We start from the raw sequence: 190908 nt of genomic DNA on the forward strand, positions 1-190908 counted from the left end.
ACCCGGAGTGGCTGGCCAGCTGGCGCCGCGCCGACGCGGCGGCCGCGTCCGCCGTCGCTGCGACGCTGGCCGACGAGCCGTGGCCCAGCGGGCTGCGGGTGGCCACCGAGCTGGTGGACGCCCTGCCCCCGGACTCCCTGCTGGTGGTCGGCTCGTCCAACCCGACCCGGGACGTCGCACTGGCCGGCCGGCTGCGGCCGGACGTCCTCGTGCACCGCAACCGCGGCGTCGCGGGCATCGACGGCACGGTTTCGACGGCGATCGGTGCCGCGTACGTGCACCGGGGCCCGTCGTACGCGCTGCTGGGCGACCTGACGTTCCTGCACGACGCGTCGGGGCTGCTGACCGGGCCCGCCGAGCAGCGGCCCGACCTGACGATCGTCGTCCTCAACGACGACGGCGGCGGGATCTTTTCGCTGCTCGAGCAGGGTGCGCCGGAGCACTCGGCCAGCTTCGAGCGCGTCTTCGGCACGCCGCACGGCGCCGACCTGGGCGCGCTGTGCGCCGGCTACCGCGTCCCGCACGTCGTCGCGGAGACGCTGACGGAGTTCCGGGCGGCGCTGGCACCGGCACCGGGGCTGCGGGTCGTCGAAGTGCGGGTGGACCGCTCGCGGCACCGCGACCTGCACGCGCGCCTGCGGGCGGCGGTGTCGTCGGCCGTTTCCGCGGTCTGAGTTCCGGTCAACCGCTTTCCGGGTGCTATCCCAGCAGGCAAGAACCTCCCTTCGGCTGTTCCTGGGTGGTCACTGGCTGGCTACGTTCGAGCGCGCTGCTTCTCACTCCGTTGGAGGGTTTCGAATGCGTGCAAGAACGCGTACCGGTCTCGGTGCGCTCGCGGCCGGCGTCGTCTCGGTGCTGCTCGCCGGCACCGCGAGCGCGGCACCCGCGCCCGGCGCCTCCGGTGCCGGCGACCCGTACTACCCGAACGCCGGCAACGGCGGCACGGACGTGCTGCACTACGACATCCGGTTGACCTACCAGCCCGCGACCGACCTGCTGTCGGGCACCACGACGCTGCTGCTCACGGCGACGCAGGACCTCTCGCGGTTCGACCTGGACTTCGCGCTGAAGGCGTCGAGCGTGCGGGTGAACAACCGGCCGGCGCAGTTCGCGAACCAGACCGGCAACGGCGAGCTCGTCATCACGCCGGCGCAGCCGCTGCTCAAGGGCCAGACCGCGACCGTCGTGGTCGCCTACGCGGACACGCCGTCGACCGAGACCGTGGACGGCATCAACGCGTGGAAGAAGGGCTCCTTCGGCGCGCTCGGCATCGACGAGCCGCAGAGCTCCGCGTGGTGGTTCCCGGCCAACGACCACCCGACCGACAAGGCGACCTACGACGTCACGATCGAGGCGCCGGACGACAACGCCGCCATCTCCAACGGCACGCTCGTGCGCACGACGAAGAGCCGCGCGGGCTGGACCCGCTGGCAGTGGCGCAGCACGAAGCCGCAGGCGACCTACCTGACGTCGTTCATCGTCGGCAAGTACGAGGTCATCCAGTCGACCACGCCCGACGGCAAGCCGTTCATCACCGCGTACGGCGCCGACCTCGGCGACTCGCTGTACGCGGCGAAGGCCAGCGTCGAGCGGACGCCGGAGATCGACGAGTTCCTGGCGACGCAGTTCGGGCCCTACCCGTTCGAGGCCGAGGGCGGCGTCGTGACCAGCGGAATCGGCTTCTCCCTGGAGAACCAGACCCGCCCGACCTACGGCGTCCGCAACTTCCGCGCGGGCTCTAACACGACGCTGATCGCGCACGAGAACGCCCACCAGTGGTTCGGCGACAACGTTTCGCTCGGCCGCTGGAGCGACATCTGGCTGAACGAGGGGTTCGCGTCCTACGCGGAGTGGCTGTGGTCGGAGCACGAGGGCGAGGGCACGGCCGCCGAGCTGGCGCAGTACACCTACGACTCGAACCCGGCCGACGGTGACCTGTGGAAGCTCGTCCCGGCCGACCCGGGCGCGGACAACCAGTTCGACAACGCCGTCTACGACCGGGGTGCGCTGACGCTCCAGGCGCTGCGGACCGCCGTCGGCGACCAGGCGTTCTTCAAGATCCTGCAGACCTGGCAGGCGACGAAGGGCGGCGCGAACGGGCGGATCCTCGAGTTCATCGCGCTGGCGGAGAAGGTCTCGGGCAAGCCGCTGCACGACCTGTTCCAGACCTGGCTGTACACGGCGGGCAAGCCGGCGGTCGGCCCGAACGGTGCTGCCGCTCCGGCGTTGCGTGCCGCGGCCGCCCCCGCGAAGCCGAAGTCGTACGACCAGATCCAGGCGAACCACCGGTTCCTCGCCGCGGAACACGCGGGGTAGCCCAGACCGCTACGCTCGCGGCGTGAGCACGAAAGGTGAGCGGGCGAGGCGCGTCGGGTGGTGGACCACCCTCGGCGTCGCCTCGCTCCTCACCGTGATGTGCATCTGCCTGCTGTTCGCCGCGATCCGCAACGACGGCGCGATCTCCGCCCAGCTCGGCACGGCGACGGCCACGGTCGACTCGGTGGCGTTCGACCGCACGATCATCCACTTCGAAACCCCGGACGGCATCGTGCACAGCCCGGCGAACGGGGTGCTGTACCCGGACGGCCTGGCGGCGGGCCAGCTGGTGCGCATCGAGTACGACGCGTCCGACCCGGAGCTGGCCCGGGTGGCGGGCCGCTCGGCGACCTTGACGCTGCTGCCGCTGGGGAGCTTCGTGTTCTTCACGTGGCTGGTGGCGGGTCCCGCGTTGTGGTGGATCCGGCGGCAGAACAAACGGGCGAAGACCGAGGCCACGGCGGCCGCCTGAGCGGACGGCCCCGCCAGCCCCGGGCCCCCTCAGCCCGCCGTTTCCTGCCACCACCCCAGCACCTCGTCGGCCACTCCCGGCGCCGCCACCAGCAGGCCGTCGGTCGGCAACGCCGTGTCCTCCCCGTGCTTGTCCAGGACCACCGCGCCCGCCTCGATGGCCATCGCCACCGCGCCCGCCACGTCCCATTCGTGGTAGCTGTGCAGCACCGCCGCCGCCGCGTGCCCCAGCGCCACCTGAGCGATCGACAGCGCCGCCGAGCCCAGGACGCGGACCCCCGCGTGCGCCGCCGCGGCCCGCTCGATGAAGCCGCCCATGCCCGGCCAAGGACCGCGGCGGGCCAGCTCCGTGCAGACCAGCGCCCCCGCCGTCACGCAGCGGTCCGCCAGCTTGATCGGTTTGCCGTTCGCGCGGGCCCCCCGGCCGCGCGCCGCGGCGTAGATCTGGGCGCGGTACGGGTCCGCCACCACCCCCACCACCGGCCCCGCCGCGTCGACCAGCGCCAAGCTGTAGGCGCACCACGGCACCCCGGCGACGTAGTTCGCGGTGCCGTCCACCGAGTCGACGACCCAGCGGTACTCGGCGACGTCCGCGCCGTGGTCGGCGCCGAACTCGTGGCCGACCACCGGGATGCCCGGGAACTCCGCCGTCAGCACGCGCCGCGTGTGCCGCTCGAGGATCCGGTCGGTGTCGGTGACCCAGTCGAACGGCGAGTCGAGCGTCGAAGGGTGCGCGCCGCGGCCGGCGGTCGCGGTGATCACGTCGGTGGCGTCGTTGGCCAGCCGCCCGGCCACTTCGAGCGCCCTCGACAGCAGGCCGGGCTCGACGGGCCGCGGCGGCCGTGAGGACAAGAGGGTCATGCCTGCTTAGCCTGGCCCACGCTGGTTTCCGGCACACGACCTTGAGATGACATGTCGTAGCCGATCTGTTCCGGCACCGTTGGCCGCAGTGTCACACGAGCGCCAGCATCGGGTGCGATGGTCCAGGACGTGCGAGTCGCCATAGTCACCGAAAGTTTCCTGCCCCAGGTGAACGGCGTGACCAACTCCGTCCTGCGGGTCGTCGAGCACCTGCGCGAACGCGCGCACGACGTGCTGATCATCGCGCCCGGCCCCGGCCCGGACTCCTACCGCGGCGCCCCCGTGGTCCGGATCCCCGCGTTCGACGTCCCGGGGGTCAGCTCCCTGCCGATCGGCCTGCCGACGCGCACGGTGCTGAACGCGCTGGCCGCGTTCGGCCCGGACGTCGTGCACCTGGCGTCGCCGTTCGTGGTCGGCGCGCGCGGGCTCGCCGCGGCGCGCCGGCTGCGGGTGCCCTCGATCGCCGTCTACCAGACCGACATCGCCGGGTTCGCCGCCGCGTACGGCTTCGGCCTCGCCGCCCGCGCCGCGTGGCGCTGGGTGCGGCGGCTGCACTCGCGCGCCGACCGGACCCTCGCCCCGTCCAGCGACTCGGTCGCGCAGCTGGAGCTCCACGGCGTCCCCCGCGTGCACCGGTGGGCCCGCGGCGTCGACGTCGACCGGTTCTCCCCGGCGCACGCCGACCCGGCGCTGCGGGCCCGGCTCGCGCCGGACGGCGAGCTGCTCGTCGGGTTCGTCGGCAGGCTGGCGCCCGAGAAGGAGGTCGACCGGCTGGCCGCGCTGGCCGGCGTGCCGGGGATCCGCGTGGTCGTCGTCGGCGACGGCCCGGAGCTGCCCACGCTGCGGGAACAGCTGCCGGACGCGGCGTTCCTCGGCGCGAAGTACGGCGAAGAGCTTTCGGCGGCGTACGCCAGCCTGGACGTCTTCGTCCACACAGGACCGCACGAGACGTTCTGCCAGGCGGTGCAGGAGGCGATGGCGTCCGGGCTGCCGGTGCTCGCCCCGGACGCCGGGGGCCCGAAGGACCTCGTCCTGCCCGGCCGCACCGGCTACCTGCTGCCCGCGGACCGCGAGCGGTTCGGGCCGGCGCTGGTCGCGAAGGTCGGCGACCTGCGGGACGCGGCACTGCGGGCCCGCCTCGCCGAGAAGGCGCGCAAGGTGGTGCTCGGGCGGACCTGGCCCGCCGTCTGCCGGGAGCTGGTGGGGCACTACGAAGCCGTGCAGGACCGGGCCGCCCGCGCCGCCTGAGTGAGCGGGGCGGCGGCGCCGGCCGGGCGGCGGAGTTCACCTGGGCCCGCGGCGGTGGCGGGATGCTGGCCACCTTCGGCCGAGGTGCCCGGACTAACCTCGAACCATGTCACGCGCAAGCCTGGACAAGGACCCGCACGAAGTCGCCGCGATGTTCGACGGCGTCGCGTCCGGGTACGACCGGGCGAACTCGTTCATGACCTTCGGCTTCGACCGGCGCTGGCGCACCACCACCGCCCGCGTGCTCGACGCCCGCCTCGGCGAGAAGGTCCTGGACCTCGCCGCCGGCACCGGGGTGTCCACCGTCGAGTACGCCCGCGGGGGTGCCTGGTGCCTGGCCGCGGACTTCTCGTTCGGCATGCTCCGCGCCGGGCTGCACCGCAAGGTCCCGATGGTCGCGGCGGACGCGCTGAACCTGCCGTTCGCCGACGAGAGCTTCGACGCCGTGACGATCTCGCTCGCGCTGCGCAACTTCGTCGACCCGAAGGCCGCGCTCACCGAGATCGCCCGCGTGGTCAAGCCCGGCGGCCGCCTGGTGATCTGCGAGGTCTCGACACCGCCGTTCGCGCCCATCCGGTTCGTCCACCGGCGGTTCATGCTGAGGCTGCTCACCTGGGTCGGGAAGCGGACGTCGTCGAACCCCGAGGCCTACTCCTACCTGGCCGAATCGATGCTCACCTGGCCCGACCAGCGCACCCTCGGCGAGATCATCGCGAGCGCGGGCTGGACCGAAGTGGAGTGGTTGAACCTCACATTCGGCGTCGTGGCGATCCACCGCGCGCGAAAGCCCGCATAAACTGCGGCCATGAGCCGTCGTAGCCCAGATCAAGACGCCGAAGTCATCGTCGTCGGCGCCGGACCCGCCGGGTCCACCGTGGCCACCTACCTGGCCCGCGCGGGCGTCGACGTCCTCCTGCTGGAGAAGACCGAGTTCCCCCGCGAGAAGGTCTGCGGCGACGGCCTGACCCCGCGCGGTGTCAAGCAGCTTATTGACCTCGGCATCGACACGAGCGAGGACGCCGGCTGGGTGCACAGCCGCGGCCTGCGGATCCTCACCGGCGACCTGACGCTGGAACTCGACTGGCCGGACCTGACCAGCTACCCGCCCTACGGCGTTTCCCGCACCCGCCACGACTTCGACGACCTCCTCGCGAAGCTCGCCGTGAAGGCGGGCGCGCGGCTCTACGAGCGCACGACCGTCATGAGCGCGATCACCGACGCGAGCGGGCGCGTGGTCGGCGTCGAGGCGAAGGTGGGCCCGGAGAAGACCCCGGTGCACTACCGCGCGCCGCTGGTCCTGGCCTGCGACGGCGTGTCCGCGCGGCTCGCGCTGAGCGTCGGCATCCAGAAGAACGAGAAGCGCCCGATGGGCGTCGCGGTGCGCCAGTACTACAAGAGCCCGCGCCACGACGACCCGTTCATCGAGGGCCACCTCGAGCTGTGGGACCGCTCCGACCCGCGTGACCCGAAGCTGCTGCCGGGCTACGGCTGGGCGTTCCCGCTCGGCGACGGCACGGTGAACGTCGGCCTCGGCATGCTCTCGACGTCGGCCTCGTTCCGGAACACCGACTACCGCGCGCTGCTGCGCCAGTGGCTCGACGGGACCCCCGAGGAGTGGGGCTACCGCGAGGAGAACGCGATCGGCAAGGTCGGCGGCGCCGGCCTCCCGATGGGCTTCAACCGCACCCCGCACTACCGCGACGGCCTGCTGCTGCTCGGCGACGCGGGCGGCATGGTCAGCCCGTTCAACGGCGAAGGCATCTCCGCGGCGATGGAGTCCGCGCAGATCGCGGCGGAGGTCGTCGTGCAGGCCCTCGCGCGGCGCGAAGGGCCTTCGCGCGAGCGGGCGCTGGAGGCGTACCCGCGCGCGGTCGGCGAGCTGATGGGTGGCTACTACCAGCTGGGGAACGTGTTCGCGAAGATCATCGGCAAGCCGAAGATCATGCACGCCTGCACGAAGTACGGGCTGCGCATCAACAAGCTCCTGCCGCTGGTCTACAAGGGCCTGTCCGGCTGCTACGACGCCAAGGGCGGCGACGGCGTCGACCGCCTGATCTCGGCCCTCGCCCGCGTCACTCCGACCCCCCGCTGAACCCGGCTCCCAAGCGGCCCAATGTGGCCTTCGGTGCGTTCAACGCACCGAAGGCCACATTGGGTGCGTTGAACGCAACCAAGGCCACATTGGGGCGCTCTTGCGCGCGGACACACGGGTGGCGTAGCAAGTTGGCCGTGCGGTCAGTGGGATAGATCACAGGTCAGCGCCCGTTTTGTCCTCTCGGAACGCGATCTTGACCGCCTTCGTGCAGGTCGCGCGCGCGGTGTTGCTGCCCCGTGACAACGATGGCGCCGTGACTTAGGGCACCCTCATAACGAGGGGTACTAGGGACAAGCGTGTGAGTCGCGTCCTAGACTCCCCCCATGCTTTGTGAATCCCTTCACACCCACGACGAGTGGCTTGTGAACTATTTCACAAGCGTGCAGTGTTTTCCTCCCAGGTCCAGCCACGGGCCGTAAGGAGACCCTGACCCTCGGCGGTGTGACCCAGGTCCCTTAGGGTGCCGACGAGGCCCAGCGGTTCCCACCACAAGCACAACCGCAGCGGCGCGGAAAGGATGGCGAAGACCCCGTGCTGACGTTGCTGACCCGAACCGACACGGTGCAGCTGGCGCAAGAGGCCCCGAGCCTGAAGCCCTACCTGCCCCTGGTCCTGTTGTTCGTGCTGGCACTCGGGTTTGCCGTGTTGTCGGTCCTGCTGGGCCCGCTCGTCGGCCCCAGTCGCTACAACAAGGCCAAGCTCGAGGCCTACGAGTGCGGCATCGAACCGTCCCCGCAGCCGCTCGTCGGCGCCGGGCGGATGCCGGTGGCGTACTACATCACCGCAATGATGTTCATCCTGTTCGACATCGAGATGGTCTTCCTCTACCCGTTCGCCGTGCAGGCGGACGCGCTGGGCACGTTCGGCCTGGTGGAGATCCTGCTGTTCATCGCGACGGTCGGCTTCGCGTACGCCTACGTGTGGCGGCGCGGCGGCCTGGATTGGAACTAGACCCATGGGCCTCGAAGAGAAACTCCCCAACGGCATCCTGCTGGCCAGCCTTGAAGGTCTCGTCAACTGGTCGCGGAAGAACTCGATGTGGCCCGCCACCTTCGGGCTGGCCTGCTGCGCGATCGAGATGATGACCGTCGGCGGTTCCCGCTACGACATCGCCCGCTTCGGCATGGAGCGCTTCAGCGCCACCCCGCGCCAGGCCGACCTGATGATCGTCGCCGGCCGGGTCACGCAGAAGATGGCCCCGGTCCTGCGTCAGATCTACGACCAGATGGCCGAGCCCAAGTGGGTGCTCGCCATGGGCGTCTGCGCCTCCTCCGGCGGCATGTTCAACAACTACGCCGTGGTCCAGGGCGTCGACCACGTCGTTCCGGTCGACATGTACCTGCCCGGCTGCCCGCCGCGCCCGGAGATGCTGCTGGACGCCATCCTCAAGCTGCACGCCAAGATCCAGGACGAGCCGATCAACGCCCGCCGCGCCGCCCTGCGCGCCGCGAGCGGTGCCCGCACCGAGCTCGTCGCGTCGTCGATCAAGTACGCGAAGAAGTAGAGCGATGACTGAGAACCCCCAACCCGGCGAAGAGCAGTCGAGCGCCGAGCGAGCCGAAACCGGCCTGACGGCGAAGGGCCCGGGCGCGGCCGAACCGGTCGTCACCGGGCGCGAACGCCAGGGCATGTTCGGCGTCCGCGGCACCGGTGACACCTCCGGCTACGGCGGCGTCCGGCTCCCGGCGTACAGCCCGGCGCCGGCCGAGCGCCCGTACGGCGGCTGGTTCGACGCCTTCGCCGACGAGTTCTACGCCGCGCTGGCCGAGCGCAAGGTCCCCGCCGAGGCGATCCTCCAGACGACGGTGGACCGCGGCGAGATCACCTTCTACGTCGCCCGCGAGCACCTGCCCGCCGTCGCCAAGACGCTGCGCGACGACGGCGGCCTCCGGTTCGAGCTGCTGTCCTCGGTGTCCGGGGTGGACTACGGCGTCGACGTCCCGCAGCGGCTGCACGCGGTCTACCACTTCACGTCGCTGACCTACCGGCGCCGGATCCGGCTCGAGGTCACCCTCGACGTCGAGGACGCGCACGTGCCGTCGCTGGTGGAGACCTACCCGACCGCCGACTGGCAGGAGCGGGAGGCCTGGGACATGTTCGGGATCGTCTTCGACGGCCACCCGGCGCTGACCCGGATCCTCATGCCGGACGACTGGGACGGCCACCCCCAGCGCAAGGACTACCCGCTCGGCGGGATCCCGGTCGAATACAAGGGCGCGGAGATCCCCCCGCCCGACCAGCGGAGGTCTTACTCGTGAGCACCGAGAACCTTTCCGACGTCACCACGGGCACGTCGACCACCGAGACCGGCAGCGACAGCACCGACAACGTCAACTACGCCGACTCCCGCGACACCACCGAAGGCCGCGTCTACACGGTCTCCGGCGGCGACTGGGACGACGTCATCGCCGACGCGGCGCACGACGAGCGCATGGTCATCAACATGGGCCCGCAGCACCCGTCGACGCACGGCGTGCTCCGGCTCGTGCTGGAAATGGAGGGCGAGACCGTCACGCAGCTGCGGTCGGTCATCGGCTACCTCCACACCGGCATCGAGAAGAACTGCGAGTACCGCACCTGGACCCAGGGCGTCACCTTCGTGACGCGCATGGACTACCTGGCCCCGCTGTCGACGGAGATGGCGTACTGCCTCGGCGTCGAGAAGCTGCTGCAGATCGAGGCCCCGCGCCGCGCGCAGCTGCTGCGCGTGCTGCTGCTGGAGATCAACCGGATCGGCTCGCACCTGGTCTACATCGCCACCGGCGGCATGGAGCTCGGCGCCACCACCGCGATGACGCTGGGCTTCCGCGAGCGCGAAGAGGTGCTGCACCTGCTGGAGCACCTGACCGGCCTGCGGATGAACCACGCGTTCATCCGCCCCGGCGGCCTCGCGCAGGACATGCCCGCCGACTACCACGAGAAGGTCAGCGACTTCGTCAAGACGATGAAGAAGCGCCTTCCGTTGTACGACAAGCTGTTCACCGGGCAGCCGATCTGGCGCAACCGGCTCAAGGGCGTCGGGTACCTGCCGGTCGACGCGTGCCTCGCGCTCGGCGTCACGGGCCCGGTGCTGCGCAGCGCCGGCCTGCCGTGGGACCTGCGCAAGACCGAGCCGTACTCCTGCTACGACGAGTTCGACTTCGACGTCCCGGTCGACAACGGCGCCGACTGCTGGTCGCGCTACCTGATCCGGGTGCACGAGATGCACGAGAGCCTCAAGATCATCGAGCAGTGCCTGGAGAAGCTGGAGCCGGGCCCGGTCATGGTCGAGGACAAGAAGGTCGCGTGGCCCGCGCAGCTGTCCATCGGCAGCGACGGCATGGGCAACTCGCTCGAGCACGTCAAGAAGATCATGGGCCAGTCGATGGAGTCCCTGATCCACCACTTCAAGCTGGTCACCGAGGGCTTCAAGGTGCCGGCCGGCCAGGTGTACACGAGCGTCGAGTCGCCGCGCGGCGAGCTGGGCGTGCACCTGGTGTCCGACGGCGGCACCCGCCCGACGCGCGTCCACGTGCGGGACCCGAGCTTCGTGAACCTGCAGTCGATGCCCGCCATGGCCGAAGGCGGCCTGGTCGCCGACGTGATCGCCGCCATCGCCTCGATCGACCCCGTCATGGGGGGAGTGGACCGATGACCACAGCAGTTCCCGAGCCGGGCCCCAACTACGCTGCCGCAACTTACGCGGCGGCCTCGGCCGACACCGACGTCGTCGCCATCGCGCCGGACTCCGCGGTGGCGGCCGGGATCATCACCGAGACGCCGCTGGAAGACATCTTCGACGCGGACATCCACGCCAAGGCGCAGGACCTGATCGCGCGCTACCCGATGTCCCGCTCGGCGCTGCTGCCGATGCTGCACCTCGTGCAGTCCGTGCAGGGGTACGTCAGCCAGGAAGGCATCGCGTTCTGCGCGAAGCAGCTCGACCTGTCCGACGCCGAGGTCAGCGCGGTCGCGACGTTCTACACGATGTACAAGCGCCGCCCGTGCGGCGAGCACCTCGTGAGCGTCTGCACCAACACGCTGTGCGCGGCCATGGGCGGCGACGCGATCTACAAGAAGCTCCAGACGCACCTCGGGTCCGAGGTGGAACCGCTGGGGCACAACGAGACCGCGGGCACGCCGAACGAGCCGGGCTCGATCACCCTCGAGCACGCCGAGTGCCTCGCGGCCTGCGACCTCGCGCCGGTCATCCAGGTCAACTACGAGTACTTCGACAACCAGACCGAAGAGAAGGCCGTCGAGCTGGTCGACGCGCTGCGGGCGGGGCAGAAGCCGGCCCCGACGCGCGGTGCCCCGCTGACGAGCTTCAAGGGCGCCGAGTTGCAGCTCGCCGGGTTCTTCCCGGAGGACGAGCGGCAGTACCGCAAGGACGTCGACGGCCCGTCGCAGGCCGTCGAGACGCTGCGGGGCGCGAAGCTCGCGCAGGACCGCGGCTGGGTCGCCCCGGTGGCCCAGGATGTTCCCCTGCCGGAAGTGGAGAAGAAGTAGTGGCTGACCCCATCACTCCGGTCCTCACGAAGCGCTGGCTGTCGCCGAACTCCTGGCAGATCGGCCAGTACGAGGCCCTCGAGGGCTACACCGCCGTCCGCAAGGCTCTCGCCGGGACGCCGGAGCAGCTCGTCCAGCTGGTCAAGGACTCCGGCCTGCGCGGCCGCGGCGGCGCGGGCTTCCCGGCCGGCATCAAGTGGTCCTTCATGCCGCCGAACTTCGACAAGCCGCACTACCTGGTCATCAACGCCGACGAGGGCGAACCGGGCACCTGCAAGGACATCCCGCTGATGATGGCGGACCCGCACTCGCTCATCGAGGGCTGCATCATCGCTTCGTACGCGATGCGGTCCAACCACTGCTTCATCTACGTCCGCGGCGAGGCGCTGCACTGCATCCGCCGCCTCAACGCGGCCGTGCGTGAAGCCGAAGCCGCGGGCTACCTTGGCGAGAACATCCTCGGCTCCGGCTTCGACCTGAAGATCACCGTCCACGCGGGAGCGGGCGCGTACATCTGCGGCGAGGAGACGGCGCTGCTCGACTCGCTCGAGGGCCGTCGTGGCCAGCCGCGGCTCAAGCCGCCGTTCCCGGCCGCCGCGGGCCTCTACGCCGCGCCGACCACGGTCAACAACGTCGAGACCATCGCGAGCGCGCCGTTCATCGTCAACGGCGGGTCGAGCTGGTTCCGCGAGATGGGCCGCGAGAAGTCGCCCGGCCCGAAGATCTACTCGATCTCCGGCCACGTCGAGAAGCCCGGCCAGTACGAGTGCCCGCTCGGCACCACGCTGCGCGAGCTGCTGGACATGGCGGGCGGCATGAAGGACGGCATCCCGCTCAAGTTCTGGACCCCGGGCGGCTCGTCCACCCCGATGTTCACCGCCGAGCACCTCGACGTTCCCCTGGACTTCGAAGGCGCGGCGGAAGCGGGCTCCATGCTGGGCACCACCGCCGTCCAGGTGTTCAACGAGACCGTGTCGGTGCCGTGGGCCGTGATGAAGTGGACGCAGTTCTACGAGCACGAGTCCTGCGGCAAGTGCACGCCGTGCCGCGAAGGCACGTACTGGCTGGCACAGATCCTCGAGCGGATGGTCGAGGGCCACGGGACCGAAGAGGACATCGACACCCTCCTCGACGTCTGCGACAACATCCTCGGCCGGTCGTTCTGCGCCCTCGGCGACGGCGCGGTGTCGCCGATCACCAGCGGCATCAAGTACTTCCGGGACGAGTTCCTCGCGCTGTGCGAGAAGAACCGGCACGAACAGACCAAGCCCGAACTCGTGGGAGCGCAGGCATGACGATCGCGCCCGACAAGCCAGAGACCCAGGAGACGCCGGTCCCCGAAGGCCACGTCAAGCTGGTCATCGACGGCGAAGAGGTCATCGCCCCCAAGGGGGAGCTGCTCATCCGCACGGCCGAGCGCCTCGGCACGGTCATCCCGCGGTTCTGCGACCACCCGCTCCTCTCCCCGGCCGGCGCCTGCCGCCAGTGCCTGGTCGAGGTCGAGATGGGCGGCCGGCCGATGCCGAAGCCGCAGGCGTCCTGCACGATGACCGTCGCCGACGGCATGGTCGTCAAGACGCAGCTGACGTCGCCGGTCGCGGACAAGGCGCAGCAGGGTGTGATGGAGCTGCTGCTCATCAACCACCCGCTGGACTGCCCGGTCTGCGACAAGGGCGGCGAGTGCCCGCTGCAGAACCAGGCGCTGGCCCACGGCCGCACGGAGTCGCGGTTCGTCGACACCAAGCGGACGTTCCCGAAGCCGCTGCCGATCTCGACGCAGGTGCTGCTCGACCGCGAACGCTGCGTGCTCTGCCAGCGCTGCACCCGGTTCTCCAGCGAGATCGCCGGCGACCCGTTCATCGAGCTCCTCGAACGCGGCGCCCACCAGCAGATCGGCACCGCGGAGACGGCGGACGTGCTCGACATGGCGTCGCGGACGACGTCCGGCCAGCCGTTCCAGAGCTACTTCTCCGGCAACGTGATCCAGATCTGCCCGGTCGGCGCGCTGACCAGCGCCGCCTACCGGTTCCGGTCCCGTCCGTTCGACCTGGTGTCCGCGCCGAGCGTGTGCGAGCACTGCTCGTCCGGCTGTGCCGAGCGGACCGACTTCCGGCGTGGCAAGGTCCAGCGCAAGCTGGCCGGCGACGACCCCGAAGTCAACGAAGAGTGGATCTGCGACAAGGGCCGGTTCGCCTTCCGCTACACCGGCGCCGAGGACCGCATCAAGCGGCCGCTGGTCCGCAACCGCGAGACCGGCGAGCTGGAGGAAGCGTCCTGGACCGACGCGCTGCGCGCCGCGGCCGCCGGGCTCGGGGAAGCCCGGTCCAACGGCGGTGTGGGCGTCCTGCCCGGTGGCCGGCTGACCGTCGAGGACGCCTACGCGTACTCGAAGTTCGCCCGCGTCGCCCTGCAGACGAACGACGTCGACTTCCGCGCCCGCCCGCACTCGGCCGAGGAACTGGCGTTCCTGACTTCGCACGTCGTGGGCGTGACGCCGGAGTCCGGCGTCACCTTCGGCGAGATCGAGCGGGCTCGCACGGTCCTGTGCGTGGCGTTCGAGCCCGAGGACGAAGCCCCGATCGTGTTCCTGCGGCTGCGCAAGGCGGCCCGCCGGAACAAGACCCGGGTCGTCCACTTGGGACAGTGGTCGACGTCGTCGGTGCGCAAGACGTTCGGTGAGCTGCTCGCCTGCGTCCCCGGCCAGGAGGCCGCGGCCGTCGAGGCCATCGCCAAGCACGCGCCGGACCTCGACGAGGCCCTGCGCGGCGAAGGCGCCGTCGTCCTGGTCGGCGAGCGCGCCGCTCAGGTCCCGGGCCTGTTCGCCGCCCTGCACGACCTGGTGGAGCGCACCGCCGTCCGGCTCGCGTGGATCCCGCGCCGCGCCGGTGACCGGGGCGCGCTGGAGACCGGCTGCGTGCCGTCGCTGCTGCCCGGCGGCCGCCGGGTCGGCGACGACGCCGCCCGCGTCACCGTCGAAAACGCCTGGGGCGTCCCGATCCCGGCCACCCCGGGCCGCGACACCACCGACATCCTGCTGGCCGCGTCGGCCCGCGAACTGAGCGGCCTGCTCGTCGGCGGGGTCGACCCGTTCGACCTGCCGGACCCGGCCCTCGCGCTGCGCGCGCTGGACAACGCCGGGTTCGTGGTCAGCCTCGAACTGCGGCACAGCGCGGTGACCGAGCGCGCGGACGTCGTGCTCCCGGTGGCCGCGTCGGACGAGAAGGCGGGCAGCTACCTCAACTGGGAGGGCCGCACCCGCCCGTTCGACACGACCATCGAAGGCACCGGCGCCCTGCCGGACTGCCGGGTGCTCGACACGCTCGCCGTCGAGATGGACGCGGACCTGTTCACGCAGACGCCGGCCGCCGCGCGCGGCGACTTCGAGAAGCTGGGCCACGCCTCGGCGCTGCGCTGGGGCCACGTCGCCGCCGAGGTCGCGCCGCCCGCGACCCCGGGTGACGGCCAGGCGGTCCTGTCGACCTGGCGCCAGCTGATCGACAACGGTTCGCTGCAGGACGGCGAGCCGCACCTCAAGGGCACCCAGCGCACGCCGGTCGCCCGGCTGTCGGCGACGACCGCCGCGGGGCTGGGCACCACCGTGCGGGTGAGCACCGAACGCGGTGCGATCACGCTGCCGGTGGAGATCGCCGACCTGCCCGACGGCGTCGTGTGGCTGCCGGGCAACTCCGACGGTTCCGCCGTGTTCAAGACGCTCGGTGCCGGTCATGGCGCCGTGGTGAACCTCGCTGGAGGTGGGCAATGACCCCGCTGCTGACCGAAGCGGCCGTCGGCAGTGTGCCGGACGCGGCGACGCGGGCGGCCCTGCTGGCCGACGACCCGTTCTGGCTGATCCTGCTCAAGTGCGTGGTCGTCCTGCTGATCGGCCCGATCCTGACGATCCTGTTGATCGTTTGGGAGCGCAAGGCCGTCGGCCGGATGCAGAACCGGCCGGGCCCCAACCGCGTCGGCCCGAACGGCTACCTGCAGTCCTTGGCGGACGCGATCAAGCTGCCGTTCAAGGAACAGATCATCCCGGACACCGCCGACCGCAAGGTGTACTTCCTCGCCCCGGTCGTGTGCGTGGTGCCTTCGCTGATCGCGCTGTCGGCCATCCCGTTCGGCCCGGTCGTGTCGATCTTCGGCGAACGGACGGTGCTCCAGCTGCTCGACCTGCCGGTCAGCGTGCTGGTGATCCTGGCCTGCTCCTCGATCGGCGTCTACGGCATCGTGCTCGCCGGCTGGTCGTCCGGCTCGCCGTACCCGCTGCTCGGCGGCATGCGCAGCGCGGCGCAGGTGATCTCCTACGAGATCGCGATGGGCCTGTCGATCGTCGCGGTGATCCTGCAGGCGGGCTCGCTGAACCTGGCGGACATCGTCGGCGCGCAGCACAAGGCGTGGTTCCTCTACCTGGTCCCGAGCTTCGTGATCTACCTGATCTCGATGGTCGGCGAGACCAACCGCGCCCCGTTCGACCTCCCGGAGGCCGAGTCGGAGCTGGTCGGCGGCTTCCACACCGAGTACAGCTCGATGAAGTTCGCGATGTTCTTCCTCGCCGAGTACGTCAACATGGTGATCGTCTCGGCGTTCGCGACCACGCTGTTCCTCGGCGGCTGGATGGCCCCGTGGCCGCTGTCGCTGATCGGGAACAACGTGCTCAACACCGGCTGGTGGCCGGTGCTGTGGTTCTTCGCGAAGATGTTCGTCCTGCTGTTCGGGTTCATCTGGTTGCGCGGCACGCTGCCCCGCCTGCGCTACGACCAGTTCATGCGCCTGGGCTGGAAGGTCCTGGTCCCGCTGAACCTGGTGTGGATCATCATGGTGACCTTCGCGAAGGTCATCACCTGGAACACCGCGACCATCATCATCGCCGCGGTCGCCATCTTCATCATCGTCGGGCTGTTCTTCTACGTCCGCGCCGAGGGCCGCGAAGAGGAAAGCGAAAGCATCCCGGTGACCGGCGGCGGCTTCCCGGTCCCGCCGCTGGACCTCAAGGTCCCGCAGACCACCCCGCGTCAGAAGGCTTTGGCCAAGGCCGAGGCGAAGGCGGCCCGCCGCAAGCCGGCGGCCGTCGGTACCGCAAAGGAAGGAGCACAAGATGGGGTTTCTTGATCCCGTCAAGGGCTTCGGCGTCACCTTCGGGATGATGTTCAAGAAGGTCGCTACCGAGGAATACCCGGAGGCCGGCGCGCCGGCCGCGCCGCGGTACCACGGCAGGCACCAGCTGAACCGCCACCCGGACGGCCTCGAGAAGTGCGTCGGCTGCGAGCTGTGCGCGTGGGCGTGCCCGGCGGACGCGATCTTCGTCGAGGGCGGTGACAACACCGAGGAGGCGCGGTTCTCGCCGGGCGAGCGGTACGGCGCGGACTACCAGATCAACTACCTGCGCTGCATCGGCTGCGGCCTCTGCATCGAGGCGTGCCCGACGCGGTCACTGACGATGATCAACTTCTACGAGCTGGCCGACGACGACCGCCAGCGGTTGATCTACACGAAGGAGGACCTGCTCGCCCCGCTGCTGCCCGGCATGGAACAGCCGCCGCACCCGATGCGGCTCGGTGAAAACGAGCAGGACTACTACGTCAACGGGCCCGAACTCGCGCGTGGCGGGGAGGCGGCGAAGTGATTTCCGCACTTCTCGCCCAGGCCCCGACCGGCGCCGCCGCGGGCGTGTCCACCGGCGAGGCGATCGCGTTCTGGATCCTCGGCCCGGTCGCGCTGCTCGGCGCGCTCGGCATGATCTTCTCCCGCAACGCCGTGCACTCGGCGCTGTGGCTGGTGCTGACCATGCTGAGCCTCGGCGCGCTGTACATGATCCAGTCGGCGCCGTTCCTGGGTTTCACCCAGATCATCGTCTACACCGGCGCGATCATGATGCTCTTCCTGTTCGTGCTGATGCTGGTCGGCCGCGAGAGTTCCGACTCGGTCGTCGAAGTCCTGCGCGGACAGCGGCTGGCCGCGACCGTGCTCGGCATCGGCCTCGCCGCGCTGCTGGCCACCGGCATCTACCGGGCGATGGAGAACGTCACCCCGGCCATCCCGCTCGACTCGGCCACCCCGGCCGGCGGCGGGCCGAAGGGCCTGGGCCGGCTGATCTTCACCGACTACCTGTTCCCGTTCGAGCTGACGTCGGCGCTGCTCATCACCGCCGCGGTCGGCACGATGGTGCTCGCCTTCACCGACCGGCACGGCAAGGGCGGCAAGCTCTCGCAGCGGGAACTGGTCCTGCTGCGCTTCCGCGGCGAGCACGACCGGCCGTCGCCGCTGCCCGGCCCGGGTGTCTTCGCCACCGCCAACTCGGTGGCGACGCCGGCACTGCTGCCGGACGGCTCGATCGCCCCGGAGTCGCTCTCGGCGATCATCGAGTCCACCTCGGCGATCGAGCTGGCGAAGGAACGCAAGCTCGTCGCCGACCAGGGCCCGCACCCGGACGCGCACGCGCTGGTCGGCACTGATTCTTCGGAACCCGAGGGGGAGAAGGCATGACCCCGACGTACTACCTGCTGCTGTCGGCGCTGCTCTTCGCGCTCGGCGCGGTCGGCGTGCTGGTGCGGCGCAACGCGATCGTCGTGTTCATGTGCATCGAGCTGATGCTCAACGCGGTGAACCTGTCGCTGGTCACCTTCGCCCGGATCAACGGCGGGCTCGACGGCCAGATCATGGCGTTCTTCGTCATGGTCGTCGCGGCCGCCGAGGTCGTGGTCGGCCTGGCGATCATCATGGCCATCTTCCGCACCCGGCGCTCGGCCTCGGTCGACGACACCAACCTGCTGAAGTACTGAGGGAGAGACCCGAGTGACCGCATCATCGTGGCTGCTGGTGGCCCTCCCCGGTCTCGGCGCGCTGATCCTGCTGCTGGCGGGTAAGCGGGCCAAGGCCTGGGGGCATCTGCTCGGCTGTGCCACCGTCACCCTCGCCTTCGTCTACGGGCTGATCCTGTTCTTCACCGCCGACACGGGCACCACGACCGACACCAAGGTCTACTCGTGGATCCCGGTCGGCCAGCTGCAGGTGGACTTCGGGCTGCGGATCGACGCACTGTCGCTGACGTTCGTGCTGCTCATCACCGGCGTCGGCATGCTGATCCACTACTACTCGATCGGCTACATGGCCGACGACGAGGGCCGGTACCGCTTCTTCGCGTACCTGAACCTCTTCGTCGCCTCGATGCTGATCCTGGTGCTGGGCAACAGCTTCGTGACGCTGTACCTCGGCTGGGAAGGCGTGGGTCTCGCGTCCTACCTGCTCATCGGCTGGTACCAGGGCCGCCCGTCCGCCGCGACCGCGGCGAAGAAGGCGTTCCTGATGAACCGCGTCGGCGACGTCGGGCTCGCGCTGGCGATCTTCATCATGTTCAAGTACGCGGGCTCGACCGGCTACGCGCAGGTCTTCCAGGCGGTCGCCGACGGCAAGTTCTCGCCGGGCGCGATCACCGCGATGGCGATCCTGCTCCTGCTGGGTGCCTGCGGTAAGTCCGGCCAGTTCCCGCTGCAGGCGTGGCTCCCGGACGCGATGGAAGGCCCGACCCCGGTGTCGGCCCTGATCCACGCGGCGACGATGGTGACCGCGGGTGTCTACCTGGTGGCCCGCTCGAAGGACATCTTCAACGCCACCGAGGACGGCAGGCTGATCGTCACGCTGGTCGGCACGGTGACCCTGCTGCTCGGGTGCATCATCGGCTGCGCGTACGACGACATCAAGAAGGTCCTCGCGTACTCCACGGTCAGCCAGATCGGCTACATGATGCTGGCCGTCGGCCTCGGGCCGATCGCGTACGCGCTGGGCATCATGCACCTGGTCGCGCACGGCTTCTTCAAGGCCGGTCTGTTCCTCGGGGCCGGGTCGGTCATGCACGGCATGAACGACGAGGTCGACATGCGGAAGTTCGGCGGCCTGCGCAAGCACATGCCGATCACCTTCATCACCTTCGGCCTCGGCTACCTGGCCCTGATCGGCATCCCGCCGCTGTCGGGCTTCTTCACCAAGGACGCGATCATCGAAGCGGCGTTCGGCCAGGGCGGCTGGCGTGGCTGGGTGATGGGCGGCGCGGCGCTGCTCGGCGCCGGGCTCACCGCCTTCTACATGACCCGCCTGATGATGATGACGTTCTTCGGCAAGGAGCGCTGGAAGGACCTCAAGAGCGCCGACGGGCACGACTTCCACCCGCACGAGTCCAAGGCGATCATGTGGATCCCGATGGCGGTGCTGGCGGTCGGTTCGGTCGGCGCCGGCGCGTTCTTCGCCCTCGGTGATCGCTTCTCCGAGTGGCTGACCCCCTCGGTCGGCAAGCTGGAGGAAGCGCACCACTCGCCGCTGAACGCTGGTGTCATCTCCGCGGCCGCCATCGCCTTCTCGGTGCTGGGCGTGCTGATCGCGTACCTGATCTTCCGCCGTGACGTCCCCGTCGAGCAGCCCCAGCGGGTCTCGTTCGTCACCCGGGCGGCACGCAAGGACCTGTACGGCAACACGCTCAACGAGACGCTGATCGCCCGTCCGGGCACCTGGCTCTCGCGGGCGCTGGTGTTCGTCGACAACCGCGGCGTCGACGGCGCGGTCAACGGTCTGGCCGCCTCCCTCGGCGGCGGCTCCGGCCGGCTGAGGCGGCTCCAGACCGGGTTCGTCCGGTCCTACGCGCTGTCGATGCTCGGCGGCACGTTCCTGCTTCTGGCGGCTCTCCTGCTGGTGAGGTTCTCCTGATGACCTGGTTGCTCATCCTCATCCTGGTGCCGCTCGCCGGCTCCCTGGTGCTGGCGTTCCTCAAGGGGAACGACCGCGCCGCGGTGCTGGCCGCGCTGGCGTTCTCGATCCTCGAGTTCCTGCTGATCATCCCGTTCTGGCTCAGCTACTCGCCTTCGGGCGCGCGGCTGCAGATGACGTCGAGCTTCGACTGGATCCCGAGCTTCGGGGTGCACATCGCGTTCGGCACCGACGGCATCTCGCTGATCATGATCGCGGTGATCGCGCTGCTGGTGCCGATCGTCGTCGGCGGGCTCGGCACGCTGGACAAGCTGCCGGCGGGCCGCAGCGCGGGCGGGTTCCTCTCGCTGATCCTGCTGCAGGAGGCGCTCACGATCGGCGTGTTCGCCGCGACCGACGTCTTCCTGTTCTACGTGCTGTTCGAGATCATGCTGATCCCGATGTACTTCCTCATCGGCGGCTACGGCGGCGCGAACCGGCAGTACGCGGCGGTGAAGTTCTTCCTGTACTCGTTCCTCGGCGGCCTGATCATGCTGGCGTCGGCGATCGGGGCGTACTCGCTCGCGAAGGACAAGCTCGGGCACGGCACCTTCGACTGGGCCACGCTCGTCACGGTCGTCCGCGACGCGCCGCTGTCCACGCAGATCTGGCTGTTCCTCGGGTTCTTCCTGGCGTTCGCGATCAAGGCGCCGCTGGTGCCGTTCCACACCTGGCTGCCGGACGCGGCGGGGGAGGCGCCGATCGGCGTCGCCGTCCTGCTGGTCGGCGTGCTGGACAAGGTCGGCACGTTCGGGTTCCTGCGCTACTGCCTGCCGATGTTCCCGGACGCGAGCCGGACCCTGGCCCCGCTGGTGCTGGTGCTCTCGGTGATCGGTGTCCTCTACGGCTCGATCCTCGCCGCGGGGCAGCGGGACATGAAGCGGTTCATCGCCTACGTGTCCATCGCGCACTTCGGCTTCATCTCGCTCGGCATCTTCGCGTTCAACGAGCAGGCGATGGTCGGCTCGGCGACGTACATGCTGAACCACAGCCTGGCGACCGGCATGCTGATCGTGGTGATCGGCCTGGTCATCGCGCGCGGCGGGTCGTCGAAGATCTCCGACTACGGCGGCATGGCGAAGGTGACCCCGCTGCTGGCGGGCCTGTTCCTGCTCGCCGGTCTGTCGACGCTTTCGCTGCCGGGCACCAACTCGTTCGTCTCGGAGTTCCTGGTGCTCATCGGGTCCTTTGTGGACCAGCCGGTGTACACGATCCTCGCCACGGTGGGCATGGTCCTGGCCGCGGCGTACGTCCTGTGGCTCTACCAGCGCGTCATGCAGGGTCCCCTCCGCGGTGCTGCTGTGTTGTCGCCGGCCCCGGCTGGGCCTCCCACCCCGGCCAGCGTGGAGTCGGGTGGCGCTGTAACCACCGCCATCGCGCCGGAGCTGGGCGCCAAGAAGGCGATCCGCGACCTGAACGGCCGGGAGATCGCGATTCTCGCGCCGCTGGTCGTGCTGATCATCGTCCTCGGCTTCTACCCGAAGCCGGTGCTCGACACAGTCACCCCGACGGTGCAGCAGACGCTGTCCGCGGTCCAGGGAGGCAAGTAACCGTGCTCGACATCCTCCTGACCCAGGCACCGGAGCCACCGATCCAGGTGCCGTCGGTCGACTACCCGGCCGTGCTGCCGGTGCTGATCGTCTTCGGCGCGGCGTGCGTCAGCGTGCTGGTCGAGGCGTTCGCTTCGAAGCGCTCGCGGTTCGGTGTCCAGGTCGGGCTGAGCCTGGCGGCGATCGTCGCGGCGGGCGTCAGCCTGATCATCTACGCCACGGGCAACGCACCCGCGGGCGGCGTCACGACGTTCAGCGGCGCGATCTCGATCGACCGGCCGGCGCTGTTCCTCTGGGGCACGCTGCTCGCCCTGGCGGTCGGTGCGGTGCTGCTGATCTCCGACCGCGTCGTCGAGCCGGGCGGCGCGTTGGTCGCCCAGGCGGGCATCCGCCCGGGCACGGTCCAGGATCGCGCCCAGACGGCGACCGTCATGCAGACCGAGGTCTTCCCGCTCACGCTGTTCGCGCTCGGCGGCATGATGGCGTTCTGCGCGGCGAACGACCTGCTGACGATGTTCATCGCGCTGGAAGTGCTTTCGCTGCCGCTGTACCTGATGTGCGGCCTGGCCCGTCGTCGCCGCCTGCTGTCGCAGGAAGCGGCGGTGAAGTACTTCTTGCTCGGTGCGTTCTCGTCGGCGTTCTTCTTGTACGGTCTCGCGCTGCTGTACGGCTACGCGAACTCCGTGAAGCTCGGTGCCATCGCGGCCGCGGCGGCCGGTTCGGACCGCTCGGACACGCTGCTGTTCGCCGGGCTGGGTCTCTTGGTGGTCGGCCTGCTGTTCAAGGGCTCGGTCGGCCCGTTCCACACGTGGACCCCGGACGTGTACCAAGGATCGCCGACGCCGGTGACGGCGTTCATGGCGGCGTGCACGAAGGTCGCGGCGTTCGGCGGGATCCTGCGCGTGCTGTCGGTGGCGTTCTCCTCGACCAGCTGGGAGTGGCGCGGCGTCCTCTGGGGCGTGGCGATCATCTCGATGGTGATCGGCGCGGTGCTGGGCCTGACGCAGACCGACGTCAAGCGCATGGTGGCGTACTCGTCGATCGCCCACGCGGGCTTCCTGCTCGTGGGGGCGATCGCGATGACGAAGGACGGCCTGTCGAGCACGCTGTTCTACCTGCTGGCGTACGGCTTCACGACGCTGGCGACGTTCGGCGTGATCAGCCTGGTCCGCGACTCCTCGGGCGAGGCGACGCACCTCTCGGCGTGGGCCGGGCTGGCGAAGCGGTCGCCGCTGCTGGCCGGGGTGTTCACGTTCCTGCTGCTGGCACTGGCCGGGATCCCGTTGACATCGGGGTTCGTCGGCAAGTTCGTGGTGTTCTCGGCGGCGCTGTCGGACGGCATGGCCCCGCTGGTGGTGGTGGCCCTGGTGTTCAGCGCGGTGGCGGCGTTCTTCTACCTGCGCGTGATCGTGTTGATGTACTTCTCCGAGCCGGCGGCGGACGGACCTTCGGTATCGGTCCCGGGCTTCGGCACCGGAACGGCGATCTTCCTCGGCACGGCGGTGACGCTGGTGCTCGGTTTGGTCCCGGCGTTCGCCTTGTCGTGGGCCGGTGCGGGCGGTTTCGCTTTCTGAGGTTCTTCTTCGGGCCGCCACTCCTCTGGTTGGGGGAGTGGCGGCCTTATTTCAGTTTTTGGCTCAGTTTTCCGGGTTCCCCGGGCAGGACGCTGATGTAGCCGTCGGCGAGGGCGAACCCGACGCGCCCGGCGTCGAAGTCGAGGTAGCTGACGGTTTTGCCGTCGGTCTGGAGCTGCCCGACTCCGTAGTGGGGCTGCTGGAAGAGGGCGTCGAGTTCCTGCGCTTCCCGGCTGCGGGCGGGAGCGTCGTCGAAGACGTCACTTTCCGGTCCTTGCCGGAAGTCTTCCTGCGGCAGTGAGAAGGGCTTGAGAGCCGCTGGCCGGTATTCGGGCAGGTGCGCCACGAGGGCATCGGCGGGGTGGGTGTCGGGTGAGAGGCCCGCGAGTTCGACGTGGTTCCCCCGGCAGACGACGCTGACAGCGGTACGGTTTCTTTTCGCGATGAGTACGCCGATTTGCCCGGCGGTGTCCCGGGCGTGGGCGAAGAATTCCTGAGCCGGGCGATCGATGAGGTGCAGGATCTCTTCGAACTCCGGCGTGAAGCCGTCACCCTGGATGAAGCCGTACGGGCTGAGTTCTTCGAAGGCTTCCCGATTGACCCGGTGTCTAGCGGACGGCGGGATGTAGCGAAGCCCTTTCGCGAAGACGGCATGCGGATCACCGCAGCCGACGTTGCGCATGGCGGTGAGCAGGGTGTTCAGTGAGAAGACGGCGTGGAGCACCACTTTGTTCTTCCTCCCCGTTGTGTGGCGCTTTACTGTTTCTTGGCCCGGTTCTCACCGATGACCGGCGGCATCGGTTTCTCGATGAATCCGCCGAAGGTTTCGTCGGGATCGGGATTCCGCAGGTAGGCTGCCCTTTTCTTTTCGCGGTCTTCTTCTTTGCCGCCACGCCCGTTCATCGGGGCGCCCATGGGCGTGCCGTTGGCGCCGCGGGGGCCGGCGGAGCCGCGGGCCGAGTTGGCGCCGGGGAAGCGTTCCTCGGGGAGCCGTGCACCGGTGCCGTTCCCGGGGCCGCGCACGCCGGGTTGGTCAGACCTGCCACCCGGGCCGATGCCGGTGTTGCGCCCGGTTCCTGTCCCGGTCCCTATCCCGGTGCCGGTACCAGTCCCGGTTCCTGCCCCGGTGCCGGTCCCAGTTCCGGTTACCGTTCCGGGTCGGTACTCGGTGCCGGTTCCGGGTCCGAAGCCGCCGATGCCTGGCCAGTTCGTCCCGGTGCCGGTCAGGTTGCGGACGGGCTGCCCGGTAGGCCCGAACTCATACCCACCCTGAGCGGCGGGCGGCACGACGGGCTTGGGGACGTAGCTGTTGGCGTGGGTGTTGCCGGTGTTGTCGGTGCTCCCCGGTAGCCGGCCCTGGTTCTGGAACTGGCTCGGTGTCTGAGGCCGGTTCGTGAGCGGGTCCCGGGTCTGATCGGTGACGTTGCGCGTCTCCTGTTTCGCGACCTGGTCCCGTCCGGTCTGTCGATCTTGCGCGGTAAGCCGGGGCTGCCGTGGGTTCCGCGTCCATCCGGCGTCGGTGTTCGTGGTGCTTCTGGTGTCCGCGGTTTCGCTCAGGGAGACCGGCGCCCCGGAGTCGGCGAGCTGCGCGTACTGGGCGGGCATCTGCCCACCGTTGGCGGTGCTGGCGGAGTGATAGGCACCGAAGGCATCGATGTTGGCCTGGCTGTCAGCCTGCCACCCGGCGACTTTGGTGTTGTAGGAGTCCCACCCCTTGCCGGTGAGCACGTTGAGCACATCATCCGTCCCCAGTTCGGGCGGCTCCGGAGGAACGGGCTTGACGGAGTTCTTGGCAGTACCAAAGGCATCCATCTGAGCCCCAACGGCAGTCTGGGCATTCTTGAGATGAACAGCATCATCAGCAGCAGCTTGCACCAGAGGCCGCGTGGCATCGGCGGCGGAATCCCCGGCGTCGCCGCGCCAGCCGGACATGGTCTTGGCCCGGAGGGCGTTGATCCGCTGGGCTCGCTCGACCATCCTGCTGGTCAACTGGCTGGCGCCTACTTGTGCGGCCTCCAGTGACGGGGTGCCTTTCCCGCTCGTGATCTGCTCGTAGATTTGAGTGGCGGTAAGTGGTCCTTCGGTAACCATTTTTTCACCTGGCCTGGAGGTTGTTCAAGACGGTCGCCGTCACCTCGTGGGCTGCGGCACAGGGATCCTTTTTGCCGATGTTTCCCTCAGAAAGGGCTACCGACACGTCGATGATGTCTTGATTGCTGGTTCCCAGGGCGATCGCGCACTTGCCATTGGTGGTCCGCAGGTCGGCCTGTCCGTAGGCGACGGTCGGGTAGCCGTCGACCGGCTCCATGGGAATGAACAAGGGGAAAGTGGTCCCTTGTTGCTGATAGATCGCGGTCAAGCCACGCCGGTTCTTGGTGACGTAGATGACCGAGACCGCGGCCTGAGTGACCGCTCTCGGGTGCCAGAAGCAGGAGGGTCCGGCCTCGTCGGTCGGATTTTCCTTCGGCTCCACATCCGAACCGAGCAGTTTGGCGATCTGTGTGTCCGTGAGCGTCGTGCAGGGCTTTTGCTGGAACTGAGTAGTGTCGATTGGACTCGGTACGGCAGGTACGCCTGCGCCGGGAAGTTGCGAGGCCGGATCGCCGGTCTTGGAGGTGATCGAGCTCATCGGCGAAGGCGTAGCTGTGCCGTTCTGAGTGGTGGTGCACGCGGCGACGAGTAGCATCGTCGCACTCAATCCGAGCAGCAAAGGACGCTTCACAGACTGCCTCCGGACTGGTTGATCTCCGTCGAGTGGGCGTCTTCGGCGGCGGCATATTTGCCCAGTGCTGTCTGAAATTTGGCAGCCATGGCGCGACAATAGGACTCACGCTCCTCAAGTGTGGAGATGAGCGCTGTGCCCGACTGGCGAATCAGTTCGGCGTTGCCGCCGCTGGCGTATTCGAGGCCAGGGCCCTCGGCGGTGGCTATCGCGCGTGCCCTGCTCAGATCGTCTGCGAACTCATTCGCCAGGTCGTTCCACTCGTGCATCAGTTGACGCAACGTCTCGACGTCATACTCGAACCCGCCACCACCCCCACCGCCATACGACCCCGCCCCCGGCTCAACCGGCGGCAACGGCGCCCGCTGAGTGGTCGGGTCGTACGTCGGTGGCCGGCTCTCAGGCATCGCTCGTCACCGTCGTCATCAGCTCTCCCCTAGCTTGCAGTGTGCTCCACCCCGAGCACTCTGCGTATCCGACGCCTCGCACCCTACCAGGGTTCCCCACTTCGCAAGATCAGCCGGAACAGCAGGTCACGAGGGCCGCGGCCGTCCTCTCGGCGGTGTCCCGGGCCGCGGCCCCCGTGACGTCTAGGGGGTGGGGGAACAGCTTGTGTGGCCCAATGTCACCTGGCCGCTGATGCCCGATGCCGGGAGGAAGTCGATGCGCAGCATCGTCAAGCCGATGCTGCCGTCGCCGGGGAGGTTCTGGGTGTTGAACACCGCGTTCGCCAGCACCGTTCCGTTGGCCTTCTTGATCGGGGACACGTATCCCACCGGCACCGGGGACGGCGGGTTCGGGATCCCCGACAGGCCGCCATACGTCCAGTTCGCGCTCGTCTGCGTCTGGGTCGCCTCGCACGTCACCGTGAAACTCCCCAGCTTGACGCGCGGGCCGCCCGCGGTCACGAGGGCCGACAACTCGAAGTTCTTGCCCGTCGCGGTGGACTTCGTCGACGTCGCGTCCGTGTTCGGGTCCGTCACCGTTGTCGTGCAGGACGAACTGCCGCCGCCGAACGTGATGCCCGGCTTCGAGATCGGCTGGGCCGTTGCGCTCGTCGGGCCGTCGAGGGAACAGTGACCCTGTGTCGGGACCTTGATCGTCGTTCCCGCTTTCGTGAACTCGGCCGAGCCGATGTGGGCCACGCCCGGTTGCGTGGCCGCCTGCGCCGGCGCTGTCACGGCCAATGCGGCCACCGCCAGCGTTCCCGCGAGCCCGGCCCGCCTCGCCATGGTGCTGCGCATGTCGCTGTCCTCCTCGCCGCCCGGAGCCGCCGTGGTCGGCGGCTCTTCCACGCTTGAATATCCGCCCGCCGGAGACGTCCGTTGCGCCCGGAATCTCCGATCACCCCTTCGTGGATCAAGAACCACCCGGTGGGTGGCGGTGGCCGGGAACCCGCCGCGGTGTCATGTTCGTCACCGTTTCCGCAGGACAGCGGGTAAACGACCGCGCCGCGTAGCCACTACGCTCAAGGGGCAACCCGACCGGTGCACGAGTAGAAGCGGAGCCGACGTGTCTGTGCCTTCCCCAGCCCCCGGGGCGGGATCCCTCCCCGCTGCGCCGGGCGGCGCCCTCGACGACCTGCGGGCGTCGGTCGGCCTGCAGATCGCCGACGAATCCCTGCTGCGCTCGATCGCCGTCGGCCTGACCGAGGTCGAAAAGCTGCTGCGCGAGGTAGTCCGCAGCGACGTCCAGGCCGTCAACGACGCCGCGTTGCACCTGGTCGAGGCCGGGGGCAAACGCTTCCGTCCACTGTTCACGCTGCTCTCCGCGCAGTTCGGCCCGAAGCAGGACGACCACGTGGTGATCGCCGCCGCCGCGGTCGAGCTGGTGCACCTGGCCACGCTCTACCACGACGACGTCATGGACGAGGCCACCATGCGGCGCGGCGCCGAGAGCGTCAACGCCCGCTGGGACAACACCATCGCCATCCTCACCGGCGACTTCCTCTTCGCCCACGCTTCGCGCCTGGTCGCCGACCTCGGCACGGACGCCGCGCGGATCATCGCCGAGACCTTCGGCGAGCTGGTCACCGGCCAGATGCGCGAGACCGTCGGCCCCGGCCCGGGTGACGACGCCGTCGCGCACTACCTCACCGTCATCGCCCAGAAGACCGGCTCGCTGATCGCCACGTCCGGCCGGTTCGGCGGCATGATGTCCGGCGCCGCCGAGGAGCACATCGAGGCGCTGCGCCGGTTCGGCGACATCGTCGGCACCGCGTTCCAGATCTCCGACGACATCATCGACATCGCCTCGCCGTCCGACGAGCTCGGCAAGGCGCAGGGCACCGACCTGCGCGAAGGCGTCCGGACGCTGCCGATGCTGTACGCGCTGGCCGACCCGGGCACCGACCCCCGGCTGGTGGAGCTGCTGTCCGGCCCGATCGCCGAGGACGCACTCGTGCAGGAAGCGCTGGGGCTGCTGCGGGTCAGTAGCGGACTCGATCGAGCACGCGTCACCCTTTCCGACTACGCTCAGCGCGCGCGAGCCGAGCTCACCGCGCTGCCCGCATCACCCGCCCGGGACGCCTGCGAGTCGGTCGCCGACTACCTGGTCGCGCGCACGCGCTAAGCCTGAACAGGGGCAGGAAAAGATGTCCATATTCGGACAGGTCTGGCTGTGGAGCCTCGCCGCGTTCTTCGTCGGCGTCGTCCTCGCCTGGCTGGTGCTCGTGCTACCGCTCCGCAAGAGCGTCCGCCGGCTGGAAAGCGCGCTGGCGCAGGCCCACGCCGACGCCGCGCGCACTCCCGCGAACGCGGCGGCGGTGATCGGCAGCGACGTGTTCACGCGGCCGGAGCCGCGACCCGCCCCGGAGCCGTCCCGCCAGGAGACGTCCTACCCCGGCACGCTGGTCGCCGCGCCGCCGATCCACCGCGACGACGTCCACGACGACATCGACGAGGACTTCGCCGAGCTGGACGCCCAGGTGCCGTCGCGGAGGCCGCCGGAGCCGGTGACCGAGCCGGTGCCGTCGCCGGAGCCGGAGCCCGCGGAAGACGACCCGTACCGCAGCGCGGCCACCCACTACCTGACGCCGGAAGCCGAGCCGGAGCCGGAAGACCCCTACCACGCCACCGCGACCGAGTACCTGGTCCCGGCCGGGGAATCGTTCGAAGACGAAGACGAGGCGGAACCCGCTTCGCCGGCACTGTCGCGGCTCGAGCAGCAGACCGACCCGGACTCCGCGGGCTCGCTGTTCCGGCCGCCGTCCGACGAAGAGGACTGGTTCGACCGCGAGGCACCGAGCGAGCGGTCGGCGTTCGAGGAGCCGGTGGAGCGCACGCGGTACATCGGCGAACACCCCGGTTCGGTACGCAACGACGAGCCGGACGAGCCCGAGCCGCCGCAGTACGCCTTCGGTGGCGACGTCGCCGACGGAGAGCCGGCCGTGCCTCCGGAGACCCCGGCCGAGGCGACGCAGGTGCTGCCGAAGCGGCAGCCTCGAGGCGTGGTGCGCGGCGGATTCGACGCGCCCCAGCCGATCCAGCCGTCGATGCGCACGGTCGAGCGCCGCGAGCCCGACCTGTCCGGCGCGCACAGCGGCTCGCTGTTCGAACCGTCGGTGCAGCCGAACCAGGCAGCCGCCGGGGTCGTGGCGCCGGAACCGCCTCCCGCGCGGCAGGCGGCGGGCGACTCCGTGCCGCCGGGCCCGTTCGGCCCCGGTTCGGCGATGCCACGCCCGGGCGGCGGGTCGCCCAGCGACGCCTTCGCCGTGAAGGCCAGCGTCACGGCTTTGCGGTACTGCACCGAGGAATCGGCGCAGTTCCCGAAGATGGTCGCCGAGGTCTGGTTCCGGACGGCGGAGGACGCCGAGCGTGTCGGGTTCCGCCCGCTCAGCTGACCTTCAACGGCGCGGCTGGAACAGCACGAGCGCGGCCCCGCCGGGATCGGTGACCACCACCAGCGAGCCGACCGGCAGGTCGGTGCGCTCGCGCACCAGGGTTCCGCCCAGTTCCAGGGCCTTCGCCGTGGCGGCGTCCACATCGGACACCGGCGCGTAGGGGAGCCACTGCGGGGTCCGGTCGTCGCCGGGGACGAGTTCGGTGAGGCCTCCCCACGGCGCTCCTCCGGTCGTCAGCAGGGTGTCGTTCGCCTCCCAGCCCAGCAATTCGGTGAAGAACCGCTTGCTGCCCTCGGCATCGGCGGTACGGACGTCGAAGAACACGAACGGCAAATCAGGTCGCATGACCTAAACCATAGGACATGTGTCCCAAGAGGGGCAACCCCGGAAACGCCGAAGGCCGCCATGCACCGGGCATGACGGCCTTCGGGGAAAGCGCGTTACGCGACCGTCCAGGTGTCCTTACCGCGCAGCAGGGCCTGCAGGTCGGGCGTGCGGGCCGCGCGGGCCTGCTCGACCTGGGCGCGGGCGCCGTCGTCGTACGTCGGGCGCTCGACCTGGCGGAGGATGCCCGTCGGGACGTGGTTCAGGCTCTGGTCGCCCAGGCGCGACAACGCGAACGCGTACGACGTGTCCACGATCGACGGGTCGTGCACCACGATGTCGTCTTCGCCGATGTCCGCGATCTTGGCGACGTCCAGGCCACCCCAGTCGCCGCGCTTGACGCCGAACTCCTGGTTCGGGCCGAAGCGGATCGGCTCTCCGGCGCGCAGCGGGATCAGGCGCGTCGCGGCCTCGTCGGCGTCCTTGAGGACGTCGAACGCGCCGTCGTTGAAGATCGGGCAGTTCTGGTAGATCTCGACCAGCGCCGACCCGCGGTGCTGCGCCGCGGCCTCCAGGACCTCGGTAAGGCCCTTGCGGTCGGAGTCCATCGCCCGGCCCACGAACGACGCCTCCGCGCCGATCGCCAGCGACAGCGGGTTGAACGGCGTGTCCACCGAACCCATCGGCGTCGACTTCGTGACCATGCCCTGCCCGGACGTCGGCGAGTACTGGCCCTTGGTCAGGCCGTAGATCCGGTTGTTGAACAGCAGGATCTTGATGTTCACGTTGCGCCGCAGCGCGTGGATCAGGTGGTTGCCGCCGATGGACAGTGCGTCGCCGTCACCGGTGACGACCCACACCGACAGGTCCGGCCGCGTGGTGGCCAGCCCGGTCGCGATCGACGGCGCCCGGCCGTGGATCGAGTGCATGCCGTAGGTGTTCAGGTAGTACGGGAACCGCGACGAGCAGCCGATGCCCGAGATGAAGACGATGTTCTCGCGCTTGAGCCCCAGCGTGGGGAGGAAGGACTGGACCGCGTTCAGCACGACGTAGTCGCCGCAGCCGGGGCACCAGCGGACTTCCTGGTCGGACTTGTAGTCCTTGGACTTCTGCGGCTCCTCGGTGGTGGGCACAAGGTCCAGGCCGCCGAGATTGGGGATCCCCAGATCAATCGCGGTCATTTGCCGCCTCCGTAGCAATGCTGGTGATGATCTCCGAGAACAGGTTCTGCAGCTCTTCGGCCTTGAACGCCATCCCGGCGACCTTGGTGTGCGAGTGGACGTCCACCAGGTACTTCGCGCGCAGGAGCAGCGACAGCTGGCCCAGGTTCATCTCCGGCACCACGACCTTGTCGTAGCTGCGCAGGACGTCGCCGAGGTTGGCCGGGAACGGGTTGAGGTGCCGCAGGTGCGCCTGCGCGATCGGCAGGCCGAGCTTGCGCACGCGCCGGCAGGCCGCGCCGATCGGGCCGAACGACGAACCCCAGCCGAGCGCGAGCACCCGGGCCTTGCCGCCGCTCGGGTCGTCGACCACGACGTCGGGGACGTCGATGCCGTCGATCTTCGCCTGCCGCAGCCGGACCATCTTGTCGTGGTTGTCGGGGTCGTAGGAGATGTGGCCGGTCCGGTCGGCCTTCTCCAGCCCGCCGATGCGGTGCTGCAGGCCGGGCGTGCCCGGGATCGCCCAGGCGCGGGCGAGGGTCTCGGGGTCGCGGACGTACGGCCAGAACTCGCCGGAGTCGTTGTCGGAGTTGGGTGCGGTCGCGAACTCGACCCGCAGGTCGGGCAGGCTGCCGACGTCCGGCACCAGCCAGGGCTCGGAGCCGTTGGCGATCGCGCCGTCCGACAGCAGCAGCACCGGGGTGCGGTACTTCAACGCGATCCGGGTCGCCTCGACGGCCGCGTCGAAGCAGTCCGCGGGGGACAGTGGCGCGACGATCGGGACAGGCGATTCGCCGTTGCGGCCGAACATGGCCTGCAGCAGGTCGGCCTGCTCGGTCTTGGTCGGCAGCCCGGTCGACGGGCCGCCGCGCTGGACGTCGATGACGACCAGCGGCAGCTCGACCATCACGCCGAGGCCGACGGCTTCGGACTTCAGCGCGACGCCCGGCCCGGACGTCGAGGTGACGCCGAGCGCGCCGCCGTAGGACGCGCCGAGCGCGGCGCCGATGCCGGCGATCTCGTCCTCGGCCTGGAACGTGATGATGCCGAAGTTCTTGTGCTTGGACAGCTCGTGGAGGATGTCCGACGCCGGGGTGATCGGGTACGTGCCGAGCAGGATCTGCAGGCCCGACTGCTGCCCGGCGGCCACGATGCCGTAGGCCAGCGCGGTGTTGCCGGTGATCTGCCGGTAGGTGCCCTGCTTCAGCTTCGCCGGGGCGACCTGGAACGTCGTCGCGAACGACTCGGTGGTCTCGCCGTAGTTCCAGCCCGCGCGGAAGGCGAGGATGTTCGCCTCGGCGATGTCCGGCTTCTTCGCGAACTTCTCGCGCAGGAACCGCTCGGTGCCCTCGGTCGGCCGGTGGTACATCCACGACAGCAGGCCGAGCGCGAACATGTTCTTGCAGCGCTCGGCGTCCTTCTTGCCGAGGCCGGTGTCGGCGAGCGCGCCCTGGGTCAGGGTCGACATGGCGACCCGGTGCACCTGGTACGCCTCGAGCGAGTCGTCCTCCAGCGGGTCGCTCGCGTAGCCGACCTTGGTGAGGTTGCGCTTGATGAAGTCGTCGGTGTTGAGGATGATCGTCCCGCCGTGCGGCACGTCGGCGAGGTTCGCCTTGAGCGCGGCCGGGTTCATCGCCACCAGCACGTCCGGGCGGTCGCCGGGGGTGAGGATGTCGTAGTCGGCGAAGTGCACCTGGAAGGAGGAGACGCCGGGGATGGTGCCCTGTGGCGCCCGGATTTCGGCGGGGAAGTTCGGCATCGTCGACAGGTCGTTGCCGAACGCGGCGGCCTCGGACGTGAACCGGTCGCCGGTCAGCTGCATGCCGTCACCCGAGTCGCCCGCGAACCGGATGACCACCCGGTCCAGCTTGCTGATCGCGGTCGGCCTGGTTGCGGCGAGCGAGCCGTGACCAGCGCCGTTGCCGTTCGCACTCGTGCTCATGGGTCAGGGATTCCCTCTCTCCCGACGGTACGGCTTCCGTTGGCCTGCCGGTGCCGCGGCTGCGTTCACCAGGTCTACTCCCGAGGTTAGCTCGCCCTCAACACCGATGTTGGTAGTGTCCCGGCTGTTGGGCGACCTCATCGATGCTCTTCACTGTCTCCTCGCAGGTCCGCCAGATACCTGTAACTGATGGTAACGGGCAGGCGCTGCGCTGCGTTGTGATGCGTGTCTCCCGGAGGGTAGAGCGCGCCGGTCGCGTCACGGGCGAGAACGGATCCGGGACCGCATCAGGGAAAGCCGTTCGGCGAACTCCGGTGACGCCAGCGAAGCCAGCTGCGGCCGGATCTCCGCATCGACGGCGTCTTCGTGCCTGGTCAGCGCGGCCGTCGTCCGAAGACTGCGCTTCGTGGCGAGCAGTGCTTTCCGCGGCGCGGCGACGGCGGTGTGCGCCAGCTCACGCGCCGCCGTCAGCAATTCTTCATGACCGCCGTCGACCAGCCGCAGCGCCAGTCCGGCGCGCACCGCCGCCTCGGCGTCCAGGGGCTGCCCGAACAACGTCATCGCGGCGGCTTGCTGCGGGCCGACCAGCCGCTGCGCCATCCAGGTCATCCCGCCGCCGGGGTGCAGCCCGAGTTCGAGGAACCGGGCGACGAACTTCGCCCGCGGCCCGGCCAGCCGGACGTCCGCGGCGAGGGCGAGGTTGAGCCCGGCGCCGACGGCCGCCCCGCCGACCGCCGCGATCGTCGGCAGCGCGCACCGGGCCACGGCGAGGAAGCCCTCGTAGATGGCCCGCAGACCCGGCTCGTCGGCCTCGGCGAGCGTGGACAGGTCGGCGCCGGCGCAGAAGCCGGGCGGTGTGCCGGTGACGACGACGGCGTGCACGGACTCGTCCTGTTCCGCTGCTTCGACCGCCGCCGCGAGCTGGGCGGAGAGGTCGAGGGTCAGCGCGTTCCGGCTGCCGGGAGCGTCGACGGTCAGCACGGCGACGCCGCCCGAGTGCTCGCTGACGATGCTGTCGGTCATGCGGCCAGGGTGGCACGGTCCGGTACCGCCGGTACTGCCGGACCTCACTGCTCCGGACTGGGTGGCCGTTCGAGCAGCCGCGAAAGCACCACCGTGGACACCGTCCGGTCCACGATCTCGAGCCCGCGCAGCCGCTCCAGCGCCGTCTCCAGGTGGTGGATGTCCGCGGCCCGCAGGTGCACGATCGCGTCCGCCGCGCCGGACACCGTGTACGCCGCCACCACCTCCGGCAGGGGCTCCAGCCGCGCGCGGATGCGGGCCGGGGTGATGTTGCCCTGGCACGTGACCTCGACGAACGCCTCCGTGCCCCAGCCCAGCGCCTCCGGGTCGACCACCGCCGTGAAGCCCCGCAGGATGCCCGTTTCCAGCAGCCGGTCGACCCGTCGCTTGACCGCCGGCGCGGAGAGACCGACGACCTTGCCGATCTCCGCGTAGCTTGAGCGGGCGTTCGCCACGAGACACGAAACGATTCGCTGGTCGATGGTGTTCACACGCAACATTTAGCACAGATACGCGCAGCGAACAGCGATTGATTGCGATATTAGGTGCACCTACCCTGCAATCATGCAGGGATCACTGGCCACCCGCGTACCGACCACCCGCCGATACCTGATGTGCCCGCCGCGCTTCTTCGCGGTGGATTACGTGATCAACCCCTGGATGGACCCGACCCAGCCGGTCAGCGCCGACGTCGCGGTGGCGCAGTGGACCGAGCTGCGGGACACCTACCGCCGCCTCGGCCACACCGTCGAGGAGATCGAGCCCCAGCCGGGCCTGCCCGACATGGTCTTCGCCGCCAACTCCGGCACCGTCGTCGACGGCCGCGTGCTCGGCTCGCGGTTCCGCGCGCCGCAGCGCACCGCGGAGGCCGAGCACTTCCGCCGCTGGTTCGTCGAGCACGGCTACCGCGACATCACCATGCCGGAGAAGATCAACGAGGCCGAGGGCGACTTCGCCTGGACCGGCGCCGTGCTGCTCGCCGGCACCGGCTTCCGCACCGACCCGGCCGCGCACGCCGAGGCGCAGGAGGTCCTCGGCGTCCCCGTCGTCTCGCTGCAGCTGGTCGACCCGCGCTACTACCACCTCGACACGGCGCTGTTCGTGCTCGCCGAGGCGACGGACACGACGCGCGCGCAGATCGTCTACTACCCGGACGCGTTCTCGGCGGGCTCGCGCCGCGTGCTGGAGCGGATGTTCCCGGAGGCGGTGCTCGCCACGAAGGAAGACGCGGAGTGCTTCGGCCTCAACGGCGTGTCCGACGGCCGCAACGTCGTTCTCCCCGTCGAGGCCACCCGATTGGGTGAACTTGTCGCGGCGCGCGGGTACGAGCCGGTCTACGTCGACGTCTCCGAGCTGCGGAAAGCCGGCGGCGGCCCGAAGTGCTGCACGCTGGAAATCCGCAAAGGATAAATAACGGCAAAAACGTGTAACTCACCCGTTTGCCACGGCGATTAATCTAAGTAACAAATCGACTACGTGGGGTGGCAGGCGGTGGGAGTGGTGACGGTGATTCTCGTGGTGCACGGGGTCGGGCGGCCGGCGCGCCAGCTCGACCCCGGCGAGGACGAGAGCTGGTTGACCGTCGACCAGTTCGAGCGCGTGCTCGACGTCGCGGCGGACCGCGAAGACATCCGCCTCACCTTCGACGACGGCAACGACTCCGACGTCGGCATCGTGCTGCCCCGGCTGGCCGACCGCGGGTTGACGGCGGAGTTCTTCCCGCTGGCGGGCCGCCTCGGCCAGCGCGGCTGCCTCGACCGCGACGGGCTGCGCGAACTCGCGCGCGCCGGAATGGAGATCGGCTCGCGCGGCTGGGAGCCGCGCGACTGGCGTCGGCTCGACGACCGTCACGCCGACCGCGAGCTGAAGGACGCACCGAAGCTGCTCGGCGACCTGTGCGGCCGCCCGGTGCGGCGCTACTCGCTGCCGTTCGGCGCTTACGACCGGCGCGTGCTCGCCCGGCTGCGGCAGGCGGGAGCCACCCGCGTCTACACGAGCGACGGCGGCGCAGCCCACCGCGACGGCTGGCTGCAGGCCCGCACCGAGCTCCCCCACGACCTCGACGGCGACTGGCTCGACGGCGTCCTCGCCGGCTCCCGGCGGGCGGCGAGCTGGGCGAACCGGCTGTTTCGCCGCGCGGCTCGGTAGGCGCCGCGGCGGCTCGGTAGGTGGCGGGTCGCTGGGGTCGGGTGGGCTGGGTGGTGGCACCGGCTGTCCGAGGCGCTGCCCCGGTCGGCGGTGCGCCGCGCCACCCGGCGGGCGGCTCGCCGAACCGGTCGCGTCCCGGCGATCGGGACACCGGCCACCCCGCCTCTCCCGCCTCCCGGAGCGATGAGCAGCCTTTTCGTCAAATCCGGCCACCTGATGGGAAATTCCCGGACCCGCAGGTCTTGAACCCGCCTCCGCCCGGGGTGCATCCTGGTGCCTCGCCGCCGTAAGGAAAGTTTCCTAACTAAAGGGAGCACCAGGAATGCGGAAACTGATCCTGCTCGCGACGCTGGCGCTGGCCGCGGCCGTGATGCCGTCGGCCCTCGCGTCGGCTTCGCCGGCCCCGTCATCGGCCCAGAACGCGGCGCCGGCCACCGTGGATGCCGCCCCCACCGCCGCCCAGCTGCTCGCGAAGACCACCAGCTGTCAGCAGATCTCGAACGGCAAGTACAAAACCGACGAAGACGTCTCGGGCAAAACGGTCGCCGTCTGCGATGCCAATGGTGCGGTCTTCTGGAAAGCCGACATGGACATCGACTGCGACGGTCAGCGCACCACGCAGTGCAACGAAGACACCGACTGCTGCTTCCAGGCCGACACGGCGTTCCACCAGTCCGACGGCAAGCCGCTCAACGCCGCGAAGCTGCCCTACATCGTCGTGCCGAGCTCCAGCAGCATCTGGAAGTACTCCTCGTCCGGCCTGAAGGGCGGCGGCTCCTGCGCCGTGATCTACAACGGCAAGGTCGAGTACGCGGTCATCGGCGACACCGGGCCGACGCAGATCATCGGCGAAGCCTCCTACGCGACGGCCAAGGACCTCGGCATCAACCCGGACCCGTCGAACGGCGGCACCGACTCCGGCGTCACGTACATCTGCTTCAAGAGCTCGACCGTCTCCCCGATCGAGAACCACGCCAACGCGGTGACCAAGGGGCAGAGCCTCGCCGCCACCTTCGTGAACAACAACTGACGCCACCGATTTACGGCCCGGCGGCGAATCGTGGTCCTTGTCCACGGTCCGCCGCCGGGCCGCCTGCCGGATCGAGACGCAATTCTCACCCGAAACCCTTGCACCTCACCGCAGTATCACGTCTTCCCCCGTTCGCCACCCCGGCGGTAACGATCCTGGGGTGCCCGCCGACCAACGGGAGGGTTGCGCGGAATAGCGGAGGTTTTGGCGTGAAGATCAGTGTCTTCGGGCTCGGTTATGTCGGCTGTGTCTCCGCCGCGTGCCTGGCGGGACAAGGGCACCGGGTGGTCGGCGTGGACGTCAACCCGGTGAAGATCGACCTCGTCACCCAGGGCAACGCCCCGGTGGTCGAGGAGCGGATCGGCGAGCTGACCGCCGAAGTCGTCGCGAGCGGGGCACTGAGAGCCACCACCGACGTCGCCGAAGCCGTCGCCGACAGTGAGATCTCGCTGGTCTGCGTGGGGACGCCGTCGGCGCCGAACGGCAGCCTGTCGACGGTCTACCTCGAGCGCGTGGCCGAGGAAATCGGCGAAGCGCTCGCGAAGAAGAGCGAGCGGCACACCGTCGTCTTCCGCAGCACGATGCTGCCCGGCACCTGCCTCGACCTGCTGGTCCCGATCCTGGAGAAGGCCTCCGGCCGCACGGCCGGCGTCGACTTCGGCGTCGCGGTGAACCCCGAATTCCTGCGCGAGGGCACCAGTGTCCGCGACTTCTTCGACCCGCCGAAGACGGTGATCGGCGAAATCGACGAAGCCAGCGGTGACGCCGTCGCGGCGTTGTACGAAGGCCTGCCCGGGCCCGTTTTCCGGGTGCCGATCCCGGTCGCGGAAATGACGAAGTACGCCGACAACTCCTTCCACGGCCTGAAAATCGGCTTCGCGAACGAGCTCGGTTCGATCTGCCGCGCGCTGGGCCTCGACTCGCACCAGGTGATCGACGTCTTCCTCGCCGACACCAAGCTCAACATCAGCCCCGCCTACCTCAAGCCCGGGTTCGCCTTCGGCGGCTCGTGCCTGCCGAAGGACCTGCGCGGGCTCGTCTACGCCGCCCACCGGGCCGACGTCAGCGTGCCGATCCTGTCGCACGTGCTGGCGTCGAACGACGAACACCTGCAGCGGGCGTTCGACCTGGTCGCGCGCACCGGCAAGCGCAAGGTCGGGCTGTTCGGGCTGTCGTTCAAGCCGGGCACCGACGACCTGCGCGAGTCCCCGCTGGTCGAGCTGGCCGAGAAGCTGCTCGGCAAGGGCTACGACCTGAAGATCTACGACGCGAACGTCAGCCTCTCGCGGCTGATGGGTGCCAACCGCGAGTACATCGAGAGCAGGCTGCCGCACCTCGGGCAGCTGTTGGCCGGGTCCGTCGAAGAAGTCATGGACCACGCCGAAGTCCTGCTCGTCGGCACCAAGGACCCGGACGTGCTGGCGGCTCTGCCGCACGGCGGCGACCGGATGCTCGTCGACCTCGTCCGCCTGCCCGACGCCGCAACGCGTCGCCTTGAAGAGGGATACGCCGGCCTTGCCTGGTAAAGCGCTCATCCTCGTCGAAAACCTCTCCGTTCCCTTCGACCGCCGGGTCTGGCAGGAGTCCACGACCCTGCGTGACGCCGGGTGGGAAGTCCACGTCATCTGCCCACAGGGCACGAAACGCGACACCGAGGCCGAAGCCGTCGTCGACGGCGTCCACATCCACCGCTACCCCCTCAAGGCGGCGACCGGCGGTCCCGCCGGCTACCTGCAGGAGTACGGCAGCGCGCTGTGGCACACGCTCCGGCTGGCGCGGAAGGTCGGGCCGGTCGACGTCGTGCACGCCTGCAACCCGCCGGACCTGCTGTACCTGGTCGCCAAGTACCTGAAGCGCCAGGGCGCGAAGTTCATCTTCGACCAGCACGACCTGTGCCCGGAGCTGTACCTCTCACGGTTCGACCGCGGGCAGGACCTCCTCTACCGCGGGGTGTGCGCCCTCGAACGCGCCACCTACCGCGCCGCCGACGTCGTCATTTCGACGAACGAGAGCTACCAGCAGGTCGCCCGGATCCGCGGCGGCAAGCGGCCCGAAGACGTCTTCGTGGTGCGCAGCGCGCCGGTCGTCGAGCGGTTCCACGAGGTGCCGGCCGAGCCCGAGCTGAAGAAGGGCAAGCCGTACCTGCTCGCCTACCTCGGCGTGATGGGCCCGCAGGACGGCGTCGACTACGCGCTGCGTGCGCTCGCGAACCTGCGTGACGAGGTGGGCCGCACCGACTGGCACGCGGTCTTCGTCGGCTCGGGCGACGCGTTCGACGACATGGTCGCGCTGTCGGCGAAGCTCGGGCTGGCCAACCAGGTCGAGTTCACCGGCCGGATCTCCGACGAGGATCTCGTCCGGTACCTGTCCACCGCCGACGTCTGCCTGTCGCCGGACCCGCTGAACCCGCTCAACGACGTCTCCACGATGAACAAGGTCATGGAGTACATGGCGATGAGCAAGCCGATCGTCTCGTTCGAGCTGCGGGAGGCGCGGGTTTCCGCCGGGGACGCGGCGGTCTACGCCCCGGCGAACGACGAGACGGAGTTCGCGGCGCTGGTGTCCCGGCTGCTCGACGACCCCGAAGAGCGGATCCGCATGGGCAAGCTCGGCCAGGCCAGGGTGGCGGGTCCGCTGTCCTGGGAGAACTCGGCGAGGAACCTGCTCGCCGCGTATGAGCACGCTGTGAAGTCCTGATCGCCTTCTGGTCAAGAACCCACCGGACGTGTAACCAAAGCCCCCGGTCCGACGACGGTTGGGGTAACCGGCCGATCCACTGAACCCGTTCGGCGTACCCGTCTCAGGAATGGAGATCTGCCGTTGACTGACGACACGGTGCGCCTGGCCCTGGTCGGGCAGGTCCTGCGGCGACGGTGGCGGCTGCTGGCCGCCCTCGCCGTCCTGGGCGCGCTGGTCGGCGCCGTCGCGTCGATCCTCTTCTCACCCGGCTACAAGACGTCCTCGAGCGTGCTGCTCCAGGGCCCGCGACAGGCCGACGAACTGCTGACGCAGGCCGAGGTCGCCACCAGCTCCGTCGTCCTCGACCGCACCGCCGCCGTGCTGCCGTGGCGCCCGGCCGGTGCGGACCTGAAGAAGCAGGTCACGACGTCGGTGGCGCAGGGCAACGTCGTGACGATCACCGTCTCCGCCGACACCGCCGAACACGCCCAGCAGCTCGCCGACCAGGTCGCCCAGCAGTTCGTCAAGTACTCCGGGCAGCTGGCGAGCAACTCCGCCGACGCCTCGGTGCAGCTCGCCCAGGAGCAGCGCGAGTCACTGCGCCAGCAGGTCAAGCTGACCACCGAGAAGATCAGCGACCTCGCCAAGAACGTCGGCGGCGACCTGACCGTGGAGAGCGTGCAGGTCCGCACCCAGCTCGAAGGCCTGAAGACGTCGCTGGAGCAGGCGATCAACGACCTGAACCAGGCCGACCTCGCGACCGGCGTCGGCAACACCGTGGTGCTGGGGCCGTCCCAGCGCCCGACGTCGCCGGCGGCCCCGACGCTGACGCAGTTCGTCGCCGGCGGTGCGGTGCTGTTCTTCCTGGGCGGCGTCTTCGGCCACCTGTTCAGCGCCCGGACCGACCGGCGCCTGCGGGGCGAGCCGGAGATCGCGGCCGCGCTCGGCGCGCCGGTCCTCGCCGGCGTCGACGTCACGACCCCGCACGGCGACCGCCTCCCGGCCACCGGCTTCACCGGCAAGGTGCGGCGCCTGCTCGGCAGCGACCGGCCGTGGGTGCTGCCGCCGGTCGCGAGCTCGGCCGACGCGGTCAACCGTGACATCCGCTACCGCCGGGTGCTGGCCCGGCTGGCCACCGGCCCCACCGACGTCCTGCTGCTGGTGGCCGACGACGACGAGACCGGCCGCCTGGCCGCCGTGCAGCTCGCCGAGCTGGCCGACCGGCTGTCCGTGCCGCTGCGGATCTTCGAGTTCTCGGCCGAACGGCCGACGGTGCCGGACGCCAGTGCCCGCTCCGGCGTCCTCGTCGTGCTCGGCTCCGGTACGCGCACCGCGTGGCAGCTCGTCCGGCTCGCCGAGGCCTGCGCCGACGGCGGTCAGGAGATCGTCGGCGCCGTCCTCACCCACGCCGTCCGGCCGATGGCGGCCGGCAAAACCGAACCCGCGGCGGAAGCCCCCGAGAAAGCCCTGGCAGGTTCGGCGTGACGACTACCCAGACCGGGTCCTTCGAGGCCGAGCCCCCACCCCCGGCGGCAGCGGGCGCCGCCCCGCTTGTCGACCTCCAGCGGCTGTTCGTCGCGATCCGCCGTCGCAAGCGGGTGTGGCTGGCCACCGGGCTGCTCGGGCTCATCGCCGGCGTGGCGGTCGGCTTCGTGCTGCCCGCGCCGCCGACCGCGGTCGCCAAGGTGATCGTGGTCCACCAGGACGACTCGCCGACCGACAGCGGCACGCTGATCCGCACCGACGTCGCCGTGCTGCAGACCACCCAGATCGCCGAAGGCGCGCTGAAGAAGCTGGGCAGCACCGACGCGCCCGAAGACTTCATGAAGAACTACGCGGGCCTCGGCGTGACGAACAACGTCCTGCAGATCACCGTCAAGGCCAAGAGCAACGAAGAGGCCGTGGCCCGGGCACAGGCGCTGGCCGAAACGTTCATCGCCGACCACGTCAAGCGCAGCCAGGCGGCCGCGGCCGCCCAGTCGCAGGCCATCCTCGACCAGCGCAAGAACGCGCAGGACGAGCTGGCCAAGATCGAGCAGCAGATCGTCGAGGAGGAGGGCAAGGGCCGCCAGGCCAGCCAGCCCACCCTCGAAAGCCTCTACAGCCGCCGTGCCGCGCTCACCACGCAGATCTCGGACTTCACCTCGCGCGCCCAGCAGGCCGGTATCGGCAGCCCGCAGGTCGCCGCGGGCACCCAGATCGTCGACGCGGCCCGCGCGCTGCCCAAGGCGTTCCTCAAGACCACCGCGACCAACGCCGGCATCGGGTTCGCGCTCGGACTGGCCCTCGGGATCGCGCTCGTCGCCGTCGGCGCGGTGTCGCGCGACCGGCCGGTGCTCCGCCGCGAGATCTCGACGCACCTCGGCGCGTCCGTGATCGCGCAGCTGCCGTCGAAGCGGCGCGGCCCCGCCCGGCTGTGGCGACGCTCGCGCGCGGTCTCCGAACGCAAGCGCGTCGCCACCACGCTGGTCCGCCTGATCAAGAAGGACCCGCGCGAGGTGTCGCTGCTGGAGCTCGGCGCCCCGAAGGTCGCCGCCGCGCTCGGCCTGGACATCGCCGAGGAGCTGGCGGCCGAGGGCGCGGCGAGCGTCGTCGACGACCTGCCGGGCGAGGACGTCCGCAAGCTCGCGCAGGAAACCAAGAGCGACGTCTCCGTGGTGGGCGCCGGCGACGCGCCCGGGGCGCCGGTGGAGCGCCGCGTCGGCGTCGGCACGGTGTCGCCGGGCACGGCGTGGACCGACCTGGAGCACCTCGGCAAGGAAACCGTGCTGGTCGTGAAGGCCGGGCAGGCGAACACGCTGTGGCTGCACACCGTCGCGCGGCAGCTGGCCGACCAGCAGATCCCGATCATCGGCGTGGTGCTGGTCGACCCGGACCCGCGCGACAAGTCCGACGGCACACTGTGGGACGGCTTGCACACGGCCCTGCGCGGACGCAGCTCGGCCCCGGCGGCGGAACCGGCCCCGTCCGAGCGGGAAGACCGCTTGGACGAGCTGGCCGCCCGGGTCGCCGAGCGCATCGCCACGGCGGAGCCGCCGACGCGCCGGTTCACCCCGGTCCGGCCGGTGCTCCCACCCGCTCTCGCCACCCCGAGGCCGCCGGCATCGCCACTGCCGCCACCCGGCAGCGTGAGCGTTCCGGACCACCTGAACGCACCGACGAAGAAGTTCGCCCCGGTCAAACCGCCGAAGCGGCCGACGCCGTTCAAGCGTGACGACGGCGAACCGAGCCACAAGGGCGAACTGAACGCCGGACTCGAACCGGAAAAGAGCGCGGAGGTCTCCTGACCTGCGCCGCGACCGAAGGGGAACGCACCCGAGATGTGCGGCATCGCAGGCACTTACCTCTGGCCGGACGGCGGGCCGCTCACCGACCGGCTGACCAAGACGCTGGCCCACCGCGGGCCGGACGGCTCCGGTCGCTACGAGCACCGCGCGGGTCCCGGTGAAGTCCACTTGGGACACCGGCGGCTCTCGATCATCGACCTGTCCGAGACCGGCGCCCAGCCGATGGTCCTGGACGGGCTCGCGCTGAGCTACAACGGCGAGCTCTACAACGCGCCCGAGCTGCGGGCCGAGCTGGCGGCGGCGGGGGTGCGCTTCCGCGGCACGTCCGACACCGAGGTGCTGCTGCAGGCGTGGCGGCGCTGGGGCACGGACTGCCTGCCCAAGCTGCGCGGGATGTTCGCCTTCGCGCTGTTCGAGGAGGGGACCGGCGAGCTCTTCCTGGTCCGCGACCAGCTGGGGATCAAGCCGCTGTTCTTCCTGCAGCGCGCCGGCGGGGTCGTGTTCGCGTCCGAGCTCAAAGCCCTCGCCGGTGAGCTCGGCGGGGCGCTCCAGGTCGACAACGCCGCACTGATCGCGTCGCTGCTCTACTACTGGGTGCCGGACAGCCGGTGCGCCTACCAGGGCGTGGAGAAGCTGCAGCCGGGCACGTGGCTGCGCTGCCGGCCGGACGGCCGGGTCGACCGCGGCCGGTACTGGTCGCTGCGGGAGGTCGCCGAAGAGGGCGCGGCCTTCGACGGCGAGGTCGACCTGCACTCCGTGATCGCCGAGTCGACCGCGAAGCACCTGCTCTCGGACGTCCCGGTGGCGACGTTCCTTTCGGGTGGGCTGGACTCCAGCTACCTGACGGCGCTGGCCGCGCGCTCGCAGCCGGGGATCTCGGCGTACACCATCGGTTTCCGCGCCGAGGACGCCAAGTTCGAAGCGATGCCGGACGACCTGAAGTACGCCCGGATCGTCGCCGCGAAGTTCGGCGTCGACCTGCACGAGATCGAGATCGCGCCGCAGGTGCTCGACCTGCTGCCGAAGATGACCTACCACCTCGACGAGCCCATCGGCGACCCGGCGGCCATCAACTCGTTCCTGATCTGCTCGGCCGCGCGCGACGCCGGCGTCAAGGTGATGCTGTCCGGGATGGGCGCCGACGAGCTGTTCGCCGGGTACCGCAAGCACCTCGCGAACCTGATCGCGCTGCGCTACCACAAGGTGCCGTCCGCGGTCCGCAGGCCCGTGGAGTCCCTTGTGGACAGACTGCCGGTCGCCTCGGCCACCCGCGGCTACCGTTCGGTGCGGTTCGCGAAGCGCTTCCTGTCCTTCGCGGGCCTGCCCGAGGAGACGGCGTTCCGGCGCAGCTACACGATGTACGACCAGGCGGAGCTGCTTTCCCTGCTGAACCCCGACCTGGCGCCCGCGGTCGACGACGTCCTCACCGAGCACGCGGACACGTACCACGACCAGGCGCTCGACGACTTCGTCAACCGCATGTGCCTGGCCGACTCGCGGATGTTCCTGCCGGGGCTGAACCTCACCTACACCGACCGTTCGACGATGGCGGCGTCCACCGAGGTCCGGACGCCGTTCGTCGACGTCGAGGTGGTGCGCGCGGCCTTCAAGATCCCGGGGAACAAGAAGATCGTCGGCCGCGGCGGGAAGATGGCGCTGAAGAACGCGGCGCTCAACGTTCTGCCCAGCGAGATCGTGCACCGGCCGAAGGGCCTGTTCAGCGCGCCGTTGCGGGCCTGGATGAGCCGCGATCTGGCCCCGCTGGTGCGGGAAGTCGTCAACGAGGGCGTGCTCGTGCAGTCCGGCTTCCTGCGGCGCGAGGCGCTGCAGCGCATGGTCGACGAGGACGCCGCCGGCCAGCAGGACCGCAGCAAGCACCTCTGGCACGTCTTGACCCTTGAGTACTGGTACCGGAACGCGATGTCTGGAGCGGAAGCCAAGTGAAGCAGGTAGTCCAGAACTACAAGAGCGGTGAACTGGCACTGCTGGACGTGCCCGAACCGGCGTGCAAGGCCGGCGGCGTGCTCGTCCGGACCGTGTATTCGCTGATCTCGACCGGCACCGAGATGATGAAGGTGTCCGAGGCGAGCCTCTCCCTGGTGGGCAAGGCGAAGGCCCGGCCCGACCAGGTCGCCAAGGTCATGCAGAGCGTGGCCACCAACGGTCTTTCGGCGACCTACCGCAAGGTGACGTCCAAACTGGACTCCTACACCCCGCTCGGCTACTCGCTCTGCGGCATCGTCGAGCAGGTCGGCGACGGCATCACCGACGTCTCGGTCGGCGACCTCGTGGCCTGCGCGGGCAACGAGCACGCACTGCACTCCGAGCTGAACTGGGTGCCCAAGAACCTCTACTCGCGGGTGCCCGCCGGCGTCGACCCGCGGCACGCGGCGTTCGGCACGGTCGGGTCGATCGCGATGCAGGGCGTTCGCCGCGGCGAACCGCAGATCGGCGAGGTGGCCCTGGTCATCGGCCTCGGCCTGATCGGCCAGCTCGTCGTGCAGCTGCTGACGTCGTCCGGCGTGCGCGTCGTCGGCGTCGACCCCGACCCCGAGCGCTGCAAGCTCGCCGAGAGCCTCGGCGCGCTGACCTGCGCCCACCCCGCGTCCGGCATCGTCGACACCGCGGTGGACGAGCTGACGCACGGCGCGGGCGTCGACCAGACCTACCTCGCCGCCGGCGGCAACACGAACGACCCGGTGGAGCTGGCCGCGAAGCTGTCCCGCGACCGCGGCCGCGTGATCGACATCGGCAAGTGCAAGCTCGACCTGCCGTGGAACGCCTACTACGAGAAGGAACTGGACGTCCGGTTCTCGCGTTCGTACGGCCCCGGCCGCTACGACCCGTCGTACGAGCTGGAAGGCCGTGACTACCCGATCGGCCAGGTTCGCTGGACCGAACGCCGCAACCTCGAGTGCGTCCTCGACCTGATCGCGCGCGACCGCCTCGACGTCGAGCCGCTGATCACGCACGTCTCGGACTTCTCCGAAGCGGTTTCGACGTACAAGTCCTTGAACGAGGGCGAGCTGAAGGCCGTCGCGGTGCTGTTCCGCTACCCGGACGCGGTCGCGAAGACCGAGCCTGTGGTGACGTCCGCGCGGATCGGCGTGGTCTCGCGTTCGACGCCCGCACTGCCCGCCGGGCAGCCGGTGCGCCTCGGCTTCATCGGGGCGGGCAACTACGCGTCGTCGATGCTGCTGCCGCACCTCGCCGAGCGCGAAGACGTCCAGCTCAAGCACGTCGCGACGACGTCGGCGCTGTCCGGCGCCAACGCGCGGCGCAAGTTCGGCTTCGCTTCGGCGTCGACCGATGTCGACAACGTCCTCGGCGACGACTCGATCGACGCGGTGTTCGTCGTGACGCGGCACAGCTCGCACGCGGAGCTGACCCGGCGCGCGCTGCTGGCGGGGAAGACGGTGTTCGTCGAGAAGCCGCTGGCGCTGTCCGCCTCGGAACTGCAGATCGTGCTCGACGCGGTCGAGGAGTCCGGCAACGACCGGCTGCAGGTCGGCTTCAACCGCCGCTTCGCGCCGCTGCTGCACGAGGCCCGCGACCAGTTCGGTCCGCGTGTCGGCCCGGCGACCGTGCGGTACCTGGTCAACGCCGGCCGCCTCGACCACGGCAGCTGGTACAACCAGGCCGATTCCGAGGGCTCCCGCTTCGCCGGCGAAGGCGGCCACTTCATCGACACCGTGAGCTGGCTGCTCGACGCCGACCCGGTCTCGGTGTACGCCACCGGCGACCTCCAGGTGACCCTCGGGTACGCCGACGGCTCGACGGCGGTGATCACCTACGCCGAGACCGGCTCGTCGGGCTTCCCGAAGGAAACCCTGGACGTCGTCGCCGACGGCAAGGTCCTCAAGTTCGACGACTTCGTCCGCGCGTCGGTGTACTCGCGGAAGAAGTGGGCCAGCTCGCGCATCCCGAAGGGCCGTGACAAGGGCCAGGCCGCCGAGGTCGACGCGTTCCTGTCAGCGGTGCGCACGGGTGGCCCGATGCCGATCTCGCTCGCTTCGCTGGCCGCGACGACGCTGGCCACGCTCGCCGCGCAGACCAGCGTCGCGAACGCGGCGCCGGTCCGGATCGAGCTGCCGCGGAAGGCGGGTGCCCCGGCATGACGAGCAGGCTGGAGTTGCCGCGGAAGGCCGGTGCCCGGACATGATGGGTCCCGGCTGGTACCTGCGCCGGCTCTCCCGGATGGGGCCGGCGGAGGTCGTCGGCCGCGCACGGCACGCCGTCGTCCAGCGGCAGTGGCGGTCCGCGCTGCCCTCGGCCCCGGACTGGCCCGCGCACCCGGAGTTCACGGCTTCGCTGCCTTCCGGGGCGCTGGGCAAGGTGTCCGGCGAGGCGGTTTCCCGGCTCCTGGCCACGGCCGACGAGCTGATGGCCGGGCGTGCCGAGTACTTCGGCGTCGAGCGCTCGGATTTCGAGGCGCCCGACTGGTTCCTCGACCCGAAGACCGGGCGTCGCGCGCCCTCGCACGTGTACGCGTTCGACGTGCCGTACCGGTCGGAGGACACGGTCGGCGACATCAAGCAGATCTGGGAGCCGTCGCGTCACCAGCACCTCACCGTGCTGGCCGCGGCGTACGCCCTGACCGGGTCCCCGGCCTACGCCTCGCGCGTGGCCGCGCACTTGCGTTCGTGGTGGGCGGAAAACCCGCCGCTGCAGGGTCCGCACTGGGTGAGCGGCATCGAGCTGGGCATCCGGCTCCTGTCGTGGGTCTGGGTGCGCCGCCTGCTCGACGGCTGGGACGGCGTCACGGCGTTGTTCGAGGACAACCCGGACTTCCAGCTCCAGCTGTGGCACCACCAGAACTGGCTCGCGACGCTGCGCAGCCACGGCTCGTCGGCGAACAACCACGTGATCGCCGAGGACGCCGGGCTGCTCGCCGCGGCGTGCGCGTTCGGCTGGTTCCCGGAGTCGGCGGGCTGGCGGACCTCGGCGATGCGTTCGCTGGACGTCCAGCTGCGGCGCAACACGTTCGCGTCCGGCCTCAACGCGGAACTGGCGTCCGAGTACCACGGCCTGGTGCTGGAACTCGGCCTGGCGGCGGCGGTCGAGGCCGACGCCGCGGGCACGCCGGTACCGGAGTCGACGTGGGACGTCCTTGGCCGCATGACGGACGCCCTCGCGTCCATTGTGGACAACCGGCTCCGGCCGCCCCGCCAGGGCGACGCCGACGACGGCTTCGGTCTCGTCGTCGACGGTTCGGAGACGGACCGCTGGGCGTCCTTGCTGGCGTCCGGTGAGGTCCTGTTCGGCCGCATGGACTGGTGGCCGCCGATCCCGGGCGACGACGTCCGCACGGCCCTGCTGGCCGCGCTCGCTTCGCGGACCCCGCGCCCTTCGGGCGTCCGCCCCAACCGCCGTCCGGCGCACCTGCGTGACGCCGGGATGACGATCCTGCGATCGGGCCCCGTGTGGGTCCGCTGCGACGGCGGCCCCCACGGGTTCCTGTCGATCGCCGCGCACGCCCACGCGGACGCGCTGTCGCTCGAGGTCCGCCACGACGGCGTGGACGTGCTGGCCGACCCGGGCACGTTCTGCTACCACGGCGAGCCGCAGTGGCGGTCGTACTTCCGGTCGACGCTGGGGCACAACACGCTCGAGCTGGCCGGACGCGACCAGTCGGTGTCCGGCGGCCCGTTCTTGTGGACCCGCCACGCGGTGACGAAGGTGCTCGAGGTCCACACCCCGCAAGACGGCCCCTCCCGCTGGTCGGCGGCCCACGACGGCTACGCACCGGCGGTCCACCGCCGCACGGTCGAGCTGGACGGCGACGCACTGAAGATCATCGACGAAGTACTCGGCGAGGACCAGCCGGCGGCGGCCCGCCTGACGTTCCACTTCGGCCCGGCGGTGACGGTCGTGCTCGACGGCACCACGGCCCGCCTCCGCTGGCCGGCAGAGCCGGGACCCGCCACCACCGGCGGCGAGGGGCGGTCGGGTTCGCCGGCCGCTGGTGTGGGCGGGTTCGGCTCGGTCGCCGGCGGGGATGGTCGATCCGGTTCCCTGGCCGCTGATGGCGGGCGCGCGGCCGGTTCGGTCGCTTTGCGTGGGGGCGGCGAGCGCGGGGGCGCCACCGGTGTCGACGATCCTCTGGTCGGTCGGGTGTCCGGGTCTCTGCCCGGCGCCGGAGGCGCGGTACGCACTGCCGTCATGGAGCTGCCGCCCGGACTCTCCTGGACCGTCCATCGCGGCGAAACCGATCCGCCGCTCGGCTGGTACTCCGCGGGCTTCGGCCGGAAGGAACCCTCCACGACCCTGGTCGGCTCCGGGACTCCCGGACACCTCACCACCCTGCTCCGCTTCAGTTAGGACCCGCCCGTGACAGCCCGCCGCTTCCGACTCCGCCGTGCCGCTCCGCTGCTCGGCGTCCTGCTCACGGTCGCGGCGTGCTCGGCCGGGCCGAACACCGATGGCGGCGCCGGCCAGGCCACCCCGGCTCCCAGCGGGTCGGTCGCCGCCGTGTGCGACAAGCAGCCGGCCGGTCCGACGGCCGCGCCGGCGGGGGCGGTCGTCGTCGACCCCGCGGTGCCGGGCGATCTGGCGGTCAAGACGCGTTCGGCCGGCCCCGGCACGACGTTCTGGCTCAAGCCGGGCAAGCACATCCTCGGCGACGACAAGTACGACCAGGTGTCCCCCAAGGACGGTGACGTCTACATCGGCGCACCGGGCGCGATCGTCGACGGCCGGAAGATCAACCAGTACGCGTTCACCGGCCACGCGGTCAACGTCAAGGTCACCTACGTGACCGTGCAGGGCTTCGCCGCCCCGCACGACGAAGGCGTGGTCAACCACGACTCCGGTGACGGCTGGGTCATCGAGCACTCGACCGTCCAGGACAACGACGGCGCCGGGCTCATGGCGGGCGCGCGCCAGCAGGTGCGCGGCAACTGCCTGCGCCGCAACGGTCAGTACGGCATGAACGCCTACTCCGGCGGCACCCCGCTCACCGCGCTGGTCGTCGAGGGCAACGAGATCGCCGGCAACAACACCGGCGACTGGGAAGCGAAGATCGACGGCTGCGGCTGCAGCGGCGGCGTCAAGTTCTGGCAGGTCGACGGCGCCGACGTGCGCGGCAACTGGGTGCACGACAACCACGGCACCGGACTGTGGGCCGACACCAACAACAACGACTTCCTCATCGAGGGCAACCTCATCGAGAACAACGACAGCGCCGCGCTGATCTACGAGATCAGCTACAACGCCGTCATCCGGGACAACACGATCCGCAAGAACAACTGGGTCGACGGCCGCAAGTACGCCGACCGCGCCGACAACTTCCCGACATCGGCGATCTACATCTCCGAGTCCGGCGGCGAGCCGCGGGTCAAGGCCCGCACCGCGAAGATCGAGATCTCCCGCAACTACCTGGAGGACAACTGGTCCGGGATCACGCTGTGGGAGAACGCGGACCGGTTCTGCAACAGCCCCGCCAACACCTCCTCGGGTGACTGCACCCGGCTGGTGCCGTCCGTCAAGCAGTGCGCGGCGCCGGCGATCACGAGCGGCTCGCTGCTGGCCGACTGCCGCTGGAAGACCCAGCACGTCGACATCCACGACAACAAGTTCGTCCTCGACCCGGCGGTCGTGGGCTGCCAGGCCTCGTGCGGCCGGATGGGCCTGCTGTCGAACTTCGGCAGCTACCCGGACTGGTCGCCGTACAAGGGTGACGAAGTCCAACACGCGATCACGTTCAACCAGGACAACCACTGGCACGACAACAGCTACGCCGGTCCGTGGACGTTCATCGCCCAGTCGGCCGACCGCGTCCTCGAGATCGGCGAGTGGCAGGGCTTGCCCTACTCGCAGGACAGCGGAAGCACCTTCACGGCGCAGGCCGGGGGCTGACATGACGGCGCACCTCGCAGTGACCGGCATCCGCGGCGACGCCGCGCCCGAACCCGCGTCCGCGACGCCGAAGTGGGCGGGCGTGGCGTGGGCGCTGCTGATCCTCAACACGCTCGGCTCGACCGGCGCGAAGACGGTCCTTCCGCTGCCGCGGTCGGTCAGCCAGCTGGTCACCATGGGCTCGCTGATGACCGCGTTCGTCATCGCGCTCGCGCTGAACAAGCACCTGCGAATCCGCCCAAGTGCGTACCTGCTGCTGCTGACGGCGTTGCTGGGAATCAGCATCCTTTCCAGCGCCGACCTGAAGGAGGGCGCGGGTGCACTGTTCCGGTGCTTCCGGCTCACGGTCTTCGTCTCCACGCTCTGGTTGCTGACCCGCTGGTGGGACGGTGGGTTCAGCTTTGTCCGGGCCCACATCCGCACCTACGCGGTCGTGCTCGCGTCGGTGGCGGTCGGCCTGGTGATCTCACCCGGCAACGCCATGCCGGAGGAGTACGGCGGCCGGCTCTCGGGCGCGATCTGGCCGCTCACCCCGCCGCAGATCGGCCAATACGCGGCCGTCATCTCCGGGCTCGCGCTCCTCCTCTGGTTCGGGCGCCGCACGACGTGGCGCAGCGCGCTGGTGATCGTGGTGCCGGCGCTGGGGCTGCTGATGCTCACGCACACCCGCACGGCGACGCTCGGCCTCGTCGCCGGCCTGGCGGTGGCCTTCCTGTCGATGATGCTGACCAGCGCCCGCGCGCGGAAGGTGTTCGCGTGGACGGTCGGCGTCGGCGGGGTCGCGGGCGTGGTGCTGGCGGGTGCGCTGCAGGCGTGGTTCCTCCGCGGGCAGAGCGCAGACAACTTCTCCAGCCTTACCGGCCGCGCGAAGGTGTGGGACGCGCTGCTGGAGGCCCCGAGGTCGACAGCGGAGTACATCTTCGGGGTCGGGCTGACGGACAAGTCCTACGACGGCCTCCCGATCGACAACAGCTGGCTCGCGGTCTACCACGAGCAGGGTTTCCTCGGGATCGCGCTGGTCGCCGCGTTCCTGCTGACGCTGGTCGTGGTCGCGGTCCTGCGGCCGCCTTCGCTGGCGCGGGCGTGCGCGATCTTCCTGATCACCTACTGCATTTCGGCCTCCTACACCGAAGCTGGTCTCGGCGACGCGTCGCCGTACTTGCTGCACCTGGCGGTCGCCGCGTCGCTGCTGGTCCGTGGGGTGCCGCAGTCCGACGAACAAGCATTCATCCCGATGAAGGGGGCAGACGTGCGAGGTGCAGGCGCGTGAAGGTGCTCGTGGTGCACAACCGGTACCGGTCCGAGCAGCCGAGCGGGGAGAACAACGTCGTCGACGCCGAGGTGACGCTGCTCGCCGAGGGCGGTCACCAGGTGTCGCTGTTCGAACGCCGCAGCGACGACATCGCGGCGATGCCGCTGCCCCGCAAGGCCGCGGTGCCGCTGATGGTGCCGTGGAACCCAGCGGTGCGGAAGGAGCTCGCCGCCCGGCTGCGGGCATCGCGCCCGGACGTCGTGCACATCCACAACACGTTTCCGCTGCTGTCGCCCTCGGTGGTCGCCGCCTGCGCGGACGCGGGGGTGCCCGCGGTCGCGACGCTGCACAACTACACGATGGTCTGCCCACCCGGCACGCTCCACCGCGACGGCCGCATCTGCACCGAGTGCGTCGGCGGCTCACCACTGCCCGCGGTGAAGCACGGCTGCTACCGCGGTTCGAGCGCGGCCACGGTCCCGATGGCGGCGAGCATGGTCGCGAACCGGCGCCGGTGGTGGGCGGGCGTTTCGCGGTTCTTCTGCATTTCGGCGGCCCAACGTGACCTCCTGGTGTCGGCCGGGATGCCCGGCGAGCGGATGGCGGTGAAACACAACTTCGTCACCGACCCCGGTGTCCGCCGCACCGGCGGCGGGAAACACGTGCTGTTCCTCGGCCGCGTCACCGAGGAGAAGGGGGTCGGCCTGCTGATGCGGGCCTGGGACCGCCTCGGCGGCGCCCTGGGTGTTCCGCTGGTCATCGCCGGCACCGGCCCGATGCAGGACGAGGTCGCGGCCTGGGCGGCCGGACGCGCCGACGTCTCGTACGTCGGCCTGCGGAACAAGGCGGAATGCCGCGCGCTGACCGCCGACGCGATCGCGGTGGTCGCGCCGTCGACGTGGCTGGAGGCGTTCGGTCTGGTGGTGGTCGAGGCGATGGCCGCCGGCGTGCCGACGGTCGCGGCCGCCCACGGCGCGTTTCCCGAGCTCATTGACGACGGTGTCACGGGTCTCCTGCACGCACCGAACGACGCGGGCTCGCTGGCGGACCGCCTGCGCGCGGTCGCCGGCGACCGCAACGGCGAAATGGGCGACGCGGCCCGCGTCCGGTACGAGAAGGACTTCACGCCCGCGGTCGGGCTGGACCGGTTGATCGCCGGGTACAAGGCGGCGATCGAGGCGTGAAGCAGCTGGTCCGGACGGCGCCCGCGGCCCTGCCCCCGGTGCTGCGTGCCCCGCTGGCGATGTCGGCTGCCCTGGCGACAGCGGTGCTGGTCGCGCTCGGCATCCTCCACTTCCAGGACTCGGGCTTGACCGGGATCGACGCCACGCTTCTGCCGTCGATCGACGGGGTTCGGCCGCCCTGGCGGTACCTCGCCCTGGTTTTCGACTTCGGCGGCGAACCGGTCGGGTCGGTGATCCTGATCGCCCTGCTCGCCGGGGTGTGCTTCTTGGCCCACCGTGTCCGGACGGCCGTGCTGACGGTGCTGGGCGTCGTGGTCACCGTGGCGGTGACCACGGTGTTGAAGCCGCTCGTCGGACGCACCATTCACGGTGAGTTCCTGTCCTACCCGAGCGGGCACACCGCGCTGGCGACGGCGCTCGCGCTGATCATCGCCCTGCTGCTCACCGACCGGCTGGCGCTCGGGCGCGCGGCTGCCGTGCTGCTCGCCCTGGGGATGGCCCTGGTCGCCGGCATCGCGATGGGGTGGGCCGAGGTGGCGTTGGGGGCGCACTACCCGACGGACGCTGTCGGGGGATTCTGCGCAGCGCTGGCGGCGGTCCCGCTGACCGCTTGGGCTGTAGACCGCGTCGCCGATCGGCTCTGACGGACGGCAGTCGGGCGCTCGGGTGGCCGGCGGGTCTGCCGGGTAATGCTGGAGTGCCGGGTCGGCTGGGCTGCCGGGTGGTGCTGATCGGCGCTGGGGGCTGGACGCTCGGGTGGCCGGGTCGCTGGTCGGCTTCGACGGCTGGGCGCTCGGTAGCCGGGCGTCGAGCGGCTCCGGCGCGCGGTGGCTGGGCGCTGGGAGGACCGGCTCGTGCGGTTGTCTCGACCGGCCGATCGGGGCCCGGCACGTGTCGGTCCAAGCGGAGGCTGTTCGTCGGTGGGGTGACCGATTTGTGAAGGAGAACCCCATGATCCAGGATCTGATCGCCGCCGAGCGGCGGGAGCTGGCTGTGGTGCTCGAGGAGCTGGCGCCGTCGCGGTGGGCCGAGCCGACCTTGTGCGCCGGTTGGCGGGTGGCCGAGGTGGTGGCGCACATGACGATGCCCTTCCGGATCTCGACCGGCCGGTTCGTGCGGGAATTGGTGAAGTCGGGCGGCCGCTTCAACGTCATGGCCGACCGCGTTGCCCGCCGGGAGGCGGCCGAGCTGCCCCGTGAGGCGCTGGTCGCCTCCTTGCGCGACAACGCCCACCACCCGTGGCGGCCGCCGGGCGGGGGCGCGGAAGGTGCTCTGAGCCACGACGTGATCCACGGCCTGGACATCACGACCGCCCTGCAGCTGGACCGCCGGGTCCCGCTGGACCGCCTGGAGGTCGTCTTCGCCGCGATGAAGCCGAAGCAGGTCAAGTACTTCGGCACCGATCTGACCGGCATTGCCCTGCGCGCCGACGATCTCGACTGGTCGTACGGCACCGGCACACCACTTACCGGGGCCGCCCAGGACCTGCTGCTCGTGCTCGGCAACCGGCGCCTGCCTGCCGGCCGTCTTCGGGGCGAGCCGAGCGCGCGCTTCAGCACGATCTGAGCTCGTGCCGGGAAAGTCGAAGGGGTCATGTCTCCGACGGTACCGAACATGCGTGCGAACGCCATCGCTGAAAAGGGTGAAGCCGACGCTGTCCGGAATTCTCCTTTCGCGAGATTTTCCTTTTACTGCAAGGGAAATCTCGTCCAGATGAGTGAGGCGTGGCGAAAACTGTCGGACCCCACCGGCAAGCTCCCGATCAGCAGCCGGCGGTCCCACCGCCGAACGAAGAGCACTCGTCCTGCGAGTAGGGCGCCGCCCGCCAGCCCGCAGTGTCGACCGTCCTGGAGGTGTCATGCACCACGAAGGTCCACGGCCCGGTGTAGGAGTTGTCGTGCCACCGGTTCGCCTGGTGGAAGGTGATGGCTTCCTGGACCACCGTTCCCTTGTAAGGAGACCAATCCGGGAACGTCCCGAAGTTCGACAGCAGCGCCATCCGTCCGCACAGGCTCGTGCAGCCCAGCCGGCCGGCGTCGAACCGGAAGGTGTTCCCGTGGATCTCCACCCGCTGGGTCTTCCAGCGGCAGTCGTCGTACGCGGGGGCTTTCCCGATCGTGCCCGCGGCGCACGCGGACTTCGCCGCCGCCTTGGTGCAGTAGCCGGAAGATGTGTTCGCCGGGCTGTTGCAGAAGCGGTCGGCGTTCTCCCACAACGTGATCCCGGCCCAGTTGTCCTCGAAGGTGTTCCCGCTGATGTCGATGGCCGACGTCCGCGCCTGCACACGCGAATCGCCGCCCGATTCCGACAGGTACACCGTCGCCACCGGGAAGTTGTCACCGCGCGAGGCGAACGCGCGGCCCTGCACCAGGGTGTTGCCGCGGAAGGTGTTGCCGCGCAGCGCGAGGTTGTAGCTGGTTTCGTAGAACAGCGCCTCGGCGTCGTTGGCCTCGAACAGGTTGTCCTCGACGAGGAAGTCGTTGTTGTTCGTGTCGGCCCACAGCCCGGCGCCGTGGTTGCCGTGGACCCAGTTGCCGCGCACGTCGGCGCCGTTCACAGCCCAGAACTTGGCGCCGCCGCTGCACCCGCAGCCCGGCACCTTGGCCTCCCAGTCGCCGGTGTTGTTGCCGGTGATCTCGTTGCCCTCCAGGACGAGCCCGGTGATGCCGTCGCCGGCCTGGTACGCGTTGAGCCCGTACTGACCGTTGTTGCGCAGGCAGCTGTGCCGCACGACCTGGCCGGCGCCGGCCATCAGCCCCGCGCCGGCGTTGTCCTCGACGGTGGTGTTCTCGATCAGCCAGCCGTTGCCGGAGTCGTGGTTGACCACGCCCTGGTCCTGCAGGGCGGCGAACCCGCGGATGGTGAGGCCGCGGATCTCGACCTTGCTCGCCTGCTGGGTGAAGGCCGCCCGGTTGACGCCGCGGCCGTCGACGACCGCGCCCGGCGCGCCGAGGTACACGTCGCCGTCCTTGGGGGCGACCTGGCCGAACTCGTCGTTGCCGAGCGTGTGGGTGCCGGGCCGGAGCCAGAACGTCGTACCCGCCGGGTGCGCCGCCGTCTTGGCCGAGAGGTCGCCGTCGACACCCGGCTCGACGGTGACGGCCCCGGAGGGTGGTTGCTCGTACTCGGCCGGCTGGTGACCGCACACCGGCCCGGGTCCGTCGGCGGCGCCCGCGACCGCCGGGCACGCCACGGCGATCAGGAGCGAGCAAGCAGCAACGAGAACAGCACGAGATCTACCCATGGCAGGAAGTTACGCACGACCGGGCCGGAAAACAGTCACCCTCAAGTGTCCTCATCGGACCCAGCGGGTGAATCCGGCCCGATCGCGGGGGGATCAGGCGTGTTTGCGGAACACCGGCTGCACCGGGCGCCCGCCCATCCACGGCGCTGGGTCGTTGGCGTCGAGGGCCTTCCGGTACACCGTGCAGGCCTGGCCGACGACGTCGATGGTCTTGTCGATGTCGGCTTCGGTGAGGGCGGCACTGACCACGAAGGACGGTCCGAGCACACCGCCGCTGATCAGCTCGCGCAGGAACAGCGTCCGGTACGGCTGCGACGGCTTGCCCTGCTCGTCGAGCGTGCCGAAGACCAGGTTGCTGGCGCGGCCGCGGACGACCACGTGGTCTTCGACGCCGATCCCGGCCGCCACCTCGCGGACGCCGGCGGCGAGCCGGTCGCCGAGGGCGTGCATGCGGCCGATGACGTCTTCGTCGCGGTAGATGTCCATGACGGCCATCGCGGCGGCCAGCGAGTGGGTCTCCGCGCCGTGCGTGGTCGAGAGCAGGAACACCCGCTCGCGGTCGGTGCGCAGGCCGCCGATCTCCATCAGCTCCCGCTTGCCCGCCAGCGCCGACACGGCGAAGCCGTTGCCGAGTGCCTTGCCGAACGTCGAGAGGTCGGGCGTGACGCCGTAGAGGCCCTGCGCACCGTGGGCGGACCACCGGAAACCGGTGATCATCTCGTCGAAGATCAGGACGACGCCGTGCCGGGTGGTGAGTTCGCGCAGGCCCTGCAGGTACCCCGGCGGCGGTTCCACCGCGGCGGCCGCCTCCAGGATCATGCACGCGATCTCGCCCTCGTGGCGCTGCAGCAGTTCCTCCGCGGCCTGCAGGTCGCCGTACGGGAAGGACGCCGTCGCCTCGGTCGTCTCGTCCGGGATGCCGGCGTTCATCGGCGTGGTGCCGATGAACCAGTCGTCGGTGGAGAAGAAGGCGTGGTCGGCGCACTTGGCGACGAGCTTGCGACCGGTGGCGGCGCGGGCCAGCCGGACGGCGGCGGTCGTCGCGTCGGAGCCGTTCTTGGTGAACTTCACCATGTCGGCCGTGGGCACGTTCTCGAGGAACCGCTCGGCGGCCTCCGCCTCGATGATCGACGGGCGGATGAAGTTGCTGCCCTTCTCCAGCTCGCCGCGCACCGCTTCGAGAACCCGCGGGTGGGCGTGGCCGAGGCTGACGGCCCTCAGTCCCGCGCCGTACTCGACGTAGTCGTTGCCGTCGACGTCCCAGACGTGGCCGCCGCGGCCGTGGGAGATGACCGGGGCCATCCCTTCGGGATACTGGTCCGAGCCCTTGGCGTAGGTGTGCGCACCACCGGGGATGACCCGGTGCAGCCGCTCGTCCGCCTTCGTGGAGCGGGGCAGGTTCGTTCCCATGTCGTGGCTCACCTCGTTGGTTTCAACGCCTCTCCGAGAGTCGGCGCCCGTTCGTCCCGGTCACTGACCATTGTGACCGACAGTGGCCAGGAAATGTCCAATTCAGGGTCTTTGTACGAAATCGTAATGTCTTCTTCAGGATTGTGCGCCCGATCGATACGGTACGAAACGTCAGAGGGATCCGTGAGTGACTGGAATCCGTGCGCACACCCCGCGGGGATGTACACGGAAACCTGGGTATCACCGGATAGTTCGAATGTTTTCACATTCCGGAATGTCGGCGAATCCGGTCGGAGATCCACCACGACGTCGAAGATCGCGCCGTGCGAACACCGGACCAGCTTCGCCTCGCCGGCGCCGCCGCGCAGGTGCATCCCGCGGATGACACCCTTGCGGGACCGGGAAAGGCTGTCCTGGGCGAAGCCGTCCGGGTCGATGCCCACCGAGGCGACGACGTCGCGGTCGAACGTCCGGCTGAAGAAGCCGCGCTGGTCCGTGTGCGGTGTGGGTTCGAACAGATACGCGCCGTCGATCTCGGGCACCGGAATGGCCTTCATCGCCCACCCCCGAAGAGGGCCGCCGAAAGGGCGGCGAACTGGTCCTTGAGCCGTTGCGCGTTCATCTCGTTCCGTTCCAGGAGCGTTTGGCGAAGTTCCGCCGAACGGTTCTCCAGTTCGGTGAATTGTTCGACGAGCCGGTCGAAGCGGACGGTCTTCGCCCGCTGGGTGAAGCCATCGAGGCCCATCTCCGCCATGAGGACGTCGTTCTTCGGTGCGTAGCCGATCGCCACGGTCGGTTTCGCGACCTTCAGGGCGCAGAGCACGTTGTGGTAGCGCGTGGCCACCACGCTGTCCACCGCGGCCATCTCGTGCATCAGCTCGTCCAGGGTCTCCGCCGAAGCCGCTGTCACCAGCGGGGAATCGGTCTTCTCGATGATCTCGTCGACGACCTGCCGGTCGATCCGGTCGCCGATGAACAGCCGGACGGGTCTGTCCTGCTCAACGAGCCACGCGACGAAACGGTTCATCGTGTCCACGTAGTGGCGGTAGATGCGGTCCGCCTCGGCGCGGTCGTCGTTGCCGCCGTAGTAGGCCATCACCCCGACACCGACGGTGCCCGGCACGCCGTCGGCGTCCGGGGTGGGGAGGGAGAACGCCAGGTCGGGGTAGACCTGGTCGGCCGTCGTGTCGACGCCCATGGCGCGCATGGCGTCGCGCGAGAGGTCGTCGCGGTATGAGCGGTAGGCGGCGAGCCGGCCGGACCAGCGGACCAGTGTCCGCGTCGCCCGGGCGCTGATCTCGTTCGCGCCGACGCAGACGAGCGCCACCTTGGTGCCGAAGAGGCGCCCGGTGGCGGAGAGGAGGAAGAGCGAATACGGGAAACCCCACGGACGCAGCGGAAGGGTCGCTTCGAGCACGCCCATGCCGGGCACGATGACGACGTCCTGCTTGCGTACCCAGGCCGCCGTGCGCGCGATGTCGACCAGCTTGCCGAAGCCCTTGAGGGCGACCGAGCGCAGGCCGGACGCCGTCTCGTACTCGGACTGGTTCCAGTGCAGCGGCGTCGTGTCGAGGCCGTACCGCTCGCGGACGAGCTCCGGACCGCCGACCAGGGCGCTCAGCACGGCGTCCGGGTACTCGGCGCGCAGGTAGCCGAGCACGGCTTCGAGGGAACCGTCGTTGCCGAGGTTCCCCGAGCCGAGCAGGCCGAAGACGCCGACGCGGGGCGCACGCTTCACGCGAGCCTGCCTTCCCGGCCGGCCACGATCTCGTTGACCGTGGCGACGTCGGAGGCGGTCGGCGCGCGGTCCTCGACGCGCTCGCCGTGCCCGGAGCGGGCCCGGTTGGTCAGCCAGGCGCCGAGGTGGCCGAAGCACTCGCGCTTGTCGGCGGCCGAGATCGGCGCGCGCCGGATCAGGTCGGCGAACCCGAACACGTACTCGCCGAGCAGGCGGACGGTGGGATTCCGGAGCCGGTTCGCGCGCCGCGGGTCCAGATTCGCGCACCGGCTCCGGATGGTCGGGTTGGCCCGTTCCGCGCGGCCGGGGTGGTCGCGGCGGAAGTAGAGCAGCTCGGGTACCTGGTAGAACGGGCCGTGGAGGGCCATCTCGGCCGAGTACGTCCGGTCGGCGTGGTGGTAGCTGTCGAGCGGCTTGACCCGGCGGAGGACGTCGGCGCGGATGACGCCGTAGAAGTCGTCGCCGCCCGGCTCGAACAGGACGCTCCGGAACCGGTCCGGCGCGTGCCGGGAGCCGGTGTCCAAGGTGTACTCGAGCGGCTGGACGATGCGGCCGTCGCCGTCGATGATGGCCTGGTCGCAGTGGGCGAGGATGACGTCCGGGCGCTCGTCGAGGGCTTCGACGCACCGCTTGAGGAGGTCGCGCGCGTACAGGTCGTCGTGGGAGACCCACTTGAACAGCTCGGTGCGGGACACGTCGAACACGAAGTTGTGGTTCGGCGTCGCGCCGATGTTCTTCGGCTGGCGGACGTAGCGGATCCGCGAGTCCTTGTCGGCGTAGCGGCGGCAGATCTCGTCCGTGCCGTCGGTGGAGGCGTTGTCCGAGATGATCAGCTCGAAGTCTTCGTAGGTCTGGCCGAGCAGGGCGTCCAGCGACTCGGCGAGGTACTCCTCGCCGTTGTACACCGGGAGGCCGAGGCTCAGCCGCGGGACGGTGGTCATGGAGTCCTCATTCCTTGATCGGCTCTTTGATCGGCTCGAACACCACGGTGGGCTCGTCGGCCCCCGGCGGCACGTACTCGCGCAGCCCCAGCCGCAGCTGCAGCCACCAGACGACGGACCCGGTGAGCGTCGCGGTCGCGACCCCCCACGCGGACCCGGCCGCGCCGCCCAGGAAGGCACCGGTGATGCCGAAGGTGACGTAGAACAGGGAGGCGATCAGCTGCGACCGCAGGCTCCGCGGTGCGGCGCCCAAAGCGCGGAGGCCGGCCGCCGCGCCCGTGGCGAAGCTCGCGCCGACCACGGCGAGGGTGACCGGCAGGATCAGCGGCGACGACGAGTCCCACACCGAACCCATCACCCAGCGGCCGGCGCGGTCGGGCAGCAGGAACAGCAGGCCGAGGCCCCAGCACAGCGCGGCGGCGGCCTGGCCGCCGCCGAGGATCACGCAGAAGTGCTTCAGCCGGTGCGGCGCCCGCTGAAGCACCCGCGCGCCCTCGGCGACGGTGACCAGGGACAGGCCCATGAGCAGGGCCAGGAACGGGCCGAGAAGCTGTTCGGCGCCGCGGACCGCGCCGACGGCGGTGATCCCGGCGATGGCGCCGAGGCCGTACGCCCGCAGCTGTGAGGCGCCGCTGTTGCTGACGTTCTCGACCAGGTACCGGACGCTCAGGTCGCGCTGCGTCCGGAGCCAGCCGAAGATCTCCCTCGGGTGGGGGAGGATCCCCGTCTGGAACCAGCCGTACAGGGCGGCCACCGCGCCGGAGATGCCCCAGGCCAGCACGAACGCGACCACGGTGTGGATCTGTGCGGCGACGTACAGCGCCGGGAGCAGCGCCACGCCCCACACGCAGTCGTTGACGAACGCCTTCTTGCCCGCGCCGTGGGCGAAGAAGGCGAACCGCCAGGCGTCCTGCAGCAGCAGGCCGGGCAGGACGACGGCGAGCGCGACGAACGCGTTGCCGAGCGGGCCGCCCGCCGCCAGCCCGGCGACCAGGCTGACCACCCCGGTCGCGAAGCCGACCCCGATCGCGGTGCCGGATGCGCTCGCCACACCCGAGCGCCAGCGGTCCTCCGGCACGGCGCTGAACCGCACCATCAGCGGGTCGGTGGCGAGGCCGCGCGAGATGTTGAGCACCACGCCGTAGGTGACCCAGGCGAGGCTGAAGATGCCGAACGCGAACGTGCCGAGCGAGCGGGCCACGTACAGCCCGACGGCGAAGTTGGTCAGGCTGGACACCGCCTGGTCGCCGAGGCCCCAGCTCAACCGTCCGGCCATCGCGCGCGCCGCGCCCGACCGGAAGATCGAGCGCGGCGCACGGCGATGGTTGGCCACGTCGCTCACTCCTTGACCAGACCGGCGTCGTGCAGGGCACGCGCCGCGACGTCGACGATGTCGAACGGCAGCCCGGCGCGCTCGGCGATGTCCAAGAGCGAGTGCTCGCCGTCGGAGAAGTTGAGCACCCACAGCATCGCCAGCTGGGCCTGCTTGGCGTCGCTGCGGCCGCCGAGCGAGTCGTACAGCCCGCGCTTGCCGAGCTGCGGCTCGCCGTACGGGCTGAGGTTGACGTACCGGCGGTTGCGGTCCAGGACGCCGAAAGCGTCCTTCAAAGCACCGAGCGTGTCCTCCATGGCCGACGGCGAGACGAATCCCGGGTTGTCGGCGGAGGTGTGGTACTCGGGGTAGCCCGCGTACGGCGTGCGTGTCAGCGAGCCGACGCCGAGGTTGAAGCCCGGCGAGCAGAACTGGCGCTCGTCGTAGCCGTACGGCGAGAAGTCGACGACTCGATGCTCCCGCGACCGCAGCACGTGCTGCATGACCCGGTCGATCTCGGCGTCGTCGCGGCGGGACTTCTTGTACGTCAACGAGCCCGGGTCGCCCGCGCAGGCCAGCACCAGCCCGTGACGCACCTTCTCGATGCGGGAAGCGTTGCGCGCCAGCCACGTGATCGAGCCGATCGTGCCCGGCATGAACAGGAACCGGTAGGTGTAGTGCGGCTGGGCAAGAGCCAGCTGCTGCGCCAGCGAGACGGCCACCGCGATGCCGGCGAGGTTGTCGTTGGCCAGCGAGGGGTGGCACACGTGGCAGGACACGATGACCTCGTCGGTGACGCGGCCGGGCACGACGTGCTCGGCGTACGTCAGCGAGCCGTCCGACAGGGTCGAGTCGATGACGACGTCGTACTCGCCGTCGGGCAGCGCGTCGAGCTTTTCCTGCGCGAGGCAGAATCCCCAGGCCGGGGCGTAGTAGCTGGTCCGGTAGGGCACCCACGACGGCTGGTCGGGCAGCGTGTGCAGGTGCTCCCGCAGCTCGCTCAGCGGCATCCGCTCGTTCACCGGCACGGAGTAGCCGACGACGTGCAGGTTCGACTCCCGGAAGTCGATTACCCGCTCACCGGAAGGCGCGGCGACGTAGGCGTCCCGGATGTTCCACTCCTGCGGGATCGTCCAGTCCAGCACGGCCGTGCCGGTCGGGACCTCGTGCCGCTCCAGTGCAATGTGCTCGCCGATGATGTCCATGGTCTGCCGCACGCCGTCGCCGGTGATGCTGCGGCAGATCGGGTACAGCCGCTCGACCAGGGCGTGCAGCTCCGCCCCGGTCCGCAGCTGCGGGCCCGCCACTACTTCCGCCGCAGGGTGTTGTCGACGCGGCCGGCCGCGCCCTCGCTCTTCAGCCAGGCCAGCCGGGTGAACAGCTGCTGGAACGACTCCCGGGTGAGCCCGAACCTGCGGTAGGCCTCGATGAGCTCCACCGCGCCGTCCTTGACCGACCACTCGCAGGTGAACCCGGGGATCGCCGCACGGAAGCGCGAGAAGTCGACCCGGTAGGACCGCGGGTCGGCGCCCGCCTCGCCGGTGATGTTCAGCGTCGAGCCCGGCACGGCCTCGACGACCTCCTGGGCGATCTCGGCGACGGTGACGTTGTTGTCCTCGGTGCCGATGTTGAAGGCCTTGTTGTGCACGGCCTCCTTGGGGGCGGTCAGCGCGGCGGCGAACGCGCGCGCGATGTCCTGGGCGTGCACCAGCGGCCGCCACGGCGTGCCGTCGGAGAGCACCAGCACCTCGCCGGACAGGTGCGCGTGCGCGGTCAGGTTGTTCAGCACGATGTCGCCGCGCAGCCGCGGCGAGTAGCCGAACGCGGTCGCGTTGCGCATGTACACCGGCGTGAAGTCGTCGTCGGCGAGCTCGTGGACGTCGGCTTCGACACGCACCTTCGACTCGGCGTACGGCGTCACCGGCTTCAGCGGCGCGTCCTCGTCGACCAGGTTGTCGCCGCCCGCGCCGTACACCGAGCAGGTCGACGCGTAGATGTACCGCTGGACGCCGGCGTCTTTCGCCAGCTTCGCGAGCTTCACCGACGCGTGGTGGTTGATGTCGTAGGTCAGCTCCGGCGCCAGCGAGCCGAGCGGATCGTTCGACAGCGCGGCCAGGTGGATCACGGCGTCGACGCCGGAGACGTGCGCGGCGGTGACGTCCCGGAGGTCGACGACGTGCCCGGCCGGGTCGGCGGGAGCGGGCCCGAGCAGGCAGTCCTCGAACAGCCCGGAGTCCAGGCCGACGACTTCGTGGCCGGCGGCGGCGAGCACCGGAGCCATCACCGTCCCCAAGTAGCCCTTGTGCCCCGTGAGCAACACCCGCATCGGATTCAGCCCTTCAGATCGAGAGTGAGTTTCTTGACGAAAAACGCTTCGGCGTACTTCGCGGCGGCTTCGATCCCGCGGATCCGGGCCAGCCCGAGGAAGGCCTCGCGGTCGTACCACGGCCGCTGCCGCTGCGACCCGTAGTGCGCCTGCAGCAGCCGGACCTTCTCTTCGGCGACGTCGTCGGAAAGCGGCTGGTACACCGATGGGCTGCCGAGGTCGCCGTCCCACTTGACGATCTCGTAGCCGAGCGCCAGGTGGTCGCGGAACGTCGTCGGCACCAGCTTCGCCAGCCCGCGGTGGTCCTGGTGGGCGTCGTCGGTGCGCGGCGCCAGGATGACGTCCGGGTCGGTCCGCCGCCGCAGGTCCTCCAGCGCGTTCTTGGCCTCTTCCCAGTGCGCCGGGAAGCGCCCGTCCGGCAGCTTCAGCACCGTGACGTCGACCTGCGCGCCCGGGCAGAACGCCGCTAGCGCCGCCCGCTCCTCGTCCTCGCGGGGCGTGCCGCCGCCGGAGAGGACCAGGGCGTCGACCTTCAGGCCCGGCCGGGACGCGCACAGCGTCAGCAGCGTGCCGCCGGCGCCGATGGCGATGTCGTCGCAGTGCGCGCCGAGGGCCACGACACCGCCGAGCCGGTCCGGCCGGAGCCCGATCACGCGATGCTCACGGCCGCGTGCTCCCACAGCGCCCACGGCCGCTCGCCGTGGCTGTAGGCGTAGTCGAGCGCCGCCCGTTCCTTGACCGTGTCGGTCGGCTTCCAGAACCCGCGGTACGGGTAGGCGAGCAGCCGGCCGCGCTTGGCCAGCTCCCCGCAGCCGTCGGCGACGAGGTCGCCGTTCTCCGGGATGTGGTCGAACACCTCCGGCCGCAGCACGAAGTAGCCGCCGTTCTCCCACAGCGGCATTTCGCTCACCGCGGTGATCGAGCCGACCATGCCCCCTTCGTCCATTTCGACGCAGTGGAACGACGACTGCGGCGGGACGACCATCATCGACGCGCCCGCGTCCGCCTTCTCGAAGCGTTCGATCATTTCGGGCAACGGCACGTCGGAGAGGACGTCGGCGTAGTTGGCGAGGAACATCTCCTCGCCGTCGAGGTGCTCGCGGACACGGCGGAGGCGCTCGCCGATCGGGGACTCGATCCCGGTCTGCACGAACGTGATCGTCCAGTCGGCGATGTCGGTCGAGAGCAGCTCGGCCTTGCCGTTGCGGAGGATGAAGTCGTTCGAAATCGTCTCTTCGTACGACAGGAAGAAGTTCTTGATGTGCGCTGCGCCATAGCCGAGGCACAGGATGAACTCGGTGTGGCCGAAATGCGCGTAATACCGCATCACGTGCCAGATGAGCGGTCTCGGACCGACCATCGCCATCGGCTTCGGGACGTCGTCGGCCGCGCCGTTGCGCATCCGCATCCCGTAGCCACCGCAGAAGAGGACGACCTTCACTTCACTGCACCTCGACGATTTCCAGGCGGGGAATGGGGAACACGAGTTTTCCGCCCCACGTACCCACGAATGACAGCTGTCCGGTCAGTTCCTCCCGGAGGTTCCACGGGAGGACGAGCACGTAGTCGGGCCGATCCGCTTCGATCCGTTCCGGGGGCAGCACCGGGATGCGCGTTCCCGGGGTGAACCGGCCGTGCTTGTAGGGATTGCGATCGACGGTGTAACTCAGCAGGTCCGTCCGGATCCCGCAGTGGTTGAGCAGGGTGTTGCCCTTGCCGGGGGCGCCGTAGCCGACGACGGTCTTGCCGTCGTTGCGCGCCTCGATGAGGAACTTCAGCAGGTCCAGCCGCACGCGGGTGACGCGCTCGGCGAACTCGGTGTACCCGGACAGCTCGTGCAGCCCGGCCGCCTTCTCCGCGGCCAGCACGTCGGTCATCCGGCTGCTCGGCGGGCCCGCGACCGCGTCGGGACGCGCCCACAGCCGGATCGACCCGCCGTGCGTCGGCAGCAGTTCGACGTCGACCACGGTCAGCCCGCCGGTCGCGAGGGCCCGGCGCGCGGACTCGACGGTGTAGTACTGGAAGTGCTCGTGGTAGATCGTGTCGTACTGGTTCTGCTCGATCAGCGTGAGCAGGTGCTGGACCTCGATGGAGACCCAGCCGTCGTCGGCCACCAGGGCGCGGAGGCCCTTCGTGAAGCCGAGGACGTCGGGGATGTGCGCGTAGACGTTGTTCGCGGCGACGAGGTCGGCCGGCCCGTGCTCTTCGCGCACCTTCAGGCCGGTTTCCTCGGAGAGGAAGGCCGTCAGGGTGGGCACGCCCGCGTCCCGCGCCGCCTGCCCGACGTTCACCGAAGGTTCCACGCCCAGACACCGGATCCCGTGCCCCACGACGTGCTTCAGCAGGTACCCGTCGTTGCTCGCCACCTCGACGACGAACGACTTCTCCCCGAGCCCGAGCCGCTCGACCGAGCCGTCGACGAACCGCTTCGCGTGCTCGACCCACGACGTCGAGAAGGACGAGAAGTACGCGTACTCGGTGAACGTGTCGTCGGGGTCGATCAGCGGCGGGATCTGGGCGAGCCAGCAGTCGGTGCACACCTTCAGGTGGAGCGGGAAGGTGGCTTCCGGCTCGTCGAGCTGCTCCGCCGTCAAAAATCGCTCACACGGGGGAGTGGCGCCGAGGTCGACGACACTGGCCGTGTTTGTCGAACCGCAGAGTCGACATGTGGTCATCTACCAGGCTCCTTGGCTCGCGGTCGCGATCTGCACCTGACACGTCGACCGGCGCCGGAAGGTCGTTACAGCGACGCGGGAGCCGCTGGTGGACCGATTCGGAACCGCAACCTGAATGGCCCAACTGTGGCGGGAATCACCAACCGTGCTCGTTCGAACCCGTAACGTCCACAGTGGACCTGCTTCTAGGCTGACCGGATGACTTCCCAGCCGACTCCCCGCATGAGCGGGTTCACGGGCGTGGTGCTGGCGGTCCGCTTCCTGACCGAGCTGGTCCTGCTGGCCGGCCTCGCGGTGGCGGGTGCCCGGCTCGGCGGCGGTGTGGTGCTCTCGATCGTCGACGCGGTCCTGCTCCCGGCCGCGGCCGCCGCGCTCTGGGGCCTGTTCGTCGCCCCGCGGGCGCGCCGCCGCCTCCCGGAACCGGCCCGCTTCCTGCTGGAATTCGTCCTCTTCGCGGTCACCGGCGTGGTCCTCGCGCTGGTGGGCTGGCTGGTCGCCGGGATCGTGGTGGCGGTCGCCGGGATCGGCGTCGCGGCCCTGACCCGGGTCTTCGCCAAGGACGGCTGAACGCACCGGAGCCCTCCCCGCCGGCCGGCGGAGAGGGCTCCGGTGCGTTCAGGCGAGCTTCTCGGCGGCCGGGATGACGTCGGTGGCGAACTTCTCCAGCACCGCCGGCCGGTGGACGTGCGGCACCACGCCGAGGGCGACCTGGATGCCGAGCCCGTTCAGCCGCTCCAGCTCGGCCACCAGCTCGCCGGTCTTCTCACCGTTCTCGCCGACGTCGAGGATGTGGTAGACGGTCTTGGTGATCGAGTCGTAGTCGCGGCCCTCGTTCTCGCAGTGCTGCCGCAGCACGTCGAGCTTGCGCTCCAGGTCCGGCCCGTTGAAGAGGTTGCACGCGTCGGCGTACTTCGCGACGAGCTTCAGCGTCTTCTTCTCGCCGCCGCCCCCGATCATGATCTGCGGACGCGGCTTCTGCAGCGCCTGCGGCACGTTCAGCAGCCGTCCGGCGTCGAAGTGCTTGCTCTTGAACGGGGCGTCGCCGTCGGCCCACATCTGCAGGACGTACTGGAGGTTCTCCTCCAGCAGTTCGAACCGTTCGGCCACGGACGGGAACGGGAATCCGAGCCCGCGGGACTCCTCCTCGTTCCAGCCCGCGCCGATGCCGAGGATTGCGCGGCCGCCGGACAGCACGTCGAGCGTCGTGATCGCCTTGGCCAGCAGGCCGGGGTGCCGGTAGAGGACGCCGGTGACGACGGTGAGCAGCTTGGCGCGCTCGGTGTGCGCGGCGATGAAGCCGAGGGTGGTGTACGCCTCGAGCATGTCGTTTTCGACCGGGCCGACGGCACCGATCTGGAAGAAGTGGTCCATCACGGCGATCGAGTCGAAGCCGGCCTGATCGCCCGCGCGGACGACGGCGGCCAGGTCGGCGCCCAGCGCGGACGCCCCGTTGGGCCAGGTGAAGTCGGGGATCTGCAGTCCGAGTTTCATGCTTTCCGACGGTATACCTGGAGTGGCCCCAGCTGCCCGGTCAGAAATCGCGGACCAGGAAGACCCGGCCGTGCAGGGGGTCGGTGACCCACACCGTGCGCGTGCGCTGGTCGACGGCGACGTCGCCGGGGTTGACGCCCAGCGACAGCTCGCCGCTCAGCGTGCCCGCCGTGCCGTCGACCCGGGCGAGGCCGTTCTGGCCGCCGTTGGTGTACACCGTGTTCGTGCCCTGGTGCACGACCAGCGCGGAGGATTCGCTGCGCAGCAACACGGTCTTGCGCTCGGTGCGGGTCGCGGCGTCCACAATGGACATGTGGTGGATGCCGGAGTTCGCGACGTAGACCGTGCCGCTCGCGTGGTGCACCGCGACGCCCGTCGGGTTGCGCCCGACGTGCACCGAAGCGACGAACTTGCCGGTGTCGATCGAGAACACCTCGACCGAGTCGGTGGCGGTGCTCGCGCAGTAGGCCAGCTTGCGGCCGGGGTCGACGCCGATCCCGGCGAGGCCCGGCTTCGGGCCGGGCACGAGCGCCGCCAGCGTGCAGCTCACGCCGTCGAGCACGGCGAGCGTCCCGGTGGTGCCGCTGGCCGCGTAGACGCGGTCGGCCTCCTCGTCGACCGCCAGCGCGGACGCGCCTGCTCCCGCGCCGACCACGCTGACCAGGTCGTGGGTGCGGCCGTCCAGCACGACCACGGTGCCCGCCGGCGGGTTCGCGACGTAGATCCGGCCGGCCTTGGCGCCGACCGCGACGTCGCCGGGTTCGCCGCCGACGTGCACCACGTCGGTGACCGACGCGCTCCGCGGATCGACGACCGACACCGTCCCGGCCTCGGGATCGGTGACGTACCCGAGCCCGGTGACCGGGTTCACCGCGACGCCGGCCGGTGCCCCGCCGACGTCGATCGACCGGACGTCCTCCGCGCGTGCCGTCCCGGGCAGGACGAATGCCCCGGCGCCCGCCGTGACCAGGGCGAACAGGGTCCTCCGGGGTAGCTGGCGACCTCGCATCGGCGCCTCCGCTCGTGATCAACGCGCCTGCCGAGCGTAACCCGCGCCATGCCCGGGTGAAGGAACTTCGCGTCGCCCGATCGCGTTGTTTCCACTGGGTAAACCCCACTGGGACGGCGGATGGAGGCGAGCGCGCGTGCACGGGCACCAGAACGGACTCAAGACGGCGTTGCTGCTCGGCCTGCTGTCGGCGATCATCGTCGCGATCAGCGGGCTCTTCGGCCGCGGTGCGCTGGTCATCGGCCTGGCGATCGCCCTGGGGATGAACGCGTTCGCCTACTTCAGCTCGGACAAGCTGGCGTTGCGCGCGATGCGGGCCCGGCCGGTATCGGAGGTCGAGCAGCCCACGATGTACCGGATCGTGCGCGAGCTCGCGCACGTCGCGCGCCAGCCGATGCCGCAGCTGTACATCAGCCCGACGGTCGCGCCCAACGCGTTCGCGACCGGCCGCAGCCCGCGGCACGCGGCGGTCTGCTGCACCACGGGCATCCTCGACCTGCTGGACGAGCGCGAGCTGCGGGCCGTGCTCGGCCACGAGCTGTCGCACGTCTACAACCGCGACATCCTGATCTCGTGCGTCGCCGGCGCGCTGGCCAGCGTGATCAGCGTGCTCGCGAACATCGGGCTGTTCTTCGGCGGCAACAACCGCGACGGCAACCCCCTGCTCAGCCTGCTGCTGATCTTCGTCGGGCCGATCGCGGCGGCCGTCATCCGGATGGGCGTCAGCCGGTCGCGGGAGTACCAGGCCGACGCGTCCGGCGCCGAGCTGACCGGCGACCCGCTGGGCCTGGCCTCGGCGCTGCGGAAGCTGGAAGCCGGCACGCGGGCGCGGCCGCTGGTCGCCGAGCCGCAGCTGGTGTCGCAGTCGCACCTGATGATCGCGAACCCGTTCCGCCCCGGCGAGGGCCTGAGCAAGCTGTTCTCGACCCACCCGCCGATCGCCGACCGCATCGCCCGGCTGGAAGAGATGGCGCGCCGCCCGTTCTGATCCCAGCCGTCGCCATCGACGGGGCCGGGTACCCACCCGGCCTGATCCCGGCTAGGCCGAAGCTCCCGCGGCTACGGCGACGGCCTTGACGTAGTCGCCGTAGCCGGACTTCGCCAGCTTCTCGCCCAGCGCGTAGCACTCGTCGGCGTCGATGAAGCCCATGCGCAGCGCGATCTCCTCGAGGCACGCGATGCGCACGCCGGTGCGGTGCTCCAGCACCTGCACGAACTGGCCGGCTTCGAGCAGCGAGTCGTGCGTGCCGGTGTCGAGCCAGGCGAACCCGCGGCTGAGCTCGACCAGCGTGGCGCGGTCCTGGCGCACGTAGGTGAGGTTCACATCGGTGATTTCGAGCTCACCGCGCGCCGACGGCGTCAGCGCGCGGGAGATGTCGACGACCTGGTTGTCGTAGAAGTACAGGCCGGTGATCGCCTGGTTGGAGCGCGGCTTCGCCGGCTTTTCCTCGATGGTGAGCAGCTTGCCCGCCGCGTCGACCTCCCCGACGCCGTAGCGCTCGGGGTCCTTGACCGGGTAGCCGAACAGCACGCAGCCGTCGAGCTCGCGCACGGCCTGCTGCAGGCGGCTCGAGAAGCCCTGGCCGTAGAAGATGTTGTCGCCGAGGACGAGCGCCACGTCGTCGTCGCCGATGAAGTCCGCGCCGATCAGGAAGGCCTCGGCCAGCCCGTTCGGGCTCGGCTGCTCGGCGTAGGAGAACGAGACGCCGAACTGGTCGCCGTTGCCCAGCAGCCTGCGGAACATCGGCAGGTCGGTGGGGGTGGAGATGACCAGGATCTCGCGGATCCCGGCCAGCATCAGCACCGAGATCGGGTAGTAGACCATCGGCTTGTCGTAGACCGGGAGAAGCTGCTTCGACACCGCCTGGGTGATCGGGTGCAGGCGTGTCCCGCTGCCTCCGGCCAGCACGATGCCCTTCATGAACGACCTCCCTTTCCCCGCGGCTGCGACCCGCCCACCCTACGGGGCCGCGGTCAGGAGGCGGATCCCTTACCGAAGTAGGCCTTGCAGCCGTGGTTGTCCTCGGTGGCGATCTCCAGCACGTTCCGGCCGTCGTCGACCGGCAGGAGCGTCGAGGAGTAGTTGGGGCAGAAGTTGTTGTGGATGCCGGTGATGTGCACGGGAGCGGGCAGTTCGTACCAGTCGCCGCTGCCGAAGTCGTCGTTCGCGAGCAGCACCTGGCCGTTCTGCGGCTGCGGCTCGCCCTTGGCATCGGTGTAGATCTGCCCGACCATGACGATCCGCACACCGTTCGGGCCGCCGGGGAACAACGCGATCGTCTGGGCGTGCTGGAAGTAGTTCCCGGTGGCGGTGCCGACGCGGGTGCCGGGGTCGGCCGGGTCGCCCCAGTTGGCGCCGTCGGCCGAGATCTTGAAGTACGGGTCGCAGTAGCGGTCGCGGAAGTTGCAGATCTCGTAGGCGAAGTAGTAGCGGCCGTCGGGGAGCCGCCGGATGATCGGCATGCCCGGCCGGACGCGATCCGGCGGGATCGCCATGGTGAGCTGCTTGGTGCCCCAGTTCACCCCGTCGGTCGAGGCGACCCGGTTGAGCACCTGCGCGTACTTTGGCGCCTGCGTCTCGTCGGCGAAGTGGAGCCAGAGCGTGCCGCCAGCGTCGACGGTGAATTCGGGCTCCCAGATGCCGTCGGTGTTGTGCGACCGCGCGGCCTCGGCCAGGAAGCTCCACTCGCGGCCGCCGTCCTTGCTGGCCCAGATCCGGATCCCGACGCGGCGCTGCGCCCCGGCGTCCTGCCGGTAGGACGCGGCCCACAGCAGCGTGCCGGCGCGGAGCTTGCCGACGCGCTGGGGCAGTTCGTAGACGGTGCCGCAGCACATGCCGTACCGGCCGTCGGGGTCGTGGATCGCGCCGATCGCGTGGAACGACTCGCCTTCGTCGGTGCTCTCCAGGACCGGGGTGAACTTCCCGCCGGCGTCTTCGCTGGTGAGCGTGGCGATGATGTGCCCGCGGCCGGTGGTGGAGTGTTCGAGGCGGATCAGGCGCGCGTAGGCGCCGTAGCCGGGAATGAGCTGCTTGCGCTCAGCCGCGCTCGCCGGCGTCAGCAGCGAGGCGACGGCCGTGAGCGACACCACGAAGACGAGCAAGCGACGCATCTGGACCCCCTCCACCCGGTGACCGCGCGATTACAACACGCCTGGTCAGCGGTCACCCGCCCCATTCGCGCGTTCGGGTGACGGTCCGCTCGCGTAACGCTCCGGCGATAGGGGCCGAAAGATCAGCTGGGGGGCCGTGGTGGCCCTGAGGGGGAACGATGAAAATCCGGCTGGGCTGCCTGCTGCTCTTGGTACTGGCTTCCGCGTGCGCGCCGTCGACCGGTTACGGCACGATCGTCGCGGATACCCCTTTTGTCCCCACGCCGACGTCGACCGCGCCCCCGGCACCGCGTGATGTGCCGACGGAAACGCACACGGGCAAGGGCAGCGGCGAGTTCGTGACCACGTGGCCCGCGGACCAGTTGGGCTTCTTCACGTTCGACTGCCCCAAGTGCCGGGACAACGTGATCATCGACACCGACGGCGGCGAGCACGGCCTGGTCAACGCGATCGGCGCGTACCACGGCACGACGTGGATGAACACGGAGCCGGACCGCCCGACGAAGAGGGTGACCGTCCACGCGGACGCCGCCTGGACGGCAACGATCGCGGACCACCGCAGCATCCCGACGGCGGAGAGCGGCAAGCCGACCACGGGCAAGGGCGAGACGGTCCTGAAGCTCCCCGCGGGCGTGACGCGCATCCAGTTCACGGCGAAGACCCCCGGCAACGTCGCGCTGTGGGTGATGTCCCCGGAGGACCGCGACCTGATCCTCAACCAGATCGGCGACCTCCAGGTGGAGCGGGACGTGCACGGCCCGGCGTACCTGAAGGTGGAAGGCTACGAGACGACCTGGACGCTGACGCCGTCCTGAGCGGGCACCCGGGGCTCGGGTGCCCGCGGCGGCGTCACCGGTAGTTGGTGAACTGCGTCCAGCCTGGGGTGATGCCGGGGTGTGGGGCTCTGAGCTGCGGGTTTGTGCCCGTTGGTGGTCGTCGTTGGTCGTCGCTGGTTGGTGCCATCTGTACCGGATTTGTACCCAGCGTGCCGTGCGCCAGAAGGTCTCGCGACGCGTACAGTCCACGTGTGGTCCGTTCACACTTCAACTTCGACTGGTCGGCAGCGATTCAGGGCTGGCTCCAAAAGAACGTCGAGCAGTCCTACCGCTCGGACATGCATCGGTGGCCCACGCTCTTATCGTTCGATGCGACGATATATCGCTGCGGCCCAAATGCTCGACTATTCGTGGTGCGAGATAAGCCGAGTGCAAGTGCAATCCCTAGTATTTCCGGTGGAAATGAGACGATTGCCTGGCCAAACTCTCTTCCTAATGTGATAAATCCGTTTGAAGAGACCGTTCTGCCTGACTTGCTGGAGCGTGTCTACGCCCACTTTGAGCTTCGGCAGCAGGACTTTGCGATCATTATTCCTGACAGTGAGCACTCGACTATCGAGGAGGATTTTCGGTCGTGGACGATCGAGCAAGAGAAGGCGGCTCGGTGGCAACTGGAATTCGCAATGAAGCGTCAGCTTCTCTACGTGCGCGGGTTTGATCAGGTGGGCGGAGGGTTCTTCCTGCCTCCTGGATACGAGTTTCTTGCAAAGGATTGTGAGCGATTTTTCCAGGATCACCCTCGGTATGAGAAGAATGTTTTTGTTATGACCAGGTTTGTTCCGGGTGACAAGCTGCTGGTGGCGCTCGATGTCGAGTTGAGGCGTGTTCTGCGGGAAAATGATCTCGATCCGGTTCGGGCCGACGATAAAATGTACCTGAGTGACCGAAACCTATGGAACAACGTCTGTGTATATATGCTGTGCTGCAGCAAGGGCATAGCCATTCTAGAGGACCGCTTGGTAGATGAGTTCAATCCGAATGTAGCGCTAGAGTACGGATTTATGCGGGCGTTGAATAAGCCGACTATGCTACTTGCCGACGTCGGGTTTAGGAATTTGCGAGCCGATGTTATCGGAACGCTCCGCGAAACTTTTGACATCACGGATATTAAGGAAACGATCGAGTCTCCAGTGAGTCGTTGGCTGCGCGAGTTGAACTAATTTGGATACGTAAACCCAGTTGCGTTTACTTCTGCTCAGAATCGAGTGGGTGGCCTCACGGCATCTCGTCGACCTGGCGCAGCCCGATCACGCCGGGTCAAGGGGGCGCCTCTCCGCGTCCGTGACTGAGCTGCGAAACCGCCCCCTTGACGCGGCGTGATAGCCCTCCGGGAGGTCGACGAGATGCCGTCTGGCCAACCACGGACGCACGTGCGAGCCCCGCCGGCCATCTCGGAGACCTGCCCGTCCGGCGAGGACATCTCTTCTCGGATCCGCGGCTTACTCCAACCCATCGGCCTACTCGCCCCCGGCCGACTCGCGGGGGACCGGCCGCCAGGCCGCACGCCCCCGCGAGGGCTTGGCCGGGGGCAAAGAGCTGGGGCCGAGCGGCCCCGGAGGGGCCGCCTTGATCCTGTAGAGAAAGTTCTCACCAAGCCTCCACCTCACGGGCAGTGGCTCAACCGAGGAGAGCCCGAAGCGCTGCGGCATCGTTGGCGAGTTGCGCAGGGTCGATCTGGGATTCGTCGCCACTCTGAGGCAGCAGCGGGAACGGCCTCCCCGGAGCAGGGTCCTCGACGAAACGCGGCACTAGGTGCGTGTGGAGATGCGGGACGGTGTTCCCCAGCGTCTCGTAGTTCATCTTCAGCGGCCGGTAGAACGTGGCTAGCGCCTTCGCCACCGTCAACGTCGCCTTCCAGTACCCCTGCGCCTCCGACTCGCTCAGCTCGAACGGCTCGACGACGTGACGCCCCCGCCAGATCACGAGCGTGTACCCGCGCTGGATGTCGGCTCGCTGGAGCACGGCGTCCACATCGGCCGTCTCGAAGATCCGGATGCCGTAGGTGTCCTCGTCCAAGCGCTTTGACTCGCACATCTCACAGGCTTGGCCGCTGATCCGATCAGCCCAGTTGCCCGGCCACTCGCTCGTCATGGCTGAATGTCGCCTTCATTCCACTCGTAGATGAACTCGTGCTTGTCGCCCGCGTAGACGTCGTGAGCGGCCTGCAGCGGCCTACCGTCCTTGTCGTAGTCGACGTCCCACATGTGCATCACCGGCACCCCCGCGTGGAGGTTGAGCAACTCCGTCTCCTCCGGGGTCGGCATGAGGGCGCTGAACACCTCGACCCCTCGGAAGAACGTGTGCCCGAGCGACTCGATCAGCTCGTCGGGCCCCTCCGGCAGTGCGTCGGGAGACTCGAGGCGAGTGTCCGCCGCGAGCCACAGCGGGTAGTAGCTCGCGGAGACCACGACCGGCTCGTCGTCGAGGAACTGCAAGCGACGGCGTACGACTGCCTCGTCGCCGGGTGAGGCGCGTAGCCAATGAGCTGCGTTCGCGGGCAGGGGAGCCCGTCCGACGAAGAGGATTCGCCGCGAAGGCACTCGCCCCTGCTCGATGGCTCCAACGTCGAAGACGGGCTTACCGGTGTCCCGGTGCGCCGCGTGACGTCGTGCGGCCGAGACGCGACGGAGGGGTGGACGGCGTCGAACGAAGGTGCCGCGTCCGAACTCGGTCGTCACCAGGCCCTCGGCGACCAGGAAGGCAATCGCCTTGCCGGCCGTTGCCTTCGTCGTGCCGTACTGAGCGATGAGCTGACGCTCGGACGGAAGTACGGCCCCCGGGGCGAGTTCGCCCTGCATGATCGCCGCGCGCAGGTCGGCCGCGATCCGTCTGCTGAGCGGTAGCCGTTCCGACACGGGGTCTCCTTCGCTGCGTCAGCGTCCAGCGTACGGCCTCCCTAGTGAGACCTCCACACCTTGCTTGACAACCTCCCTAGGGAGGTGCAACCTGAGGATGCCTCCCTAGGGAGGTTGACCGGGTTCGGCGCGACGACGACGGAGGCGAACATGGGCGCTCTTGCACTGCTGGATGACGAGCGGTACGTGACGGTGATCCCGGAGCGGTTCCGGTTCTCCGACGAGAACCCGCTGACGCTGGAGCCGTACGGCCGCAACAAGTTCGGTGACCTGCCGCCGTACATCGAGGACGTGATCACGGACGTCGTCGGGCTGACCGAAGCGAAGTGGGAAGCGCTCGTGGACGCGGGGGAGACCTACACCGTCGTCGGGCCGTTCCAGTACTACTCCCTGGCCCCGCTGTTCCGCACGTTCCCCGACCGCGTGCACCGCGCTGGCCCCGCTGGCTGGTGCCCGGACTGCTGGGGCACCCTCGCGGCCTGCGATCGGGACGGCTCCGTGACCGGGACCGTCGGCGCGGCCTACGTCTGCTTCTGCGCTGGGGTTTGAGCCATGACCACCACGCAGCTCGGTGACGTGCTCACCTTCGACTGCTCCCGCTGCGGGCAGCCGCACATCCAGGCACCCGTGATCGCGTGGACGCCGTGCTGGTCCTGCTCCGGCATGGGCACCCTGATCCCGGGTTCCGGCGTCGCCTGCCGCACCTGTCGGGGCGAGGGCCGGTTCGGCTCCTTCTCGGACATGGTCGTGGCCCGGCAGGAACGCCACTGCGAGCAGGTCCGTCGCCTGCCTGGCGAGCGGTTCCGCCTGTCCGATGTGGACTCAGAGACGGGTCGCCGGTTCTGCGACCTGCGGTTCGCCGACCTCCCCGAGCTGGTCCAGGACCTGGTCCTGAACATGGGCGTCTCGCCGGAGCGCTGGAACACCCTCGTGGAACGCGGGGAAGTCCTCGAAGTGCCGTGCCTGGACGGCGTGCACACCGTCGCTCGTCCGGTCGTGTGGGGTGACCGCCATGCGTCGCGCGTCGGTTGGCCGGGCGCCGCTCGGGTGGGGGTGGCTGCCTGATGGTGGCTGCCCCGGCTGGCTTCGGCGAGATGGTGGCCGCGTTCTCGGAGTCCGGCACGCTGGACCCGGCCCTGGCGCATGTGCTCGCCCGCGCGAACTTCGACACCTGGGCCGGGAAGGTCAAGGCCGCTCGGGGCTGTGCGAAGCCGGTCCGGATGGCCGGGGGATCCACTGTGGTCGACTCCTCCGGCAAGGTCGTCGCCGAGCTGTCCGGCAGCGTGTTCGTCCCCTGCAAGAACCGGCGCGCGTCGGTGTGCGAGTCCTGCTCCGCGCACTACGCGCACGACACGTTCCATCTCATCCGTGCGGGCATGGCCGGGGGCAAGGGCGTCCCCGAGACCGTTACCGGCCACCTGCGGGTGCTGGCGACGCTGACCGCGCCGTCGTTCGGGAAAGTCCACTCGCGACCGTTCCGCAATGGACACGTGCGCCGCTGCTCCTGCGGTGAGTTGCACTCCCAGTACGACGACGTCCTCGGCACGCCCCTGGACCCCGAGACCTACGACTACGTCGGGTCGGTGCTCTGGCAGGCCCACGCCGGGGAGCTGTGGCGCCGCTTCACCATCGCCGTCGGCCGCAAGCTCGCGCGCGCCCTCTGCCTGCGCCCGGCTGAGCTGCGTGAGGTCATGCGCCTGTCCTACGCCAAGGTTGCGGAGTACCAGCGGCGCGGCCTCATCCACTTCCACGCTGTCGTGCGCGTCGATGGCCCCGAGGGACCGGACGGCCCGCCCCCGCCGGCCGAAGTGACCGACGACCTCCTGACTGCCGTGATCGAGGACGCGGCGGCCTCCGTCGTCGTGCGCACGCCCGAGTCTCGGGCGGTCGGCGTGGTCGAGCTGACGTGGGGTGAGCAGGTCGACGTGGAGCCGATCGCGGCTTCGGAGGGCACCTCGGAGGGCTCGGACGGCGGCTGGCACGACCGGCGCGTCGCGGGCTACGTCGCCAAGTACGCCACTAAGGGAACCCGCCTGACCGAGGGCTCCGACTACCGCATCCGCTCGGCGGAGCACATCGAACAGCTTCCGATCACCGAGCACCACAAGCAGCTCATGCGCACCGCCTGGCGGCTCGGCGGCCTGCCCGAGTACCGGGAGCTGAACCTCCGGAAGTGGGCGCACATGCTCGGGTTCCGGGGCCACTTCCTGACCAAGTCCCGCCGCTACTCCACGACGTTCGGGCAGATTCGCCGGACCCGGGCGGAGTACCGCCTCGATGAGCAGCGCGAAGCCCTGGGGATCGCCGACACCGAGGTCCTGACCGTCGTCAACGACTGGTCCATGACCGGTATCGGCTACCACAACGACGCCGAACGACGGCTCGCCGCCGTGTTCGCCGAACTGCACCTCGCCCGGCGCAAGCTCGACGGCCAGGACGACGACGGCGGGGGACCGCATGGCCGTTGACGACCTCTGGTACCTGCGCAAACGCGACGCGGAGACCGGCGAACGGCTGCGCTCGAAGCGCCACGGACGCGGTAAGCGCTGGCGTGTCCGCTGGGTCGATCCGGACACCGGGCAGGACCGTACCGAGCTGTTCGAGCGGCGGGCCGACGCGGATCGGCACGACGCGAACATGCACGCCGACATCTCGCGCGGTCAGTACGTCGATCCTCGAGCCGGACGCCTGACGTTCCGGGACTACGCGGAGCAGTGGCGGCAGACGCTGCTGCACCGCCCGAGCACGGCCGAACGCACTGAGCGCGTCATCCGGCGGCACCTGGTGCCCGTGCTTGGCGAGCTGCCCATCGCCCAGATCCGTAGCTCCCACATTCGGGGCTGGGTAAAGGATCGCGCCGCGAAACTCGCTCCGAGCACGCTCACGGTCGTCTACTTCGGGACCCTCGTCCCGCTGTTCAACGCGGCCGTCGCCGACAAGCGCATCGGGACGTCCCCGTGCGTCGGAATCCGGCTGCCGGAGATCGAGGACGCCCAGTACTACATCGCGCGGCCCGAAGAGGTCCACGCGCTCCATGACGCGCTGCCGGAGCGGTACCGGCCGATCGTCTACCTGGCGGCCGGGTGCGGCTGGCGTGGTGGCGAGATCTTCGGCCTGGAGCGCGAGGCGATCGACTTCGACGCGATGGAGGTGGAGGTCCGGCATCAGCTCACCGTGGTGTCCGGCCGCACGCCGTACCTGGCTCCGCCGAAGACCAAGACCAGCCGCCGGGCCAACGAGCTGCCGACGCTGGTCGCGAACTCCCTGCGCGGCCACCTGGAGACCTTCCGGACGCTGCCGGAGGAGATCGACGACGAGACCGACCCCCGCCGGCCGATTCGGCGGCCCGCCAACCTCGTGTTCACGAGGGGCGACGGCCGCCCGATCCACCGGGCCGACTGGTCGTACATCTGGCGCCCGGCCGTGAAGGCCGCTGGCCTGCCGGAGGGCTTCGGCTTGCGTGACCTGCGGCACTACTTCGCCACGGTGCTGATCTTCGGTGGAGCGAACGTCAAGACCGTTCAGCTCGCCATGGGCCACACCACGCCCACGGTGACGCTGAACACCTACGTCGGCTACTGGCCGGACGCGGTGGACCAGACTCGGACGCTCGTCGACTCCGCGCTCGGTTGTACCGACGTTGTACCCACGGGCACCTGAAACCAGATACCCGCAGGTCAACGAGGGTAAATCACCGGTAGTTGGTGAACTGCAGCGCGATCTCGAAGTCCTTGCCCTTGAGCAGGGCGATGATCTCCTGCAGCTGGTCCTTCTTCTTGCCCGAGACCCGCAGCTGGTCGCCCTGGATCTGGGCCTGGACGCCCTTGGGGCCTTCGTCGCGGATGAACTTGGCGATCTGCTTCGCCTTGTCCGATGCGATGCCCTGGAGAATCTTTCCCGAGACCTTGTAGATCTTGCCCGAAAGGGCCGGCTCGCCGGCTTCGAAGGCCTTCAGGGAGATGTTGCGCTTGATCAGCTTCTCCTTGAACACCTCGACCGCGGCCAGCGCGCGCTCCTCGGTCTCGGACTCGATCGTGAGCGCCTCCTCGCCGGACCAGTTGATCGTCGTGCCGGTGCCGCGGAAGTCGAACCGCGTGCCCAGCTCCTTGCTCGCCTGGTTGAGCGCGTTGTCCACCTCCTGGCGGTCGACCTTGCTCACGACGTCGAAAGAGGGATCCGCCACGTGTCCTCACACCTCGTACTCGCTTGTCAGGGGCCACCCAGCCTAGCCCCTGCCGGTGGACGGGTATCCCGGTTGACCCCCGCTGGGAGTGCTTGGGTAAGCTTCTCCACGGCCGGGACAACCGGCTTGGGCGGGTTACCCGAGTGGCCAAAGGGGACTGGCTGTAAACCAGTTGGCTTACGCCTACGGGGGTTCGAATCCCTCACCCGCCACCCTCAGGTAGAGGCCCCGTGACCGTCTCGGTCACGGGGCCTCTACTTCTGTGCGGCCAGTCCCGCGTAAGCCGTTCGGCGTCCTCGGCGGTGATCCACAGCAGGTAGCCGCGTTCATGCTGGCCTCGCACGTCCCAGTAGGTCCAGGTGTTCTTCCAGCCCTCGGGCGTGTGGCCTTCCGACATCGGGAAGCCACGGGAATTCGTCCACGTCCGGATGATCTCCTTCGCCTGGTCCGCGGAGGACTCGTCTTCGTCGAGCCAGGCCCAGTAGCGGACTCGGGATCCATCAGAACCTCGATTCGCCGAATCGGCACCAGCATAGGGGAACGGCCGGTTTCCCTTGGGGAGAGGGAAACCGGCCGTCGTGGCGGCGCTCGGGGTTACGCCGCCTGGGAAACCGGCGTCGAAGCCGGGGTCAGGGCGAGGTCGAGGACCTCGCGGACGTTCGCCACCGCGTGGACGTCCAGCTGGGCCAGCACCTCGGCCGGGACGTCGTCCAGGTCCGGCTCGTTGCGCTGGGGGATGATCACCGTCTTCATGCCCGCCCGGTGCGCTGCCAGCAGCTTCTGCTTGACGCCGCCGATCGGGAGGACACGGCCCGTCAGGGACACCTCGCCGGTCATCGCGACGTCCGCGCGGACCACGCGGCCGGAAAGCAGCGACGCCAGTGCCGTCGTCATCGTGACGCCCGCCGACGGTCCGTCCTTCGGGACCGCGCCCGCCGGGACGTGGACGTGGATGCCGCGCTCGCGGAGGTCGCCCACCGGGAGTTCCAGTTCCGCGCCGTGCGAGCGCAGGTAGGACAGCGCGATCTGCACCGACTCCTTCATCACGTCGCCGAGCTGGCCGGTCAACTGCAGCCCGGACGCGCCGGACTCCTTGTCGGCCAGCGATGCCTCGATGTAGAGGACGTCGCCGCCCGCGCCCGTCACCGCCAGGCCCGTCGCCACGCCCGGGGTCGCCGTGCGCTGGGTCGACGCCGGGAGCGACGACTCCGGCAGGTGCCGCGGGCGGCCGAGGTAGGTCTCCAGGTCCGGCGCGTCGAGGACCACCGGCAGGGTCACTTCGTCCAGCGCCACCTTGGTCGCGATCTTCCGCAGCACCTTGGCGATCGTGCGGTTCGCGTCGCGCACGCCCGCCTCGCGGGTGTACTCGGCGGCGATCCGGCTGAACGCGGCGTCGGTCAGGGTGACGTCGGCCGTGGCCAGGCCGGCGCGCTCCAGCTCGCGGGGGAGCAGGTGGTCGCGGGCGATGGTGACCTTCTCGTGCTCGGTGTAGCCGTCCAGCGTGACGAGCTCCATGCGGTCCAGCAGCGGGCCGGGGATGGTCTCCAGCGCGTTGGCGGTCGCCAGGAACACGACGTCGGACAGGTCCAGCTCGACCTCGAGGTAGTGGTCGCGGAACGTGTGGTTCTGCTCCGGGTCCAGCACTTCGAGCAGGGCCGCGGTCGGGTCGCCGCGGTAGTCCGCGCCGACCTTGTCGATCTCGTCGAGCAGCACGACCGGGTTCATCGAGCCGGCTTCCTTGATGGCGCGGACGATCCGGCCGGGCAGCGCGCCGACGTACGTGCGGCGGTGGCCGCGGATCTCCGCCTCGTCGCGGATGCCGCCCAGCGCGACGCGGACGAACTTGCGGCCCATGGCCTTCGCGACGGACTCACCCAGCGACGTCTTGCCGACCCCGGGAGGGCCCGCGAGGGCGAGCACCGCGCCGGAGTGCCGCCCTCCGACCGGGCGGAGACCCGACTCCGCTGTGTTGGATGGCGCCTCGGCGGTAAAGCGTGCCTCGGCGCGGCGCTTCCGGACGGCCAAGTACTCGATGATGCGTTCCTTGACGTCGTCGAGACCGGCGTGGTCGGCGTCCAAAATGGCCCGTGCCGCGGCGATGTCGTGGACGTCCTCGGTGCGCTCGGTCCAGGGCAGCTCCAGGACGGTGTCCAGCCACGTGCGGATCCAGCCGCCCTCGGGGGACTGCTCGGACGTGCGGTCCAGCTTGTCCACTTCGGACAGTGCGGCCTTCTTCACGTGCTCCGGCAGGTCGGCGGCCTCCACGCGGGCGCGGTAGTCGTCGTCCTGCGCGGTGCCGTCGAGCTCGCCGAGCTCCTTGCGGATGGCTTCGAGCTGGCGGCGCAGCAGGAATTCCTTCTGCTGCTTCTCCATGCCCTCGGTGACGTCCTTGCGGATCGTGTCGGTCACTTCGAGCTCGGCCAGGTACTCCTTGCTCCACTCGAGCGACTTCTCCAGGCGCGCGGTGACGTCCAGCGTGGCCAGCAGCTCGAGCTTCTGCTCGGTGGAGAGGTACGGCGCGTTGCCGGACAGGTCGGCGACCGCGGAGGCGTCCTCGACCTGCTGGACGGCGTCGATCAGCTGCCAGCCGCCGCGCTGCTGGAGGATCGAGATGACGACGGCCTTGTACTCGGCCGCGAGCTTGGCGGTCTGGTCGTCGGTGGTCTCGGGGGCGTCCTCGGCGTGCACCCAGCGGGCGGCGCCGGGACCGTCGGCGATCCGGCCGACGACCGCGCGGGCCGTGCCGCGCAGCAGGACGGCGGCCTTGCCGCCGGGCACGCGGCCGATGCGCTCGACCGTCGCGACGGTGCCGAATTCGGCGTACTCGCCGTGGACGCGCGGGACGATCAGGACTTCGGCCTTGGTCGCCGCGGTGGACCGGATGCCGGGGAAGGACGCCTGGCTCGGCGTCCTGGCCTGGGCGGACTCCACCGCTGCGCGGGTCTCGCTGTCGGTCAGGTCGAGCGGGACGACCATGCCCGGCAGCACGACGTCGTCATCGAGCGGGAGCACGGGCAGGAGGCGGGTGTCGGACATGTGCACTCCTCGTGTAGTTGAGTCTGTCTAGCTCAACTCTCCGATGGGTGCGTTTGTTTCCGATGGTGCGTTCGCCCACAGCGATCAGCGAAACCGCAGGTCAGGCGGGTTTCTCCGCGACGGCGCACCACGCGAACGGGCGCGCCTCCGCCTCCAGGGCGTTGATTTTCCGGTCCGGCCGCCAGTCCGGCAGGTGCACGATGCCCGGCTCCAGGAGCGGCCAGCCGCCGAACAGCGGCGCGATGTCTTCGCGGTTGCGCAGCCACACCGGGTTGCTCGTCTTCCGGTACTGCTCGACGAACCAGCGCAGCCCTTCGAGCATTTCGCCGGTCCCGTCGCCTTCGCTCATCTGCGAAATCGCCAGCCAGCTGCCCGGCGCGAGCGCGTCGCGGTACGCCGCCAGCAGCCCGTCCGGGTCGTCGTCGGGCCCGACGAAGTGCAGCACCGCCGCCATGATCAGGCAGACCGGCCGGGAGAAGTCGATGAGGCGCTGCGTTTCCGAGGCGCGCAGCACGGACTTCGCGTCCCGCATGTCGGCCTGGACGATGCCGGCCCAGTCCGTCGCCGCCTCCTCTTCGAGGATCAGCGTCGCGTGGGCGACGGCGACCGGCTCGTAGTCGACGTAGACGACCTTCGCGTCGTGGTCCTCGGGCAGCTCCGCCTCGACGACCTCGTGCACGTTCCCGGCCGTCGGCACCCCCGACCCGAGGTCGATGAACTGCCGGATCCCGGCCCGCAGCGCCGCCCGCACCGCGCGGTTCATGAACTCGCGGTTCTGCTTCGACCCGGGGCGCACCAGCGGCCACTGGTGCTCCATGCGCCTGCCGAACTCGCGGTCCACGGCCCAGTTCTGCGTACCGCCCAGGTACCAGTCGTAGATCCGGGCCGCGGACGGCTTCTCGGTGTCGACCCCTTCGGGCGCTCTCGGCGCGGAATCCCGCTGCTCGGTCACTTCCGGCTCCCCTCGCTGTTCGCGACGGTCAGCCTATAAGGCCCGGGCACCCCCGGTAATCCTCCAGTAGTTCACCGAACAGCCGGTCGACGCTGCCAATACGTCCACAGCGGGCGGTAACCCTGCGCGTACCAGAACGGCGTCGACAGCGGGTTCGCCGCCGCGTGGTGCAGCAACACGACGTCGGCGCCCTCCTCGTCGAGGACGTGGTGGGCGTGGGTCGACAGCGCGGTGCCGACACCGGACGACCGCGCGGCTTCCGCCACGGCCAGTGACGACAGGTAGCCGACGCGGGTGGCGGCGACGCGGCCGCTGATCCAGCCGGTCTCGCCCGGGTGCTGGACGCTCACCATGCCGAGCGGGCGCCCGTACAGCTCGGCGATCCACAGCGGCGGTTCGGGCCGCTTCAGCTGCTCCGCGAGGTCCTTGGCCAGGATCTCCTCGACGCCGGTGCGCCAGTTCACCGTGCCGTACTGGGCGTCGTAGGAGTGCAGCTCCATGCCGAGCGCCACCGCGGTTTCGAGGTCGCCGGGCTCGGCGCGGCGGATCTTGACCCCCGGCGTCCCGAGCGGGGTCGCCGGCACCATCCGCTGGGCGGGCCGGACCGCGATCACGCGCAGCGGCGCGAAACCGTGGTGCAGCATCTCCCGCCCGCCGGCGGCGTCGCGGCTCGCGCGCGGCACGATCGCCGCCGTCTCGGTGTCACCCGGTTCGGCGACCGCGCGCAGATGTTCATCCCATCGGGTGAGGAGGGCGTCCAGCACGGCCGCCGGTTGCGGGCCGGCCAGCTGGAGGTCGAGCCGGTGCTCGGTCAGCGCGCGCCACGGCGCGTTGGGGGCGTCGCGGTCGACCTGAACGCGGGAAGCCAGCCCGGACGCGGCGGAGCCGGCCGCCGCCACCTCCAGGACCACGGCGTTTTCCGCTGCTTCGAAGGGAGTCGAGCCGGGGAGGAGGGGATCCACCGCCGCGAGCCGCGCCGCGTGTTCGGTGGCAATCACATCGCTGTGCATGGGGCCATTGAAGCGCGACCCGGGGCGGTGTGGGCGGGGAACCGCCCGGGTTCCGGCCGGCGGCAGCCCCCGGCCCCCGGTAGGCACCGTTTCACCCCTTGGTCCACGCAGGTCAGCGCGCTCGGGGCATTGTTAACCCTGGGGTGATCTCCTACTGTCTCGAAAGGGACGCGGGTACGCCCTACGGGGTACGGTATGGCCCCTGTCCACACCCGAAGTCACGGATCAGCACCGGTGGACAAGCCGGGAGGGAAGGTCGGATGCCGGACACCAACGCCCACGGCGACGCCGTCGCGCAGGCGCAGCCCGGGCCGGGAGCCGCTTCCGGGACACCACCGCAGCCCGCCGTTTCCGTCGAAGCCCGCACCGACGAACGCCGGTTCCGCGCCTACACCTTCGCCGTCCTGAGCCTCGGGCTCGCCGCCGCGTTCGCGGTCGGCTCGTGGCTGCCGTTCCACTGGGACGACCGGCTGCTGTGGGTCGGGCCCGTGCTCGCGGTCGCCTTCCTGCTCGCCGAACAGCTCGGCATCAACGTCGACGTCCGCAGCGGCATCTCGTGGACCATCTCCTTCACCGAGATCCCGCTCGTCATCGGGTTCTTCATCGCGCCCTTCGAAGTCGTGCTGGCCGCGCACCTGATCGCCGGCATCGGCACGCTGCTCGCGCGCAAGGTCGCCGGCCGCGTGCTCTACAACGCGGGCGCCTTCCTGCTCGAGATCACCGGCGCCTTCGCGGTCGCCGGGCTGGTGAAGTACGCCGTCGGTGCCGGAGCCGGGGACCGGATCCCGTGGGTCGCGGCGCTGGCGGGCACCCTGACCGCGCCGCTCGTGAGCACGCTGCTCGCGCTGGCCGCGGTCCGCGTCCTGCGGCGCCGCATGCGGGTCAGCACCGCCGTCCGGCTCACCGGGCGGATCCTGGTCGTCGGCTTCGTCAACGCGTCCGTCGGGCTCTCCGGCTACCTCGTCATCGCCAGCACGCCCAAGGCGTGGCCGCTGGTGCTCGCCGTCTTCCTCGGCCTCACCGCGCTGTACTGGGCGTACTCCGACCTGCTGCGCGAGCAGCGGGACATGGAGGCGCTCTCGGACGTCAGCCTGATGGTGGCCCGCTCCGGCCAGCAGGCCGCGGCCCGCCCGGCCAGCCGCGCCGACGAGCTCGTCGGCGGCGTCGACGTCCGGGAGTGGGCGACGATCGCCGAGCGCATCAAGGACCAGCTGGCCGCCGGCCGCGTCGTGCTGCGGCTCCGGCTCGAACCGAAGGACACCATGCGGGTCGTCGTCGCGGGCGACGACCTCCCGGCCGCCGACCCGGGCGCCGACGACCCGCTGCTGCGGCTGCCCGGCGCGCACGTCCGGCACTTCCGGATCACCGAAGCCAACCCCGACGTCCGCGCGGCGCTGCTCGACCGCGGCGCGCAGGAGGCGCTCGTCGTCCCGCTGCGCAGCGCGAACCGCCTGCTCGGCGTCGTCGAAGCGCACGACCGGCTGTCCCGCTGGCGCGGCTTCGGCAAGTACGACGTCCAGCTGCTCGGCACGATGGCCAGCCACCTCGCGACGGCGCTGGACAACCGGCGCCTGCTGGCGACGCTGCGCCACGACGCCTACCACGACCCGCAGACCGGGCACCTCAACCGGCCGGGCTTCCAGCAGGTGGCGAAGGAGCCGCTGCGGGACTTCGCCAACGCCGTGGTGCTGCGGATCGACCTCGACGTCTTCTCGACCGTCAGCGACGCGCTCGGCTACGCCTGGGCCGACCGGATGGTCGTCGCCGCCGGCCGCCGCATCCGCGACGCGCTCGGCCCCGACGTCCCGCTCGCCCGGCTCGAAGGCGCGTCCTTCGCGGCGCTGCTCGTCGGCTGCCCGCCGGAGGACGCCCACCGCGCGGCGGAACGGCTGCGCGAAGAGCTGTCCGCGCCGTACCCGGTCGACCGGCTTTCGGTCGAGGCGAACGCGATGATCGGCTACGCGACGACGTCCGCCGAGGAGCCGGGCGACGTCGTCGACATCGAAGGCCTGCTGCAGCGCGCCGACGTCGCCGTCCGCGCGGCGAAGGGCGGCGAAGAGGTCCGCGGCTACGTGCCGAGCATGGGCCAGATCTTCCTGCGCCGCTTCCAGATGGTGACGCAGTTCCGGCAGTCCCTCGAGGACGGCCAGGTCAGCGTCCACTACCAGCCGAAGATCACCCTCCCGAACCGGCAGGTCCAGGGCGTCGAGGCGCTGGTCCGCTGGGTGCACCCGGAGTTCGGCAGGCTCGGCCCGGACGAGTTCGTCCCGGCGATCGAAGCGGCCGGCCTGATCGGCGTGCTGACGTCGTTCGTGCTCGGCGAGGCCCTCAAGCGCTGCCGCAAGTGGCTCGACGAGGGCCTGCGGATCTCCGTGGCGGTCAACCTGTCCGTGCGCAACCTCGCCGACGAGGACTTCCCGAACAAGGTCGCCCGGGAGCTCGAGCGCGTCGGCATCCCGCCCGAGCTGCTGACGTTCGAGCTGACCGAGTCCGGCGTGATGTCCGACCCGCAGAAGGCACTGCCGATCCTGCGGGAGCTGCACTCGCTGGGCATCACCCTCGCGGTCGACGACTTCGGGACCGGGTACTCGTCGCTGGCGTACCTGCGGCAGCTGCCGGTCGACCAGGTCAAGATCGACAAGAGCTTCGTCCTCGGCATGGGCACCGACCTCGGCGACCTCGCGGTCGTCCGGTCGATCGTCGAGCTGGGGCACTCGCTCGGGCTGACGGTGGTGGCCGAGGGCGTCGAGGAGGACGTGGCGCGCGACCAGCTCGAGGCGATGGGGTGTGACGTCGCCCAGGGCTACCTGATCTCCCGGCCGCTGCCGGAGGACCGCCTCGAGGCGTGGCTGCAGGCCCGGACCGCACGCTCGCCCGGGCGCCACTCCGAGACCGTGTTGACCCTCCTGACCTGAGGTTTTGTGCTAAGGGGACCCCGGTTGCACGACGGGGTGACAGACCTTGCTAATCTTTCCAGGTCCTCGCGAGAGGTCAGGCCCCTTTAGCTCAGTCGGCAGAGCGTCTCCATGGTAAGGAGAAGGTCTACGGTTCGATTCCGTAAAGGGGCTCCGCGATCAGGCGAGCTATGCTCGGGAAAAGACCGAGCCTGGCTCGCTTCGCGGTGTCCATCTGGGGTCGACCCCCAGACCCCCGCCAGGGGGCTGCGCCCCCTGGATCCCGGGGTGGGGCACGTTAGGGCGGTGTAGCTCAGTTGGCAGAGCAAGCGGCTCATAATCGCTGTGTCGCCGGTTCAAGTCCGGCCACCGCTACGCGGTAACGACGGGGCTGGCCCCCGGGACCTGAGAGAGAAGGAAACGCTGTGGCTGCCACCGACGTGCGACCCAAGATCACGCTGGCGTGCGAAGAGTGCAAGCACCGCAACTACATCACCAAGAAGAACCGGCGTAACGACCCGGATCGCCTGGAGATGAAGAAGTTCTGCCCGAACTGCGGTACGCACCGGACGCACAAGGAAACCCGCTGACGCGTAGCGCGTTCACACCAGCTCGAAGAAGCCGCCCGGAGTTGCTCCGGGCGGCTTCTCGCTGTTGGTAGCCTCGTCGCCGTGCCCTTGGACCAGTCGTTCACCGGGCGGAGCTATCCGCCGCAGAGCAGTTACGAAGTGAGCCGGGAGAAGATCCGGGAGTTCGCCGACGCGATCGGCGACGCCAACCCGGTCTACCGCGACCCGGAGGCGGCCCGCGAAGCCGGCCACCCGGACGTGATCGCCCCGCCGACCTTCCTCACCGTCATCAACCTCGCCTCGATCAACGCGATCGTCGCCGACCCCGAACTCGGCCTCGACTACTCGCGGATGGTCCACGGCGACCAGGGCTTCACCCACACGCGCCCGGTGTACGCCGGTGACGTGCTCGAGGTGACCACCCACATCGACGCCATCATGACCCGCGCCGGGAACGACTTCATCAACCTGCGGGCCGACATCACCGACGCCGTCGGCCAGAAGGTCTGCACCACCCGCGCGCAGCTGGTGGTCCGAGGGGAGACCGCGTGAACACAGCTTCCGGGGGTCCGGGTGGCGGAGCCCCCGGCCGGGGCGAAGCCCCGCATGTCACAGTCGGCGACGCACTGCCCGCCCTCGACGTCCGGATCACCCGCGAGCAGCTGGTGCGCTACGCCGGGGCGGCGCTGGACTTCAACCCGATCCACTGGAACGAGAAGTTCGCGAAGGACGTCGGCCTCCCCGACGTCATCGCGCACGGGATGCTGACCATGGCGGTGGCCGGACGCGTCGTCACGGACTGGCTCGGCGACCCGGCCCGGCTGATCGACTTCAGCGCGCGCTTCACCCGCCCGGTCGTCGTGCCGAACACGCCCGAGGGTGCGCTGGTCGAGATCACCGGCAAGGTCGCCGACGTCAAGGACGACGGCATCGCCCGCATCGACCTGGTGGTGAAGTTCGACGGCAAGACCGTGCTCGGCAAGCCGCAGGCCCTGGTCCGCCTCTGAGGCGACGCACACCGAGCGCTCGCTACGGCAGCTTCAAGACCGTCAGGACGGCGTCGGCCATGCCCTGCTCACCCCGCGCGTTCGGGTGCAGCGGGGCGGCCGGCGAGGCGGGCAGCAGACCCTCCACCCAGCGCTTGTCGGAGGCCGAGCAGATGTCGTGGCCCTTGCCGGGCGTGGCCGTGTCCGCGTAGCCCGCCCGGTGCGCGTCCGCCTGGTCCTCGAGCATCTTGTTCAGCTTGGCCAGCTCGCCGCGGAAGTACTCGATGTCGCCCGCGCCGAACGGCAGGGACGGCCAGCAGCCGTCGCCGTCGGGGAGGATCGCCGGGTAGCCGACCACCACCACCCTCGCCTTCGGGGCTTTCTTGTGGATGCGGTCGAGGAGCGCGCCGATCTTCGGGGCCGTCGCGTCGATCCGCTCGGCGAGCTGGTCGTGGCCGCCGGCCGTCAGGCGGTCCTTGCACGGGGAGGTGTTCTGGTGCGTCGTCGCGCAGGACGACGCGTAGGAGAAGAAGCCGACGTCGTTGCCGCCGATGCCCACCGTCACCAGCGTCGTCTCCGCCGTCACCGCGTCCAGCTGCGGCGGGTTCGTGCCGTTGCCCGTCTTCTGCGCGGCGCTCAGGTGCGCCGTCGTCGCGCCGCTGCAGCTGACGTCGGCGAACTGGGCCGGCTTCAGCTTCGCCGAGACCAGGTGCGGGTAGTTGTCGTCCGAACGCTCGCAGCCCGCCGGTGTCCCGGCCTGCCGCCCGGTCCGCGGCGACGAGGTGTACGAGTCGCCGAGCGCGACGTAGCGGCCGGTGCCGCCGCCGGTGTCCGCGCCATCCGGTGGCGCCGACGACGAACCGTGCTGCCACTTGTAGTACCCGAAGCCCAGGAGCCCGACCACGAGCAGGACCACCAGACAGCCGCCGCCGCTCTTTTTCGCCACTTCTTCGTTTCTACCGAAGCCGGACCGCCGCCGACCTAGTCAATCCGGGTGATCCGCTGCGCGAGCAGATCGTTCACCAGCCCGGCGCCCGTCTCCGGGTCGTCCACGCTCACCAGCACGGTCCGGCCGTTCTCCAGGGCCAGCGCCAGCGCCGGGCCGCCGCGGACCTTGTACGCCGTCGTGCCGGTGACCGGGTTGAAGCGGAGGCCGAGCCCGCCGTCGCCGAACGTCGACAGCTCGCGGGCGGTGGCCTCGCGAATGCTGTCCAGCCGGAGGTGCCGCCACGGGACGCCCAGGAAGCCGAAGCGGATCGTCACGCCCTTGGCGTCCACGGTCGCCGACAGCCGGTACGTCAACGCCGTCACCCCCGCGCCGACCAGCGCGATCCAGCCGGCCGTCGGCCACGCGAGCCCGGCGGGCAGGAGGGCGATCGCGACGGGGACCAGCACCAGCGCCCAGAGCATCGCCGGGTTCGCCGCCCGGCTCGACCAGAACGCGCGCTGCCCGGGCCGAAGACCGACGCTCGGCCGGTGCGCGGAAGTCCCGCGGACCGGCGACGGCAGGCCGCCGACGAACGCCGCCACGACACCGAGGGCCGCCGCGCCCAGCAGGAAGAGCACGACGGCGGCGTCGCTGTGCGCCGCGTGCCAGTCCGGGGCGTCGAGGTTGGCCACGAGCACCGAAACCAGGACGGCGGCCGGCAGGACGGCGAAGCCGGCACCCACCCCGACGGTCGGGCGCGGGAGCGGCCGGCCGCGGCGCAGCGAGGTGACCGCCGTCGTGGCGAGGAGCAGGACGGCGGCGGCGCCGAGTCCGAGGCACACGCCGGTGAACACCCCGAGCGGGGTGGAACTGTCCGGCCCGCTCCTCCAGTGCGTCGCGACGGGGTCGGGCAGCCGGTGCGCCCACGCGTTCCCGAGGACGCCCGCGGTGGCGACCGCGGCGCCCGGCAGCACGGCCGTGGCCAGCAGAACCCGGATCAGCTTGGTCATGCGTACTTCTCCTTCAGCAGTCCGGTGAGTTCGTCGAGGCCGACGCCCGCGCGCTTCGCCTCGTGGACCAGGTCGGCGGCCAGTTCGGCCAGCCGCGCGCGGGACGACGCCCCGCCGATGACGACGGCGCCCCGGCGTCGGCGCAGGTCGATGAGGCCTTCGTCGCGAATCAGCGCATACGCCCGCAGCACGGTGTGGACGTTGATCTCGAGGGCGGTGGCCAGCTCCCGGGCGGGCGGCAGCTGCTGCCCGGGAGCCGGGTGGCCGTCGGCGATGGTCCGGCGCAGCGACGCGGCGACCTGCTCGAAGAGCGGGACGGTGGAGCTCGGATCGATTTGAACGAGCATAGTTCTAAGTATAATAGAACTATAAGGCGCTGCGTGAGAGGTGCGTCACACTGTAGTCAGGGTCAGTTCGGGTTCGTGACGAGTTCGCCCGCGAGGTCCAGGGCGTGGTCGACGTCCTTCGCGACGTAGTGCAGGTCGACGAGCACCTCGGTGATGCCTGCTTCGCGCGCGATGTCCAAGCAGGCCGGGACGTCGGCGATCGTGTCGACACCGGTGCCGCGCCGCGGGTTGATCCGCAGCACCCGGCGCAGCGCGCCCGGGTCGCGGCCGGCCTTCTCGGCCGCTTCGAGCGCGACCGACCAGAGGCCGTTCAGGTACTGCTTCGGCATCCAGCCCGCCAGCCAGCCGTCCGCGCGGCGCCCCACCCTGGCCAGTGCCGGCGGCGAAAAGCCGCCGAGCAGCACGGGCGGGCGCGGCTCCTGCGCCGGGCGCAGGCCGATCGTCGACGGCGCGATCCGCCACTGCGGGCCCTCGTGCTCCGCGGGGTCGCCGGTCCACAGCGCGTCGAGCGCGTCGAGCAGCTCTTCGAGCCGCTTGCCCCGGCCTTCCCACGGCACGCCGGCGGCGAAGTACTCCTCGCGCAGCCAGCCGAGCCCCAAGCCGACGTCCAGCCGTCCCGAGCTGGCGAGGTCGAGCGAGGTCAGCGCCCGGGCGAGCAGCACCGGTGAATAGACCGGGCCGGTCAGCGCGCTCATCCCCAGCCGGACCGTGCGGGTCACCGCGGCGGCGGTGGCCAGCGTCGTGAACGGGTCGGCGAAGGTCTCGAACTCCTTCGGGTACGGGTGCTCGGGTGTCCCGCCGCCCGGGTAGAGGTCCGACGGCGCCAGCGGCGCGAGGATCCGGTCGCCCACCCAGAGCGACGCGAAGCCGAGGTCCTCCGCGGCCGTCGCGAAGCGCGCCACGGCGGCGGGGTCGGCGAGGGCGCCGTACTGGGGGAGCGCGAGCCCGAGCCCGAGCCGCATCCCGCTCACCGGTCCGCGCCGGCCGGGCGCGGCGGAACAGCCGCCGACCGGGGGGTGGTCGTCATGGCGGACATCCTGGCATGATCAGGTGGCCGGCGGGGAGTTTCCCGCAGGCCGACCGGGGTGCGGTGGTCGATCGGGGGGCGCGGTTGCGGGCTCCCGCGAGGCTTGCCGTAGACTTCGGGACTTGGAACGCACTACGGTCATCCCCGCCTGGATGGTGGGGACGATGGAATGCGTCCTCCGGGGCTCCGAGCGATCGGGCCTCACAGGGGTGTAGCTCAATTGGCAGAGCAGCGGTCTCCAAAACCGCAGGTTGCAGGTTCAAGTCCTGTCACCCCTGCGTAACGGAACTGGTGGAGCGGAGGAGTGGTCGTGAGCGACAGCGACGCCAGCGGCGGCGAGCACGAGCAGGACGGCACCGGGCAGAAGCCCGAGAGCCCGTCCCGCCCCGTCACAGCTGCCGCCCGGCGTGAACGCCGTGCGACCGCTCGCCCGGCGGGGAAGTCCGCGGCACGTGCGGACGACAAGACCCGCCCGGCCGGGAAGTCGGGGGAGAAGACCGCTCCCGACGCGAAGGGCGCTCCGACTCCGAAGCGGGACCAGAAGCCGAAGAAGGCCTCCGTGTTCGCGCGGCTGGTGCGCTTCATCCGCGAAGTCTGGGCGGAGCTGCGCAAGGTCATCTGGCCCAACCGCAAGCAGATGGTCACCTACACCGTGGTCGTGCTGGCCTTCGTGGTCTTCATGGTGGGCCTGGTGAGCGTGCTCGACCTGGCATTCAAGTGGGGCATCGGCAAGATCTTCGGCTGACGCGCTCCAGCGCGCGCCGACGGGGCCCAGGTCCCGGGCCGGCCCGCAATGATCAACTGAGAGGACGGAACGTGACCTCCGACAACGGCACATCAGCCGGTCACGACCTGACCGAGCTTTCCGACGAGCAGGTGCACGCGGCACTCGGTGACGAGGAGTCCGCGCACCTCGAGCCCGTCGACGTGTCGGACTCCGAGGTCGACGAAGCCGCTTCCGGCGACGAAGACGTGGCACCTGCGTCCGACGAAGACGCCGTGTCCGGCGAAGACGTCGTGCTTGACGAGACCGCCGAGCCCGCCGCGGACGACGAGGACCCGGTCGCCAAGCTGCGCTCCGAGCTGCTCGCCGCGCCCGGCGAGTGGTACGTCGTGCACTCGTACGCCGGGTACGAGAACAAGGTGAAGACCAACCTCGAGACCCGGACCCAGACCCTGGACGTCGAGGACTACATCTTCCAGATCGAGGTCCCGACCGAAGAGGTCACCGAGATCAAGAACGGCCAGCGCAAGCAGGTGCAGCGCAAGGTGCTGCCCGGCTACATCCTGGTCCGGATGGACCTGAACGACGCCTCGTGGAGCGCGGTGCGCAACACGCCGGGTGTCACCGGGTTCGTCGGCGCCACCTCGCGGCCGTCGCCGCTGACCGTGGACGAGGTGCTCAAGTTCCTCGCCCCCAAGGTCCAGAGCGAAGCCCCGGCGAAGGGCGGCAAGGGCGATTCCACCGCCACCGCGGCCCCGCTCGGTGGCCCGGCCGTCGAGGTCGACTTCGAGATCGGCGAGTCGGTCACGGTCATGGACGGCCCGTTCGCCACGCTGCCGGCGACGATCTCCGAGGTCAACGTCGATGGGCAGAAGCTGAAGGTTCTGGTGTCGATCTTCGGCCGGGAGACCCCGGTCGAGCTGTCGTTCAACCAGGTCTCCAAGATCTGACGGCCGCCCGTTCGGCCGCAGTCCCCACGTCCACGGCAGGTACGCGGGGAACGTAGTACAGGACAGGAAAAGAAATGCCACCCAAGAAGAAGAAGCTTGCGGCGATCATCAAGCTGCAGATCAAGGCGGGTGCGGCCAACCCCGCTCCGCCGGTCGGCCCCGCGTTGGGCCAGCACGGCGTCAACATCATGGAGTTCTGCAAGGCCTACAACGCCGCGACCGAGTCGCAGCGTGGGGACGTCGTCCCGGTCGAGATCTCCGTGTACGAGGACCGGTCGTTCGACTTCAAGCTGAAGACGCCGCCGGCCGCGCGCCTGCTGCTCAAGGCCGCTGGTGTCGAAAAGGGCTCCGGCGAGCCGCACAAGACCAAGGTCGCCAAGGTCACCTGGGACCAGGTCCGCGAGATCGCCAAGACCAAGGAGACCGACCTCAACGCGCACGACATCGACCAGGCCGCGAAGATCATCGCCGGCACTGCTCGGTCGATGGGCATCACGGTCGTCTGAGTCTTCTGCCTCGACTCCGTCGAGGCGGCGAAATCGCCCGAAGCCGATTTCTTCCTTCCCGATCCGCTCGGCTCGAGGGGCCGATCGAATCGCTCAGTCCAGAAATCGGCGCGATTTCGCACCCGTGGGAGAGCCGCGTGCTGGCTCCTACCACACTGATCCGTTTTCGAAGTTAAGGACAGAAGCATGACCAAGCACAGCAAGGCTTACCGCCAGGCTGCGGAGCTGATCGACAAGTCGCGTTTCTACGCGCCGCTCGAGGCTGCGAAGCTGGCGAAGGAAACCTCCAAGACCAAGATGGACGCGACCGTCGAGGTCGCGATGCGTCTCGGTGTGGACCCCCGCAAGGCCGACCAGATGGTCCGCGGCACCGTGAACCTGCCGCACGGCACCGGTAAGACCGCCCGCGTCATCGTCTTCGCCGTCGGCGACAAGGCCGCCGAGGCCGAAGCCGCCGGTGCGGACGCGGTCGGCACCGACGAGCTGATCGAGCGCATCCAGGGTGGCTGGCTCGACTTCGACGCCGCGATCGCGACGCCGGACCAGATGGCCAAGGTGGGCCGCATCGCCCGCATCCTCGGCCCGCGTGGCCTGATGCCGAACCCGAAGACCGGCACGGTGACCCCCGCGGTCGAGAAGGCCGTGAAGGACATCAAGGGCGGTAAGATCAACTTCCGCGTCGACAAGCAGGCCAACCTGCACCTGGTGATCGGCAAGGCTTCCTTCGACACCGAGAAGCTGGTCGAGAACTACGCCGCCGCGCTGGACGAGATCCTCCGCGCCAAGCCGTCGTCGGCGAAGGGCCGGTACCTGAAGAAGGTCACCTTCACCACCACGATGGGCCCGGGCATCCCGGTCGACCCGCTGCGGACCCGCAACCTCCTCTCGGAGGACGCGGCCGTCTGAGTCGGACATCACCAGAAAGGGCGTCCCCGCTTGCTGCGGGGGCGCCCTTTCTTCGTGTCTTATTGACGGCATGCCGACTTTCGCGTCGTTCGACGGGCTCCGGTTGAACTACACCGTGTGGGAGGGCGAAGGCGGCTACCGCCCGGTGCTGCTGCAACACGGTTTCGCCGCGGACACGAACGCGAACTGGATCTCCACCGGCGTCGTCGCGGCGCTGCGGGAGGCCGGCTTCACGGTCGTCTCACTGGACGCGCGCGGCCACGGCCGCTCCGAGAAGCCGCACGACGAGTCCCGCTACACCGAGGACGCGATGGCACGGGACGTCTCGGCGCTGCTCGACGAACTGGTCCTCGACGAGGTGTCCATGGTCGGCTACTCGATGGGCGCGGTCATCGCCCTGACCGCAACGGCGGCCGACAAGCGCATCCGCTGCCTGGCGACGGGCGGCGTGGGCTCGGGCATCGTCGACTTCGGCGGCGTCGACCTCCGCGTGGTGAAGCCGGCCGACGTCGCTTCGGCCCTGCTGGCCGAGGACCCGTCGACGGTCCCGCCATCGGGAGTCCCGTTCCGCCTGCTGGCCGACGCCGTCGGCGGCGACCGCCAGGCCTTGGCGGCGGTGGCGCTGGCCTCCCGCGAGGGACACCTGGACCTGTCGGCGATCGGCGTCCCGACCCTGATCCTGGCGGGCGAGCAGGACCAGCTGGCCGCCCAACCGGAACGCCTGGCGGCGGCCATCGCGGGAGCCCGCCTGGTCCGCATCCCGGGCGACCACATGACGGCGGTGATGTCGCCGGCGTTCGCGGAGGCGCTGGTGGCGTTCCTCTCGGCTCCGCAGCCGCGCTGAGTCAGCTGGTCGGTGTCGCGGTGGACGGCACCCCGCTGCACTTCGCCGGCCCGATCGCGTGGCCGGTGATGAGCCACTGTCCCTTCTCGACCTTCGAGACCGTGAAGACGCCCAGTGCCGGGCCACCCTTGACGGCGAAGGTGCACGAATCGATCGTCACGGTGTCGCCCGGCAGGGGTTCGGAGACACTCGACGGCAGGGATTCGGCGTAGTCGTTCTTGTTCGTCACCAGGGTCGCGAGGAATTCGACGGCCTTCTTGCAGTCGGTCTGGGCGGCGTTCTGGCGGAACGTCTGGGCGATGTCCTGCGCGAACCCGGTCTGGACGTCGCGCTGCCCCTCGTTCTGGAACCGGCCGCAGGCGTCGTCGACCCGGCCTTGGGCGACGTTGTGGTACACCATCCGCACGGCCTCGTACGGGTTCGTCGAGAACACGTGGTTCGTGTGGTAGGTCCCGCCGCCCTCCTGGGCGAGCTGGGCCGAGGACTTGCCGGCGTCGTTGGGGAAGAAGTGGTTGTACAGCCACGTACCCGCGATCGCGAGGAGCACGAACGCCAGCACCCAGGCGAGGACCTTCTTGCCGAGCCAGGTCACCCACTTCGGCGCCCGGCGGCGCTCAGCCGGGACGAGCTGGTAACCCGGCGGGATCATCGGCGGTTGGCCACCTTGCCGGGACGCCGGCGCCTGGACCACGCCGTCGCCGGGGGCGGGTGCCGGCTGGTTGCCCTGCTGGGCCTGGGTGAAGCGCAGGTAGTCCTGGAACTGCTGGAACTGGCGGAACTGCTCCAGCTCGGCCGGATCGACCGGCGGCGGAGCGGCCGCCCCGGACGGCTGGGGGAGCGCCGGGGGGCTTTGCCGGAGCGCGGGAGTGGTGCTCGGCTGGGGTAGTGCCGGGGGATTCTGCTGGGGCGCGGGAACATCGCCCGGCTGAGGCAGAGCCGGGGAACCCTCCGAGGGCGCCGGAGCGTTGCCGGGGCGGCCGTTCCCCGTGGCGGGCGCGTTCGGGCCCGCCGGTTCGATGTCCGAGCCCGGCTTTCCGTCATCACGCTGCTCCGCCACGTCACCATGATGCCCTCCGGGCCGCCGTGGGGAACCCCCAGCCGTCCTAATGCAGGTCACGGCCCGGGGGTGGGTGCGGGTCCGAAAACCCGTCACGTATGCTTGACCACGGTTCTACCGAAGACCGCTGGTTTTCCGAGTGCTCTCCCGAGCGTGAGGAACGAAGGTCCCGCATCGCCGGGCGGCCCGCGCAGGAGGAACGAGGCCCGGCCGCTCTGCGTGCCGGAAGACGCCCCGCGCCTGCTTGCGCGAGGGCGTTTTGTCGTTTCGGGGGCTCTTCGGGCCAGTGGAAACACTAGCCAAGAGAGGAGGCGACCATGGCGAAGCCCGACAAGGTGGCGGCCGTCGCCGAGATCGCGGAGAGCTTCCGCACCAGCTCGGCCACCGTCGTTACCCAGTACACCGGCCTCTCCGTGTCCCAGCTGTCCCAGCTGCGCCGCGCTCTCGGCACCAGTGCCAAGTACCGGGTCGCGAAGAACACCCTCGTCAAGCGTGCCGCTGAGGACGCCGGCGTCCAGGGGCTCGAGGACCTGTTCGTCGGTGCGACCGCCATCGCCTTCGTCGAGGGTGAAGCTGTCGACGCCGCCAAGGCGCTTCGCGACTTCGCGAAGGACAACAACGCGCTTGTGATCAAGGGCGGCTACATGGACGGCCGTGCGCTGTCCGTGGACGAGATCAACCGGATCGCCGATCTCGACAGCCGTGAGGTCCTGCTCGCCAAGGCGGCGGGCGCGTTCAAGGCGAAGCTGTCCCAGGCCGCCGCGCTGTTCCAGGCGCCGGCGTCCCAGGTCGCCCGCCTGGCTGCCGCGCTGGAGGAAAAGCAGCGCAACGCCACCGGTACCGAAGCAGCCGAAGCACCCGCCGAGAGCTGAACCACCCCCCATCCCGAACGTCTAGTTCGTTTTTCTGAGAGGAAGCCATCATGGCGAAGCTGAGCACCGCCGAGCTGATCGACGCCTTCAAGGAGCTGACCCTCCTCGAGCTGTCCGAGTTCGTGAAGGAGTTCGAGGAGACCTTCGACGTCACCGCCGCCGCGCCGGTCGCCGTTGCCGCCGCCGGCCCGGCCGGTGCCGCTGCCGAGGCCCCGGAGGAGCAGGACGAGTTCGACGTCATCCTCGAGGGCGCCGGCGAGAAGAAGATCCAGGTCATCAAGGTCGTCCGCGAGGTCGTCTCGGGTCTGGGCCTGAAGGAGGCCAAGGAGCTGGTCGAGGCCGCTCCCAAGGCCCTCCTGGAGAAGGTCGACAAGGAGGCCGCCGAGGCCGCCAAGGAGAAGCTCGAGGCTGCGGGCGCCAAGATCTCCATCAAGTGATCTTGGGCGCGCCAGCGCCTACGCACCACCTCTGACGGGGGCGGGCATCCACTCGGATGCCCGCCCCCGTCCCGTTTGCCGGGATACTGCGCCCGGGTGTTGCGCGGCCGCTCGCCGGAGCGACTCGATGACCATGACCGACCCCGAACACCTCGAGCTCCTCGCGCAGCAGCTGACCGACCGGGCGCCCCTGCTCACGCTCTCCCTGGCGGCGGTGGTCGCGCCCGTGGTGTTCCTGCTGGTCCTCGTCGCCCTCACCGTGCTCGCCTAGGAGGGGTCCCCTAGGAGCGCTGTCCGAATGGCCCCGGGGCCCCCGAATCGCGGGTTCGGGGGCTGAGAAGTCTGCGCCGTTGCCCCGTTTGGACTACCGTGCTGGCAGTTGGCGATCACGGCGGGGTGACGATGGACCCGGGGCTGGCCAGAAAAGAAAACTGGTGAGTAACCTGTTCGCACTCAGCTCGTTGCACCTGGTTGACGCGGGTTCGTGGGCGCCACAGGCCCGCACCCGCCGCCGGCATGGGTGGCAGGGTGTGGCAGCGGGCGCAATGACGCGGAACAGCTCCTGGAGGTGCGATGGGTGCCGAGGTGGTCATCGAAGGTCTGACGAAGTCCTTCGGTAAGCAGGCCATCTGGCGGGACGTCACGTTGACGCTCCCCCCGGGCGAAGTGTCGGCCATGCTCGGCCCGTCGGGGACCGGCAAGTCGGTGTTTCTCAAGTCGATGATCGGGCTGCTCAAGCCCGACCGCGGCCGCTGCATGATCAACGGGGTGGACATCGTCACCTGCTCCGAGCACAAGCTGTACGAGATCCGGAAGCTGTTCGGTGTCCTCTTCCAGGACGGCGCGCTGTTCGGCTCGATGAACCTGTACGACAACGTCGCCTTCCCCCTGCGCGAGCACACGAAGAAGTCCGAGACGGAAGTCCGCCGGATCGTCCTCGAAAAGCTCGACATGACCGGTCTGAACGGCGCCGACAAGAAGCTGCCGGGCGAGATTTCCGGCGGGATGCGCAAGCGCGCCGGCCTGGCCCGCGCCCTGGTGCTCGACCCGGAGATCATCCTGGTCGACGAGCCGGACTCGGGCCTGGACCCGGTCCGCACCACCTACATTTCGCAGCTGTTCCTCGACGTCAACGCGCAGATCGACGCGACGTTCCTGATCGTCACCCACAACATCAACCTGGCCCGCACGGTGCCCGACAACCTGGGCATGCTCTTCCGCAAGGAACTGGTCATGTTCGGTCCGCGCGAGGTGCTGCTGACCAGCGAAGAGCCGGTCGTCAAGCAGTTCCTCAACGGCAAGATGCAGGGTCCGATCGGCATGTCCGAGGAGAAGGACAGCGCCCAGATGGCCGCCGAGCAGGCGATGTTCGACGCCGGTCACCACGCGGGCGGGGTCGAGGACGTCACCGGGGTGCCGCCGCAGATGCAGACGACACCGGGCGTGCCCACCCGGATGGGTGCCGTCCGCCGCAAGGACCGGGTCATGGAGATCATGCACCGGCTGCCGCCGGCCGCGCAGGAAAGCATCGTCGAATCGCTGAGCCCGGAGGAGCAGCGCCACTACGGTGTGCGGCCGCACCGCGGGCAGCCGCAGCAGGTCGGCGCCCGCCCGCAGGGTGATGGCGTCCCGAACCAGCACCACGGGCAGCTGCCCGCCGACCAGGTGGCGCGCATCCCGGGCGGCGGCCAGCCGCCCAGAACCGGCACGCACCGAATGCCACCGAACAACGGGCCAGGTGGCCAGTGAGCTCTCCCGCAACACAGGCGAAGATCCCCGGGATCGGCATGCTCCGCGAGACCGGGAACCTGTTCGCTCTCGGCCTGGACATCGTCCGCGGCCTGTTCCAGCGCCCGTTCCAGCTGCGGGAGTTCATCCAGCAGTCGTGGTTCATCGCGAGCGTGACGATCCTGCCGACGGCCCTGGTGGCCATCCCGTTCGGCGCGGTCATCTCGCTGCAGTTCGGCTCGCTCGCCCGCCAGCTGGGCGCGCAGTCCTACACCGGCGCGGGCTCCGTGCTCGCCACCGTGCAGCAGGCCAGTCCGCTGGTCACCGCGCTGCTGGTGGCGGGCGCGGGCGGCTCCGCCGTCTGCGCCGACATCGGCGCGCGGACCATCCGCGAAGAGATCGCCGCGATGGAGGTGCTCGGCGTCTCCGCGGTCCAGCGGCTGATCGTGCCGCGCACCCTCGCCATGATGCTGGTCGCGCTCCTGCTCAACGGCATGGTCAGCGTCATCGGCGTGCTGGGCGGCTACTTCTTCAACGTCGTGCTGCAGGGCGGGACGCCGGGTGCTTACCTGGCGAGCTTCTCCGCCCTCGCGCAGCTGCCCGACCTGTGGGTCGGTGAGCTCAAGGCGCTGATCTTCGGGTTCATCGCCGCCGTCGTCGCGTCCTACCGGGGCTTGAACCCCTCCGGCGGCCCGAAGGGCGTCGGGGACGCGGTGAACCAGTCGGTGGTCATCACGTTCCTGCTGCTGTTCGTCGTGAACTTCGTGATCACCCTGATCTACCTGCAGATCGTGCCCGGAAAGCTGGACTAGCGCCATGACGTTCCTCCAGGGCGCTAAACGCGTCGTAAATCGACCCCTCCAGACGCTGGACACCCTCGGCGACCAGATGTCGTTCTACGGCCGCGCGCTGCTGTGGACCCCGCGGACGCTGCGCCGCTACACCAAAGAGGTCCTCCGGCTGCTGGCCGAGGTCAGCTTCGGCTCCGGCTCGCTGGCGGTCATCGGCGGCACGGTCGGCGTGATGGTCGGCCTGACGCTGTTCACGGGTGTCCTCGTCGGCCTCCAGGGCTACTCGGCGCTGAACTCGATCGGGACGTCGGCCTTCACCGGCTTCCTGACCGCGTTCTTCAACACCCGCGAGATCGCTCCGCTGGTCGCCGGGCTCGCCCTGAGCGCCACCGTCGGGGCCGGGTTCACCGCGCAACTGGGCGCGATGCGGATCTCCGAGGAGATCGACGCCCTCGAAGTCATGGGTGTGCCGAGCCTGCCGTACCTGGTGACGACGCGGATCATCGCCGGGTTCGTCGCGGTCATCCCGCTCTACATCATCGGCCTGCTCAGTTCGTACCTCGCGTCGAGACTGGTCGTGATCTACATCTACGGCCAGTCGGCCGGGACCTACGACCACTACTTCGACCTGTTCCTGCCACCGCAGGACGTGCTCTATTCGTTCATCAAGGTGCTGTTGTTCAGCGTTCTGATCATCCTGTCGCACTGCTACTTCGGGTACCGGGCGACCGGTGGCCCGGCCGGCGTCGGCGTCGCGGTCGGCAAGGCCGTGCGCCTCTCCATCGTCACGGTGTCGATCATGAACTTCTTCATCGGGTTCGCCATCTGGGGAACCGACGTCACGGTAAGGATCGCGGGATGAGGACGCTCCGTCGCAGGCTGCTCGGCCTGCTGCTCATCGCCGTGATGGTCGGCGGGGTGGCGTTGTCCATCGCGCTCTACGACAAGGCGTTCACGCCCGTCGTCACGGTGAAGCTGGAGGCCGACAAGATCGGCAACCAGCTGCTCAGGCAGTCCGACGTCAAGGTGCGCGGGCTGATCGTCGGCTCGGTCGCCGACATCACGGCCACCGACCACGGCGCCGAACTGACGCTCGCGCTCCAGCCGGACTCCGCGAAACTCATCCCGGAGAACGTCTCGGCGCGGTTCCTGCCCAAGACGCTCTTCGGCGAGCGGTTCGTTTCACTGGAGATCCCGCAGACGCCGTCGGCGAAGACGCTGGCGACCGGGGACGTCATCCCGCAGGACCGCACGTCGAGCGCGATCGAGCTGGAGCAGGCGTTCTCGCACCTGATGCCGGTGCTGCAGGCGGTCCAGCCGCAGAAGCTGTCGGCGACGCTCACCGCGATCTCGACCGCGCTGTCGGGCCGCGGCAACCAGCTCGGCGACACGCTTTCGCAGCTCGGCACCTACATCGGCGAGCTGAACCCGCACGAGCCGGAGCTGCAGCACAACCTCAAGGCGCTCGCGGAGTTCTCCGACCACCTGAAGGACGCGGCACCGGACCTCGTGCAGAGCCTGGACAACCTGAGCACGACGACCCGGACCGTGGTCGACGAGCGGCAGAACCTGGCGAACCTCTACGGCAGCCTCACCCAGGCCTCGGTGGACCTGCAGACGTTCCTGCAGAACAACAAGGACAACATCATCTCCCTCGTCGAGACCGCCCGGCCGACGGCCGAGCTGCTGGCGAAGTACGCGCCGGAGTACCCCTGCGTGATCTCCCAGATGGCCAAGAACGTGCCTCTGATCGACCAAGCCCTCGGCAAGGGCACCGACCAGCCCGGCCTGCACGCGACGATCGAAATCATCGTGCCGCGCGCGCCGTACCAGGCGGGCAAGGAAGAGCCGCGGTTCGACGACAAGCGCGGCCCGCGCTGCTACGACATCAAGAACATCCCGAAGCCGTTCCCGTCCGAGCCGCCGGACGGCGCGTTCAAGGACGGCACGCTGCACCAGGCCGCGCCGAAGAGCGCGAGCGAGGGGCTGAACCCGGCCAAGTTCAAGGCCGACGCGGCCGGCAACGGCGGCAGCGGTGGTGATCTGGCGTATTCGACGGCGGAGCAGGGCTTCCTTGCCGATCTGCTCGGCCCGCAGCTCGGCATGAACGCGGCGGACGTCCCCAGCTGGAGCGCGCTGCTCGTCGGCCCGCTGTACCGGGGTGCGGAGGTGACGGTCAAGTGAGGGGCCTGCTCGCGCCGCTGATCAAGCTCGGCATCTTCGTGGTCGTCACCGTGCTGTTCACGACGATCCTCGGGATCAGCATCGCCAACATCAACACCACCAGCACCAACGCCTACAAGGCCCGCTTCACCGACGCGACGCTGCTGCTGCCCAACGACGACGTCCGCATCGCCGGCGTCCGGGTCGGGCAGGTCAAGGACGTGCACATCGTCGACAAGCGGCAGGCCGAGGTCGAGTTCGAGGTCGACGCCGGCCGGACGCTGCCCGCCGGGGTGACCGCGCAGATCAAGTTCCGCAACCTGGTCGGCCAGCGCTACGTCTCGCTCGGCGAAGGCGACGACAGCTCCGGCAAGCCGCTGCAGCCCGGCGGCACCATCCCGCTGGAACGGACCACGCCGGCACTGGACCTGACCGAGCTGTTCAACGGCTTCAAGCCGCTGTTCACCGCGCTCAACCCGGACGACGTCAACAAGCTGTCCTACGAGGTCATCCAGGTCCTGCAGGGCGAGGGGGGCACCGTGGAGAGCCTGCTGTCCCACACGGCGTCGCTGGCCACCACGATCGCCGGCAAGGACCAGGTGATCGGCGAGGTCATCGACAACCTCAACTCGGTGCTCGACACGGTCAACGCGCACACCCCGCAGCTCAACGACCTGATCGTGAAGCTGCAGCAGCTGGTGTCCGGGCTGGCCGCCGACCGCAAGCCGATCGGCGACGCGATCGAGAGCCTCGGCACCCTGGCCGAGACGACGTCCGGGCTGCTCGGCGAAGTCCGCGAGCCGCTGAAGAACGACATCAGCGCGCTCGGGAACCTCACGAGCGCGCTCAACAAGAACGAGCCGGAGCTGGAGCACTTCATCCAGTTCCTGCCGACCAAGGTGAGCGCGCTGACCCGCACCGCGGACTACGGCTCCTGGTTCAACTTCTACGCTTGTGAGTCCTCCGGGAGTGTGAGCTTGCCGCCACTGATCAACGACGTGCCGATCCCCCTCGTGCCGCTGAACCGGGCGAGGTGCAAGGGATGAAGTCGTTCCAGAGCCGCAACCCCGTGCCGATCGCGCTGGTCGGGATCGTCGTGCTGGCGCTCGGTTTCACCGCCGCGCTCAATTCCGACGACCTGCCGGTGATCGGCGGCGGCACCACCTACACCGCCGAGTTCAGCGAGGCATCCGGGCTGCAGAAGGACAACGACGTCCGGATCGCCGGCGTCAAGGTCGGCAAGGTCAGCGACATCGCGCTCGACGGCGCTTCGGTGAAGGTGTCGTTCAAGGTCAAGGACGCCTGGCTGGGCGACCGGACCAGTGCCGCGATCAAGATCAAGACGTTGCTCGGCCAGAAGTACCTGTCGCTGGATCCGCAGGGCGAAGGCGCGCTGAACCCGGGCACCGGGATCCCGCGCGACCGGACGATGGCCCCCTACGACGTGCTCGACGCGTTCCGCGGGCTGTCGCAGACCGTCGACAACATCGACACCAAGCAGCTGGCGCAGAGTTTCGACGCCATCTCGCAGACCTTCGCCAACACGCCGCAGGACGTGAAGGGCGCGCTGTCGGGGCTGTCGAAGCTGTCGGACACGATCGCTTCGCGCGACCAGCAGCTGTCGAACCTGCTCGCCAACACCCGTGAGGTGTCGCAGACGCTGGTCGACCGCGACGCCGAGGTGCAGAAGCTGCTTGACGACGGCAACGACCTGCTCGCCGAGCTCGCGAAGCGCGAGGACGCGATCACGGCGCTGCTGAACGGCTCCCGCGAGCTGGCGACGCAGCTGCAGGGCCTGATCGACGACAACGACAAGCAGCTCGACCCGGTGCTGACCCAGCTCGACCAGCTGACGTCGATGCTGCAGCGCAACCAGGACTCGCTGGCCGACGGCCTCAAGAAGTTCGCGCCCTTCATCCGCGTCTTCACCAACACCATCGGCAACGGCCGCTGGTTCGACAACTACATCTGCGGCCTGCTGCTGCCGTCGTTCGGCCCGATCAACGAAGAGGGGTGCAACACGAAATGAGTGACACCCGCTTCGGCCTGGCCCTGACCCGGGGTTTCACCATCGCGATCGTGCTCGCGCTCGTCGTCGCCGGCGGCATCTGGTGGACCCTCAAGGACGCCGGCCGCAACCACCTGACCGCGTACTTCGCCGGTGCCGTCGGCCTCTACGAGGGCAACAGCGTGCGGATGCTCGGCGTCGACATGGGCCGGGTCACGAAGATCCAGCCCATGGGCAACCAGGTGAAGGTCGATTTCGAGTACGACCGCTCGGTCGCCGTCCCGGCCGACGCCAAGGCGCTCATCGTGGCGCCCTCCCTGGTGTCGGACCGCTACGTCCAGCTGGCCCCGGCCTACACCGGCGGCCCGCGGATCTCCGACGGCGCGGTGATCGGCCTCGACCGCACCGAGGTGCCCCTCGAGGTCGACCAGCTGGCGGCCAGCCTGGCCCGGGTCAGCGAGACCCTCGGCCCGAACGGCGTCAACAAGCAAGGGTCGCTGTCGAACCTGCTGAACACCGCGGCGGCCAACGTCGACGGCAACGGCCAGGCCCTGCACGACACGATCACCAAGCTCGGCCAGGCGGCCGGGACCCTGTCCGGCAACAAGGACGACCTGTTCTCCACCGTGGAGAACCTCGGCAAGTTCTCGCAGACGCTGGCCGACTCCGACCAGCAGGTCCGCACCTTCGAAAGCCGGCTCGCCGACGTCAGCGGCTACCTGGCGTCCGAAAAGGACAATCTGGCCGCGACCGTGCGGCAGCTGGGCACGACGCTCACCGCGGTGCAGGCGTTCATCGACGCCAACCACGACCGGCTCAAGTCCAATGTGGACAAGCTGGCCGGCATCACGAAGGTGCTCGTCGACCAGCGCAGCTCGCTCGCCGAGATCCTCGACGTCGCCCCGGTCGGCCTGAGCAACCTGGTCAACACCTACAACGGCGCGGCGGGCACGCTCGACGCCCGGCCGAACCTCAACGAGCTGACCCAGCCGCCGCTGGTGATGATCTGCCGGCTGCTCAAGCAGGTCGGCACCAACAGCATCCCGGACGCGCTCGGCAACGCCTGCGAGAGCATCGCCGGCGTGGTCGACAAGGTGATCCCGCTGCCGTCCGTGGCGCAGACCGTGCAGGCCCTGCAGTCCGGTCAGCTGCCGCCGCTGCCGCTGCCCATCGCCGGGCAGCTCTACGGAGGTGGCCAGTGAAGAAGCTACTGACCGTCGGGGTGCTGGTCACGGCCTCCGCGTTGACGCTGTCCGGCTGTGCCTTCAAGGGCATCTACGACCTGCCGCTGCCCGGTGGCGCCGACCTCGGTGACCACCCGTACACGGTGAACGTCGAGTTCCGGGACGTGCTCGACCTGACCCCGGAGGCCGGGGTGAAGGTCAACGAGGTGCCGATCGGGCGGGTCGAGAACGTCGGGCTCACCAAGGACGGCTGGCACGCGCTGGTCACGCTGAAGGTCAACGGCGACGTCAAGCTGCCGGCCAACGCGATCGCCAACGTCAAGCAGTCCAGCCTGCTCGGCGAGAAGTACGTCGAGCTGGCCTCGCCCGGCGACGACCAGGCCACCGGCAAGCTCGCCGACAACGCGACCATCCCGCTGGCCCGGACGAACCGCAGCGTCGAGGTCGAAGAACTGCTCGGCGCGCTTTCGCTGCTGCTCAACGGCGGTGGCGTCGACCAGCTCAACACCATCACCAAGGAACTCAACAACGCCACGTCCGGCCGCGAGCCGGACATCAAGGCGCTGCTGGACAACGCGAACCAGCTGGTGACGAACCTCGACTGGCAGTCGAAGAACATCACCCGGGCCATCGACGGGCTGAACCGGCTCTCCTCGACCCTCAACGACCAGAAGGACAAGCTGGTCGGCGCGGTCGACAACCTCGGGCCCGGGCTCGGCGTGCTGGAGCAGCAGCGCGGCCAGCTCGTCACGATGCTGCAGGCCCTCGACAACCTCTCCGGCGTCGCCACCGACACGGTCAACAAGTCGCAGAAGGACCTCGTCGCCGACCTGAAGGCGCTGACCCCGACGTTGCAGAAGCTGGGCGAGGCGGGCAACGACCTGCCGAAGGCGCTGGAGATCCTGCTGACGTTCCCGTTCAGCGACCAGGCGGTCAACGGCGTCAAGGGCGACTACTTCAACCTGTTCGCGAAGGTGGACCTGAACCTGAAGACGATCGTCGACAACCTGGGCAACAGCAGGCAGAACGCCCTGTCCGGGCAGCTGCCGCTGGCCGGGCTGACCGGTGGGGTGCAGGGCACACCCGCCAACCAGCCGCCGCCGTTGCCGATCCCCGGCGCCGGGCAGCAGTCCTCGCAGTCCAAACCGGGCCTGGGCAACCTCTTCGGGCTCCTGCCGGGAGGTGCGGGCTGATGCTGCTGCGCCGGACGAAGATCCAGCTGGTCGCCTTCGTGGTGATCTCCGTCGTCGCGATCGTGTACGCGCTGATCCGGTTCGCCGGGCTCGGCAGCGTGTTCGGCAACGACGGCTACACGGTGAAGCTGCAGCTCAACGAATCGGGCGGCATCTTCACCAACGCCGAGGTCACCTACCGCGGCTACAACATCGGCCGGGTCGGCGCAATGCGGCTGACCCCGACCGGGCTCGAGGCCGACCTGAACATCGACCCGTCGGCCCCGAAGGTGCCCGCGGACCTCGACGCCGTCGTCGCCAACCGGTCCGCGGTCGGCGAGCAGTACGTCGACCTCAAGCCGAAGGCCGACCAGGGCCCGTACCTCGCGTCCGGTTCGGTGATCCCGGCGAACAAGACGACCACCCCGGTCAGCACCGACCGGCTGATCGGCGACCTGGACTCGCTCGCCGCGTCGGTCCCGGTCGACTCGCTGCGCACGGTCGTCGACGAGTCCTACGACGCCTTCCGCGGCACCGGCGGCGACCTGCAGAAGCTGCTCGACACCGCGCGCAGCTTCACCACGACGGCGCAGCAGTACCTGCCGCAGACGATCCAGCTGCTGGACGCCGGCGGCCAGGTGCTCGACACGCAGAACGCCGAGGCGGAGAACTTCGCGTCGTTCAGCAAGAGCCTCAACGAGCTCACCGGCACCCTCAAGAACTCCGACGGCGATCTGCGCAAGCTCATCGGGATCACGCCGCAGGTGGCGTCGCAGATCAGCCAGGTGCTGGCCGAGTCCGGGCCGGGCCTGGGCGCGCTGACGGCGAACCTGCTCACCACGGCCAACCTGACGGTGACCCGGCTCGACGGCATCGAGCAGGGCCTGGTCACCTACCCGGCGCTGGCCGGCGCGGCGAGCAGCGTCGCGCCCGGCGACGGCACGGCGCACCTCGGCCTGGTGCTCAACCTGTTCAACCCGCCCGCCTGCACCAAGGGCTACATCCCGTATGCGCAGTACCGCACCGGGAACAACCTCTCGCCGCGGCCCGCGGACGACAACGCGTACTGTGCCGAACCGAAGGGCAGCCCGATCAACGTCCGCGGTGCGCAGAACGCGCCGTACGGCGGGGTGCCGGTCGCGCCGTCGGACAGCGACGTCTCGGCCAACGCGAACCGGCCGGCCGAAGAGCTGGCCGAGGAGCGGAACACCCGGGGTGTGCCGGGCATCGTCGGCAGCCCCGGCGTCAGCCTCAACAGCCTGGGCTCGCTGCTCGGCCTGACCTGACGCGGATTTTGATGACCGTTACCTACTCTGGAGTGTCATGAGCACGGACGAGCCGGCCGCCACGGCGGTGGAGGACGAGTCCTCCCCGACGCCGTCGAAGGACCCCTCGCGGATCCTGGTGCTCGGCGCCGGGGCGCTGGCGCTGGCCGCCCTGGTCGCCGCGGCGATCTTCGGCGTCCAGTGGTGGATGGCCGCGAACGACGACAACGCCGGCCTGGCGGCGTCGCGCGAGGCCGTCGTCAAGGCGGGCACCAACGCGCTCAAGGCCTACACCGAGGTCGACTACACCGACCTCGACGGCTTCTTCGCCCGGCAGAAGTCGGTGTCGGACGACAAGATGGCGCAGCAGATCGACCAGTCGGCGCCGACGTTCCGCAAGGCGCTCTCCGACGCCAAGACGAAGGTCACCACCGACGTCCAGGACATCGCCGTCGAGGAACTGGACGACCACGAAGGCAAGGCCAGCTTCCTCGCCGCCATCGCCACGACCGTCACCCAGGGTGACAAGAGCAGTGCGAAGCCGTTGCGCCTCGAAGTGTCGATGACCCGGGTGGGCGATGCCTGGAAGCTGTCCGGCATCGACAGCGTCCCCCTCGTCGCGGCCGGCCAGTAGCGTCACCCAGAAGGAGCTCGTAGTGCCCCCCTCCCGCCGCCAGCCGCCTCGCAGCACCCCGTCGCCGGTGCGCCGTCCCCGCGTGGCCGGTCTGCGCAAGCCTTCGGCGGACGAGTCCGCCGCCGAGCTGCCCGCCAAGCCGCGTCCGCGCCCGGCGCCCCGGCCGTTCGCCGAGCCGATCGAGCCGAGCAGCGGCGAACTCGACACCGCCCCGGCCGAGGACACGCAGGTGTTCGCGGCGGTCGAGACCGAACCGCAGGCGGAGGCGCTCACGGGTGAGCCGTCGGCCGAGGAGGACGCCGTCCCGCGGCCGGCACCGCGGCGGAAGAAGCGGGACGCCGGGATCGCGAAGCCGACGGAGGAACCCGAGGTTCCGGTCACGGAGTCCTCGCCCGCGGGCTCGAAGGTTTCCCGGACCTACGTGGTCGCGGGCGCGCTGGTGCTGGTCGCGGTGATCCTGGGCGGCCTGGCGTTCTGGTTCCACACCAAGGAAGCCGAGATCTCCTCGGCGACGAGCAACACGGCGCTGCTGGACGTGGCGAAGACGGCGCAGGTCAAGGACGCCGTGTCCAAGGCGGCCGAGTCGCTGTTCTCCTACGACTTCAACAACATCAAGAAGACCGAGGACGCGGCGAACGACCTCCTCGCCAACGACGACGTCCGGAACAAGTACAACTCCCTGATGGGCGAGGTGAAGCGCCTCGCACCGGCCCAGAAGATGATCGTGACGTGCAAGGTGACGCGCGCGGCGGTGATCATGCTCAACGGCGACCTGGCGAAGGTGATGGTCTTCGTCGACCAGACATCGACCCGCACGGACACGAAGAAGACGACGGCGGGCACGGCCCAGCTGCACTTGAACGCCCAGCTGCAGGGCGACAAGTGGAAGATCACGGATATGGACACTTACAACGCGCCGAAGGTCCCGGCTGCTCCGTCGTCGGCGCCCGCTCCGTCCAAGTAACCGGGAGCGGCACTTTCACGTGAAAGTGCCGCTCCGGGGTGCGTCAGGTTCCGGGACGCCTGCTTCCAGCAGCGTGCACACCGCGCACCGGACCGGCTCGGGCGGGGGCGCCGCGACTTCGGCGCCGGCGCCATGGGCGGGCCCCTGGGGCGTGGCTGGCCGCGGAGGGTTTCCTCGACCGGGACGAAGCCCAGTGAAGACCTCGAAGACAGCCTGCGGCTCCTCTGCCGCGCTCCGGCCGAGGTGTCGGCCTACGTGCAGACCGAAGAACTGGCCTACCGGCTGCACGCCGCCGCCGGACGGCGGTCGGGGGCGTTCTTGTGTTACCTGCCCCGGGATGGCCGGATCCTGGTGCGGCCCGCGCGCCTCGAGGCGCTGACCAGGGTGGTCGTCCGCGAGCTGCCCGAGCACCCGGCCGCCCGGTCCGTCTCGTACTCGGTGCCCGTCGCGGACCTGGCCGTCGAAGAACCTTCAGGCCAGGCTGCCCGGGTCGCGGCGATCTTCGCGCACACAGGGGCGCTGGCTCAGCCACACGGACGGCCGCTTCGTGATCACAGTGCCCGGAACGGACAGCGCCCTCCTCACCAAGCTCGACGAACTGTCGCGCGAACTGGGCTGACTCAGCCCTGTCGCAGCGCGAACCGTGCCTTCCGGGCCTGCTTGGCGATCTTGCGGTCCGGGTGCTCCTCAGCGATCACGTCCAGCAGGCGAGGCCGGGCCGGATGGTCGGCCGCGGCGATCACATCGACGACGGAGAGCGGGTTGTCCAGCGCGTCCAGTTCGTCGAACAGCACCCCGAGTTCGTCCATGGCCGCGAGGTGATCGGTCATGCCCAGGCACATCTCGTCGGCGGTCAGTGTTTCGGCCGCCGTCTCGCCGCGTTCGACCAGCCAAGCCGCCATGACCGCACCCGCAATACCGCCTTCTTCGCGGACGGTCCGGGCATCGGCGAAGCCGGCATCACCGGCTTCGCCGAGCGCCAGCAACGCGAACAGCCGCTGCGTCGGGCCCGCCGCTTCCCGGAGGAAATCGGCGGCTTCCGCGGCGGCGTCCGCCGCGGACCGGTGGGCCACCCAGGCGGCCACTTCGGCTTCGGCGATCTCCGGCGACGCGTCAGCGACGTGGGCACAGAGGGTTTCGAGCGGGGCCATGGCCAGTTCGCCGGCGATCGGCGCATCGGCACCCTCGTCGCGGAGCATCCGGTTCAGCGCCCACAGTGCGAGGGGAGTCAAGCTCACGAGGGTCGGATCGGGTTCGGGGTGGCCGGTGAGCTCGGCAATCTTGGCGAGTTCTTCCGCGTCGGCCGTGCTCCGCTCGATTGCGCCGAGGCGGTCCAGCACCTCCAAGGTCACCCGGAGGGCGTAGCGCCACTGTGAATCCCTGCGAATTTCGAGCCCCACCAGCAAGGACGGCATTTCGTCAGCCAGCCCGTACAGCAGCTCCAACGGCATCGGCGTGCCGCCCGCGGAGTACAGCGCCATCTGCAACCCCCCGAGGAAGTCCGGGAACAGCATCCCGAACTCGAACGGCACTTCGTCGTCCTCGGTGGCGATGCCGTAGCCCGCCTCGCCGAGCGTCTCGAACGCGCGTGCCCACAGTTCCAGCGGCTGCGTGAGCAGTTTCGCGTTCTTCTTGACCGGTACGTGCGTGCCCTTCAGGACCCGCACGAGCCCGCATGCCTCGGCCCACCGAGGGAGCAACGTGATTCCCCGTTCGGAGGCACCGTCCAGTTCCGCCACGTAGCGCCGCAGGTCGGCGAGGGCGGCGCTGCGCTCGGCGGCGGCCAGCGCCTCGGTCGCCGACGGCAGGCGCACGGGCGGCAGCGCGGGGATGTCAGTGACGTCGAGTTCGCATTGGCGACACATGGAGGCCAGTCTGGCAGGCCCGAACTACCCACGTTGGTAATGGCTCCCGCCGACGGTCTGGGCGAGTCTGATCGAGCCCGGTACGCGCAGACGTCGGTGAGGGAAATCCATGCGGCAGCTCGAGGTGGCTCTGATCGGTGCGGGGTTGATTGCCCGCCTGCACCTGGAAGCGTGGCTCGGGACCGGGGCCGCTGTGCGGGTCTACTCCGATGACGGCCGGGGCGTCGAACTGGCGCGGGAGTTCGGGGCCGCGGCCGCCGGGTCGCTGGCCGAGGCGCTCGAGGGAGCCGATGCCGTCGACATCTGCACCCCGACCGGCAGCCACCACGAGATCGCCATGACCGCCATCGCCGCCGGGGTGGGGATCGTGTGCGAGAAGCCGCTGGCCGCCAGTGCCGAAGAGGCCGAAGAGATCGTCGCCGCGGCGGAACGGGCCGGGGTTCGGCTCTACGCCGCTCATGATGTGCGGTTTGCCGCGCCCTATGCGCGGCTGCACGAGCTCGTCGCGAGCGGGCGGCTGGGGGAAGGTGCCGTCGGCCGGTTCTCCTTCTCCGCCTACCACCCGCGGCCCTGGACCGGGCACGCCTCCGCGCGGTCGGGCGGGATCCTCACCGATCAGCTGCTGCACGGCGCCGACCTCGCCCACTGGGTCTTCGGGGACGTCGTCCGCGTGTACGCCTGCTACCAGGGCGAAATCGCCACCCCGGCGCCCGAAGGGGCCGTCGCGACCGGGACCGCCGTGCTCACCCACGCCAACGGCGCCATCAGCCAGGTCGTGAGCCGGTGGACGGCCACGCCGCGGCCGCCCGTGCGGGTCGCCTTCCACGTCTCCGGCACCGGGGGCAGCGTGAGCTACGACTCCGAGTGGCCGCAGGAGGTCCGGGTCGTCGACGGGGTGGCCGAGAACTTCGGCTGGGGTGGACCGTCGGTGTTCGCCACCGAAATGCGCGAGTTCGCCACGGCTTTCGCCGGCGGCCCCGAGCCGCGCATCGGGGCGAAGGACGCGCTGGCCGCCGTCCGGATCATCCACGCCGCGGCCGAATCCGCGTGGACCGGGCGTGCCGTCGAACTGCCGGTAAGGGGAGCAGCGTGAAGGTCGCCATCCTGTCGTCCGCGCCCGAGCGCGCCGAAATCTACGCCAAGCCGTTGCGCGAGCTGCCGGACGTCGACCTGCTCGACGCGGACAGCTGGGACGCGCTGTTCGCCGCGCGCCCCGACGCCGTCGTCGTCACCGGGGAAGCCGACCGCCGTCTCGAACTCGTCCAGCGAGGGGCCGAGGCCCGGGCGCGCGTGTTGTGCGAATACCCGCTCGCCGCCAAGGAAGCCGACCTGAGAGCCATGGTGGACGCCTGCGACGGCGTCCGGCTCACCTTCGCGTCCCCGGCGTGCCACGGCGAGGCGTTCGCCGTCGTGCGCAAGGGAATCGCCGATGGTGTCGTCGGCGAGCTGACGACGGTTCTCGGCTCGCTGAACACCAACGTGGACGGCGGGACGCTCGGTGCCGCCGCGCCGTACTTGCTCGACCTGGCGGACGCGGTGCTCGATGGCGAGCCCGCGCAGCAGGTGTACGCCCAGACCAACAACGTCCTCAATGGACAGGGCACCGAAAGCGCGGCCGTGCTCACCGTGCGCTACCGGAGCGGGAAGGTCGCCTCGTTCGACTGCCGCCGCGGCCTTTCCGCGACCGGATGGCCGGCCGTCACCTTCGTCGGGGACAAGGCCAGCGTGGCCTACGACGCCTGTCCGCGGCTGCTCGGCGGGTTCGACGCGGCCCTCGGCGGTGCGCGGCGCGAGCCGGGTGGCGAAGACCTGTATGCGTTGATGCTCAAGGATTTCCTGGGCGACGGCGGTGCGCTCGGGCCGGACGGACAGGCCGCCCTGCGGACCGCCAGGATCGTCCAAGCAGCTTACGAATCGGCGCACACCGGGCAGCCCGTCGACCTGCCGCCCGGAGGCTGACGCGGCTTCGTCTCGAAGGGGCTTTCTCCGGTGCCACCGGAGAAAGCCCCTTTCGTTGTGCCTCCAGTGGGGACGCGAATGGCTCTACCAGAGTGAGGGATGTCCCCTGGTCGTGGCCCGCATAGCCTGAATCGGGAATCAAAAGGCTGGGTCCGTTGTGCTGGGAGACCGAGAGGTGGAGCCCGCGATGACTGTTACGCAAGTGAAAATCGCGCTGAGCGGTGGACCGGTCGAATTGGCGGAAACGACCCGCAGCGTTCAGGCAACCGCGCTGGACAGCACGCTCAAGATCCGTTACGGGGCCGGCTACGAACATTTCGTGCACGGTGGGGAATTCCGGTCGGTCGACGGATGCGATGTCGCGGTCTTCCGGTGGACGCACCGCACGAAGATCGCCGAATAAACGGAAAGGCTTCCATGACCGACGCAATATCCTTCGAGGTGCCGTGGGCGCGGACCGACAAATTCGATCCGCCCGCGATATTCGACTCTCTGCGCGAGGAGCGGCCGCTCGCGAAGATGGTTTACCCGGATGGGCACGTCGGCTGGATCGTTTCCAGCTACGAACTGGTCCGCGAGGTCCTCAGCGACCTGCGGTTCAGCCACAGCTGCGAAGTCGGCCACTTCCCGGTGACGCACCAGGGGCGGGTGATCCCGACCCACCCGCTGATCCCCGGGATGTTCATCCACATGGACCCGCCCGAGCACACCCGGTACCGCAAGCTGCTGACGGGCGAGTTCACCGTCCGCCGCACCAGCAGGCTGATCCCGCGCGTCGAGGCCGTGGCCGCCGAGCAGATCGAGGTCATGCGGGCCAAGGGCGCCCCCGCCGACGTGGTCATGGACTTCGCCAAGCCGCTCGTGCTGCGGATGCTGGGCGAGCTCGTCGGCCTGCCCTACGAGGAACGCGACCGGTACGTGCCCGCGGTGACCCTGCTGCACGACGCGGAAGCGGACCCGGCCGAGGCCGCGGCCGCCTATGAGGTGGCCGGGAAGTTCTTCGACGAGGTCATCGAGCGGCGGCGACAGCAACCCCAGGACGACCTGATCAGCTCGCTCGTCGCCGAGGACCTGACCCAGGAGGAACTGCGCAACATCGTCACCCTCCTGCTGTTCGCCGGGTACGAGACCACCGAGGGCGCGCTCGCCACCGGTGTCTTCGCGCTGCTGCACCACACCGATCAGCTGGCGGCGCTGCGCGCGGAGCCGGCGAAGCTCGACGGCGCGATCGAGGAGCTCCTGCGCTACCTGACCGTCAACCAGTACCACACGTACCGCACCGCGCTGGAGGACATCAAACTCGAAGGCGAGCTGATCAAGAAGGGCGACACGGTGACGGTGTCGCTGCCCGCGGCCAACCGCGATCCGGCCAAGTTCGCCTGCCCGGCGAAGCTCGACATCGAGCGGGACACCTCCGGCCACGTCGCGTTCGGCTTCGGCATCCACCAGTGCCTCGGCCAGAACCTCGCCCGCATCGAACTCCGCGCCGGGTTCACGGCGCTTCTGCGGGCGTTCCCCGGCCTCCGCCTGGCCGTCCCGGCCGACGAGGTTCCGCTGCGGCTGAAGGGTTCCGTCTTCTCGGTGAAGGAGCTCCCCGTCTCCTGGTGAGCGTTCTTCCCCTCCGAACCGCCGAAAGGATCCGCGGCCCAGTGCGCACCGACCTCATCAAGCCACTTCACGTCGCACTCCTGGAGAACGCGACCCGTTTCGCCGACAAGCCGGCGTTCGCCGACGACCACCGGTCAGTCACCTACGGCGACCTGGAGGCCCGGACGCGCAGGCTGGCCGGGCACCTGGCCGGCCTCGGCGTCCGGCACGGGGACCGGGTGGCGTTCTGCCTCGGCAACCGGGTGTCCACTGTGGAGAGTTACTTCGCGATCCTGCGCGCGGGCGCCGTCGGCGTGCCGCTCAACCCCGGTTCGGCGACGGCCGAGCTGGCGCACCCGCTGGCCGACAGCGGCGCCACCGTGGTCATCACCGATGTCACGCAGGCGGCCCGGCTCCGGCTCGCGCCGCACGTCGAGCTGCTGGTGACCGGCGACGACGTGCCGGCAGGCGCGCATTCGTACGACGAACTCGCCGTCCGCGAACCGGCCGAGCCAGCCGCGGACGACCTCGAGCTCGACGAGCCAGCGTGGATGTTCTACACGTCGGGGACGACCGGCCGGCCCAAGGGCGTCCTGTCGACGCAGCGCAACGGCCTCTGGTCCGTCGCTTCCTGCTACGTGCCGTTCCCCGGGCTGTCGGACCAGGATCGGGTGCTCTGGCCGCTCCCGCTGTTCCACAGCCTTTCGCACATCGCCTGCGTCCTGTCCGCCACCGTGGTCGGCGCCACCGTCCGGATCGCCGACGGCAGCTCCGCCGACGACGTGATGCGGCTCCTCATCGAGGAGAGCTCGACGTTCCTGGCCGGCGTGCCGACCACCTACCACCACCTGGTGCGGGCCGCCCGCCAGCGCGGCTTCGCGGCCCCGAGCCTGCGCATCGCCCTGGCCGGGGGCGCGGTCCTCGGCGCCGGGCTGCGGAGTGAGTTCGAAGAGACCTTCGGGGTCCCGCTGATCGACGCCTACGGCAGCACCGAGACGTGCGGGGCCATCACCATGAACCCGCCCGACGGCGCCCGCGTCGACGGCTCGTGCGGCCGGCCCGTGCCCGGCGTCGACGTGCGGGTCGTCGACCCCGGCACCGGGCTCGACGTCCCCGCCGGCCAGGAGGGCGAGGTCTGGGTCAGCGGGCCGAACGTCATGCTCGGCTACCACAACAGCCCGGAAGCGACCGCCGCGGCGATGCGCGACGGCTGGTTCCGGACCGGCGACCTGGCCCGCCGCGACGAGGCCGGCTACTTCACCATCTGCGGCCGGATCAAGGAACTCATCATCCGCGGGGGCGCGAACATCCACCCCGGCGAGGTCGAGGCGGTCCTGCGCACGGTCGACGGCGTCGCCGACGCGGCGGTCGGCGGCGTGCCGCACGACACGCTCGGCGAGGTGCCGGTCGCCTACGTGATCCCCGGGCCGGCCGGGTTCGATCCCGCAGCCCTGATCGAGAAGTGCCGCGAGCAGCTGTCCGCCTACAAGGTGCCGGACCGGATCCTCGAAGTCACGCACATCCCCCGGACCGCGTCGGGCAAGATCCGGCGCGGCCTGCTGGCCGACGAGCCCGCACAGCTGCGGTACGCCGCGACCGAACACGAGGAACAGTCCCGGCACGCCGACTCGGCCGTCGCGGCGGCGCTGCGCGCACGACTGTCCCATTTGGACGAACGGGCGCAGTGCGAGCTGCTGGAAGACCTCGTCCGCACCCAGGCGGCCGACGTGCTGGGGCAGCCGGTCCCGGCCGGGCGCGCGTTCCGCGATCTCGGCTTCACGTCGCTGGCCATCGTCGAGCTGCGCAACAGGCTGACCGAGCACACCGGGCTCTGGCTGCCCGCCAGCGCCGTCTTCGACCACCCCACGCCGGTGGCGCTGGCCGCCCGCATCCGGGCCGGGCTCCTCGGGATCACGCAGGCCGTCGCCGAGCCGGTCGTGGCGGCCGACCCGGACGAGCCGATCGCGATCCTGGGGATGGCGTGCCGCCTGCCCGGTGGCGTGGCTTCCCCGGCGGACCTGTGGCGGCTGGTGGCCGAGCGCGTCGACGCCGTCTCGGAGTTCCCCGGCGACCGCGGCTGGGACCTGGACAGCCTGATCGACCTGGACCGGGAACGCGCCGGGACGTCGTACGTCGGCCAGGGCGGGTTCCTGCACGACGCCGGCCAGTTCGACGCGGGGTTCTTCGGGATTTCGCCGCGCGAGGCCGTCGCCATGGACCCGCAGCAGCGGTTGCTGCTGGAGACGTCGTGGGAGGCCCTCGAAAACGCCGGGGTCGACCCGATCGCGTTGAAGGGCACCGACACCGGCGTGTTCACCGGGCTGATGGGCCAGGGGTACGGGTCCGGTGCGGTGGCGCCGGAACTCGAAGGTTTCGTCACCACCGGTGTCGCGTCGAGCGTGGCCTCCGGCCGCGTCTCCTACGTGCTGGGCCTGGAAGGCCCGGCGGTCACGGTGGACACGGCGTGTTCGTCGTCGCTGGTGGCGATGCACCTGGCCGCGCAGGCCCTGCGGCAGGGCGAGTGCTCGATGGCGCTCGCCGGTGGGGTCACGGTGATGGCGACGCCGGGTTCGTTCGTCGAGTTCTCCCGGCAGCGGGCGCTGGCGCCGGATGGGCGGTGCAAGGCTTTTGCGGCGGCCGCCGACGGGACCGGCTGGTCCGAGGGCGTCGGCGTGGTCGTCCTCGAGCGGCTGTCGGTGGCGCGCGAGCGCGGCCACCGGATCTTGGCGGTGCTGCGCGGCAGCGCGGTCAACCAGGACGGCGCCTCCAACGGGCTCACCGCGCCGAACGGCCTTTCGCAGCAGCGGGTGATCCGCCGCGCGCTGGCCGCGGCCGGGCTGGCACCGTCCGATGTGGACGCCGTCGAGGCCCATGGAACCGGCACGACGCTGGGTGACCCGATCGAGGCGCAAGCCCTGCTGGCCACTTACGGGCAGCAGCGGGAGCAGCCGTTGTGGCTCGGCTCGCTGAAGTCGAACATCGGGCACGCACAGGCGGCCGCCGGCGTGGCGGGTGTGATCAAGATGGTCCAGGCGCTGCGGCACGAGGTGCTGCCGCCGACCCTGCACGTCGACAAACCGACCGCCGAGGTCGACTGGGCGGCGGGCGCGGTCGAGCTGCTGACCGAGGCGCGCGAGTGGCCGCGCTCCGGCCGTCCGCGCCGGGCCGGGGTGTCGTCGTTCGGCGTCAGCGGGACCAACGCGCACCTGATCCTGGAGGAAGCGCCTGCCGAAGAGCCGGTCGCCACCTCGGAAGCGGCGGTGGTGCCGCTGGTGGTGTCGGCGCGGAGCGCGGCGGCGTTGTCCGGGCAGGCCGAGCGCTTGGCGGCGTTCCTCGAAGGGGACGTGTCGCTGACCGAGGTGGCCGGATCGCTGGCGTCGCGCCGGGCGGTGCTGGACGAACGCGCCGTCGTCGTGGCCGGTTCGCGCGAGGAAGCCGTGACCGGGCTGCGGGCGCTGAATGCGGTTGGTTCCGGGACACCGGGCAAGGTCGTGTGGGTGTTCCCGGGGCAGGGGACGCAGTGGGCCGGGATGGGCCGTGAGCTGCTGGAAGAGTCCCCGGTGTTCGCCGCGCGGATCGCCGAGTGCGCGGCCGCGCTGGAGCCGTGGATCGACTGGTCGCTCATCGACGTCCTGCGGGGCGAGGGCGACCTGGACCGGGTCGACGTGCTGCAGCCCGCCTGTTTCGCGGTGATGCTCGGGCTGGCTGCCGTCTGGGAGTCCGTGGGGGTCCGGCCGGACGCCGTCGTCGGGCACTCGCAGGGTGAGATCGCGGCTGCCTGCGTTTCGGGGGCGTTGTCGCTGGCCGACGCCGCGAAGGTCGTTGCGCTGCGCAGCCAGGCCATCGCGGCGGAACTCTCCGGGCGCGGTGGGATGGCGTCGGTCGCCCTGGGCGAGGACGCCGTGGTCTCGTGGCTGGCGGACGGGGTCGAGGTGGCCGCCGTCAACGGCCCGTCGTCGGTGGTGATCGCGGGAGACGCCCGCGCCCTCGACGAGACGGTGGAAGCCCTTTCCGCGCAGGGGATCCGGGTTCGGCGGGTGGCGGTGGACTACGCCTCGCACACCCGGCACGTCGAGGACATCCGCGACACTCTTGACCAGGCCTTGGCCGGGATCAGCGCGCAGGCCCCGGTGGTGCCGTTCTACTCCACCGTCACGAGCGAGTGGGTGCGCGAAGCCAGGGTCCTGGACGGCGGCTACTGGTACCGGAACCTGCGCAACCAGGTCCGGTTCGGGGCGGCCGCGACGGCCCTGATCGAGCAGGGCCACCAGGTGTTCGTCGAGGTCAGTGCGCACCCGGTGACGGTCCAGCCGTTGAGCGAGCTCACCGGGGACGCGATCGGGACGTTGCGGCGTGAAGACGGTGGCCTGCGCCGGCTCCTGACCTCGATGGGCGAACTGTTCGTCCGCGGCATCGACGTGGACTGGACGGCGATGGTGCCTGCCGCCGGGTGGGTCGACCTGCCGACCTACGCCTTCGACCACCGGCACTACTGGCTCGAACCGGCCGAACCGGCCGAACCGACTTCGGACGGCGACTCGTTCCTGGGCACGATCGTCAGCACGCCCGGCTCGGACCGCCTCACGGCCGTGGCCCGGTGGACGCGCCGGACGCAGCCCTGGGCGGTGGACGGCCTGGTCCCGAACGCGGCGCTGGTCGAGGCGGCCATCCGGCTCGGCGACCTGGCCGGCACGCCCTTCCTCGCCGAACTGACCATCGACGCGCCGGTGGTGCTCCCGCCCCGCGGTGGCCGGGAGGTCCAGCTGATCGTCGGCGAACCCGGCGAGCAGCGGCGTCCGATCGAGGTCTTTTCCCGCGAGGCGGATGAGCCGTGGACCCGGCACGCCCACGGCACACTCTCTCCCGCCGTCGCCGTGACAGAGCCGGCGGCGGCGGGAGACGCCACCGACGTCACCGTGGACGGCCTGCGCGACGCGGACCGGTACGGGATCCACCCCGCGCTGCTGGACGCCGCCGTCCGCACGGTCGTCGGCGACGACCTGCAGCCGTCCGGCTGGACCGGCGTGTCCCTGCTGGCTTCCGGGGCCACGGCCGTGACCGTGACCCCGACGGCGACCGGCCTGCGGCTGACCGACCCGGCCGGGCAGCCCGTCCTGACCGTCGAATCCGTGCGGGGCACGCCGTTCGCCCCCGGCCAGGGGACCGTCGACGCGCTCTTCCGCGTCGACTGGACGGAAATCCCGCTGCCCGCCGCCGAAGCCACGGACTTCTTGCCGTACGAAGCCACGTCGGCCGAGGCGACCCTGACGGCGCTCCAGGCCTGGCTGGCGGACCCCGCCCAGGCGGAAACCCGGCTGGCCGTGGTCACCGGGGACAGCGCCGAACCCGACGCGGCCGCGGTGTGGGGCCTGGTGCGCTCGGCGCAGTCGGAGCACCCGGGCCGGCTCGTCCTGGCCGACCTCGACGACCACGCTGCGCTGCCCGCCGTGGTGGCGAGCGGCGAACCGCAGGTGCGGGTGCGCAGCGGCGTCGCGTCGGTGCCCCGGCTCGCCCGGGTGACCGAGGCGCCGGCCGCGCGCCCGCTCGATCCCGAAGGCACCGTCCTGATCACCGGCGGCACCGGCACGCTCGGCGCGCTGACCGCCCGGCACCTCGTCACGACCCACGGCGTCCGCCACTTGGTCCTGGTCAGCCGCCGCGGCGAAGCCCCCGAACTGCGCGACGAGCTGACCGCGCTGGGCGCGTCCGTCACCATCGCTGCCTGCGACGTGGCGGACCGGGCGCAGCTCGAAGCCGTCCTGCGGGCGATCCCGGCGGAACACCCGCTCACCGCCGTGATCCACACCGCCGGCGTCCTCGACGACGGCGTGCTGACCGAGCTGACCCCGGACCGGCTCGCCACCGTCCGGCGGCCGAAGGTGGACGCGGCCCGGCACCTGCACGAGCTGACCCGGGACGCCGACCTCGCCGCCTACGTGCTGTTCTCCTCGGCGGCGGGCGTGCTCGGCAACCCCGGCCAGGCCGGGTACGCGGCGGCCAACGCCGGGCTGGACGCCCTGGCGCACCAGCGCACCGGTCTCGGCCTGCCGGCAGTGTCCATCGCCTGGGGCTACTGGTCGGCGGTCAGCGGCATGACCCAGCACCTCGGCGCCGCCGACCTGCGGCGCAACCAGCGGATCGGCATGTCCGGGATCGCCGCCGACGAAGGCATGGCGCTCCTGGACGCCGCCCTCGGCACCGGTGGCGCGCTCGTGGCGGCGAAGTTCGACGTCGCCGCCCTGCGGGCGACGGCGAAGGGCGGGGGTCCGGTTCCGCCGCTGCTGCGTGGCCTGGCCCCGCTGCCGCGGCGGACGGCGGCCAAGACGGCGTCGCCGACCGAGCGCCTCGCCGGCCTCGGCGAGGTCGAGCAGGCCGGCGCCCTGCTCGACCTGGTGCGGCGGCACGCCGCGGAGGTGCTCGGCCACTCCGGTGCCGAATCCGTCCATTCCGGACGGACGTTCAAGGACGCCGGCTTCGACTCGCTGACCGCGGTGGAACTGCGGAACCGGCTGGCCGCCGCGACCGGGCTCACCCTCTCCCCGGCGATGATCTTCGACTACCCGAAGCCCCCGGCGCTCGCGGAACACCTGCGCGCCAAGCTCTTCGGTGCGGGGGCCGCCCGCCCGGCCGGGCCCACCACGGCGGCCGCGGCCGACGAGCCGATCGCGATCGTGGCGATGGCGTGCCGGTTCCCCGGCGGGGTGCACAGCCCGGAAGACCTGTGGCGGCTGGTGGCCGACGGCGTCGACGCCGTCACCGAGTTCCCCGGCGACCGCGGCTGGGACACCGACCGGCTCTACCACGAAGATCCCGACCACGAAGGCACCACGTACGTCCGGCACGGCGCCTTCCTCGACGACGCCGCCGGGTTCGACGCCGCCTTCTTCGGCATCTCGCCGAACGAGGCGCTCGCCATGGACCCGCAGCAGCGGCTGCTGCTCGAGACGTCCTGGGAGCTGTTCGAGCGGGCCGCGATCGACCCGGCCACGCTGGCCGGGCAGGACATCGGCGTCTTCGCCGGGGTCAACAGCCACGACTACAGCACGCGGATGCACCGGGCCGCCGGCGTCGAGGGCTTCCGGCTGACCGGGGGCTCGGCGAGCGTCCTCTCCGGCCGCGTGGCCTACCACTACGGCGTCGAGGGCCCGGCCATCACGGTCGACACGGCCTGCTCGTCCTCGCTGGTGGCCCTGCACCTGGCCGTGCAGGCACTGCAGCGGGGCGAGTGCTCCATGGCGCTGGCGGGCGGCGTGATGGTGATGGGCACCGTCGAAACCTTCGTCGAGTTCTCGCGGCAGCGCGGGCTGGCTCCCGACGGCCGGTGCAAGGCGTTCGCCGACGGCGCGGACGGCACCGGCTGGTCCGAAGGCGCCGGGCTGCTGCTGGTGGAGCGGCTGTCCGAGGCCCGGCGCCGGGGCCACCAGGTCCTGGCCGTGGTCCGCGGGTCGGCGGTGAACTCCGACGGCGCGTCGAACGGTCTCACGGCGCCGAACGGCCCGTCCCAGCAACGCGTGATCCGCAAGGCACTGGCCGCCGCCGGACTGTCCACATCGGACGTCGACGCCGTGGAGGCGCACGGCACCGGGACGACCCTCGGCGACCCGATCGAGGCGGAGGCGCTGCTGGCCACCTACGGCCAAGAGCGGGAAACCCCGCTGTGGCTCGGCTCGGTGAAGTCGAACCTCGGTCACACGCAGGCGGCGGCGGGTGTCGCGGGCGTGATCAAGATGGTCATGGCCATGCGGCACGGCGTCCTGCCCCGGACGCTGCACGTCGACCGGCCGTCGTCCCACGTGGACTGGTCGGCGGGTGCGGTGGAACTGCTGACCGAGGCCCGCGACTGGGCGAGCAACGGCCACCCGCGCCGCGCGGGCGTGTCGTCGTTCGGCATCGGCGGCACCAACGCGCACGTCATTCTCGAAGAGGTGCCCGCGCAGGCCGTCACACCGGAGCCGGAGCCCGAGCCCGCCGGGTTCCTCGTGCCGGTGCTCGTCTCCGCGCGGACGGCGACGGGCCTGCGTGGTCAGGCCGGCCGGCTCGCCGCGTTCCTCGGCGAGCGGCCGGACGTCCGGGTCGCCGACGCCGCGCACGCCCTCGCCACCACCCGCGCCCGGCTCGACCACCGGGCCGTCGTCCTGGCGGCCGACCGGGAACAGCTCCGCAGCGACCTCGCCGCCTTCGGTCCCGGCGTGGTGACCGGGACGCCGGTCGACGGCAAACTGGCCGTCCTCTTCACCGGCCAGGGCAGCCAGTGGGCCGGCATGGGCCGCGAACTCGCCGAAACGTTCCCGGTCTTCCGCGACGCCTTCACCGCCGCTTGCACCGCCGTGGACGCGCACCTGCGCGAGCGTCCGCTGCGCGAAGTCGTGTTCACCGACAGCGCCCGGCTCGGCCGGACGATGTACACCCAAGGCGCCCTGTTCGCCGTGGAGACCGCCTTGTTCCGGCTCTTCGAGTCCTGGGGCGTGCGGCCGGACCTCCTCGCCGGCCACTCGATCGGCGAGCTCACCGCCGCGCACGTGTCCGGGGTGCTGGACCTGGCCGAGGCGGGCGAACTGGTCGCCGCGCGCGGCCGGTTGATGCAGGCCCTGCCCGGGGGCGGCGCGATGGTCGCCGTCCAGGCGACCGAGGACGAGGTCGAGCCCCTGCTCGGCGACGCCGTCTGCGTCGCCGCGGTCAACGGCCCGGACTCGGTGGTGCTCTCCGGCGCCGAAGACGCCGTGCTCGCCGTCGCGGGCGAACTGGCGGGTCGCGGGCGCAAGACGCGGCGGCTGGCCGTCAGCCACGCCTTCCACTCGCCGCTCATGGAACCGATGCTCGACGAGTTCCGCGCCGTCGCGGAGCGCCTGACGTACCGGGCCGGTGTGCTGCCCGTCGTCTCGACGCTCACCGGAGAACTCGCGGCGCTCGACACCCCGGGCTACTGGGTCGACCAGGTGCGCAACGCCGTGCGGTTCAGGGACGCCGTGACGACGTCGGCCGCCGAGGGCGCGTCGACGTTCCTCGAACTCGGGCCGGGCGGCGCGCTCGCCGCGATGGCGCTCGGCACGCTCGGCGGGCCGGAGCAGAGCTGCGTCGCCACCCTGCGCAAGAACGGCGCCGAGGTGCCCGCCGTCCTGACCGCTCTGGCGGAACTGCACGTGCGCGGCGTGGCCGTGGACTGGACGGCCGTGCTCGACGAACCGGCCACCGCGGTCGGGACCGTCCTGCCCACCTACGCGTTCCAGCACCAGCGCTTCTGGGTCGACGTCGACGAAACGGCGGCCGTCGGCGTCACCCCGCCACCGGCAGAGCCGAAGGTGAGCGGGCCGGTGGCGGACGTGCCGGCCCTGGTCCGGGAGAGTGCCGCGCTGGTGCTCGGGCACCGGGAAGCGGACGCGTTCGACCTCGACCGGCCCTTCAAGGACCTCGGGTTCGACTCCCTCAGCGCGATCAAGCTGCGCAACCGCCTGCGCGACTTCACCGGCGTGGAGCTGCCCAGCACGCTGATCTTCGACTACCCGAACCCCGCCGCTCTCGCCGACCACCTGCGGGCCGAACTCCGCGGGGAGCGCCCGGCGGCGCCGGTCACGGTGACGCGCTCCGTCTCCGACGAGCCGATCGCGATCGTCGGCATGAGCACCCGGCTGCCGGGCGGCGCGGACAGCCCCGAAGAACTGTGGAACCTGGTCGCCGAGGGGCGGGACGCGGTCTCCGGCTTCCCCGTCGACCGCGGCTGGGACCTGGACGGGCTCTACCACCCGGACCCCGCCCACCCGGGGACGAGCTACACGCGTACGGGCGGCTTCCTGCACGACGCGGCGCAGTTCGACGCCGTGCTCTTCGGGATCTCACCGCGGGAAGCGCTGGCCATGGACCCGCAGCAGCGGTTGCTGCTGGAGACGTCCTGGGAAGCCCTCGAACGCGCGGGGGTCGACCCGCTGTCCGCGCGCGGCAGCGACGTCGGCGTCTTCACCGGGATCGTCCACCACGACTACGTGACGCGGCTGCGCGAAGTGCCCGAGGACGTCCAGGGCTACACGATGACCGGGACGGCCGCGAGCGTGGCGTCGGGCCGGGTGGCCTACGTGTTCGGGTTCGAGGGCCCGGCGGTCACGGTGGACACGGCGTGTTCGTCGTCGCTGGTCGCGATGCACCTGGCGGCGCAGGCCCTGCGTCAGGGCGAGTGCTCGATGGCGCTGGCCGGCGGCGCGACCGTGATGGCCAGCCCGGACGCCTTCCTGGAGTTCTCGCGCCAGCGCGGCCTGTCCGCCGACGGCCGCTGCAAGGCGTACTCGGACGGCGCGGACGGCACCGGCTGGGCCGAGGGCGTCGGCGTGGTCGTCCTCGAACGGCTTTCGGTGGCCCGCGAACGCGGCCACCGGGTGCTGGCCGTCCTGCGCGGCAGCGCGGTGAACCAGGACGGCGCGTCGAACGGCCTGACCGCGCCGAACGGGCCCTCGCAGCAGCGGGTGATCCGCGGTGCGCTGGCGAACGCCGGGCTGGCACCGTCCGATGTGGACGTCGTGGAAGGCCACGGGACCGGGACGGCACTGGGCGACCCGATCGAGGTCCAGGCGCTGCTGGCCACCTACGGTCAGGAGCGGGACCAGCCGTTGTACCTGGGGTCGCTGAAGTCGAACATCGGACACACCCAGGCGGCCGCCGGCGTCGTCGGCGTGATCAAGATGATCATGGCCATGCGCCACGGCGTCATGCCGGCCACCCTGCACGCCGACGAGCGCACGAGCCAGGTCGACTGGTCGGCGGGCGCGATCGAGGTGCTCACCGAGGCGCGGGAGTGGCCGCGGAACGGCCGTCCGCGCCGGGCCGGGGTGTCCTCCTTCGGGGCCAGCGGCACGAACGCGCACGTGATCATCGAAGAAGGACCCGCCGAAGAGCCCGTGGCCGAAGAGGCGGCCTCCGTGGTGCCGCTGGTGGTGTCCGCGCGCAGCACGGGTTCCCTGTCCGGGCAGGCCGGCCGGTTGGCCGCGTTCCTCGAGAACGCGCCGGTGTCGGGCGTCGCCGGTGCCCTGGTTTCGGGCCGCGCGACGCTGAACGAGCGTGCGGTCGTGCTCGCGGGCTCGGCTGCCGAAGCCCAGGTAGGGTTGCAGTCCCTGGCCCGCGGCGAGAACGCGCCCGGCGTCGTGACCGGGACCGCGGGCCGGCCCGGCAAGATCGTCTGGGTGTTCCCCGGCCAGGGCTCGCAGTGGCTCGGCATGGGCCGGGAACTCCTCGACTCCTCGCCGGTGTTCGCCGAGCGGATCAAGGAGTGCGCCGCCGCGCTGGAACAGTGGACCGGCTGGTCGCTGCTCGATGTGCTGCGCGGTGACGCCGACCTGCTCGACCGGGTCGACGTGGTGCAGCCCGCGAGCTTCGCGATGATGGTCGGCCTCGCCGCGGTGTGGACCTCCCTGGGTGTCGTCCCCGACGCGGTGCTGGGCCACTCCCAGGGCGAGATCGCCGCCGCGTGCGTCTCGGGTGCGCTGTCGCTGGACGACGCGGCGAAGGTGGTCGCGTTGCGCAGCCAGGCGATCGCCGCCGAACTGGCCGGCCACGGCGGGATGGCCTCGGTCGCGTTGAGCGAGGAAGACGTGGTCGCGCGGCTGGCGCCGTGGGCGGACCGCGTGGAAGTCGCGGCCGTCAACAGCCCGTCCTCGGTCGTCATCGCGGGGGACGCACAAGCTCTCGACGAGGCACTGGAGGCGCTGTCCGGCGACGGCGTCCGGGTGCGGCGGGTCGCGGTGGACTACGCCTCGCACACCCGGCACGTCGAGGCCGTCGCCGAAACCCTGGACAAGTCCCTGGCCGGGATCAGCGCGCAGGCGCCGGCGATCCCGTTCTACTCCACCGTCCTCGGCGCGTGGATCGAGCACGCCGTCGTCGATGCGGGTTACTGGTACCGGAACCTGCGGCAGCGGGTGCGGTTCGGCCCGTCGGTGGCGGAGCTGGCCGGGCGGGGCCACACGGTGTTCGTGGAGATCAGCGCTCATCCGGTGCTGGTCCAGCCGCTGAGCGAGATCGGTGACGACGCCGTGGTGACCGGGTCGCTGCGCCGGGACGACGGCGGACTCCGCCGCCTGCTGGCCTCGGCGGCCGAGCTGTACGTCCGGGGCGTGCCGGTGGACTGGACGGCGGCCGTGCCCGCGGCCGGCCACGTGGACCTGCCGACGTACGCCTTCGACCGGCGGCACTTCTGGCTGCACGAAGCCGAAACCACCGAAGCCGCCGAAGGCGCGGACGGCGAGTTCTGGACCGCGATCGAACAGTCCGATGTGGACAGCCTGGCCGAGCTGCTCGACCTGGTGCCGGAGCAGCGCGGGGCGCTCAGCACCGTCGTGCCGGTGCTGGCCGGGTGGCGGGACCGGCGCCGGGAGCGCTCGACGGCGGAGAAGCTGCGCTACCAGGTCACCTGGCAGCCGCTCGAACGCGAAGCCACCGGCGTGCCGGGCGGCCGCTGGCTGGTCGTCACCCCGGCCGGTACCACCGACGCGCTCCTGAAGGAGCTGACCGGCCAGGGACTCGACATCGTGCGGCTGGAGATCGAGGGATCGTCCCGGGAACGGCTTGCCGAGCGGTTGCGGGCTGTCCTGGCGGAGAACGACGTCACCGGCGTCCTGTCGCTGCTCGCTCTCGACGGCGGGCCCGCGGACGCGACCGAGATCACCGCTTCGACGCTCGCGCTGGTCCAGGCCCTTGGCGACACCACCACGTCCGCGCCGCTGTGGTGCCTCACTTCCGGCGCGGTGAACATCGGCATCCAGGACGCCGTGACCGCACCGGCCCAGGCGGCTGTGTGGGGCCTCGGCCGCGCCGTCGCGCTGGAACGCCTCGACCGGTGGGGCGGCCTGGTCGACCTGCCCGCCGCGATCGACGCGCGCACGGCCCAGGCCCTGCTCGGCGTGCTGAACGGCGCCGGCGGGGAAGACCAGCTCGCAGTCCGGCGGTCGGGCGTCTACGGCAGGCGGCTGGTCCGCAAGCCCGTGGCGGAGTCCGCGGCGAGCCGCTGGGAACCCCGCGGCACGGTCCTGGTCACCGGCGGGGCCGAAGGGCTCGGCCGGCACGCCTCGGTCTGGCTCGCGCAGTCCGGCGCCGAACGGCTCATCGTCACCGGTACCGACGGCGGCGAAGAACTGCGGGCCGAGCTGGCCGGGTTCGGCACCACGGTCGAGTTCTGCGCCGACACCGACCGGGACGCGATCGCGCGGCTGGTGGCGGACCCGGAGCAGCCGGTCACGGCCGTGGTGCACGCCGCCGACATCGCGCAGACCAGTTCCGTCGACGACACCGCGCCGGCCGATCTCGCCGAGGTGTTCACCGCCAAGGTGACCACCGCGGTGTGGCTGGACCAGCTGTTCGAGGACACCCCGCTCGACGCGTTCGTCGTGTTCTCCTCGATCGCGGGCATCTGGGGCGGCGGTGGCCAGGGCCCGGCCGGTGCGGCGAACGCCGTCCTGGACGCCCTGGTCGAGTGGCGCCGGGCCCGCGGGCTGAAGGCGACGTCGATCGCCTGGGGCGCGCTGGACCAGATCGGCATCGGCATGGACGAGGCCGCCCTCGCCCAGCTCCGCCGCCGCGGTGTGCTGCCGATGGCTCCGCAGCTCGCGGTCACCGCGCTGGTGCAGGCGGTCGCCGGCAACGAGAAGGCCGTGGCGGTGGCCGACATGGACTGGGCCGCCTTCATCCCCGCGTTCACCTCGGTCCGGCCCAGCCCGCTGTTCGCCGAGCTGCCCGAGGCGAAGGCGATCCTCCAGGCCACGCGGGACGACGGCGAAGACGGCGACACCGCGTCGTCGCTCGCGGACTCCCTGCGGGCGGTCCCGGACGCCGAGCAGAACCGCATCCTGCTGAAGCTGGTCCGCGGGCACGCCTCGACGGTGCTCGGCCACAGCGGGGCCGAAGGCATCGGGCCGCGCCAGGCGTTCCAGGAGGTCGGCTTCGACTCCCTGGCCGCGGTCAACCTCCGCAACAGCCTGCACGCGGCAACCGGGCTGCGGCTGCCGGCGACGCTGATCTTCGACTACCCCACCCCGGAGGCGCTGGTCGGCTACCTGCGCGTCGAACTCCTCCGGGACGCCGACGACGGTCTGGCGGGGCGGGAGGACGACCTCAGGCGGGTCCTCGCGTCCGTGCCGTTCGCCCGGTTCAAGGAGGCGGGCGTGCTGGACACGCTGCTCGGCCTGGCCGACGCCGACCCCGGCACCGAAGCGGGCACCGCGCCGGAGGTCCCCGAACCGGCAGTGCCGCTCTCGGACGACGCAGAACTGATCGACGCACTGGACATCTCCGGTCTCGTGCAACGGGCCCTCGGGCAGACGAGCTGACCGCCGATGGCGAACCAATCGTGGAGGAAGAACATGTCCGCGCCGAACGAGCAGATCGTTGACGCACTGCGCGCTTCGCTGAAGGAGAACGTCCGGCTTCAGCAGGAGAACACCGCGCTCGCCGCGGCCGCGGCGGAGCCCATCGCGATCGTCTCCATGGCCTGCCGGTACGCCGGCGGGATCCGCGGCCCGGAGGACTTCTGGCGCGTGTTGTCCGATGGCGCCGACGTCTACACCGGGTTCCCCGAGGACCGCGGCTGGGACGTCGAAGGCCTCTACCACCCGGACCCCGACAACCCGGGGACGACGTACGTGCGGGAGGGGGCCTTCCTGCGGGACGCGGCCCGGTTCGACGCCGGGTTCTTCGGCATCTCGCCGCGCGAGGCGCTGGCCATGGATCCCCAGCAGCGGCAGCTGCTCGAGGTCTCCTGGGAGACCCTGGAGCGGGCCGGGATCGACCCGCATTCGGTGCGGGGTAGCGACATCGGCGTGTACGCCGGGGTCGTGCACCAGGACTACGCCCCGGACCTCAGCGGGTTCGAGGGCTTCATGAGCCTGGAACGCGCACTGGGCACCGCGGGCGGTGTCGCCTCCGGGCGGGTCGCCTACACGCTCGGGCTCGAGGGCCCGGCGGTCACCGTCGACACCATGTGCTCCTCCTCGCTCGTCGCGATTCACCTTGCCGCGCAAGCACTTCGCCGCGGCGAGTGCTCGATGGCGCTCGCGGGCGGTTCGACCGTGATGGCGACGCCGGGCGGGTTCGTCGGCTTCGCGCGGCAGCGGGCACTGGCCTTCGACGGGCGCTGCAAGTCCTACGCCGCGGCCGCCGACGGCTCCGGCTGGGCCGAGGGTGTCGGCGTGCTGCTGCTGGAGCGGCTGTCGGTGGCGCGCGAGCGCGGGCACCAGGTGCTGGCGGTCATCCGTGGCAGCGCGGTGAACCAGGACGGCGCGTCGAACGGCCTGACCGCACCGAACGGCCCGGCGCAGCAGCGGGTCATCCGCAAGGCACTGGACGGCGCCGGGCTGTCACCGTCCGATGTGGACACCGTGGAGGGTCACGGCACCGGCACGGTGCTCGGCGACCCGATCGAGGTGCAGGCGCTGCTGGCCACCTACGGACAGGGCCGGGACCCGCAGCGGCCGCTGTGGCTGGGTTCGGTGAAGTCCGTCGTCGGGCACACGCAGGCGGCGTCCGGTGTCGCCGGCGTGATCAAGATGGTGCAGTCGCTGCGGCACGGGAAGCTCCCGGCGACCCGGCACGTCGACGCGCCCACGCCGCAGGTGGACTGGACGGCCGGGGCGGTCGAGCTGCTGACCGAGGGCCGGGAGTGGCCGCGCGGCGACCGCCCGCGCCGGGGCGGCATCTCGTCGTTCGGGGCCAGCGGAACGAACGCGCACATGATCCTCGAAGAAGCACCCGAGGACGAGCCGGTCACCGAGGAGCCGCCGTCCGCCGAGGTGGTGCCCCTTGTCGTGTCGGCGGCGACGGCCGCCTCGCTGGCCGCCCAGGCCGGCCGGCTGGCGGAGGTCGGCGAGGTCCCCCTGGCGGATATCGCCGGGACGCTGGTGTCCGGCCGGGCGATGCTCAGCGAGCGCGCTGTCGTCGTGGCCGGCTCGCACGAAGAAGCCGTGACCGGGCTGCGGGCGCTGGCTCGCGGCGAGAGCGTGCCCGGCCTGCTTTCCGGCCGCGGCACGGGTGCCCCGGGCAAGGTCGTGTGGGTGTTCCCAGGCCAGGGAACGCAGTGGGCCGGGATGGGCCGGGAGCTGCTCGACGCGTCGCCGGTGTTCGCCGCGCGGATCAAGGAGTGCGAGGCCGCGCTGGAGCGGTGGGTCGACTGGTCGCTCACCGACGTCCTGCGCGGTGACGCCGATCTGCTGGACCGCGTCGACGTGGTGCAGCCGGCGAGCTTCGCCGTGATGGTCGGGCTCGCGGCGGTGTGGGCTTCGCTCGGTGTGGAGCCCGAGGCCGTGGTGGGGCACTCGCAGGGCGAGATCGCCGCCGCGTGCGTGTCGGGGGCGCTGACGCTGGAAGACGCGGCGAAGGTGGTTGCGTTGCGCAGCCAGGCGATCGCCGCTTCGCTGGCCGGCCGCGGTGGCATGGCCTCCGTGGCGTTGAGCGAAGAAGACGCGGCCGCGCGGCTGGAACCGTGGGCGGGGCGCGTGGAAGTCGCCGCGCTCAACGGGCCGACGTCCGTGGTGATCGCCGGGGACGCCGAAGCACTGGACGAGGCCCTCGACGCGCTCGACGACCAGGGCGTCCGGATCCGGCGGGTGGCGGTGGACTACGCGTCCCACACCCGGCACGTCGAAGCCGCTCGCGACGCATTGGCCGAGATGCTGGCCGGGATCCGCGCGCAGGCCCCGGAAGTGCCGTTCTACTCCACCGTGACCGGCGGCTGGGTCGACGACGCCGGCGTGCTCGACGGCGGCTACTGGTACCGGAACCTCCGCCGTCAGGTGCGGTTCGGCCCGGCGGTGGCCGACCTGGTCGAGCAGGGCCACCGCGTGTTCGTAGAGGTCAGCGCGCACCCCGTGCTGGTCCAGCCGATCAGCGAGTTCGTCGACGACACCGAAGCCGTGGTCACCGGGACGCTGCGGCGCGAGGACGGCGGGCTCCGGCGCCTGCTGGCCTCGGCGGCCGAGCTGTTCGTGCGCGGGGTGACCGTGGACTGGTCCGGCGTGCTGCCGCCGTCCCGGCGGGCCGAGCTGCCGACGTACGCCTTCGACCACCAGCACTACTGGCTGCGGATGGGCGGGTCGGCGACCGATGCGGTGTCGCTGGGCCTGGCCGGGGCCGAGCACCCGCTGCTGGGCGCGGTCGTGCCGCTGCCGCAGTCCGACGGGCTCGTCTTCACCTCGCGGCTGTCGCTGAAGTCGCACCCGTGGCTGGCCGGGCACGCGATCGGCGGGGTCGTGCTGATCCCGGGCACGGTGTACGTCGACCTCGCTTTGCGTGCCGGTGACGAACTCGGCTTCGGTGTGCTGGAAGAGCTCGTGATCGAGGCGCCGCTGGTGCTCGGCGAGCGCGGCGGCGTCCGTGTGCAGGTCGCCGTGAGCGGGCCGAACGAAACCGGCTCGCGCGCGGTCGACGTGTTCTCCATGCGGGAAGACGGGGACGAGTGGACCCGGCACGCCACCGGTCTCCTCGGGGCGTCGGCGGCCCGGGAACCGAGCCGCTTCGACTTCGCCGCCTGGCCGCCCGCTGGGGCGCAGTCCGTCGACGTCGAGAACTTCTACGCCGACCTGACCGAGCGCGGGTACGCCTACAGCGGCGCGTTCCAGGGCATGCGGGCGGTCTGGCGGCGCGGTGACGAGGTGTTCGCCGAGGTCGCGCTGCCCGACGACCACCGCGAGGACGCCGGCAAGTTCGGCCTCCACCCGGCGCTGCTCGACGCGGCCTTGCACACGAACGCCTTCGCCAACCCGGACGACGACCGCAACGTGCTGCCGTTCGCGTGGAACGGCCTGGTCCTGCACGCCGTCGGGGCCTCGGCGCTGCGGGTGCGGGTCGCGCCGGGCGGCCCGGACGCGCTGACGTTCCAGGCCGCCGACGAGACCGGTGGCCTGGTCGTCACCATGGATTCGCTGGTGTCCCGCGAGGTGTCGGCCGCGCAGCTGGAGACGGCGGCGGGCGAAGAGCGCGACTCGCTGTTCCAGGTGGACTGGGTCGAGGTGCCCGCCACCGAGACCGCGGCCACCGAGCACGCCGAGGTGCTCGAAGCTTTCGGCGAGGCAACGCCCCTGGACCTGACCAGCCGCGTGCTGGAGGCCGTGCAGTCCTGGCTTGCCGACGCGGCCGACGAAGCCCGGCTGGTCGTGGTGACCCGCGGTGCCGTGCGCGACGTGACCGACCCGGCCGGTGCCGCCGTGTGGGGTCTGGTGCGGGCCGCTCAGGCGGAGAACCCGGGCCGGATCATCCTCGTCGACACCGACGGCGACGTGCCGCTCGGTGCGGTGCTGGCCAGTGGTGAGCCGCAGCTCGCCGTGCGCGGCACCGCTTTCTCCGTCCCGCGGCTCGCCCGCGCCACCGGCGAGGTGCCGGACGTCCCCGCGGTGTTCAGTCCGGAAGGGACGGTCCTGCTCACCGGCGGCACCGGCTCGCTGGGTGCGCTGGTCGCCAAGCACCTGGTCGCCCGGCACGGCGTCCGGCGGCTGGTGCTCGCGAGTCGTCGCGGGGTGGCCGCCGAAGACCTCCTCGCGGAGCTGACCGAGCAGGGCGCCACGGTGTCCGTGGTCGCCTGCGACGTCTCCGACCGCGACCAGGTGGCCGCGCTGCTGGCCGAGCACCGCCCGACCGGCATCGTGCACCTGGCCGGCCTGCTCGACGACGGCGTGATCGGGGCGCTGACCCGCGACCGGCTGGCGGGCGTGTTCGCGCCCAAAGTCACTGCCGCAAATCACCTCGACGAGCTGACGCGGGACAGCGACCTCGACGCCTTCGTCGTGTTCTCGTCCGCGGCCGCGCTGATGGGCTCGGCCGGCCAGGGCAACTACGCGGCGGCCAACGCCTTCCTCGACGGCCTGATGGCCGGGCGCCGGGCGGCGGGTCTGCCGGGCGTGTCACTGGCGTGGGGCCTGTGGGAGCAGGCCGACGGCCTGACCGCGCACCTCAGCGCCACCGACCAGGCCCGGATGAGCCGCGGCGGCGTACTGCCGCTGACCCCCGCCGAAGCATTGGACATCTTCGACCTCGGCCTGCACGCCGAGCAGGCCCTGCTGGTGCCGATCAAGCTCGACCTGCGGACCCTGCGCAGCCAGGCCACGGCCGGCGGCGAGGTCCCGCACCTGCTGCGCGGCCTGGTCCGCGCGAGCCGCCGGGTCGCCCGGACGGCCGCCGCGAGCGGGGGCGGCCTTGTCCACAAGCTCGCCGGGCTGGCGCCGGAAGACCAGGACGGCGTCCTGCTGGGCGTCATCCAGGCCGAAGCGGCCGCGGTGCTCGGCTTCAACGCGCCCGAGCTGGCCCAGGGCACCCGCGGGTTCAGCGACCTCGGCTTCGACTCGCTGACCGCGGTCGAGCTGCGGAACCGGCTGAGCGCGGCGACCGGTGTCAAGCTGCCCGCCACCCTGGTCTTCGACTACCCGACGCCGGTGGCGCTCGCCCGGCACCTGCGTGAGGAGCTGGGCGAGACAGTGTCCGGGGCGCCCGCCGCACCGGCGACGGACGCCGGGGACGCGGGCGAGCCGATCGCCATCGTCGGGATGGCGTGCCGCCTGCCCGGCGGGGTCATGGGCCCCGATGACCTGTGGCGGATGGTGGCCGAAGGCCGCGACGGGATGACGGCCTTCCCCGAAGACCGGGGCTGGGACCTGGACGGCCTGTTCGACTCGGACCCGGAGCGCCCGGGCACGGCGTACATCCGCCAGGGCGGCTTCCTGCACGAGGCCGCGCTGTTCGACCCGGGCTTCTTCGGCATCTCGCCGCGCGAAGCACTGGCCATGGACCCGCAGCAGCGGCTGCTGCTGGAAGCGTCCTGGGAAGCCCTGGAGCGCGCGGGCATCGACCCGGCCAAGGCCCGCGGCGACGCCGTCGGCGTCTTCTCCGGCGTCTCCATCCACGACTACCTCGAGTCCCTCAGCAACATGCCCGCCGAACTCCAAGGCTTCGTCACCACGGCCACGGCGGGCAGCGTGGCGTCGGGCCGGGTGTCCTACACCTTCGGGTTCGAGGGGCCGGCGGTCACCGTGGACACGGCGTGTTCGTCGTCGCTGGTGGCGATTCACCTGGCGGCACAGGCACTTCGGCAGGGCGAATGCTCGATGGCCCTGGCCGGCGGCGTCGCCGTGATGGGTTCGCCGATCGGCGTCATCGGCATGTCGCGGCAGCGCGGCATGGCCCAGGACGGCCGGGTCAAGGCGTTCGCCGACGGCGCGGACGGCACCGTGCTGTCCGAGGGCGTCGGCATCGTGGTCCTCGAACGGCTTTCGGTGGCCCGCGAACGCGGGCACCGGGTGCTGGCCGTCCTGCGCGGCAGCGCGGTGAACCAGGACGGCGCGTCGAACGGCCTCACTGCGCCGAACGGCCCGTCGCAGCAGCGGGTGATCCGCAGCGCGCTGGCCACGGCCGGGCTCGAACCGTCCGAAGTGGACGTCGTGGAAGCGCACGGCACCGGCACGGCGCTGGGCGACCCGATCGAGGCACAGGCCCTGCTGGCCACCTACGGGAAGAACCGCGACCCGGAGAAGCCGCTGTGGCTCGGTTCGCTGAAGTCGAACGTCGGCCACACCCAGGCGGCCGCGGGCGTGGCGGCCGTCATCAAGATGGTCCAGGCGCTGCGGCACGACACCCTGCCGCCGACCCTCCACGTCCAGGAGCCCACCAAGCAGGTGGACTGGTCCGCGGGGGCGGTCGAGCTGCTGACCGAGGGCCGCGAGTGGGCCCGCAACGGCCACCCGCGCCGCGCCGGCGTCTCGTCGTTCGGCATCAGCGGCACCAACGCGCACCTGATCCTCGAAGAGGCGCCCGCCGACGACACCCCCGAGGCGGACGTGCCCGACGCCGTGGTGCCCGTGGTGGTGTCCGCGCGCAGCGCCGGATCCCTGGCGGGCCAGGCCGGGCGGCTGGCGGCGTTCCTCGAAGGTGACGTCCCGCTGGGCCGCGTGGCGGGTGCCCTGGTGTCGACCCGGGCAACGCTGACCGACCGGGCCGTCGTCGTGGCGGGCTCGGCCGAGGAGGCCCGGGACGGGCTGACGGCACTGGCTCGCGGCGAGAGCGCGGCCGGCTTGGTGACCGGCAGCGCGGGGATGCCGGGCAAGGTCGTCTGGGTGTTCCCCGGGCAGGGGACGCAGTGGGCCGGCATGGGCCGGGAACTGCTCGAAGCGTCCCCGGTGTTCGCCGAGCGGATCGCCGAATGCGCCGCCGCGCTGGAACCGTGGGTCGATTGGCCGCTGCTCGATGTGCTGCGCGGCGAGACCGACCTGCTCGACCGGGTCGAGGTGCTTCAGCCCGCGAGTTTCGCCGTGATGATCGGGCTTGCCGCGGTGTGGGCCTCCGTGGGCGTCGTGCCCGACGCCGTGCTGGGCCACTCCCAGGGCGAGATCGCCGCGGCCTGCGTGGCGGGCGCGTTGTCCCTCGAGGACGCGGCCAAGGTCGTCGCGCTGCGCAGCCAGGCGATCGCGGCGCGGCTGTCCGGGCGCGGCGGCATGGCGTCGGTCCAGCTGAGCCACGACGAGGTGGCCGCCCGGCTCGCGCCGTGGGACGGCCGCGTCGAGATCGCCGCGGTCAACGGTCCGTCCTCGGTGGTGATCGCGGGCGACGCCGAAGCTTTGACGGAGGCCGTGGCCGCCCTCGAAGGACGGCGGGTGGCGGTGGACTACGCGTCCCACACCCGGCACGTCGAGGACATCCGCGACACCCTCGCCGAGACACTGGCCGGGATCACCGCACAGGCCCCGCTCGTGCCGTTCTACTCGACCGTCACCGGGGAGTGGATCACCGAAGCCGGAGCGGTCGACGGCGGGTACTGGTACCGGAACCTGCGCAACCAGGTCGGCTTCGGCTCGGCCGTGGCCGAGCTGCTCGAGCAGGGACACGGCGTGTTCGTCGAGGTCAGCGCGCACCCGGTGCTGGTCCAGCCGATCACCGACGTCGTCGACGACACCGACGGCACCGACGGCACCGCCGCCGTGGTCACCGGGACGCTCCGGCGCCAGGACGGCGGCCCGCGGCGGCTGCTGACCTCGATGGCCGAGCTGTTCGTCCGGGGTGTCCCGGTCGACTGGGCGACGATGGCGCCGCCCGCGCGTGTCGAGCTGCCGACCTACGCCTTCGACCACCAGCACTTCTGGCTCAGCCCGCCCGCCGCAGCCGACGCACCCGCGCTCGGGCTCGCCGGGGCGGACCACCCGCTGCTGGGCGCGGTCGTGGCGCTGCCGCAGTCCGACGGCCTGCTGTTCACCGCGCGCCTGTCGGTGCGGTCGCACCCGTGGCTGGCCGACGGCGTCCCGGGTTCCGCACTGGTGGAGCTGGCCGTGCGGGCCGGTGACGAAGCCGGCTGCCCGGTCGTCGACGACCTGACCGTCGAGACACCGCTGGTGCTGCCGGAGAGCGGGGGCTTGCGCGTGCAGGTCCTGGTGAGCGGAGAGCGCACGGTCGACGTGTACTCGCAACGCGAAGGCGACGAGGACTGGACCCGGAACGCCACCGGGCACCTGTCGGCCACGGCTCCGGCCCACGAGCCCTTTGACTTCACCGCCTGGCCTCCGCCCGGTGCGCAGCAGATCGACGGCCTCTGGCGCCGCGGCAGTGGCGAGAACACCGAGATCTTCGCCGAGGTCGCCCTGCCGGCGGAGCTGGACGCCGGCGCGTTCGGCATCCACCCCTTCCTGCTGGATGCGGCCGTGCAGCCGGTCCTCGCGGACGGCGAGCAGCCGGCGGAGTGGCACGGCCTGGTCCTGCACGCCGCGGGTGCCTCGGCGCTGCGCGTGCGGCTGGTGCCCGGCGGTGCCCTCCAAGCGGCGGACGAAACCGGCGGGCTGGTCCTCACGGCGGATTCGGTGGCAGGCCGGGAACTCTCGGCCGGGAAGCCCCGTGCCGGCTCGCTGTACCGGGTCGACTGGACCGAAGTGTCCATTGCGGACGGTCCGGTGCCGGACCAGGTCGAGGTCATCGAAGCGTTCGGTGAAGAGCCCTTGGACCTGACGGCTCGGGTGCTGGCAGCCGTGCAGGCCTGGCTCGGCACCGCGGCCGACGACGCCCGGCTGGTCGTGGTGACCCACGGCGCCGTGCCCGCCGGTGACGGTGTGGTGACCGATCCGGCCGGGGCGGCCGTGTGGGGCCTGGTCCGGGCCGCGCAGGCGGAAAACCCGGACCGCATCTTCCTGCTCGACACCGACGGCGAGGCCCCGGTCCTGGCGACCGGCGAGCCGGAGGTCGCCGTGCGCGGCGGGAAGTTCTTCGTGCCCCGCATCGCTCGCGCGGAGCAGAGCGGTGACGTCGTGTTCCGCCCGGACGGGACGGTCCTGATCTCGGGCGCCGGTGCGCTCGGCGGCCTGGTGGCCCGGCGGCTCGTCGAACGCCACGGCGTGCGGAAGCTGGTGCTGGCGAGCCGCCGGGGCCGCGACGCCGACGGCGTGGCGGACCTGGTCGCCGAGCTGGCCGCGGACGTGTCCGTGGTGGCTTGTGACGTCTCCGACCGCGCCCAGGTGGCGGCCCTGCTCGACGAGCACCGGCCGACCGCGGTGGTGCACACCGCCGGCGTCCTCGACGCGGGTGTCATCGAGACGCTGGACCGCGACCGGCTGGCCACGGTGTTCGCCCCGAAGGTCGACGCGTTACGGCACCTCGACGAGTTGACTCGCGAGCGGGACCTCGACGCTTTCGTCGTCTATTCCTCGGTGTCCGCGGTGTTCATGGGCGCGGGCAGCGGCAGTTACGCCGCGGCGAACGCCTTCCTGGACGGCCTGATGGCGAACCGCCGGGCGGCGGGCCTGCCGGGCTTGTCGCTGGCGTGGGGTCTGTGGGACCAGAGCACCGGTATGGCGGCCAACACCGACGAGGCCACCCGGGCCCGGATGAGCCGCCGCGGTGGCCTGCAGATCATGACGCAGGCCGAGGGCATGGACCTGTTCGACGCCGCCCTCGGCTCGAGCGAGTCACTGCTGGTGCCCGCGAAGCTGGACCTCCGCGCGGGCGGGGCCGTGCCGCACATGCTGCGTGGCCTGGTCCGCGCGGGCCGTCAGCAGGCCCGCACGGCGTCCACTGTGGACAACGGGCTGGCCGGGCGGCTGGCCGGGCTCGCCCCGGCCGACCAGCTGACCCTGCTGCTGGACCTGGTCCGGGCGCAGGTGGCGGCCGTGCTCGGGCACGCCGACGCGAGTGCCGTCCGTGTCGACACGGCGTTCAAGGACGCCGGCTTCGACTCGCTGACCGCGGTCGAGCTGCGCAACCGGATGCGGACCGCGACCGGGCTCAAGCTGCCCGCGACGCTGGTCTTCGACTACCCCAACCCCCAGGCCCTCGCCCGCCACCTGCGCGACGAACTCGGTGGTGCGGCGGAGACGCCGGTGACCACCGCGGCCGCGAAGGCCGACCTCGACGAGCCGATCGCCATCGTCGGCATGGCTTGCCGCCTGCCGGGCGGGGTCGCCGGGCCCGAGGACCTCTGGCGGCTGGTCGCCGAGGGCCGGGACGCGGTGTCGGACTTCCCGACCGACCGCGGCTGGGACCTGGAGAACCTCTACGACCCCGACCCGGCGCGTCCGGGCAAGACCTACACCCGGCACGGCGGGTTCCTGCACGAGGCGGGGCTCTTCGACGCGGGCTTCTTCGGGATCTCGCCGCGCGAGGCCGTCGCGATGGACCCGCAGCAGCGGTTGCTGCTGGAGGCGTCCTGGGAGGCGATGGAAGACGCCGGGGTCGACCCGCTTTCGCTGAAGGGCCACGACGTCGGCGTGTTCACCGGCATGTTCGGCCAGGGTTACGTCGCACCGGGGGACAGCGTCGTCACCCCGGAGCTGGAGGGTTTCGCGGGCACGGGCGGGTCGTCGAGCGTGGCGTCCGGCCGGGTGTCGTACGTGTTCGGGTTCGAAGGCCCGGCGGTGACGATCGACTCGGCGTGCTCGTCGTCGCTGGTCGCGATGCACCTCGCCGCCCAGTCGCTGCGGCAGGGCGAGTGTTCGATGGCGCTGGCCGGCGGCGCGACGGTGATGGCGAACCCCGGCGCGTTCGTCGAGTTCTCCCGTCAGCGGGGCCTCGCCGTCGACGGGCGCTGCAAGGCGTTCGCCGCCGCGGCCGACGGCACCGGCTGGGCCGAGGGCGTCGGCGTGGTCATCCTCGAGCGGCTGTCGGTGGCGCGGGAACGCGGCCACCGGATCCTGGCCGTGCTGAGCGGCAGTGCCGTCAACCAGGACGGCGCGTCGAACGGCCTGACCGCCCCGAACGGGCCCTCGCAGCAGCGGGTGATCCGCCGGGCGCTGATGAGCGCCGGACTGGCACCGTCCGATGTGGACGTCGTCGAGGCGCACGGGACCGGGACCACGCTGGGTGACCCGATCGAGGCGCAGGCCCTGCTGGCCACCTACGGCAAGGACCGCGAGACGCCGTTGTGGCTCGGGTCGCTGAAGTCGAACATCGGCCACGCGCAGGCCGCCGCGGGTGTCGCGGGCGTGATCAAGATGGTCCAGGCGCTCCGGCACGAAGTCCTGCCGCCGACGCTGCACGTCGACCAGCCGACCCCCGAGGTCGACTGGTCCGCCGGCGCCGTCGAACTGCTGACGGAAGCCCGTGCGTGGCCGCGCACCGGCCGCCCGCGCCGGGCCGGCGTGTCCGCGTTCGGCGTCAGCGGCACGAACGCGCACCTGATCCTGGAAGAGGCACCCGCCGAAGAGCCGGTGCCCACGCCGGAGCTTCCGGTGGTGCCGGTCGTGGTTTCCGCGCGGAGCAGGACGTCCCTGGCCGGTCAGGCCGGCCGCCTCGCCGGGTTCGCCGCGGGTGACGTGCCGCCGGCGGGCGTGGCCCGGGCGCTGGTGACGAACCGGGCGGTCCTGCCCGAGCGCGCGGTCGTCGTCGCGGGCTCCCGCGAAGAAGCCGTGACGGGCCTGGAAGCGCTGGCCCGCGGCGAAGATTCGGCCGCCGTAGTCACCGGGCGGGCCGGTTCGCCGGGCAAGGTCGTGTGGGTGTTCCCGGGCCAGGGTTCGCAGTGGGCCGGGATGGGCCGGGAGCTTTTGGCGGCTTCGCCGGTGTTCGCCGAGCGGGTTGCCGAGTGCGCGGCCGCGCTGGAACCGTGGGTCGATTGGTCGCTGCTCGATGTGCTGCGCGGGGAGTCCGGCCTGCTGGATCGCGTCGACGTGGTGCAGCCGGCGAGCTTTGCGGTGATGGTCGGCCTCGCCGCGGTGTGGCAGTCCGTGGGTGTGCGGCCGGACGCGGTGGTCGGGCATTCGCAGGGCGAGATCGCCGCGGCGTGTGTGTCGGGTGCCTTGTCGTTGAAGGACGCGGCGAAGGTGGTCGCGCTGCGCAGCCAGGCGATCGCCACCCGGCTGGCCGGCCGCGGTGGCATGGCTTCCGTGGCGCTGAGCGAAGAAGACGCGACCGCGTGGCTGGCTCCGTGGGCCGACCGGGTCCAGGTGGCCGCGGTCAACAGCCCTGCCTCCGTGGTGATCGCCGGGGAGGCCCGGGCCCTCGACGAGGTCGTCGAAGCGTTGGCCGGCCGGGAAGTCCGCGTCCGGCGGGTGGCCGTGGACTACGGGTCCCACACCAACCAGGTCGAAGCCATCGAGGACCTGCTGGCCGAAACCTTGGCCGGCATCGAGGCACAGGCCCCGAAGGTGCCCTTCTACTCCACCTTGACCGGTGACTGGATCCGCGACGCCGGGGTCGTGGACGGCGGCTACTGGTACCGGAACCTGCGCAACCAGGTCGGGTTCGGTCCGGCGGTGGCGGAGCTCGTCCGCCAGGGCCACGGCGTGTTCGTCGAGGTCAGCGCGCACCCGGTGCTGGTCCAGCCGATCAGTGAAATCAGCGACGACGCGGTGGTGACCGGGTCGCTGCGGCGCGACGACGGTGGCCTGCGGCGCCTGCTGACGTCGATGGCCGGGCTGTTCGTGCGGGGCGTCGCGCTCGACTGGGCCGCGGTCCTGCCGCCGGCGGCCCGGGTCGACCTGCCGAAGTACGCCTTCGACCACCGGCACTACTGGCTCCGGCCCGCCGAGACCGCGACCGACGCGGCCTCGCTGGGCCAGGAAGCCGCCGACCACCCGCTGCTGGGCGCGGTCGTCGACCTGCCGCAGTCCGATGGCCTGGTGTTCACCTCGCGGTTGTCGGTGCGGACGCACCCGTGGCTCGCCGATCACGCGGTCGGCGGCGTGGTGCTCCTGCCCGGCTCCGGGCTGGCCGAACTGGCCGTGCGGGCCGGCGACGAGGCCGGGTGCACCGCGCTCGACGAGCTGATCATCGAGGCTCCGCTGGTCGTTCCCGCGCACGGCGGGGTCCGGGTCCAGGTCGCGCTGAGCGGCCCGGACGAGACCGGCTCGCGCACGGTGGACGTCTACTCCCGGCGCGACGGCGGCGCGGGAACGTGGACGCGGCACGCCACCGGGGTGCTGTCGGCGACGGCCGGTGCGGACCCCGCGTTCGACTTCGCCGCCTGGCCGCCTCCGGGGGCCGAGCAGGTCGACGTCGAGACCTTCTACACCGATCTGGCCGAGCGCGGGTACGGCTACGGGCCGGCGTTCCAGGGGCTGCGGGCGGTGTGGCGGCGCGACGGTGACGTCTTCGCCGAGGTCGCCCTGCCCGAGGACCTGCGCAAGGACGCGGGCCGGTTCGGCATCCACCCGGCGTTGCTCGACGCGGCCCTGCAGGCCGCCACGGTCGGCGGCGAGCCCGGCGAGCCGGTGCTGGCGTTCGCGTGGAACGGCCTGGTGCTGCACGCCGCGGGGGCGTCGGCGCTGCGGGTCCGGCTCGCGCCGAGCGGCCCGGACGCGCTGTCGGTCGAAGCCGCCGACGAGACCGGCGGTCCGGTCCTGACCATGGAATCACTGGTGTCCCGGCCGGTTTCGGCCGAGCAGCTGGGCGCCGCGGCCGGCCCGGGCCACGACGCGATGTTCCGCGTCGACTGGACCGAACTGACCGCGGGGCCCCTGGCGGAGCTGCCGCCGTGGGTGCGGATCGACACCGCCGACGACGTGGCGGCCCTGGCGGAGAAGGCGGACGCGCCACCGGTGGTGGTCTGGGAAGCCGCCGGCGCGGACGCCTTGGCCAGGACCTCCCGGGCCCTGGAAGTCGTGCAGGCGTGGCTGGCCGCACCCGCGCTCGAGGAATCCCGGCTGGTCGTGACGACCCGCGGCGCGGTGCCCGCGGGCGGTGACCACACCCTGACCGACCCGGCCGCGGCGGCGGTGTGGGGCCTGGTCCGGTCCGCGCAGGCGGAGCACCCGGACCGGATCGTCCTGCTGGACACCGACGGCGAACTGCCGCCGGGCGTGGTGCCGGCCTCCGGTGAGCCGCAGCTCGCGGTGCGCGGGACGACGGTCTTCGTGCCCCGGCTGGCCCGCGCCACCCGGCTCTCGGACGCGCCCGCCGCGTTCGACCCGGACGGAACCGTGCTGGTCTCGGGCGCCGGATCGCTGGGCACGCTGGTCGCCCGGCACCTGGTGACCCGGCACGGCGTGCGCCGGGTGGTGCTGGCCAGCAGGCAGGGCCCGGACGCCGAGGGCGCCCAGGACCTGATCACCGAGCTCACCGGCGAGGGCGCGGACGTGTCCTTCGTGGCCTGTGACGTCGCTGATCGCGACCAGCTGGCCGCTCTCCTCGCGGACCTGCCCGAACTGACCGGGGTGGTGCACACCGCGGGCGTCTTCGAGGACGGCGTGATCGAGGCGCTGACGGCCGATCAGCTGGCGAACGTGTTCGCGGCCAAGGTCACGGCCGCGATGCACCTCGACGAGCTGACCCGCGACCGGGAGCTGGGCGCGTTCGTCGTGTTCTCGTCCGTCGCGGGCGTCATGGGCGGCGGTGGCCAGGGCCCGTACGCGGCGGCGAACGCCTTCCTGGACGCGGCGATGGCCCACCGCCGGGCGGCGGCCCTGCCGGGGCTGTCCCTCGCCTGGGGCCTCTGGGAACGCAGCAGCGGCATGGCCGCCCACCTCAGCGATGTCGACCACGCGCGGGCGAGCCGCAACGGCGTCCTGGAACTGACCCGCGCCGAGGGCCTCGAGCTGTTCGACCTCGGGCTGCGGCTGGACCAGGCCCTGCTCGTGCCGATCAAGCTCGACCTCACGGCGGTGCGGGCGGGCGACGTGCCGAGCCTGTTCCGCGGCCTGGTCCGGCCGAGCCGCACCCAGGCCCGGACCGTGTCCACTGTGGACCGTGGACTGACCGGCCGGCTGGCCGGGCTCCCCGCGGCCGAGCGGGAGGCGCTGCTGGTCGACGTCGTGCGCGGTCAGGTCGCCCTCGTGCTCGGGTACGACGGGCCGGCGGCCGTGCGCCCGGACACGGCGTTCAAGGACACCGGCTTCGACTCGCTGACGTCGGTGGAACTGCGCAACCGGCTGCGCGAGGCAACCGGGCTGAAACTGCCCGCCACGCTCGTCTTCGACTACCCGAACCCGCTGTCCGTCGCCCGCTACCTGGGAGCGCGGCTGGTTCCGGAAGGCACGGCGAACGGCATGACGAACGGCACGGCGAACGGGCGGAACGGGGACGAGGACCGGCTGCGGCACGTGCTCGCGTCGATCGCGGCCGACGACCCGGGCGAGGAGCGGCCGATCGCCGAACTGGGCGTCGACGACCTCGTGCAACTGGCTTTCGGCGACGAGTGATTGGGGAACGTGGTGAGTGCGTCGTATGAAAAGGTCGTCGAGGCGCTGCGGAAGTCGCTGGAAGAGGCCGGCACGCTGAAGAAGCGGAACCGGCAGCTCCTCGACGCGGCAGGCGAACCGATCGCCATCGTCGGCATGGCGTGCCGGCTGCCCGGTGGCGTCACCGGGCCCGACGACCTGTGGCGGCTGGTGGCCGAGGGCGGCGACGCCGTGTCGGGGTTTCCCCAGGACCGCGGCTGGGACCTGGACACCCTGTTCGACCCGGACCCGGACCACACCGGCACGTCCTACACCGACCGGGGTGGCTTCCTCCACGACGCGGCGCTGTTCGACCCGGGCTTCTTCGGGATCTCGCCGCGGGAAGCGCTGGCCATGGACCCGCAGCAGCGGTTGCTGCTGGAGACGTCGTGGGAGGCACTGGAGCGCGTCGGCCTCGACCCGGCTTCGTTGAAGGGCACCGACGTCGGCGTGTTCACCGGCGCGGGCGGCTCCGGCTACGGCGGTGGCCTGGCGGCCCCGGAGATGCAGAGCTTCGCGGGCACCGGGCTGGCGTCGAGCGTGGCGTCGGGCCGGGTGTCCTACGTCTTCGGGTTCGAGGGACCGGCGGTCTCGATCGACACCGCGTGCTCCTCCTCTCTGGTCGCGATGCACCTGGCCGCGCAGGCCCTGCGGCAGGGCGACTGCTCGATGGCGCTGGCCGGTGGCGCGATGGTGATGTCGGGCCCCGACTCGTTCGTCGTGTTCTCCCGGCAGCGCGGACTCGCCGCCGACGGGCGCTGCAAGGCGTTCGCCTCGGGGGCCGACGGCATGGTGCTGGCCGAGGGCGTCAGCGTGCTGGTGCTGGAGCGGCTCTCGGTGGCGCGCGAGCGCGGGCACCGGGTCCTCGCCGTGCTCCGCGGCAGCGCGGTGAACCAGGACGGCGCCTCCAACGGCCTGACCGCTCCGAACGGGCCGTCGCAGCAGCGCGTGATCCGGGCGGCGTTGGCCGGCGCCGGGCTCGAACCGTCCGATGTGGACCTCGTCGAGGCGCACGGCACCGGGACGACGCTGGGCGACCCGATCGAAGCGCAAGCCCTGCTGGCCACCTACGGACAAGGGCGGGACAAGCCGTTGTGGCTCGGCTCGCTGAAGTCGAACATCGGGCACACGCAGGCGGCCGCGGGCGTGGCGAGCGTGATCAAGGTGGTGCAGGCGCTGCGGCACGGCGTCATGCCGCCGACCCTGCACGTGGACGAGCCCAGCTCGCAGGTGGACTGGTCCGAAGGCGCGGTGGAGCTGCTGACCGAGGCGCGCGAGTGGCCGCGTGCGGACCGGCCGCGCCGGGCCGGGGTGTCCTCGTTCGGCGTCAGCGGGACGAACGTGCACCTGATCATCGAGGAGGCGCCGGCGGAAATCGCGCCGGAGGCCCCGGTCTCCGGCGGCGTCGTGCCGCTGGTGATCTCCGCGCGCAGCACCGGTTCCCTGGCCGGGCAGGCCGGCCGGCTGGCCGGGATGGGTGTTCCGGCGGCACAGCTCGCCGGTGCGCTGGCGTCCGGGCGCGCGCGGTTCGACGAGCGCGCCGTCGTCGTGGCCGGTTCGGACGAGGAAGCCCGGGCGGGGTTGCACGCGCTGGCCCGCGGTGAGGCCGCGCCCGGCGTCGTCACGGGGAGCGCAGGCAAGCCGGGCAAGGTCGTCTGGGTGTTCCCGGGTCAAGGGACGCAGTGGGCCGGGATGGGCCGGGAGCTGCTGGACTCCTCGCCGGTGTTCGCCGAGCGGATCAAGGAGTGCGCGGCCGCGCTGGACCAGTGGACGGACTGGTCGTTGCTCGACGTCCTGCGTGGCGAGGGTGATCTCGCGCGGGTCGAGGTGCTGCAGCCGGCTTGTTTCGCGGTGATGGTCGGCTTGGCCGCGGTGTGGGAGTCCGCCGGGGTGCGGCCGGACGCGGTGGTCGGTCACTCGCAGGGCGAGATCGCCGCGGCGTGCGTGTCCGGGGCGCTCTCGCTGGACGACGCGGCGAAGGTGGTCGCGTTGCGCAGCCAGGCGATCGCGGCGAAGCTCTCGGGCCGGGGCGGGATGGCCTCGGTCGCGCTGGGCGAAGACGAGGCGAACGCCCGGCTGGCGCTGTGGGAGGGCCGGGTCGAAGTGGCCGCGGTCAACGGCCCCGCCTCGGTGGTGATCGCCGGGGACGCCCAGGCGCTGAACGAGGCTCTGGAGGTACTGGCCGGGGACGGCGTCCGCGTCCGCCAGGTCGCGGTGGACTACGCCTCGCACACCCGGCACGTCGAGGACATCCGCGACACGCTCGCCGGGTCCCTCGCGGGGATCGCGGCGCAGGCGCCGGTGGTGCCGTTCTGGTCGACCGTCACCGGGGACCGGATCTCCGGCGCCGGGGTCGTCGACGGCGATTACTGGTACCGGAACCTGCGCAACCAGGTGCGGTTCGGCCCGGCCGTGGCGTCCTTGCTCGAGCAGGGACACGGGGTGTTCGTCGAGGTCAGCGCGCACCCGGTGCTGGTGCAGCCGATCAGCGAGCTCACCGATGCGGTCGTGACCGGGACGCTGCGGCGTGACGACGGCGGCCTGCGCCGGCTCCTGACGTCGATGGCCGAACTGTTCGTCCGCGGCGTCCCGGTGGCGTGGGCCACGATGGTGCCGCCCGCGCGGGTGGAGCTCCCGACGTACGTCTTCGACCACCAGCACTTCTGGCTCCGGCCGGCCGCGCAGGCGGACGCCGTCTCGCTCGGCCAGGCTGCGGCGGGGCACCCGCTGCTCGGCGCGGTCGTGCCGCTGCCGCAGTCGGACGGCCTGGTGTGCACCTCCCGGCTGTCGGTGCGGACGCACCCGTGGCTGGCCGACCACACCATCGGCGGGGTCGTGCTCTTCCCCGGCACCGGGCTGGTGGAGCTGGCCGTCCGGGCCGGTGACGAGGCCGGCTGCCCGGTGCTGGACGAACTCGTGACGGAGGCGCCGCTCGTCCTGCCCGGCCAGGGCGGAGTGAACGTCCAGGTCACGGTGAGCGGCCCGGACCCGAGCGGCTCGCGCACGGTGGACATCCATTCCCAGCGCGAGGAGGGGTGGACGCGGCACGCGACCGGCACGGTCTCGGCGACGCCCGCCGGTCGCCCCGGCTTCGACTTCACCGCGTGGCCGCCGCCGGGCGCCCGGCGGGTCGAGATCGGCGACTTCTACGCCGACCTCGGCGAGCGCGGGTACGCCTACGGCCCGGTGTTCCAGGGTGTGCGGGCGGTGTGGCAGCGCGGTGACGAGGTGTTCGCCGAGGTCGCCCTGCCCGAGGACCACCGGGAGGACGCCGGGCAGTTCGGCCTCCACCCCGCCCTGCTCGACGCGGCCCTGCAGACCGGGACCATCGCCGCGGCCGCGTCCGGCGAACCCGGGAAGTCGGTGATGCCGTTCTCGTGGAACCGGCTGGCCCTGCACGCCGTGGGGGCCGCGGGACTGCGGGTGCGGGTCGCGCCGGGCGGACCGGACGCGCTGTCGGTCGAGGCCGCCGACGAGACCGGCGCTCCGGTACTGACGATGGACTCGCTGGTCCTGCGCGAGGTCGCCCTCGACCAGCTGGACACCGAGCGCACCGGCTCGCTGTACCGCGTGGACTGGCCCGAAGTGACCATTGTGGACAGTGTGGGCAGTGCGGTGCCGCCGGACCGGGTCGAGGTGCTCGAAGCCTTCGGTGCGGAGCCCCTGGACCTGGCCGGCCGGGTGCTGGAAACCGTGCAGGCGTGGCTCGCCGACGCGCTGGAAGAAGCGCGTCTGGTGGTGGTGACCCGGGGCGCGATGCCCGCCGGCGACGGCGTGGTGAGCGACCCGGCCGGCGCCGCGGTCTGGGGCCTGGTCCGGGCGGCCCAGTCGGAGAACCCCGACCGGATCATCCTCTTCGACACCGACGGCGAGGTGCCGCTGGGTGCGGTGCTGGCGAGCGGTGAGCCGCAGCTCGCGTTGCGCGGCAACACCTTCTCCGTGCCACGGCTCGCCCGCGTCACCGAGCCGGCCGGCGCGCCCATCGCGTTCCGTCCGGACGGGACGGTCCTGGTCTCCGGAGCCGGGACGCTGGGTGCGCTCGCGGCCCGCGCCCTGGTCACCCGGCACGGCGTGCGGCGGCTGGTGCTGGCCAGCCGGCGCGGCCGGGACGCCGAGGGCGTGGCCGAGCTCGTCGCCGAGCTGACCGGCCAGGGCGCCGAGGTGACGGTCGCCGCCTGCGACGTCGCCGACCGGGGCCAGGTCGCCGCGCTGCTCGGGAAGCACCGGCCGACCGCGGTCGTGCACACCGCGGGCGTGTTCGACGCGGGCGTCACCGGGGCGCTGACCCGGGACCGGCTGGCCAAGGTGTTCGCGCCCAAAGTCACAGCGGCCGGCCACCTCGACGAGCTGACCCGCGAGCTGGACCTCGACGCGTTCATCGTCTACTCGTCCGCCTCCTCGATCTTCATGGGCGCGGGCAGCGGCGGGTACGCGGCGGCCAACGCCTTCCTCGACGGGTTGATGGCCGCCCGCCGCGCGGCGGGCCTGCCGGGGCTTTCGCTGGCCTGGGGCCCGTGGGAACAGCTCACCGGCATGGCGGACACCATCGACGACCTCACCCTGGCCCGGATGAGCAGGCGCGAGGGCCGCGGCGGCGTCCGGGCGCTCGGTTCCGCCGAGGGCATGGCGCTGTTCGACGCCGCGCTGACGGCCGGGCAGGCGCTGCTGGTGCCGATCGAGCTCGACCTGCGCGAGGTGCGGGCCGACGCCACGGCCGGTGGCACGGTGCCGCACCTGCTGCGCGGGCTGGTCCGGGTGGGCAGGCAGGCGGCGCGGGCGGCGTCGGGCGAGGACGGTGGCCTGGCCCGCCGGCTGGCCGGGCTCGCCGCGGCGGAGCAGGAAGCCCTGCTGCTCGACCTGGTCCGCGGTCAGGTCGCCGTCGTGCTCGGGCACGCCGACGCTGCCGGTGTCCGCGCGGAAGCGGCGTTCAAGGACGCCGGGTTCGACTCGCTGACGTCGGTGGAACTGCGCAACCGGCTGCGCGAGGCGACCGGCCTGAAACTGCCCGCGACGCTGGTCTTCGACCACCCGAACCCGCTGGTGCTGGCCCGGCACCTGCGGGAGGAGCTCGCCGTCGAGGAGGCGTCCCCCGCCGATGCGGTGCTGGCCGGCCTCGCCGGTCTGGAGACGGCCATCGCGGCGTCCGGGCCGGACGGCGACCGGATCGCCGCGCGGCTGCGGGAACTGCTGAAAGCGGCCGAGGCGGCCGAGGCCCGGCCGGACCCGTCCGACGATCTCGACACGGCCAGCGACGAGGAACTGTTCGCCCTCGTCGACAGCCTCGACTGAAACCGCTGTGACATCCGGGGCTCCGCCCCGGGCCGGGGGCTTCGCCACCCGGACCCCCGAAAAGTGAGTACACGTGAGACTTCTGGGAGTTGAGTTCAGTGGCTGACGAGGGACAACTCCGCGACTACCTCAAGCGGGCCATCGCCGACGCCCGCGACGCCCGCACGCGGCTGCGTGCGGTCGAGGAGCAGGCGCGGGAGCCGATCGCCATCGTCGCCATGGCGTGCCGGTACCCGGGTGGCGTGGCCTCGCCCGAAGACCTGTGGCGGCTGGTGGCCGGCGGCGTCGACGCCGTCTCCGAGTTCCCCGCCGACCGGGGCTGGGACGTCGACGGGCTCGTCGATCCGGACCCCGACCGCCCGGGGACGACGTACACGAACCAGGGCGGCTTCCTGCACGAGGCGGGCCTCTTCGACGCGGGGTTCTTCGGGATCTCGCCGCGGGAGGCCGTCGCCATGGACCCGCAGCAGCGGCTGCTGCTGGAGACGTCCTGGGAAGCCATCGAGCGCACCGGCACCGACCCGCTTTCGTTGAAGGGCAGCGACGTCGGCGTGTTCACCGGCGTGGCGAGCATGGGCTACGGCGCCGGCGGCGGGGTGGTCGCGCCGGAGCTGGAGGGTTTCGTCGGCACCGGCGCGGCGCCGTGCATCGCGTCCGGGCGGGTGTCGTACGTCCTCGGCTTCGAGGGCCCGGCGGTCACCGTGGACACCGGGTGTTCGTCGTCGCTGGTGGCGATGCACCTCGCCGCGCAGGCGCTGCGGCGGGGCGACTGTTCGATGGCGCTGGCCGGCGGCGCGATGGTGATGGCGCAGCCCGGTTCCTTCGTGTCCTTCTCGCGGCAGCGCGGCCTCGCCACCGACGGGCGCTGCAAGGCGTTCGCGGACAGTGCCGACGGGATGGGGCTGGCCGAGGGCGTCGGCGTCATCGTGCTGGAACGGCTGTCGGTCGCCCGGGAGCGCGGGCACCGCGTGCTGGCGGTGCTGCGCGGCATCGCGGTGAACCAGGACGGTGCGTCGAACGGCTTGACCGCGCCCAACGGTCCTGCGCAGCAGCGGGTGATCCGCGCCGCGCTGGCCGAAGCCGGGCTGTCACCGTCCGATGTGGACGCCGTGGAGGGCCACGGCACGGGGACGACCCTCGGTGACCCGATCGAGGCGCAGGCGCTGCTGGCCACCTACGGGAAGGGCCGGGACCCGGAGAAGCCGCTCTGGCTGGGTTCGGTGAAGTCGAACGTCGGGCACACGCAGGCGGCCGCGGGCGTGGCCGGCGTGATCAAGATGGTCCAGGCGCTGCGCGCCGGCGTGCTGCCCCCGACGCTGCACGTCGACCGGCCGTCCACCGAGGTCGACTGGTCGGCCGGGGCGGTCTCGTTGCTGACGCAGGCGCGTGAGTGGCCGCGCGAAGGCCGTCCGCGCCGGGCCGGGGTGTCGTCGTTCGGGATCAGCGGGACGAACTCGCACCTCATCCTGGAGGAAGCACCCGAGGAGGAGCTGCCCGTCGCCGAAGCGCCGTCCGCCGACGTGGTGCCGTTGGTGGTCTCGGCACGCGGAGCCTTGGCGGGTCAGGCCGGGCGGCTGACCGCGTTCCTCGAGGCGTCCGACGAGTCCCTCTCCGACATCGCCGGTGCGCTCGTGTCCGGCCGGACGCTGTTCGGGGACCGGGCCGTCGTGGTGGCGGGCACGCGCGAGGAGGCGACAGCCGGGCTGGCCGCGGTGGCGCGCGGCGAAAGCGCCTCCGACGTGGTGACCGGCACGGTGGCCGCCTCGGGTGCGCCGGGCAAGGTCGTGTGGGTCTTCCCCGGTCAGGGCTCGCAGTGGGCCGGGATGGGCCGGGAGCTCCTCGACGCGTCCCCGGTGTTCGCCGAGCGGGTCGCCGAGTGCGCGGCCGCGCTGGAGCCGTGGATCGACTGGTCGTTGATGGACGTGCTGCGCGGTGACGCGGATCTGCTGGATCGGGTCGACGTGGTGCAGCCGGCGAGTTTCGCGGTGATGGTCGGGCTGGCCGCGGTGTGGTCGTCCGTCGGGGTGGTGCCGGACGCGGTGCTCGGGCACTCGCAGGGTGAGATAGCGGCGGCGTGTGTGTCGGGGGCGTTGTCGCTGCAGGACGCGGCGAAGGTGGTCGCGTTGCGCAGTCAAGCGATCGCGGCGAAGCTGTCCGGCCGCGGCGGGATGGCGTCGGTCGCGCTGAGCGAGGAAGAGGCGATCGCGCGGCTGACGCCGTGGGCCGGCCGGGTCGAGGTGGCGGCGGTCAACAGCCCGTCGTCGGTGGTGATCGCCGGGGACGCCGAAGCCCTCGACCAGGCCCTCGAAGCGTTGTCCGGCCAGGAGATCCGGGTCCGGCGGGTGGCAGTGGACTACGCCTCGCACACCCGGCACGTCGAAGACATCCAGGAGCCACTGGCCGAGGCGCTGGCGGGGATCGACGCCCAAGCACCGACGCTGCCGTTCTACTCCACCCTCACCGGCGACTGGATTGCCGACGCCGGGGTCGTGGACGGCGATTACTGGTACCGGAACCTGCGCAACCAGGTCGGCTTCGGCCCGGCGGTGGCCGAGCTGCTCGGCCTCGGCCACCGGGTGTTCGTCGAGGTCAGCGCGCATCCCGTGCTCGTCCAGTCGATCAGCGAGCTCGCCGACGACACCGACGCGGTCGTGACCGGGACGCTCCGGCGCGAGGACGGCGGCCTGCGGCGGCTGCTGACGTCGATGGCCGAACTGTTCGTCCGCGGGGTCACCGTGGACTGGGCCACGATGGTGCCGCCCGCCCGGGTCGACTTGCCGACCTACGCCTTCGACCACCGGCACTACTGGCTGCGGTACGTCGAGACCGCGACCGACGCGGCCGGTCCGGTGGTCCGGCTGCCGCAGACCGGCGGCCTGGTCTTCACCTCGCGGTGGTCGCTGAAATCCCAGCCGTGGCTGGCCGAACACACGCTCGGCGACGTCCTCGTCGTACCCGCCGGCGCGCTGGCCGAACTGGCCGTGCGGGCCGGTGACGAGGCGGGAACCCCGGTGCTGGACGAACTCGTCGTCGAGACGCCGCTGGTGGTGCCGGAACGCGGCGCGCTCCGCGTGCAGGTCACGGTGAGCGGCCCGGACGAGACCGGTGCGCGCCCACTGGAAGTGCACTCCCAGCTCGAAGACGCCACCGACGAATGGACCCGGCACGCCACCGGCACGCTCTCGGCGACGCCGTCCGAAAGCAGCGGATTCGACTTCACGGCCTGGCCGCCCCCGGGTGCCCGGCCGATCGACGGCGTTCCGGCGACCTGGCAGGCCGGCGACGAGATCTTCGCCGAAGTCTCCCTGCCCGACGATGCGGACGCCGGGGCCTTCGGCATCCACCCCGCGCTCCTGGACGCGGCCCTGCACCCGGCCCTGCTCGGTGCGGACGACCTGTCGCAGCCCATGGAATGGCGTGGCCTGACGTTGCACGCCGCAGGAGCGTCGACGCTGCGGGTCCGGTTGGGGCCCGGTGGATTCCTGGAAGCGGCCGACGGCGCCGGCAACCTGGTCGTCACGGCGAAGGAGGTTGCCCTGCGCCCGGTGACGATCGCGCAGTCACGCACCACCGAAGACTCGCTGTTCCAGGTGAACTGGATCGAACTCCCAGCGGGTCAACCGGCCGACGGTGCCGCCGACGTGCTGGAGGTTCCCGGCGGCGAGTCCCCGCTGACGGCGACCTCCCGGGTGCTGGAGAGGCTCCAGACCTGGCTGACCGAGCCCGAAGCGGAGCGGCTGGTGGTGGTGACGCGCGGTGCAGTGGCGGCCGGCGACAGCCCGGTGACCGACCCGGCCGCGGCGGCGGTCTGGGGTCTCGTCCGGTCTGCGCAGGCGGAGAACCCGGACCGGATCGTCCTGCTGGACACCGACGGCGAAGTTCCGCTGGGTGCGGTGCTGGCCACCGGTGAGCCGCAGGTCGCCGTGCGCGGCGCGGCCCTGTACGTCCCGCGCCTGGCCCGTGCCGACGCGCCCGCAGCGTCCGTTTTCAGTCCACAAGGGACAGTTCTCGTCTCCGGTGCGGGCGTGCTCGGGGAAATCCTGGCGCGGCACCTGGTCACGCACCACGGGGTGCGGCGCCTGGTGCTGGCCAGCCGGCGCGGCCTGGACGCCGACGGCGCGAAGGACCTCGTCACCGACCTCACCGGACACGGCGCGGACGTGTCCGTCGTCGCCTGCGACCTCGCCGACCGGGACCAGGTGGCCGCCCTGCTGGACGAACACCGCCCGACGGCCGTCGTGCACACGGCGGGCGTGCTGGACGACGGCGTCATCGGGACGTTGACGCGGGAGCGGCTGGCCACGGTGTTCGCGCCCAAAGTCACTGCGGCCGGCCACCTCGACGAGCTGACCCGCGGCCGGGACCTCGACGCGTTCGTCGTGTTCTCGTCGGGGTCCGGCGTGTTCGGTTCGCCCGGCCAGGGCAACTACGCCGCGGCGAACGCCTTCCTGGACGCGGCGATGGCGAAGCGCCGGGCGGCCGGTCTGCCCGGGCTGTCGCTGGCGTGGGGGCTGTGGGAGCAGGCCACCGGCCTGACCGCGCACCTCGGCGGCGCCGACCAGGCGCGGATGAGCCGCGGCGGGGTCCGGCCGATCACGGCGGCGGAGGGCATGGCCCTGTTCGACGCCGCGGTGGGCGCGCCGCACGCGCTGCTGGTGCCGGTCAAGCTCGACCTGCGGGCGGTGCGGGCCGGCGGTGCGGTGCCGCACCTGCTGCGCGGGCTGGTCCGGCCCGGACGGCGGCAGGCGCAGACCTCGTCCACAGTGGACAACCAGCTGCTGGGCAGGCTGTCCGGGCTGGCCGCGCCCGAACAGGAGGCGCTGCTCGTCGAGCTGGTGCGGAACCAGGTCGCGGCGGTGCTCGGGCACGCCGGGCCCGACGCGGTCCGGCCGGACACGGCGTTCAAGGACGCCGGTTTCGACTCGCTCACCTCGGTGGACCTGCGCAACCGGCTGCGGGAGAGCACCGGGCTGAAGCTGCCCGCGACGCTCGCCTTCGACTACCCCACCCCGCTGGTCCTCGCCCGGCACCTGCGTGCCGAGCTCGGTGCCGGCGACGACGCGCTTTCCCTGGTGCACGCCAGGCTCGAAGACGTCGAGGCGCTGATCGGCGATCTGCACCTCGACGAATCCACGAAAACCGGTCTCACGCTCCGGCTGCAAGGCCTGGTGGCCCGGTGCAACGGGGTGCTCGACCGTCCGGACGGCGCCACGCTGGCGGACCGGTTCGAATCCGCTTCCGCCGACGAAGTCCTCGAATTCATCGACGAGGAGCTGGGCCTCACCTGACCCCGGTTCGAGACCGACGTTCCAGCAAACCCTTTGTGAGGACCCGAGAATGGCCACGGACGAAAAACTCCTCAAGTACCTCAAGCGCGTCACGGCCGAGCTGCACAGCCTGCGCGCCCAAAGCACCCGGCACGCCGGCGAACCGCTCGCCGTCGTCGGGATGGCGTGCCGGTTCCCGGGTGGCGTGTCCTCGCCCGACGACCTGTGGCGGCTCGTGGCCGGTGGCGTCGACGCCCTGTCCGGCTTCCCCGACGACCGGGGCTGGGAGCTGGACGGCCTGTTCGACCCGGACCCCGACCACCCGGGGACGTCCTACACCGACCAGGGCGGGTTCCTGCGCGGCGCCGGGCTGTTCGACGCGGGCCTGTTCGGGATTTCGCCGCGGGAGGCCCTGGTCATGGACCCCCAGCAGCGGGTCCTGCTGGAGACGTCGTGGGAGGCCATCGAGGATGCCGCCATCGACCCGCTTTCGCTGAAGGGCAGCGACGTCGGGGTCTTCTCCGGGGTGTTCACCCAGGGCTACGGCGCCGGGGCGATCACGCCGGACCTCGAGGCCTTCGCGGGCATCGGCGCGGCGTCGAGCGTGGCGTCGGGCCGGGTGTCCTACGTGTTCGGTCTCGAAGGGCCGGCGGTCACGATCGACACCGCGTGTTCGTCGTCGCTGGTGGCCATCCACCTCGCCGCCCAGGCGCTGCGGGCGGGCGAGTGCTCGATGGCGCTCGCCGGCGGCGCGACGGTGATGCCGACACCCGGCACCTTCGTGGCGTTCTCCCGGCAGCGGGTGCTGGCCGCCGACGGCCGGTCCAAGGCCTTCTCTTCGACGGCGGACGGCACCGGCTGGGCCGAGGGCGCCGGGGTGCTCGTCCTCGAGCGGCTTTCGGTGGCGCAGGAGCGCGGCCACCGGATCCTGGCTGTGCTGCGCGGCAGCGCGGTCAACCAGGACGGCGCTTCCAACGGCCTGACCGCGCCGAACGGGCCCGCGCAGCAACGGGTGATCCGCAAGGCCCTCGCCGGCGCCGGTCTGGTCGCGTCCGATGTGGACATCGTCGAGGCGCACGGGACGGGCACCGCGCTGGGCGACCCGATCGAGGCGCAGGCGCTGCTGGCGACCTACGGCCAGGGCCGCGAGCGGCCGCTGTGGCTGGGTTCGATCAAGTCGAACATCGGGCACACGCAGGCGGCCGCCGGGGTCGCGGGCGTGATCAAGATGGTGCAGGCCCTGCGGCACGGTGCCATGCCGCCGACCCTGCACGTCGCCGAGCCGACCCCCGAGGTCGACTGGTCGGCCGGTGCGGTCGAGCTGCTGACCGAGGGCCGGGCGTGGCCGCGCGAAGACCGGCCGCGCCGGGGCGGGGTGTCCGCGTTCGGCATCAGCGGGACGAACGCGCACCTCATCCTGGAGGAGGCGCCGCCGTCGGAAGCCGCCCCGGCCGAACCGGTGGCAGCGGGCTGCGTGCCGCTGGTCGTGTCGGCGGCCAGCCCCGCGTCCTTGGCGGCTCAGGCCGGTCGGCTCGCCGACGTCGTCGAGGCCGGTGGCGTGGCACGGGCGCGGCTGGCCGGTGCGTTGCTGTCGGACCGGGCGCTGCTGGGTGACCGCGCGGTCGTGGTCGCCGGCTCGGACGAGGAGGCGGTGGCCGGGCTGCGCGCGGTGGCGCGCGGGGAACGCGTGCTTGGCGTGGTGACGGGTTCGGGACGGCCGGGCAAGGTCGTCTTCGTGTTCCCGGGCCAGGGCTCGCAGCGGCTCGGGATGGGCCGCGATCTTTACGACCGGTACCCGGTGTTCGCGACGGCGTTCGACGAGGCCTGCGAGCAGCTGGACGTGTGCCTGGCCGGGCGGGCCGGCCACCCGGTGCGGGACGTGGTGCTGGGCGAAGTGCCCGCGAGCACCGGGCTGCTGGACCAGACGGTGTTCACGCAGGCCGGGTTGTTCGCGGTGGAGAGCGCGCTGTTCCGGCTGGTGGAGTCCTGGGGCGTCCGGCCGGACGTCGTGCTCGGGCACTCGATCGGGGAGATCACCGCTGCTCACGCGGCCGGGGTGTTCTCGCTGCCGGACGCGGCCCGGATCGTCGCGGCGCGGGGCCGCCTGATGCAGGCGCTGGCCCCGGGCGGGGCGATGGTCGCCGTCGCCGCGGCCGAGGACGAGATCGCCGGGCTGCTCGGCGAGGGCGTCGAACTCGCCGCCGTCAACGGTCCCTCGGCGGTGGTCCTCTCCGGTGTCGAAGACGCGGTCCTCGCGGCCGCCGCGCGGATGCGGGAGCGCGGCCACAAGACGAAGCAGCTCAAGGTCTCGCACGCGTTCCACTCCGCGCGGATGGAGCCGATGCTGGCGGAGTTCGCCGCCGAGCTGGCCGGCGTGACCTGGCGCGAACCCGGGATCCCGGTGGTCTCCAACGTGACCGGGCGGCTCGCCGGACCGGGCGAACTCGCCGATCCGCGGTACTGGGCCGAGCACGTGCGGCGGCCGGTGCGGTTCGCCGAGGGGATCGCCACCGCGGTGGCGCACGGCGGGTCTCTCTTCGTGGAGCTGGGGCCGGGGGCGGCGCTGACCGCCCTCGTCGAGGAGACGGCGGGCGAAGCCACGTGCGTCGCGGCGCTGCGGGACGACCGCCCGGAAGAACCGGCGCTGATCGCCGCGGTGGCCGAGTTGTCCGTGCGCGGGGTGGCCGTCGACTGGCCGGCGCTGCTGCCGCCCGCGACCGGCTGGGTCGACCTGCCGAAGTACGCCTTCGACCAGCGGCACTACTGGCTGCAGCCCGCCGCGCAGGCCACCGACGCGGCTTCGCTCGGGCAGGTCGCGGCCGACCACCCGCTGCTGGGGGCGGTGGTGCGGCTGCCGCAGTCCGACGGCCTGGTCTTCACCTCGCGGCTGTCGCTGAAGTCGCACCCCTGGCTGGCCGATCACGTCATCGGCGGGGTGGTGCTCGTCGCGGGCACCGGGCTCGTCGAGCTGGCGGTCCGGGCCGGGGACGAGGCGGGCTGCCCGGTCCTCGAGGAGCTGGTGATCGAGGCACCGCTGGCTGTGCCGGAGCACGGCGGAGTCCGGCTCCAGGTCGTCGTGGGCGCGCCGGGGGAGACCGGTTCGCGCACCGTCGAGGTGTACTCCCTGCGCGAGGACGCCGGTGCGGAGGTGTGGACCCGGCACGCCACCGGGTTCCTGGCGGCCACCCCCGCCAAGCACGAACCCTTCGACTTCACCACCTGGCCGCCGCCCGGCGGGCAGCGCGTCGAGGTCGGGGACTTCTACGCCGAGCTCGTCGAGCGCGGGTACACCTACGGGCCGTCCTTCCGGGGCCTGCGCGCGGTGTACCGGCGCGGCGACGAGGTGTTCGCCGAGGTCGCCCTCCCCGAAGACGAGCGCGCGGACGCGGCCCGGTTCGGCATCCACCCCGGACTGCTGGACGCCGCCCTGCACGCGGGCATGCTCGGGGCCGCCACGACCGAGGAGCCCGGGCGGCCGGTGCTGCCGTTCGCCTGGAACGGCCTGGTCTTGCACGCCGCGGGGGCGTCGGCGCTGCGGGTCCGGCTCGCCCCGAGCGGCCCGGACGCGCTGTCGGTCGAAGCCGCGGACGAGGACGGCGGTCTCGTCGTGACGGCGGACTCGCTGGTCTCCCGGCCGGTGTCGGCCGAGCAGCTCGGTGCGGCGGCGAACGTCGACGCGTTGTTCCGCGTGGAGTGGACCGAGCTGCCCCCGGCCGGGGAGGCACCCGCGGACCAGGGCACGGTGCTCGAAGCCTTCGGAGCCGAAGAGCCGTTGGAGCTGACCGGCCGGGTGCTGGAAGCCGTGCAGACGTGGCTCACCGACGCCGCGGACGACGCACAGCTGGTGGTGGTGACCCGCGGTGCGGTGCCCGCCGGTGAGGGCGTCGTGACCGATCCGGCCGGTGCGGCTGTCTGGGGCTTGCTCCGGGCCGCGCAGGCGGAGAACCCCGGCCGGATCGTCCTGCTGGACACCGACGGCGAGGTGCCGCTGGGTGCGGTGCTGGCGACTGGCGAGCCCCAGGTCGCCGTCCGCGGCACCGTGCTGACGGCTCCCCGGCTGGCGCGCGCCGAGGCCGCGGCCGCTCCGGGCGCGTTCGGTCCGGACGGGCCGGTCCTGATTTCGGGCGCCGGCTCGCTGGGCGTGCTGACCGCCCGGCACCTGGTGGCGCGGCACGGCGTCCGGCGGCTGGTGCTCGTCAGCCGGCGGGGCCCGGCCGCCGAGGGCACGGCCGAACTGGTCGCGGACCTCGCCGCCCAGGGCGCCGAGGTCGCCGTGGTGGCGGCCGACCTGGCCGAGCGCGACCAGGTGGCCGCGCTGCTGGCCGAGCACCGGCCGGCCGCCGTCGTGCACACGGCGGGCGTGCTGGACGACGGCGTCTTCGAATCGCTGACGCGCGAGCGGCTGGCGAAGGTGTTCGCGCCCAAGGTGACGGCGGTCCGGCACCTCGACGAGCTGACCCGCGACCTCGACCTCGGCGCCTTCGTCGTGTTCTCGTCCGCGTCCGGCGTCTTCGGCTCCGCGGGCCAGGGCAACTACGCCGCCGCCAACGCCTACCTGGACGCCGTGGCGGCGAACCGCCGGGCCGCGGGCCTGCCCGGAACGTCGCTGGCCTGGGGCCTGTGGGCGCAGACCGACGGCATGACCGCGCACCTCGGCGGCGCGGACCAGGCGCGGGCGAGCCGGGGTGGCGTCCTGGCCATCTCGCCCGCCGAGGGCATGGACCTGTTCGACGCCGGGGTGAACGCGCCGCACGCGCTGGTCGTCCCGGTCAAGCTGGACCTGCGCAAGACCCGGGCCGGCGGGGAGGTGCCGCACCTGCTGCGCGGCCTGGTCCGCCCCGGCAGGCAGCAGGCCCGCCCGGCGTCCACAGTGGACAACGGGCTGGCCGGGCGGCTCGCCGCGCTCGCCCCGGCGGAGCAGGAAGCGTTGCTGCTCGACGTCGTCCGCGCGCAGGTCGCGCTGGTGCTCGGGCACGCCGGGCCGGAAGCCGTCCGTGCCGACACGGCGTTCAAGGACGCCGGGTTCGACTCGTTGACGTCGGTGGAACTGCGCAACCGGCTGCGTGAGGCGACCGGGCTGAAGCTGCCCGCCACGCTCGTCTTCGACTACCCGGCGCCGGTTGCGCTGGCTCGATACCTGCACGGCGAACTCGGCGACACGGTCGCGGGCGCCGGGCGGGCGGGGAAAGACCCGGTGGCCGCGGCCGCCGCGGACGCCGGGGAGCCCATCGCCATCGTCGGCATGGCGTGCCGGCTGCCGGGCGGCGTCACGGATCCCGAAGGCCTGTGGCGCCTGGTGCGCGAGGGCCGCGAAGGGCTCTCGCCCTTCCCCGAGGACCGGGGCTGGGACCTGGAGAACCTGTTCGACGACGACCCCGACTCGGCCGGCACGACGTACACCAGCCAGGGCGGTTTCCTCGAGGGCGCGGGGCTGTTCGACGCGGGCTTCTTCGGGATTTCGCCGCGGGAGGCCCTGGCGATGGATCCGCAGCAGCGGTTGCTGCTGGAGACGTCGTGGGAGGCGCTGGAGGGCGCCGGCCTCGATCCGGCTTCGTTGAAGGGCACCGACGTCGGCGTGTTCGCCGGGGTGTCCAACCAGGGCTACGGGATGGGCGCGGCCGCGGCCGAACTGGAGGGGTACGCGAGCACGGCGGGCGCCTCGAGCGTGGTGTCGGGCCGGGTGTCCTACGTCTTCGGCTTCGAAGGCCCGGCGGTCACGATCGACACGGCGTGCTCGTCGTCGCTGGTCGCGATGCACCTGGCCGGGCAGGCGCTGCGGCAGGGCGAGTGCTCGATGGCCCTGGCCGGCGGCGTCACGGTGATGGGGACGCCCGGCACGTTCGTGGAGTTCTCGAAGCAGCGCGGCCTGGCCGGCGACGGCCGGTGCAAGGCCTACGCGGACGGCGCGGACGGCACGGGCTGGGCCGAGGGCGCCGGGGTCGTCGTGCTGGAGCGGCTCTCGGTGGCCCGCGAGCGCGGGCACCGGGTCCTGGCCGTGCTGCGCGGCAGCGCGGTCAACTCCGACGGCGCGTCCAACGGCCTGACCGCCCCCAACGGGCCGTCCCAGCAGCGGGTGATCCGCCGGGCCCTCGCGGGCGCCGGGCTCGCCCCGTCCGATGTGGACGTCGTGGAGGGGCACGGCACCGGGACGGCGCTGGGCGACCCGATCGAGGCGCAGGCCCTGCTGGCCACCTACGGGAAGGACCGCGACCCGGAAAAGCCGTTGTGGCTGGGGTCGGTGAAGTCGAACTTCGGGCACACGCAGTCGGCCGCCGGGGTCGCCGGGGTGATCAAGATGGTGCAGGCGCTGCGGCACGGCGTCATGCCGCCCACCCTCCACGTGGACCGGCCCACCACGCAGGTGGACTGGTCGGCCGGGGCGGTCTCGCTGCTGACGGAGGCTCGTGAGTGGCCGCGCGAAGGCCGTCCGCGCCGGGCCGGGGTGTCGTCGTTCGGGATCAGCGGCACGAACGCCCACCTGATCATCGAAGAAGCGCCGGCCGGGATCGAGCCGGTCGCCGAGCGGCCGGACGGGGTGGTGCCGCTGGTCGTTTCGGCCCGCAGCGCCGGTTCCCTGGCCGGCCAGGCACGCCTGCTGACCGCGTTCCTGGACGATTCCGCCGAGCCGCTCGCGGCCGTGGCCGGTGCCCTGGCCGGCCGGGCCCGGTTCGGCGAACGCGCGGTCGTGGTGGCCGGTTCGGCCGAGGAGGCCCGCGCCGGGCTCGCCGCGCTGGCCCGCCGCGAGGACGAACCGGGCCTGATCACCGGCCGGGTGCCCGCGGCCGGCCTGCCGGGCAAGCTCGTGTGGGTGTTCCCGGGCCAGGGGACGCAGTGGGCGGGCATGGGCCGGGAACTGCTGGACGCCTCCCCGGTGTTCGCCGAGCGGATCGCCGAATGCGCGGCCGCGCTGGAGCCGTGGGTCGATTGGCCGCTGCTCGACGTGCTGCGCGGCGAGGCGGACCTCCTGGACCGCGTGGACGTGCTCCAGCCCGCGTGCTTCGCGGTGATGGTCGGCCTGGCCGCGGTGTGGTCGTCGGCCGGGGTCGTACCCGACGCGGTGCTCGGGCACTCCCAGGGCGAAATCGCCGCAGCGTGCGTGTCCGGTGCGTTGTCGCTCGAGGACGCGGCGAAGGTCGTGGCGCTGCGCAGCCAGGCGATCGCCGCGAAGCTGTCCGGCCGCGGGGGCATGGCTTCGGTGGCCCTGAGCGAAGAAGACGCGACCGCGCGGCTGGCGCCGTGGGGCGGCCGGGTCGAGGTGGCGGCGGTCAACAGCCCGTCGTCGGTGGTGCTCGCCGGGGACGCCGAGGCGCTCGACGAAGTGCTGGAAACCGTGTCCGGCCAAGGGGTCCGCGTCCGGCGGGTGGCGGTGGACTACGCCTCCCACAGCCGGCACGTGGAGGACATCGAGGAGACCCTCGCCGACGCACTGGCCGGGATCGACGCCCGGGCACCGCTGGTGCCGTTCCTCTCCACCGTGACCGGCCGGTGGATTCGTGACGCCGGGGTCGTCGACGGCGGCTACTGGTACCGGAACCTGCGCAACCAGGTGCGGTTCGGCCCGGCCGTGGCCGCGTTGCTCGAGCAGGGGCACGGCGTGTTCGTCGAGCTCAGCGCGCACCCGGTGCTGGTGCAGCCGATCACCGAGCTCACCGACGACACCGCCGCCGTCGTGGCCGGTTCGCTGCGGCGTGACGACGGTGGCCTGCGGCGGCTGCTGACGTCGATGGCCGGGCTGTTCGTCCGCGGGGTCGCGGTCGACTGGGCGACGGTGGTGCCGCCCGCGCGGGTGGACCTGCCGGCCTACGCCTTCGACCACGAGCACTACTGGCTCCGCCCCGACGAGACCGCCGCCACCGACGCCGTCTCGCTCGGCCTCGCCGGCGCGGGCCACCCGCTGCTCGGCGCGGTCGTGCCGCTGCCGCAGTCCGACGGCCTCGTCTTCACCTCGCGGCTGTCCCTGCGATCGCACCCCTGGCTGGCCGACCACGCCGTCCGGGACGTCGTGATCGTGCCCGGCACCGGGCTGGTCGAGCTGGCCGTGCGGGCCGGTGACGAAGCCGGGTGCCCGGTGCTCGACGAGCTGGTGATCGAGGCGCCGCTCGTGGTGCCCCGCCGCGGCGGGGTCCGGGTGCAGGTCGCGCTCGGCGGCCCCGGTGAGGACGGCTCGCGCACGGTGGACGTCTACTCGCTGCGCGAAGACGCGGACACCTGGATCCGGCACGCGACCGGCGTGCTCGTCCCGGGCGACCGGCCGCGGGGGACCGCCGAGTTCGACTTCGCCGCTTGGCCGCCGCCCGGCGCCCAGCCCGTGGACATCAGCGGCGCCTACGACGTGCTCGCCGACGTCGGCTACGGGTACGGACCGGCGTTCCGGGCCGTGCGGGCGGTGTGGCGGCGCGGCGAGGAAACCTTCGCCGAGGTCGCCCTGCCCGAACCGCACCGCGGGGAAGCCGGGAAGTTCGGCATCCACCCCGCGCTGCTGGACGCGGCCCTGCACTCGACGATGGTCAGCGCCGCGGCGGACACCGGGTCCTACGGGAACGAGGTGCGGCTGCCGTTCGCGTGGAACGGGCTGCGGCTGCACGCGGCCGGTGCTTCGGTGCTGCGCGTGCGGGTCGCCAAGCCCGAGCCGGACAGCCTGTCGCTCGAGGCCGTGGACGAGGCCGGTGGCCTGGTCGTGACGCTGGATGCCCTGGTCGGCCGTCCGGTGTCCGACGACCAGCTGGCGACGGCGGCGGGCACCGGCTCGTTGTACCGGGTCGACTGGACGCGACTGTCCCAGGTGGACAGTCCGCCGCCGGTGCCGTCGTGGGTCGCGGTGGCGACCGCGGAAGACGTGGCGACGCTGGCCGACGACGTGCTGTCCGGCGTGACCACCGCCCCGGCGGTGGCCGTCATGGAAGCCACCGGCCGCACCGGCGACGAGGACCCGGTGCTGGCGCTGACCGTCCGCGTCCTGGACGTCGTGCAGTGCTGGCTCGCCGGTGGCGGGCTGGAGGAGTCGAAGCTCGCGATCGTGACCCGGGGTGCGGTGCCCGCCGGCGACGGTGTGGTGACCGACCCGGCCGGGGCGGCGGTGTGGGGTCTGGTCCGGGCCGCGCAGGCGGAGAACCCGGACCGGATCGTCCTGCTGGACACCGACGGCGAGGTGCCGCTGGGTGACGCGCTGCTGGGTGAAGTGCCGCTGGGTGCGGTGCTGGCCACCGGGGAGCCGCAGCTTGCCGTGCGCGGCACCACCTTCTCCGTGCCCCGCCTCGCCCGCGCCGCCCGGCCGGCTTCGCCCGCCGTGTTCGGGGCACGGGGGCCGGTGCTGATCACCGGCGGCACCGGGTCGCTCGGCGGCCTGGTGGCCCGGCACCTGGTGGAGCGGCACGGCGTCCGGCAGCTGGTGCTGGCGAGCCGCCGGGGCTTGGACGCCGACGGCGCGAAGGACCTGGTCACCGACCTCACCGGGCTCGGGGCGGACGTCACCGTCGCCGCCTGCGACGTCGCCGACCGGGAGCAGGTGGCGTCCCTGCTGGCCGAGCACCGGCCTGCCGCCGTCGTGCACACGGCCGGTGTCTCCGACGCCGGGGTGATCGGGACGGTGACACCGGACCGGCTGGCCGAGGTGTTCGCGCCCAAGGTGACCGCGGCCCGGCACCTCGACGAGCTGACCCGGGACCTGGAGCTGGACGCGTTCGTCGTCTATTCATCGGTTTCCGCGGTGTTCATGGGCGCCGGGAGCGGCAGCTACGCCGCGGCGAACGCGTACCTGGACGGGCTGATGGCCCACCGGCGAGCGGCCGGCCTGCCGGGCCAGTCGCTGGCCTGGGGCCTGTGGGAGCAGACCACCGGCGGCATGGCGGCGGGGACCGACGAGGCCGCCCGCGACCGGATGAACCGGCGCGGCGGCCTGGTCGCGATGAAACCCGTGGAAGGCATGGAACTCTTCGACGCCGCCATCGCGTCCGGGCAGGCCACGCTGGTGCCCGCCCGGCTGGACCTGCGCGGACTGCGGGCCGCCGGCACCGAGGTGCCGCAGCTGCTGCGCGGCCTGGTCCGCGCGAGCAGGCACCAGGCCCACACGAAGTCCGCTGTGGACGAGAAGCTGGCCACCCGGCTGGCCGGGCTCACCCCGGACGAGCGGGCGAAGGTCCTGCTCGACGCGGTGCGAGCGCAGGTGGCGGGGGTGCTGGGCTACCGCGAGGCCGACCGGATCGACCCGGACCAGGGGCTGTTCGAAATCGGCTTCGACTCCCTCACCGCCATCGAGCTGCGCAACCGGCTTCGCGCTCTGACCGAACGCAAGCTCGCGCCCGGCATCGTGTTCGACCACCCGACGCCGGCCCTGCTCGCCGCGCACCTGAACGAGCTCCTCTGAAAGAAGGTGACGAACGTGTTCGACGCGGAGACCTACCTCCAGCGGATCGGCTGCGGCGGGGAAACCGGCGTGGACCTCGAGACGCTGCGGAAGTTGCAGAAGAGCCACCTCACGGCGATCCCCTACAACAGCCTCGCCTACGAACTCCGTGACGCCGTCAACGTCGTGGACCTCGACGAGGACGACGTCTTCGTGACCAGCATCGCCGAAGGGCACGGCGGCGCCTGCTACCACCTGAACCGGCTGTTCCACCGGCTCCTGAGCGAACTGGGCTACGACGTCACGCCGCTCGCGGGCAGCACCACCGAAGGCCGCGAGACCTTCGGGACCGACATCGAGCACATGTTCAACCTCGTCACCCTGGACGACGGCGAATGGCTCGTGGACGTCGGCTACCCCGGACCCACCTACCTCGAGCCGTTGCCGGTGTCGCCCGGCGTGCACACCCAGTACGGCAGCCAATTCCGGTTGCTGGAGCACGAAGCCGGGTACGCGCTGCAACGCCGGGGCGCGGTCACCCGCTGGGGCGTCGTCTACACGTTCACGACGAAACCCCGCCAGTGGAGTGACTGGCAGGAGCTGGAGGACAACTTCCGGGCCCTCGTGGGGGACACGAACCGCACCGACACCCAGGAAACCCTGTGCGGCCGGGCGTTCGGGAACGGCCAGGTGTTCCTGCGGCAGCGCCGGTACCTGACGGTTCGGGACGGCCGCGAGCAGGTGCGCACGATCACCGACGACGACGAGCACCGGACGCTGGTGGCCCGCGTGCTGTCCGGCGAGCTCAGCTGAAAGCGAAAGGCACGACGATGGCGGAAAAAGACGGCCTGCTGGCGAAGTTCGCCTGCCTCTGCAGGACCGCGTACGAGCACCACTACATCCCCTACCTCAACTTCTTCTACGGCGGCGAGTACCTCCACCACGGCAGCGAGCCGGTGTCCCGGATCGCCGACCTGCCGTACCGCACCGTGCCGGAGCCGCGGGAGAAGGCGCCGTGAGGACGACGATCCCGGTCCGCCTGGCGGAGCGTTCCTACGACGTGCTCGTCGGCCCCGGTGTGCGGACGTCGCTGCCCGGCGTCGTCCGCCGGCTCGGGGCGCGGCGGGCCGTGGTCGTGTCGGCCCGCCCGGCGGACTGGGTGCCGGACACCGGGGTCGAGACCCTGCTGCTGCCGGCGCGCGACGGCGAGCACGACAAGCGTCTGTCCACAGTGGAAGAATTGTGCGGCGAGTTCGCGCGGTTCGGGCTCACCCGGTCCGACGTCGTCGTCTCCTGCGGCGGCGGCACGACCACGGACGTCGTCGGGCTGGCGGCCGCGCTGTACCACCGGGGCGTCGCCGTGGTCCACCTGCCCACGTCCCTGCTCGCCCAGGTCGACGCCAGCGTCGGCGGGAAGACCGCGGTGAACCTGACGGCGGGCAAGAACCTCGTCGGCGCGTACTGGCAGCCCAGTGCGGTGCTGTGCGACACGGACTACCTGACGACCCTGCCGCCGCGGGAGGTGCGCAACGGCCTCGGCGAGATCGCCCGGTGCCACTTCATCGGCGCGCCGGACCTCCGGGGGCTGTCGCTGCCGGAGCAGATCGCCGCCAGTGTCACCCTGAAGGCGGACATCGTCGCGCAGGACGAGCGCGACACCGGGCTGCGGCACCTGCTCAACTACGGCCACACGCTGGGCCACGCGCTGGAGATCGCGACCGGCTTCGCCCTGCGCCACGGCGAAGCCGTGGCCATCGGCACGGTCTTCGCGGGCCGGCTGGCGGGCGCACTGGGCCGCATCGACCAGCCCGGAGTGGACGAACACCGGGACGTCGTCCGCCACTACGGCCTGCCTGCCGCCCTGCCCGACGACGTCGACCCGGCGGTACTGGTCCGCCAGATGCGCCGGGACAAGAAGGCGATCAGCGGACTCGCCTTCGTGCTGACCGGGCCGCGGGGCGCGGAGCTGGTGAGCGACGTGCCGCCGCGGGTGGTCGTGGACGTCCTGGACCGGATGCCCCGCGCCAGCCTGGAAAACCTGGTCGGCGCGGCGGAAGCGGCGGCGACGTGAAGCGCCTGCCGCACCTCCCGGCCGGCGCGGCCCACGGCCGCGCGGTCGACCCGGTGCTGGCCGGACGGCTGAGTGCCGCGCTGGCCCGGCCGGCCGCGCAGCAGCCGCGCTGGCCGGACGCCGGGCGGGCGGGCGCGGTGATCGGGCTGCTGCACAACGCCGAGCCGATCGTCGCGCCGGAGGAGACGGCGCTGCTGAGCCGTCGCCTCGCCTCGGTCGCCCGCGGCGAGGCGTTCCTGCTGCAGGGCGGGGACTGCGCGGAGACGTTCGCCGGCAACACCGAGCCGCACCTGCGGGCCAACCTCGGGGTGCTGGAGCGGATGGCGGGTGCGCTGGCCGGCGCGGGCGGCCTGCCGGTGGTCAAGGTCGCCCGGATGGCCGGGCAGTTCGCCAAGCCGCGGTCCGGCACCGTCGACGCGCTGGGCCTGCCGGTCTACCGGGGCGACATCGTGAACTCCCCGGAGCACACGGCCGCCGCCCGGACGCCGGACCCGCACCGGATGCTGATGGCCTACGCCCACGCCGCCAGCGCGATGGACCTGGTCCGCAAGCTCTGCGCCGAGGGCATCGGCGAACCGCTGGCGGCCCAGGGCGCGCTCGCCGGCGCCCGCAGCGCGGCACCGGCCGGTGGACGGCCCTTGGCGGAGGGCGACCGGGCCCCGAGCGAGGTCTACGTCAGCCACGAACTGCTCCTGCTCGACTACGAGCGGGCCGTCCTGTGGGCGGACGCCGGTGGCCCGGAACCCCGGCTCTCCAGCGGGCTGGCGCACTTCCTGTGGATCGGGGAACGCACCCGCCAGCTCGACGGCGCCCACATCGCGTTCGCGGAGCTGCTGTCCAACCCGATCGGCCTGAAGCTGGGGCCGGGCACCACGCCGGAACAGGCCGTGGAGTACGTGCGGCGCCTCGACCCGCACCGCACGCCGGGCCGGCTGACGCTGGTCAGCCGGATGGGGCACGGCCAGGTCCGCGAGTACCTCCCGCCGATCGTCGAGAAGGTCACCGCCTCCGGGCACGAGGTGATCTGGCAGTGCGACCCGATGCACGGCAACACCCGGACGTCGGGCAACGGGTACAAGACCCGCCACTTCGCCCACGTCGTCGACGAGCTCGCCGGCTTCTTCGAAGTGCACCGGCGGCTCGGCACCCACGCCGGCGGCATCCACGTCGAGGTGACCGGCGAGGACGTGACGGAATGCCTCGGGGGCGCCGCGGGCATCGCGGAAGCCGACCTGCCCGCGCGCTACCTGACCGCCTGCGATCCGCGGCTCAACGCCGAGCAGTCGGTCGAACTGGCGTTGTCCGTCGCGGGGATGCTGCGTGGCTAGCCGGGGCGGGGTGACCGTCAGCGGCACCACCCGGCTGTACGTCGTGCTGGGGGACCCGGTCGCCCAGGTGCAGTCGCCCGGGCTGCTGAACCCGCTCTTCGCCGAGCTCGGCGTCGACGCGGTGCTGGTGCCGGTGCTCGCCGAGCCGGCGCACCTCGAGCGGATCGTCGCCGGGCTGCGGTGCGCCGGCAACCTCGACGGCATCTTCGTCACCGTGCCGCACAAGGCCGCCGTGGCCGGGCTCGCCGACCGGTGCAGCCCGATGGTGGAGATCACCGGAAGCGCCAACGCACTCCGGCGGGAAGCCGGCGGCCGGTGGTACGCCGAGAACTTCGACGGCACCGGGTTCGTGGCCGGGCTGGCCGCGGCCGGCCACGACCCGAGAGCGCAGCGGGTGACCCTCGTCGGGGCCGGCGGTGCGGGCAGCGCCATCGCCGCCGCGCTGCTGGCGGCCGGTGCCGCCCGGCTGGCGGTGTGCGACCCGGACACCGCGAAACTGACCGCGCTGCGGGCCCGCCTGGACGCGCACTGGCCGGGCCGGACCGTCACGTCGGCCGGGCCGGACACCGCGGGTGCCGGCATCGTCGTGAACGCGACCCCGCTCGGGTTGCGGCCCGGCGACCCGCTGCCGTTCCGGCCGGCGGACCTGTCCCCGGGCTGCGTGGTCGCCGACATCATCATGAAGCCCCGCGAAACCCGGCTCCTGCGCGAAGCGGCGGCACTCGGCTTCCGCGTCCATTGCGGAATCCACATGCTCGCCGGGCAATTGGCCTCCTACCGCGCTTTCTTCGGCCTGGGTTGAGGAATCGGCGACTACCAAGCCGGGGGATGGAAGCCCTGCGCCGGCCGACCTAGCCTGGGGTGCACGCTGATTCCGACGCATTCCGGACACGGCACGGGCTTTTCTTCAATTCGAACCCCAGCGGAGATTCGGAGAACGCATGAACGCGCGAAAGGCACCGGAATTCCCCGCGTGGCCGCAGTACGACGACGCCGAGCGGGACGGCCTGGTCCGCGCGCTCGAACAGGGTCAGTGGTGGCGCATGGGCGGGGACGAGGTGAACTCGTTCGAACGCGAGTTCGCCGAGCACCACGGCGCCGCGCACGCGCTGGCGGTCACGAACGGGACGCACGCGCTGGAACTCGCCCTGCAGGTGATGGACGTCGGTCCCGGCACCGAGGTCATCGTGCCGGCCTTCACCTTCATCTCCTCGTCCCAGGCGGCCCAGCGGCTCGGGGCGGTCACCGTCCCGGTGGACGTCGACGCCGCCACCTACAACCTCGACCCGGAAGCGGTGGCGGCCGCGATCACGCCGCGCACCAAGGTGATCATGCCGGTGCACATGGCCGGGCTGATGGCCGACATGGACGCGCTGGCGAAGATCTCCGCCGACACCGGGGTGCCGCTGCTGCAGGACGCCGCGCACGCGCACGGCGCGCGCTGGCAGGGCAAGCGCGTCGGCGAACTGGACAGCATCGCCACGTTCAGCTTCCAGAACGGCAAGCTGATGACGGCGGGCGAGGGCGGCGCCGTCGTGTTCCCCGAAGGCGAGCGCGAAAAGTACGAGACGGCGTTCCTCCGGCACAGCTGCGGCCGTCCTCGCGAGGACCGCCGGTACTTCCACAAGATCGCCGGGTCCAACATGCGGCTCAACGAGTTCTCCGCGTCCGTGCTGCGGGCGCAGCTGGCCCGCCTCGACGAGCAGATCGCCGTGCGCGACGAGCGCTGGACGCTGCTGTCCCGGCTGCTCGGCGAGATCGACGGCGTCGTGCCGCAGGGCGGTGACGTGCGCGCCGACCGCAACTCCCACTACATGGCCATGTTCCGCGTCCCCGGCCTCGCCGAGGAGAAGCGCAACGCCCTGGTCGACCGGCTCGTCGAAGCCGGCCTGCCCGCGTTCGCGGCGTTCCGCGCGATCTACCGCACCGACGCCTTCTGGGAGCTCGGCGCCCCGGAGGAGACCATGGACGCGATCGCGAAGCGCTGCCCCAACACCGACGCCATCAGCAGCGACTGCGTCTGGCTGCACCACCGGGTCCTGCTGGCCGGCGAGGCGGAGCTGCACGCGACCGCCGAGATCATCGCCGACGCCGTGGCGCGGGCATGAACGTCCGGGCCGCGGTGGTCGGGCTCGGCTGGGCGGGCCGGGAGCTGTGGCTGCCCCTGCTGCGCGAACACGCGGACTTCGAGGTGGTCGCCGCCGTGGACGCGGATCCGGCGTCGCGGCAGGCGTTCACGAAGGCGACCGGTATCCCCACCCATGCCGCGGTGTCCGCCCTGACCGCGCGCGAGGTCGACCTCGCCGTCGTCGCGGTGCCCAACTACCTGCACACCGAGGTGGCGGGCGCGCTGCTCGCCACCGGGATCTCCGTCTTCCTCGAGAAGCCGGTGTGCCTGACCTCGGCGGAGATCGACGTCCTCGCGGCGGCCGAACGCAGCGGCGGGATGCTGCTGGCCGGCAGCGCCGCCCGGTACCGCGGTGATGTCGAGGCGCTGCGGCAGGTCCTGCCGGAGCTGGGCGACCTCCGGCACGTCGCCATGGGCTGGATCCGCGCGCGGGGCGTGCCGCGGGCGGGTGGCTGGTTCACCCAGCGCGAGAAGGCAGGCGGGGGAGCGTTGTACGACCTCGGCTGGCACCTGCTCGACACCCTCGCGTTCCTGCTCGGCCCGGCCGCCTTCACCCAGGTGATCGGCGTGACGTCGGACGACTTCGTCAACGCCGGCGCCTGGCGCGCCGCGTGGCGGCAGGACCAGCTGGGCGCCGACGCCGCCGACGTCGAGGACACCGCGCGCGGCTTCCTCGTCCGCGACGACGGCGTCTCGGTGTCCCTGCGGGCGAGCTGGGCGTCGCACCAGGCGCGGGACGTCTCGGTGATCCACGTCGAGGGCAGCGCCGGCACCGCGGATCTGCGGTGCACCTTCGGCTTCAGCCCCAACCGGGAGCCCGAACCCGTGCTGACGGTGACCCGCGAAGGCACCACGACCCGGCTTCCGGTACCGGCCGAACCGATCGGCGTCGAATACACGCGCCAGGTGGGCGACCTCGCCGCGATGCTGGCCGATCCCGGCAACCGCGGCCGGGCCGTCGCCGAAGCCCGGCCGATCGTCCAGATGATCGAGAACTTCTACGCCTCCGCGGGCTCGGCGCGCGGTGTGGTCCCGGCGTACCAGTAGAGAGGGTGCTCCATGACATTCCCGATCGTCGACCGACCGGAGGCCGGGGCCGATCCCTCGGCACCGGTCCGGCACGCGGTCATCTTCGACCTCGACGGGGTCGTCGTCGACAGCTTCGCGGTGATGAGCGAGGCCTTCGCCATCGCCTACGCCGAAGTGGTCGGTGACGGGCCCGCGCCCTTCGAGGAGTACCGGCGCCACCTCGGCCGCTACTTCCCGGACATCATGCGGATCATGAACCTGCCACTGGCGATGGAAGAACCCTTCGTCCGCGAGAGCTACCGCCTCGCCTCGCAGGTCCAGGTCTTCGACGGGGTCACCGAACTGCTGCTGACGCTGCGGGCCCGTGGCCTGCGGCTGGCCATCGCCACCGGCAAGAGCGGGCCGCGGGCCCGGTCGCTGCTCGGCGACCTGGGGCTGCTCCCGTTCTTCGAGCACGTTATCGGCTCGGACGAGGTCGCCCGGCCCAAGCCGGCCCCCGACATCGTGCTGCACGCGCTGAGCCTGCTGGACGTCCCCGCGGAGCGGGCCATGATGATCGGCGACGCGCCGACCGACCTGGCCAGCGCGCGGGGTGCCGGTGTCACCTCGGCCGCCGCGCTGTGGGCGCCACCGGACGACATCGGCGAGCTGCTCGCCGCCGGTCCCGACGTGGTGCTGCAGCGGCCGGCCGACCTGCTCGCGCTCTGCCCGTCGGTACCCGGCCGCTGACGGGCGTGGAGACCCCGCACCACCTGGGCATCGACATCGGGGGCACCAAGGTCGCGCTCCTGGTCGAGACCGACGCCGGGTGTGTCTACGAGACCGCGTTCCCCTGGGGCCCCCGGCACAGCGCCGACCAGGACCTCGCGCAGCTGGCCGGCCACGTGGCCGAGCTGCGGGCGAGGGTCGGGGCGCCGCTGGCGTCGGTGGGTGTCGCGATGCCCGGCACGGTCGGGCCGGACGGCCGCGTCGCCGCCTGGCCCAACCGTCCGGAGTGGACCGGCGTCGCCCTGGACGCCTCGCTGCGGGCGCTGTTCCCGGAAGCGGTCGTGGCCTGGGGTGACGACGGCGACCTCGGCGCGCTCGCCGAGGCCCGGGCCTCGGGCTGCGACGACCTGCTCTACATCGGGGTGGGCACCGGCGTCGGCGGCGGCCTGGTCCTCGGCGGTGTCCCGTGCCCCGGGCTCGGCCGCGGCTCCTTCGAGATCGGGCACGTGATCGTCGAGATGGGCGGCCCGCGGTGCGTCTGCGGCCGCCAGGGCTGCCTCCAGGCGCTCGCTTCCGGACCGGCCACCCTGCGCCGCGCCACCCACCTGCGCGGAGCGGACGTCACCTTCGACGACCTGCGGTGGGCTTGGCGCGACCGGGAGCCGTGGGCCATCGACGCGATCGAAGGGACGGCCCGCGCACTGGCCGCCGCGGTGACCGGCGTGCAGGAACTCGTCCACCCCGAGCGCACGCTGATCGGCGGCGGCTTCGCGGCGGGCATCCCCGAGTTCGTCGGGGCGGTGGCCGGGCACCTCGCCGGCCTGGCCCGCCCGGGCCAGGCGCCGGTGCCGGTGGGGCCGGCCACGTTGGGCGGCCTGTCTTCGCTGCGCGGCGCGGTGTCCCTCGCCCGCCTGATCGCCGGCCGGCGTCGCTGACGCGGGCCGGCTACCAGGCGACCGGCAGTTCGACCAGTCCCTGGAAGGACTCTCCCGGCTGGACCGGGATCTCGTCCGCCGCGACCGCGAGGCGCAGGCCGGGCAGCCGCTCGAGCAGCGTGCGGAAGGCGATCTCCATGATGGCGCGGGCCAGGTCCACCCCCACGCACCGGTGCGGGCCGAAGCCGTAGCCCACGTGGTCGTCGGGGGCGGGGCGGTCCCAGTCCAGGTCTTCCGGCCGTGCGTAGTGTTCCGGGTCCCGGTTGATGAGGGAGAGCACGAAGAACACGCCGTCGCCCTTGGCGATGGTGGTGCCCGCCACCTCGATGTCCTCCGCGGCCACCCGCTGCACCCCGTCGGTGACGGACACGAGCCGGGTCAGCTCGTCGACGGCCGCGGGCACCAGCGACGGGTCGGCCCGCAGCCCGGCGAGCCGTTCGGGGTGGTGCAGCAGGGCACTCGCGCCGATCGCGATCGAGCTGGACGTGGTGTGGTGGCCGCTCACCAGCATGATCAGCAGCATCTGGAGGATCTCCGCGGGAACCGCGTCCGCCGGGGTGCCGCGCTCGGCGACGAGCGTGACGAGGGCGCCGAGCAGGCTCTCGCCGGGCTGCTGCGGTCTCTTCCCGATCAGCTCGGCCAGGTAGGTCACGAGCTCCTCGTGGATCGCGCGGGCCTGGGGGCCGAACAGCTGCTGCGTCTTCTGCTTGAAGTACTCCTGGTCCTCGCGCGGGATGCCGAGCGTTTCGTACAGCGCCACCAAGGCCACGGGCGAGGCGAACGCCTGCACCAGGTCCGCGGGCGCGCCGCGGGAGACCATGGCGTCCAGGTGCCGGTCGGCGACCTCGCGGATCTTCGGGCGCAGCGCGTCGACCAACCCGGGGGTGAAGCACGCCTCCGCCAGTTCCCGCCGGACGCGGTGCTCCGGATCGTCGACGCCGACGAGCGCGGTGAGGAGGCTGATGACCTTCTTCTGGTCCGCGCCGAACTCCCGCGCGGCGGCCGCGGCCGCGTTGGCCACCGGCCACGCGGGATTGGTGTGGTCGCTGGAAATGCGGGGATCGGCCAGCAGCAGGCGGGTCAGCGCGTAGCCGGTGACCGCCCAGGCTTCCCGGCCGTCGTAGAGGGTGATCCGGGACAGCGGGCGCTGCTCGGCCAGCGGCCGGTAGCCCGGCGCCGGCCGGTAGGGGCAGGTCCGGTCCTGGGGGAAGGCAACGGCGTCGGTCATCTGGCTCCTCCTCGGAAGCGGGCCGGGCCACCGGAAACGACTCCGCGGCGGGGGACAGCGCGCTGTGAACCCGTTGGGAAACCATAGGAATGCGGGCAACGGCCGAGCATCCCTCAACCTGATAGGAGTGAAGTACGCAAGTCGCCGATCCGCGCGCCTGCCCGCCCGCAACAGCCAACTCACCGCCCGCAACAGCCAACTCACCGCCCGCAACAGCCAACTCGCCGCCCGCAACAGCCAACTCGCCGCCCGCAACAGCCAACTCGCCGCCCGCAACAGCCAACTCGCCGCCCGCAACAGCCAACTCACCGCCCGCAACAGCCAACTCACCGCCGCCGCGGGCGAGTTGGCCGCTGTGACCGGTGAGTTGGCCAGTCCGGGCGGTGAGTTGGCCGGATGCGACGGCGGCGCACGGCTGGCTCTGGTTGCACTTCGCCGAGGCGGTACACAACCTGCGCTACTACTTCGCGTCCCGGCTGATCGAGGTTCGGGGGGAGTGAAGGGCCCCTTCGGTCCGTTGCCGGACCGAAGAGACCCTTCATCTCGACTGAGCCGTCGGTGGGGGAGAACGACGGCTCAGGCTTCGACGGGCACTTCGGCTTCCGTCTTGTCCGGGGCGGGCACGGGCTTGGGCCGGCCGGGGAGGAAGAGGCACAACGGCACGGCCAGTGCGGTGAAGCCGATCGACCACCAGAAGGTGGTGCCGTAGGCGTGGATGAGGGCGTCCGGCGTCTTCGCTCCGGAAGCGGCGTGCTGGAGGATCATGGCCAGGAGGGCGATGCCCAGCGAGCCGCCGATCTGCTGCACGATGAGGACCAGGATGGTGGCGTTGGGGATTTCGCCGTGGTCGAGTCCGATGTAGGCGGAACTGCCCAGCGGGATGGTGGCGACTCCCATGCCGAGGCCGCGCACCAGCAGGAAGACCATCAGCAGCACGTCGGAAGTGCCGGCGGTGACGAACGCGAACGGCACGGTGGTCAGGACCACGGCGGTGAACCCGACGAGCGCGACCGCACGGGGACCGACCTTGTCGGTGTAGCGCCCGGCGACGAACCGCGACAGCAGGGTGCCGACGCCCTGCGGGATGAGCAGCAGTCCCGCGCCGAGTGCGTCCACGCCCCGCGCCTGCTGCCAGAACAGCGGCAGCAGCAGCATCGCGCCGTACAGGGTCGCGCCGCTCAGGAAGTACAGGACCGACGACGACGCGACCGAACGGTGCCCGAACAGCCGGACGTTCACCAGCGCCCGTGAGCCGCGTGGCAGGGCCCAGACGACGAAGCCGGCGACCATGGCCAGCCCGGTCAGGAGGGGGACCAGGACGGCGGCGGTGCCGAAGCCGGTAGCGGTCCGGGACAGGCCGTAGACGACGGCGGCGGCGCCCGGCGACAGCAGGAGCAGGCCGACGACGTCGAGCCGGCCCCGGTCGCCGGTGGGCCGGTCGTCGGGGAGGTTCCGGTACGCGAGCCAGAGACCGACGGCGCAGAACGGGATGTTGACCAGGAACAGCAGCCGCCAGTTGCCGGTGGCCAGCAGGAGACCGCCCAGGACGGGCCCGAGGATCGGGCCGAGCGCGATGGGCAGGGAGATGGTCGCCATCACCTTGCCGATGTTGCGGCCCTTGGCGGCCTGCATGATCAGCGTCATCATCATCGGCATCATGACGCCGCCGCTGATGCCCTGGACGATCCGGAACACGATGAGGCTGGTGGCGTTCCACGCCAGCGCGCAGAGCACCGAACCGACCAGGAAGAGCCCGAGCGAGCCGAGCCACAGCCGCTTGCCGCCGACCGCGGACTGGGCCCACCGGACGATCGGGATGGTGACGAACATGGCCAGCAGGTAGCCGGTGCTCACCCACTGGATGGTGCCGAGCGGGGCGTGCAGCTCGCGGGCCAGGTCGTTGATGGCGACGCTGACGATCGTGGTGTCGAACATCGCCGCCAGCGCGCCGGCGATGATGGTGAACGCCAGCCGCCACACCGCCGGGTCGACGCGGCCGGGATCGGTCGCGTCGGTGGCGGGCGCGGGCTTGCCGGGCGAAGCCATCGACACCTCCTAAGATACATTGCTGTTTCTTATGGAGGCTCACTGTAGTTCCGGCGGATTGGATACGCAAGTGTGTCTTACGCCGGACGGGTGGCGGGTCGCGCGGCGACCGCGCCACCCCGTCCGGCGGCGGTGATCCCCGGCTACCAGGCGACGGGCAGGCTGAAGACGCCGGTGATCGTCGAAGTGACCTTGAACGGCACGCTGTCGACGTCGATGGCCAGGCGCAGCGTGGGAATCCGGCGCAACAGGGTGCTGAACACGATCTCCAGCTCCACCCGCGCCAGGTTCTGGCCGAGGCACTGGTGGATGCCGTGGCCGAACGTCATGTGGTGCCGGTCGCCCCGGCGCACGTCGAAGGTGCCGGCGTCGGGGAACTGCTCCTCGTCCCGGTTGGTGGATCCGAGCGCGAGCACCACCCCGTCGTCGGCCTCGATCGTCACCCCGCCGATCTCGACGTCCTCCTTCGCCACCCGGACCATCACGTCGAAGATCGGGTAGTAGCGCAGGATTTCCTCGACGGTCGACCCGATCAGGCTCGGGTCGGCCACCAGCTCGGCGATGACTTCCGGCCGCTGCAGCAGGCCGATGGTGCCCAGCGCGATGGCGTTGATGGTGGTCTCGTGCCCGCCGATCAGCAGGTTCTGCGCCATGCCGACGAGCAGGTCGTGGGTGAACACCCCGGTCTCCCGGTTGCGGACGACCAGCCGGCCGAGCACGTCGTCGCTCGGCTCGCGCTCCTTGGCGGTGACCAGCTCGTCCAGGAACCGGTTCAGGTCGTCGGCGGCGTCCAGCTGCTGTTCCGGGGTGCTGGACGGCAGCTGCAGGACCAGCGTGCGGTCCTGGAAGAACTCACGGCTTTCCAGCGGTACGCCGAGCAGCTCGCAGATCATCCGCGAGGGCACCTGCATCGCCAGGTCGGAGACCAGGTCGGCCTCGGGGCCCGCGGCGAGCATCGCGTCGATCCGCTCGTCCACGATCTGCTGGATGACCGGGCGCAGCGTGTTGATCTTGCGGAGGGTGAACTCGTTGGCGAGCATCTGCCGGGGCGCGGTGTGTTCCGGCAGATCCAGGGCGAGCAGCGACTTGGCCTGGGCGCTGAAACCCTTGCGCAGCACCTGCTGCACCGGTCTGCGCAGCGGGAAGTTGGGATGGCTGCGATCGGCGCTCATCCGCGGGTCGACCAGCAGCGCGCGGACGTCCGCGTGCCGGGTGACCAGCCACGCCTCCTGCGTGGTGGGCAGCGTGACCTTGACGATCGGCTGTTCGGCGCGGAGCCGGTCGTACTCGCCGGCCGGTTCCGGCGGGTGCTCGCGGGTCAGCGGGAAGGTCATCGGTTGCGGAACGGCGGGGGTTGCCGTACTCATGACGTACTCCGTTTCGTGACGCCGGCCGGCGGGACGTCACCCACCGCCACTGAGCGTGGAGCCACATTAGGTTCGCCGCACCGGCTCGCCCATCACCCGAACTGGTAGGGCAAGGCGCCGCGTAAGATTCGGATCTGTATCTTAGGTCTCGCCTATCGGGCCGCGGACGAGGTGCGCCGGTGGGCCACAAGGGAGTGGTATGAGCGAACGGCGGCGCGGTGCGGTCCTGGAACAGGCACTGCTGGACGCGTCCTGGCAGGAACTGACCGAAGGCGGCTACGCGCGGTTCACCATGGACGGGGTCGCGGCGCGGGCCGGCACCAGCCGCCCGGTGCTGTACCGGCGCTGGAGCGACCGGCTCGAACTGCTGCGGGCGACGATCGTCCACGTCCTCGAGCGCAACCGCGTCCAGGCACCCAAGGACACCGGCTCGCTGCGCGGCGACCTGCTGGCCCTCATGCAGGAAATCAGCCGGACCCGGGCCGAGTTCGTCACCGTGATGGGCATCCACCTGGCCGGGTACTTCGAGGAGACCGGCACCCGTCCCGCGGACCTGCGCGACGTCATCCGGTACGGCCGCCCCCACGCGCTGGACGTCGTGTACGAGCGCGCCGCGGCGCGCGGCGAGATCGATCCTTCCCTGCTCTCGCCCCGGATCCGGGGGCTGCCGTTCGCCCTCCTGCAGCTGGAACTCCTCACCACCCTCAAGCCCGTCCCGGCCGCGGCCGTCGAGGAGATCGTCGACACGATCGTCCTGCCCCTGTTCCACCGGTCCGCGGCGGACTGACGCGGCCAAGTCCACCAGCACTGAGGATGGTTCCCGCCCGCACCCGCGGGCAGGCTGGGGTGCCGTCACCGGCACGACAGTTCCGGTGCGCCCACCGAAGTCCGTTCCACCGGAAGGGAACGTCATGGTCGCAGTTGCCGACACCTGGGGTGCTCCGCAGTCGCTGTTCTGGCTGCGGGGGGAGCGGCCGGCCGAACCGGTCACCTTCGACCCGGCCACCAAGGTGTGGAATGTCTACGGCCACGCCGACGCGCTGCGGATCCTCAACGACCCGGCGACCTTCTCCTCCGCGGTCCAGCGCAAGATCCCCATCGACGACCGGGTCAACGAGGGCAACCTCCTCCGGATGGACGGCGTGCCGCACGCCAAGCTCCGCAAGATCGTGAGCCGGGTCTTCACCCCGAAGGTGGTGGCGGGCCTCGAACCGCGGATCGCCGAGCTCACGCGCGACCTGCTCGACGGCGTCGGCGGGCGCGACCGGTTCGAACTGATCGAGCAGCTGGCCTACCCGCTGCCGGTCATCGTCATCGCCGAGCTGCTCGGGGTGCCCGCCGAGGACCACCCGCTGTTCAAGCAGTGGGTCGACATGATGTTCCGCGGCCGCGAGGAGATCTTCATCGAGGCGGAAGGGGACGAGAAGGTCGTCATGGACGGCGCCGAGGAAGTCCTCCGCTACATCGCCGGACACGTCGCGGAGCGCCGGTCGAAACCGCACGACGACCTGCTGTCCAAACTCGTCGAGGCGGAGGTCGACGGCGAACGCCTCAGCGACGCCGAGGTGGTGAACTTCGGCTTCGTGCTGCTGCTCACCGGGCACATCACCACGACCATGCTGCTCGGCAACGCGGTGCTCTGCCTGGACGCCCACCCGGAGTGGCGGGAACGGGCGCGCGCCGACCGGACGATCGTGCCGGCCGTGATCGAGGAGTCCCTGCGGCTGCTTCCCCCGTTCGCCGCGGTCTCGCGGCTCACCAACGAGGCCGTGGAGCTGAGCGGGCAGCACATCCCGGCCGACGAGCTGCTGATGGTGTGGCTCGCGGCGGCCAACCGGGACGAAACCGCGTTCCCCGCGCCCGACACCTTCGACCCGGCCCGCGATCCCAACAACCACCTCTCCTTCGGGCGGGGGGTCCACTTCTGCATGGGCGCGCCACTGGCCCGGCTCGAAGGCCGCATCGCGCTGAACATCCTGCTGGACCGCTTCCCGCACCTGCGGACCGATCCGCTGGACGGTCCGGTGTTCAAGACCATTCCCATCATGACCGGGATCGACAAGCTCCCGCTGCTGACCGGCGCCGCCGGCTGAGCGGGCGGGCCCGCAGGGCTATCAACGCGAGGGATGCCCCGCCGCCCGCGGCCGCCCTAGCCTACGAAGACTCGTACGACCCGGCTCGCGAGTCGTAGCGGTGCAAGGCCACCGTGGCTCGCCCGCGCTCTCCGTGAAGATCACGCCCGAGATGATGGTTGAGAGGTACTGGTGACAAAGCCGACACCGTTCAAGGTTGGCCAGGCCTATGACAGTTTCGCGGAGCTGCTCGACCAGCTCTGGGGTGAGAACCTGCACCACGGCTACTGGGACGACCCGCCCGGCGACCTGACGCTCGAGGAGGCCACCACCCGGCTGACCGACAAACTGGCCGGGCTGCTGACGGTCAAGCCGGGCGACCACCTGCTCGACATCGGGTGCGGCATCGGTGAACCGGCCATCCGGCTGGCCGCGGCGCACGACATCACCGGCGTCGGCATTTCGATCGCCGAGGGGCAGGTCGAGCGGGCGAACAACCGCGCGGGCGCCGCCGGGCTGGCCGAGCGGCTCTCCTTCCGGGTCGCCGACGCGATGGACCTGCCGTTCCCGGACGAGTCGTTCGACATCGTCTGGGCGCTGGAGTCCTTGCACCACATGCCGGACCGCTGGCACGTGATCCGCCAGGCGGCGCGGGTGCTGCGGCCGGGCGGCCGCCTGGCCATCGGCGACTTCCTGCTCCGCCGCGTCGACGGCGTGCCGTCGGACGCCTCCAGCGTCGACCTGGTCCGGATGGGCGCGCTGAAGCTCGTCGAGCTCGACGAGTACCGGTCGCACCTGCGGGAGGCGGGGCTGGTGCCCGAGGCCGCCGAGGACGTCAGCGACCGCACGCGGCCGTCGTGGGGCAAGGCGGCGGAGCGGTTCGAGGCCCTGCGGGAGCAGGCCCTGCAGCACATCGGGGCGGAGCAGTTCGAAACCACGCTTTCGCGGTTCCGTCAGTTCGACGACGAGCCCGCGGTGGGGTACGTCCTGCTCGCCGCGCGCAAACCCTGACCACCCCAGAGAAACGTTGCAGGTGGAGCCATGCAGACAACAGAAGAAACGTTGCAGGGATTCTTCGGCAGGATGCTCGGGGACAACAAGCACCTGTGGGCGGCAGCGTCTACAATGGACACTATCTGGGTGCTCTACGACCGCGTGCTGAACGTGTCCCCGGAGACTATCGACGACCCCGACCGGGACCGGTTCTACCTGTCCAAAGGACACGGGCCGATGGCCTACTACGCCATGCTGGCCGCGAAGGGCTTCTTCGACCCGGCGATGCTGGACACCTGGCTGCAGCTCGGCTCTCCGCTCGGCATGCACCCGGACCACACGCTGGTCCCCGGGGTGGAGATCAGCAGCGGCTCACTCGGCCACGGCATCCCGCTCGCCGTGGGGACCGCGATCGGGCTGCGCGCCGAGGGGCGGCGCAAGCCACGCGTGGTCGTGCTGATCGGTGACGGCGAGTTCGACGAAGGCAGCAACCACGAGGCGATCTCGATCGCCGGTCGGCTCGGGCTGGACCGCCTCACCGTCGTCGCGATCGACAACAGCTCGGCGAGCCTCGGCTGGCCGGGCGGCATGGCCAAGCGCTTCGAAATGGAAGGCTGGCAGGCGTCCACAGTGGACGGCAACGACCACGCCGAACTGTACGAGGCACTGACCCGGGAATCCGACGGACGACCACAGGCCGTGGTGGCGAAGGTTCGCCCGAAGGAAGGGAGTGCGGTATGACCGCCCAGGTGACCAGGACGTTGATGCGCACCGTCTTCATCGACACGATGATCGACGCGGTGGCCACCGACTCGCGGGTGGCGCTGGTGACCGCGGACATCTCGTCGTGGTCCTTCGACGACCTGCGGGCCGAGTACCCGGAGCGCGTGATCAACGTCGGCATCCGGGAACAGGCGATGATCGGGATCGCGGGTGGCCTGGCGCTGACCGGGCACCGGCCCGTGGCGCACACCTACACGCCGTTCCTGATCGAGCGGCCGTTCGAGCAGATCAAGATCTGCCTCAACCACCAGGACGTCGGCGCGGTGCTGGTCAGCATCGGCGGTTCCTACGACGACCTGCCCCGCGGCCGCACCCACCAGGCGCCCGGCGACGTGGCGCTGCTGGACACCCTGCCCGGCTGGACCGTGCACGTGCCGGGGCACGAGGACGAGGTCGAACCGCTGCTGCGCAAGGCACTGGCCGGCGACGACCGCGTCTACCTGAGGCTTTCGGACAAGGTCCACTCGGAGCCGGTTCCGCTGTCCGGCGAGTTCACCGTGCTGCGCCAAGGTGGTGCCGGCGTGGTGGTCGCGGTCGGCCCCGTGCTCGACGACGTGCTCGCCGCGACGGCCGCACTGGACGTGACGGTGCTCTACGCGTCCACGATCCGGCCCTTCGACCGCGCCGGGCTGCGCCGGGCGGCCGGTGCCGCGCGCGCGAACGTCGTGCTGGTCGAGCCGTACCTGCGGGGAACCTCGGCACCGGAGGTGGCCGAGGCGCTCGCCGACGTCCCGCACCGGTTGCTGGCGCTCGGAACCCGGCGGGACCAGGAAGTGCGCGCCTACGGCAAGGCGGCGGACCACGACCGCCTCCACGGGATCGACGCCGAAAGCCTGGCCGGATCGATTTCCGAATTCCTCGGTTGATGGGCGGCCGGTTCTGCTAGCGTTCGCGTCGCCTTCCGCTTCCGGGAGGCGAACTCACCTACCACACAACGACTTTTGACGTCTGCAACAAGGCAGGAGAAGGCAAGACAATGAATTCAGGCAGAGTCGGCCGGGCCACGCGCGGATCGGTCCGCGCGGCCGGGCTGGTGGCGGCACTCCTCGTCGCCCTCCTCGCGGCCGGCTGCGGTACCAGCAGTGGCTCCGGCCAGGCCGCCGCCAAGGGCGACGACCGCGGCGACATCACCCAGCTGATCTACCGGTTCTACGCCACCATGGAGGATCGGCAGTTCGACAAGCTGAACGTGGTGCTCGCCGACGGCGTCGTCGTCAAAACTCCCTTCGGCGTCACCGAAGGGCGCGACAAGGTGATCGCCGAGACGGCGGAGGCGGCCAAGCAGGAAGACCGCGCTCAGCACGTCGTCACCAACGTCCTCGTCGACGTGGACGGCGACAAGGCCAAGGTGCGGGCGTTCGTGGACCAGCTCATCGGCAGCAGCAAGGCGCCGGCGGGGAAGGCCGGTCCGGCGCCGTCCATGACGATCAGTTCGCTCATGCGTTACGAGGCGACCCGCACGCCGGACGGCTGGCGCGTGTCGCACATCGAAGGGGACGTCCTGTGGGCGACGCAGGCCGCAGCCGCCCCGGCCGGACAGTGACCGCTTGTCATGAATAGCTAGACCTCTGGGGCCGTGACCCGGTCACGAGCGGTGATTCGCGGAATCGCCGCCTGTGGCCGGGTCGTTTCGCACCCGGTGTCCTCAGCCGCCGGCCTGGTGTCCACTGTGGCCGGAGCCGCCCGGGTGCATGTGGAACGGGGCCACCTCGGGTGGGTGGACGACGAACGGCCGCATCATCCCCATGTCCTCGTGTTCGAGGATGTGGCAGTGGTACATGAACTCTCCGGTGCCGCCGTCGAAGCGACCGGCGACGGTGACCCATTCACCCTGCCGCACCTGGAAGGTGTCCTTCCAGCCTTCTTCCCACTTCTCGATCCGGGGTCCCTCGCCGGGCGCGGGCAGTGGTGTGGTGGTGCCGCCCGACGCGAGGTCGAAGGCGGCCAGATCGGCGTACGTCCACCGGTTCAGCAGCTGGAGGCGCGCCAGGTGGACGTGCATCGGGTGCGGGGCGCCGCCGAGCTGGATGAAGTGCCACACCGCCCACTGCCCGCGGTCGAGGAAGAGCGTGGTCGTGTCGTCGAACAGGCTCGCGACCTTCCGGAACGTCCGCACCTTTCCCGTGGCCGGGTCGGTGAGCTGCAGGATCCCGGGCACCGGGAACCGCGTCGGCAGCTCGGCCGGGTCGGTGATCTCCGCCAGCTCCCACAGCACCGGATTCGGCTCGTTCGCCACGTTCGGCGGCAGCAGCGCCACGAACACGTGGTCGTGGTCCGCCGGCACGGTCGTGCCGTGCCGCAGGCGGACGTAGGACGCCGCCAACCGGTCGGGCGGGGTGACCGGATCGGGCCGCCCGCGGCGCTCGACCCGGAACTCCATGATGTCCGGCTCGCCCGGACTGCCGGTGCTGGTGAGCCGCAGGCGCTGCCCGGGGAACCGGCCGAAGTCGATCAGCAGGTCGAGCCGCTCGGCCGGGGTGAGGACCAGCCCACCCGCCGGTACCGCCGCGGGGGCGGGCAGCAGGCCCGCGTCGGTGCCGGCGATCCGGACGGCGTCGTGCTGGACGGTGCCCGCCTCGTCGACGAGGTCGAGCTGGAAGAACCGCGAGTTCGCCGCGTTGAGCACGCGGAAGCGGTACCAGCGCGCGGCCACGTCGAGGTGCGGCCAGATGACGCCGTTGACGAGCGTGAACGGACCGGTGACCGGGACCATCGTGCCGGTCGCGGTCGCGTACGGCAGCTTGTACAGCAGCCGGCCGGTGAGCGCCCCGGTCGCCGGGTCGGTGTCGAGGTTGCGGTCGGTGAGGATGAGCGGGATCTCGTGCTCGCCCCGGGGAAGCCGCAGCGCGTCCTCCTCGGCGTCGCGCACCAGGTACATGCCGGCGAGCCCGGCGTACACGGTGAAGCGCGTGACGGCCATCGCGTGGTCGTGGTACCAGAGGGCCGCGGCCGCCTGGCGGTTCGGGTATTCGGTGAGCTGTGCGTCGCCGGGCAGCATGGCGTTGTGGGCCCAGCCGTCGTTGTGGCCGTTCGCCACCGCGCCGTGCAGGTGCACGACGGTCCACGGCGGCAGGCCGGCCACGCCGTCGATGGGCGCCACCCCGGCGGGCAGGCTTCCGTCCGGTGCGCGGTAGCCGGGCAGGTTCGCCGGTGACGGCCGCGTGAACGGCACCCGCACCGCCTCGAGCGGAATCGTGCCGGTGAGCTCGTTGCTCCACGCGACCCGCACCCGCTTGCCGCTGCGCACCTCGATGGTCGGGCCGGGGAAGCACCCCTCGTAGGTCCACAGTGGCGTGACCGGCAGCTGCGAGTGCAGCCGGAGCCGCGCGGTCGTCATGCCGATGGTGAGCAAGTCCTGGTGCCGTCCCGAGTGGGGCCGGAGCACCGGCGGGATGCGCAGCGGGTCGAGGAATTTGGTGAGCCCGAAGTTCGGCGCCGCGGGCGCGCCGGACGGCACCGGCAGCACCGCCGCGCGGACCGGAGAGCCGAGCAGGCTCGAGCCCGCGATGACGCCGGCGGAGGCGAGGAACGTGCGGCGGTCGACGGATTGGTTCATCGGTGCGTCCCGGGGTCTGCCGTGGTGGAGGTGGCCGCGCACCACCGTGATCGAGGAAAGCGTATTCACGAGGGACTCCCCGGGGCATCCCTCACCTTGATCGATCGGGGGTCCGGGCGGAGGCGAGACTACCCACGTGGGTAATGGTTCCCGGGCGCGGTGTGGGCAAGCCTTGGCAGGACTTTCTTCCACCACGCGGGCTCGGTGGTCGGAGCCGTCGTTCCCGGCTTCCGGGTGACACGAACACAATCAGCCGACCGCCCCTTGGGAGGGGACCATGGATACCACCAGCGAGACTTGCCCCGTGGACACCGGAAGCGGGACCTGTCCGATGGACATGAACGATCCGGCGCTGCTCCGCGATCCGTTCCGGGGATACTCGCGGCTGCGCGAGGAAGGGCGCGTCATCCGGGCACTGTGGCCCGGCTCGACCACCCCGCTGTGGCTGTTCACCCGCTACGACGACGTCAAGGAAATGCTGGGCGACAAGCGGTTCGCGAACAACCCGGGCAGCGTGCCCGGCGCGAACGTCGACAACATCCACCAGGAGCTGGTCGAGGCGCTCGGGCTCGAAGAGAAGTACATCAAGATCTTCACCAGCAGCCTGCTGGACGCCGACGGCGAGGACCACGTCCGGTTGCGCCGGCTGGTCTCGCGGGCCTTCACCGCGCGGCGCGTCAGCGAGCTGCGGCCCCGGGTGGAGGAGATCACCGCCGCGCTGCTGGACGACCTGGAACGGCAGGCGGCCGTGGACGACGAGGACGGCGTGGGTGTCGTCGACCTCCTGGAGTACTTCACGTACAAGCTGCCGATCAACGTGATCTGCCAGCTGATCGGCATTCCCGAGCGCTACTGGCCCAAGTGGCGGCAGTGGGGCAAGGACGCGTTCTCGCTGGTGCCGGGCGCCCAGAACGAGCCGATGCGCGGCATGGTCGACCAGATCACCGAACTGGTCGCGCTGCGCCGCGCCGAGCCCGCCGACGACCTCCTGTCCGCGCTGATCGACGCGCACGACGACGAGGGTGGCGGGCTCACCGAGACCGAGCTGATCACGATGGTGCTGACCCTGGTGCTGGCCGGCACCGAGAACACGGCGCAGACGCTCGGCAACGGCATGATCGCGCTGATCACCCACCCCGATCAGCTGGCCGCGCTGCGCGCCGAACCCGAGCTGATGCCCGGCGCGGTCCACGAGCTGATGCGCTGGTGCGGGGCCCTGCACAGCACCCAGTTCCGCCACGCCGTCGAGGACGTCGAGATCGCCGGGGCGCAGATCAAGAAGGGCGAGCGGACGATGGGCATGCTCGTCGCGGCCAACTACGACCCGCGCCACTTCGAGGATCCCATGCGGCTGGACATCCACCGCCAGCCCGACGGACAGCGCGAGCTGCACGTCGGCTTCGGCGCCGGCATGCACTACTGCCTGGGCGCGCAGCTGGCCAAGCAGGAGTTCGAGGTGGCGTTCGCCGGCCTGGTGAACCGCTTCCCCGACATGGAGCTGACCGGCCCGGCGGACGAGCTGGACCGCGGGAACATGCCCGGCTCGTGGCGGCTGAAGCGCCTGCCCGTCCGGCTGAAGGGCTCGGCGTCCCCGGCGTAGGTTTGTCGTGGATCATGGTTGTTGCGGGGAGGTGCCGCTGGACTGCCGGACCTGTCCGCTGCACTGGTGATCCGCGGCATGGTCGGCAAGCCACGGCGCCGGCCGCGCCGGCTTCACGCTGACCGCGGCTACGACCACGACAAGTGCCGCAAACTGGTTCGTGCCCGTGGCATCACCCCGGTCATCGCCCGCCGGCCGCCGAGCACGGCTGCTCCAGGGCTTCCGCCGACTGCATATCCGCACCGAACGACGAGCCGATGTGCATCAGGCCATCCTCAGCCTGGGTCGGTGTCGTTGGGCGGAAGCCCATGGGTGTGAGCCCGCAGCCGTTGGGCTGCGGGCCTTTCCCCTATCTCAGGCGGCGAATGGCAGTGGTTCGTGGATGTTGTTGCGCCGAGGTTTTCGGCGCCGGTCCAGAAACAGCGGCGGCAGGAACTCCGGGAGACCATCGGCGGCGATGCGGACCTCCCACCCCGAGCGGTGCATGAGCCGATGGTGGTGAGCGCACAGCAACACCAGATTGTTCAGATCGGTGGGACCACCCTCGGCCCAATGCCGGGCATGGTGACCTTGACAATGCCGGGGTGGGCGGTGGCAACCCGGGAACGCACACCCACGGTCCCGTAAGAACAGGGCACGGCGCAAACCCGCCGAAATCAGACGGCGGAGACGGCCGAGATTCAGCGGCTCGCTCTTCTCACCCAGCACCGCCGGGATAATCATGCTGTCACAAGCATGCACCCGGGCTTCGGCCGCGGACATCGCGCCGGTATCGCCCAGGGTCGCGCGGCCGACGCCGGTCTTCAGGTCTTCCAGGGACACGGCGACCATCACGTGGGCGCGTTCGCCGGCTTGCATGGGCAGGTCTGGGGAGTTGAGGGCGAGGTCGACCGCGTCGGAGAAGGCGTCGCCGTAGCGGTGCTGCGGGGACCGCACGTCCGGGCCTTCGTCGCCGGTGCGGCGTTCGGCCAGAGCGTCCAGCAGGGCGCTGGCGCGGGTGCCGGTCTCGTCGTCGAACCTGCCGTTCAGCTCCCACACCCCGGTTCTTTTGCGGCGCAGGGACAGTTCCCGGGCAGGAGTGGCGGGTTCGGCGTCCTCGGGTGGAGTGCCGTCCGGGGCCAGGTGGGCGAGGATCCGGGCTCCCAGCACGGCGACCTGCTTGTGCCCGGCCTCGGTGGCGAAGGTCAGCAGGTCGTGTTCGGCGTTGTCGCGGTGCTCGGGCGGGACCTGGGTCAAGACATCGACGATGGTGTCGATCATCGGGTTGCTCAGCTCCCCGGACCGCGCAGCCACACCGGTACC

Annotated in this window: 136 protein-coding genes, 4 tRNA genes and 2 pseudogenes (1 of these 142 only partly in view); 99 read left to right on the plus strand and 43 right to left on the minus strand. The window is 71.2% G+C overall.

Annotated features, from left to right (window positions below):
* The 3 genes from menD to AB0F15_RS01545 form a co-directional block, all read left to right on the plus strand.
* Nucleotides 1-674 carry the 3' end of a 2-succinyl-5-enolpyruvyl-6-hydroxy-3-cyclohexene-1-carboxylic-acid synthase gene (menD, locus tag AB0F15_RS01535; RefSeq protein ID WP_360263477.1) on the plus strand. Its footprint begins 1012 nt before the window's first position, so only the last 674 of its 1686 coding nucleotides appear in the window; its start codon lies beyond the left edge, outside the window; its stop codon occupies nt 672-674.
* A 124-nt stretch (nt 675-798) separates the two neighbouring features.
* On the plus strand, nt 799-2316 hold the full coding sequence (locus tag AB0F15_RS01540) for a M1 family metallopeptidase (RefSeq protein ID WP_360263480.1): 1518 nt from the start codon (nt 799-801) through the stop codon (nt 2314-2316).
* A gap of 22 nt (nt 2317-2338) precedes the next feature.
* Nucleotides 2339-2788 (plus strand): DUF3592 domain-containing protein, encoded by a 450-nt coding sequence (locus tag AB0F15_RS01545; RefSeq protein ID WP_360263482.1) that lies wholly within the window; start codon nt 2339-2341, stop codon nt 2786-2788.
* 29 nt (nt 2789-2817) lie between these two features.
* On the opposite strand, the gene AB0F15_RS01550 is transcribed toward AB0F15_RS01545, so the two are convergent.
* Nucleotides 2818-3648, minus strand: coding sequence for an inositol monophosphatase (locus AB0F15_RS01550; protein ID WP_360263485.1), 831 nt, complete (start codon nt 3646-3648; stop codon nt 2818-2820).
* A 177-nt stretch (nt 3649-3825) separates the two neighbouring features.
* On the opposite strand from AB0F15_RS01550, the gene AB0F15_RS01555 reads away from it, so the two are divergent.
* The 17 genes from AB0F15_RS01555 (at nt 3826) to nuoN (ending at nt 23336) form a co-directional block, all read left to right on the plus strand.
* The gene (locus tag AB0F15_RS01555; protein ID WP_360263487.1) at nt 3826-4896 is read left to right on the plus strand and encodes a glycosyltransferase family 1 protein; all 1071 of its coding nucleotides are present in this window, start codon (nt 3826-3828) and stop codon (nt 4894-4896) included.
* Nucleotides 4897-5002: 106 nt separating this feature from the next.
* Nucleotides 5003-5692: a class I SAM-dependent methyltransferase gene (locus tag AB0F15_RS01560; RefSeq protein WP_360263490.1), complete on the plus strand. Its 690-nt coding sequence runs from the start codon at nt 5003-5005 to the stop codon at nt 5690-5692.
* Nucleotides 5693-5701: 9 nt separating this feature from the next.
* Nucleotides 5702-6988 (plus strand): geranylgeranyl reductase family protein, encoded by a 1287-nt coding sequence (locus AB0F15_RS01565; RefSeq protein ID WP_360263493.1) that lies wholly within the window; start codon nt 5702-5704, stop codon nt 6986-6988.
* Between the two features lie 534 nt (nt 6989-7522).
* Complete coding sequence (locus tag AB0F15_RS01570) at nt 7523-7942, plus strand: NADH-quinone oxidoreductase subunit A (RefSeq protein WP_360263495.1); 420 nt, start codon at nt 7523-7525, stop codon at nt 7940-7942.
* Between the two features lie 4 nt (nt 7943-7946).
* The gene (locus AB0F15_RS01575; RefSeq protein WP_360263497.1) at nt 7947-8495 is read left to right on the plus strand and encodes an NADH-quinone oxidoreductase subunit B family protein; all 549 of its coding nucleotides are present in this window, start codon (nt 7947-7949) and stop codon (nt 8493-8495) included.
* A 4-nt stretch (nt 8496-8499) separates the two neighbouring features.
* Nucleotides 8500-9249, plus strand: coding sequence for an NADH-quinone oxidoreductase subunit C (locus tag AB0F15_RS01580; protein ID WP_360263500.1), 750 nt, complete (start codon nt 8500-8502; stop codon nt 9247-9249).
* On the plus strand, nt 9246-10625 hold the full coding sequence (locus AB0F15_RS01585; protein WP_360263502.1) for an NADH-quinone oxidoreductase subunit D: 1380 nt from the start codon (nt 9246-9248) through the stop codon (nt 10623-10625). The genes AB0F15_RS01580 and AB0F15_RS01585 overlap by 4 nt, the downstream gene beginning before the upstream one ends.
* Complete coding sequence (gene nuoE, locus AB0F15_RS01590; RefSeq protein WP_360263504.1) at nt 10622-11479, plus strand: NADH-quinone oxidoreductase subunit NuoE; 858 nt, start codon at nt 10622-10624, stop codon at nt 11477-11479. Before AB0F15_RS01585 ends, nuoE begins: the two co-directional genes overlap by 4 nt.
* Nucleotides 11479-12774 (plus strand): NADH-quinone oxidoreductase subunit NuoF, encoded by a 1296-nt coding sequence (gene nuoF, locus AB0F15_RS01595; protein ID WP_360263506.1) that lies wholly within the window; start codon nt 11479-11481, stop codon nt 12772-12774. Before nuoE ends, nuoF begins: the two co-directional genes overlap by 1 nt.
* The gene (locus tag AB0F15_RS01600) at nt 12771-15242 is read left to right on the plus strand and encodes an NADH-quinone oxidoreductase subunit G (RefSeq protein ID WP_360263509.1); all 2472 of its coding nucleotides are present in this window, start codon (nt 12771-12773) and stop codon (nt 15240-15242) included. The genes nuoF and AB0F15_RS01600 overlap by 4 nt, the downstream gene beginning before the upstream one ends.
* Nucleotides 15239-16588, plus strand: a complete 1350-nt coding sequence (nuoH, locus tag AB0F15_RS01605) for an NADH-quinone oxidoreductase subunit NuoH (protein WP_360263511.1) — start codon at nt 15239-15241, stop codon at nt 16586-16588. Before AB0F15_RS01600 ends, nuoH begins: the two co-directional genes overlap by 4 nt.
* Complete coding sequence (gene nuoI, locus AB0F15_RS01610) at nt 16575-17102, plus strand: NADH-quinone oxidoreductase subunit NuoI (protein WP_360263514.1); 528 nt, start codon at nt 16575-16577, stop codon at nt 17100-17102. Before nuoH ends, nuoI begins: the two co-directional genes overlap by 14 nt.
* Nucleotides 17099-17962, plus strand: coding sequence for an NADH-quinone oxidoreductase subunit J (locus AB0F15_RS01615; RefSeq protein WP_360263517.1), 864 nt, complete (start codon nt 17099-17101; stop codon nt 17960-17962). Before nuoI ends, AB0F15_RS01615 begins: the two co-directional genes overlap by 4 nt.
* On the plus strand, nt 17959-18258 hold the full coding sequence (nuoK, locus tag AB0F15_RS01620; protein WP_003081840.1) for an NADH-quinone oxidoreductase subunit NuoK: 300 nt from the start codon (nt 17959-17961) through the stop codon (nt 18256-18258). The genes AB0F15_RS01615 and nuoK overlap by 4 nt, the downstream gene beginning before the upstream one ends.
* A gap of 13 nt (nt 18259-18271) precedes the next feature.
* On the plus strand, nt 18272-20173 hold the full coding sequence (gene nuoL / locus AB0F15_RS01625; RefSeq protein ID WP_360263520.1) for an NADH-quinone oxidoreductase subunit L: 1902 nt from the start codon (nt 18272-18274) through the stop codon (nt 20171-20173).
* Nucleotides 20173-21762: an NADH-quinone oxidoreductase subunit M gene (locus AB0F15_RS01630; RefSeq protein ID WP_360263522.1), complete on the plus strand. Its 1590-nt coding sequence runs from the start codon at nt 20173-20175 to the stop codon at nt 21760-21762. Before nuoL ends, AB0F15_RS01630 begins: the two co-directional genes overlap by 1 nt.
* A gap of 2 nt (nt 21763-21764) precedes the next feature.
* Nucleotides 21765-23336 carry an NADH-quinone oxidoreductase subunit NuoN gene (nuoN, locus tag AB0F15_RS01635; protein WP_360263525.1) on the plus strand — a complete coding sequence of 524 codons (1572 nt, stop codon included), beginning with the start codon at nt 21765-21767 and terminating at the stop codon, nt 23334-23336.
* Nucleotides 23337-23382: 46 nt separating this feature from the next.
* On the opposite strand, the gene AB0F15_RS01640 is transcribed toward nuoN, so the two are convergent.
* From AB0F15_RS01640 to AB0F15_RS01660, 5 genes are all read right to left on the minus strand, one after another.
* The gene (locus tag AB0F15_RS01640; protein WP_360263528.1) at nt 23383-24063 is read right to left on the minus strand and encodes an ESX secretion-associated protein EspG; all 681 of its coding nucleotides are present in this window, start codon (nt 24061-24063) and stop codon (nt 23383-23385) included.
* A 29-nt stretch (nt 24064-24092) separates the two neighbouring features.
* Nucleotides 24093-25427, minus strand: coding sequence for a PPE domain-containing protein (locus tag AB0F15_RS01645; RefSeq protein ID WP_360263531.1), 1335 nt, complete (start codon nt 25425-25427; stop codon nt 24093-24095).
* A gap of 4 nt (nt 25428-25431) precedes the next feature.
* Nucleotides 25432-26022: a DUF3558 domain-containing protein gene (locus AB0F15_RS01650; protein ID WP_360263845.1), complete on the minus strand. Its 591-nt coding sequence runs from the start codon at nt 26020-26022 to the stop codon at nt 25432-25434.
* Between the two features lie 32 nt (nt 26023-26054).
* Entirely contained in the window at nt 26055-26465 is a 411-nt protein-coding gene (locus AB0F15_RS01655) for a hypothetical protein (protein ID WP_360263534.1), read from the minus strand.
* Nucleotides 26466-26648: 183 nt separating this feature from the next.
* Nucleotides 26649-27302 carry a hypothetical protein gene (locus AB0F15_RS01660; RefSeq protein WP_360263848.1) on the minus strand — a complete coding sequence of 218 codons (654 nt, stop codon included), beginning with the start codon at nt 27300-27302 and terminating at the stop codon, nt 26649-26651.
* A 274-nt stretch (nt 27303-27576) separates the two neighbouring features.
* On the opposite strand from AB0F15_RS01660, the gene AB0F15_RS01665 reads away from it, so the two are divergent.
* Both AB0F15_RS01665 and AB0F15_RS01670 read left to right on the plus strand, forming a co-directional pair.
* Nucleotides 27577-28629: a polyprenyl synthetase family protein gene (locus tag AB0F15_RS01665; protein ID WP_360263851.1), complete on the plus strand. Its 1053-nt coding sequence runs from the start codon at nt 27577-27579 to the stop codon at nt 28627-28629.
* Between the two features lie 22 nt (nt 28630-28651).
* On the plus strand, nt 28652-29899 hold the full coding sequence (locus tag AB0F15_RS01670; RefSeq protein WP_360263537.1) for a hypothetical protein: 1248 nt from the start codon (nt 28652-28654) through the stop codon (nt 29897-29899).
* A gap of 3 nt (nt 29900-29902) precedes the next feature.
* On the opposite strand, the gene AB0F15_RS01675 is transcribed toward AB0F15_RS01670, so the two are convergent.
* The 5 genes from AB0F15_RS01675 to AB0F15_RS01695 all read right to left on the minus strand — a co-directional run bounded on the left by AB0F15_RS01675 (nt 29903) and on the right by AB0F15_RS01695 (nt 34839).
* A complete protein-coding gene (locus AB0F15_RS01675; protein ID WP_360263540.1) occupies nt 29903-30244 on the minus strand; it encodes a VOC family protein in 342 nt (113 codons plus the stop codon).
* Nucleotides 30245-30339: 95 nt separating this feature from the next.
* Nucleotides 30340-31404, minus strand: a complete 1065-nt coding sequence (locus tag AB0F15_RS01680; protein ID WP_360263543.1) for a 2-oxoacid:ferredoxin oxidoreductase subunit beta — start codon at nt 31402-31404, stop codon at nt 30340-30342.
* Nucleotides 31391-33325: a 2-oxoacid:acceptor oxidoreductase subunit alpha gene (locus AB0F15_RS01685; protein WP_360263546.1), complete on the minus strand. Its 1935-nt coding sequence runs from the start codon at nt 33323-33325 to the stop codon at nt 31391-31393. The genes AB0F15_RS01680 and AB0F15_RS01685 overlap by 14 nt, the downstream gene beginning before the upstream one ends.
* 258 nt (nt 33326-33583) lie before the next feature.
* A complete protein-coding gene (locus AB0F15_RS01690; protein WP_360263549.1) occupies nt 33584-34348 on the minus strand; it encodes an enoyl-CoA hydratase in 765 nt (254 codons plus the stop codon).
* Between the two features lie 44 nt (nt 34349-34392).
* The gene (locus tag AB0F15_RS01695) at nt 34393-34839 is read right to left on the minus strand and encodes an Lrp/AsnC family transcriptional regulator (protein WP_360263552.1); all 447 of its coding nucleotides are present in this window, start codon (nt 34837-34839) and stop codon (nt 34393-34395) included.
* A gap of 73 nt (nt 34840-34912) precedes the next feature.
* Between AB0F15_RS01695 and ddaH the strand changes: the two genes are divergently transcribed.
* The 15 genes from ddaH to AB0F15_RS01770 all read left to right on the plus strand — a co-directional run bounded on the left by ddaH (nt 34913) and on the right by AB0F15_RS01770 (nt 55351).
* The gene (gene ddaH / locus AB0F15_RS01700; protein WP_360263555.1) at nt 34913-35758 is read left to right on the plus strand and encodes a dimethylargininase; all 846 of its coding nucleotides are present in this window, start codon (nt 34913-34915) and stop codon (nt 35756-35758) included.
* A gap of 81 nt (nt 35759-35839) precedes the next feature.
* Nucleotides 35840-36496, plus strand: a complete 657-nt coding sequence (locus AB0F15_RS01705; RefSeq protein WP_360263558.1) for a polysaccharide deacetylase family protein — start codon at nt 35840-35842, stop codon at nt 36494-36496.
* Nucleotides 36497-36818: 322 nt separating this feature from the next.
* Nucleotides 36819-37526, plus strand: a complete 708-nt coding sequence (locus tag AB0F15_RS01710) for a glycoside hydrolase family 75 protein (RefSeq protein ID WP_360263561.1) — start codon at nt 36819-36821, stop codon at nt 37524-37526.
* Nucleotides 37527-37735: 209 nt separating this feature from the next.
* The gene (locus tag AB0F15_RS01715) at nt 37736-39052 is read left to right on the plus strand and encodes a nucleotide sugar dehydrogenase (protein ID WP_360263563.1); all 1317 of its coding nucleotides are present in this window, start codon (nt 37736-37738) and stop codon (nt 39050-39052) included.
* Nucleotides 39042-40223 carry a glycosyltransferase family 4 protein gene (locus AB0F15_RS01720; protein WP_360263566.1) on the plus strand — a complete coding sequence of 394 codons (1182 nt, stop codon included), beginning with the start codon at nt 39042-39044 and terminating at the stop codon, nt 40221-40223. Before AB0F15_RS01715 ends, AB0F15_RS01720 begins: the two co-directional genes overlap by 11 nt.
* A gap of 123 nt (nt 40224-40346) precedes the next feature.
* Complete coding sequence (locus AB0F15_RS01725) at nt 40347-41690, plus strand: exopolysaccharide biosynthesis protein (RefSeq protein ID WP_360263569.1); 1344 nt, start codon at nt 40347-40349, stop codon at nt 41688-41690.
* Entirely contained in the window at nt 41687-43492 is a 1806-nt protein-coding gene (locus AB0F15_RS01730; protein WP_360263572.1) for a Wzz/FepE/Etk N-terminal domain-containing protein, read from the plus strand. The genes AB0F15_RS01725 and AB0F15_RS01730 overlap by 4 nt, the downstream gene beginning before the upstream one ends.
* Nucleotides 43493-43525: 33 nt before the next feature.
* Nucleotides 43526-45436 carry an asparagine synthase (glutamine-hydrolyzing) gene (gene asnB / locus AB0F15_RS01735; protein ID WP_360263576.1) on the plus strand — a complete coding sequence of 637 codons (1911 nt, stop codon included), beginning with the start codon at nt 43526-43528 and terminating at the stop codon, nt 45434-45436.
* Nucleotides 45433-47610 carry a bi-domain-containing oxidoreductase gene (locus tag AB0F15_RS01740; protein WP_360263579.1) on the plus strand — a complete coding sequence of 726 codons (2178 nt, stop codon included), beginning with the start codon at nt 45433-45435 and terminating at the stop codon, nt 47608-47610. Before asnB ends, AB0F15_RS01740 begins: the two co-directional genes overlap by 4 nt.
* 40 nt (nt 47611-47650) lie before the next feature.
* The gene (locus AB0F15_RS01745) at nt 47651-49813 is read left to right on the plus strand and encodes an alginate lyase family protein (RefSeq protein WP_360263854.1); all 2163 of its coding nucleotides are present in this window, start codon (nt 47651-47653) and stop codon (nt 49811-49813) included.
* A 9-nt stretch (nt 49814-49822) separates the two neighbouring features.
* Nucleotides 49823-51349, plus strand: a complete 1527-nt coding sequence (locus tag AB0F15_RS01750) for a right-handed parallel beta-helix repeat-containing protein (RefSeq protein WP_360263582.1) — start codon at nt 49823-49825, stop codon at nt 51347-51349.
* Between the two features lie 82 nt (nt 51350-51431).
* The gene (locus tag AB0F15_RS01755) at nt 51432-52619 is read left to right on the plus strand and encodes an O-antigen ligase domain-containing protein (RefSeq protein WP_360263856.1); all 1188 of its coding nucleotides are present in this window, start codon (nt 51432-51434) and stop codon (nt 52617-52619) included.
* Nucleotides 52616-53785 carry a glycosyltransferase gene (locus tag AB0F15_RS01760; RefSeq protein ID WP_360263584.1) on the plus strand — a complete coding sequence of 390 codons (1170 nt, stop codon included), beginning with the start codon at nt 52616-52618 and terminating at the stop codon, nt 53783-53785. Before AB0F15_RS01755 ends, AB0F15_RS01760 begins: the two co-directional genes overlap by 4 nt.
* Complete coding sequence (locus tag AB0F15_RS01765) at nt 53782-54429, plus strand: phosphatase PAP2 family protein (protein WP_360263587.1); 648 nt, start codon at nt 53782-53784, stop codon at nt 54427-54429. The genes AB0F15_RS01760 and AB0F15_RS01765 overlap by 4 nt, the downstream gene beginning before the upstream one ends.
* 307 nt (nt 54430-54736) lie before the next feature.
* Entirely contained in the window at nt 54737-55351 is a 615-nt protein-coding gene (locus AB0F15_RS01770) for a maleylpyruvate isomerase family mycothiol-dependent enzyme (protein ID WP_360263589.1), read from the plus strand.
* Nucleotides 55352-55547: 196 nt separating this feature from the next.
* Here AB0F15_RS01770 and AB0F15_RS01775 read toward each other — a convergent pair whose 3' ends face one another.
* The 11 genes from AB0F15_RS01775 to AB0F15_RS01825 all read right to left on the minus strand — a co-directional run bounded on the left by AB0F15_RS01775 (nt 55548) and on the right by AB0F15_RS01825 (nt 67431).
* Entirely contained in the window at nt 55548-57029 is a 1482-nt protein-coding gene (locus AB0F15_RS01775) for a right-handed parallel beta-helix repeat-containing protein (RefSeq protein WP_360263592.1), read from the minus strand.
* Between the two features lie 93 nt (nt 57030-57122).
* Nucleotides 57123-58439, minus strand: a complete 1317-nt coding sequence (locus tag AB0F15_RS01780) for a glutamate-1-semialdehyde 2,1-aminomutase (protein ID WP_360263595.1) — start codon at nt 58437-58439, stop codon at nt 57123-57125.
* 8 nt (nt 58440-58447) lie between these two features.
* Nucleotides 58448-58996, minus strand: coding sequence for a dTDP-4-dehydrorhamnose 3,5-epimerase family protein (locus AB0F15_RS01785; RefSeq protein ID WP_360263598.1), 549 nt, complete (start codon nt 58994-58996; stop codon nt 58448-58450).
* Nucleotides 58993-60177: a polysaccharide pyruvyl transferase family protein gene (locus AB0F15_RS01790; protein ID WP_360263600.1), complete on the minus strand. Its 1185-nt coding sequence runs from the start codon at nt 60175-60177 to the stop codon at nt 58993-58995. Before AB0F15_RS01790 ends, AB0F15_RS01785 begins: the two co-directional genes overlap by 4 nt.
* A complete protein-coding gene (locus AB0F15_RS01795) occupies nt 60174-61118 on the minus strand; it encodes a glycosyltransferase family 2 protein (protein ID WP_360263603.1) in 945 nt (314 codons plus the stop codon). Before AB0F15_RS01795 ends, AB0F15_RS01790 begins: the two co-directional genes overlap by 4 nt.
* Nucleotides 61119-61125: 7 nt before the next feature.
* Complete coding sequence (locus tag AB0F15_RS01800; protein ID WP_360263606.1) at nt 61126-62451, minus strand: hypothetical protein; 1326 nt, start codon at nt 62449-62451, stop codon at nt 61126-61128.
* Nucleotides 62452-62456: 5 nt separating this feature from the next.
* Nucleotides 62457-63737: a DUF4910 domain-containing protein gene (locus AB0F15_RS01805; RefSeq protein ID WP_360263609.1), complete on the minus strand. Its 1281-nt coding sequence runs from the start codon at nt 63735-63737 to the stop codon at nt 62457-62459.
* Complete coding sequence (locus AB0F15_RS01810) at nt 63737-64756, minus strand: SDR family oxidoreductase (protein ID WP_360263611.1); 1020 nt, start codon at nt 64754-64756, stop codon at nt 63737-63739. Before AB0F15_RS01810 ends, AB0F15_RS01805 begins: the two co-directional genes overlap by 1 nt.
* Before the next feature lie 5 nt (nt 64757-64761).
* The gene (locus AB0F15_RS01815; RefSeq protein WP_360263614.1) at nt 64762-65409 is read right to left on the minus strand and encodes a PIG-L deacetylase family protein; all 648 of its coding nucleotides are present in this window, start codon (nt 65407-65409) and stop codon (nt 64762-64764) included.
* On the minus strand, nt 65406-66197 hold the full coding sequence (locus AB0F15_RS01820) for a glucose-1-phosphate cytidylyltransferase (protein ID WP_360263617.1): 792 nt from the start codon (nt 66195-66197) through the stop codon (nt 65406-65408). The genes AB0F15_RS01815 and AB0F15_RS01820 overlap by 4 nt, the downstream gene beginning before the upstream one ends.
* A 1-nt stretch (nt 66198) precedes the next feature.
* Complete coding sequence (locus AB0F15_RS01825) at nt 66199-67431, minus strand: class I SAM-dependent methyltransferase (protein WP_360263619.1); 1233 nt, start codon at nt 67429-67431, stop codon at nt 66199-66201.
* Between the two features lie 198 nt (nt 67432-67629).
* On the opposite strand from AB0F15_RS01825, the gene AB0F15_RS01830 reads away from it, so the two are divergent.
* Nucleotides 67630-67998 (plus strand): YrdB family protein, encoded by a 369-nt coding sequence (locus AB0F15_RS01830; RefSeq protein ID WP_360263622.1) that lies wholly within the window; start codon nt 67630-67632, stop codon nt 67996-67998.
* Between the two features lie 48 nt (nt 67999-68046).
* On the opposite strand, the gene AB0F15_RS01835 is transcribed toward AB0F15_RS01830, so the two are convergent.
* Both AB0F15_RS01835 and AB0F15_RS01840 read right to left on the minus strand, forming a co-directional pair.
* Nucleotides 68047-68922 (minus strand): LLM class F420-dependent oxidoreductase, encoded by an 876-nt coding sequence (locus tag AB0F15_RS01835; protein ID WP_360263625.1) that lies wholly within the window; start codon nt 68920-68922, stop codon nt 68047-68049.
* 40 nt (nt 68923-68962) lie between these two features.
* Complete coding sequence (locus AB0F15_RS01840; RefSeq protein ID WP_360263627.1) at nt 68963-69931, minus strand: YncE family protein; 969 nt, start codon at nt 69929-69931, stop codon at nt 68963-68965.
* Between the two features lie 136 nt (nt 69932-70067).
* Between AB0F15_RS01840 and htpX the strand changes: the two genes are divergently transcribed.
* Nucleotides 70068-70919 carry a zinc metalloprotease HtpX gene (htpX, locus tag AB0F15_RS01845; RefSeq protein ID WP_360263630.1) on the plus strand — a complete coding sequence of 284 codons (852 nt, stop codon included), beginning with the start codon at nt 70068-70070 and terminating at the stop codon, nt 70917-70919.
* A gap of 51 nt (nt 70920-70970) precedes the next feature.
* Here htpX and rfbA read toward each other — a convergent pair whose 3' ends face one another.
* Together rfbA and AB0F15_RS01855 are read right to left on the minus strand one after the other, a co-directional pair.
* Nucleotides 70971-71852, minus strand: a complete 882-nt coding sequence (rfbA, locus tag AB0F15_RS01850; RefSeq protein ID WP_360263632.1) for a glucose-1-phosphate thymidylyltransferase RfbA — start codon at nt 71850-71852, stop codon at nt 70971-70973.
* Between the two features lie 53 nt (nt 71853-71905).
* Entirely contained in the window at nt 71906-73042 is a 1137-nt protein-coding gene (locus AB0F15_RS01855; RefSeq protein ID WP_360263635.1) for a sialidase family protein, read from the minus strand.
* Between the two features lie 158 nt (nt 73043-73200).
* Between AB0F15_RS01855 and AB0F15_RS01860 the strand changes: the two genes are divergently transcribed.
* Nucleotides 73201-73857, plus strand: coding sequence for a hypothetical protein (locus tag AB0F15_RS01860; protein WP_360263638.1), 657 nt, complete (start codon nt 73201-73203; stop codon nt 73855-73857).
* A 212-nt stretch (nt 73858-74069) separates the two neighbouring features.
* A complete protein-coding gene (locus tag AB0F15_RS01865) occupies nt 74070-75038 on the plus strand; it encodes a hypothetical protein (protein WP_360263641.1) in 969 nt (322 codons plus the stop codon).
* Nucleotides 75039-75495: 457 nt separating this feature from the next.
* Here the strand turns inward: AB0F15_RS01865 and AB0F15_RS01870 are convergent, their stop codons facing one another.
* Nucleotides 75496-75969, minus strand: a complete 474-nt coding sequence (locus AB0F15_RS01870; RefSeq protein ID WP_360263644.1) for an HIT family protein — start codon at nt 75967-75969, stop codon at nt 75496-75498.
* Nucleotides 75966-76733 carry a GntR family transcriptional regulator gene (locus tag AB0F15_RS01875; RefSeq protein ID WP_360263647.1) on the minus strand — a complete coding sequence of 256 codons (768 nt, stop codon included), beginning with the start codon at nt 76731-76733 and terminating at the stop codon, nt 75966-75968. The genes AB0F15_RS01870 and AB0F15_RS01875 overlap by 4 nt, the downstream gene beginning before the upstream one ends.
* A gap of 150 nt (nt 76734-76883) precedes the next feature.
* On the opposite strand from AB0F15_RS01875, the gene AB0F15_RS01880 reads away from it, so the two are divergent.
* The 4 genes from AB0F15_RS01880 to AB0F15_RS01895 are packed head-to-tail and all read left to right on the plus strand — an operon-like array spanning nt 76884 to nt 80393.
* Nucleotides 76884-77282: a hypothetical protein gene (locus AB0F15_RS01880; RefSeq protein WP_360263650.1), complete on the plus strand. Its 399-nt coding sequence runs from the start codon at nt 76884-76886 to the stop codon at nt 77280-77282.
* Nucleotides 77283-77285: 3 nt separating this feature from the next.
* Nucleotides 77286-77798: a hypothetical protein gene (locus tag AB0F15_RS01885; RefSeq protein ID WP_360263653.1), complete on the plus strand. Its 513-nt coding sequence runs from the start codon at nt 77286-77288 to the stop codon at nt 77796-77798.
* A gap of 2 nt (nt 77799-77800) precedes the next feature.
* On the plus strand, nt 77801-79201 hold the full coding sequence (locus AB0F15_RS01890) for a replication initiator (RefSeq protein ID WP_360263655.1): 1401 nt from the start codon (nt 77801-77803) through the stop codon (nt 79199-79201).
* The gene (locus AB0F15_RS01895; RefSeq protein WP_360263659.1) at nt 79191-80393 is read left to right on the plus strand and encodes a site-specific integrase; all 1203 of its coding nucleotides are present in this window, start codon (nt 79191-79193) and stop codon (nt 80391-80393) included. The genes AB0F15_RS01890 and AB0F15_RS01895 overlap by 11 nt, the downstream gene beginning before the upstream one ends.
* Before the next feature lie 31 nt (nt 80394-80424).
* On the opposite strand, the gene AB0F15_RS01900 is transcribed toward AB0F15_RS01895, so the two are convergent.
* Nucleotides 80425-80916, minus strand: coding sequence for a YajQ family cyclic di-GMP-binding protein (locus tag AB0F15_RS01900; RefSeq protein ID WP_360263661.1), 492 nt, complete (start codon nt 80914-80916; stop codon nt 80425-80427).
* A gap of 129 nt (nt 80917-81045) precedes the next feature.
* Between AB0F15_RS01900 and AB0F15_RS01905 the strand changes: the two genes are divergently transcribed.
* Nucleotides 81046-81128, plus strand: a tRNA-Tyr gene (locus AB0F15_RS01905).
* Between the two features lie 382 nt (nt 81129-81510).
* Here the strand turns inward: AB0F15_RS01905 and lon are convergent.
* The 3 genes from lon to AB0F15_RS01920 all read right to left on the minus strand — a co-directional run bounded on the left by lon (nt 81511) and on the right by AB0F15_RS01920 (nt 85914).
* Nucleotides 81511-83952 (minus strand): endopeptidase La, encoded by a 2442-nt coding sequence (gene lon, locus AB0F15_RS01910; RefSeq protein WP_360263664.1) that lies wholly within the window; start codon nt 83950-83952, stop codon nt 81511-81513.
* 100 nt (nt 83953-84052) lie between these two features.
* On the minus strand, nt 84053-84904 hold the full coding sequence (locus AB0F15_RS01915; protein WP_360263667.1) for an SAM-dependent methyltransferase: 852 nt from the start codon (nt 84902-84904) through the stop codon (nt 84053-84055).
* 71 nt (nt 84905-84975) lie between these two features.
* Nucleotides 84976-85914 (minus strand): GNAT family N-acetyltransferase, encoded by a 939-nt coding sequence (locus tag AB0F15_RS01920; protein ID WP_360263670.1) that lies wholly within the window; start codon nt 85912-85914, stop codon nt 84976-84978.
* 260 nt (nt 85915-86174) lie between these two features.
* Here AB0F15_RS01920 and AB0F15_RS01925 point away from each other — a divergent pair, with 260 nt between their 5' ends.
* From AB0F15_RS01925 to AB0F15_RS01950, 6 genes are all read left to right on the plus strand, one after another.
* Nucleotides 86175-88829, plus strand: a complete 2655-nt coding sequence (locus AB0F15_RS01925; RefSeq protein WP_360263673.1) for an EAL domain-containing protein — start codon at nt 86175-86177, stop codon at nt 88827-88829.
* Nucleotides 88830-88909: 80 nt separating this feature from the next.
* Nucleotides 88910-88982 (plus strand) — tRNA-Thr (locus tag AB0F15_RS01930).
* Nucleotides 88983-89110: 128 nt separating this feature from the next.
* Nucleotides 89111-89183 (plus strand) — tRNA-Met (locus AB0F15_RS01935).
* 50 nt (nt 89184-89233) lie between these two features.
* Nucleotides 89234-89398, plus strand: coding sequence for a 50S ribosomal protein L33 (rpmG, locus tag AB0F15_RS01940; protein WP_020668467.1), 165 nt, complete (start codon nt 89234-89236; stop codon nt 89396-89398).
* 81 nt (nt 89399-89479) lie between these two features.
* Nucleotides 89480-89929, plus strand: coding sequence for a MaoC family dehydratase N-terminal domain-containing protein (locus AB0F15_RS01945; RefSeq protein WP_360263675.1), 450 nt, complete (start codon nt 89480-89482; stop codon nt 89927-89929).
* The gene (locus tag AB0F15_RS01950) at nt 89926-90384 is read left to right on the plus strand and encodes a MaoC family dehydratase (protein ID WP_360263677.1); all 459 of its coding nucleotides are present in this window, start codon (nt 89926-89928) and stop codon (nt 90382-90384) included. The genes AB0F15_RS01945 and AB0F15_RS01950 overlap by 4 nt, the downstream gene beginning before the upstream one ends.
* Before the next feature lie 22 nt (nt 90385-90406).
* Here AB0F15_RS01950 and AB0F15_RS01955 read toward each other — a convergent pair whose 3' ends face one another.
* The 4 genes from AB0F15_RS01955 to AB0F15_RS01970 form a co-directional block, all read right to left on the minus strand.
* Nucleotides 90407-91309: an SGNH/GDSL hydrolase family protein gene (locus AB0F15_RS01955; protein WP_360263680.1), complete on the minus strand. Its 903-nt coding sequence runs from the start codon at nt 91307-91309 to the stop codon at nt 90407-90409.
* Between the two features lie 35 nt (nt 91310-91344).
* Nucleotides 91345-92301 carry a hypothetical protein gene (locus tag AB0F15_RS01960; protein WP_360263683.1) on the minus strand — a complete coding sequence of 319 codons (957 nt, stop codon included), beginning with the start codon at nt 92299-92301 and terminating at the stop codon, nt 91345-91347.
* A complete protein-coding gene (locus tag AB0F15_RS01965; RefSeq protein WP_360263686.1) occupies nt 92298-92648 on the minus strand; it encodes a GntR family transcriptional regulator in 351 nt (116 codons plus the stop codon). Before AB0F15_RS01965 ends, AB0F15_RS01960 begins: the two co-directional genes overlap by 4 nt.
* Before the next feature lie 62 nt (nt 92649-92710).
* Entirely contained in the window at nt 92711-93610 is a 900-nt protein-coding gene (locus tag AB0F15_RS01970) for a TIGR03619 family F420-dependent LLM class oxidoreductase (RefSeq protein ID WP_360263689.1), read from the minus strand.
* A 270-nt stretch (nt 93611-93880) separates the two neighbouring features.
* Here AB0F15_RS01970 and AB0F15_RS01975 point away from each other — a divergent pair.
* The 6 genes from AB0F15_RS01975 (at nt 93881) to AB0F15_RS02000 (ending at nt 97605) form a co-directional block, all read left to right on the plus strand.
* Nucleotides 93881-93953, plus strand: a tRNA-Trp gene (locus AB0F15_RS01975).
* Nucleotides 93954-93979: 26 nt separating this feature from the next.
* Nucleotides 93980-94420, plus strand: coding sequence for a preprotein translocase subunit SecE (gene secE / locus AB0F15_RS01980; protein WP_360263691.1), 441 nt, complete (start codon nt 93980-93982; stop codon nt 94418-94420).
* A 71-nt stretch (nt 94421-94491) separates the two neighbouring features.
* The gene (gene nusG, locus AB0F15_RS01985) at nt 94492-95349 is read left to right on the plus strand and encodes a transcription termination/antitermination protein NusG (RefSeq protein WP_360263694.1); all 858 of its coding nucleotides are present in this window, start codon (nt 94492-94494) and stop codon (nt 95347-95349) included.
* Nucleotides 95350-95423: 74 nt separating this feature from the next.
* Complete coding sequence (rplK, locus tag AB0F15_RS01990) at nt 95424-95855, plus strand: 50S ribosomal protein L11 (RefSeq protein ID WP_328445594.1); 432 nt, start codon at nt 95424-95426, stop codon at nt 95853-95855.
* Between the two features lie 186 nt (nt 95856-96041).
* Nucleotides 96042-96761 (plus strand): 50S ribosomal protein L1, encoded by a 720-nt coding sequence (gene rplA / locus AB0F15_RS01995; RefSeq protein ID WP_360263698.1) that lies wholly within the window; start codon nt 96042-96044, stop codon nt 96759-96761.
* A 70-nt stretch (nt 96762-96831) separates the two neighbouring features.
* Entirely contained in the window at nt 96832-97605 is a 774-nt protein-coding gene (locus tag AB0F15_RS02000; protein ID WP_360263701.1) for an alpha/beta hydrolase, read from the plus strand.
* A gap of 1 nt (nt 97606) precedes the next feature.
* Here the strand turns inward: AB0F15_RS02000 and AB0F15_RS02005 are convergent, their stop codons facing one another.
* Nucleotides 97607-98662, minus strand: coding sequence for a hypothetical protein (locus tag AB0F15_RS02005; protein WP_360263704.1), 1056 nt, complete (start codon nt 98660-98662; stop codon nt 97607-97609).
* 317 nt (nt 98663-98979) lie between these two features.
* On the opposite strand from AB0F15_RS02005, the gene rplJ reads away from it, so the two are divergent.
* From rplJ to AB0F15_RS02080, 15 genes and pseudogenes are all read left to right on the plus strand, one after another.
* On the plus strand, nt 98980-99534 hold the full coding sequence (gene rplJ / locus AB0F15_RS02010) for a 50S ribosomal protein L10 (protein ID WP_360263707.1): 555 nt from the start codon (nt 98980-98982) through the stop codon (nt 99532-99534).
* A gap of 50 nt (nt 99535-99584) precedes the next feature.
* On the plus strand, nt 99585-99971 hold the full coding sequence (rplL, locus tag AB0F15_RS02015) for a 50S ribosomal protein L7/L12 (RefSeq protein WP_360263709.1): 387 nt from the start codon (nt 99585-99587) through the stop codon (nt 99969-99971).
* A 127-nt stretch (nt 99972-100098) separates the two neighbouring features.
* Nucleotides 100099-100242 carry a hypothetical protein gene (locus AB0F15_RS02020; RefSeq protein WP_360263712.1) on the plus strand — a complete coding sequence of 48 codons (144 nt, stop codon included), beginning with the start codon at nt 100099-100101 and terminating at the stop codon, nt 100240-100242.
* 302 nt (nt 100243-100544) lie between these two features.
* A complete protein-coding gene (locus AB0F15_RS02025) occupies nt 100545-101720 on the plus strand; it encodes an ABC transporter ATP-binding protein (RefSeq protein WP_360263714.1) in 1176 nt (391 codons plus the stop codon).
* Nucleotides 101721-101758: 38 nt separating this feature from the next.
* Nucleotides 101759-102511: an ABC transporter permease gene (locus AB0F15_RS02030; RefSeq protein ID WP_013222532.1), complete on the plus strand. Its 753-nt coding sequence runs from the start codon at nt 101759-101761 to the stop codon at nt 102509-102511.
* Between the two features lie 4 nt (nt 102512-102515).
* Nucleotides 102516-103352: an ABC transporter permease gene (locus tag AB0F15_RS02035; protein WP_360263717.1), complete on the plus strand. Its 837-nt coding sequence runs from the start codon at nt 102516-102518 to the stop codon at nt 103350-103352.
* The gene (locus AB0F15_RS02040) at nt 103349-104674 is read left to right on the plus strand and encodes an MCE family protein (protein ID WP_360263719.1); all 1326 of its coding nucleotides are present in this window, start codon (nt 103349-103351) and stop codon (nt 104672-104674) included. The genes AB0F15_RS02035 and AB0F15_RS02040 overlap by 4 nt, the downstream gene beginning before the upstream one ends.
* Nucleotides 104671-105699: an MCE family protein gene (locus AB0F15_RS02045; RefSeq protein WP_360263722.1), complete on the plus strand. Its 1029-nt coding sequence runs from the start codon at nt 104671-104673 to the stop codon at nt 105697-105699. The genes AB0F15_RS02040 and AB0F15_RS02045 overlap by 4 nt, the downstream gene beginning before the upstream one ends.
* Nucleotides 105696-106682 (plus strand): MCE family protein, encoded by a 987-nt coding sequence (locus AB0F15_RS02050; protein WP_360263724.1) that lies wholly within the window; start codon nt 105696-105698, stop codon nt 106680-106682. The genes AB0F15_RS02045 and AB0F15_RS02050 overlap by 4 nt, the downstream gene beginning before the upstream one ends.
* Nucleotides 106679-107863, plus strand: a complete 1185-nt coding sequence (locus AB0F15_RS02055; protein WP_360263727.1) for an MCE family protein — start codon at nt 106679-106681, stop codon at nt 107861-107863. The genes AB0F15_RS02050 and AB0F15_RS02055 overlap by 4 nt, the downstream gene beginning before the upstream one ends.
* A complete protein-coding gene (locus tag AB0F15_RS02060) occupies nt 107860-109038 on the plus strand; it encodes an MCE family protein (protein ID WP_360263731.1) in 1179 nt (392 codons plus the stop codon). Before AB0F15_RS02055 ends, AB0F15_RS02060 begins: the two co-directional genes overlap by 4 nt.
* On the plus strand, nt 109038-110303 hold the full coding sequence (locus AB0F15_RS02065; protein ID WP_360263733.1) for an MlaD family protein: 1266 nt from the start codon (nt 109038-109040) through the stop codon (nt 110301-110303). The genes AB0F15_RS02060 and AB0F15_RS02065 overlap by 1 nt, the downstream gene beginning before the upstream one ends.
* A 37-nt stretch (nt 110304-110340) precedes the next feature.
* On the plus strand, nt 110341-110916 hold the full coding sequence (locus tag AB0F15_RS02070) for a hypothetical protein (protein ID WP_360263736.1): 576 nt from the start codon (nt 110341-110343) through the stop codon (nt 110914-110916).
* 82 nt (nt 110917-110998) lie between these two features.
* Nucleotides 110999-111880, plus strand: coding sequence for a hypothetical protein (locus tag AB0F15_RS02075; protein ID WP_360263859.1), 882 nt, complete (start codon nt 110999-111001; stop codon nt 111878-111880).
* 132 nt (nt 111881-112012) lie between these two features.
* Nucleotides 112013-112459, plus strand: a pseudogene (locus AB0F15_RS02080) (ESX secretion-associated protein EspG); the annotation flags it as partial.
* Between the two features lie 41 nt (nt 112460-112500).
* On the opposite strand, the gene AB0F15_RS02085 reads toward AB0F15_RS02080, so the two are convergent.
* Nucleotides 112501-113745, minus strand: coding sequence for a hypothetical protein (locus AB0F15_RS02085; protein WP_360263739.1), 1245 nt, complete (start codon nt 113743-113745; stop codon nt 112501-112503).
* Nucleotides 113746-113854: 109 nt separating this feature from the next.
* On the opposite strand from AB0F15_RS02085, the gene AB0F15_RS02090 reads away from it, so the two are divergent.
* The 18 genes from AB0F15_RS02090 (at nt 113855) to rifN (ending at nt 175961) form a co-directional block, all read left to right on the plus strand.
* Nucleotides 113855-114838 (plus strand): Gfo/Idh/MocA family oxidoreductase, encoded by a 984-nt coding sequence (locus AB0F15_RS02090; protein WP_360263741.1) that lies wholly within the window; start codon nt 113855-113857, stop codon nt 114836-114838.
* Nucleotides 114835-115704 carry a Gfo/Idh/MocA family oxidoreductase gene (locus AB0F15_RS02095; RefSeq protein WP_360263743.1) on the plus strand — a complete coding sequence of 290 codons (870 nt, stop codon included), beginning with the start codon at nt 114835-114837 and terminating at the stop codon, nt 115702-115704. The genes AB0F15_RS02090 and AB0F15_RS02095 overlap by 4 nt, the downstream gene beginning before the upstream one ends.
* A 202-nt stretch (nt 115705-115906) precedes the next feature.
* Complete coding sequence (locus tag AB0F15_RS02100) at nt 115907-116107, plus strand: DUF5988 family protein (protein ID WP_360263745.1); 201 nt, start codon at nt 115907-115909, stop codon at nt 116105-116107.
* 14 nt (nt 116108-116121) lie between these two features.
* Complete coding sequence (locus AB0F15_RS02105) at nt 116122-117312, plus strand: cytochrome P450 (protein WP_360263748.1); 1191 nt, start codon at nt 116122-116124, stop codon at nt 117310-117312.
* 41 nt (nt 117313-117353) lie between these two features.
* Nucleotides 117354-131594: a type I polyketide synthase gene (locus AB0F15_RS02110; RefSeq protein WP_360263751.1), complete on the plus strand. Its 14241-nt coding sequence runs from the start codon at nt 117354-117356 to the stop codon at nt 131592-131594.
* A 33-nt stretch (nt 131595-131627) separates the two neighbouring features.
* Nucleotides 131628-146846 (plus strand): type I polyketide synthase, encoded by a 15219-nt coding sequence (locus AB0F15_RS02115; protein WP_360263754.1) that lies wholly within the window; start codon nt 131628-131630, stop codon nt 146844-146846.
* A gap of 9 nt (nt 146847-146855) precedes the next feature.
* Nucleotides 146856-152153 (plus strand): type I polyketide synthase, encoded by a 5298-nt coding sequence (locus AB0F15_RS02120; RefSeq protein ID WP_360263757.1) that lies wholly within the window; start codon nt 146856-146858, stop codon nt 152151-152153.
* A 98-nt stretch (nt 152154-152251) separates the two neighbouring features.
* The gene (locus tag AB0F15_RS02125; RefSeq protein WP_360263862.1) at nt 152252-157441 is read left to right on the plus strand and encodes a beta-ketoacyl synthase N-terminal-like domain-containing protein; all 5190 of its coding nucleotides are present in this window, start codon (nt 152252-152254) and stop codon (nt 157439-157441) included.
* Between the two features lie 49 nt (nt 157442-157490).
* The gene (locus AB0F15_RS02130) at nt 157491-167783 is read left to right on the plus strand and encodes a type I polyketide synthase (RefSeq protein ID WP_360263760.1); all 10293 of its coding nucleotides are present in this window, start codon (nt 157491-157493) and stop codon (nt 167781-167783) included.
* A 6-nt stretch (nt 167784-167789) separates the two neighbouring features.
* Entirely contained in the window at nt 167790-168575 is a 786-nt protein-coding gene (locus AB0F15_RS02135; RefSeq protein WP_360263762.1) for an arylamine N-acetyltransferase, read from the plus strand.
* 17 nt (nt 168576-168592) lie between these two features.
* A complete protein-coding gene (locus AB0F15_RS02140) occupies nt 168593-168781 on the plus strand; it encodes a hypothetical protein (protein ID WP_360263765.1) in 189 nt (62 codons plus the stop codon).
* Nucleotides 168778-169833: a 3-dehydroquinate synthase family protein gene (locus AB0F15_RS02145; protein WP_360263767.1), complete on the plus strand. Its 1056-nt coding sequence runs from the start codon at nt 168778-168780 to the stop codon at nt 169831-169833. Before AB0F15_RS02140 ends, AB0F15_RS02145 begins: the two co-directional genes overlap by 4 nt.
* A gap of 5 nt (nt 169834-169838) precedes the next feature.
* Nucleotides 169839-171161 (plus strand): 3-deoxy-7-phosphoheptulonate synthase, encoded by a 1323-nt coding sequence (locus tag AB0F15_RS02150; RefSeq protein ID WP_360263865.1) that lies wholly within the window; start codon nt 169839-169841, stop codon nt 171159-171161.
* Nucleotides 171154-171963 (plus strand): ThiF family adenylyltransferase, encoded by an 810-nt coding sequence (locus tag AB0F15_RS02155; protein ID WP_360263770.1) that lies wholly within the window; start codon nt 171154-171156, stop codon nt 171961-171963. Before AB0F15_RS02150 ends, AB0F15_RS02155 begins: the two co-directional genes overlap by 8 nt.
* A gap of 139 nt (nt 171964-172102) precedes the next feature.
* Nucleotides 172103-173269 (plus strand): 3-amino-5-hydroxybenzoate synthase, encoded by a 1167-nt coding sequence (rifK, locus tag AB0F15_RS02160; protein ID WP_360263773.1) that lies wholly within the window; start codon nt 172103-172105, stop codon nt 173267-173269.
* Nucleotides 173266-174336 (plus strand): Gfo/Idh/MocA family oxidoreductase, encoded by a 1071-nt coding sequence (locus AB0F15_RS02165; protein ID WP_360263775.1) that lies wholly within the window; start codon nt 173266-173268, stop codon nt 174334-174336. Before rifK ends, AB0F15_RS02165 begins: the two co-directional genes overlap by 4 nt.
* A 12-nt stretch (nt 174337-174348) precedes the next feature.
* Nucleotides 174349-175047 carry an HAD-IA family hydrolase gene (locus AB0F15_RS02170; protein ID WP_360263778.1) on the plus strand — a complete coding sequence of 233 codons (699 nt, stop codon included), beginning with the start codon at nt 174349-174351 and terminating at the stop codon, nt 175045-175047.
* Nucleotides 175048-175052: 5 nt separating this feature from the next.
* Nucleotides 175053-175961, plus strand: coding sequence for a kanosamine kinase (gene rifN, locus AB0F15_RS02175; protein ID WP_360263781.1), 909 nt, complete (start codon nt 175053-175055; stop codon nt 175959-175961).
* 10 nt (nt 175962-175971) lie between these two features.
* Here rifN and AB0F15_RS02180 read toward each other — a convergent pair whose 3' ends face one another.
* The 3 genes from AB0F15_RS02180 to AB0F15_RS02190 all read right to left on the minus strand — a co-directional run bounded on the left by AB0F15_RS02180 (nt 175972) and on the right by AB0F15_RS02190 (nt 180602).
* Nucleotides 175972-177189 (minus strand): cytochrome P450, encoded by a 1218-nt coding sequence (locus tag AB0F15_RS02180; protein WP_360263784.1) that lies wholly within the window; start codon nt 177187-177189, stop codon nt 175972-175974.
* A 576-nt stretch (nt 177190-177765) separates the two neighbouring features.
* A complete protein-coding gene (locus AB0F15_RS02185; protein WP_360263787.1) occupies nt 177766-179235 on the minus strand; it encodes an MDR family MFS transporter in 1470 nt (489 codons plus the stop codon).
* A gap of 143 nt (nt 179236-179378) precedes the next feature.
* Nucleotides 179379-180602 (minus strand): cytochrome P450, encoded by a 1224-nt coding sequence (locus tag AB0F15_RS02190; protein ID WP_360263790.1) that lies wholly within the window; start codon nt 180600-180602, stop codon nt 179379-179381.
* Between the two features lie 199 nt (nt 180603-180801).
* Here AB0F15_RS02190 and AB0F15_RS02195 point away from each other — a divergent pair, with 199 nt between their 5' ends.
* The 6 genes from AB0F15_RS02195 (at nt 180802) to AB0F15_RS02220 (ending at nt 185993) form a co-directional block, all read left to right on the plus strand.
* Nucleotides 180802-181389: a TetR/AcrR family transcriptional regulator gene (locus tag AB0F15_RS02195; RefSeq protein WP_360263793.1), complete on the plus strand. Its 588-nt coding sequence runs from the start codon at nt 180802-180804 to the stop codon at nt 181387-181389.
* A 124-nt stretch (nt 181390-181513) separates the two neighbouring features.
* Nucleotides 181514-182695: a cytochrome P450 gene (locus tag AB0F15_RS02200; RefSeq protein ID WP_360263796.1), complete on the plus strand. Its 1182-nt coding sequence runs from the start codon at nt 181514-181516 to the stop codon at nt 182693-182695.
* 171 nt (nt 182696-182866) lie between these two features.
* Complete coding sequence (locus tag AB0F15_RS02205; protein ID WP_360263799.1) at nt 182867-183685, plus strand: methyltransferase domain-containing protein; 819 nt, start codon at nt 182867-182869, stop codon at nt 183683-183685.
* 30 nt (nt 183686-183715) lie between these two features.
* Nucleotides 183716-184408, plus strand: a complete 693-nt coding sequence (locus AB0F15_RS02210; RefSeq protein ID WP_360263802.1) for a thiamine pyrophosphate-dependent enzyme — start codon at nt 183716-183718, stop codon at nt 184406-184408.
* Nucleotides 184405-185316, plus strand: coding sequence for a transketolase C-terminal domain-containing protein (locus AB0F15_RS02215; RefSeq protein WP_360263805.1), 912 nt, complete (start codon nt 184405-184407; stop codon nt 185314-185316). The genes AB0F15_RS02210 and AB0F15_RS02215 overlap by 4 nt, the downstream gene beginning before the upstream one ends.
* Before the next feature lie 110 nt (nt 185317-185426).
* On the plus strand, nt 185427-185993 hold the full coding sequence (locus tag AB0F15_RS02220; RefSeq protein WP_360263808.1) for a nuclear transport factor 2 family protein: 567 nt from the start codon (nt 185427-185429) through the stop codon (nt 185991-185993).
* Nucleotides 185994-186095: 102 nt separating this feature from the next.
* On the opposite strand, the gene AB0F15_RS02225 is transcribed toward AB0F15_RS02220, so the two are convergent.
* Nucleotides 186096-188006, minus strand: a complete 1911-nt coding sequence (locus tag AB0F15_RS02225) for a multicopper oxidase domain-containing protein (RefSeq protein WP_360263810.1) — start codon at nt 188004-188006, stop codon at nt 186096-186098.
* Nucleotides 188007-188310: 304 nt separating this feature from the next.
* Here AB0F15_RS02225 and AB0F15_RS02230 point away from each other — a divergent pair, with 304 nt between their 5' ends.
* A complete protein-coding gene (locus AB0F15_RS02230; protein ID WP_360263813.1) occupies nt 188311-189606 on the plus strand; it encodes a cytochrome P450 in 1296 nt (431 codons plus the stop codon).
* Between the two features lie 84 nt (nt 189607-189690).
* A pseudogene (locus AB0F15_RS02235) lies at nt 189691-189889 on the plus strand (IS5/IS1182 family transposase); the annotation flags it as partial.
* Nucleotides 189890-189960: 71 nt separating this feature from the next.
* Here AB0F15_RS02235 and AB0F15_RS02240 read toward each other — a convergent pair.
* Nucleotides 189961-190908: DUF222 domain-containing protein (locus AB0F15_RS02240; protein ID WP_360263815.1), on the minus strand; the 948-nt coding region annotated here is incomplete at its 5' end.

Origin of the sequence: Amycolatopsis sp. NPDC026612, assembly GCF_040638285.1 — a bacterium.
GTDB lineage: Bacteria > Actinomycetota > Actinomycetes > Mycobacteriales > Pseudonocardiaceae > Amycolatopsis.

Excerpts from the sequence above, each read along its gene's own strand:
- AB0F15_RS01540 (WP_360263480.1), top strand. The coding sequence starts at position 799 with ATGCGTGCAAGAACGCGTACCGGTCTCGGTGCGCTCGCGGCCGGCGTC.
- AB0F15_RS01550 (WP_360263485.1), bottom strand. The coding sequence starts at position 3,648 with ATGACCCTCTTGTCCTCACGGCCGCCGCGGCCCGTCGAGCCCGGCCTG.
- AB0F15_RS01560 (WP_360263490.1), top strand. The coding sequence starts at position 5,003 with ATGTCACGCGCAAGCCTGGACAAGGACCCGCACGAAGTCGCCGCGATG.
- AB0F15_RS01565 (WP_360263493.1), top strand. The coding sequence starts at position 5,702 with ATGAGCCGTCGTAGCCCAGATCAAGACGCCGAAGTCATCGTCGTCGGC.
- AB0F15_RS01575 (WP_360263497.1), top strand. The coding sequence starts at position 7,947 with ATGGGCCTCGAAGAGAAACTCCCCAACGGCATCCTGCTGGCCAGCCTT.
- AB0F15_RS01580 (WP_360263500.1), top strand. The coding sequence starts at position 8,500 with ATGACTGAGAACCCCCAACCCGGCGAAGAGCAGTCGAGCGCCGAGCGA.
- nuoE (WP_360263504.1), top strand. The coding sequence starts at position 10,622 with ATGACCACAGCAGTTCCCGAGCCGGGCCCCAACTACGCTGCCGCAACT.
- AB0F15_RS01600 (WP_360263509.1), top strand. The coding sequence starts at position 12,771 with ATGACGATCGCGCCCGACAAGCCAGAGACCCAGGAGACGCCGGTCCCC.
- nuoH (WP_360263511.1), top strand. The coding sequence starts at position 15,239 with ATGACCCCGCTGCTGACCGAAGCGGCCGTCGGCAGTGTGCCGGACGCG.
- nuoI (WP_360263514.1), top strand. The coding sequence starts at position 16,575 with ATGGGGTTTCTTGATCCCGTCAAGGGCTTCGGCGTCACCTTCGGGATG.
- nuoK (WP_003081840.1), top strand. The coding sequence starts at position 17,959 with ATGACCCCGACGTACTACCTGCTGCTGTCGGCGCTGCTCTTCGCGCTC.
- AB0F15_RS01630 (WP_360263522.1), top strand. The coding sequence starts at position 20,173 with ATGACCTGGTTGCTCATCCTCATCCTGGTGCCGCTCGCCGGCTCCCTG.
- AB0F15_RS01645 (WP_360263531.1), bottom strand. The coding sequence starts at position 25,427 with ATGGTTACCGAAGGACCACTTACCGCCACTCAAATCTACGAGCAGATC.
- AB0F15_RS01650 (WP_360263845.1), bottom strand. The coding sequence starts at position 26,022 with ATGCTACTCGTCGCCGCGTGCACCACCACTCAGAACGGCACAGCTACG.
- AB0F15_RS01655 (WP_360263534.1), bottom strand. The coding sequence starts at position 26,465 with ATGCCTGAGAGCCGGCCACCGACGTACGACCCGACCACTCAGCGGGCG.
- AB0F15_RS01660 (WP_360263848.1), bottom strand. The coding sequence starts at position 27,302 with ATGCGCAGCACCATGGCGAGGCGGGCCGGGCTCGCGGGAACGCTGGCG.
- AB0F15_RS01670 (WP_360263537.1), top strand. The coding sequence starts at position 28,652 with ATGTCCATATTCGGACAGGTCTGGCTGTGGAGCCTCGCCGCGTTCTTC.
- AB0F15_RS01675 (WP_360263540.1), bottom strand. The coding sequence starts at position 30,244 with ATGCGACCTGATTTGCCGTTCGTGTTCTTCGACGTCCGTACCGCCGAT.
- AB0F15_RS01680 (WP_360263543.1), bottom strand. The coding sequence starts at position 31,404 with ATGACCGCGATTGATCTGGGGATCCCCAATCTCGGCGGCCTGGACCTT.
- AB0F15_RS01685 (WP_360263546.1), bottom strand. The coding sequence starts at position 33,325 with ATGAGCACGAGTGCGAACGGCAACGGCGCTGGTCACGGCTCGCTCGCC.
- AB0F15_RS01690 (WP_360263549.1), bottom strand. The coding sequence starts at position 34,348 with ATGACCGACAGCATCGTCAGCGAGCACTCGGGCGGCGTCGCCGTGCTG.
- ddaH (WP_360263555.1), top strand. The coding sequence starts at position 34,913 with ATGCAGGGATCACTGGCCACCCGCGTACCGACCACCCGCCGATACCTG.
- AB0F15_RS01710 (WP_360263561.1), top strand. The coding sequence starts at position 36,819 with ATGCGGAAACTGATCCTGCTCGCGACGCTGGCGCTGGCCGCGGCCGTG.
- asnB (WP_360263576.1), top strand. The coding sequence starts at position 43,526 with ATGTGCGGCATCGCAGGCACTTACCTCTGGCCGGACGGCGGGCCGCTC.
- AB0F15_RS01745 (WP_360263854.1), top strand. The coding sequence starts at position 47,651 with ATGATGGGTCCCGGCTGGTACCTGCGCCGGCTCTCCCGGATGGGGCCG.
- AB0F15_RS01770 (WP_360263589.1), top strand. The coding sequence starts at position 54,737 with ATGATCCAGGATCTGATCGCCGCCGAGCGGCGGGAGCTGGCTGTGGTG.
- AB0F15_RS01775 (WP_360263592.1), bottom strand. The coding sequence starts at position 57,029 with ATGGGTAGATCTCGTGCTGTTCTCGTTGCTGCTTGCTCGCTCCTGATC.
- AB0F15_RS01780 (WP_360263595.1), bottom strand. The coding sequence starts at position 58,439 with ATGGGAACGAACCTGCCCCGCTCCACGAAGGCGGACGAGCGGCTGCAC.
- AB0F15_RS01785 (WP_360263598.1), bottom strand. The coding sequence starts at position 58,996 with ATGAAGGCCATTCCGGTGCCCGAGATCGACGGCGCGTATCTGTTCGAA.
- AB0F15_RS01795 (WP_360263603.1), bottom strand. The coding sequence starts at position 61,118 with ATGACCACCGTCCCGCGGCTGAGCCTCGGCCTCCCGGTGTACAACGGC.
- AB0F15_RS01810 (WP_360263611.1), bottom strand. The coding sequence starts at position 64,756 with ATGCGGGTGTTGCTCACGGGGCACAAGGGCTACTTGGGGACGGTGATG.
- AB0F15_RS01825 (WP_360263619.1), bottom strand. The coding sequence starts at position 67,431 with ATGACCACATGTCGACTCTGCGGTTCGACAAACACGGCCAGTGTCGTC.
- AB0F15_RS01830 (WP_360263622.1), top strand. The coding sequence starts at position 67,630 with ATGACTTCCCAGCCGACTCCCCGCATGAGCGGGTTCACGGGCGTGGTG.
- AB0F15_RS01835 (WP_360263625.1), bottom strand. The coding sequence starts at position 68,922 with ATGAAACTCGGACTGCAGATCCCCGACTTCACCTGGCCCAACGGGGCG.
- AB0F15_RS01840 (WP_360263627.1), bottom strand. The coding sequence starts at position 69,931 with ATGCGAGGTCGCCAGCTACCCCGGAGGACCCTGTTCGCCCTGGTCACG.
- rfbA (WP_360263632.1), bottom strand. The coding sequence starts at position 71,852 with ATGAAGGGCATCGTGCTGGCCGGAGGCAGCGGGACACGCCTGCACCCG.
- AB0F15_RS01855 (WP_360263635.1), bottom strand. The coding sequence starts at position 73,042 with ATGCGTCGCTTGCTCGTCTTCGTGGTGTCGCTCACGGCCGTCGCCTCG.
- AB0F15_RS01860 (WP_360263638.1), top strand. The coding sequence starts at position 73,201 with ATGAAAATCCGGCTGGGCTGCCTGCTGCTCTTGGTACTGGCTTCCGCG.
- AB0F15_RS01870 (WP_360263644.1), bottom strand. The coding sequence starts at position 75,969 with ATGACGAGCGAGTGGCCGGGCAACTGGGCTGATCGGATCAGCGGCCAA.
- AB0F15_RS01880 (WP_360263650.1), top strand. The coding sequence starts at position 76,884 with ATGGGCGCTCTTGCACTGCTGGATGACGAGCGGTACGTGACGGTGATC.
- AB0F15_RS01885 (WP_360263653.1), top strand. The coding sequence starts at position 77,286 with ATGACCACCACGCAGCTCGGTGACGTGCTCACCTTCGACTGCTCCCGC.
- AB0F15_RS01895 (WP_360263659.1), top strand. The coding sequence starts at position 79,191 with ATGGCCGTTGACGACCTCTGGTACCTGCGCAAACGCGACGCGGAGACC.
- lon (WP_360263664.1), bottom strand. The coding sequence starts at position 83,952 with ATGTCCGACACCCGCCTCCTGCCCGTGCTCCCGCTCGATGACGACGTC.
- AB0F15_RS01920 (WP_360263670.1), bottom strand. The coding sequence starts at position 85,914 with ATGCACAGCGATGTGATTGCCACCGAACACGCGGCGCGGCTCGCGGCG.
- AB0F15_RS01925 (WP_360263673.1), top strand. The coding sequence starts at position 86,175 with ATGCCGGACACCAACGCCCACGGCGACGCCGTCGCGCAGGCGCAGCCC.
- AB0F15_RS01960 (WP_360263683.1), bottom strand. The coding sequence starts at position 92,301 with ATGACCAAGCTGATCCGGGTTCTGCTGGCCACGGCCGTGCTGCCGGGC.
- AB0F15_RS01965 (WP_360263686.1), bottom strand. The coding sequence starts at position 92,648 with ATGCTCGTTCAAATCGATCCGAGCTCCACCGTCCCGCTCTTCGAGCAG.
- AB0F15_RS01970 (WP_360263689.1), bottom strand. The coding sequence starts at position 93,610 with ATGCGGCTCGGGCTCGGGCTCGCGCTCCCCCAGTACGGCGCCCTCGCC.
- rplK (WP_328445594.1), top strand. The coding sequence starts at position 95,424 with ATGCCACCCAAGAAGAAGAAGCTTGCGGCGATCATCAAGCTGCAGATC.
- rplA (WP_360263698.1), top strand. The coding sequence starts at position 96,042 with ATGACCAAGCACAGCAAGGCTTACCGCCAGGCTGCGGAGCTGATCGAC.
- AB0F15_RS02000 (WP_360263701.1), top strand. The coding sequence starts at position 96,832 with ATGCCGACTTTCGCGTCGTTCGACGGGCTCCGGTTGAACTACACCGTG.
- rplJ (WP_360263707.1), top strand. The coding sequence starts at position 98,980 with ATGGCGAAGCCCGACAAGGTGGCGGCCGTCGCCGAGATCGCGGAGAGC.
- rplL (WP_360263709.1), top strand. The coding sequence starts at position 99,585 with ATGGCGAAGCTGAGCACCGCCGAGCTGATCGACGCCTTCAAGGAGCTG.
- AB0F15_RS02020 (WP_360263712.1), top strand. The coding sequence starts at position 100,099 with ATGACCATGACCGACCCCGAACACCTCGAGCTCCTCGCGCAGCAGCTG.
- AB0F15_RS02025 (WP_360263714.1), top strand. The coding sequence starts at position 100,545 with ATGGGTGCCGAGGTGGTCATCGAAGGTCTGACGAAGTCCTTCGGTAAG.
- AB0F15_RS02030 (WP_013222532.1), top strand. The coding sequence starts at position 101,759 with ATGCTCCGCGAGACCGGGAACCTGTTCGCTCTCGGCCTGGACATCGTC.
- AB0F15_RS02035 (WP_360263717.1), top strand. The coding sequence starts at position 102,516 with ATGACGTTCCTCCAGGGCGCTAAACGCGTCGTAAATCGACCCCTCCAG.
- AB0F15_RS02040 (WP_360263719.1), top strand. The coding sequence starts at position 103,349 with ATGAGGACGCTCCGTCGCAGGCTGCTCGGCCTGCTGCTCATCGCCGTG.
- AB0F15_RS02050 (WP_360263724.1), top strand. The coding sequence starts at position 105,696 with ATGAAGTCGTTCCAGAGCCGCAACCCCGTGCCGATCGCGCTGGTCGGG.
- AB0F15_RS02055 (WP_360263727.1), top strand. The coding sequence starts at position 106,679 with ATGAGTGACACCCGCTTCGGCCTGGCCCTGACCCGGGGTTTCACCATC.
- AB0F15_RS02065 (WP_360263733.1), top strand. The coding sequence starts at position 109,038 with ATGCTGCTGCGCCGGACGAAGATCCAGCTGGTCGCCTTCGTGGTGATC.
- AB0F15_RS02070 (WP_360263736.1), top strand. The coding sequence starts at position 110,341 with ATGAGCACGGACGAGCCGGCCGCCACGGCGGTGGAGGACGAGTCCTCC.
- AB0F15_RS02085 (WP_360263739.1), bottom strand. The coding sequence starts at position 113,745 with ATGTGTCGCCAATGCGAACTCGACGTCACTGACATCCCCGCGCTGCCG.
- AB0F15_RS02090 (WP_360263741.1), top strand. The coding sequence starts at position 113,855 with ATGCGGCAGCTCGAGGTGGCTCTGATCGGTGCGGGGTTGATTGCCCGC.
- AB0F15_RS02105 (WP_360263748.1), top strand. The coding sequence starts at position 116,122 with ATGACCGACGCAATATCCTTCGAGGTGCCGTGGGCGCGGACCGACAAA.
- AB0F15_RS02115 (WP_360263754.1), top strand. The coding sequence starts at position 131,628 with ATGTCCGCGCCGAACGAGCAGATCGTTGACGCACTGCGCGCTTCGCTG.
- AB0F15_RS02130 (WP_360263760.1), top strand. The coding sequence starts at position 157,491 with ATGGCCACGGACGAAAAACTCCTCAAGTACCTCAAGCGCGTCACGGCC.
- AB0F15_RS02140 (WP_360263765.1), top strand. The coding sequence starts at position 168,593 with ATGGCGGAAAAAGACGGCCTGCTGGCGAAGTTCGCCTGCCTCTGCAGG.
- rifK (WP_360263773.1), top strand. The coding sequence starts at position 172,103 with ATGAACGCGCGAAAGGCACCGGAATTCCCCGCGTGGCCGCAGTACGAC.
- AB0F15_RS02165 (WP_360263775.1), top strand. The coding sequence starts at position 173,266 with ATGAACGTCCGGGCCGCGGTGGTCGGGCTCGGCTGGGCGGGCCGGGAG.
- AB0F15_RS02170 (WP_360263778.1), top strand. The coding sequence starts at position 174,349 with ATGACATTCCCGATCGTCGACCGACCGGAGGCCGGGGCCGATCCCTCG.
- AB0F15_RS02180 (WP_360263784.1), bottom strand. The coding sequence starts at position 177,189 with ATGACCGACGCCGTTGCCTTCCCCCAGGACCGGACCTGCCCCTACCGG.
- AB0F15_RS02185 (WP_360263787.1), bottom strand. The coding sequence starts at position 179,235 with ATGGCTTCGCCCGGCAAGCCCGCGCCCGCCACCGACGCGACCGATCCC.
- AB0F15_RS02190 (WP_360263790.1), bottom strand. The coding sequence starts at position 180,602 with ATGAGTACGGCAACCCCCGCCGTTCCGCAACCGATGACCTTCCCGCTG.
- AB0F15_RS02195 (WP_360263793.1), top strand. The coding sequence starts at position 180,802 with ATGAGCGAACGGCGGCGCGGTGCGGTCCTGGAACAGGCACTGCTGGAC.
- AB0F15_RS02200 (WP_360263796.1), top strand. The coding sequence starts at position 181,514 with ATGGTCGCAGTTGCCGACACCTGGGGTGCTCCGCAGTCGCTGTTCTGG.
- AB0F15_RS02210 (WP_360263802.1), top strand. The coding sequence starts at position 183,716 with ATGCAGACAACAGAAGAAACGTTGCAGGGATTCTTCGGCAGGATGCTC.
- AB0F15_RS02215 (WP_360263805.1), top strand. The coding sequence starts at position 184,405 with ATGACCGCCCAGGTGACCAGGACGTTGATGCGCACCGTCTTCATCGAC.
- AB0F15_RS02220 (WP_360263808.1), top strand. The coding sequence starts at position 185,427 with ATGAATTCAGGCAGAGTCGGCCGGGCCACGCGCGGATCGGTCCGCGCG.
- AB0F15_RS02225 (WP_360263810.1), bottom strand. The coding sequence starts at position 188,006 with ATGAACCAATCCGTCGACCGCCGCACGTTCCTCGCCTCCGCCGGCGTC.